The organism is Herbinix hemicellulosilytica, assembly GCF_002904165.1.
GTDB classification, from domain to species: domain Bacteria; phylum Bacillota; class Clostridia; order Lachnospirales; family Lachnospiraceae; genus Mobilitalea; species Mobilitalea hemicellulosilytica.
The window spans coordinates 1-230,686 of sequence record NZ_CVTD020000015.1 but is presented as its reverse complement, the minus strand read 5'-3'; the positions used below and the strand labels follow the sequence as shown (position 1 = coordinate 230,686).

The following is a 230,686-nucleotide window of genomic DNA, read 5'->3' as shown; positions in this document are numbered from 1 at the left end:
GTCACTCGATAGGTGTGCCACTGGCTGTTTCGGCAGACTATAGCTTTATCGTACCGACCGCATCAATGATTATTCATCCTGTACGCATGAACGGTACCGTAATAGGCGTAACTCAGACTTTTGAGTATTTTGAAAAGATACAGGACCGTATCATAAGGTTTGTGGTAGACCATTCCGGTATCAGCTACCAGGAGTTTAAAAATCTTATGCTTGCCACCAACCAGTTGGCTAAGGACGTAGGTTCTATCCTGGTAGGAGCCGAAACTGTGAAATTAAAAATAATCGATGAGGTTGGAGGTATAAAAGAAGCTCTGGCTAAAATGAACGAGATGATTGAAGCCAGAAAAAAGCAAAAGAACGGAAAATAAGAGCCAGTGTATAACTAATTCGGAAGGAAGGTATAGTATGTTATATACTGTAGTACCGCTTGAGAGAATTTATGTCAATCATAGGGCTGTTAATCAAACCCCAAAGGAAGCAGAGCCCGAGTATAAAGAAATAATGTTAAAACACGGCAGGGTGGTGGCCCGCCGTGAAGGTGAAAATTATGTTGTTCACAGAATAATCTCAACAGATATGAAGGATTATCTGAATATGGATTATTATCCGGGACAGGTAATTAAGTTTAAGTTTGATTATAATTCGGTTTACTGATGCATTATTATTAAAAGCTTTTATACTGATGCCATTTTATAAATGATATCATTAAAAATTAAATAAAACTAAATAAAATAAAATGAATGTTAAAGATGATGGTTTCCCGCGGTCCGGATGCGGGAAATCATTGTTTTTTTTATAAAATTTAATTATACTCTAGTTAAGACCAAAGTTTCATAGATTTGCCATGACTAAACATAAAGGAAACAGGCCGTCACATAAAATTAAATGACATAATTAACACATAGGATATAACAAGGGTGAAGTGCTTTGAAAAAGATAATAATTGCAGTTTTACTCTTTGTGGTTGCATTTATTACATATGTTATATTTAGTGTGGTAATTGTATATAAAAGGCAGCCTAAAATCAGTGCAGAATATATAAGTTCATTTGATCCGGATGACTTCTTTTCGGATCAGGTTTCCTGTGACAGGGCATGTGTTATAGAAGACAATATGCAGGCCCTGATTGAACGACTTAGGATGATAGAAAGGGCCAGTGAAAGGATAATATTATCTACATTTGATTTCAGGGCTGATAATAGCGGTAAAAAGGTTTTGGCGGCTCTTTACAATGCGGCAAACAAAGGAGTAGAGGTAAAAATTTTAATTGACGGCTACTGTGAAATGATACATATGAAAAACAACCCTTATTTTATGGCTTTGTCGACTTTGGATAATGTAGAAATAAAAATTTACAATCCAATAAATATATTAAAACCCTGGAAAAGCATGGGCAGACTGCATGATAAATATCTTATAATCGATAACGAACTGTACCTTTTGGGCGGAAGAAACACAAATGATAATTTCCTGGGAGAAAACGGCCATAAAAACTATGACAGGGATGTCTTGGTTTATAATACAAGACCTGATACGCGGGACAGCTCAATTTATGAATTATATAATTATTTCGATAAAATCTGGAATATGAAAGAGTGCAGATACTTTCATGACAAAGCTTCTAAAGGCAAAAAGAAAAAAGTATTTAAAGCCGTAGAGGAACTTAAAAACATATATCTGGAAACTATGCAAAAATACCCGTTTTTGACTGAGGAATTTGATTATACGGCTGTTACGTATAAGGTTAACAAGATTTCATTCCTTACCAATCCGGTACATATTAAAGCAAAAGAGCCGACATTGTTTTACTCTCTTATAAGCCTTATGAAAAAGGCAAAAGAAGAAGTTAAAATTCATACTCCTTATATCATTTGCAATGAAATGATGTATGAAGCTTTGAAGGAGGTCTGCAAAGGCAAGGCCAATGTTACTCTTATGACCAACTCACCGGCCAACAATGATAACCCTTTCGGAGCTTCGGATTATATGCTCCATAAGGGGAAAATACTGGATACCGGAATTAATATATATGAGTATGAGGGTGGCATATCTTATCACGGAAAAAGTATTACCATTGACCATAATATATCTATAATAGGCTCATTTAATATGGATTTAAGAAGCGTTTATTTAAGTACGGAGATTATGCTGGTTGCAGACAGTACAGATTTAAACAAGCAGCTTAAAAATTACATGAATTATTATGAAGAGGCATCAGTCCGCGTAATTGACTTAGAGAGGGTGGAAATGCCCGAAGGTCTAAAAAGGCAGGAGTTTACCGATAAAAAAGAAATTCTTGTAAAAATTATTAAACTCTTTAACAGGTTCCGTTACCTTATGTAACGGGCCGTATTTATTTGGCTTGCATAACATTAACCCAAAAGGTATAATAAAATGTGGAAAATCAATAACTTATAAGGGGGATAACGCATGGCTTCCAAGAAAGTGACCCGAAACCATACAGCAAGGAAGAATGCAAGTAACCATAAAAAAGCTAAAGAAACCGTAAAACATAATGAGCAGGTACAGGAAGAAATTATTCTTATTGTTACCCTGGTTATATCTATTCTTATATTTTTAAGCTATTTTAATTTAAGCGGTATAGTAGGAAAGTATGTAAGCGGATTTTTATTTGGCATAATCGGTTTGGAGGCTTACATATTGCCTTTTATATTGTTTTTTGGAACCGCATTTCGTATATCCAATCTTGGAAACCGTGCGGCAGGAAGAAAGCTGCTTAGTGCGGCGGTGTTTTTAATAGCACTGGCTGCTTTGATACAGCTTATTTGCGAACCCTATAATGAAAGCACCAAGATATTTGAATATTTTATAAATTCCAGCAAGGAGAGGTCCGGAGGCGGTATTATCGGAGGCATTTTAGTTATGATGCTTTGCGGGGCCTTTGATGTTACAGCCACTTATATTATCTTAATTGCCGTTATGACGATTTCATTAATCGTAATAACAGGTAAAGCCCTGTTTTTATATATTGCAAAGAAAAGCAGGGGCACACTTAAAGAAAGAAAGCAAGTCAGAATGCAACGAAAAGCTGAAGAAATCGAAGAAAGCGATGTGGAAACAGAAGTACCGCGCCGCAAATTTAAGACTTTCGAACTGCAAACCGAAAGTAATGCCGCTAATCAGGACGAGCCTGCCAAGGTAGTCAGCTTATCGGCAAGAAAGAGTAAAAAATTGTCTAAGCAAGAAATTGACGAGCTTCCGATAGTAAATCTGGATCATCTGTTTATTGAGGAAGAAAATAAGACCGGTATGAGTATGGCTGATGAATTTAATTCAGCCAGTGAAGCCGGACAAGTTATTACATACGAAGATGAGTTAAAGAATAAATTTGAAAAGGCTAATAATACAGCAGAAGAAAGCTTTATAGATGAAGTTTATAATGACACCTATAATGATAAGGAAATTTTTTCTGCTGATAATTATAATAATGATGAATATTCTACAAAAGTAGAACAGCCGACTCAAAGTTTGACAAGCTCAAAAGCTGATGAAAAAACATCTTCTACACAAGTAGAAAAGTTGGATATAAGTCAGGAAGCCGATGAAAAGGAGTATGTATTTCCGCCGGTAGATTTGTTGACACCTCCGAAACCCAGGGCAGGAAAAGGACTTATAACGGAAAAGACCCTGAAAGAAACAGCGGCAAAACTTCAAAGTACCCTGGAAAGTTTCGGGGTCCATGTAACTGTTACCAATGTAAGCTGCGGCCCTACCGTTACCAGGTATGAACTTCAGCCTGAACAGGGAGTCAAGGTAAAAAGTATTACCAGTCTGGCTGACGATATCAAACTTAACCTGGCAGCTGCGGAAGTAAGAATTGAAGCTCCCATACCCGGTAAGTCGGCGGTAGGTATAGAAGTTCCCAATAAAGAAAATTCTGTGGTTACATTCAGGGAACTGATAGAAAGCAAAGAATTTACAAGCCATCCGTCGGACCTTGCCTTTGCCGTAGGAAGAGATATAGGCGGGCAGATTGTAGTAACAGATATAGCAAAGATGCCCCATCTTCTTATAGCGGGTGCAACCGGTTCCGGTAAGTCGGTATGTATAAATACCTTAATTATGAGTATTTTATATAAATCTAAGCCTTCCGATGTAAGAATGATCATGGTGGACCCCAAGGTGGTTGAGTTAAACGTATACAACGGTATTCCTCATCTATTGATACCGGTTGTAACCGACCCGAAGAAGGCGGCTGCGGCACTTAACTGGGCCGTAATCGAAATGACGGACCGTTATAAAAAATTTGCCGAAATGGGTGTCCGTGACTTAAAAGGATATAATGAAAAAATTAAGGAACTTGCTGATGAAGAAAATTATAAGAAGCTGCCGCAGATAATAATAATTATTGACGAGCTTGCAGATTTGATGATGGTGGCGCCAAGTGAAGTGGAAGATTCGATCTGCCGTTTGGCTCAGATGGCAAGAGCGGCGGGAATCCACTTGATTATTGCCACCCAAAGGCCGTCGGTTAACGTTATAACCGGCCTTATTAAGGCAAATATCCCTTCCAGAATAGCATTTGCGGTTTCGTCTGCGGTAGACTCAAGGACTATTATAGACGGCTCGGGAGCAGAAAAGCTTCTTGGTAAAGGGGATATGCTTTTCTTCCCCTCCGGCTATCCAAAACCTGTAAGAATCCAGGGCTCATATGTTTCCGAAAAAGAGGTAAGTGCCGTTGTAGATTATATAATTAAAAATAACAGCGGGGCAAATTACAGCGAGGAAGTCGACGAAAAAATTGCTACCGTTCAGGCAGGCGATTCCGGTGCAGCCATGGCCAATGACAGAGACGAGTTCTTTGTGGATGCGGGCAGGTTCATTATAGAAAAGGATAAGGCCTCCATTGGAATGCTCCAAAGAGAATTCAGGATTGGCTTTAACAGAGCCGCAAGAATTATGGACCAATTGGCAAGTGTGGGTGTAGTCGGACCTGAAGAAGGAACAAAACCCAGAAAGATCCTGATGACTATGGAAGAGTATGAACAGTTCCTTGCGGATAACGGGCTGATCTGAGCTATTTTCAAAGATATGATGAGTATTATAACTAAAAGTATCAAATCTCAATTATAAAATTAATAAAGCCTATTCCTAGTAAGATATAATCGACTGAAATTAATTGATAAAAATAATGCTACCAATTATCAATAAACGATAGTTGGTAGCATTATTTTTATCAATATACGATTGTTGGTTTTGACTGCACAAATACTAAAATGATGTATAACAAATACCATAAATATTGAATAACGGCTAAAAATGTTTTAAAATGGCTACAGGGATAACGTAGTATTGGAACGTAAAGAGTTTATGCATGAGTATGTTTTTTGTTGCAAGTATTGCGGATAACTGGCTTCTTATATAGAAAGGATGCCGGAAATAAAATCTTATGCAATGGAAATATAGACGGAAGTTGGGTTGATTATAGTGCCATTTACTCAAGATGCGATTTTTTAGGTCCGAAAAGACGTTATCTTATTGAACAATATTATAAGTATAGTAATACTTAGGTAATAAAATAATAAATAAGTATTATTAATTGAATTTTGAATTTATTACACTACACTTACATTAAATTTAAGAAGGTATGTATAAATGACAGGCTTACTTGTAGTAAATGAGTTTCTAAATTCAAATAAATTTAATGAAATCCATCAGTGGCTTATAGATGCTGCAATAAGACAGGGAATAAAACTAATAAAAAAGACCAATGCTCAGTTGCTGATTGAGCTTCCTGTTAAAAATTTAAGGAAAAGTTTTCAGCCTGAAGCCGATTTTGTCCTGTTTCTGGACAAGGACGTAAGACTTGCCGAATATCTGGAGCTTATGGGATATAGAGTATTTAATTCGTCAAAGGCGATTTATGCCTGCGACGATAAGTCCATGACCCATTTGCTTCTTTCCGGTGCTGACATACCTATGCCAAAGACTATTGTAGCCCCTATGACTTTTACCAATATAGGCTATACCGATTTATATTTTCTTGAAGATGTTGCAGAAAGACTGGGATACCCCATGGTTGTTAAAGAATGTTTCGGTTCTTTCGGCCAGCAGGTTTATCTTGTAAAGGATATGGATGAGCTTGCCGCCACAGTAAAGCAAATCGGAGCAAAGCCCATGCTTTTTCAGGAATATATTAAATCAAGCCACGGCAGGGATATAAGGCTGCAGGTAGTGGGAAAGCAAGTAATAGCAGCCATGTATCGGTACTCCGATAGCGGGGATTTTCGGGCAAACCTTACTATAGGCGGAAAGATGAAAGCTTATCAGCCGACAAAAGAGCAGGTTGATTTGGCATTAAAGAGCTGTGAAGTGCTTGGTTTGGATTTTGCCGGAGTTGACATATTGTTTGGTAAAAATGATGAACCTTTAGTATGCGAAGTTAACTCCAATGCCCATTTTAAGAATATATATGACTGTACCGGTGTCAATGCGGCAGACGCAATAATTACCCACATAAAATCAAAAATACAATGAAACTTATAGTAAAAAAATATTATAAGGCAATGTTACCCAATATTTAAATGGATAATTTATTGAGCTGCCATTTAATCGATTTATAGTACGCTGCAGATATTTCTGCAGCATTTTTAATAGGAAAGTAATCTTATCAGAGTAACATATCAGTTTAGATTTTGAATTTTTTTGATTAATTTATAAAGTAATTAATCCTGTCGGAACAGAAACAAAAAAAAGCCGGTATGTCGCCGGCAATGTAAATAGAATATTTAAAAATCTTCTGACCGGCTGAGTTTAAAAAGTTATGTAAATTTGTCTTTAAAATGTGAGTTTTTAAATCAAATATCGTCATATCGTCCATAGACATGACAAAAATTATAAGGTAATATGTAACAGGATTTTATGCAGACAGGTAGGTTTGACATGTGGATTCTGTTAGTATTACTTTATGGTTTAATAAAAGGTGCAAGGGAAGTTATTAAGAAAAAAGCTCTGATAAGCAGTACTGTAATGGAAGTCCTAATTGTATATACAGCCCTGGCTTTTGTAATTATCCTTCCGGACAGCAAGAATGCGATGGGGATTAATCCATCTTTTTTATTTTGGATAGCAATAAAATCATTTGTCATATTTTTGGCCTGGTTATTCGGATTTAAGGCAATTGACAAGATGCCGATCAGTATATACGGGGTACTGGATTTATCAAGGGTCTTGTTTTCAACATTACTGGGTCTTGCGGTATTAAAGGAAGTGCTTTCGGTATATCAGATAGCCGGCCTCTTGTTGGTATGCCTGGGGCTTTTTATGCTCAACAGAACAAGAAAGATGTCATCAAACAAGGCAGAAGGCGTTGAAACTGTATATGTAGTGTTGGCTATACTGTCATGCCTTCTTAATGCTTTATCGGGCCTTATGGACAAAATACTTATGAAAAGCGTAACCAGTTCTCAGCTGCAGTATTGGTATATGTTATTTTTACTTTTGTTTTATATGCTTTATATCTTTATAGCAAAGGCAAAAATAAGGTGGAAAAGTGCTTTTAAAAACGGCTGGATATGGCTTATGAGTTTTTTGTTTATCATTGCAGACAGGGCTCTATTTATAGCCAACGGGATGGAAGGAAGTAAAGTTACGGTAATGACATTAATAAAGCAATCGGGGTGTCTCGTTGCAATTCTTGCAGGAAAGTTTTTATTTAAGGAAAAGAATATTGCCTATAAATTGCTTTGCGCCGCAGTTATTTTAACCGGAATTATGATAGGAGTTATATAACGGGCTAAATAATATGCTAAATAATATAATGTTAAATAAGGCAGCTATTTAATAGTTAATAGCTGCTTTTATATTTTTAGAATTTATCCTATTTGACGGTTTACTTTAAAAGGTTTATTTGATTTTTATTAAAAACTAAAAATAGGGGGATTTGACACAAGCAATACATGATGTTACCATAAAACTGAAATGTATTAATATATTCGAAATGACGTAGGAAAAATACAAATGAATGAGGGCTTTTAAATACCTAAAACCATTATTATATTATAGTTATCGGGATATTTTGCAGATATAAGGAAATCAATTTTTATAAAATGTTTGGAGGCAGAAGATTGGAAGCGTGGCTGGTTTATTTTAAAGAAAGTGCCGATTACAATAAGCATTATATAGATTTTTATATAGAAGAAGGAAAGAAGCTGGGAGTTAATTTCAGGCTGCTTTTGATTGAAGATATAAAATTCGGGGTTAAAAACGGAAGAATTTTTTTAACTCACCGAACAATGGATTTAAAACTTCCCGATTTTGCTGTTGTCAGGGCAATATATCCGCTTTTGTCAAAACATATGGAACTTATGGGAATTCCGGTCTATAATAATTCTTTTGTATCCGAAATCTGCAACGATAAGGCTAAGACTTATCAATATCTGGCAAAAACAGGAATACCCATGGTGGATACTTGCTTTTACAGGAATTTTCAGGTAAAGAACGGTTTGGATATATCTTATAACACGGTAATTAAAGCGGTGGACGGACACGGGGGCAGGCAGGTATTTTTGGTTGAAAGTCTTAAGGATTTTAAAGACCGTTTTGACGAGATAATTAATGGTATAGGCTCTTCGGATGTGGTGGTTCAGCCCTTGACAGGGATGAAACATCAGGATCTTAGGGTTTATGTTATAGGTAAAGAAATTATCGCTGCGGTTTTGCGGACATCAAAAGAAGGGTTTAGGGCCAATTTTTCCTTAGGAGGGGATGTGAGGCTATATAATCTTAATGAAGAGGAAATAAGTTTGGTCCAAACAATTATCCGGGAGTTTGAATTCGGATTGGTAGGGATTGATTTTCTGATCGGTGATAAGGGAGAACTTATATTTAACGAGATTGAAGATGTGGTTGGCTCTCGTATGCTGTATAAATGCTCGGATATCAATATTGTTGAACTATATTTGAAGTATATTATTGAGGACCTAAAAAGAAAAGGGAAAATTAAATAGACCAATTTAAGGAAGTGTCGAAAATTATTTTTCTTAATGGAAGAACGGTTACCTCCATAAAGTCTTGTTTGGGATATGCATACCTTAATACACTAAAATATTTTATAAAAATGCCGGAATATGCGCTACAGCATAATCCGGCATTTATCTATAATCTATATATAGCATAAATGAGCAAAAATGATTAAGCTAACCCATTCTTTAACAATAGGAACAAGTTAAATAAAAACCTTAAAATTAAAAATAATTTATACTTAATAAAACTTATAAATTTAGGTATTATTTAAAAAATTTTAAATAATATATAGCCGGTTTGACCATTCATATGATAAAAAATCTAAAAATTACTTTATGATATCCAGTAATTCCTTAGGAGTATCGATTATGTAATCGGCTCCTTCTTTTAATAATATGTCACGGGTGCGAAAACCCCAGGTTACGCCGACACAAGGCAGACCGGCATTCTTGGCGGTTTGAACGTCTGTTTCTGAATCCCCTACAAAAATAGCATTTTTAATGTCTGAGCCCATTTCTTTTATTGCTGCATAAACACTGTCGGGAGCAGGTTTACTTTTAACGGTCGCAGATTCCCCAATGGCAACTGTAATATACTCGCCAAAATAGTCTTTTACCAATGCCTTAACCGCTGCATCGAATTTGTTTGATACTATAGCCATACGATAATTGCTGTTTTTAAGCTCAGCCAGTAATTCTTTTATTCCGTCATAAGGCCTGGTCTTGTTTTGCATATTGTCTTTGTAATGTTCTTTGAAGGTGGCAAGACACTTTTGCATATCTTCGGTGGATGTGTTTGCCGGCAGAGAACGTTCCACAAGTTTTTGTACACCGTTCCCGACAAATCTTCTGACTTCCTCAAGGGTTTTTTCTTCATAGCCATGTTTGGCCAGTGCAAAATTGAGGCTGTCTTTTAAATCATCCAATGTATTCAGTAATGTTCCGTCCAGGTCAAAAATAATAGTGTCGTATTTCATAGTAAATTCCTTTCTGCAGTAATATGATTAAAGTTACTTTTTTTATGTTTTAAGAATTGATATAAATCTTTAAAAATACTCATAGCCTGTATATTATATCAAATTTATTCATTTGTGCCAATATAATAAGAAATATTAACTTGATTAGGGTAAGCAAAAAAATAAGAGTTTCTAACAAAATAAAATGACACATTTTAGATAAGCTAATACGCTCCATTATTAATCGATAAAGAAGTATCCTTAAAGTAGAGTAATCATATTGGTGGAGAGAATTAAAATCTGTTGATAAAATATTATGTGTTACAAAATCTAATCATTGGAGAAAATTAACATATATAAGCATAAGTTATTGGTTATATTGCCATTTTTAACTTGACCTCATTATTTCATATGCTACAATAGTTTTAGTTATAATATACAGAAAGGCTGGGAAAAGATGAAGTCCGATATACAGATAGCTCAGAAAGCAAATTTAAAGCACATAAGTGAAGTGGCTAAAAAGTTATCAATTCCGGAGGAGGATTTGGAGTATTACGGGAAGTATAAAGCTAAACTTTCTGATGAATTATGGGAAAAGATAAAAGACAGACCCGACGGAAAACTCATACTGGTTACGGCCATAAATCCGACACCCGCAGGAGAAGGAAAGACAACGACTACCATAGGGCTTGGGCAGGCATTAGGAAAGATGAACATAAAATCCGTTGTAGCCTTACGTGAACCTTCTTTAGGACCCTGCTTCGGAATAAAGGGCGGCGCAGCCGGTGGCGGATATGCCCAGGTGGTGCCTATGGAAGATTTGAATTTGCATTTTACCGGAGATTTTCATGCGGTAACATCAGCCAACAATTTGCTTGCGGCAATGCTGGACAACCATATTCACCAGGGCAATGAGTTAAATATAGACCCTAACCAGATTGTATGGAAACGCTGTGTTGATATAAATGACCGGGTACTTAGAAATATTGTTGTAGGACTCGGAAGGAAAGCGGACGGAGTGGTCCGTGAAGACCATTTTGTAATTACTGTGGCATCGGAAATCATGGCCGTATTGTGCCTGGCCGAAAACATGGAGGACCTAAAAGAAAGACTGGGGAGAATTGTTGTTGCATATACTTATGACGGAAAACCTGTATTTGCCAAGGATTTGAAAGCGGTAGGAGCTATGGCGGCTCTGCTTAAAGATGCCATGAAACCTAATCTTATTCAAACTCTTGAAAATACTCCGGCTATTGTTCATGGGGGTCCATTTGCCAATATTGCCCACGGATGTAACAGTATAAGGGCAACAAAGATGGCTTTAAAGCTTGCCGATGTAGTTGTTACGGAAGCAGGTTTTGGGGCAGACCTTGGAGCCGAGAAATTTTTAAATATCAAGTGCAGGGCTGCGGGCATTAAACCAGATGCTGTTGTTCTCGTTGCAACAATACGCGCTCTTAAATATAACGGCGGTATTCCAAAAACCGAGTTTTCAGCCGAAAATTTGGATGCTTTAAAGAAAGGCATTGTAAATCTGGAAAAGCATATTGAGAATGTACAGAAATTCGGCATACCAGTGGTGGTAGCCCTAAACCGCTTTATGACAGATACACCTGCAGAAATTGATTTTGTAAGGCATTTTTGCGAAGAAAGAAATTGTGAATTTTCTCTTTGCGAAGTATGGGAAAAAGGCGGAAAGGGTGGCATTGACCTGGCTGAAAAGCTTCTTAAGACAATGGAAGAAAAGCAAAGCAACTACAAGCCGCTATATGATTTAAACCTGCCTATTAAAGAAAAGATTGAAATCATAGCAAAAGAAATATACGGTGCGGGCAAGGTAACATATGATCCTGCCGCCGACAGTGCGATAAAGAAGCTGGAAGAACTGGGATATGGAAATCTGCCCATATGTATGGCAAAAAATCAGTATTCCCTGTCCGATGATCCAAGCAAATTAGGCCGTCCAACCGGATTTACTGTCAATATAAGAGAAGTATATGTATCGGCGGGTGCCGGTTTTGTGGTTGCAATTACCGGAACCATGATGACCATGCCAGGACTTCCTAAAATTCCTGCTGCCGAAAAAATTGATGTGGATGAGAACGGCAGAATCGTAGGTTTGTTTTAAAATATAGGATAAGTTAAAAAGCTTCGTATATTTAAAATATAGGAATAAGTAAATAAGCCTAGTATATTTTAAAATATAGGAATAAGTTAAAAAAAGCCTCGTATATTTTAGTGATGAATACGGCTTGTCATAGACCGGTATTCATACATTAAAATAAAGGGGGCTTTTTATGATTGAAAAAATCAGATTTCAGTATACAGACGATATTACCGTAATAAATAAACAGCAGTTTGAAGCGCATATTAGGCTGTATGAAGGGTACGTGGATAAAATAAATGAGATTGACCGTATACTTACTAATAATCCCGAGAGGGATAAGGCAAATGCAACCTTCAGCTTCTATAGAGAATGCAAAAGAGGAGAAACTTATGCGTTAAACGGTGTGATTCTTCATGAATTATATTTTGAAAATATAGGCGGCAAAATGAAAATGCCGGACCAAATGACCATAGGGCAGCTTGAGATGTATTTTGGCAGTTTCAATAACTGGAAGAGTGATTTTATAGCCACCGCCAAAGCCAGCAGGGGATGGGCCGTTCTTTGCTATGACCAGAGAAGTTACAGGCTTAGAAATATCAGCCTTGATGCCCATGACCTTGGCAATATAGCCTATTCGGCACCGATACTGGTGCTTGATGTATATGAGCATGCTTATTTCCTTCAGTATGCGGACAATAAGACGGAGTACATAAATCGTTTCATGGATAACATCAACTGGGAAGTTGTTTGTGACAGGATGGGAATATACTAGTCATTAATATGGGTACCTCTTTTATTAACGTATTGGCTCTATAAATGTTAGACTAACAGCGAGGCAGCAGAAACTGTCTCAATAAAAAATATGTACCGACCTCCAAATGCCAGATTTTTGGTCTAACTTTTTGGGGTCGGTACATTGGATAAGGCATTTAAATTACGGCAAGAGTTTGATATTTTGTGGTGTATGTGCTTATAAATGTGATTAGGTAAGATTTTGAATTTACAGAAAGTTCATAATTTGTTTACAGTTTATTAACTGTACCTGACACCACTGAGGGGACACCGTCAAAAGCCTGTTCGCAGTAGATACACCGGTAAATTCCATTTTTCTTGTCTGTCAGTTTAAATGAGTGGGGGATTCCATGTTCTACGGATGTTATGCATCTTGGGTTTTTGCATTTTAAGATGTTTTCCACGTATTCGGGAAGCCTGGGATTCTTTTTTTCTATTATTTCTCCGTTTTCTATTATGTTGATTGTTATATTGGGATCTATTGCGCCCAGGATGTCCAAATCTATTTCGTCCAACATACCTTCTATTTTGATTATGTCTTTGCGGCCCATCTTATTGCTTCTGGCGTTTTTGATTATGGCCACACTGCAGTCCAAATGTTCCAGGTTCAGATAGTTGTAAATTTTCATTGCACCGCCGACTTTTATATGGTCAATAACAATTCCGCGTTTTATTACATCTATATTTAACATAAGGTCCTCCTTTCTTAATCCCTAAGTAGCATCATTATAAGTGCCATTCTTAAATATACTCCGAACTGGGCCTGCTTAAAGTAAACCGCCCTAGGGTCATTATCGACTTCTACCGCAATTTCATTCACCCGGGGAAGAGGATGCAGTACCAGCATGTCCTCCTTAGCCAGAGCCATTTTGTTGCTGTCAAGGATATAGGTGTCTTTTAATCTGATATAGTCTTCTTCATTAAAGAAGCGTTCCTTCTGTACCCTGGTCATATAGAGGATATCAAGATAAGGAATTGCTTTTTCGAGACTTCTTACTTCCTCATAAGGAATATTATTTGCATCCAGTATTTCGTCTTTTATATATGCAGGTACTTTTAATTCATCGGGAGATATTAGGATAAATCTGATGTTACTATATCTTGACAGGGCACTAATTAAGGAGTGAACGGTTCTGCCGAATTTCAGGTCGCCGCAAAAACCAACGGTCAGTCCTTCAAACCGCCCTTTTAACTGCTTTATGGTAAATAGATCTGTAAATGTTTGAGTGGGATGATTGTGACCGCCGTCACCGGCATTGATAACTGGAATGGATGAATGAAGTGATGCGACCAAGGGGGCGCCTTCTTTAGGATGACGAATTGCGCAGATGTCTGCGTAAGAGGAAACGACTCGAATTGTATCGGCGATGCTTTCGCCTTTTGCTGCGGAACTGCTATCAGCTGATGAAAAACCGATAACACTTCCGCCAAGGTTTAACATGGCGGCTTCAAAGCTTAGTCTTGTTCGGGTACTTGGCTCATAGAATAAAGTTGCCAGCCTTTTTCTATAACAAGCGTCGGAGTATTTCTTCGGATCTTTATAAATATCCTCAGAAAGCCTTAATAATTCATCCAACTCATCCAGAGTCAGATCGGTAGGACTTATGATATGCTTCATGAAAACCTCCATATTTTGTGGATTATTTTTTTATTCTAACGAAATATTCTAATATATAAACAATAAAATTTCAATTAATATCTGAAAAGCATTTATCAATTTATCTTATACATGGAATTATTAAATTTAATAAGTAAATCTGTGTAAAATTAAAAAAAGATGCTATATAAAATACACTTTTTGCTTTTAATGTGATATAATAACAGGATAATAGCATTTTTTGAGCCCTTGAGTAAGAATAAAATTGTAAATACATACCATATGGAAACAAAATGGATAATATATATGGTTGGATATAAAATTTATTTTGTGAGGGGTATTGAGTATGCTTCAAATTTCACGGACGGGGATTAGGAATCTGGCATCCAATGATTTGGTCTATGCCAGAGGATTGCAATATTACAAGGAAAATCGGGTTGTCAGTGCTTCTTATTCGAATTCATCAAAAACATATAGGCTGGAAGTACAGGGAAACTACAGATATTCTGTTACAATAGAAGAACAGGAAGATGGGTCTTTTGATTACACTTGTAATTGCCCTTCCAGACTAAAGGACCAGGGAGCCTGTAAACATGTGGTGGCTGCTTTACTGTTCATATTAACATATCAGGAAAGGACCCTGCTTTCTACGACTAAAAGTCCGGAAGAAAGGAAAATAATTCAGATACTTGATTATTTTGCTTCTCAGGAGGAAACTGCACTGGTTGGAGAAACTTTTTCTCTTGAGCCTACCGTTACTATTCCTCACATGATGAAAGGGGATGCGGCCAGGGCTTATGTATCATTTCATGGAGGCAGCAACCGGAAATACAAAATACAGACTATTAAGAAATTTCTGTCTGATATTTATAACAACGAAAACTTTACATTAGGGAAAGAATTTAAATATATAAGCGGGGAGAGTACTTTTGACAAATTCTCGCAAAATATTATCGATTATCTCCTGGAGATATACGAAATCCAGGAGGTGGTAAACAGTTCGCTTTTTTCAAAAGTATTTTCAAAATCCCATGTAATTATGACCAGGAATATGTTGCTTAAATTTCTTAATATTTTGGACGGCAACGATTTTACCCTGGAGCTTTACGGAAAAACATATCCGAATGTCCGCTATGTAAATGGCAATCCCAAGATTGCCTTCCAGCTTACGATGGACGATGAAGCAATCATTGTAGATTATAAGGGAAAAGAAGCTGTAATTCCCATAACCGATACCGGTGAACTTCTTTATTATGACGGTGTTATCTATAAACCGGACAAGAAGTTTATAAACAATTTTAAACCTTTTTATAATACCCTTGGCAGGGACAACGGGCCTTTGGTTTTCAAAGGTGAAAAGAAAAACCGCTTCCTTGAGCATGTACTTCCAAGGATAAGTGAGACTATGGAACTGGAAGTCCCGGAAGAGTTAAAAAATCGCTATATTTCCGAGGAGCTTGAAGCAAGTATTTATTTTGACAGACACAAATACGGCATAAAAGCCGAGCTTCGTTTCAGATATGGTGATTATGAGTTTAATTCCTTCGGCAATGCCAATTCGGGATCATATATTATTGTCCGCCAAAGGGAAAGTGAAGATGCAATAATTTCCGAGATTTTAAAGCTGGGTTTTGTACCTTATAAAAATTATTATCTGTTAAAAGATGAAGATTTGATATATGAATTTTTGGCCGGAAAAGTTAAGGATCTGGAGGGAATAGCCCATTTATATTATTCGGAGGACTTTAAAAAGCTGGGAATACGAACTCCGGGTAATTTCACTGCCAGTGTCCGGGTAGGAAGCGGTATAAATCTGTTGGAACTGGATTTCTCCTTTGATGACGTACCTAAGGATGAAATTAAAGATTTAATACACGCATATCGGGTAAAAAAGAAATATTACCGCTTAAAAAACGGAAGTTTTATTAACCTGGAAGAAGATAATATTGAGAAACTTTCAAAAATCCTGGCTTTTTTAAATGTAGGCAGCAAAGATATAGAAGATAATAAGGTATATCTGGCAAAATCCCATGCAGTATATCTGGAAAAGGTCTTTGACGAAAAAAGCCTGAAACTTAACAAAGACCGAAATTTTGCCCATCTTACCGAAAGGATATTAAACCCGTCAATAACCGATTATAAGGTTCCTGACGGGATTCAGGCACAACTTCGGCCTTATCAGATTACCGGATATAAGTGGCTAAGAACTCTGGCTGAACACGAACTTGGCGGAATTTTGGCCGACGATATGGGACTGGGCAAAACCCTGCAATCGATTGTATTTATGGCATCCGTAATATCGGAAAATGAAAATAAGGATTTAAAACCTCATTGCTTAATTGTTTGCCCGACTTCATTAACCTATAACTGGCTTGATGAATTTGAAAATTTTGCTCCTTTTATTAAAGCAGTTGTGGTTAACGGTAATCCCCAGGAAAGAAAAGAAATTATTGAAAATTATAAGAACTACGATGTGCTTATAACTTCGTATCCTTTGATCAGAAGGGATATAGCCTTGTATGAAAATATTGATTTCAACACTATTTTCATAGATGAAGCGCAGTTTATAAAAAATGATGCTTCCCTAAATGCAAAATCGGTAAAACGGTTAAAAGCAAGGCACAGATTTGCATTAACGGGCACTCCGATTGAAAACAGCTTGTCTGAGCTTTGGTCCATATTTGATTTTATTATGCCGGGCTATCTGCACAGCCATGCAAAGTTTGTTGAAACATATGAAAAACCGATACTAAGGGATGATAAAGAGGCACTGGAGGATTTGCATCAGCTAATAGCTCCCTTTATACTTCGCCGTATGAAAAAGGATGTGCTTACGGAACTGCCGGATAAGTACGAGTCAAAAGTTCTTACGGAACTTTCCGAGGAGCAGAAGAAGATATATGTATCATATCTTGAAAATATTCGCAGTGAGATTCGTAATGAGCTCAGTGAAGGGGGCCTGGAAAAAAGCCGGATGAAAATTCTTGCGGCTTTAACCAGACTAAGACAGATATGTTGCCATCCGGCTACATTTTTGGAAAATTACCAGGGCGGAAGCGGGAAACTCGATCTGCTTATGGAACTGATTACCGAGGCTATAGCCAACGACCACCGTATTCTGGTATTTTCCCAGTTTACTTCAATGCTGCGGATTATAGAAGAAGAATTGAAAGATATGAATATCCCGTATTTTTATCTGGAAGGCAGCACTCCTACCGAAGAAAGAAACGAAAGCGTCAAACGCTTTAATCAGGGTGAAGGCAGTGTGTTCTTAATTTCATTGAAGGCAGGAGGTACCGGACTTAACCTGGTCGGTGCGGATACGGTAATCCATTATGACCCCTGGTGGAATCCTGCGGTGGAAGAGCAGGCTACGGACCGGGTATACCGCATCGGACAGCAAAACAAGGTGCATGTACTTAAGCTTATTACCAAAGGGACAATAGAAGAGAAGATTTACAAGCTTCAAAGGAAGAAAAAAGAATTGTCGGATACAGTTATTACAAGCAAGGAAGTATTTATCAATACTTTGTCCAGAGAAGAACTGGAAGAGTTGTTCGGGCCTATGTAAATATAGCTGTAAAAGAGTTTGTGGCAGGCTTTTAAGAATGGTTTTATAAGACAGCCTCCGACAGTCCGATATTTAATCGGCTGCCCGGAGGCTGTTATATAATCATTTAAATCACAAAGGGCTGAAAATATTCTTAAATCTGTTATCTGCATTTATTATGAATTAAATTAAGGAAAAACTTAAGGCAGGAAAATACCTGATATAAATCAAACAGGTGGTCATAACGCAACTTTTACAGCTGCTTTTTTTAATACGGTGGCTATAACGGCTGCCATACCTATTTTTATCAAGTCAAAAGCCACAAAAGGAAGTACGCATACCGTAAGTGCATAAGATATTGCAGAGCCGGTTGAATATGAAAACCAAAGTGTGCCTATAAAATAGCATATGAATAAAGATATGACCATCCCCAGTACCGGAATGATTATGTATATTAGGGTTTTAATATTTTTTGACAATTTGAAAAATACAGATGTTACAAAAGCCATAATCGGATATGCCATAATAAAACCTCCAGTCATACCGGTAAGTATATGGGGGCCTCCGGCAAAGCCTGCAAAAACAGGAAGCCCGAAAGTACCAAGAAGCACATAAATTAATGCGGCCAGAAACGCATAGCGGGGTTCAAGCATGGCTCCGGTCAAATATATGGCTAAAAGGGACAGGCTGAAAGGGACAGGCTCTAAAGGAATAATAATTTGTGAAAGCACACATATTACGGCTGTAAACATTCCTGTTAATATAAGATTTTTGGTTGATATTCTTCTTAATTCTGTCATTTTGCCGCTCCTTTATTAATTGATTTATATTAACTATGCTTATTGTAATTTGACGATTAAATAAAAATACCTATAAACCAAAACACAACCAAAACATAAAACACAAAACCTACAAGATGTTAATTAATGTAAATTATTTATTATTATCCTGCATATCAATACGAATACTGACTTCTCCGGATGTTAAAGCTTCTTTTGTGGAATCGGGATACTCGACTATAAGCCTTGCCCTGTCATCAATATCTAATGCTATGGCTTTCAGGATTTTATCACCTTTAAGGACATTAATATTTTTTCCAAGAAGGAAGGACCGTTTTTTGTAGTCTTCCATATAAGATTTGTCGGTTAAGTTGTTAATAGTTTCTGCCAGATTGTTTAAAACATAGGCAGCTAGCATTGATGTGACAGGCTGATCCTTAGGTTTATCAGTAAATATAGAACCGGCCACTTCTTTTATGTCGTCGGGAAAATCTTTGGTACTTACATTTATACCGATTCCCACAACGGCATATTCCAGGCCGCCGTTTTCAACATTTAAGGATGCTTCCGTAAGAATTCCGCATACTTTTTTGCCGTCCATAAAAAGATCGTTAACCCATTTGATTTGAACTTCCCTGTGGGTAAGTTCTTCGATTGCTTTTGCCACTGCTACGGCGGCACCGGTTGTAATCAGAAGGGAATCTTCAAGGCTTAGTTTTGGCCTTAATATAAGTGACATATATATTCCCGTGGAGGCAGGAGAGTAGAAAGTACGGCCCATGCGGCCCCTTCCTTCCGTCTGGTGTGTGGCTATAATTACGGTACCTTCTTTGGCACCGTTTGCGGCCATTTCTTTTGCAATTGTGTTGGTGGAGGTTACTGTTTTTCTTACATCAAGGATAAATCCTGTTGCTTTTCCCTTAAGATAGGGGATTATGCTTTGGGCTGTCAGTATATCGTTGCAGGGTTTAAGACTATATCCGCGATTTGGGACGGCTTCAATTTCGTATCCTTCGTTTTGAAGTTCTTTTATCTGTTTCCAAATAGCGCTTCTGGTAACATAAAGCTTTCTTGCCATCCAGGCTCCGCTTATGCTTTTCCCTCTGTTTTCTTCCAATATTTTTAATATCTGCTCTTTTAATTCCATGGAACTTTCCTTCTTTTCCGTATTATATTTAGATAGCTTAAATATTTGGTTAGATAGTATAAATATTTAGATAGCATAAATATTTAGAATAATATAATTATTTAGATAGTTTAAATATTTGGTTAATTTAAATTGCTTGTTGTATAGTTTTATGTATTTAATTATTACCAAATAAGGCATAAGCTGAAAGATTAATCGGTTTAAAGGCTGTAGTTAACTGATATCAGTTGTTAAATTTAGGAATTAATAATTTATGAAATTATGAGATTAGTATATCAGAACTTTTCAATATGTCAACTGATTCAAAAATAAAAGTTGACAATTATTATTGGGGTAAATGTTTAATTATATCGGCTTAATTATGTTATAGCGAAAAATACAGGTGTCATATTAAAAGGTATCATTTAATACCGAGAAAAAATTGGCATTTGATTTAAATATATTATTTTGGTTAAGTTTGGTCGGCTAAGTCAAAGTTATGGATAAAATTAATTTGTCCTAGAATCCTTCTTATGTCATATTTTTAATATTAATTATATATCTTATGTTTGAACAGCGAGGTTTGGATATTTTGGGAAAGCAGAAGCAGAGACTGGCAAGAAAAAGCAGAAGAGAGAATAGCAAAGTAAACAGAAACATAATAATATTATGTAAATTAAATCTGCAAAATAGCAAAAAATAAACGTCAGACAAATAATTAATAAAGTCTGACGCTTATATGATACCTTTGTACTTATATGGTCTTATTCAAAATTTTTATTATAGAATTCCTCAATCAGGCGGTCCAAATAATCCGTATTTATATCTCCGAATTCCTTTATAAGCAAATCCTGAATGGTTTCGGCCTTTTTAATATAATCAAGTTCTTCAGAAGATTCGTCGCTTCCTATTGAATCTAAAAACTCTTTTGTAACCGTTTTTTGAAGCCATTCGTTGATTTTTTCGGTCAGTTGGTCTTCTTCCTTTGCCTCTTCTTTTAATCGTTTTGCTTTTATGCCTGAAGTGATACCTTCATAAATAAAGAATATGAAGAGAACGCCCATAATAAGGTTAGGGAAAAGACCGTTAAGAATATTAAGTACCTTTGCAAGATTCAAAATGACGAAAATAACTCCGGCAATACCTAACAAGAGGAATATATAAAAGGTTCCTATATAATCCTTGTATTTTTCAGACTTAAATACATATCTGCCAGATCCGGAAAGCAAACGCCTTAATGCAGCCTTATCCTCATCTTCAGCTTCGTTGTCTTCTTCAATTTCGGTTTCTTCGTCTTGACCGGCAGAGGCATCAGAAAGAGCGGTATTGTCTGAAGAAACGTTATTATTGGTTAGAGCAGAATCATCATCCATATCGGTGTTAATAGCCTGATTGCTAAGATCATTGCCGGTATAATTTGAATCTTCGGAATAATCGGTATCATCGGAAATACCTGTTTCATCCGGGTCTTCATTATCGTTTTCGGCAGCCGCAGCTATATTTTCGTCAACATCAGAAAGGTTTTTATAATCATTTATGTCGAAATCATTTTCATCCGCCAAAGGGGCTTTATCAAAGGAAGTTTTAGCAAGCATATTGGATTCGTCATAATTTTTTAAGAAATCCTTGTTCTTTTCTTCCTGTTCTACACGATCCCGTTCTTTAAAGTAAAATTCCTGGTAATATTTTTTGGCCTCATTTACTTTATCTTCCGGAACCGACAGGATATAAGCATCCAGTGTTTCGTCATAATGGATTTTTGATTCTAAACCGCACTGTTCAAAATAATCGGCCAGTTTTTCTGTTATAATTCTTCTTTCTCCTTGAAAAAACGGGATGAATTTTTGCATATTTTTCAACTCCATTTCTGATTTAAATATAACCCCTTGCTTACAACTGGTCCGGTCAAATAGAGTTGCTGTAGGATATCAGGTAAATTATTCTGCTATAAATCTGTGATAGGATTTCTTGCCTTTTCTTATCAGGATGGCTCCGTCTTCGAAATCTTTATCTGTAAGTACCAGATCAAAGTTTTCAACTTTTTTATTGTTTACGGTTACACCGCCTTGTTGAATAGTACGGCGGGCATCTGAACGGGAACTAGCCAGTTTTGCATCACACATCATGGTAATTATATCGATTCCTTCTGCAAATCTGGATGCAGGATAAGAGGTGGTAGGAATATCTTCGGCTTTTGCTCCAGCACCGAATAAGGCTTTGGATGCTTCCCTGGCTTTTATGGCTTCTTCCTCACCATGGACAATCTTAGTAATTTCATAAGCAAGAACTTCTTTTGCCTGGTTAATTTCAGCTCCCTGAAGGGATCCCAGTCTTCTTACTTCGTCCATAGGAAGGAAGGTTAAAAGAGCCAGACATTCTTCGACCTTTACATCTTCGATATTTCTCCAATACTGGTAGAATTCATAAGGAGTAGTTTTATTAGGATCCAACCATACGGCACCCTTCATGGTCTTACCCATCTTTACGCCGTCGCTGGTGGTAAGAAGCTTAAGGGTAAGGCCGTATGCGGGCTTTTGTTCTTTACGTCTGATTAATTCCACACCGCCTATGATATTGGACCACTGGTCATTTCCGCCCATCTGCAGCTTGCAATCATATAACTTATGCAGTTTCCAGAAGTCATAGGACTGCATTAACATATAGTTAAACTCAAAGAATGTTAAACCTCTTTCCATTCTTTGCTTGTAGCATTCTGCGGTAAGCATTTTATTAACTGAGAAGTGAATTCCGATTTCCCTTAAAAACTCTACATAATTAAGGTCTAAAAGCCAGTCGGCATTGTTGGCAAGAATTGCTTTACCGTCGGAAAAATCGATGAACTTTGAAAGCTGTTCTTTAAATCTGGAAGCATTATATTCTATGGTTTCCCTGTCCATTAAGCTCCGCATATCGGATTTTCCTGTAGGGTCCCCGATCATAGTGGTACCGCCGCCAAGTAAGGCAATTGGCCTGTGGCCTGCCCTTTGCATATGCATCATGGCCATTATGGTAAGGAAATGACCGGCGGTTAAGCTGTCTGCAGTTGCATCAAAACCTATATAAAAGGTAACGGATTCCTTACCTAATAATTCTCGGACTTCATCTTCATGGGTACATTGCTCTATAAACCCCCGTTCCTTTAATATGTCATAAACATTAGTTGACATTGGTATTCCTCCTTGTAATTGTCTTTAAGTTAACTAAGGAAATTATAAATGAAAATACTATATTTTTCAATGAGTTTTAAACAGTTGTTGTAATTCGAAGCAGTATAACACTGATATAAATAAGTTGAAGGTATCTTATTTTAAATATCATATAAGTAAAGAAGGGTATTTAAATTAAACGGCATAAATATTGAAAAAGTATACAGCTTTTCATGTTCTTATGATGAGAGTAAGTAAAAAAAAAATTCCTGATCTGATAAAACATGACATTTGTAATACCCAAATTATGCATATGTCACTTTATATTAAGGGCTATAAAGGTTATTATTAAATTAAATATTTTGATTGTAACTTTTTGTGATATCTGATTTTTCAGCTGATTGTGATGATTAAATTTTGGGGAGGTAAATTATGTCATATGTTGCAGTGGAAAATTTGGTAAAAAAATACGGAGACATTACGGCTGTGGATCATTTGAGCTTTACGGTATCAAAAGGTGAAATATTCGGCCTTCTTGGCCCAAACGGAGCCGGTAAATCCACAACTTTAAATATCATAACAACTTTAACTGATTTCGATAAAGGAAAGGTTACTGTTGACGGGTTGGATATCAGGGAGCATAAAGCGGAAATAAAACGCCTTATCGGAATGGTGCCGCAGGATATAGCAATTTATGATCATCTAAATGCCCTTGAAAATGTGAAATTCTTTGCTTCCCTTTACGGATACGGTAAAAGCGATCTTACAAGGAATGCCATGGAAGCTCTGGAATTTGTAGGTTTATCTGACAAAATAAAAGTAAAGCCAAAGCAAATGTCAGGGGGAATGAGAAGAAGGCTAAATATTGCCTGCGGAATAGCCCATAAACCGAAGCTGATAGTGCTTGATGAGCCTACCGTTGGAGTTGATGCCCAGTCCAGAGAACATATTTTAAATTCCATAAGGCTTTTGCGGGACCGGGGAGCCACCGTAATTTACACTTCCCATTATATGCAGGAGGTTGAGCAAATCTGTGACAGCATTGCCATTATTGATAAAGGACAGCTGATTGCCTGCGGAACGGAAACGGAACTGGTTTCCATGGTGACAGATGTTCAGACGGTTTTCATAAAAACCAAAATTCCTATAAATTTTGAAAAGGAAACCTTCGAAAAGAAAATAAAACTGATGCCGGGAGTAAAAGGGATTTCTGAAGAAGATTCGGTTATAAAACTTGACATATCAGTCGAACAGAATAATATAGGCCATATAATCCAGGAATTTATAAATTTTGGCCTTCCCATTATAAGCATAAAATCGGAACTTCCAAGCCTTGATACCCTGTTTTTGACCTTAACGGGACGGGAGCTTCGTTAGGAAAAACATAAAAATTATTATTGCTAAAGGATATAAGTTGTTCCATGTCGGGAGGAATGTTAATGATTCAGATTATTATAAAAGAAACTAAGGAGTTTCTCAGGGATAAAAGCAATATTTTCTTCTTTTTTATCTTTCCCGTTATGTTGGTTTTTCTTCTTGGCAATCTTCTTGCCAATTTGGATAAGGCGGAGGAAGTTATTGGAGAAGTTAGAATTCATTACGGGATTGAGGGAATATCCGATATAGATTTTGTGACAGTGAAGGAATTTATTAAAGGCCTAGAGGATAGAAAGAATTTCTTTTTTAATGAAACGGATGATATTGCTTCATCAATAGATTTGGCAACAGATGGCGGCATAGATGCGGTTGTTTTGTTTAAGAATGACCCTATGGAAATACAGATTTACGAAGGGACAAACAGAATAAAAAACAGGACTGTTAACAGTATAATGAACGGATTTACCCAGCTTAATAAAGCGGTTGATATTATTATAAAAAACAATAAGCAAGCTTTAATAGACCAGCCGAATTATGAGTCGGATTATATTATGCATAAGGATCTTGGCATAAAGAGGACCATGCTTGATTATTATGCAATTACCATGATGACAATGATGTGTTTTATGAGTATTATGATTGGAGCCATATGCTTTATGGGTGAGCGTCAGGAAAAGACCATTATTCGTTTAAGAATTGCCCCCATAAGCCGGGTTAAACTGTTTTTCGGAAAAATTTTAGGTTTGCTTCCTCAGACCTTGTTGCAGATATTAATTCTTATGGTGTTTAGCTCCTTATTGTTTGGTGCCCATTATGCTTTATATCTTTTTGATAACATACACCTGTTTTTTATGTTTACAGTAATTAGTTTCACAATGATATCACTTGGTGCCGTTTATGGTTTATATATTGATGTCAATCCCATGGCGGGTATTTTACCTGTATTATGGTTAATGATGTTTTTTTCCGGGACCTATTCCAAAGAAATTGTAATTGAGGGGCTTTCAAAATATCTTCCCATATATCAGGTTCAGGAGGCTGCTTTTGATCTTACGATATTCGGCAGGCATCAAAAAGCAAATACGGTAATTATAGTTTGCCTGATTATTTCGTTGGCTGCCCTGGTTTTCGGAGCGATGGGCTTTTTAAGGAAGGAGGAAAAATGAAAAACATCTGGCTGATTATTAAATCCGATATAAAAAGAAACCATATGGCAGTTATGCTATCGGTATTTGGAGGGTTGGTTCTTTGCCTTTTTATGTATTTTATAGGGAATTTTGCAGCAGGTTCGGCTTTATCCAAAATTAAAATCGGGCTTATTGATTATGACAAGAGTATTCTCTCTGAAAATTTCAAGTTTTATCTTACCCGGGAATTAAACTATGAACTTATAGAAAACGATAACTTTGAGCATCTATCCAAATTATTGATAGACAAGGATATTTCGGTTATAATTGAAATACCTAAGAGTTTTTATGAAAAGTTTGTCGGTGGAGAAGTTGAAAAATTAATAATTACATCCACCGATGATTTTGAAAATGCAGCCTTTACCGAGGCTTATATGAACAGTTATCTTTCATCTGTTCATATGTTGTCCAAAAGTTCGGAAGGCGATGAGGAAATATTTGTTCGGTATTTGTCAGAATATGATAAATTAAATATTCCTGTTTATAAAGAAGAAATATTGTCAGGAGATTCAAATAAGTACATGGAAAGGGAAGGATTTCGCTATAGCATTGGATTTTACCTGATGATAGCATTTTCCCTGGCTATGGTGGTATCTTTCATCATTGCGGATGACAGAAAAAAAGGAATATATAACAGGATTGCCATAACTCCGGTAAAAGCCGTACATTATATCACAGGAAACAGTATATTCGGTTTCTTTTTGCTGCTTATAGAATCTTTTATTTTCTGCGGATTTTTGGCTGTTTTGGATGCAGATATCGGAATCCCCCTTTACCAAATATTTTTGCTTATGACTTTGTTTTCTTTCTTTGTAACCTGTTTTGTCATAGACGCATCCATTATGATTAAATCAAAAAGCGGTCTTACTATGCTTATTATGGGATTTAACAATGTAGGTGCGATACTCGGAGGGGCGTATTTTACCCTGGAACTGGCCCCGAAGAATTTACAGAATATCGCAAGGATTTTGCCGCAGTTTTGGATTACCGATGCCATAAATAAACTGCTTGATAACCCGGCGGCTGATATTAGTTATAATGTTATAATTTTATTACTCTTTACTTTACTTACATTTTTAATCGGGGCGGTCTTATTTTCACAAAATTATAAAAGAGGTTAGGCTGTTTATGTTGGATTTACCGGTCCTGTATCTTATTGCTAAAACGGCAGCAGTGACTGCTTCATATCTGGCTGAAAGCCGTGCCAAGACGGATGTAGTGGCATCTATTATATCTGTCCTTAGCTTTTGTTGCATTTTTGTTTTTGAGCTTTTGTTAGAACGGCTGTTTAAAAGGCAAACCTTAATTTATATATCGGTAATTTTTTCTTTAATCGCATGTTTTTTAATCGGAATTGAGTTTTTGATGCCTCTTGCGACAGTTTTGCTTATGCATCTTATTGACCTGACCGTATCCGGGAAAATGTATTACCGGGTCCTTGCGGTTGTTATCTGCTTGTTATTGCTGATTTATCCGCCCGGAATGGATGGTATTATTTTGACAGCATTATTGATTTTGACGGTTATCCTGGTAAGGGCAGTTCTTAAGAAACTAAATGAGTACATACATAAAAATGAAATGCTTAAGGAAGAGATAATGAGGTTGGAAAATAAAATATCGGACCTGAAAAATATGATGAAAAATATAAAGACGGCTGTTTCTTTGGAAGAGAGAAACAGGATAGCGGCAAGGATTCATGATGAAATCGGTCACGGAATATCTGGGAGCATCATACTATTGGAAGCTGCCATGCTGCAAATGAAAAACGGTCAGGATAAGGCATTGGGCAGTATCGAAAAGGCCGTAAAAAATCTTCGGGAGAGTGTTGATGAAATTCGGACAGCCCTTAAAGAAGAAAGAACGGACCGGTATCTTATCGATATACATGATATCAGTGCAATTCTTGATGATTTCAAGGTAAAATATAATATTTCAACCCGGCTTATGACATCGGGAGATTTATCGAATATAGGACCTCAAATATGGGTATGCATTCATGATAATTTAAAGGAATGTCTGACAAATGTACTGAAGCACTCAAATGCCACCGAGTTTGTCCTAAACATTCAGGTTTTTAATAAGATCATAAAAGTTGAATACAAAGACAACGGCAAAACAGGAAAAAGTTTTGAAAAACATTTGGGGTTGGAAGCCATTGAAGAGCGGACGGCCAATGCAAAAGGAAGATGTTTTATAACAAAGGACGAAAACGGGTTTTGCGTTACGAACATTTTTTATTATTGATATAATCAAAATATGGTTGACCTTTAGGAATATTTTATTTATGACGCTTAATTTTAGCTGTTAGCAATATACTCGGTTAGTTTACATAAAATGTTTAAATATAAATTAAAAACGTTTAGTATGGCTGATTTAATTTTAGAACAAATAAATTTCGTTAATTAATTGAATGGGGAGATAGGTTTGATACGGGTGCTTCTTGCGGATGACGATGCTATTGTAAGAGAAGGATTAAAAATGATTCTTGAAACACAGGCTGATATGGAATGTGTAGGGGCGGCCAAAGACGGCCGGGAAGCGGTCGAACTTGCAAAGGAACTAAAACCGGATGTGGTACTTTTGGATATAAGAATGCCTGTAAAGGATGGAATTAAGGCAGGAAAAGAAATTATGGATATGGGACTGTCAAATCCTTTGCTTCTTACAACCTTTGACGAGCCGGAACTGATTTTAAAAGCCCTGCAGGCGGGAATTAACGGCTATATTTTAAAAAACAGTCCGGCTGACCGGATTCTTTCCGCCATAAGAGTAATAAACTCCGGCGGCACCGTATTCCAAAAAGATATACTTGAATTTATAAGAAGCAGGATTTCGGTAAGTAAGCCTGAAAAAAATATGTTTGAGATGCTTCTGTCGCCCAGAGAGCTGGAAATAGCCGGCCTGATAGCCGAAGGTTTATCCAATAAGGAGATAGGAGAGAAACTGTTTTTGTCAAACGGAACGGTTAGAAATCATATCAGCGCAATTTTGGAAAAAACGGGGCTGGAACACAGGACTCAGATTGCCGTTTATTATCTTAAAAATTTCTAAAGACTTATATTTTCCGAAGCTTAGTAAAGTGCTTTCGGAAAATTTTTGTTTTAAACGAATTATTGGCTAAGGTCCTAATTAGATTGAACTAAAAAATGATGCTTTTAAGATAATCCGATTATGTTTAAACCCATGATGTAATCTATCGTTAGGAGGAATATGTTAAACATTTATTAAATATAATGAATAAGAAGCTGGCATGACCTTAATTTAGGCTAAGGGGGTATGGTTATGGAAGTCGGTTATGAGGATAAAATGTATCGGCAGATTGAAAAAAGTTTATCAGATAATATTAATGAAAAACTGTTTGTGCCGATTGAAATGATAGATAAATCCGATTTTTCGGGACGCAGTAAAAATACGAATACATCAGGGTACAAAAGTGAAACATACAGAAACAGATTTAAATATGAAGATACGGCATATAAGAAAGAGTCATTCGACGAGAATCGCGAAAACAAGATGTATGGTGCAAATGAAGATTGGAGAGAAAATTATGAGAATACCAAAAAGCAGGAAGATTTCATACCGAGCCAGGATGATAATCCGGTAATGTCAAGAGCCGAATACATTCGTCTTGCAAGAGAAGCCTGCCTTAGGCAACTGTATGCTATGGAAACTCCCGTAAGCAGTGATAGTTATATTGATGAGGAGATTCATAATTCATTCTTTGGCAAAAAGAAAAAAGACAAGGTAGCAAAACTGTTTCAGGATGGAAATGAAGAAGTAAATATACAGGAAGAAATTGCTTCTTATAAGTCTTTGATTATACGTACGATATGTGCTGTGGTTATTTTCATGGCTATATTTATAATAGATAAAGTTAAACTTAATTGGGGAAATTTTTCGTATGAAACTATAAAGCATTATGTAACAGGGTATAACCAGTTGGCAGAAATTGAGGAAAAGATAGTATCTTGGTTTAAGTAACCGGATATGCTTCATTGTAATTTTAAAATCAATCAGGTATAATATTCACGATAAACAGATTTAATTATAAGTCTGTCTATCGTGATATTTATTTTAAAATATGATACAATTGATTTTTGCGGTTTATTGCTTTATTTGCTATAATTGCCCGGACAGATTTATACCAGGACTTTAGAAGAGGGTTTATAAACAGGAGCGAAATATTTAATATAGATATAAAGTATTTAGTTGTAAAAACTTGATAAGGAGCATTATCAGGTTTAGACATAAAACCGTGTGTTTATATTGATTTATTATTTCTTATTGATTTTTACCGTATTTTAAATTTCGCAATAAACCGGACAAGCATTAATATAATAATCAGCTTTAAAATAACATAGCAGTTAGAAAGGATATTATAATGAGAAAATTGGCACTTACGGATGATATTCTCCTTTCCGTAGACAAGCCTGCGCGCTATATCGGCGGGGAGATAAATATGAGGGTTAAAGACCCCAAGGATGTGGATATAAGATTTTGCCTGTGTTTTCCGGATGTATACGAAATAGGTATGTCCCACCTGGGACTTCAGATTCTTTATGATATATTAAACAGCAGGGAAGATACATACTGTGAAAGAGTATATTCTCCCTGGGTGGATCTTGATAAGATTATGAGGGAAAAGAATATCCCTCTGTTTGCTTTGGAAAGCCAGGATCCTGTCAAGAATTTTGATTTCCTGGGTATTACCATCCAGTATGAAATGTGTTATACCAATATACTTCAGGTACTGGAACTGTCACAAATACCTATATTTTCAAAGGACAGGTCTGAAGATGATCCCATAGTGATTGGCGGGGGACCATGTACTTACAACCCGGAACCGATAGCCGATTTCTTTGACTTTTTCTATATCGGGGAAGGAGAGACCGTTTATAACGATATTTTAGACTTGTATAAGGAATATAAACATCAAGGTAAATCGAGAAGAGAATTTCTTGAAGCGGTTTCTCAAATTGAGGGCATATATGTTCCTTTGCTTTATGACGTTGAGTATAATGATGATTTCACTATAAAAAGCTTTAAGAAAAACTATGAGGCTGCACCCGAACGTATTAAAAGACAGGTGGCAATGGATATAAATGATTCTTATCATCCTACAAGACCGCTTGTGCCGCTTATTAAAATTACCCAGGACCGGGTGGTGCTGGAGATTCAAAGGGGATGTATAAGAGGGTGCAGATTCTGTCAGGCAGGAATGATTTACCGTCCCAACAGGGAAAGAGACCTGGAATACTTAAAAAAATGTGCTTATGAAATGCTTGAGTCTACCGGGCATGAGGAGATATCATTAAGTTCCTTAAGCTCCAGTGATTATTCAAAGCTTAAGGACCTGGTTTATTTTTTGATAGACGAATTCGGCTCCAAAGGAGTAAACATCTCTTTACCTTCCCTCAGAATCGATGCATTTTCCCTGGATGTAATGGGCAAGGTACAGGATGTAAGAAAAAGCAGTATTACTTTTGCCCCTGAAGCCGGAACCCAAAGGCTTAGGGATGTAATAAATAAAGGACTTACAGAAGAAGATATATTGTCCGGTGCTTCGGAGGCATTCTTAAGCGGCTGGAACAGGGTCAAGCTGTACTTTATGATGGGGCTTCCCACAGAAACGGAAGAAGATATTGAGGGAATTGCTGTTCTTGCTGATAAAATTGCCAGGGAATATTATAAGATTCCAAAGGACCAAAGACAGGGTAAGGCAAATATTGTCGTAAGCACTTCTTTCTTTGTGCCAAAGCCTTTTACTCCTTTCCAGTGGGCAAGGATGGATACACCTCGGGAGTATATAAAGAAGCAGCAGCTTTTAAGAAGCAAGATAAACGAACAATTAAACAGAAAAAGTATCGTATACAACTGGCATGAAGCGGAACTTAGCGAATTGGAAGGAGTATTGGCAAGAGGAGACCGCAGGCTTTGCAAGGTTATTTACGATGCTTACAAAGCCGGATGTATCTATGATTCCTGGAGTGAATTTTTTGATTATGACAAATGGGTAAAAGCCTTTAACGATAACGGTGTTTCTATATCATTCTACACCAGCAGAGAACGTAATGAGGATGAGATTTTCCCTTGGGATTTTATAGATGCCGGTGTAAGCAAGGCATTTTTACTCAGAGAATATAAAAGAGCTAAACAAGGCACCGTAACTCCAAACTGCAGAATGTTATGCTATAATTGCGGAGCTAAGGCATTTGGCGGTGGAGTTTGCTTTGAAAATAATAATGAAAATAAAAATGCGGCAGCAGGAGGTAATTATGAAGGCCAGAATTAAATTTCAAAAATACGGTGCCATGAAATTTATAGGACACCTGGATGTAATGAGATATTTCCAGAAAGCATTTAGAAGGGCCGGTTATGACAACGAATACACCAAAGGCTTCAATCCTCACCAGATAATGTCATTTGCAGCACCGCTAGGCCTTGGCCTTACCAGTGACGGGGAATATGTGGACATAAGCCTATTATCAAGCCAGGCTCCGAAAGATATGGTTGAGAAAATAAATAATGTTTTAACTGAGGGATTTAAGGTAGTCGGGTTTCATTTGCTAAGAGAACCGGGGCAAAATGAAAAACATGTAAACGCCATGTCTTTGGTATCAAAGGCGGATTACCTTGTTTCGTTAAAGGACGGCTACCTGCTGAAAGACGGTTTGCAAGCTCAGGATAAATTTAAGGAAGCATTTGAAAAATTTTATGCCAAACAGGAAATATTTATAAATAAAAAGACAAAAACCAGCCAAAAACTTGTCGATATAAAACCTATGATTTCTATGGTTTCATTTTCTTATGAAGAGTTTGCAGAAAAACTGAAAAATTATTTGGGCCAGGTAAAAAGACCGGTAAATGATGAAAGAAGTTTTTCTCTTGAAACCGAAAGTGTGGCAGACGTTTATGAAAACGGCATTAAAGTATATATGCAGGTGGCTACGGGAAGTGCTTCCAATTTAAAGCCGGAACTGGTGATGGAAGCATTTTGCCAAGAATTTGATATTGATTATAATCCTTATGCCTGGCAGGTACACAGGCTGGAGCTGTATACCGAAGAAGAAGACAGCGGGAAATTGATTCCCCTGGATTGCCTGGACAGATAGAGGCTGAGTTATGTACTTTTAATTTATGCTTTAATTACCTATTTTATATGTTAATTACCTATAGGGGGATTCTTTATGAATCATAAACTGATAATTACCAGGTATAAGGATACAATTATCTCAGCATTATTTGATGGGATGGATTTGGTGCAGGTATCGTTAAGCCCGTCTAAAGATAACGAAATTTTGGGCAATATATATCTTGGTAAGGTAAAGAATATTGTTAAGAATATAAATGCTGCTTTTGTAGAGATAGCCGACGGCAGGATGTGTTATTATGCCATGGCTGAAAACCGTTATCCCATTATGGCTAACCAGCCAAAACCGGAGGAAGGGGAAAAGCTAAAGGAAATCCAGGTTAAGATTGGGGATGAACTGGTAGTCCAGGTGATAAAGGAGGATGTTAAGTCAAAGGCACCGGTGGTCAGTTCAAATATTAATCTGACGGGCAAATATGCGGCATTAACTTACGGTAATTCCTCTATAGGAATTTCAAAAAAGATAGAAGATGCCGAAGAACGTAAGCGCCTGAAAAATCTGGTAAGGCCATACGTCTGCAAAGAATACGGATTTATTGTCAGGACCAATGCGGCTTATGTTCAGGAAGAATTAATAATAAAGGAAATAAAAAACCTGATTGATATATATAACAATATCCGTACCTACGGGGTGCATAAGACTTGTTTCTCTTTATTATACAGGACCCCTCCCGGGTATATATGCGATATCAGGGACGGCTATTCTGATCAGGTAGATGAATTTGTAACCGACGATACCGAATTATATGAAAATATGAAAGAATATTTGGAAAAGCACCAGCCGGAAGATCTTGAAAAACTCAGATTTTATCAGGATGACACCATTAGTTTGGCTGATCTTTACGGCATAAATGAGAAAGTAAAAGAGGCCGTAAGGCCTACTGTTTGGCTTAAATCGGGCGGAACTTTGGTAATACAGCCTACGGAAGCCTTGACGGTAATCGATGTCAATACGGGAAAAGCCATAGCAGGAAAGAAAAAGGTACAGGAAACATTTTTAAAGATAAACCTGGAAGCTGCCAAAGAAATTGCAAAACAGATACGGCTTCGCAATTTAAGCGGAATAATAATAGTAGACTTTATAGATATGGAGCTAAAGGAGCATAAAGATCTTTTGATGCAGGAGTTAGAAAGTTATCTGAAAAAAGATCCGATAAAAACAACTCTGGTAGATATGACTACTTTGGGTTTGGTTGAGATTACGAGAAAGAAAGTAAGAAAGCCGTTACACGAACAAATTCAGGAGGTGTCAGGTACGGTTAACAAATTGTAAACGAAATAATGAGAATGTTAACAGTTGGTTCATAAAATATTTACAGTTTGTTTACGGTACCTGACACTCTTACTTGACAAAATATCAGCATTATGCTATTATAACACAGTGTGCCGCTCAATGGGGTATAAGTTCCGTTTATACGGACACCGAAGTTGGCGAGTAATGTTAATAGGAGGTGCAATATGTACGCAATTATTGCAACTGGCGGAAAACAGTACAAAGTAGCTGAAGGCGATATCATCAAAGTTGAGAAGTTAGGTTTAGAAGCAGGCGCAGAAGTTACTTTTGACCAGGTTCTTGCAGTAAACAACGGTAAATTGGTTGTTGGAAATCCTACTGTAGCAGGTGCTAAGGTTACTGCAACTGTTATTGAAGAGGGCAAGAACAAGAAGATTATTGTCTTCAGATATAAGCCTAAAAAGGGATATCACAAGAAAAAAGGTCACAGACAGCCGTATACAAAGGTTAAGATTGAAAAGATCCATGCATAGGTTATGGTAATATGATTAAAGTGACCATTTATAAAAAAACAGATGATTTGATTACAGGTTTTAAGATACTGGGGCATGCAGGTTTTAGCCATAATGGAAATGATATTGTATGTGCGGCAGTATCGGCCCTGGTAATCAATACAATAAATTCTATTGAACAGTTTACAACAGATGATATTGATATAACAGAGAATGAAGATAAAGGTTTGATAGAATTTCATGTAACAAGTCCTATAAGCAGCGAGACAAATTTGCTTTTAAAATCGCTGGCCTTAGGGTTAATGGGTATAGAAGCCGAATATAACGGTAAATATATTTCCGTTTCCCAAAAGGTAAAATAAACAGCAGGAACGTAAAGTGGCAGGCAAATTCATTACGGCAGACTGAATTTGCGTGATTTGGATATAGGAGGTGTATACGATGTTAAGAATGAACCTTCAATTTTTTGCTCATAAAAAGGGTGTAGGTTCCACAAAGAACGGCAGAGATTCCCATTCTAAGAGACTCGGTGCAAAAAGAGCCGACGGACAGTTTGTTCTTGCCGGAAATATTATTTACAGACAGCGCGGAACAAAAATTCATCCGGGAACTAATGTAGGACGTGGAAAAGACGATACATTATATGCATTAGTAGACGGTATACTTCGTTTCGAAAGAAAAGGCAGGGACAAAAAACAAGCAAGTGTTTACCCTGTTGAGACTGTTGAGACCATATAAACAGATACATGTGACGATAACCCCAAATTCTTTTATGAGCCTGAATTTGGGGTTATTTTATTCAATAAAAAAATTTGCCTGTATTATCCATTGAAATATAAGTAAGATTTATTATGACTACAAGTTTTCAATATATTATTTTCACCATTTATACGATAAAAGAAGTTTATCATTAATACATAATTCGTTAAAAGGTTGTTTTTACTGTTAAATGCCTTTATAATATACACGAATGAGCATCTATACTTTCGAGATAATATGTATGTAAAGCATATCGAGGTTTGGTTTCTATAAAGTTAGACTGGCAATTAAATGAACATATACCGGAGTATACTGTAAAAAATATGATGAATAATCCGGATTAATAGCAGAATTTTTTGACAGATTATTTTACTTGATGAATTTGGTGCGTATTATGTAAAACAAGTTTTATTTTAAAACCGAACATATTTTTTATTAAATCCGAAAGTTAAAGCCATAAATTCAAATATTATTAACAGATGAATAAAAGTATGCTTATTCATTATATTAAAAAGTACACAGGATAAATATACGGATTGATAATGCAAGAATTCGGTCCGTTTTTATAGAAATGGAGGAAGCTATGTTTGTCGACAGAGTCGAGATTTATATTAAATCAGGAAAAGGCGGGGACGGAGCTGTAAGTTTCCGCAGGGAAAAGTATATACCGGCAGGCGGACCTGACGGCGGAGACGGCGGAAAAGGTGGAGACATAATATTTGAGGTTGACGAAGGTTTAAATACTCTTAGTGATTATCGGTATAAAAGAAAATTCGTAGCCGAAGACGGTGAGAACGGCAAAAAGCAAAAATGCACCGGAAGAAACGGACAAGATCTGGTCCTTAAAGTTCCGCCCGGAACCGTTATTATAGAGAAAAACACGGGGAAAGTCGTGGCGGATATGTCTGGGGATAATCGCAGAGAAGTAATTTTAAAAGGCGGACGGGGAGGAAAAGGCAACTATCATTATGCCACTTCAACAATGCAAGTGCCCAGATACGCTCAACCGGGACAACCCGGCTTGGAAATGACGGTAATTTTGGAACTTAAGGTTATTGCCGATGTGGGTCTTGTGGGTTTTCCCAATGTGGGAAAATCGACACTTCTTTCCAGGGTAACCAATGCAAAACCTAAGATTGGCAATTATCACTTCACCACCATCAGCCCAAATCTGGGAGTAGTAGACCTGGAAGAAGGAGGAGGCTTTGTTATTGCCGATATTCCGGGACTTATCGAAGGGGCTTCCGAAGGATTAGGTTTAGGACATGAATTCTTACGGCATATAGAAAGAACAAAAGCCATAATCCATATCGTGGATGCGGCATCTACGGAAGGAAGGGACCCGATAGAGGATATCCGAAAAATTAACGATGAACTTAGAGCATACAATTCCAAGCTTGCCGATCTTCCTCAGGTTATTGCGGCAAACAAGATTGACGTATTGCAAAAAGAGGAAGAGGAAATGGTTATTAAAAGATTAAAAGAAACCTTTGAGCCGGAAGGTTACAAAGTGTTTCCCATATCTGCCGTAAGCGGCAAAGGTATCAAAGAACTGTTGTATTATGTAAAAGGTATGCTCGACAAGATGGACAGAACCCCGGTTATATTTGAAAAAGAATTCTCAACTGATGAATTGATAGTGGCGACTGAACCATTTGAGGTCCGTAAAGAAGAAGAGCATCTTTATGTTGTTGAAGGTCCAAGAATTGAGAGAATGCTCGGTTATACCAATTTGAATACGGAAAAAGGCTTTATATTCTTCCAGAATTTCTTAAGGGATAACGGTATTCTGGAAAAACTAGAGGAGTTAGGCATACAGGAAGGCGATACGGTAAGGATGTATGGCCTGGAGTTTGATTATTATAAATAGTCGATATAAGAAGGGAGAACATTAATGACAACAAAGCAGAGGGCTTATTTAAAAGGACTTGCTATGAACATTGATCCGATTTATCAAATCGGAAAATCTGCAATTACCCCGGAACTTACTCAGGGTATTGCTGAAGCATTGGAAGCCAGGGAACTGATAAAGATAAATGTTTTGAAAAACTGCACCGAAGATATAAATGAACTTGCAAAAATCATTGCTGAGAGGACCCGTTCGGAAGTGGTGCAGGTTATAGGCAGAAAGATAGTATTGTATAAAGAGTCAAAAGACAAAAAGAAAATATTCCTTCCCGGTGAAGAAAAAATTAAAGACAAGGCATAAAGGGGTTTTTATCGGAATTTCAGCATGACGCAATTATTTTATGTACAATATAAGGTCTAAACATTCGAAAGGAAGTAATTTTATGAAAAAGGTCGGTATTATGGGCGGGACCTTTAATCCAATCCATAACGGTCATTTGTTTCTGGCTGAACATGCATATGATCAGGCTAAGTTGGATTATATCCTGTTTATGCCTACCATGAATCCGCCCCATAAGGCAGATATAGATGTGTTAAGCGCTGAACACAGATTAAATATGGTAAAGCTGGCAATCAAAGATAACCCTAATTTTGTCTTGTCAGATATAGAGCTTAACCGGCCCGGAATTACCTATACGTCTGACACTTTGAAAATACTTAAAGAAAAAGAGCCTGATACTGAGTTTTATTTTATTGTCGGGGCAGATTCGTTAATGATGATGACGCAATGGAAAGACCCGCAAACGGTATTTAATTTAAGTATTCTTGTTGCAGGAGGCAGAGAAAACTATTCTCTTGAACAATTAAGAAAACAAGCTAATTACTTGGAGAAAACTTATAACGGAAAAATAATTTTGCTTGATATGCCATATATTGGGATTTCTTCGGAACTTATCCGTGAAAGGATAGCAAAAAATAAATCGGTTCGTTATTATGTACCGGATGAGGTTTTAGATTATATAAAACGGCATAATCTGTATACATAAAAAGATTATGTCGACTTAATCAGAATAAATTAACGACTTAATCAGAATTACTTATGAATAATACTTTTGTGTGCAACCTTAAATTTGAAAGCTCTGCATATTTTAGGAAATTTTCCATCGAATTATTGGTCAATTTTAAAATTGATAAAACTTATTCGTATTGTCGAATATTTTTGCTACCTATAAGCTATAAACGGTTAATGCTTTATTGATGAAAGCAAATAGGTTTTCTTTACATCGGATTATAAGTATGTTACAATACTAAGCGTTTAAAACCGGGTAAGGCAATAAGATTTAAAATATTGAATCATGATAATATTAGATTAGAAAAAGGTATTTATATGGAGCTGGAACATATAAGAAAAAGCCTTGAAAAAACATTATCAGAAAAAAGATACAGACACATTCTTGGCGTAGAGGAGGTCTGTTATGACCTTGCGGTGATATACGGTTGTGATACTCTAAAAGCAAGAACCGCAGGCCTTCTTCATGATTGTGCCAAGCATTTGTCGGATGAAGAACTGATAAGTGAATGCAGGAAATTTAATTTGCATATAACTGAAGCCGAAATTAAGGCACCATATCTTCTTCATGCCAAAGTAGGTGCTGCTTATGCAAAAGAATTTTATGGAATTACAGACGAAGAGATTCTTAACGCCATAATTAGTCACACCACAGGCAGGCCCGCCATGTCAGAACTGGAGAAGATTGTATATGTTGCCGATTTTATTGAGCCGTACAGAAATCCAATTTTGCATTTGGACAAGGCTAGGAAAATAGCTTATAATGATGATTTGGATGAGGCGGTTATGTTTATATCCGGCAGAATATTGGAATACCTAAAGTCAATAAACGCATTTATAGATCCTTTGACTATAGAAACATATAATTATTATGTAAACCTATGTCAAAGCAAATGATTTTTATAAAATCTAACAATAAACAATTAATGTGCTTATTTTGTAAGACCGTCATGTTCTAATATTTTATTTAAATTAATAAACATAAATGCATTGACTGTAATTTAAATTAAATTAAATGTAATATCATAAAGCAAAATACAAAAATAGCTAAAATCAATAATATAAAGCATTTTTACAAATCAAATAAGTGGCAGTACGTCAGATATTGCACATTGAATAAGTAATTAAATAGTTATATACAAAAGAAGTTATTTGTAACCTGTTGATATAGTCATAATTATTTTTTGGAGGTAGATATGGAAAAATCAAAGGAAAAGGTCAAACTGGCATATGAAGCCCTGGATGAAAAGAAAGGGGAAGAAATCACAATAATAGATATAAAGGATATATCCATAATAGCCGATTATTTTATAATCGCAAGCGGTTCCAATGCTCTTCAGGTCGATGCTTTAATGAATTCTGTCCTTGAAAAGCTGGGTAAGAACGGTTATGAGCCGTTGAGAATAGAAGGTATAAGAAGTGCCAGTTGGATACTGATGGATTATGGCGATGTAATTGTTCATGTTTTTTCAAAAGAAGACCGCCTGTTTTATAATCTTGAAAGAATTTGGAGAGACGGAAAAACAGTTAGTATAGATCAGTTATAATAATATGTGCCAGTTACCTTTAAGGGTAGCTGGCACTGTTTTTTATTGTATAAGAATAATTGAAGTAACTGAAGTAAACTGAATTAAAATATCTGTGTAGAATAATTAAGTCTAAGAATCGTCAGTAAATTATTTAATTATACGGAAAAGCCCTATTACAACACCAAGGATTTGCAGATCGGAAACTATAATAGGTTCCATAGCATCATTTTCAGGCTGAAGGCGGAAATAACCGTTCTCTTTATAAAAGGTCTTTACCGTAACTTCATCATCTATCAGAGCAACAACATAGTCACCGTTTTTGGCATGGGATTGTCTTTGCACTATAATTCTGTCACCGTCAAATATTCCCGCATTAATCATACTGTCGCCCTTGACTTTTAACATAAAGGTTTCGGTATTGGGCATAAATTCAGAAGGAATAGGAAAATAGCTTTCAATATTTTCAACAGCAAGGATAGGCTGTCCTGCAGTAATAGTACCTACAATCGGAACATTAACAAGTTCCCGTCTTGTAAGGTTAAATTCATCATCTATTATTTCAATAGCCCTGGGTTTTGAAGGGTCTCTGCGAATATATCCGTTTTTTTCAAGAGATTCCAAATGAGAATGAACCGATGAGGTTGATTTTAGGTTTACAGCCTCACAAATTTCGCGAACTGCCGGCGGGTATCCCTTATTTATAATCTGAGCTTTTATAAATTCCAGTATCTCTTTTTGCTTATTACTTATCCTACCATATCCCATTAGATTTCCTCCTAAAATATCCATTCTATTTTTCATAGGGTAGTATTTATCATTTAAAGTTAATAGGTTTTTATCATTTTTTATAGTATAACACAACTGGCAGGAAAATGCAAAACCTATGTTCTAAAAAACGAAAAAATGTTTGAAAAAATGAATATATGTTCGAATTTTATATTGACAAACAAATGTATGTTCGATATAATTCATATAAACATATGTTCGTGGTATATTTTTCCCTTAAAATTTACTTGGATTCAAAAATAATTCACTTAAACATGAACGTAAAAGTAAGAAATAAAAACATATCCTAAAGATGAGAAAGACATAATATCATTATGTAAAGTTAATGGGTGCTGATATTAGATTATTTAATTGTCCGTGTTTTATTTAATGCTGTGATTTAACATTTAATCTTTTTAATAGGCGGGAGGTAGATATTATGAACAATACATATCTGAATGACCTGGATTCAAAACCTGCAAGGAAAAGTTCATACAACAGATCGGGAAATAGGAATATTAAGTGGTTAGGTCTGGCTATAATAATAATTATAATAATCCTTACAGTTTTATTTACTACAAAAACAGCCACAGCAACCAACAGCAATAAAAGGGTTAAGCAAGTAACCAGTGTGCAGATTCAAAACGGGGATACCTTATGGAGCATTGCTTCCAGGTATATGTCCTGTGAATATAAAGATTTGAATGAATATGTTGAAGAAATCATGTTAAGCAATGGGCTTACATCGGAAAAGATACATGCGGGAAATTATATTATTGTTCCGTATTATACAGATTCGACTAATTACTAGTACCATTTTAGGTGAAAAATATTACTTGACTTTTTGATTAGAATATCATACCATACGGATAAAGAAATATTGAATCAATTGAATAAATAAAAAGGCTGTGAAGAGAAGAGTAGTCTTAACGGAACCTACAGAGAGTTCCGCTAAAGCTGAGAAGGAATGGGGAAGTTAGGATGAAGCAAGCCTCGGAGCCGCATACGGATCCGGATTAGTCTTTCCGGTGATGCTATGACGTGTGTCCACGTTACAGGACTAAGGTATATTTTTGTACCTAATGAGTTTGATATGGCGACATATCAAAGAAATAGGGTGGCACCACGATGAATTCGTCCCTACGATAATCACGGATTATTGTAGGGTTTTTTTATGCCACAGAAAAATGTAACTTTCCTGTGAATATAAGAACTACAAAAATAATTAATTTGTAATCCAATATTTAAATAATAATTTAACATTTCATATGTTTTACCGGTTTGACAGGTAATATCAGTAAGCTACTAAAGGGATTAAGGAGGAGACTTATGAACGAGGATAATTTTAAAAAAAGAAACGAAAAAGAATGGGAAAGGCCCAAGTTTCCGAAAAGAGCTATTGTAACGGCGGGCATGCCATACGGAAATAAGGGACTTCATTTCGGGCATATAGGTGGTGTATTTATCCATGCCGATGTTTTTGCAAGATTTTTAAGAGACAGAATCGGCAAGGAGAATGTAATATTTGTTTCAGGTACAGACTGCTACGGTTCACCGATTTTAGAGAGCTACCGCAAGCTTTGTGAAGAAGAGGGTTATAAAGGAACTATAGAAGAGTATGTAAACCAAAATCATTTAAGGCAAAAGAAAACCCTGGACGATTATGAAATCAGTCTTAATCTCTACGGTGCTTCCGCATTGGGAAGAAGCGGCGAAATTCATAATAAGGTTTCCGAGGAAATTTTTGAAAAGCTTTATGAAAAAGGTTATCTTGAGAAGCTGTCTACACCGCAGTTTTATGATCCAGAGTTTAAGGTGCTTTTAAACGGAAGACAGGTAGTGGGAGAATGCCCTATCGAAGGCTGCAAATCGGAAAGAGGTTATGCGGATGAATGCTCTTTAGGTCATCAGTATATGCCTAATGAACTTATAAATCCGAAAAGCACTTTATCCGGAAAAACACCTGAAATCATAAACGTTACAAACTGGTACTTTAAGCTGGAGGAGTTTCATAAGCTGCTTTCCGAAAGAGTCGAATATCTCAGAAACAATACCAATTCCAGAAAATATCTTCTTAATACCATGGAAGAGTTTTTGCGTCCTCCTATGATTTATATTAAGAAGAATCAGCTTGAAAAACTTAAAGAAATCATTGATAAGCTGCCTGAACATGAATATATAGAAGAAGAGAAAAAACCTTCGGTTACCCTCGTGTTTAAGACACTAAAGGACAGAGAAAAAGCAACCGAAATGATTGCAAATCACGGTATAAACTTCCGAACAGGAAAAACCCTGGTACCATTCAGGTTAACCGGAAATGTAGAATGGGGTGTAAAAGCTCCTGTTAAGGAAGGGCTTGAAGGTTTAACTTTCTGGGTATGGCCTGAATCTTTGTGGGCTCCGATATCATTTACTCAGACTTATCTGGAAAACGGCAATGCTTCATCCAAGGACTGGAAAGACTGGTGGTGCTCCAAAGATGCCAATGTTTATCAGTTTATAGGTGAGGACAATATTTATTTCTATGGTATTGCCGAGATGGCTATGTTTATGGCTCTTCAGGATGAGGATGAACCGAAGATTATACCTAAAGACGGTGATTTAATCCTTCCTCACCTTATAGCCAATAACCATGTGCTTTTCATGGATAAAAAGGCAAGCAGCAGCTCCGATATTAAACCGCCGATGGCCGATGAACTGCTGCAATATTATACAAATGAACAGCTGCGTATGCATTTTATAAGCCTGGGACTGGATACCAAGAGTGCAAGTTTCCAGCCTGCCGTATTCCAGAAGGATAAACAGGGGGGTATGGACCCTGTATTAAATCAGGGCAACCTGTTAACCAATGTATATAACAGGTTAATCCGTTCCTGCTTCTATACGGCTCAGAAATATTATGATTCCCATATACCTGAAGGTAAAGTCAGCCAAAATATACTGGATGAAGCAAAAGAAGTCATATTAAAATATGAAAGACACATGTATAACCATGAGTTTCATCGTATATTTGACTTGCTTGACACTTATGTCCGCAACAGCAACAAATATTATGTAAACAATATACGTATTGCCGAAAATAATGACGATGATGCTCTTAGAAGGCAGGTATTAATCGACTCATTCTATGCCGTTCGGGTTATTGCCACATTGGTTCATCCGCTTGCTCCTACAGGTGCAGAAATGGTAAGAGAATACCTGGGTGTGGATGAAAGAATATGGGATTGGGAAACTATATTTGAGCCTTTGGATTATTTCATTCCGGATATGAAAGAGCATAAACTCAAATTCCTTGAACCCAGAGTAGATTTCTTTAAGAAACATGAAAGCCAGCTGGAATAAATGGTATATTCGGTATTATTATGTAATTCACTTACCTTGAATTTAGAATAAAGGTTGCCGAGATTAAAATCTAAGGGGATATTGATATAATTCTTATACGCCAAAAAAGTTCCGATATTTTGTGTGTCACAGGAAAAATTCCGGTGTTTAAACCTAAGACTACAAAATAGGACAGGATTTACGGCGTATGAGGGGGTATCAATATCCCCGCTTATGTTATGCGGCAACCTTTTTAAATTAAAAAATAAACAGTTCAATCTAGCCGGTGCATAGGTAATGGATTTATATAGGACCGGGTTAGGATGATATATCATAAATTAAAGACAGCATTCTATTATTATTGGTAAATCAATGAATTAATAAAATTGCCGGGAAAAGCCATATGATTCCGTTATAGTTTTTAGGTGAGATATCCGTTAAAATAATTATTAACTACAAAACCGAACATATGTTCAAAAATTTCTTTACATTTAGCCATATCTGGTATATAATGGTATTATTAAATGAAATGTATGAAAAACTGAAAACCATATAAATAATAAATGATTTAGGAGGATAAAAATGGGCAGGTTTGAAGAAGGGTTAAAAATAATTGAAGAAAGATGCGGCAATGGAAAAGATAATGTAATATCCCTGGCTACAATTGCATTGGAGCCGAACGAAGACGGTAAACACCGGCCTTTTGTTCGTGAAGTGGACGCTATGTATGAAGATGGCGTGTTCTATATAACAACTTATGCAACTTCATTAAAAATGCAGCAGATAGAAAAAAATCCTGAAGTTGCCTTTGCGGTAGGCGGAGAATGGTTTTCGGGAAACGGAATTGGCGAAAATCTTGGATGGATTAAAGACCCTAAAAATGCCACGTTGCGGGAGAAACTTCGCAAAACTTTTGCTCCATGGTATGATATGGCAAATAACGAAGAGGATAAAAACTTAGTTATTTTGGCAGTCCGTATAACAAATGCAACCGTAATTAAAGATCATCATGCTGTCCGTTATGATATGGACTTTGTAAATAAAACTGAAGGTATGGATAGAAGATTTAGATAAGCCTAGAATTAAGTTAAAGGTTTAGTTTAAAAGCCAAATAGTTTTGATTTAGTATACGCCGCATCAACATCGGTCAAAAAGTCCAAAGATGATTATTTTAAATCATCAGAAATTTACAGGAGTTTTCGGTTTAAGAGTTTGGGAAAATACGGGTTTAGTAATATAACTATGAAACTTTACGAGAAAACACTGACTTACAGCGCAGACACGGATGAGTATTAAATATAAGCCTATAAATTTATAGCAAATATTTATAAGTCTATAGGCTTATATTAATGAAGCATAAAAGCAAATAATCTCAGACTTCTTCACAGACATCCCCCAATGAAAAAGCAATTACTTTTTTCAAGTCTTCCAGGCTTAGTTCTACCTGATATCCTATTTTGCCGGCACTAAAAATGATAGTGTCATATTGGGCTGCGCTTTGATCAATTATAGTAGGAAAGAATTTTTTCATACCGATTGGAGAGCAGCCACCGTGGACATAACCTGTGAGGGGAAGCAAATCTTTTGATTTTAGCATCTCAATCTTTTTTTCGCCGACTGCTTTGGCAGCCTTTTTTAGATTTAATTCTTTTTCTACCGGTATTACAAATACATAATTTTTATTACTGGCGGAAACAGTTACTAGGGTTTTAAATACCCTTTTAGGGTCCTGATTTAAAACTTTTGCTACTTCAATACCGCTTATTGCATCGGTGTCTACGTAAGAATGACTTTTATAATTTATCTTTTTTTGGTCGAGAATTCTCATCACATTTGTCTTTTCCATAAGTATATCTCCTTTTAATATATTGATATGAAACATAAAACAGAGATTATATTATGATAAGTTATAATTAAAAATGTCTTATTAAGAATTGATAATTAATTAATCCAACTAGTATAAATATAACACGCATTATGTATATAGTAAATTTTAATTTTAAATACAAAAAAATAGTGCTAAGTGTATTTATAGAAAACCTCTGACCGAAGGTAGAGGGCTTGTTACTCCCTAAGTAATGGCAATAAAGGACTTTTGTAAGAAGTTATGTTTTACATATAACTAATAAAAAAATACCTGAAAGCAATTATATGCATTCAGGTCATCTATGTAAAATCGGATTATTGTTTAATATGTAAAATGGTATTATTGTTTAAGCAGATTATCCAGCCAGTCTGTGATTATTGTTTCGAGGAAGGGTAAGTATTTGGTATTGGCTCCGATAAATTTTTCATATAAATCCCTTACATCACTGAGAAATTTTTCTTTCTCATTATCGTTAAATTCAATAAAGAATTTTCTTTTATTTTCGTTCAATCTCATAATAACGTAATTTAATGTTTTTGAATTATAATATTTAAGAATACTGATAAGGGCTTCGAAGTCCGGATGCGTTTGAATGTTTTCATCTTTATCTTTTGCAACAAGACTCAAGTAAGTGTTTTTATCCAGCTGTTTTTCCTCTATAATGTAGTCACTTTTTTCTGTATCGTTAATTAGTTTTGCTAATGACATTATTAATTCTGTTTTGTCCATGTCAGTTTCCTCTCTTGTAAAAATCTAAAAGCAAACATTTTTGTGCATTATAAACTGTTTATAGTGGAATTTAAAATATGAAATCTTCTAAATATTCTATTGCTTTTGGGTAAATTATTGCTTTATTTACCCTTTAGGCTATTGTCAAATTATAAAATATTTATTACCACTTCCTTTGCATAGGATATATTAAATTTATAAACAACTTATATGAAAATATTTAATTTATACCATAATTATAATTGTATTACAAGATAATTAAAATATTTTTTTATTATTTTATTAATAAAATTATATTAATCTTAGGTTATTTCAGATTTTTAGCAAAATTTTTTTATTACCACAATGTATAACAAAGATTACAGTGGTAATTTACAAAGTAATGAGATTTATGTAATATAGTTATTAATTAGTATTAAATATTCATACATGGTAATTAAAAAAACGGAGGAGAAACATATGATTCTTATGAGCGTAGAAGCTCCATGCAAGGTTTGAGGATACTGCATGGAGCGTTAGGCCATTAAGGGCTGTTATCCTCAGGCTTTGCACTTTTGATATAAAAAAGTAAAATCAAAGGAGCAAAGTCAAAATGAAAAACAGAATACATGAGCTAAAGAATTTCTATATCTTATGGAGTACACAAGAATTATCACAGCTTGGAAGCACAATGACGAACTTCGCTTTAACCTTATGGTTGTATCAGGCGACCGGGTCGGCACTGCAAACTGCATTGTTAACTATTTGTTCTTACATTCCGTATGTTTTAATGAGTATTTTTGCCGGAGCCCTATCCGACAGGTGGCGGCTTAATGTCATTTTCCGGATCACTGATTACAGTTTTGCACCCGATGATTGCTACGTCTCTTTATGCGATAGGTGGCATGAATCTTGTAATAGCGGTGGACTTATGCACATTTTTGGTTGCATTTGTTGCGTTACTGTTGTTTGTAGAGATTCCACCGGTGAAAGTATCTGAAGAAAGGCAAAGTGAAACACTGATTGAGTCTGCCAAGGCAGGACTTAAATGCCTGAACGAAAACAGAATGGTTCTGATGCTAATCCTCTTTTTGTCGGGTGTCAATTTGGTTGCATCAGCTTTTGATGCAGTGCTTCCGGCCTTTATTCTGCCCAGAGAAAATGGCGGTGAATCAATTCTTGGTATTGTCACTTCATTTGCGGGTATTGTTATGCTTGCAGGCAGTATGTTAGCATCTGTTTTGCCACCTCCAAAAGACCGGATACGTCTTATCGTGGCAACAATGCTGTTTTCACTAACAACAGATAATTTTCTTATGTCACTTACCAGAAGTCCGGTTGCATGGTGTATTGCACAGATACTGGGATATTTGCCAGTCCCGTTGATGAGTACCAGTCTGGATGTTATCGTAAGATCGACGATACCTACAGAAATGCAGGGAAGAGTATATTCATGTCGTAATACTTTGCAATTTTTTACCATACCCATAGGGTTTTTCTTTGGCGGCTGGATGGTCGATGTGATTTGTGAACCGTTCATGGAGCAAATACCCGGTGAAAGTATAATGGCTAGTATGTTTGGTATGGGTAAGGGCTCCGGGGCAGGTTTGATGATATTCATTCTCGGAATATTAGGTATGGTTATATGTCTTATTTTCGGAAGAATACTGAAAAAATACAAATACCATGAGTCGCTTTAAAGTTCGACATTGAATGATAGAATAAATGCAATAGTCAGGTAATCATACCAGCTTAAATTTCCGTCATCAACAAATCGTTTATTCCATTTAATCCATGAGTATGGTTGAGTAGAAGTTGATGAATTACCTTTCTTATCAAGGTACCAGAAAAAATGATCCGACATTTGACAATATCAGGATATTAAGCGTATATTAACTTAATATAGGTAAAATTACTAAACAAGATTTTTTTGAAAGAAGCAGGCTTTCTATGATGATGTCATAGAAAGCCTGAATTTTTTAATATTATTATGTACAAGCAATTACCATATATTTCATTTAAAATTTACTGTTGCTAGAGTTAGGGTTTAGAATATATCTAACCCAATAGCATTATAATAGGAATACAGTATTACTTATCCCTTTCTTAACTTAACCATATTAGCCGCACTGCGGCGACGGCTGTCCTCGATAGCAGCATAATGTTTCTTGGTTGTATTTACATCTTTATGGCCAAGAACGTCGGCTACCAGATAGATATCACCGGTTTCGCGGTAAAGATTGGTACCGTATGTACTTCTAAGCTTATGGGGCGTGATTTTCTTTAATTTGGTCACGGCAGAAGAATATTTTTTAACCAGGTTTTCTACGGACCGTACCGACATACGTTTCATCTGCAGGGATAAAAACAGGGCATTGGTATGGCCTTCTTCCGGTATCAATCTTTTTCTTTCTTCCAAGTAATTAAGCAAAGCTTCCCTGACCTCGTCTCCGAAATAAATAACAACCTCATTTCCGCCCTTACGTCTTATTTTTATCCCGTTATTGTTAAAATCCACATCGTCAATATCCAGGCCCACACATTCGGAAACACGGATTCCTGTACCCAACAAAAGAGTCAGCAAAGCCAGGTCTCGGGTTTTGGTTTTTGAATGAAATTTTTTCTGGGCTTTTGTTAAGTTTTCCGGATTTTCGACTTCATCAAGCAGCATAGCCACTTCGTCTGGATCGAGGCGGATAATTTCTTTTTCATGAATCTTAGGTATATCAACAAGCGAAGGAGGATTGGTTTTTATAATCTGCTTTTTATAAAAATAATTATAAAAGCTCCGTAAAGATGCTAATTTACGTTTTTTGCTGTTTTCACGGTTGACGTACTCTTTTCCGTCAGAATTATAATAATTAAGATACTCCAAATATTCCTCTATATCGAGAGGGGACAGTTGATCCAATACGTCAACCTTTATATCCGTAATGGGAGTGTTCTTAAAATGAGGATTATTGTTAGCCAGAAATTCAAAAAATACTCCCAAATCATAAGCATAGGCTATTCTTGTTCTGGATGAGGTGGTGTTCTCTATTCCCCGGAAGAAATCTTTGCAAAACCTGGGGAGCTTTTCAAGAAGATTACGCAGTTTAACTGCATTATCAATATCCACCTGGTCATGATAATTCAGTTCAGCCATAGGGATGCTCCTTTCGTAGGACGATTTTTGATACGGATACCCTTAATTTTTTCTTTATAAGCATAAGGCATGGACTTTGCTAGACTTTTGCGTAAAAAGGGACATTTTAATGATTACTATTATGAATAGAAAAATAAATTTCTTTATCACTTAATTTTGATCCAGAGACCATCCGTCAATATTTCCTTCTCTAATGGCATTAAAGAGTCTCTTTTTAAGGCCGGGACTCTGTTTATTCATGGTTTTAATCAGTTGCTTCATTTCTTCCCGTTTTGTATAGCCGTCAACGGGGCAAGGGTTTTCAACAACCGGGAGCTGATAGGTATTTTTAAAACCTATTATATCTTTTTCTTCCAGGTAAATAAGAGGCCGTATCAGAGTTATGTCTGACCTGTCAAGGTATGTAACGGGAGAGAAGCAGTGGAAACGGCCTTCATAAAATAATGATAACAGCATAGTTTCAATTACATCATCAAAGTGATGGGCATAAGCTTTTTTATTGCATCCCAGTTCTTTTGCCTTTTTATTAAAAGCCCCTTTTCTTAGTCTGGCACACAATGAACAGGGATTGCTTTCTTTGCGGTATTCAAAAAGAATATCGGCTATATCCGTATCTACGACCGAATAATTTACGCCTAATTCTTCGCATAATTTAGCCACGCCTGAAAAATCGGCATCTTTATAACCCATATTGATTGTTATGGCCTGTATATCATACTTTTTGGGATAAAATTTTTTAAGTTCGTTTAAAGCATAAAGTAAAGTCAGGCTGTCTTTGCCACCGGATACTCCTACAGCTATCGTATCTCCGTCCTGTATCATTCCGTAATCGTCGACAGCTCTTCTTACAAATCCAAGTAGTCTTTGCAGTTTCATATATCTCCTGTACCTTTCCATTTAGATTTAGTTTAAAAGAATAATTTAATAAAAATTTTTAAAATTATATATTATTTTGAATTCTGAAATAAAAATAAGCATATCACGTATATTCTAACATATTTGCTTCGAATTGAAAACATGGACAAAACGTGTATGCACATTCTAATGCTGTAGTATCTGGTTTTGACTGTTTATATTTAAAATATAAAATACATATTATTAGCAATAGCAATATTCTAAAATTGTAGAATAATGTAATTTGATTTGAATTATATATACTACAATAGTAGATTTTGGTAATTAGCAATCAATCGGTAATAAATCTATAAAATAATTTAAAATATTATGGTTTATATACTTTTTCGATTAATAATCCAAAAAAATCTTATTTGTGACACAGTTTTAACACTTTTTAACACTATTGTAATAATTGCCTTATAGATGAAAAGCATACCATTAAAGTTTGCCAATATGCAAATGATAAACTTAAAAGCTTTATTTTTCAAGTAAATTTTAAAATTAAAGATAATGATAAACTATCAAACTCAAATACAAAAGATCAAACCGAAAATACGAAAGTAATTTTAATTTTATTAACTAAGATGCAAAAGAAAATAAAATTAGAGATTACAAAGGAAAATGAGAAAAGCAAAAGACAGGGAAATCAAAAGAAGGCAGTAAGCCGGTCAGGCAACAGTCAAATGACGAATTATGAATAAAAACAAAAGATAAAAATTCAAATATAACGTATAAAGTGGTTTTATATACTGAATAACCGTTAAATTTACATAAGAATTAAAATCAAAATGGCTTATAGAAAATTTTGTACTAAAACAGATAAGTCAAGTAGACTAAAGAAACTGCAGACAAAGGATTTTACAAGGAGTTGATGACAGAAGATGATGTATGGAATGCAAAAGGAAAGAAAAAAGAAAGTTTACAGCTTAAAAACGGATAATAAGAAGTTTACGGTCATGCTGTTATTGTTCTTTATGATCGGCATACAACTTTGCTTCCTAAGTAAAGAACAGGTAATGGCCGCTTCAGGGCTAAGAATTTATAATTACACAACAAAAAAGGAATATACATATACAGATGCACAGATCAAGGTAACATATAACGGAAAGCAGATAAGTAAAGACAGCACACCGGGTATTCTTCAGAACGGTTATGCTTTGGTTTCATATAAAGACATTTTTGCAAATTCGCCTATTAATGCCGATTGTGTATATGATAAGGCTGCAGGCACAGTTTCTATTTCTAAATATGGGACCACAATTGTGCTTAAAATCGGAAGTACGGAAGCATATATAAACGGGAAAAAAGTTACCGCACCGGTAGCACCGGTAAAAATAAAATATGTAAAAGAAGACGTTACTAAAATTCTTGTTCCATCCAGATTTGTAAGTGAAAATCTCGGATTTAAATATACCTGGAAAAAAGAAATAAGCACTGTTGCAATTGAAAGAGATTCTTTCCCTATGCTTCTTTCTTACAATGACGGGGAACCTTTTTACTATACAGGAACGCAGGGGAAAGTAACCATAGACGGAAAAGCCGTGGACCTTGGCAATATGCCAAGCGTTATTACCAACAATACAGCCATGTTAAGAGCCAAGAGGGTTTTTGCCGATTCAGCCATCAAAGCGAAGTATAAATATAATTCAAAGGATAAAACAATAACTTTAACAAGAAACGGAAATGTTCTGGAAATGAAGATTGGAAGTTCGGTTGCTTACTTAAACGGTAACCCTTTTATACTTGACACGGCTCCTATGATTGTAACCAATCATGATGTTGAGACTTCTTATGTCATGGTTCCGGGCAGTGTTACAGCAACCTGCCTAGGCTTTGATTATCGTTGGGATAAAAATACGGGAACTTCTGTTATTACATCAAGAAAAGACAGTCAAACAGAAAAACCGCAGGAATCAATTCCAAACAATAATAACGATCAAAAGGAAGAAGCACCTGAATTAGGAGATTCTCCTGTGACCTGGGATGCTGGAAAGATTCATTATCAGTGGGAAACTCCGAAAGAATTAATCAGATCGGGAACAGGAGTTCAAACAATCGATAACGGCAGCCAGGCGGACGAAAGTGGAGTTATATATTCGGTATCAAGAATTTACGATAATAAAATGTATGTAAATTCCGAAACTTATGCAATTTATTCAACAGCTCCATTTACAAAGGTTACGTCAAATGCCAAAGGAAATCAAATTCAACTGGATATATCAAATATGTATACTTCTGATTATACATATTCAATGAGCGAAATCAGTGACGGAATATTAAATACTGTCCATACCTATATGGCTGACACCAAAAACAGCCGCCTGGATTTTAAGCTTAATACAGATAAGTTTACTTATGATTTGGCCTATTCTTCCGAGTATAATAATATTTTGTATCTTACGATATATTATGATTATTTAAACAAGGTGGTTATCGGCACCAACGATACAATGGATTATATTACTTTAACGTGTAATTTTCCTATAAATCCGGTTATCAATAATTTTTATACCACAATAACAGTAGACCTTCCCGGAATTAAAAAAGGTTTCGGCGACCAGTTTGTGAATATAACAGATGCGATAAACTTATATTATACCAGTGTATATTATACTTCTGACGGAACTCATTTGATACTGGGCTTAAAGAATTCTGCCGATTATTATATAGCGGAAGAAGGAAATTCATTCACCATTATGCTTCCTAAAGACAAAAATACAATACCGGTTGTTCCAAAAGAACCTGATCCGGGGAAAAATGATCCGGTTGTACCCGAAAATCCTGTATCCGGTGCGGATCAATATCAATTAATCATACCAAATCCTTCCGGCCTTAAGATAAGTCAAATTGAACATGAAGATCAGTATTATAATCTCAGATTCTCCATAAAACTGCCGGGAGATTATGTATCATATTTTAGTAAAAATCCGATAAAGGTTAATTCCGGTGTAATAAAAGATGTTTCAGTAATTTTAAACTCTAAGAATAAAACGGAGATATTGGTAACTACATCAAAGATACAGGGATATAAGTTGTATGCAGACAAAAATTATATATATGTAAAAGTGGCTAATCCCAAAGATATATATAAAAATATCGTTGTATTAGATCCGGGTCACGGGGGATCACAGCCGGGTGCCTATTATTTTAATACCTATGAAAAAACCTTAAACTTTAAAATCCTGTATGAGATAGGAAAGCAGTTTTTTGAATCTGACCCCGACAAACTTAAAGTTTATTATACAAGAATTTCTGACGTGGACGTTTCGCTTGGAGATAGGGCTGCTTTTGCGGAGAAAGTCGGAGCCGATTTATTCGTAAGCCTTCATATGAATGCAAGCACGAGTAAATCGGTATACGGTACTGAAGTTTATTATTCCGCCAGCAACAATAAGCCGAACAAAGCCGGGCTTACCAGTGAAATCCTTGCAAAGTTATTTGCCAATAACATTACATATGCCCTAAAAACACACAATCGAGGTATAAGAGCAGAAAAATATACAGTAGTACACAAAAATACTGTTCCGGCTGTACTTATTGAACTTGGTTTTATGTCAAACCAAAATGAATTTAAAAAGCTTTCTGATCCGGATTTTCAGTATTTAGCTGCTAAGACAATATACGAAACCCTGCTTCAGGTATTCGAACTATATCCGACCGGAAGATAATTCATTCGGACAAAAATCAGATGATTTTAGTCGGATAAAGTAAAAGGAGGAGAAAATGAAGAATAAAAAAATAAATATATTTTATAAGATAACAGCAATATGGCTTGTTATTATAAATATGATTATTATGCCTTTTGGATCAATGAAAGTTTATGCTGCAGAAAATAATGATGAACTTCATGCAGTATGGATCTCGTATCTGGAATTTAACGACCGTCTGAAAGATCCTTCAACAGGAAAACTTGGATATACAAAAGAAAGGTTTGAAGCGGTTGTAGATGAAATGTTTGACCAGGCAGTAAGCCTTAATATGAATGCGGTTATAGTCCATGTAAGACCGTTCGGCGATGCCTTTTATCCTTCCGAATACTTTCCCTGGTCTAAATACGTTTCCGGGACCCAGGGTAAGGACCCCGGATTCGACCCTTTGGAATATATGGTAGAAGCTGCCCATGAGAGGGGCTTGGAGTTTCATGCCTGGATTAATCCTTACCGTGTGACCAGCGGTACTACCGATATAAGTACTTTATCCAAGGATAACAAGGCAAGAAAATGGATGAATTCCAAATCAAAAGATCAACAAAGGCGGGTATTGTCTTTCGGCGGATCATTATATTACAATCCTGCCGATCAATGGGTACAGTTTTATATCAGAAAAGGGATAGAAGAGATAGTAGAAAATTATGATGTGGACGGAATTCATTTTGATGACTATTTTTATCCGACTTTAGGTTCAAATTATGCCAAGAGCTTTGATTATCTTGAATATGAAGCATATGTGAAAGAAGCAAAAAAAGAAGGCAAAAAACCCTTAAGTATTCAGGACTGGCGCCGTGAAAATGTAAATAAATTAATAAAAAGTGTATATAAAACAATAAAAGCAGTTAATAAAAATGTGGTATTCGGCATCAGCCCCGGTGGATTTTTGGATTATCTTTTGATGGATGACCGCTATTATTGCGATATTGAAACTTGGCTGTCAAAGTCCGGTTATGTGGATTATATTGCCCCGCAAATTTACTGGTCCTTTAGCCATTCCAAATATCCGTTTGATAAAACTTTGGATCGCTGGATTAAACTGCGAAAGAATAAAAATATAAAGATTTATGTGGGAATTGCGGTGTATAAAGCCGGATCAAGCGAAGATAACGAATGGAAGAATGATGCCAAGATACTTAAAAAACAGGTGGAATATGGAAGGAAAACCGGCCAGGTAGACGGATACCTATATTTCAGGCATGATTTCTTTTATAAGAAAGCTACCAGGAAAGGTGTTGAAAATCTCCTTAAAATCATACCCTAATGCCTCCTGTGAAATATTTATATAAATTCCGAACAGGTTTCTTAAAAAGAAACCCATGAAAATAGTACGCAATACAGACGAAATATGCTTGCGTACTATTTTTTTATTGTGTTTCCGAATATGCCTTATAATACTGCTTGGGGGAAAGTTTGAATTCTTTCTTGAAATTGCGGACAAAGGTGGAATAATCGTCAAAACCGCATAAGGCACAGGCTTCTCCGGCCTGCATACCGTTTTTAATGTAATCCGAAGCTTTTATAATTCTTTTTTTCTGTATATAGTTGTATAAGGTATAACCCGTTTCCTGTTTAAAAAGATGCATTAGATAATATCTGTTTAGATAGAATTTATTTGATATATGTTCAATGCTTAAATCGCTGTCCAGATTATCATTTATATAACTGATTATCTGTTCAATTCTGGGATCGTATCTTACATCTTCCAGTCTTTTTTTGATATCCATTCCGAAAAAAAGCCGGTTTATTTTTACCATCAATTGAATGAACAGGGCATTTTTAAGTATATCGCTTCCAAAGGAGTCATCATTTATTGCTCCTTCCAAATCATCCAGTGTCTGTTTTATGGAAGGAATATCTTTTTTATTTAAGCGAATCATGTTCATTTTTCGTTCCGTTGCCAGGGTAAAACAACTTTGAAGATCGCAGTCATTTTTTTTGTGGGCATCAAGAAAACGGGGGTTTAGCCAGAGTATAATCCGTTCATAAGGCACATGAGGGCTTACAATCGGCTGATGGATGTCATATTTTCCGACAAGGAGTATATCCCAGGGTTTTAATATATAGGATTTTCCTTCAATGATATAGGTAACATCCCCGGATAAAAATATTATTATTTTATTAAAATCATGGTAGTGAAATTCGTATTCATTTTTTTTCTGGTCCTTTAATTTAAAGAACAAAAAGTCTTCGTTAAGGTAACCTCTCTTTACTGTTTCTTCATGCTTGCTTTTATCCATATTTTCTCCCAAAAGTTAGTATTGGATAATAAAGTCTAATGCTGCTGCAATACTTCAAGCAGTAAGTCAATATAGGTTATGTATGCAACATTCAAATTATCCATATGGCTTTATTGTACATAATAAAAGCACTAATTGCAATATATCAAACATATATTGCAACAAATTTCGTAAATGTTGTTAGTATAATATACTTGAGAAATGAACATAGGGAGGAGAAAGTTACTCGTGAAAAACTTAATTAAGAATTATGCTTCATCATTAATTTTGCTCTTATCAATTTTAGTTGGCGGTATTATCGGAGTTATTATGGGGCCGAAAGCTAGTGTACTTGAACCTTTTGGCCAGATATTCCTTAACCTGATATTTACACTTATTGTACCTCTTGTTTTCTTTAGCGTGACTTCTTCCATAGCAAATATGGGTGGCATGGGAAGGCTTGGCAAGATCCTTTTTAACATAATTATTGTTTTTGTTGCTACAGCAGTAATATCCGCATTGGTATCCATGATTGGCGCTTATATTTTCAATCCGATAAAAGGTTTGGATGATCAGGCTATAGAAAGTATTTTGCAGGATACAGACGGAGATGTAAGTGAAGAAGCTAATAATGTTTCTATTGCACAGCAATTGGTAAAAACAATAACAGTCGGTGATTTTTCCGATCTGTTTTCAAGAAGCAATATGCTTCAGTTAATTGTCATATCTGTTTTATTTGGGTTGGCATTGGTAATGGCGGGAGAGAAGGCCAATGTGGTAAAGGATTTCCTGAATGCATGTTCCTCTGTAATCATGAATATGATTAAAATTATTATGTATTATGCACCGTTCGGACTTGCATGCTTTTTTGCATCCCTTACCGGACAGTTGGGGACACAGATTCTTGAAGGATATCTGAAAGTATTTTTACTGTACATCGGTTTATCGGTTGTTTATTATTTTGGTTTCTTTACCATCTATGCTTATGTTGCAGGGGGAAGTGCTGCCGTTAAGGCTTTTTGGAAAAATGCCATAGCACCTGCTGTTACGGCCCTGGCGACTTGTTCCAGTGCAGCTTCCATTCCGGTAAATCTAGATGCAGCTAAAAAGATTGGTATACCGGATGATATTGCAGAAACAGTTATTCCATTGGGTGTAAATACCCATAAGGACGGTTCCGTAATCGGCGGTGTATTAAAGATTGTCTTCCTGTTCGGATTGTTCGGAAAGGATTATAATAATATACCTATGTTTTTATCCATCCTTGTCGTAAGTTTACTGGTCGGTGCGGTTATGGGTGCCATACCCGGCGGAGGAATGATAGGAGAGTTGCTGATTATAAGTGTATATGGTTTTACTCCTGCTGCATTCCCTGTACTGGCGGTTATAGGTACTATTATTGATGCTCCGGCAACCCTTCTTAATGCGTCCGGAAATACCGTATGTGCCATGCTGGTAGCCAGATTTGTGGACGGAAAGAAATGGATGAGAAAAATTAAAGAGTAATAATATGTAAAGCAAATATATTATTTAGGGAAATTTAAATAAATAAAAAAACACCTGCCGTGTTTAATTATCAACGGATATTTAATGTCCGATTATGATAATTCAAACACCGGCAGGTGCTTTTTGTTTGCTTTTATACGTAAACCTTTTTTATAATAGAAAGAATTATGAACAGGCTGTTTATTAAACTTTGGACTATTATATTATTTTTTCTTGAAACAGTTTTAAATATTGTTAATAAATAAAGGTTTACAGCATAAAGCAAACTTTATACTTTACATTTTACGATAAGCTGTTATTTTACGGTGACAATACATCTTACAAGTTTATCGCCCACTTCGGCGATTATTTTTGCTGTACCGGGTGCTTTTGCCGTAACAAGACCGTTTTCATCTACGGTAGCTACAGAGTTTTTGTTTGAAAACCAATTTATATCGCTGTCAGTACCGAGAACGTTAAGGCTATAGGTTTCACCTTTTTTAAGCGTAAGCTCGTTTTTCGAAATTTTTAAAACATTAACTTCACAGGTAGCTTTAAGACCGTTTGCAGTAGCTGTGATTATGGCGGTTCCGGGACCTTTTGCGGTTACTTTACCATTGCTGTCAACATCGGCTACTTTTTTGTCGCTTGTAGTCCAGGTTACCTTGTCTTTGGTGCCGGATGCAGACAATTTAATTACATTTCCGAAACCGTCGCGGGTCAAGCTGAATTTGCCGTCATATTCGAGTACGGCGGATTCGTGGTTAAGGGTAAGTTCAATAACGTTTACATTACTGGTTATATTTTTACCGTTAAAGGTTGCGGTAATTGTTGCGCTACCTTTTCCCACAGCAGTAACTAAACCGTCATCCGAAACTGTGGCTACTTTTGTGTTACTTGATTTCCAGGTAACATTTTTGTCTGCTCCCCAGAGGGTAAGTTGGTAAGTACCTTTGGGTGCCAATGTAATATCTTTTTTATTCATTTGAACTATAGTAACTTTGCAGGTTAATGTCTTATCACCTACATATGCATATATTTTGGTGCTTCCCCAACCCATAGCGGTTACTTTACCGCCGCTTGTTACGGTAGCAGCCTTTGTATTTGCTGATTTCCAGGTTACTTTCTGGCTGGTTCCATTCACTTTAAGAGTTCGATAATGACCAAGCTCCAAAGTCAGATCGGTTTCATTAAGATATACTTTGCCAGCCGCTTGAGCACTTATTTTCTCTTTTGTAATCAGAATTGCCGCGAACAGGGCAAGGCCTGTCAGTGCGTAGGCTATGTACCTAAGTCTTTTCTTCACTGTTGATCCTCCTTACATAAATATGTTTTAGTTGCAACGGAAACAGACATATTTTTACGTAATATGACTGAAATTCCTTTTTTATTATAGACCGTATGAAAGGGTGCTTCATTATTAAATTACTGGAAACAAAACGTATGTTCTGTAATTTCATAAAAACCTATAATTTAATGATTTCTACTGTTGCTAATAAGAAGTGGAAAAGATTCGGTAAATTAATATAATAAAAAAGTTTAAATAAACGGTATTCTAAAATATGTATTGGATTATGCAGGTATTATTGCTATAATTAGGTTAATTATATCCAATTGTAACTAAAAATCGGGGAGGTTAACCAATGTTACAGGTCAGTAATCCTGCAGGAATTTGATTGATAAGGTCGAGTATTCGGAAAGATACATGTGATAGACAATTATTTATTACTTTAATCTAAAAACCGCGCAGAGTTATTCTGAGCGGTTTTTTATAAAGGAACATACCCAAAAATTTAATTAGGCATAGTTAAACAGGCTAATAAAAGTTAGTAATATATGTATTTTGAATAAAATATTTACAATAATTTGTACAAAATATACAAATTAATTATTTATAAAATGTAAATACATGGCAATATTATATAATGAATATATTATGTAAATTAATGGTAATAATTTAATTTTAAGAAAATGTACGTATAATCAAAATTATGCAGTTAATTTGCTGATAAAATAATGATAAATAATGATTTTAATAGACCTGATCATAATTATAATAGTTAATTCTGAAAGCCGGTATAATTAATTTAAATATTTGATTATCTATATATAATGATTATCTATATATAATAATGAAGATAATTGCTTAAGACAAAGGTTTTGTTTGCTAAAAAGTTATTTATAAAAATATCATAAAAATCAAAATTCGGTTATTAATAAAGATTTAGTCCATATTAAAAAATTATTAATAGGATTTAGTTATTAAAATAAAGATCAAATGAATTAAAGTGCAGGTAATTTAACAAAAACAATCAATTAAATAAATAGAAAAATCTTAGAAAAAATTTATCAGGAATTTTAATGAATAATAATTTTAAATGAATAATGCTAAATTCAAATTTAATTTCATAAATTAAAAAACTACGATAAATAACAGATCAAATTAATTTAAAAATAACAAAAAGATATGTATAAATACATAATGAGTAAAGAAATGAATTAAGTAAGCGTTAAGGCATAAAAAAGCCGGTTGACAGGCGAAGGCTTAAATGTACCTATTTTTGACTATCAACATTTCGTTAAACTATGGTTTTGCGAATAGTTGCGAATACAATAAAACAGAAGCAAATAGCCAAGATTCCCTACTTCTGCTAAATTTATCACATAATATATGGTAAATAATATTTTTAAAATAATATTATTATTGTAAAGCTTTTTTAGGAATATATAATATATCATCGATATTGTTGCCGGTATAACGCATTTTTGTGTTTTATTCATCAAAAGTTTTGACTCATTAGGCATATTATATTCGACTTAAAAAACATTAATTTCAATATAAATTTCTATTATTTATAATTTTTGTTATGTATTTTTTTAAATCCTTTATGGTATTTTTCATTCAGTTCAATAATATAATATGTTTCAGGCTGCTTAGAAAAATAATTTTTATGTAGCCTATATTCATATTCTTAGGCTAATACTCTTGCTCCTATTGATATCATAAAATCTATGGTCTGTTTATTTTCTTCCGGATAAGCTGCGTCAAACTGATAACCGCTATAATTATATTTTATGTATTTATAAAATTCCATAGCAACTGACCTGTAATCTTTATGGGCGAAAACCCTTCCGACAGCCTCCAGGTACTTTTCTTTCGGTTCCACACATAAAGCCAATACAGCGGTTAATGTATTTTCATTAATTACATTACCATTAACAGATACCAACAATCATCATTGGGATGATTTAACATATTTCAAAAATGCTTTACTATATTATCAAAATCGGCAGGAAATATTAAAAAACCTCTCTAAAGCCCTGTTTTCAAATTAAAACTTTTTTATAGAAATCAGTCCCTATTTAATATAAAAAATTTATATATAAAAAAGAGATTTTAATTTTCATTAAAATCTCTGCTCGTTTAATATTCGTTCAAGTTCCATTATTTCAGCTCTTGATAATTCCTGATTTTTTAAGTACTCGTTAAAAAATGTACATAAGGAACCGTTATATAATTTGTCTAACAAGGCCTTTGTTTCAATATTCTGCACCGCTTTTTTGGATATGGCCGCACGGCATAAGAAGCCGGGATCTTCTCTTTTAATGGCACCTTTATCTATCAGTCTTTTAATTACTGTATAAGTCGTATTCTTTTCCCAACCTATATATTCTTTAATTATTTTTGAAATATCTTTGGCGGCTAATACTTTATTGGACCACAAAAGTTCCATGATATTTAGTTCGCCTTCATGCAATCGGATTTCCGATTTCGCCACAGTATGATACACCCCTTTAAAATAAATATACACATACTACATATGTAGAAAAAACATAAGCTGTTAAAATACCTTCTAAGACTGATAAAATTTTTAGCTGCAAAAGAAATGTATTTTATTCAACTAGCCATATCATTATTTTGAATTATAATACTACTGTTGTAGAAAAATATAACAATAATAAACGACAAATGTAGTAGCAACGTTGTATCAATATTCTATAGTAATAGAAAAAGAAAGTCAAGCTAAAAAGGAATGCAATTTTTTATATTTTGTTACATTTCATTTAATAAATCGCATCCGTTTTATTTTACATCATAGGACTAAAGGTTTTTTTATCGGCAAAATGAAATTTTTTATTCGAATAATGGAAATAAATTATATGCAAAATACCGCATAATATGGAACATACTTTACATTTTTTGAGTAACCGAAATTTCTTGAAGATATTTTAATGGCATAAGGGAAGTCAGTCTTCTGTTTTAAAACGCTGAGATTCTTTGATCGGGTATTTTCGTCGGTGAACAACTCCACCGGTATTATATATCCGTCTTTAGGAATTAAAAAATCAATTTTAGCCGTAGAATCAGATTCCCAGAACATTATAGGATAACCGTTGGCCTGCAAGTTTTCGGCTACATAGTTTTCCATGATAGCCTTTGATGCAAGGTTGTTAAATGGAGGTTTAACCTGTTTTGATATAAGTGAATTAAGAATACCCACATCTGAAAGATAAAGTTTGAAACTGGTTAATTCGTTTACATTCAGCCTATTTTCTTCCAGTATGGCATTAATTTTTGAAAGTTCATCGCTTGTAATTTTATAGCTTGGAATAATGTAATTTCTGTCTGCCAGGTTTTGTATTGATTCCTTATACATGGCATGGGTAGTCCCTTTTCGGATCAGTTTGTATTGAAACTTTTTATTTTCTTTCAGCAACTGTAAAGGGATACTGCCAAGAACCTGATTCATTTTCAATGCTTCACTGTCCGAACTGATATTGCTTAGGTAACTTCTGTATGTACCCATCAAAAGCATGTGGTTTTCGGTTATGTTTAAAAGATTGTCAAAGTTAAGGTATTCATTGATTATACCAGGCATTCCGCCGATTATAAGATAGAGATTAAAAAGGCTAAGGAGTTCTTTATGGACTATTTCTGGTATTTTTTTATCCGTTTCAAAATGGGTTATAATCGTTTCTATGTACCAGTCCTTTGCTATTGCCACTAAAAATTCATTAAAGAGCAAAGGATAAACCGGAATATGATAATACAGATCAAGTACTTCTTTTTTTATAGGACTGCTGGATATGGCTATAATACGGTGAAATTCTCCCGTAAACTGGAGTTCTGCAAGCATATTTAGGGCATCCGGACAGTGGCTTACTTCGTCAAGTATCAAAAGCCTGTCCCCGCTTAAATTATCTAGCGATAAGCCGGTCTTATTCACACTATAATACTCCAGTAAAAGGGCTGAAACTTTAAAAGGATCTTTAGACTTAAACAGCTCGGATGCCATTGCATCATGTTCGAAGTTTACATAAAGGAACTGCTCATAAAATGATTTCGCAAAATCGCATGCCAGGTAGGTTTTACCGACACCTTTGGCGCCGGTAAGTATAACAGGCCTGACATCTTCATTTTGACTCCATTTCAATAAATGTTCGATAGCTGTTCTTTTCACCGATATTATCCCCTTACGGTCAATCTTAATTTCATTAGTAAATCATTAAAATAATCCGGCAAAGGAGCCTGAAATTCCACGTATTTGCGGGTGGTGGGATGAATAAATCCAAGTACGCCGGCATGCAATGCCTGGCCTTCCAGCTTAAAAGGGTCTTTTGCCGGGCCGTATACTGTATCGCCGACTACCGGATGATTGATACTTGCCATATGTACCCTGATTTGATGGGTACGGCCGGTTTCCAGCCGGCATTCTATATAGGCGTAATTGCCTAAGTTTTCAATAACCCGGTAATTTGTAGCCGCATATTTTCCGTTTCTTACGTTAACAGCCATTTTCTTGCGGTCTTTCGGATGCCTTCCGATACTTGCTTCCACTCTCCCGCTTTCTTCTTTGAAACTGTTATAAACTATTGCATGGTAAACTCTTGTGATAGAATGTACTTTTAATTGCTCTGCTATAAACCTGTGGGCATTATCGTTTTTACAGGCTACGATTACTCCTGTTGTATCTTTGTCTATGCGATGGACTATTCCGGGCCTTAAAACCCCGTTTATCCCGGATAATTGCCCCCTGCAATGATACAGTAAAGCGTTGACCAAAGTGCCTGTTTCGTGCCCCGGTGCGGGATGTACTACCAGGCCTTTAGGTTTGTTTATAACTATGATATCGGCATCTTCATAAATTATATTTATGGGAATGTTTTCGGGCACAATTTCTGTCTCTTTAGGTTCAGGTAGGTATATTTCTATAGTCTGGCCGCCTTTGACCTTAAAATTGGCTTTTACGGCTTTTCCTTCTACTAAAACTTTTTCTTCCGTAATAAGTTTCTGAAGATAGGATCTGGATAAATCATCCATAACCGTTGACAGGTATTTGTCAATCCGGACATTGTTATATTCGTCCTCTACTTCAATCCGGATTATTTGCTCCTGTTCTTCTATATCTTCCAAAAGGTCATCGTCCATCGGATAAATCATCCTTAATATTCTCCTTATCCATTGCATCATTTACTTTAGGTCTTTTTTTGAATATGTTATCCAAAAATTCCAGATCACTTTCTTTATAATAAAAAATACCCAGGATTAACAGTAATAAACAGGATACGGTAAGATAGCTGTCTGCTATATTGAAAATGGGAAAATCAATAAGTTCAAAATAAATAAAATCAACAACATATTTTAAAGTTATCCGGTCTATAAAATTACCGACAGCCCCTGCCAGGATAAATACCCATATAATTTGAATAGGACGGTATTTTTTATCTTTAGGTATCTGAAAATACAAAAATACAAGCAGAATCGAAAGAATTACGGTGATGACCGAAAGCATAGCGGTCTTTCCGGTCAAAATACCCCATACGGCTCCGGTATTTTCATGGTACTGAAGCTTAAGAACTCCGGGAAGTATACTTATGGGCCCGTTTTTCCGTAAATTTATTCTGGCCCAGTATTTTGAGGCCTGGTCTATTGCCAGCAATATTATAAAATATATTAAATGTTTTATCCGTTGTTTCATAAATACCTCTCCAAATTTTATAAAAATGCAAAAGCAGATAATTTTGATTTTATTCAAGGACAAATTGAACTGCTTCTATAATCTCATCTTTTGATACGGTCATATCTATAAATGCAGTTCCGATTCTTTCCAAACATATAAATTTAATCTTGTCGGATTTCATTTTTTTATCCAGTTTAGTAACGTTATAGACTTCTTCAGGTGATAAGCCACTTATGCTTGTCGGAAGATCAAAGGATTTAATTAAGCCGATTATATCATCCAGCTCGGATTTATTAATAAATCCACGTTTATATGAAATATATCCAGCCGCAATCATACCGACCGCAATACATTCGCCATGTAAAAATTTAAAATCCAGCAATTTTTCTATGGCATGTCCGATTGTATGGCCGAAATTAAGAAGAGCCCTTTCTCCTTTTTCTTTGGGGTCTGCTTCTACTACATTTTTCTTAATAATACAGCTTCTTATTATCATCTGCTTAAGGGTTTCATAGTCCAGCAAGCTGATTTTATCCCTGTTATCGCATAACCATTTATAATAAGCGGCATTCTTAATCAAGCCGTGTTTAATTACCTCGCTCATACCTGAATTAAATTCCCTTTTCGGAAGAGAATTTAAGGCAGAAAGGTTCATATATACCAGTTTAGGCTGATGGAAAGCACCAATCATGTTTTTATACGCCATAAAATCTACTCCGGTTTTTCCGCCTATACTGGAATCAACCATGGAAAGCAAGGTGGTCGGTACTTGAATAAAATCGATACCCCTTAAATAAGTGGCGGCCGCAAATCCGGCCAAATCGCCCACAACTCCCCCTCCAAGAGCTATAATTATATCATAACGGTCAAATTTTTCTTCTATAAGACGCTGATAGACTAAGTTTACGGTATTAAGGTTTTTACTTTCTTCACCGGCATCAAAAGTAAAACTGCTGATACTTGCGGCAACCGGTTCCAAATTTTTTATGCATTCATTTAAATAGAATTTTCCCACATTTGAATCAGTTATAATCATAAAACGCCGATTTTGCAGGCCAAGAGAAATTATGGCATCTTTAAGGCCTGAAAAATCTTTGTCAAAGATGATTTCATATGCCGGTTTACCTTCATAATTTACAATGATTTTTTCTTGTTGCATAAAAATTGCATAACCGCATCCTATAACCCAAAGACGAGGTTATGCTCTCCCCCTTTTATAAATAATTTTAAAATCTTCGTCTATGGTAATTTGCCGATCTTTTGCCTGCTTAGCCGTATCTTGTAACAGTTTTGCAATCGGAACAATATTATAATCAATATCGAAACTTAACATAATATAAGCTATTGATACAATAATACTTTTACCATATATCTTCCCTTTTTGGTCTGGTTTAGTGTCCCTGCATAAATAAATCTGCCGTAGCCTCGTACCGATACAATATCGTTTTCTTTCAGATTATAACTGTTATATAATATGTTTTTTCCGTTAACAAATACTTTTCCACCTTCTATAAGGCCGGAAAGGCTGCTTCGCGATCCGTTAAAGGCTACAGCCAAGATACTGTCTAAACGAACGGAAGAAACGGTACCCGTAACAGGTTTTAAGTTGGGTTTGTAAGTAAAATCCCGGATATCTATAAGGGAAGTGCTAACCATTGTATGTTTTACTTTAGTAAGCTGATTTATTATATAGTCATATATGGATGAGCAGCAAAAAAGATAAGCTTCATTATTTTCCATAATAATATCCCCTATCTTATTTCGCTCAATCCCCAAATTTAAGACCGCCCCCAAGATGTCCCTGTGAGTAAGGCTGTCAGAGAATTTAGGATTCTTAGGTTTTATATGAAGGCATGATATCGGATAATCAATTTCATCTTCATTATCTAAAGAATAATCGCCGCAAAAGCAAAACATTTTCCTTTCGGCATCACGGTATCCGCCAGAGGAAAAATATTTTAAATTAGGCAATTCATTTTTTATTTCGTAGAATAAATTCTGCTCATGTAAATTTAAAAAATCGGTAAACAAAACAATTCCCCGACTGTCTGCCATGTAAGCAAGGTCCCGGAAGCGCCTTTGTAGTATTTGATCTTCTTTTTGCATATATAATTATGTTCCTCGTTTAGAATTTTGTGTTAAATGTAGGCGGTTCAAAGCCGTCTTCCCTGATCATATCCAGGTAGTCTCCCGAAATATCAACAGTATCCGGAGAAACTATGAATATGCAGCTTGAAATGCGATGGAGCCTGCCGTTTATAGCATATACCGAACCTGATACAAAATCCATTGTCCGTTGTGCCAGTTTGTCATCAAAGCCTTCCAGGTTAATAATGGTGGCTCTGCCGGTTAAAAGCATGTCACAGATAACCTGTGAATCCTCAAAAGAAGTAGGTTTAATAATACAAACTTCAAATCCCTTAGATGTAGTCCTAATCGGAACAACTTTACCGTTAGAGGTTCTTTCCACGCTTTTAAACCTTTCTTTTTTCTCTGAAGTATTATGTACTTTCGATTGAACTGGCGGACGCTTAGGAAGTTCTTCAGATTCTTCGTCTGCTGTTTTCCTCTCAAAAAGTCCGGGCTTTTTAGGCTCAAGCTCCTCATCGTCCAAATAGCTATCAAAATCATCTTCATCTGTAAGTTTCATAGAATTTAAAAAGCTCTTGAAAATATTCGACATCCCTATAGACACTCCTATCTTTATGGACTTTATAATAACTATTTATATTCTCTTTCACCGAAAATGCCTGTCCCAATTCGAACCATAGTGGCCCCTTCTTCAATGGCTACTTCATAATCATTGGTCATACCCATTGAGAGAATATTGAAGTTATCAGGATCAAAATATATCTTGTTATCACCATTATCAATGTTTTTTGATTTTATGTCAATAAATAATTGTCGCAATTTACTAAAATACTTCCTATTTTTTTCAGGATCATCAACAATAGGCGGCACAGCCATCAAACCTCTTACCCTTATATGGGGCATGCGGATCAGTTCCGTAAACAAAGGAATAAGTTCATCAGGATTTATACCGTATTTCGTTTCTTCATCGGCAATATTGACTTCTATCAAAATATCGCAGACTATATTCTTTTTTGCCGCTTCTTCTTCAATTTTTTGGCCAAGGCGCAATGAATCAACCGAATGTATCAAAACAGCCTTATCTATAACCTGTTTTACCTTGTTTCTTTGCAGGTGACCGATTTGATGCCATTTAATAGAGTCACCATATTTTTTATTCAGTTCATTGTATTTATCAACCAGCTCCTGGACTTTATTTTCACCGAAATGCCTGATACCCAGTTCATAGGCCTCTTCTATCATAGAAACGGGTTTTGTTTTGCTGACTGCTATTAGGGTGACTTCCGAGACATCCCTTCCGGCCCTTTTGCAGGCAGCTTCTATTCGCTTCTTTATATCCGCCAAACGTTCTTCCATAGTTGTATCTTCAAAACGTTTTTCCACTATTGATCTCTCCTTTCGGTTACAAGGTTTAATGGATCATGGAGATTTCTGCCTGTTTAATATATCTATCGGAATAAATTCCAACTTTAATTATTACATATAATTTATACCATATATAAGCATGATACTTTTATATATAAGTATGATACCTTTATTTAACGGTTTATTATAATATTTAATATATAATCTTTTGTTCTACAACAGTAGACGAATCTAAGGCTATATGATCATAAAGGGCCAGTCCGTAAGAGGTATTTTTATCAACAATACAATAGGATTCGTTTTGATAAAGGATTTCTATCCGTTTAAATACGGCATAGCCCATATTTACGTTATATACCCCGGTCAGTTTATTTGTTACGGAAAGCTGGTATCTGTTTCCGTCAGTTGACCTTATCCATGTATTAGGGCTAAACAGATTGGTATCGACATAACCGTAAATATCATCCTGATAATATATATCGGCAGGAACAAAAACCAAATTTACTTCACCTGTATCTTTATCATACTCTTCTTTAATTAAGCCCTTTTGAGCACTGTCACCGCCTGATGTAAAGTAATTTAAAGGAACTAAATAAAAATCTTTTGTGGTAACTGCCGATAGAGGTATCTTTAAACCTTTTACGGCTTCCAAATGAAGATCTATTTCAAGAAAACGGTCTTCCAGGTAATTTGACATATGCTTGTCCATAACAAGCTCTGCATAATAAGAACCGTCTAAAGGACTTTGAAAAATTTTAACGGGAGCCCTAGTTGTAAAATTGTCTTTCAGTATGGTAAATTCTATTTTATCCTTACCTGACAACTTTTCATATTGTTCGGCGTTAAGAGGAAGAATAATGGACCAGTTTTCTGAAGTTACAATTTTATATACCGGTGTATTTGTTGAAATCAGGTTTGATGTACGAAGTGAAACCCGTTTATAATTTTGTGTATCAAATAAATCTTTGGTAATCGTATCTTTAGTTACTGTTTCGTAATTATCCATATAATACGATATGACACCGCTTGTTTCGCTTTTGAAAACTTCATATGTATAGGCAAATCCGGTATCTTCCTGTATCTGACGGCCTTTTTCAATCATAGTTTGGTTTAGCATATCATACATGGCACTTTCTATATCTGACTTAAAATCGTATATATATGAAAACTTTTGATCAGAATATATATTATGAAATTTTTTAATTAAATACTGTAATTGTACATTGCTTGAATCAGATAAGGTTATTATATCATCACTGCTTGTTATTATATCCATTATCTGAGTGCTTTCATCTATAGAATAAACCGACGCATTTTTTGCTACCCTGGCACCTTCTTTTTGAAAATAATAAACATAGCCTGCTTTATCGGTAGAAACTAAGTGTTCTTCCCTTAAAACCAGGCCTGTTATACGATTGTCTACCACATTGAAGCCTTCCTGCACTTCATATATGGATATATGTTCTTTTGTAAAATAAATATATGTATTAATAGCAATGTAGATGAAAAGAATCAAAAATATTACGATACCTATATTAAGTGTCCTTTTCTTTCTGAATTTAACTACCCTACTATTTTTGCTCAAACTTTCGCCCCCATTTTACTATTCTTCTATATTATACTTAAATAAAAGAACAGATACAAGCTATATATTTTAATCTCAATGCATAAAGGCGAAAGATATGGAAATTATAATAACAGAGATTTTTCTCAAAGCAGATTAAGATAAAATACCATTTTAATGTCTAAAAGGAGGTTTCTTATGAAAACATTGGATTATATTGCGTTAGTTCTTGTAGTTATAGGTGCATTAAACTGGGGCTTAATAGGATTTTTCGAATTTGATTTGGTAAGAGCTATTTTTGGGGATATGACCTGGGTATCCAGAATTATTTATGCCCTGGTAGGAATCGCAGGCTTATATTCCTTAAGCTTCTTCGGAAGAATAAGAAATGAAGATTAATAATTAATATAGTTTAATATAATAACTTTTCAAGTAACACTGCTTGATTAGAGACCTGATAATTATATACGTATAATTATCAGGTCTCTAATCAAGCAGTGCCTTGAATTTATGCATTTTAATTAAAAGAAATATAAAATTTAGCGGCTTGACAAATAGTTCAGTAAATTTAAATCTTTTGTATTTTAATGGGGAAATAAGTTTTTTAAACAGATATCTAAAAAGCAGGTACATTATATAACAGATAAATAATTTTAACTATATATAAACCTTATTTATGAAAGAAAATGCTTTTATAATTTTTATAAAATATATACCTAATTATCTAAAGATAGTAAAAAAGATTTTAGCTCATAAAGAGAAATCGTTTTTTACAATGCCACTATTACATTTTCTTTCATAAATTCAGGGATTTGATCATGGTTTAGAGAAATGCTTACACAAAAGTTTACTTTGAATTGCTTTGAAATGCGTTCTAGTTTTTTAAATACGTCATCTATATTATCCTTATCGACATGAGCAATGGTTAAGAAACTATCTAAATATATATATTCAATATCATGATCACAAGAAATGATACCGCAGAGGAAACCTAAGAACTGATTATGATTTTCTATCTGATAATCCGAAACATTTATCAATCTTATCTTATTGGAGAGTTCATACATATGCTTATTGTTTTTATCCAGATACACAACACTGCCTTTGGCGGTCTGGACTTCCTTGTTAACCTTATCAAGAAGGATTTTGGTCTTTCCTTTGCCCTTCTCGCCTGAGATAATCTGTATCATAGTAATCTCCTCCTTATAATAAAGTTTTGTTATATTTGTTAAAAAATATTATCTTACATAATCATTATATTATAAATTTAACGGAAAAACAATATCAAAATGGATTCTATCAGTGTAGAATTTACAATAATAACGATTATATAATCCAAAATATTATTAAAAATAAATAATATTTTTGAGAAAATTATCAGTATCTAAAGAGCAGATTACATAAAAACTATCTATTTAATCAATAAAAATAAATTAGACATATCAGAATATAATTTGTCACTGCCTGAAGCTTTAAGGACCAATGATATATATTGGTTGTTTTCGCCGTCCTTAGACAGTAATATAAGGCAATTTCCGGCTTTTGATGTGGATCCTGTTTTGCCGCCTATAATTTGAAGATTTTCAGGAGGAGTTTTTTCATCGGTTAGATACAGATTGGTAGTCCTAAAGGTTACAGTTTTTTTGTTCCCGTTTCTGTCCTGATATTCTGCTTTATAAGAATTTTGATTTATGATATTTAAAAAAGTATCGTATTTTATCAGTTCGTTAAATATCAAATACATATCATATGCTGTTGTATAATGATTGTCATCATGCAAACCGTGGGAATTTACAAAGTTAGTATGAACTGCTCCGATTTTTTGTGCTTCCTGGTTCATAAGTTTTACAAATGCTTCTTCACTTCCGCTCATATGCTCTGCTATGGCTATACCGGCATCGTTTCCGGAGTAAACCAAAAGGCAGTAAAGCAAAGATTCTAAAGTAAGGACATCTCCTTCTTCAAATCCGCAAACCTTTGCACCCGGAACAGGTATATGGGATGCGTTATAACTTACAGTAACGGTATCTGTCAATTCTCCCCTCTTTAGTACAACTAAAGCAGTCATTAGCTTGGTAAGGCTTGCAGGATATAATTTTTCATAAGGATTTTTGGCATAAAGGACCTCTTTGTTTGTTATATCAAAAAGCAAAGCGGCCTCTCCGCTTACATAATCATCGTTTATACCGTAATCTTCATCAGACAGTTTTACCAGATTTTCGGCAAAAAATTCGTTTTCCGATAATTCTATACCCCATTCAGTTTGAACAGATATAATATTGTCTTTATACGAAAAGAATTGATCGGAAGATTTACGGCAGCCTCCCAGTATGATAGTTGTAATTAAAATTGGTATAAGCAGACACCGTTTTTTCAATTTAAACCATCCTTTGTATATTTATTGCATTAATGATTAGTTTATGATTTATATAATTCTCTCCAATCAAGATCTCCCCGCTCCAGAGCTTTAATTAAAAGTTCTGCTGTAGCCAGATTTGTTGCCAGCGGGATATTATATTTGTCACAAAGTTGAGAAATATTGTTGAAATCCGGTTCATGGGATTTCGGAGATAAAGGATCACGCAAAAATATAACCAAATCTATCTGATTATGTTCAATCTGTGTTCCCAGTTGCTGAGTTCCGCCCAAATGCCCTGCAAGATATTTGTGAACTGTCAGGTTTGTGACTTCTTCTATTAACCGTCCGGTAGTACCGGTAGCATACAGGGTGTGTTTACTTAATATGCCGCGATATGCAATGCATAAATTCTGCATAAGCTTCTTTTTTGCATCATGGGCAATCATACCTATATTCAAGTTAAAAACCTCCTATCTCATTATTTTTTTCTGCTGCAGACGAACATTTATAATTAAACCGATGGCTATCATGCTGCTTGCTAGTGAGCTTAGTCCGGAACTTAAGAAAGGAAGAGGTATTCCCGTATTGGGAAGTAATGCCGTAACAACACCTATATTTACAAAGATTTGGAAGGCAAACATGGATGCTATGCCCACAGCTATAAGCATACCCATTTTATCCTGAGCTTTTCTGGCTGTGGAAAGGCAAGTATATATTATGAATGCAAACAGTGAAAGTATAAAACAGCATCCTATAAAACCAAGCTCTTCACCTGCTACGGAGAATATGAAATCACTTTCTGCGACAGGAACATGTCTGTAACCACGTAGTGCTGTAGAATTGTCTGAAAAAAGTTTTCCTGTCAATTGCCCCGAACCGATAGCCTGAACGGAATTCTCCTGCTGGTACATGGTGGCCGGATATGCTTCGGGATTTAAGATGGAAAGTATTCTTTGCTGCTGGTAATGAGTAAGCAGCTTTTGATAATCCTGCTGTACGTACCAGAAAAGTCCGAAAAATCCCGGAATTCCGATTATAAGAAGCGGCAGTATTATCTTCCAGCTAAGTCCCGCAGAAAAAACAATCATGGCAAAAACCGTCATAAGAACTATGCTGGTTGATAAGTCGGTCTGAGTAAGTATCAAATAAGTCGGAACGGCCATTAATATAATTATAATCAAAAGAAAAATGCCGTTATTTATCTTATGTTCAAACATGGTTAAGACTTTTGCAAAAAATATTATAAGGATAATCTTTGTAAGCTCCGAGGGCTGCAATTCAAAGAATTTCAAATCCAGCCATCTTTGCGCATTATTGTGTTCTACACCTATAAATTTTACCAGCAAAAGCAAAACCAGGTTAATCAAATATAATACAATGTAAAACTTAGCTATAAAGTGGTAATCTATCAAAGAAACAATAATGGCTAATAAAAGCCCGCCAATTAAACCAATAATCTGCTTCTTATAATCATCCGGCCTAACCTGTTTAATCAAAAATATGCCGATTGAAATCAGCATGGTGACTACCACAAGCAAGGATATATTATACTTCTTAAAGTCATAATTTTTAAATGCCAGCATTTTAAACATCCTTATTTCTTAGCAGACTTCATATCCTTTATGGGAATACTTGCAAACAGAGCCGGAACCGCTCCGTTATTGGTTTCCGATTCTGTCTGCGTAATCTTAATATCAAGCCCTTCTAAGTCTATTTCTATATATTTTGAAATGACATGTATAATATCATTTTTTATTTGTTCCATTATTTCAGGTGAACAACCTGCCCGGTCAGAAACCAGAACCAGTTTTAACCTATCTTTCGCAACGCTGCTGCTTCCTTTTTTTCTGAAAAAATCAGCCAGACCCATGTTATACCTCCCCTATTATCTCTTGTGTTTACCAAAAAGTTTGCTGAAGAAGGAACTCTTCTCGTTTAAATCAAGATAAGGAATATCTTCTCCCATTATTCTTCTTGCTATGTTCATATAAGCTCGTCCCGCCAAAGAATCTGAACCTACAAGCGGCTCACCCTGGTTTGTGGATATGACAATGTTCTCATCATCCGGGACGACTCCGATTAAATCAATAGCAAGTATTTCGCATACATCATCGCTGGACATCATATCTCCGCGTTTTACCATATCCATGCGAATTCTGTTTACTATTAAACGTATGTCTTTCATATCATTGGCTTCCAACAAACCAATAATACGGTCTGCATCTCTTACAGCCGAAACTTCAGGGGTGGTAACAACTATTGCTCTGTCGGCTCCGGCTATCGCATTGCGAAAGCCCTGTTCAATACCGGCCGGACAGTCCAATAATATGTAATCAAACTCCTCTCTTAATTCGTCTGTTAACTTTTTCATTTGTTCCGGTGTAACCGCATTTTTATCTCTGGTTTGTGCGGAAGGCAATAAATACAGGTTAGGATAACGCTTGTCCTTAATCAGGGCATTACGTATCCGGCAGGTTCCTTCGATTACATCCACCAGATTGTATACAATCCGGTTTTCCAGTCCCATGACAACATCCAGGTTTCTAAGACCAATGTCTGTGTCAATCAGTACAACCTTTTTTTCAAGCATTGCCAGGCCTGTACCGACATTGGCGGTGGTTGTAGTTTTTCCTACACCGCCTTTTCCAGATGTAATAACTATAACTTCTCCCATATATTATCCTCCAGTCCGAAATTGAGGCATTGCCTCCTGTATTTCAAAATTTATATATATATATTCTTAATTGACAAGCAGCAGGCTGCTTGTTAAATAGCGTAATTATTATATAAATAATTTTAAATTTATGCAGATACAATATTGAAAAATTATTATAAAACAACTGAATTAAATAATTAGATTGTTATAGACGTATATCATTTAGGATATTTTTTGAAAGCGGTTCAATATAAATATTGCCGTCTTCCAAAAAGGCTATTTTAGGTTCTTTTTCTGCGTCTTTCATCGGTTTATCCGGAGATCTGGCAATGGTATCTGCAATCCGGATTTGTGTAGGCCTCATATCAAGAGCTATAACAAAAGCATCGGTATTGCCGCAAGCTCCGGCAAATGCAGTTCCTTTTAGGGAACCGAGAACTACTATATTTCCTTTGGAAACTACCCTTGCTCCGTTATTTACATCACCGATAATAACAACACTGGTTTCAAACTCCAGGGAAGTTCCCGAACGCAAAATGCCCTTATAGAATTGACCGGTGTTGTTTTCAAGTTCCATAAGTTTTTGTTCAAGGGTTTTTTTAAATACTTTTTCTTTTTCAGGATCGTTTTCTATAACACAAACAATGTGCATATCAGTATTTTGCCCAATTATATCCAAAATATCCCTTTGTTCTTCATTAGTTAATTTTCGTCCTTCAAAACTTATCGCCAATTTTGCGTCTTTAAAAAACTTGCTTGATTCTTTGAATTTATTTGCTACTTTCTCTTTTAACTCATCGAAGCTTAGTTCCGGATCCAGAACAACAATGATACCGTAATTATTGCCTTTTATAATAACAGAATTGTCAACAGCTTTCATTGTTATCTCCTTAATTTTGAATTAATAATTAATCCGAAAAAGCCGCACTGTCATTTTCCGGCAATGATGCTTCCCTGGAAGTTAATTTTTCCTCATTTTCCAGGTTAAAGTACAGCTGATATATATCTCTGGCTGTTTCCGCAGCATTACCCGACGTATGACCGTTGGGAATGACTACGGTCACAGATATTTCAGGCTTTTCATAAGGGGCAAAAGATATAAACAATGCGTTGTTCGGTTTGCTTAAACTTATCTGAGAGGTTCCGGTTTTACCGGCTACGGTAACGCCAAAATTACCGTAAAGCCCATAAACGGATCCCCTTTGCTCATTGGTAACCATATACATTCCTTTTAAGATGCTGTCCCAGGTCGTGTTCTTAACAGAACTCAAATCTTTGTAAACCTGAGGCTCATTTTTGAAAACAATCTTTCCGTCTTTACTTATGATGCGGTTTATTAATGTCAGTTTATAGTTGGTACCGCGGTTGGCCAAGGTGGTAACATATCTTGATAACTGTACCGGAGTGTACAGATTAGTTCCTTGACCGATGGCACTGCGGACAGGATCCTTATCGGAAACATTCGGCATAGCCTCTCCTACTTCAACACCGGATTTGGTGTCAAGCCCTAAGAGGGAGGCATAGTTTTTTATTCTGCTTAAACCTAATTGCTCATTGAATTCCCCGTTACTGTCTATGCTGAGCCTAAAACCTGTTTCATAAAAATAATAGTTGCAGGATACTTTTAAAGCATTGGAAATGTCAACGGCACCGTGCGAACGGGGATAGATATGGCATTTGGCGGGAAGGGAAATCTTCTCGAAAATGCCCAAGTCATTTATTTTTTCGTGGGGGGTTATAACCCCTTCTTCAAGACCGGCAATTGATGTTACCATCTTAAAAGTCGATCCCGGAGCGGTAAGCTGCATGGTCGGCCTGTTCATCCACGGCAGGGATTTATCTGTATACAGCCATTCGTAATAATCGGGATCTACCTTGTTTGCCAGTTTATTATTGTCGTAGCTTGGATATGTTACCATGGCAAGAACATTGCCGGTATTTACATCGGTAACAACAATGGAGCCGCTGCACGGTTCCAAAGCCAGCATTGCCGGTGTTATTTCCAGAGACCGGATTTTTGCTTCCATGAATTTATACGCGGAAACAGCGCCGGACTTTAATTTTTGAATATCTTCTTCATTATATTCTAACACACCTTGGTCAAATAATAAAAGACAAATTTCAGTTCCCGACAATTTATACGAAAACACCAAATAGCGGTATATTTTTTTATTAAAAGTGCTATCAGCTTCCAAAAGTTCCAGAGTATAATTCAATAATTTCTGATATAATTCTTCCGAGCTGTAGTAAGTATCAACATCCAGTTTATTTAGGTCCACATAATTATTCGCAATAGCGTACTGTAAAAATTTGCTTAATGAAATCCTGTCGTTTTGATAAGAACGAAGGGTAACATCATCCTTATCAATTTTATCTATAAGAATAACATTATTGTCGACAAGGATATCATAGATATAATCAAGGTATTCCTCCATATCCCCGGCTTTGTTGTTTGTGGTTTCATTGTCCGGTGCAAGTAAAGTATTAAGCCTTGAAAAAATTTCATTTCTGGCATCTATAAATTTATTGTAAATCTGCTTTTCCAGTGATGTGGCGTTAGGAGCCGACAATCTTTCAATATCGATTATGTTATTGTCTATAAGGGCGAAATATACTTCATAAATGGGAGTTTTTATATTGCTGGCACTCTCCCCTTTTGTACCGTAATCGAGATCGGGTGTAAGGTGTTCAAGTAAAATACCTGCAATGCGTTTTTCAAGGATATGATATGCGGCTTTCTGCAGGTTGCCGTCGATAGTCAGGTACAAGTCGTTGCCCGCAAGCGGATCTTTTCTGTCCACAACCCCGATTACTTTCCCGTTTTCGTTAACGGTGACTATTTCGCTGCCTTTTGATCCTCTTAAATATTCTTCAAATTCTTTTTCAATTCCGGTTTTACCGACAATATCTGTTGAATTGTAATACTCTTCGCCTGCTTCGGAGTTTAATTTATCCAGTTCTTCCGCATTAATAAGGCCTGTGTAACCAAGCATGTGAGCAAAATATAAACTGTCATGATATACCCTTTTTGTTTCCTGCTTTATCTGAACACCGGGAAGATCTGCGATATTTTCCATAATCATGGCTACAGTGCCTTCGGAAACATTGGATGCCACCGTAATCTGATTGTATTTGGGGTAATTGTTAAACAAGGCATAGCGGACACTCATAATTTTTAAGGTATCCTCTATCGAATATTCGTCGGATATCCCGAACATAGGATATTTCTTGGATCCGTCCTTTAAAAAATAATAAACATCTTTTGCGGTGGCATTCTGCTGCTCTTCGGTTAGCTGATTATTTTCCAGAGCATAGGCATAAACATTCTTTTTAAAACGGGTAAGGGCTGATCCTGTTACGGTAAATTCAAATTCCCCATTTCCCGTATGAATAATATAAAAAGGGTTGTCCAAGGTATCCCCGTTTTTTTCTATAATTTGAATCAGTTTATAAATAACTGCATTTCTCTGCGCATTGGATGTGATTTCAGAAGTATCTTCCATAACAACGGAATAAGATAAGGTATTGGAAGCTAAAAGCATTCCGTTACGATCGTAGATATTTCCCCTGGTACTTTTAATTTCCCTGCTGACCGTATTCTTATATTCATATTCCTCGGCATGGGTAGGGCCTTCCACTATCTGCAGGACAAATAACCGGTGGACAATGACGCCAAAAAGCACCATATATATAAGTGCGATAAATAGCAGCCTTGATTTAATTAAGCGTTTTATGGCATCAAGAAAAACGTCAAACAAGTTTATTCCTCCTCATTTTCATTCCGGTCCAGACAATGGTTAATCATATGCAGCAGCTTGTATAGGATTACGGAAACTGCCACGGTATAAATAATTTCGGGAAGAATTTTTGCCCGCAGATAATACAGGAAATCCAATCTGCCCCGAATTAAAAACTCTAAAATATAATATAAAAACTGATATACAAAATCGGCTATAGCTATAAAAAAGAGGGGAAGCGTATAGTCGTCCCTGGAATATATTTTATTGGCAAAGCCGGCCACATATCCAATTAGCATCATAAGGAGTGCATAAAGCCCGATAAGGTTTCCGAATTGGATATCAACCAAAAGGCCGGAAAAAAAGCCGACTGTCATTCCTGTAGTTTTGCCCCTCATATAAGCGGTAGCCACAACAAGTATAATAAGCAGATTTGGCATGACATTTGCCAAGTTTATAAACTGATATAATGAACTTTGCAAAACAAAACATATGATGATTTCTAAGAAATATATTATAGCCCGTTTCAAAATGCATACCTCTTTACTATTCGTTTATTGCATTCTCGGGAGGTTCTTTTAGCAGAGGCTCTTTTAGCTCCGTTATAATAAGAACCTCACTTAGCCTTTGAAAATCAACAGCCGGTGTAAGATAAGCTGTTTTTGTCATGTTGTTGGAATCAAGTTTTATATCACTGACATAACCGATTAAGATGCCCTGAAGGTATTTCGGACTTGTATGGGCTGTAACCACTTCATATCCGTCTTCTATTTCGGCATCTTTACTGATAAAACTTACACGGATTTTACCGTCTTCCATTAATTTTAAGTCGCCCTGAACAAGGCAGGTATCGGAAGTCTTTAAAAACATTCCCCAAATCGCACTTTTATCGTCGATTATTGCCCTAACTTTGGCATGATTATAATAGCATTCGGTAATAATACCAACAAGGCCGTTGCCTGCCATAACATTCATGTCAACTGCCAGGCCGTCTTTGGTACCCTTGTCTATGGTAAAAACATTATACCAGTTGTTGGTATCCTTATCAATGATACGGGCAGCGACTTTGGGATAATCCAGGTATTTTTGATCAAGTTCATACAATTTCCTAAGCTCGTCAAGTTCGTATTTGTTTTGCAAAAGCAGTTTATTCTCATAGGAAAGAACGCTGACTTGCTCTTTCAGCCTTTTATTTTCTTCGGTAAGTTCACGAATGCTTTTTAAAGTTTCGAGTTTGTCGGCAATAAATATTCCGACGGTATTTATACCCTTCTGCATGGGCGTGATTACCGTGCCTACCGCATTTCTTACCGGATAAAACAGTTCGCCGAAGCGGAACGATAATATAATAAGGATAAGACACAGTATTACCCCTGCAATTAGTCCATGTTTAGGATTAAAACGAAAACCTTTCCTTCGCCTCATAGTGACTCCTAATTTTTATATTCTTATTAAATTTAATGCCATATTTCAGGCGCTAAAAACTAAAATCTGCTTAATTAAATCATTCATGTCGATTAATTTAATAACTAACGTAAGTGTAAAAAAATTAAGTTTACTTCCTGTTGTGTTTAATCTTCAAGGGTTCTAGGACGCAGGAAATTGGCCAAAGACGAAAGCTTCGGTTCATCCATGATTCTGCAAAGGCCCTTTGCTACCGTGTTTGCGGGGTCTTCACAGATATTAACCTTAAGACCGGTTTCTTTGGCAACCAAATCGGCAATGCCGTATATTTTTGCCGATCCTCCGCTTATATAAATACCGCTGTCTATAATATCCGAAGATATTTCAGGCGGTGTCCTTTCCAAAATGATACGGATAGCGTCTATGATATTATACAGGTATTCAATTATAGCCTCATAAACCGTTTCCGAATCTATTTCCATTTCAACAGGCAGACCGCTTACTACCGCACGGCCGTATACTTTTACGCTTGCCTTTACGTTAGGGATAGCGCTTGCCAGTGTTTTTTTAATATATTCGGCGGTTTTGTCGCCGATATAGAGATTATGCCTTTTCTTAACTACACCTTTAATGGCTTCATCGAGCTTGTTACCGCCGACAGGGATTAATTTGCTTAAAACTATACCACCCAATGAAAGTATGGATACTTCCGTAGTGTCCGCTCCTATATCGACGACCATAACTCCTTTTGCGGTTGTAATTTCAAGACCGGCTCCCAAAGCACAGGCAACCGGTTTTTCAACTATTTTAATCCTTTTGTATTTTAAACCTGAGTGAGCAATCAGTTCATAAAAAGATCTGCGCTCAACTTCCGTAATATCTGTAGGTGTTGCTACTATATAATCGGCTGCACCTGGCCTTTTAGAACCGCAAACTTTGTGCATAAAAAAGTTTAATAATGTTGTCATATTTTCAACGTCGGCAATAACTCCGTTTCTTACGGGATATGTTACCAAAATATTGGCAGGAGCCTTTTCGTATATATCAAATGCTTCATCGCCGGCAGCTATGATATTTTTTTTGTCGGCGACAGCTATAATATTACGTTCGTCCAGTACAACCCCCTGCCCTTTTCTGCTGATTTTTATAGTACTAGTCCCGAAATCTATGCCAAATGTTCTTTGTGCCATTGTATAAGTACCTCCATTTATGCCTTAGGCGGCTTTAAGTATTACAAAAATCCCTGCTCTTTTAAGCTGATATATTTATTATCGCCAATAATAATATGATCCATAAGCGATATGCCGATTAAATCGCCTGCTTCTTTCATTCTTTTTGTTACCCTGATATCTTCAGGACTGGGGGCGGGGTCACCGCTTGGATGATTATGAACCAAAATAATTTTCACAGCTTCTTCTTTCAATGCCTGGATAAGGATTTCTCTTATCGGGACTATGGATAAATTTACCGTACCTGAAGACATAACCATATCCTTTATCAATTTGCTTTTTGAATCAAGCATAAGAAGCAGAACCTGTTCTTTCTTTAGATGGCGCATATCCTGCATATAATACTCGGCTACGCTTTGTGGAGTTGTAAATTTTAAGGATTCTTTATGTACCTCCTTTGACATTCTTTTGGTCAGCTCTGTCAGGCAAAGAAGCTGAATGGCTTTAACTCTACCGATACCACGGATTTTTGTAAGTTCTTTCATAGTTAAATAATTTAAACCTTTAAGTCCGGGATATGTTTTGGAGTAATTAAGCACATTTACGGCTAAATCTATAGCTCTTAGCCCTTTGCTCCCGGTTTTTAAGATAACAGCCAAAAGTTCTGCATCAGATAAAAATTGGGGCCCATATGTTTCACACTTCTCATAGGGGCGTTCCGATACAGGTAATTCTTTTACTGTTAAATGATTGTAGTTCATGATATCCTCCTTACTTTCTCTCTCCAGGAAACCATTCGGATATCATTATGAATATTACAAGCAAGAATTTAAAGCAAAATAAGTGTAATAATTAGCCGTACTTAATGTCAATCAAAAAAAATAATTTAATCAAAATTTCTATGTTATGTATATAATATTCAATGTAATCTGACAAGAATGTAAAAACCCAGACTCTTCAATAATAAAAAGGAAAATTTAATGTTCCTTTAAATTTCCTGATTAATAAGCTTTTTGGCAGTATTTAAATCTTTTTATATATAAAAATTGATGCAACGGCACCTAATATGCTTCCTACGGTAATTCTTAACCTGAGGCCAAAATGGACTATCAGGGCACCTAAATTTAAGGTAACAATATTATTGCCTTCTGCATTACCGATTGAGAAATCGATGCCGTAATTAAGCCATGACAGAAAATCTACTTTTCTTACCAGGTGGCCAACAAAGCTTCCTGCAACGATACCGGCAAGAAGCAATAAAAATAAAGCCCACCTGTTTTTACCCAATGTTCTTGCCATTTAAATTACTCCCTTTACGTTCATACTAAAATGATTTTATCACAAGAACAGGTTTTTGTATACAGGAAGAATGGGTGTATAGGCCATATCAATTAATAACTTTAATTTAAACTAATAAGATTTTTTTCGTATAGTCTTTGCAATGACTTCAAGATACCGAATTTTGCATGATACCAGGTAAGACCGCCCTGGAAGAAAACCGTATACGGCGGCCTAATGGGAGCATCAGCCGAAAGTTCGATGGATGAACCTTGAACAAAAGCTCCTGCTGCCATAATTACATCGCAGTCATAGCCGGGCATGGGGCCGGGTACCGGGGCGGCAAAACTGTCTACCGGAGCCGCAGCCTGTATCCCCTCACAAAATGCTATTACCGCTTCGGGACTGTTTAGTGTAACAGCCTGGATAATATCAAAACGGTCTTCTTCGGCATTAGGGTGAACCTTAAATCCAAAATATTCATACAGATTTGCGGCAAAAATAGCGCCTTTTAAAGCTCCCGATACTACCTGCGGGGCAAGAAACAGGCCCTGGTACAGGCTTGAATTTAATCCCAGGGTTGCCCCTACTTCTTTACCTAACCCGGGGGCGGTAAGTCTGTAAGAAGCATTTTCTACATATTCGGCTTTTCCCACTATATAGCCACCTATGGGAGCAAGACCACCGCCGGGATTTTTAATCAAAGAACCTACACATAAGTCTGCACCTACATCCGTAGGTTCTACTGTTTGCACAAATTCTCCGTAACAGTTATCCACCATGCAAATTACATCGGGCTTGATATTTTTTATAAAGGAAATTAATTGCCCGATCTGTTCCACACTTAATGTAGGCCTGCTTGCGTAACCTTTGGATCTTTGAATGGTAACAAGCTTTGTTTTAGGACCTATAGCTTTTTTTATATTTTCATAGTCAATGCTGCCGTCGGGTTTTAAATCAACTTGTTTATAAGTAACGCCGTATTCGGCCAGGGAACCTTTGGTTTCCTTTATGCCTATTACTCCCTCCAGGGTATCATAAGGTTTACCTACCGGGGACAAAAGCTCATCTCCGGGTCTTAAGTTACCGAACAATGCGACCGTAAGGGCGTGGGTGCCGCTGATAAGCTGAGGGCGGACCAGGGCATCTTCGGCATGAAAAACATCGGCATATACCTTTTCCAAAGTATCCCTGCCGATATCGTTATAACCGTATCCTGTAGTGGCGGAAAAATGCACATCACTTACATTATTGTCCTGCATGGCTTTTAACACTTTTAGCTGATTGTATTCCGCTACCTTATCTATAATTTTAAACCGATCTTTTAATTTCTCTTCTATCTTATGGGATAAATCAAGAAGTTTAGAATCAATACCCATAAATTTATAAATTTCATTTAATTCATTAGTAAACACTGCTATTCCTCCGATAAAAGTATTTTAAAGATGTAAAGTAAATTAGAATATATCTTATCATATAAAATAAGTTTACATAATATTATTATGTTATCAATATGCTATAGATTTTAATTGCTAAGTATATATAAGCAAAAAAATAATAAAAGTTATAAGTAGCTATATGATAAAAAATTGTAAATTATAAATTATGAAATTATCTTTTAATTTAATGAATCATTTACTTATTATACCGCATCGGCGAAGGTTTTCCAGGATAAATTCCAATATGTCTTTTTCACTTTCAAAATCGTCCTTGTTTATCCATATAACGTCTTTTTCCCTCTTAAACCATGTAAGCTGCCTTTTGGCATAATGCCTGGTATCTCTTTTTATTGTGTATATGGCTTCTTCCAAGGTACAGTTCCCTTCAAGATAATCTATAATTTCCTTATATCCTAATCCCTGCATTGATACCATATCTTTTGTATAGCCCATATCCCTAAGACGCTTTACCTCATCCACAAGGCCTTTATCAATCATAATGTCCACTCTCTTATTAATGCTTTCATAGAGTTTTTCCCTGTCTTTGTTTAGAACAAAATATCTGTACAAATACGGGGATTCTTTTTTTCTTTGGGCTTCATTATGGGCTGATATGGGCTCTCCCGTATGCTTTATATATTCCAGGGCCCTGATTACCCTTTTTACATTATTGGGATGAATTGCTTTGGCACTGGCAGGATCAGCCTTTGCCAGCATATCATGCAGAAACTGTGGGCCATATTTTTCGGCAAGTTCTGCTAGTTCATCACGATATGAATTGTCGGGACTTGTTTCTTCAAATTCAATGTCATATAAAACCGCCTGAATATAAAAGCCGGTTCCTCCTACAAGTATGGGGATTTTATTTTTATCATGAATAGCTTTTATATATTTTTTGGCATATTCCTGAAATTTTACAACATTAAATTCCTCATCCGGCTCAAATTCACTGATAAGATAGTGAGGAATACCCTCGGTTTCTTCGGGAGTAATCTTAGCCGTTCCTATATCCATATACTTATAAACCTGCATTGAATCTGCAGAAATAATTTCCCCATCCACAGCCTTGGCAAGGCTAATTGACAGGGAAGTTTTACCCACCGCCGTGGGACCTGTTAATATTATCAGGGGTTTTTTGCTCATGTAACTTCACCGTCTATACTATTCTCTTAAATTTCTTTTCCAGTTCGTATTTGCTCATAGATATTATAACCGGCCTGCCGTGAGGGCAGTTGTAAGGGTTCTCAAGGGTTAAAAGCTCATTTATCAACGAGGATGCTTCTTCAAAAGAAAATTCATGGTTGGCCTTAACGGCCGCCTTGCAGGCCAGGGATGCGGTTTTTTCAAGAACGGATTCCGGCCTGGGCTGTCTTAAGCTTGAAATCTCCTGAGTCAGCTCGTCAACAAATTCAAGAAATAAATCCTTGTCTGACAAATTATATAAGTCTGCCGGTACCGCCCTTAAAGAAAATTCGTTGCCTCCGAAATGTTCTATTTCATATCCAAGCTTTTTTAAAACTTCCTCATGAGCCGAGATTGCCTCCTGCTCGGCAAGGGAAAGAGTAAGCACAATTGGAGGCATAAGCATTTGAGAGGTATGTCTGTTTTCCCTTGCTGCGGCAATTATTCTTTCATATAAAACCTTTTCATGGGCGGCATGCTGGTCGATGATGTAAAGATCGTTTTTATATTCCACAAGCCAGTAAGTGGAAAATACCTGGCCGATAATTTTATGGTTGGCAGCAGCTTTGACAGATAAAAAGGGAGCTTCTGTAATGTCGTCATTTTCTGCAAATAAATCAAGCTGCTTGGCATCAGATATCATATTCTGCTTATCTGATAAATTGCATATATCTCTTTGCGCATATGTTTGATAATTATTATTTTCCTTAGTCTTATCGGATCCGGTGTAATTATCGCCATCCTTAACAAGATTATCGGCACTGTTAGCCGGAAGAATGTCATGATTATTTGGATATAAGCCTGACAATTTATGATTTTTCCCGGATTCACCTGATATATCGTTATTTGTCATATCCGGTTGTATATATCCATAAACCGGCTTACTCATATCCGATAAGTTGTGGTTAATTGTGTTATCATGATTTGCCAGGGTTTCCAAGGCCTTAAGCTGGCTTAGCCTGTTCTTTTCAAACGGCTCGGGAAGCTTTTTTGCTGCCGGTACTTCCGGTGCTTTTTCTTCGGTTAAGCTGATATGCGGTATAAGTTCTTTTCCGGCAAGTGTTTCTTTAATTATTTTGCATGTTATTTCATAAACATCATCGGAATTTTTAAGTTTTAATTCCAGTTTCTGAGGATGGACGTTTACATCCAAAAGCGACGGGTCTATCTCATAATACAGGGATGTAAAAGGATATTTATGCTGCATCATATAGGGTTTATAAGCGTCCTCTATGGCTTTGGTAATAATATAATTTTTAATATATCTTCCGTTGATGAAATAATTCATAAAGTTCCTGTTGCCCCTGCTTATGGTGGGCTTGCCTATAAAGCCGCTTACTTTTACGTCACCGGCAAAATGCTTTACGTATAAAAGTTCTTTTGAAATATCCCGCCCGTAGATTTGATAAAGCACGTCCTTAATATTATTATTGCCAGATGATTGAAGAATTAACTTATTATTTACAATAAATCTGAAGGATATACCGGGATGGGACATTATAAGTTTTTCCATCAGGTCATTTATATAACCGGCTTCCGTTTTGGCTGATTTTAAAAACTTTCTTCTTGCCGGCGTATTGAAAAACAGATTGCGTACTATAATAGTTGTACCGTCGGGACAACCGATTTCTTCCAGGGATTTTTCTTCGCCCCCTTCGATTATGTAACGATAGCCGTTTAATGAGGATGGCTCTTTGGTAATAAGTTCGACCTGGGATACGGCAGCTATGCTTGAAAGGGCCTCTCCCCTAAAGCCCAGGCTTTTTATATCAAAAAGGTCTTCGGCTGTTCTTATTTTGCTTGTGGCATGGCGCATAAATGCCAGGGGAATATCGTCTTTTGCTATGCCTGTACCGTTATCGGTTATTCTAATAAAACTTAAGCCGCCTTCTTTTATTTCAACAGTTATGGCAGTAGCTTTGGCATCGATGGAGTTTTCGATAAGTTCTTTTACCACTGCCCTGGGGCGCTCAACTACTTCACCCGCGGCAATTTGATTTATTGTGTTTTCATCCAGAATACGGATTAATGACATGGCGGCCATCCTTTCTGTAAAAATTTTTGCTACTATATTCTTTTTCGTATTTTTTCCTGGTATTGGTATAACTTATTTAAAGCGTCAATCGGGGTTAGCTTATTTATATCAAGATCCCGTATCTCCGTTATAATATCTTCGTTTCCAGAAACCGAAAACAAAGACAATTGCTCTAACGGCAATGTTTCCTGGGTAAACTCGTCTTTAGGCTTTTGTGAACCGGCTGATATGGATTTTGCCTTTAAGGCCAGATCGTTTCCCAAAAGCTGTTCTACAATTTCATTGGCTCTTTTAAGAACCGCAGCGGGAACTCCTGCCAGTTTTGCCACCTGGATGCCGTAGCTTTTGTCTGCTCCCCCTTTTACTATCTTTCTAAGGAAAATAATATCGTCACCCTGCTCTTTGACGGCTATGCAGTAATTGTTGACCCCGTCAATTTTTCCTTCCAGTTCGGTCAGTTCATGGTAATGGGTTGCAAACAGAGTCTTGGCTCCAAGTACACCGGTATTGCTTATATATTCGACAACAGCCCAGGCAATGGACAGTCCGTCATAGGTGCTGGTACCCCTTCCGATTTCATCAAGTATAAGCAGGCTGTTTTTTGTGGCATTTCTTAAGATGTTTGCTACTTCAGTCATCTCCACCATAAAGGTACTTTGACCTCCTGCCAGGTCGTCGGATGCTCCTACTCTGGTAAATATTCTGTCCACAATGCCTATTTTTGCACTGTCGGCGGGTACAAAGCTTCCTATTTGGGCCATAAGGACAATAAGGGCGGTCTGCCTCATATAAGTGGATTTTCCCGCCATATTGGGGCCTGTTATAATGGAGATGCGGTTTTTATTGTTATCAAGCAAAGTGTCGTTTGCCACAAACATACCGTGGGATATGGTTTTTTCCACCACGGGATGCCGGCCGTTTTTTATATGTATATATCCGTCTGTGTTTATTTCCGGACATACGTAATTATTCTGCTCAGCAACCAATGCTAAAGAGGCAAAGACGTCAAGCTTGGCTATGGCTTTGGCTGTCTTTTGGATTCTCTTTACTTCCAGGGCAATCTTATCCCTGATTTCACAGAATAAGTCATACTCCAGTGAAAAGAGCTTGTCTTCCGCCCCGAGAATTATGTCTTCCAGTTCTTTTAATTTGTCGGTGGTGTACCGTTCCGCATTGGCCAGGGTCTGTTTTCTTACCCAGTCTTTCGGAACCAGGTCCTGATAAGAATTGGTCACTTCCAGGTAGTAACCAAAAACCCTATTATATTTAATTCTCAGATTTTTAATTCCTGTAGCTTCCCGTTCTTTTGCCTCCAGTTCCATAAGCCAGTCTTTTCCTTCAGTTTTGGCTTTTCTTAAACGGTCAACCTCCGCATTATATCCGTCTTTTATGATGCCCCCTTCTTTTATGTTAATGGGAGGATCATCTTTAATGGAATCATCAATCAGCTTATAAATGTCCGAAAGATCATCCAGTTCATCATAAATTTCTTTAATAAGTTTGCTGTCAAAATTCTTTATTAAGAATTTGATATGGGGAAGGGTTTCAAGGGATGTTTTAAAAGCAATTAAATCTCTGGGATTGGCGCTTTTGTAGCTGATTCTTCCCATCAGCCGTTCAAGGTCATAAATGGTGTTTAAATATTCCCTTATCTCTTCCCTTGTAATTACATTATCCTTTAATTCCTTTACGGCAGAAAGCCTTTCTTTAATTAAATCATAATCGATTAAAGGCTGTTCCAAATAGCTTCTTAGAAGCCTTGCACCCATGGCTGTTTTGGTCTTATCTAAAACCCAAAGCAGGGACCCTTTTTTCTGCTTATCCCTGATGGTTTCGGTAAGCTCCAGATTCCGTACGGTTGAGCTGTCAAGGAGCATATATTTGTCGTAAGTGTATGGGGTGAGCTTCGTGATATGAGTAAGGGTGTTTTTTTGAGTTTCTTTTAAATACTGCATTATGCTGCCTGCGGCAATAACTCCGATGGTATAGTCCTTAAGGCCGATTCCGTCAAGAGTTGCCACACCAAAATGCTCCATCAAAGCCCTTACGCATAAATCGTCGTCAAAATACCAGGGGTCAAGGGGAGAAAGGGAAAGGTTGTTTATGGATCTGACAGCCTGTATGTCAATACCGGAAACCATAAATGAATCGTTACATATGATTTCCGACGGTGCCCACTTGTATATCTCGTCCAATAGTTTTCTGTTGTTGTCTATCTCGGTAACAAAATAATCTCCGGTTGTAACATCGACAACGGAGATACCGTACAAATTGGTGGTATGTACAACGGACATAAGATAATTGTTCTTTGTCTCATCAAGGGCTTGGGTATTTATGTTGGTTCCGGGTGTTACAATTCTTACTACTTCTCTTTTTACAATACCCTTGGCTGTCCTTGGGTCTTCTATCTGTTCACAGATAGCCACACGGTATCCACGGGCTATTAACTTACTTAAGTAATTTTCGGCGGCATGATAAGGAACCCCGCACATGGGAGCCCTTTCATCTTTTCCGATAGGTTTTCCTGTCAGTGCTATCTCTAATTCCCGGGAGCAAATTTTGGCATCCTCAAAAAACATTTCATAAAAATCGCCCAGACGGTAAAATAAAATACAGTCTTTATATTGCTCCTTTATCTGCATGTATTGCTGCATTAACGGAGTGAGATTTTCCATTAAGGTACTGTCCTTTCTTATGTAAAATATTAATGAACTTGCTTATAAAAGTATATCATATGAGATTATATTTTCAAAAGGATTTTTAGCTAAATTAAATTAAGAAAAGGCGCTATAAATTTAGCACCTTTTTATCAGTTGAAATTATCTGTAATATCCTGTTTATTTTATTTGATTCGCAAGTGTAAGTACTGAACTATAAATTTTTCCGTATAGTCTGCCGTTATATAGGCTATGACTATTATACGAATCAATTATAAATATGTCTTAAAATGATTTATAATTTACTCCATAATAACATCTTCCAACAAATCAGTCCCGTCGGCAGCAGATGTGGCAAGAAAATCACATCTTTCGTTTTGGGGATGGCCGTCATGGCCTTTAATCCAAACGAATTGCACCTTATGAGGTTCCATAGCCTTAAGAAGCCGTTTCCATAAGTCTACGTTCTTTACCGGTTCATTTTTTCCCCTTTTCCATCCCTTTTTAATCCAGCCTTCAATCCAGTTTTCGTTAAAGGCCTTAACCAGGTATTGAGAATCCGAATATAAAGTTACCTGACAGGGTTTAGTGAGAGCTTCAAGGCCTACGATAGCGGCCATCAGTTCCATCCTGTTGTTGGTGGTTTTTTTGTAGCCTGCACTGTATTCCCTTATATGCTCCTGGCCTTTGGAATCTACATATACAATAATTGTGCCATAACCGCCGGGGCCTTCGGGATTGCCCCTTGCCGCCCCGTCGGTATATATATCTACTTTATGCAACATATTTCACCTCTCAGATTGTGCTCCATTCTCCGGTTTTCAAATATTCATCTGCGGCATTTTCAGCCGCGGTAATTATATCCTCGGAATAACCTAAAAGCTTTAAAAGCTTTATGGCATTTCTGGATACGGCTCTGCCTTTGTATAATTTGTAATCAAATAATACCCGGTTTCCTTCCACCCTTTCTCTGAAATGATAATTGGAGTACAGATTTTCCAGTATATAAGTCAGCTCAATATCATGGGTTGCTGCAAAACAAAGGGTGTTTTTTTCCGTAATTGATGCCAGTATCCGTGAGGAAGCCGCTATCCTTTCCAAAGTATTGGTACCCCTAAGCACTTCGTCAATAAAGCAAAGAATGGGATAGTCTTTGCCGGCATTGTCCAAGATTCTTTTAAGGGACTTGATTTCTACGATAAAATAGCTTTCGTTGCCTAAAATATTGTCTTTTAAGGCCATGGATGAGTAAATAAGGAAAAAGTTTGCCTTGTACTCTCTGCTTAGGGAAGTATATATGGTCTGCGATAAAATGGCGTTAATTCCTAAGGATTTAATAAAGGTGGATTTGCCGGAAGCGTTTGAGCCTGTTATTAATGCACACCGATCCTCAGTTATGGAATTAGGTACAGGATCACTAATAAGCGGATGGTAGACATCAACTACGGAAAGCTTGGGATTTCCGTAATCGTCTGAAAGTTCAGGTATGCAAAAGTACTCTACCATATCTCTGAAAGAAGCTGCGGCTATCATAGCATCCAGGAAACCTACCGTCTTAAATATACGGATCATGGTATCCATATGTTTCTTAAAATAGCTGACCATTGAATTATATTTTATAATATCGTGGTGGGTAATCATCCTGTAATAATCAACCACAGCTTCAAGGATACTTCCGGTGACATTTCTGGCAACCACTATGAAAGAACCTCTTTTATACTGTTTAAAGGTCTTTAAATCGGAGGCCAATTGCTTAAAATAAGCATCCAGCTCCGGTACGGATATTTTTAATATAGCTTCCGTGCTGTCCAGCAGGCGAAGCTGAAATGCTATTATAGAGATATAATTATCTATTTTTGCCTTATATTTAAAATATGAAAAGATATTAAGTGAAATTGTTGTAATGGTAAGACTAACACCTAAAAACGGTTTTATAAGAATAAGCCCAATCGATACAAGCAAGGCAATATTTAGAATGTAATGGGGAAGGTTGCTTTGGGGCTTTTGACCGCTTAACTTGCCGGTATAATCAAAAGCGGATAAATTTCTTAATTTTCCTACATTTTTTAGTTTAGCCTGTATTGCTATCCGCTCGTTTTTATGAGACCGGAAATACTCAATCAGACGGTTCCTTTCTTCCAACTCCTCCTTTGAAAAAGAAGGCTTTCTTAAAAGGGCATAAAGGCACTCTTCTCCCAAGGAACATTGGGTATTGTTAATAAGCTTATATATTTCGTCCATGTCAAGATCATTCCAGGTAATGTCGTCCACATCCAGGTGGTTGTCTTTTTCGGACAAATACAGAGCTTTTATTGCTTCCATTTTTATCGGGGAATATTCATTTTCAGGATAAAAACCCCATTCTTCTTCTAATTGCTTTATAATCAATTTTTTATGCTTATATTCGTTGACTATTGACCAAATTACCAGTGCTATAAAAATAATAGCGATATATAAAATAAAATCCATGGCAATACACTCCGGTTTACAGTTTAGTTATAACATTCGTTTACTATGATACTTAAGAGGTATTCAATAAATTATCTTCCAGTAATCAATGATATTTCTCTAAGTATTATATCAACATTATTCTTCCAGATAAAGTTGCCGGCTACTTTCTTATAGCCGTTTTCGGCTATTTTCTTTGCCTTTTCTTCATCTTCAAGCAAATTTTTTACTTTCTTAGGCAACTTATCAAGCTCACTAAGGAAATAAAAAGCTATATCTTCTTCGTCTGTAAAGTTTTCAAGCAGCCAGCTGCTGGTATCGGTAAGGCATACGGATTTTAATAACAATGAGTTAAAGACCCTGTAATGGGTACCGGCTTTAAAGCCCGGCATAACATTTAAGTTAATTTTTGCATTTTCCATATAGGAGAAAGTTTCTTTAAACGGAATCCGGTCGCTAAGTATATTTAACCGATGCTTGTCTTTTACGGGAAAGTTGTTCCATCCCCTGCCTATAACATACAACTCAAAACCTGCATCCAGTAATTCTTTTATTACAAGCTCACGGTAATGCATCCTAACCATCCAGTCAAGGGGTTCGGCGGCCCTCATCAGGGACTTGAAATAATTTGTTTCAAGTCCCATGTTGTGCCCGGCAAGGGCATCCTTAAGCGCTTCTTCAACGGTTTTTTGACTGTTTGCAAATAAGTCCGAAGCTGCGTCCATAAAAATTTCAAACAGTTTTGAGTTTCCTACCAGCTTATGTATCTGGTCAACATATCCTTTCGGATTGTAATATGTTCCCGAAAACAGAATATCGTATTTTCTTTCTGTATAAGGTATAGGGGCTTTATCAGGTAATGTACCTGCATGAGGCAAAAACATGACCCTTTCTACTTTCGGAAAATATTTCTTAGTGTATTCTACATGCTGCATATCAGGGCAAAATTGAATGTATTTTTTGGGAGGGTCCTCCATAAGCGGATGAAAGCGAAACGGAGGGTCCATAAGTATATTGACCACACAGCAGCCAAGCATATTCCAAAATTCCTTATATACCTGCTCATTTACGCCTAACCTGTCAAAACAGATTGCCGCATCTACACCTTTTTCGCAAAATTTAAGCATTCCGTCAAAGGAATGGGGGCCATCCTGGGATTTTTCGTTTAAATCCCATATGTATGTTTCACAGCCTCTTACTTTAAGTTCATTGTTAAGCTCATCGGTAAAATAATTAAAAGATTCTATACCGCTATAAAATAAGACTATACGCATAAATTCACATCCTTAGTAATTATTATCTTATGTTAAGCAATTATTAAGTTTTTTAATTCTTAACTTTTGTTTACAGTATAGCATAACCTTTAGCAGATAATAAATTAATTTTTTTATATTTCACTCTTTAATTTTAAGAATTTTATGCGGCTGGTAAGTCTTCCAAAGTAACACAATAAACTGATAAGTAATATAAATATATTTCACATCAAAAAGGGCGGAAACTAAAGTTCCGCCCTTGTCTGAAGTCTTATAATTTAATCTTTTTTATGAATTAAGGTTAATCATTTATATATCTTACACATTTAATAGGTTTTCTGTAATTTAAGTTCGAAATCTTGATACCGTCTCTTCTGTTGCTTGCATGGATTACCTTATTGTTGCCGATGTATATTGCAACATGGTTAATATATCCTGTTGAATTATTACCGTAGAATACCAAATCTCCGGGTTTTAAGTTGGAGGCGGATATAGTTTTTCCGCTTCTTGCCTGTTCTCTTGACGTACGAGGCAGATTGGTATATCCGAATTGCCTGTAGACATATAATACGAATCCGGAGCAATCCACACCGCCGTCTCTGGAGAAGCTGGTACCGCCCCATACATAACGGTAACCGAGATATTTCTTTGCATAATTAACCAGATTTGCTCTTAAAGATGATACACCGGGACCAAGTTCCAATTCCTCCAGGGTATAAGCATGAGGAAGTTCATAGGATAAATCCACATATTCCTTGGCAACATATCCTACAATACCTACCTGGTCGTCGTCACCTTCCAAACTTACCTTAACCCATTTATTGTGCTCTTTGCCGTATACTACTACCAGTGGATCCAAGACCAGTAATTGCTCTCCCTTGGCCACATAGTCAAGTATAGGCACGGATTCGTCCGCAGAAGGTTCTTTTCTTACACGAAGACCGTCAACATTGGCGGTAGCAACATATTTGGCAATTTCTAAAGCTTTCTTTGAAGCTTCGGAACCGGTAATAAGATATTCACTTTTTACATAACCGGTAACCTTACCGGATTTTATTTTTGTCCAACCGTTGCTATCCGGTTCTATAATTTCACAGCCTGCATCTTTCGGCATCTTGCCGATTATCTTTCCGTTCTCACTTGGCTTTTCCCTGACTAACAGGTTTGTTTGTACATTGGCTATTCCTATATTGATAAATCCCGGAACAGGTGTCTCAGTTTCCCCTATAGATGAGGATGTTATTTCATTTATGTCTTTATCCAGCTGTATAGCATAACCTGCTTTGTCATACGGGTAACCTGCCACTGCATATTCAACTGCCAATGCCGGAGTATTGTATGCTGTTGACAGTATTACTCCCGTAACACATGCCAGGGATAATTTCAATAGCTTATTATCCATTGAGAAGATCCTCCAAATTAATGTTATCTAATGATGCAGATTACAGTAGTCTTCAATATAAAATATTAAGGGAATAATAAAATTATTACATAAATGTTAAATATGTTACGTAAGTATAATATCAAAGTGGCATAATTTTGTCAACATTATGTCAAAAGTTTTTTAACTTTCGGCAATATTAACAAAATAAGCCAATCAGATAGGACTATATGCCCATTTGATGGCTTCAGGGATAAAATTTCAGAATAAAATAAAAGAAAATAACAGAGCCGCCCTAATACCTGTATAGGTATCGGGCAGCTCTTATATTTCATTAAAAAATTCTAAAGGTAAGCTGGTAAGGATAGATAATTTTATATTATTATGCAGATTAAACCACCGTTACTGTCATTAATGATTTTTTGCATGGTTTCCTGCAGCTTAATCTGGCTTTCATCGGTAAGTTTATTTACTTTACTGTTAATTCCTTCTTCAACAAGCTGACGTATGGATTTTCCGAAAATGTTTGTTTCCCATATGCCTTCAGGATTATCTTTGCTGTTCTCATTTATATAGTTGATCAAATCTTTGGCCTGCTCTTCCGTTCCTACTATAGGGGCAATCTCAGTCATAATTTCCGCACGAATCATATGAATCGAAGGAGCGTTGGCTTTTATCTTTACTCCGTACTTGCTGCCGTGTTTCATAATTTCAGGTTCTTCAATACGGATTTCTTCTTTTGAAGGAGATACAACGCCGTAACCTTTGGCCTTTACCTGGTTTACAGCCTGAGAAACTTTTTCAAATTCGGCTTTCTTTGCAGCCAGTTCTTTTAAGGTAGAAATAAGCTGATATTCGCCGGTAATAGGCACACCTATTAAGTCGCTCAAAATCTTATAGTAATATGTATCGTCCAGTTCTAAGTTTACCGCTACAGTTCCGTCCTGCATATTTACTTTGTCAAGCTTAACCCGTTTAATATAATCACTGTCAGTGACAAAATTGGACGGATTGGCATCCTTTATGCGGGTAATGTTACGGAACAGATTTTTTACCGAGGCAATAAGATCAGCCTTTAACCAGTGGTCAGTAGGAAGCATTTCAGCCCATTTGGGCATGTAGAAATTAATCTCGGTTACAGGGAATACCGAAAGAATATTTTCCATGATTTTATGTATATCTTCTTTTTTCATTTGTTCGCAGTTTAACGGTAATACCGTAACGTCATATCTTTTTTCTATTTCTTCGGCAATTCTTAAAGTATCGTTGGAATAGGGCTTGCTGGTATTTAAAATAACTATAAAGGGTTTTCCCAGCTTTTTAAGTTCTTCTATGGTTTTTTCTTCAGGTACCATGTAGTTCGTTCTCGGAATTTCACCGAAACTGCCGTCTGTTGTGACTACGATGCCTATGGTGGAATGGTCGTTGATTACTTTTTTGGTTCCAAGTTCGGCAGCTTGGGTAAAAGGTATTTCATGGTCAAACCAGGGGGTCTTTACCATCCGCTCATGATCATTTTCGATATGGCCCGATGCCCCTTCCACCATGTAGCCAACGCAGTCAATAAGACGGATTTTAAATTTTGTTTCGTCATTCAGAGCTATAACGGCCGCTTCCTTAGGTATGAATTTCGGCTCGGTAGTCATTATGGTTTTACCGGCAGCAGCCTGGGGCAATTCGTCAATAGCCCTCTCCCTTGCATGGACATCCTCGATGCCCGGTATAACCAACAGGTCCATAAATCTCTTAATAAAGGTCGATTTTCCTGTTCTTACCGGCCCAACCACACCTATGTATATTTCACCGCCTGTCCTAGCCTGAATATCATTATAAACATCATACTGCCCTAACATATGTCAACCTCCTATTGGTTATACTTAAAGATATGCAGGGCAGTACAAATCTATGATATTTGAATATTTACTTGTAATATTTTATTATAAAAAAATCTTAATTTAATTTTCCTATTTTATTAAAAGGGAAAAATCTGAAAACAACTTTTCCTTCCACATGGCTTATATCAATAAGTCCGAAATCTCTGCTGTCCAGGCTGTATTCTCTGTTATCCCCCAGGACAAAAAGCTGATTTTCTCCTACTGTCAGAGGAAGGTCTATACTTCCTTCATAAGTAACACCTTTTGCATAAGGCTCATCAAGAGGATTTCCGTTTATGTAAACTAACCCGTCTTTTATATCAACCACATCGCCCGGAACGCCTATAACTCTTTTTACAAGCCTGTCTTTGCTGTTTTTTGTACTGTTTAAAGGCAGCATCTGTTTTAGTGAAAATAAAAATCCTTCGGCAAAGTTTCCAATTTTTCTGTTTCGGTAAAATACAATGATATCACCTGTTTTGGGAAAACTCTTTTTATAGGAACGGCGGCTTATAAACAGTTTATGATTTTCATACAATGTATCCTGCATGGAAACTTCTTTGACGGTTGCTATTGAAAATAACTGGCTGTTAATAAATGCCGATATAACAAAAGCAAGGATAATAACTGCAAACCAGCTTAAGGCTTCTTTTGTTATTTTTACCCATTTGTTATTCATAAAAATTGTCCTTTCGTCGGTTAATATAATGCATCAAGTATAACCATTCCCGCATCCTTGAAACAAGCCCGGGATATGGCAAGTTTCTGGCTTTCTCATTATCAGCTTTATTAATGTGGATTTCCCTGCCCCGTTATACCTACAAGGGCGGCCTTATCTTTCGGATGAATGGTCAGATTAATTTTTTTAAGTGTGCGTTATCTATTGTCAGGGTATACTTGGTGTAAAAAATACTGTCTTCGTAACAGCCAAGTTCTGCATTTCCGGCTTTTTATAGAGATCGGTATAAAGTTTATGATATATTTTACATCATTTATAGGAAAAAAGCTGCCTTCAAGATAAGATTAATAAAACGAGGCAGCCATAAAAAAGGTACCGGATAAGAGTGTGAATGAAAGTATTCTTATAAAGCTTTCCGATCTTTTTATTGCACCGGCCAGATACCGGATAAAAAAGACGCTGTAAAATACCGATTCTGTATATCCGAGGATCATGTATTTTGAGCTAAATAAAAGTTTAATCCCACTGTAAGGTTTTATATTCCGGACGCTTGTCCCTGACCAAAAGGTCGGTTGCGGCATCCAACGGAGATTTTCCTTCGAATAAAACCAGATTAATTTGTTCTACTATAGGCATTTCCACATCATATTTCTTTGCCAGAGCAAGCGCCGCCTTGGCGGTATTTACTCCCTCAACTACCTGATTGACTTCCTTTATTACTTCATCCAATGTTAAGCCTTTTCCGATCAGGTATCCGGCTTGTCTGTTGCGGCTGTGGCGGCTTGTGCAGGTAACGAACAAATCACCTATCCCAGATAGGCCTGCGAATGTTTCCATACAACCGCCCATCTTGATGCCCAGACGGCTGATTTCGGCAATTCCGCGGGTCATTAAAGCTGCTTTTGTATTGTCTCCCATGCCTAGACCGTCAATAATTCCTGCAGCCAGAGCTATGACGTTTTTAAGTGCCGCACCAAGTTCGATTCCGATCATATCGGGACTGGTATATACACGGAATACTTCATTCATAAATATATCCTGAATAAATTGGGCAGTCTTTTTGGAAGATGAACCAACTACAATTGTAGTAGGTATCCTACGGCTTACTTCTTCCGCATGGCTGGGGCCTGACATTACGGCAATATCTGCCTGAGGAATTTCCTCTCTTATAACATCGGCTAAAGTAAGCAAGGTTTTTTCTTCTATTCCTTTGGATACGTTAACTATAATCTGACCCTCTTTTATATAAGGGCTTGCTTCTTTGGCGGTTGCCCGCACATAGGGGGATGCTACCGCCATAACTATAAGATCTTTATCGGTACAGACCTCTTTAAGGTCCAGTGTAATCTTTACATCTTCAGGAAGTTTTGCACCGGGAAGATTTTTTAGATTGTCTCTTGACTCTTCCAATGCTTTGGCTTCTTTTTCGAGTTTGGTCCACAGGGTGACATCATGTCCGTTGTCAGAAAGAAGTATTGAAAGTGCGGTTCCCCAGGTTCCTGCACCAAGTACCCCTATTTTATTCATGAAATACCTCCTTAATTATTTATTATTGTCAATTTTAACTCTTTGTCCCAGTTTATTTTCAGTACCGTTCAATAAACGTTTTATATTTGAACGGTGCTTTATAAAAGCAAGTATGGTATATATCAATGCTACCAACAGCATATGTATTTCGCCGGGATAACGGACTGCAATCCATATGGGGAATAATAACGATATAAGCAGGGAGCCGACGGACACATATCTGGTTATTGCCACTGAAATTACAAATATAGGTAGCCCGATGGGGATAAGCCATGGGTCAAAAGATGCCATAGCCCCTGCCGTGGCCGCAATCCCTTTTCCGCCTTTGAATTTCATCCATGCGGGGTAATTATGGCCCAGTACCACACCAAGACCCGTATAAAGTATCAGCAATTTTACGTATTCCGAATCCGGGAAGATAATATGCCGCACAAGTAATATGGGAATTATGGCTTTTAGCATATCACCAAGCAAAGTTAAAAGTCCGGCTTTGGCACCCAGGGTCCTTAAAGCATTGGTAGTTCCGGAACTTTTGCTTCCGTATTGCCTGATATCTACATTGTATAGTTTTCCGATTACAAATCCGGTGTTAAAACAGCCGAAAATATAGCCAAAGAGCAAGCATATGATTATATAAGCAATCATTTATGAATTCTCCTTTCGCTCCCTTATAAGAAACTTTAAGGAAGTCCCGGCAAATCCGAAAGCTTCCCGGATTTTATTTTCAATGTATCTTTGATACGAAAAATGCATCAAATTTTTATCATTAACAAAAATGACAAAGGTAGGAGGTTTTACCGCAACCTGGGTAATATAATATAGCCTTAACTGCTTTCCTTTGTCCGAAGGCGGCTGCTGAAGGGCTGTAGCTTCCGCCAGGATCTGATTTAATACGCCGGTTGCAATACGAAGATTCTGATTTTGGATAACCTTTTCTATAATATCAAACAATTTATTTAATCTTTGACCGGTTTTTGCGGAAATAAAAACGGTTTCCGCATATGGGATAAAGGACAAAACTTCCTGAATATCCGCGGTGTATCTTTTTACCGTATTGTTATCCTTTTCTATCATATCCCATTTGTTGACTGCAATTATAATGCCTTTTCCCCGTTCGTGAGCAATTCCGGCTATCTTTGCATCCTGTTCGGTAACGCCGACACTCGCGTCAATAACAAGGACCGCCACATCGGATCTTTCGACGGCCGCAACCGTACGGACAATGCTGTAGCGCTCGATATCTTCCTTAATCTTACTTTTTCGTCTTAAGCCCGCCGTATCGGTAAAGATATATTCCTTACCGTTTCTACGGACGGTTGTATCTATGGCATCTCTGGTGGTTCCGGCTATATCGGATACTATAACCCTGTTTTCACCAAGCAGTTTATTTATAATAGACGATTTACCTACGTTGGGGCGTCCTATTATGGCAATTCTGGGACGGTCGTCTTCTTCGTCGGCATCAACCGTGGTTTTAAAATGCTTAACAACCTCATCCAGCATTTCTCCGAATCCCAATTTGGAAGCAGCTGATATGGGTATTGGGTCACCTATTCCAAGATTATAAAATTCATAAACATCCGGCATCTGCTTGTGAAAATTATCGACTTTGTTGACTACAAGTACAATAGGCTTTTGGCTTCGCCTTAACATATCGGCGACTTTTGAATCGGCGTCAACGAGGCCCTGGCGGACATCTACCAAAAAGATGATAACATCCGCTGTTTCTATGGCGATTTCTGCCTGTTCACGCATATGGGCAAACATTTCGTTTTTTGTGTCCGGCTCAATTCCTCCGGTATCTATCAGCGTAAATTGTGTATTTAACCATCTAACATCGGCATAAATCCTGTCCCTGGTAACGCCGGGATAATCCTTGACAATGGATATCCGTTCTCCTGCCAGGGCGTTGAATAAAGTTGATTTTCCAACGTTAGGTCTTCCGATTATAGCTACTATTGGTTTCCTCATAATCGTACTCCTGTTATGCTTTATAATTTAAGTAAGTTTTATTTGATATTATCGAAGCAGATTACATTTGTATATAATAACGTTATTCGATATATCAATTTAAAGTATATATGATATTAAAATGTTAAAAATAAGGTTTTTTCAGGCATTTAATATGGCATCTATGAAAGACTTTCCATCTGATTGTACAATAGAGATTTTTGTTTGTAAAGCTCTTTCAATATCGTCGGTGGTTATATCGTCAAGCAGTATGTTCTCACCGTGCCGCAGAATCACATCCGGCAACAGTAGAACCCGGCCGAGATTTTTTCCTTTAAGTTGCCTGATAATGTCACCGCCGGTTAAAAGGCCCGCTACTGTTATATCTTTGCCAAAAAAATCATTCTCTATTGTATGAATATGAATTTTAATGTTCGGGAATTTTTCCGTAAGGTCTATTGCCATACGGCTTAGATAAGGAGATGCCAAAACTCCTGTGGCAACGGAAAGGTCCTTTGACCGATCGTCGCCTTTCAGTTCCTTAAGGTAATTATAAAATTCATCAGTAAAGGACCTTAGCATGCCTACTCCGTTTTCTATCTGGGGATAACCCTCATAATCTTCTTCTTTCGGAATAGGAAGCCCGGCACTGATATACCACTCGTCCGCGGCATAAACAAACCTTGTATTATAATGTTTGAGAAAAATTTGCTGCCATCGGTGAATGGTTTCAATAACTTCTATAGCATCTTCTTTTGTAAATTTTTCAAGGGGGGTTAAGTTTTCCCTGAATTTTGTTATTCCCACCGGAACTACTGAAACACTTTGCATCTGTGGTATATAAGCCGAAAGATCATGAATGGTTTTTTCGAGTTCTTCTTTATCGTTCCATCCTTTGCAAAGTACTATCTGTCCGTTCATGGTTATGCCGGCATCCTTTAACCGTTTCATTTTGGACAGGGAACTGCCGGCAAAACGGTTGTTCAGCATTTTGCATCTTAATTCTTCGTTGGTGGTATGAACGGAAATATTAATGGGTGAAAGTTTGTAGAATATAATCCTGTCGACTTCTTCGTCACTTAAGTTGGTTAAAGTGATGTAATTGCCCTGAAGGAAGGACAACCTGGCATCGTCATCCTTAAAATATAAGGTTTCCCTCATCCCGGGAGGCATCTGGTCAATGAAGCAAAAAATGCATTTGTTCCGGCAGGATCTGTAAGAATCCATAAGGCCTTCTTCAAAGACAATGCCTAAGTCGTCATCATAATCTTTTTCTATCTCCAGTTCCCATTCTTCCCCGTCGGGTTTTCTTATGATTATATTTAAAAATTCGTCTTTTATCAGATACTGATAATCAAATATATCTATGATTTCGGTATCGTTTATGGATAAAAGCTCATCGCCGGGAGCAAGGCCCATTTCCTCGGCTATGCTGCCTTTTTCCACTTCTTTAATAATGTGCGCTTTATTTTTCATATGATACACCAATTTTCCTATAATTTTGTTTTCTTGAGTAATATTATTTGATTTCCTTATCGGTTATTGCCAGAAATGCCGCAAGGCTACCCCTTTTTCCGCCTGTTTTTCTGTGGGAAAAGAACAGATCGCTGTTGCAGGCTGTACAAACTTCCGAAACATGAATATTTTTTTGCTGCAGACCCGCATCCAGTAATACGCGGCGGTTTGCCTCCCAAAGATTTAACTGATAGCGGTTATTTTTATTTTTGCATAGTATTTCCGTATTTTCATTTTTTAAAGAGAACACTTTGCGAAATTCTTCCGCCACCTCTTCTCCTACTTCGTAACAATCGGCACAGATAGAAGGGCCTATAACTGCAATGATATCTTCGGGATTGCTGCCGAAAGCATCTTTCATCTTTTCAACGGTTTTATAGCCGATGCGGCCAATCGTACCCTTCCAGCCGGAATGAGAAAGACCGATCGCTTTTTTTATCGGATCCACAAAAAACAAGGGAACACAATCGGCATATTTTGTTACCAGGGTAATATTGGGCTTATTTGTAATTAGCCCGTCTATTTCTTCATAATCCCTGGGGCGTATAAAACCTTTTCCCCGGTCGTTTTCGTCCACGATCCGGATATTGGTTTTATGAACCTGGTCGGATAAAACCAAAGATTCGGGTTTTACACCGATACTTTCGGTAATTATAAGAAAATTTTGACGGATATTTTCCGGGTCGTCCTGATACGGCAAGGGGCCGGAGCCCAGATTCATTGAAGAAAACATTCCGGTACTAACACCGCCTAGTCTGGTGGAAAATCCGTGAGTTATAAAAGGAATTTCAGAAAATACGGGAAATTCTATAAAAGGGGCTTTGCCTGACCTGTTAAGCCTGGCTTTATTGGTATCTGTAAAAGTCATTAATTTACCTCCGTCTACCAGATGCCTTCGAAAGCGTTCTTAATAAGCGAATACTCATTGTCTAAAATCTCAACAATATCAAAACGGCAGGGGGTGTCCTCGGGATAATTGTTAAAATGCATATAAGTTAAGGCAGTTCGGACAATTCGTTTTTGTTTTCGGTTGTCAACAGCTTCTGACGGAAAACCATGCTCGCTGTCCGAACGGTATTTTACCTCAATAAAACAAAGATAACCGTCCGACTTTCCTATTATATCTATTTCTCCGAATCTGCACCGATAATTTTTCGCAAGGATTTGATAACCCTGTTTTTCCAAATATTCGGCAGCCTTTCGTTCGTATTCTGATCCGACTGCTCTTTTGTTCATAACATATTCCCCCACATGACTAAATCATCTTGCTTTTTAGCTGATCCATGCGGTCAACAAATAAAAGAACCTGAGCCACAACTTCATAAAGTTCCGGAGGGATGTAAGAGCCGAGTTCCAGGCGGGAAAGGGTATCGGCCAGGGTTTCGTCCTTATGGATCGGTACATCGGATTCTTTAGCCCTGTTTATAATCTTTTCTGCCAGATAACCTTTGCCTGTGGCAACGATTTTAGGTGCTATTTCTTCCGGATTGTAAGATAAAGCCACGGCGGTTTTATTCATGTCGGGTTTATCGTTTTTATCATGGATTATATTGGTATTTTTGTTGAAATGATCCATATAAATTCCTCCTGATTTGGGTTGTGGCATTTTAAACCGTTAATTAAAATATATCCCTCTTATTTTAGCTATATGTATCTATATATTTTACGGTCGTAATACTTATATATGCAATAATAATTGTTTATTTAAGAGATATACGGTGACTTTATTTCATATAGTTTTCTATGGTATTTTAAATATAGTCATGTATAAAACTGTGCCGGTGTATCGGGGAAGGACCTAGGCGTTTAAGCGCTTCGATATGATCCTTTGTACCGTAACCTTTGTTATGGGCAAAACCATAACCGGGAAATACTTTGTCATAGGCAACCATAAGCCTGTCTCTTGTAACCTTGGCAAGAATACTGGCAGCAGCTATTGATATGCTTTTGCAGTCACCCTTAACTATAGGCACCTGGGGTATATGTACTTCCGGTATGGTAAGGGAATCTACAAGTATTATATCAGGTTTTATTTTCATATTGCTTATTGCCTGGCGCATGGCCGCGTAAGTTGCATTAAGGATATTAATTTCGTCTATTTTTTCGGGAGGAACGCTGCCTATACCGTATGAAACGGCATTTTTTATTATTTCGTCAAACAGCTCTTCCCGTTTTTTTTCAGAAATTTGTTTTGAATCGTTTATATACAAGATATCAAAATCTTTAGGCAATATAACAGCTGCGGCAATAACCGGCCCTGCAAAAGGCCCCCGGCCTGCTTCGTCTATTCCGCAAATATAGGTATAATCCGAATATTTGCGTTCGTAGATTTTCATTGAATCGATACGTCTAAGTTCTTTTTGATATTCTTCATATTTTGAGCTGTACTGGCGGCAAATATTTTTAACACCGCTTCTTTCATCCGATTTGTACTTTTCCAATAAAGCCGGGATACTGTCCATCTTTGCCTGCATGAATTGAAGTTTTATCTGGGCTACGGTAAGATTGGAAAAGTCATTATTTATATTTTCCAAATGTCTGCACATCCTTTGTTATTTAATTTTTTTGTGTACTAAGATATTCAATGCCTAATTTATATAACCTAAGTCTATTTATCGTCCGATGCAGGCGTTTATTCCGGAAATTCCAGAGTAACCTTTCCCAGGCGCCCGTTTCTGAATTCGTCAATCAGTATCAGTGCCGCCCTGTCAATATCGGGCTCCCCGCCTTTCATAATACATGACCGTTTAGTGGCTATTTGCTCAAGGACACCTACACCGTCTTTAATTGATTCCAAATTATCGGGTATAAGTATGTCATAACGGTCTTTTAAGGCGTTGGGATAATATTTGCTTAGAAAAAGTATAAGCTCCAATGACAGTTCAGTCATCTGAATTATATCGTCATTTATAGAGCCGATAAATGCAAGACGCATACCGGCAGCAGGATCTTCAAACTTGGGCCATAAAATTCCGGGAGTGTCAAGAAGCTCTATTTTTGAGCTTAATCTGATCCACTGTTTGCCTTTTGTTACGCCGGGCTTGTTTCCTGTCTTTGCGGTTGCTTTGCCCACGAAACTGTTTATAAAAGTGGATTTGCCCACGTTGGGAATTCCCACAACCATAGCCCGGACAGGCCTGTTTAAAATACCCCGTCTTCTGTCCCTTTCTATTTTTGCTTCACAGGCTTTATATACGATATCTTTTATCTGATTAATCCCCTGACCGTTTTTTGAATTGATTAAAGCCGTATGAAAGCCTTTATCTTCAAAATATTTTTTCCACATTTCATTATATTTTGGATCTGCCATATCATATTTATTGAGAAGCAGAACTCTGGATTTATTGCCGGCTAAAGCATCTATATCCGGATTTTTACTTGACAATGGAATTCTGGCATCTACAAGTTCTATTATGACATCTATTAATTTGATATTTTCCTGCATCATACGTTTGGCTTTGGCCATATGACCGGGATACCATTGTACATTCATTATAATACCTCATTTTCTATTTTTATGATTCTTTTAAGTTAAGTTTGCTTATGAAGTTAAAAGGAGATAATCTTAAAGAAGCTTTTCCGATGATTTCATCTCTTGTTATATTTCCGATACTGGCAAATCTGCTGTCTTCACTGTTGTTTCTGTTATCGCCAAGTACAAAATATTCATTTTCCTCCAGCACTATTTCTTCTGCCGCCAGTCCGTAATTGACCATTTCATCGACTTCGATTATTTCTTCCAGCACTTCACCGTTTATATATATATAACCGTCTTTTATCTGGACGGTCTCGCCGGGAAGGCCTATAATACGCTTAATATTGTAAAAACTGTGTTCTTTTCCGCTTTGTTTAAATACAATAACATCAAAGCGCTTCGGATCAGATACATGATAAATAAATTTATTAATTATGATCTGGTCATTGGCAGAAAGGGTTTTTTCCATCGAACTTCCTATTACAGTAGTTTTCTCAACACAATAATAAATTATAAAATATGCAAGGAAAATAACCGCCGCAATTTGTGCCGCCCAAATAAATATTTCAATCAGTATTTTCATAACAGCAGGTTTTTTGCTTTCCCGTTCAAAATCAAAGTCCAATGTAATTCTCCCCTTCCGCCGTAAGTTTTTTTATCAATGTCAATCTAAAATTAAATCAGGAAAAATTAAAAGTTTTTATAAAATATAAATTTAATTTATTAAATGTGCTATATAATGTGTTTTATATTAAATTTAAGATTAAAGTTTCCAATTATAAAATAAAATCATTAAATTATAAGATAAATATTAATGTAACTTAATTATCTACAAATCAAATAAATAAAAATTTATTGAGACTAATTTTTGTTTCAAAGAAACTGTTTATCTTATTATATATTGAAATAAGGCAGGTTACAACCTAATATTGCGGTTATATAAAGCCGGTAATATGTTTCGTATAAAATCATATAGGTTAAGGCATATTTGTTCAATAAAAAAGAGACAATACACAAGGTATGTCCCTTTTTTTCGATTACTTTAATTACTTTAATATCTCTTTAACTTTAGCTTTCTTACCGACTCTGTCACGCAGATAGAACAGTTTTGCTCTTCTTACTTTACCGCGTCTTACAACTTCAATCTTGTCAATGTTAGGACTGTGAAGGGGCCAGGTTTTTTCTACACCTACGCCGCTTGAAGTTTTTCTTACGGTAAAAGTTTCTCTTGCACCACCGTGCTGTCTTTTAAGTACGGTACCTTCAAAAACCTGAATTCTCTCGCGGTTACCTTCCTTAACTTTTGCATAAACACGAACCGTATCGCCTACATTAAAATCAGCAATATCGTTTCTCAACTGTTCTGCTTCGATTGCTTTGATAATATCGTTCATTTTGTGACCTCCTATCATTTAGATGTTCTTATTACACAGAGGTAACAGAGGACCATCCATTCTCACAATTCTTAACTTTATCATATAATTTTACATAAAGCAAGTATTTTTTACTCATATATATCATAATTTTTTTCAAATATCAATCGGGTTAAAAACTCCCGTTCTTCTTCAGTTAAATTTGCATTTTCCAGTAAATCGGGACGTCTTTCATAAGTACGGATAATTGATTGCTTTCTTCTGTATTCTTCAATTTTGGCATGATGACCGGAAAGTAAAACTTCAGGAACTCTACGGCCCATAAATACTTCAGGCCGGGTATATTGAGGGTATTCGAGCAGATTATCCTTAAAGGTTTCAAATTCAGCACTTGTTTCATTGTTAAGTACACCGGGAACCAACCGGGAAATTGCATCAATGAGAACAAGAGCCGGCAGTTCGCCGCCGGTTAGTACATAATCCCCTATGGAAATGTTGTCCGTTACTATCATTTCCAGGACCCTTTCGTCTATACCCTCATAATGACCGCATAGCAGGATAAGGTCTTCCTCCCGTGAAAGGTCCCTGGCCATATTTTGATTGAATATTCGGCCCTGAGGAGTCAGATAGATAACCCTGGGTTTTTTAAAATTGGTCTGATCTTGTTTTGATAATTTTATGTGATTTACCAAATATCCGTATGCTTTATACACAGGTTCGGCCTGGATAACCATACCTGCTCCGCCGCCATAAGGGTAATCGTCAACCCTGTTATGCTTATTGTTGGCAAAATCCCTTATATTTACCGTATTTACGGATATGATTCCTTTTTCAATAGCCCTTCCAGTAATACTGGTATTTATGGCAGTTTCTATCATTTCAGGGAATAAGGTCATAACATGAAAATTCACATTTCCCACCGTACCTTTCGTAGGGTTATCTTGGTATTCGTTTATATTAAACCGTTCATTAAATGAACTTTTATCTTTTTATTTTCAATATCTATATCGAGAATACACTCTTTAATGGAAGGAAGCAAAATTTCTTTATTGTTTTCGTTTTTTACCACATAAACATCATTAGCCGCTGTGGTAATTACTTCAGTCAGAATACCAAGCCTGTCCCCTTCATCCGTAAATACTTCCGAACCTATAATATCACAGATAAAATATTCGTCTTTTTCCAGTTTTATTGCTTCTTCCCTGGGGACTAAAAGATCCTTACCCCTGTATTTTTCTATATCGTTGATATTATCGAAACCTTTAAATTTTAGTATAACAGACTGTTTAAAGTATTTTACCCCTTCTACTTCCAGAGACAAATAACCTTTTCCGGTATCCAGATATACATTTTTCAGGTATTCAAAACGGTTAATATCGTCTGTGGTGGGATAGACTTTAACCTCACCTTTAATACCGTGGGTTGTTGTAATAACGCCTACTCTCAAATAGTTTTCCATTGCTTTCTTCCTCTATTTTTATTAATTTTTATTGAAGTATAATCTTTACAGAATTTTTTCTTTATTAAAATATCACTTTGAAATTTCCTTTATAATATTACATCGACTAAATAAAAGACAAATATGTGATTTGATTTTCGATTAAATATTAAAGACAGGTATTAAACAGCCCAATACCCGAACATAAAATAAAACGATAATTTTGTAAAGGCAACTAAATTACTATTTATTATCTATAATCTTCAAACTTTTATAAAGATAATTGCAATTGAATATAATTGCATTTTATATGAAAATAAAGGCTGTTGCTAAGAGAACAACAGCCTGCATCCGAAATGATTAATATCCGGAAGCTAATCCCTTTGAATATTAATCATTTTGAATTATTGTATAATTTCAACCACTACTTTTTTATCACTCTTAGCTGCGGCTGCTTTTACTACGGTACGTATGGATTTTGCAATACGGCCTTGCTTGCCAATCACTTTCCCCATATCTTCGGAAGCGACTTTCAATTCAATTATAATTGATTTGTCGGTTTCCTTTTCCGTAACAACAACCTCATCGGGATGATCTACGAGTGATTTAGCAATTACTTCAACCAATTTTTTCATATTCAACCTCCATGCTGCCATATGGCAGCTAAATCCTTACCAAAAAGTTCATAAATGAACTTTATATGTTCATTTATGAACTTCCAATAGTTCAAAAATGAACTTTGTTCATGTTGAACTTTGCTCTTTATGAACTTTGTTCATTTTGAACTTTATTACGGTTGAAATTTATAGGATCCCATTATTAAAGAAGACCGGCATGCTTAAATATCTTAGCTACCGTATCAGTCGGTTTTGCACCGTTAGCAAGCCACTTCTTAGCAGCCTCCTCATTTACATTGAAGGCGCTGGGATTTTTTGTAGGATCATAAGTGCCGATTTCCTCGATAAATCTTCCGTCTCTGGGAGATCTGGAATCAGCAACAACTATTCTATAGAAAGGAGCTTTCTTTTGGCCCATTCTTTTTAATCTGATTTTTACTGCCATGTTCTTCACCTCCTTGATTAGGATTTATATGAAATGTTATCAGGTGTTTAATACATCAAATATATAATATCTGATGTATTACATCAAATAACACAACAAGCTGTTTTATAAACCGAAAGGCAATTTAAATCTGGCCCGCTTGCCGCCTTTGCCGAGCATGCCGGACATCTGTTTCATCATCTTTTTCATCTGGTCAAATTGCTTTACCAGGGCGTTGACTTCCGATATGTCCACTCCTGCTCCGGCTGCTATTCTTTTTTTGCGGGAAAGGTTTAATATATCAGGGTTGGCTCTTTCTTCCTTGGTCATGGAATATATGATGGCTTCGGTTCTTGCCAGAGCCTTTTCGTCTATTTCTACATCTTTTAATTGTTTTCCCATACCGGGAAGCATACTAAGGATGTCAGCTATACCGCCCATTTTCTTAATTTGCTGCATTTGTTCAAGAAAATCGTTGAAATCAAACTCGGCTTTCTTGATTTTCCTTTCCATCTCGCGGGCTTTCTCTTCATCAAATTGTGCCTGGGCCTTATCTATAAGGGTAAGTATATCACCCATGCCGAGGATTCTGGATGCCATTCTGTCAGGGTAGAATGGTTCAAGATCTGACAGTTTTTCGCCCATACCGGCATAAAGGATAGGTTTTCCGGTTACGGCCCGTATGGATAAAGCGGCGCCGCCTCTGGTATCGCCGTCCAGTTTGGTAAGAATTACCCCGTCAATACCGAGCTTATCGTTAAAGGTCTGGGCTACGTTAACCGCATCCTGACCTGTCATGGCGTCTACAACGAGTATAGTTTGATGAACGGGCATATTGGACTTAATCTCCTGCAGCTCTTCCATCATGCCTTCATCAATATGAAGCCTTCCTGCGGTATCCAGTATAACCACATTAAAACCGTTTTTTGATGCATGCTCCACTGCCGCTTTTGCGATATTTAAGGGTTTATGCTTATCACCCATGGAAAATACGCTGACACCCTGTTTTTCTCCGTTGATTATTAACTGATCTATAGCGGCGGGCCTGTATATATCGCAGGCTGCAAGCAAAGGCTTTCTTCCCATGGATTTTAGCTTTCCAGCCAGTTTTGCCACGGTTGTGGTCTTACCGGCACCCTGCAGACCGCACATCATAATTACGGTTATTTCACCGGCAGGCTGAAGCTGCAGCTGGGCAGCACTGCCTCCCAGCATATTTATCATTTCCTCGTTTACGATTTTAATAACCATTTGGCCCGGAGTCAGGCTGTTTAGGACATCCTGTCCTATTGCCCTTTCCTGAACGGAAGCAATAAAGTTTTTTACAACTTTAAAATTGACGTCTGCTTCAAGTAGAGCCATTTTTACTTCTTTAAGAGCCGTTTTTACGTCAGCTTCCGTAAGGCGTCCTTTTCCTCTTAAATTTTTAAAAATATTCTGAAGCTTTTCAGATAAATTATCAAATGCCATATTACAGCTCCTTTAATATATCATCTGCCAAGGCTGCAATTTCCTGCAACTTGTCTGTTTCTCCGGTTTCCGATATCTTATAGCATAAATTTTTGATACTTTCAAGCATATCTTTAATTTTGGCAAATTTCTTAAGTAAAGATAACTTTTCTTCGTAATCCTTTAATTCCTGGGTACAACGCTTTACAATATCATGGACTCCCTGGCGGCTTATGTTCATATGCTCCGCAATTTCGCTCAAGGATAAATCATTCAGAACGTAATCTTCAAAAACCTGTTTTTTATTGTCAGGCAAAAGTTCTCCATAAAAATCATATAACATCGATAAATATATCAGTTCATCCAGTTTGGAGTCCCCTGATATTGTGTCCTGCATTAAAAACACCACCTGTAAAGGTTTTTTCTTTACAGTTGGTAGTATACATAATTACTAAGACGTTGTCAAGTAAAAAATTTTACAGTGCCTAACGAGGTTGTAATTCGGCCAGATAAACTATTGCGCCCCGTAAATTGTCAAATCCGACCTTAATGGTATCGGCAATTAAAGCGCCGGATATAATAATGGCAATGGCTATTATTGTACAACATATAAGCTTTTCAAATTTTTTTAATAGTTTCCATATAGCTTTTTTTGTGATCTATTTGGCTTTGCTTCAATAAAACCAGAGTTTTCCTAAATACAAAAAGGTATCAAATACTTTTGCTGTATATGATACCTTTTTATAACTTTTTATATTATTCAATTATAAACTATACAAAAACTAATTTTTCAATTACTTTATTATACAGGATAAGCCTTGTTTTCCTTATCCCCTTCGGTTATGTCAATACCTGTCTTTTGAGCCTTGCGGTATTTGAAGAATTCCATAGCTACCTGAGGGAATAAAGCGTAGGACAATACGTCCTCATCCTGCTCTTTCCATTCCGCAATCTCTGCTTCAATCTTTTTAAGTTCGGGTTCAAGCAGATCTGCCGGCCTGCAGGTAATGGGCTTTTTATCCCCGATAACCTTCTTTTGCACTTCAGGATTGAAAGGTTTAACTGTTCTTCCGTATTCACCGGAAAGAAGGGCCTTGGTTTCCTTAGTTACCATCTTATAGCGTTCTCCGGCAAGTACGTTTAATACAGCCTGAGTACCTACAATCTGGCTGGAAGGAGTAACAAGTGGCGGCTCACCGAAGTCTTTACGGACTCTAGGTACTTCTGCAAGAACTTCATAGTATTTATCTTCAGCCTTCTGCTCTTTAAGCTGGGAAACCAGATTGGAGAGCATACCTCCCGGTACCTGATAAAGTAAAGTTTTAATATCAACGCCCATAACCTTGGGATTAAGAAGTCCTTTTTCTAAGGCCTTGTCTCTTAAGGGGCGGAAATAGTCTGCAATTTCGGCAAGAAGATTCTGATCAAGGCCTGTGTCATAAGGTGTACCTTTAAAGGTTTCAACCATGACTTCGGTAGCCGGCTGGCTGGTTCCCAGAGCAAACGGGGACATAGCGGTATCAATGATATCGCAGCCTGCCTCAACCGCTTTCATGTAAGTCATGGAAGCAACACCGCTGGTGTAGTGAGTATGAAGGTCAATAGGAATATTGACAGCTTTCTTAAGGGCAGTTACCAGTTCGGTTGCCTGATAAGGAACAAGTAAGCCTGCCATATCCTTGATACAGATGGAATCAGCACCCATGGATTCAATATCTTTTGCCAGATTAACATAATAATCTATGGTGTAAGCGTCTCCCAAAGTATAGCAGATAGCAACCTGGGCATGGCCGTTTTCCTTTTTGGTTGCTTTTACGGCACATTCAAGATTGCGAAGATCGTTTAAAGCATCAAATATACGGATGATATCGATACCGTTGGCAATGGATTTCTGAACAAAATATTCTACAACGTCATCTGCATAATGACGGTATCCCAATATATTCTGGCCGCGGAAAAGCATCTGCAGCTTTGTATTTTTAAATCCAGCCCTTAATTTTCTTAATCTTTCCCAAGGATCTTCCTTAAGGAAGCGAAGGGAAGCGTCAAAAGTAGCGCCACCCCAGCATTCTACTGCATGGTAGCCTACTTTATCCATTTTTTCTATTATAGGAAGCATCTCTTCGGTGGACATTCTTGTAGCTATTAAAGACTGATGGGCGTCCCGAAGGATGGTTTCTGTTATTTTTACGGGTCTCTTTGCTTGTTCAGCCATAATTTACCTCCTGTTCAATATGAGTCATATATTAGACTCATTATACTCTTTAACCGAATACAGACAGAAATACTCCAGCCGCAACGGCAGTACCGATAACACCCGCTACGTTAGGTCCCATAGCATGCATAAGCAGGTAGTTGGTAGGATCTGCTTCTGCCCCGACTTTTTGTGAAACTCTGGCAGCCATAGGAACTGCAGATACACCTGCGGAGCCGATCAAAGGATTAATTTTTCCTTTGGTTACCTTGCACATAATTTTACCGAAAATGATACCGCCGGCTGTGCCGAATACAAAGGCAATAAGTCCGAGGATTACAATTTTTATGGTGTTTATGTTAAGGAAAGTTTCGGCACTGGTAGTAGCTCCTACCGAGGTACCAAGCATTATTACTATAATATACATCAAGGCGTTGGATGATACTTCTGTCAGCTGGCGTACAACTCCGCTTTCGCGGAAGAGATTACCCAACATCAGCATGCCTACAAGAGGTGCCACATCAGGTAACAACAATACAACTACTATAGTAACTACTATAGGGAATATGATTTTCTCCATTTTGGAAACCGGTCTTAATTGCTCCATCCTGATTTTGCGTTCCTCTTCGGTTGTAAGAAGCTTCATAACCGGAGGCTGTATAATAGGAACCAGAGCCATATAGGAATATGCGGCAACCGCAATCGGTCCAAGCATTTCCGGAGCCAGTTTGGTAGCCAGGAATATGGATGTAGGACCGTCGGCTCCTCCGATTATGGAGATGGCAGCCGCTGCTCCTTCAGAAAAGCCAAGTAAAGTGGCCATGAAGAAAGCGACATATATTCCGAACTGAGCCGCAGCACCCAGAAGAAAACTGGACGGATTGGCAATCAAGGGACCGAAGTCGGTTAAGGCACCTACTCCTAAGAATATCAAAGCAGGAAAGATGCCGTATTCGTCACCTATATAGAAATAATGCAACAGTCCGCCGGGAACCAGATTTCCGCTTTCATTGTAATAGGGTTTTGCCATAATTCCCGGAAACAGGTTTACCAGCAACATACCAAAAGCAATTGGAATTAATAAAAGCGGTTCATAATCTTTTTTAATTGCCAGATATAATAAAATACAGGCAACAACAATCATAATAATATTTTTATATGTTATTGATGCAAAGCCCGAAGCTTGATATAAATCGTACAAAGTATTTAACAAATAGTCCATATTTCAGTCCTTCCTTTTCAAAAGGATTGTATAAAATCCGACTTTTTTTATTTTAACATTAGTTAATTATTTTAAAGTAGCAAGTAAATCTCCTGCTTCAACAGACTGGCCTGCACTTACGTTAATGCTGGCAACAGTTCCATCCTGAGGAGCTACTATTTCATTTTCCATTTTCATAGCTTCAAGAATAAGTATAACGTCTCCCTTTTTTACAGCCTGTCCTACATTAGCCTTTATGGACAAGATTTTACCGGGCATCGGCGAACTTACTTTAATGTTTCCTTCTGAACCGGATGCTGCTTTAGGTGCAGGAGCGGGAGCAGGTGCGGCGCTCTGAACCGGTACTTTAGGAGCAGGAGCAGGTGCAGGTGCTGCCGCAGGGGCTGCAGTTGATACTCCGGTTTTTTCTTCTACTGAAACTTCGTAAGTATTACCGTTAACAGTGATTGTATAATATTTCATGACATAAATCCTCCTTGTGATCTGATTGATCTGATAAAGTTACCGTCTGATTAAGCTTAATACATCCTTCTGTTGTTTATTTTACGTATGGAACGGACTACAAAGCCGCCTGAAAGATCATCCTGATTATCTTCGGAACAATAAGCACTGATTGCCGCTGCAATTACAGCTACCAATTCATGATCGTCAGTTAAATCGGCTTCTTCATAATAAGCATTTTCTTTTACCGTATCGATAACGGAATCGGTTTCATTGTCCTGAACTGTTTTTTCTTTACTTGAGCCCGAAAATAGTCCGGGTAAATATTTTAAAAGGCTTATTATAAATATCATGACAATCAGGACAGCAAATACGATTCCCATTCCCAGGACGGTATTTAATCCGGCCATTTTTAAACGTTCCGATAACGGTGCCTGAGACAGAAGGATTGTGGAATTTGCAATACCGTTGCTAATTATGGTCATAGTATTAATCTACCTTTCTTTGTATGACTTTGGGAATAAGTAAGGATTAAAATGAACCGTGCTTCTTAAAGGGCCTTTCTTCGTATTTTGAATACAGCATTTCAAAAGCATAGATAACATGTTTTCTTACTGTTTCCGGTTCAATTATATTGTCCACATATCCCCGTTTTGCCGCTGAAAGGGCAGCATTTTGAAGTGTAGCATACTCTTCCGCTTTTTCATTTATAACTTCCGCAGAAGATCCGTCATACATAATCTGGGCAGCAAGTTTTGCATCCATCATACCTATTTCTGCAGTAGGAAGTGCAAATACATAATCTGCTCCGATATGTTTGGAGTTCATGTTAACATATGCACTGCCATAAGCCTTGCCTATTACAACATTAACCTTCGGTACGGTGGCATCGGCAAAGGCGTAAGCAAGCTCAGCCGAAGCTTTGGCAATAGTTTTTTCTTCGTTTACATCAGCTTTATATCCGCTGACATTGGTAAGTGTAAGTACTGGAATATTAAATGCATCACAGAAACGAACAAAACTTGCGGCTTTTTTACAGCCGTCTGTAGTAAGGACATTATCAAACTGATCTGTTGCTTTTCCGTTTTCATCAAGAATCTTGGTACGGTTAGCAACAGCACCGACGGTTACACCGTTTAAACGGATAAATCCGGTAACCATCTCTTTGGCATAATCTGCCTTAATTTCATAGAAGTAATAATTATCAGAAATATCGATGAGCGCACTTTTCGTATCTTCAAGTTCCGAAGAGAAATTCGGAACAAGACGATTTAAGTTGTCGCTGCTTTCTGATACACGTCCGCCTTCTTCGTTGTTGGACGGAAGAATGGAAATCAACTCACGGATTTTATTTAAAACCTCAAGCTCGTTAGCTCCGACATAGTCTACATTACCTGATTTCGCATTGAAATCTGCACCGGAAGTGTCTAACTTCTGCTTGTGGTTTCCAAGTAATGAGTTGGGTGTTTGTAAAAAGAGTCTGGAAGATTTTTCTTCCATAAATGAAAAATCACTTAAGGATGCCATAACAGCCAGACCACCACCGCAGTTACCGAATACGGCGGTAATTTGAGGGATCACACCGGAAGCCATTACCTGCTTCGCATAAATTTCTCCCAGGCCGTTTAAGGCATCAGAAGATTCCTGTAATCTTAAGCCGGATGAATCAATCAGGCCGATAACAGGAGCCTTCGCCTTAAGTGCAAGATCATATAATCTGGTAATTTTTTTGGCATGCATTTCACCGACAGAACCACCAAGAGCCGATGAATCCTGACTGAACACATAGACAGGATTACCGTCTATAAGGCCATAGCCGGTAATGACGCCGTCATTTGGAATCTCCTTCTGCTCCAAGTTAAAGTCTGTGCTTCTTTTTGTTACTAATGCACCGACTTCAACAAAACTGTTTTCATCGAGCAGAGAGGCAATTCTTTCTCTTGCCGATAATTGTGCATTATTAGACATTTTCAGCCCTCCATTTTTCAGAATCTAGTAGAAAACCAATTTTCTGCCAAGTCTAATTGTATTATAAATTATTTCAAAAGGCAAGTAACAAAAAAATATTTATAAAAAAATTAATAATTTACATACATTTGTGTATTTTTTCTGAATTAAACCCTTTTCTTTCTAGCATATTGATTAAACGTATTTTCTTTTCAAAGGATAAATTTGTAATATCATCACAATATTTGCCTATAATCTTTTTTATAGCCAAAATTTCAGGGTCATTATCTTCGTCGTCCGATATTTCGTATTCCCTTGCAATTATCTTATCTAAAACTTTTTTATTTATACCCTTACTTAGAAGTTTGTTTTTAATTGCAAGTATACTTTCCGTTTCTTTTCTTGACCGGATGTAGTTTAAGGCATACCTTTCATCATTAAGATAATTATAGTCTTTTAAGTACTCAATAGTCCTTTCTATAATATCATCATTATAATACTCATTTTTAAGCCTTATATAAATCTCTTTTTCGGTTTTGTCCGAATATTTAAGCATATTTAGGGCCTTATGCTTTGCTCTTTTTAAAATAATATCTTCAAGTATTGCTTCATATGTATCTTGCGAAATGTCTGTTCCCTTTGACAGTTGGAGATGCTTTATTTCATTTTCGTATAATAAAAAAGCATATGTATAATCAATATATATTTTAAAAGCCTTTTTCTTTGTATTTTGCCCGGCCTTAACTTCAAGAATATCCGTAATTTCCATATAAATCTCCTTCAAAAATAATATATTGTATAATAAATATAATAAGCTATTAATATATTTACAGATATAAAGTTTTAAACCACTTTTTTATAAACAGTAAAAATAATCATAATCAGTATGGTTATCCTAAATATACCGAAACCACAGGGATAATCCAACCGGACTATACCTGTGGCCGCTAGTAAAACTTATTTTATTCCTCTAAACTTTCATAATATTTCTTGGCAGGTTTTAAGCCAAAATGCTCTCTGATTTTCTCATATAATTCATCACATATTTCGGGGTTTTCCGCTAAAAATTGCTTGGCATTTTCCCTGCCCTGGCCTATCTTGGTGTCATTATATGAATACCAGGCCCCGCTTTTATTAATAAGTCCAATCTCGGAAGCTATATCAAGGATATCTCCTTCTTTGGAAATTCCTTTTCCGAACATTATATCAAATTCCGCTTCTTTAAAAGGAGGAGCTATCTTGTTCTTTACAACTTTAACCCTTGTACGGCTTCCTATAACGTCTCCTCCCTGCTTTAGGGATTCTACCCGGCGTACATCCAGACGGACAGATGCATAGAATTTTAAAGCCCGGCCACCGGTAGTGGTTTCGGGATTGCCGAACATTACACCGACTTTTTCACGAAGCTGGTTAATAAAGACAACTATGCAGTTGGTTTTGCTGGTAACTGCGGTCAGCTTTCTTAAGGCCTGGGACATAAGCCTTGCCTGAAGGCCTACATGGGCATCTCCCATTTCTCCGTCGATTTCCGCTTTCGGAACCAAAGCGGCAACAGAGTCTATAATAATTATATCGACAGCTCCGGAACGTACCATGGTTTCTGCAATTTCCAAGGCCTGTTCTCCGTTGTCAGGCTGTGAAATATATAAATTATCAATATCTACCCCGATATTCTTAGCATAGACCGGGTCCAAAGCATGTTCCGCATCAATAAATCCCGCAATGCCTCCGATTTTCTGAACCTCGGCTATCATATGCAAAGCAACAGTGGTTTTACCGGAAGATTCGGGGCCGTATATTTCAATAATTCTTCCCTTCGGTACCCCGCCAAGGCCGAGGGCAATATCAAGACTTATTGATCCGGTAGGAACTGTTTCAATATTCATATTGGAACTGGTTTCGCCAAGTTTCATAACGGAACCTTTGCCGTATTGCTTTTCAATCTGGGCCAATGCAGATTCCAATGCCCTGATTCTGTCATCTTTTCCCATACTAACCTCCCTGATGCTTATAAGCATCTATAATACTGACAAATATACGCGAACAGATGTTCTGAAAATATAATAACGCATTAGCCGGCCGATGTCAACTCTTTTTGGGATATCAAGAGAAATCGGATTACTATGGACGAAAGCCGTGATTTACAGACGCTTGAAAGAATACAGAATATAAAGATATAAATATTATATCAGTTTCAAGCATGAATGTAAATGTCTTCCACCCATAAACATTATCCAAAAATAACACCGACGATTATATAATAATGCCATATAAAAAATAATTTTAAATTGTTAATAAGGCAATTTTATAGTGTTAAATAATAACTCGTTTAATACACCATGATAATAATGCCATAAATAAAAATCCTGTATATATGGCAAGTATTACTGCTATGTATTAGAATGTATTGCTGCTATATATTAATTGCTATATATATTACTTTACTGCTTATGTTAATGCTATATATTGATGCTATGAATTAATTCTATACATTAATGCCGTCTAATAATTCTTTCTTATTAACGGATTTATAGCTTTTACTAACGGATTTATAGCGGTTAGCCGTATATTTTATTTGGCAGGCAAATTTTCGGGTTGTATCCTGCCTGAACCAATGCATCCACTATCCTTTGCTTATGTTCATGGCCAAAGGTTTCCATGGTGATTGTAAGTTCAACGGCACTGTTGCGGTTAATGCTGACAAACTGGTTATGATCAAGTCTTATGACGTTGCCCTGTTCTTTGGCTATAATTTTGGCTACATTAACCAGTTCTCCGGGCCGGTCGGGAAGGAGTACCGAAACTGTAAATACCCGCCCTCTTTGAATAAGACCGTGCTGAACAACCGATGATACGGTAATGATGTCCATATTTCCGCCGCTAAGAATGGAAACAATCTTTTTATTTTTGCATTTTAAATGCTTTAAAGCTGCTACACTAAGCAGACCGGAATTTTCAACAACCATTTTGTGGTTTTCAATCATATCCAGGAAATTTACAATCAGTTCACAGTCGTCAACGGTTATAATGTCGTCTACATATTTCTGTATGTAAGGGAATATTACATCTCCCGGAGTCTTTACTGCGGTACCGTCTGCTATGGTATCGACTTTATCAAGCGTAACCACATGGCCTGCTTTTAGGGATTCTTTCATGCAGGCTGCATTGGCCGGCTCAACACCGATAACTTTAATGTTGGGATTTAACTGTTTGGCTAAAGTGGCTACACCTGCAAGAAGCCCTCCGCCTCCGACGGGAGCAAGGATGATGTCAACCGTAGGAAGGTCTTTGAATATCTCCATTGCGATAGTTCCCTGTCCTGTGGCAACATCCAGGTCGTTAAACGGATGAATAAAGCAATACCCTTTTTCTTCCGAAAGCTTGCGGGCATAGTTATAAGCTTCGTCATAAACATCTCCGTAAAGTACAACTTCAGCACCGTAGCTTTTGGTCCTGTTTACCTTAATAAGAGGCGTTGTATTGGGCATAACGATTATAGCTTTGGCATTATAGAGTTTTGCCGCATAGGCTACCCCTTGGGCATGGTTGCCCGCAGAAGCAGTTATCAAACCTTTGTCTCTTTCTTTTTTTGAAAGAGTACTGATTTTGTAATAAGCTCCCCTTACCTTATAAGCCCCGGTAAATTGCATATTTTCCGGTTTTAAATAAACTTTGTTGCCTGAGATTTCGCTGAAATAATCGCTATAGATGAGTTTAGTACGAAGTATTACTTTTTTCACCGCTTCTGTGGCTTCTTCGAACTTCTCTAAGTTCATTTCAATCGTCTCCTATTCGTTTTTCTGGAATAAAGCATTGACAAAATCCGATGCGTTAAATTTCTGCAGATCCTCTATATGTTCGCCAATACCTATATATTTTACCGGTATGTTAAGTTCGGACTGAATGGCAATGGCGATACCTCCTTTGGCCGTACCGTCCAGTTTAGTGATAACAATACCGGTTAAGTTTGCTACTTCATTAAATTCCTTGGCTTGGGCCAGTGCGTTCTGGCCTGTAGTTCCGTCAAGAACAACAAGAGTTTCACGGTATACATCAGGACATTCACGATCGATTATTCTGTTTATCTTTCTTAATTCTTCCATAAGATTCTTTTTATTGTGAAGCCTTCCGGCCGTATCGCAAATGAGTACATCGGCATTTCGTGCCTTGAAAGCCGTTACGGCGTCAAAAATAACAGCCGCAGGGTCAGACCCTTCTTTATGGGCAATAATTTCAACGTTTGCCCTGTTGGCCCATTCGGTAAGCTGTTCTATGGCTGCGGCTCTGAAAGTATCCGCAGCAGCCACTATTACTTTTTTACCCTGGGCTTTTAATTGCCCTGCCAGTTTTCCGACGGTGGTGGTTTTTCCTACACCGTTAACTCCCATAATAAGAACAATGGATTTTCTGTTCTCAAATTCATAAGCGGTTTCGCCTACAGCCATCTGTTCTATCATGCTGTTAATAAGCAGTTCCCTGCACTGAGCAGGTTCTTTTATTTTTTGTTCTTTTACTTTGGCTCTCAGATTTTCAAGAATAGCATCTGTAGTTTTAATTCCCAGGTCTGCCATAATCAAAGTTTCTTCCAGTTCTTCATAAAAATCCTCATCTATATTGGAAAAACCGCTGAAAATGGCATCTATACCGTTAGCTATACTGTTTCTGGTTTTTGCCAGTCCTTTAACCAGTTTACTGAAAAAACCGGATTTTTGATGTTCCATAAAAATATAAACCTCCGTAGATGTAATCTTATTTTTCAAGTTCATTTTCTATAAGGCTTACGGATACCAGAGTGGAAACACCCTTTTCCTGCATGGTGATTCCATATAAGATATCTGCCACAGCCATGGTATTTCTTCTGTGAGTGATAACAATAAACTGAGTATCCTTTGACAGTTTGCAAAGGTATTTTGCAAAGCGTTTTACGTTTGAATCATCCAAAGCCGCTTCAATCTCGTCAAGTAGGCAAAACGGCGACGGCTTAAGGTTTTGGATAGCAAAGAGCAAACTTATAGCCGTTAAAGCCTTTTCTCCACCGGACAATTGCATAATATTTTGAAGTTTCTTTCCTGGAGGCTGGGCATTAATCCTTATTCCTGCTTCCAAAACATCATCATCTGTAAGTTCCAGATCGGCCTTGCCTCCGCCGAACAGTTCCTTGAATACCGCATCAAACTGCCGGTTTATGGCGGCAAATTGCTTTTCAAACTGCACTTTCATTTCCGTTTCCAAATCACTGATTATTTGCAGCAGGGCTTGTTCGGCTTTAATCAGGTCTTCCCTCTGGGTTATAAGGAACTTATGCCTTTCTGAAAGATTCTTGAAATCCTCGATAGCATTAACGTTTACATCCCCAAGGGCTTTTATTTTATCCTTGATTTCCTGGATGGATTTTTTTGCGCTTGCAAGGCTTATTTCCCTTCCCGCATTATATTCTAATGCTGTAGAATAGGTAAGACCGTATTCATTCCAAATATAATTAATCTGCTGGTCAAGCTGCTCGGCAAGCTTTTCCTTCTGGTTACCAAGCCTGATAAGTTCCTTCTCAAGGTTATGAATTCTTAAAGAAAGTTCATCTCTCTTTTCAAAGAACGATTTATGAATTTTTGAAATATTTTCTTTCTCTGCTATCCTTGATTTGATTTTTTCATCCAGACTCAGAAGAACGGTATCTGTTTCCTTTATTAATTCTTCGGTCTTTTTTATAATTTCCCTTTTCTCTTGAATTATATGGAAAGATTTTTGCATGTCAAGCTTTATTGCTTCTTCTTCCTCATATAATTTTTCAATTTCCCTTTTAACGCGCTTTATATTCTCCAAGATAAAATGGTTTTTCTGCTCCAGGGCAGATAGTTCCATCCTGTATTTTGAAGCCTTTTCGTTAACTTCACTTTCAGTCTCTCTTTCCTTTGAAAGAAGACTATTTAATTCTTCAATCCTTTGTTCCTTATCGGCATTATTCTTTAGGTTTTCCGAAAGAGAATTATTTAATACGTCAAGATTGCTTTTTAGGTCTGTATCCTGCTGATCTATTTCATTTAATTCTTTTATAAAATCCAGGTATACGGCTTCTGCCTCGGACTTTTTGGAAATAACCTGTTCAAGATTTAATTTTATGGTATTTTGCATTAAAAATTTGTCCTGAAGTTGCTTTTTGATTTCTTCAAGACGAACCGTAAATTCAGTCTTTCTTGCGGTTTCGTTTTCTTTTTCAGTAGCAAGGTTTTCAACCTGCTTATCCAGTTTCTTAATTAATTCTTCCAGATCTTCAATTTCCCGCCGTCTTCCGAGCAGATTGCTGGTATTTTTGTAGGCACCGCCTGAAATTGAACCGCCTGGAGATAGCAGTTCCCCTTCTAATGTTACAATCCTAAGGGTGTAATCGTATTTTCTGGCTATCAAAGCGGCATTGTCAATATTATCAATAACTATGATTCTTCCAAGGAGATATTCAATTAATTCATGGAATTTTTTATCCGCTTCAACAAGGCTTGAAGCAATGCCGATAACGCCTTTTTCGTTTAGTACGCTGTGATTATGTAGGCTTTTTGAGGATTTAATATTGGTAAGAGGCAAAAATGTCGCTCTTCCGTACTTGTTAGCTTTAAGGAAAGCGATTAATTCTTTTGCCGTGCCTTCATCCTCGGTAATAATATTTTGAATGCTTTGGCCCAAAGCAGTTTCTATAGCGGTCTCAAATTCTTTGTTTGTTTTAATGATATCGGCAACAACACCTATAATACCTGGTATGCTTTTCTTCTGTTCCATGATTTTTCTTATGCTGTTGCCATAGCCTTCATATCTTTCGGTTAGATTAATTAAAGATTCCAGCCTGGATTTTTCTATGTGATATTGCCTCTGAAGCTCGTTTTGCTTAAGCGTTATATTATCAATTATATTTTGGGAATTCTTAATTTCATTTTCTAAACTTTGACTTTCGGCAGTAAGTTTTTCGATTTCTTCCGTTATGTTGTTTAAATCTGCTTTTAATCTGCCTATTTCTTCATCATATAAACCTTCTTCGCTTTTGCTTTTAATAATCTTTTGATTAAGCTGAGCCCTGCGGATGGCATTCTGCTCAAGCATAGTTTCATAACGCTGTATGTTGCTTTTGATAACGGAATTTTGATTAAGATATTCAAAGGCGGCATTGCTGCAATCTTCAATTTCCTTGGTATAATTTTTAATATTATCTCTTACTTGCTCAAGTTCTACCAATGTAGAACTTAGTAAATCGTCTATCTGACCGATGTTAATATCCAGTTTTTCTTTTTCTTCAAGATATTCCTGTTCTTCGGTCTTTTTTGCGGAAATTTCCTGTTCTGTTGAATGGATTCTTTCCTGATAATATTCGTCGTTTTGCAAAAGGGAATTAATCTGCTCGTTTAATACTTTAATTTCTCCCTCTGCTTTTTCCTTCTTTATGAGATTTTCGTTATAAGAAGACTTATCGGCATCTATCCCGGCATCCAGTTCTTCAAGCTGAGATTCTAAACGTATATATTCATCCTTTATTTTTTCATATTCGCTTCTGGTTTGATCCAAATCATCCGAAATGATTGTCAGCTTATTTTCCAGATCTTCTTTTGATGAGCGCAATTTATCGTATTCTTTTAAAAACAGGGAAACCTCAAGGTTTTTTAGTTCCTCTTTATATTTCAGATAAACTTTTGCGGTTTCGGACTGTTTTTCCAAGGGGATAAGCTGTCTTTCTATTTCGGAAATAATATCGGATACTCTTGCAAGATTGGCTCTTTCCTCTTCCAGGTTTTTTTCGGCCTCGTATTTTCTGCGTTTGAATTTTACTATACCGGCAGCCTCGTCAAACAATTCTCTTCTGTCTTCGGGCTTGCCGCTTAATATTTTATCTATCTGGCCTTGTCCGATCATGGAATAGCCTTCTTTACCGATACCGGTATCCATGAATAATTCCTGGACATCTTTAAGACGGCAGGATGTGCCGTTAATGAGATATTCGCTTTCACCGGAACGGTAAACTCTTCTTGCAACAGTAACTTCTTCATAATCTATAGGAAGTTTATGGTCAGAATTGTCTATGGTTAGGGCAACATAGGCATAACCCAAGGGTTTTCTCATTTCGGTTCCGGAAAAAATAACATCTTCCATCTTGGAACCTCTAAGCTGCTTAGCACTTTGCTCGCCAAGTACCCAGCGGACTGCATCTGCGATATTGCTTTTTCCGCTGCCGTTTGGACCTACAATTGCCGTAATACCGCTGTCAAATTCCAATTGCAATTTATTGGCAAAGGATTTAAAACCGTGTACTTCTATTCTTTTTAAATACATTCAAGTAACTCCCATCCGTATATTTTGTCACTTATTTTCCTGTAATTTTTTTATGGCCTGCAAAGCAGCCTCCTGTTCGGCCGCTTTCTTTGTTCTTCCTACCCCGCAGCCATATTGCTTGTTGCCTACATATAAAGCTATGGTAAAGGATTTATTGTGGTCGGGGCCTTCCTCGGATATGAGTTTATATCGGATTTTCTGTTTATGGTTTTCGTTTTGAACCATTTCCTGTAAGATAGTCTTACTATCGAAAAAGAGTTCCTTGTCTTCAATCTGGTTAAGGATATTTTTTTGTACAAACTCTTTTGCACTAGTAAAACCACCGTCCAGGTATATTGCGCCTATGATTGCTTCCAAGGCATCGGAAAGGATGGAATCCCGCATACGCCCCCCGGAGATATCTTCACCTTTACCTAGAAGCAGATATTCTCCAATATTTAATTCTTTGGCACATGAAGACAGGGCCTGTTCACAGACCATACCGGCCCTTAGTTTGGTTAGATCTCCTTCTGAAAGATCATTATATCTTTCAAATACGTATTCGCTGGTCACCAGTTCAAGGACGGCATCTCCGAGAAATTCAAGCCGTTCATTGTTGCTTTCTTTGCGCATTTTCATCTCATTGGCGTAAGAACTGTGAGTTATGGCCTGAAGCAGTAAAGACGGGTTTTTAAATTTATATCCGATTCTGTCTTCCAGCAAAGAAACGGAGGCTTCTTGTCTGTTTCGTCTGCTCATATTTTCGTTCCTCCTTCAACTTACAGATAAAAGCCCACTAAATAAGGCGAACCTTATTTCAGGGCTTTTATAAAGCTCTAATTCTGTTTTAGCTTAATGCTTTTTTTATTTGCTCTACGGCATCACCGACCGTTACAATATTTTCAGCATCTTCATTTGAAATTTCGATATCAAATTCTTCTTCGATACCCATTATTATTTGGAATATATCAAGGGAATCTGCACCTAAATCGTCTACGAAAGTTGTGTCCTCTGTTATCTCGTCGGGATCGACATTCATTACTTCACTAATTATTTTTTGCAGTTTTTCAAATTCCATATGCATTCACCCTTCTTTTTTAGATATTTATTCTTGTTTTTTTAAATTGACTTCAATTTTTTCCTTAATTTTTTGCTCAGTAAAAGTTACACACTGTAAAATAGAATTTCTGATTTCATTGCTTTTTGAGTTTCCGTGGGTCTTGACTACCAGACCTTTAAGACCCAGCATGGGAGCACCGCCATATCTGGACTGATCAAAAGCCTTTAAAGTTTTCTTTAGGGCCGGCTTACTCAATAAAGCGCCTATTTTACTCCTGGTAGTGCTCATAAGCCCTTCTTTTATTTTTTCTATAAGAGCACTGCCAAGCCCTTCATAAAGTTTAAGTATAACATTGCCCACAAAGGCTTCGCAGACAATAACGTCAGCATGGCCGTACGGGATATCTCTTGCCTCTATGCTACCTATAAAGTTGATATCAGGAATTTCTTTAAGCAAAGGAAATGTTTCTTTTACCAATTGATTGCCTTTTTCTTCTTCTGCACCAATGTTTACAATTGCTACCCTAGGGTTTTTTATCCCTATCACATTCTCCATGTAAATAGAGCCCATCTTGGCAAATTGAACCAGATGGCTTGGTCTGGCATCAACATTGGCGCCGCAGTCAATCAGTAAAGAAACGCCTGAAATGGTAGGAATAAGAGGGGCAAGAGGCGGACGTTCAACTCCTTCTATCCTTCCCACAATGAGTTGGCCGCCGGCTAAAACAGCACCTGTACTTCCGGCGGAAACAAAGGCATCTGCTTCCCCGTTCTTTACCAGGTTTAAAGCCACTACTATTGAGGAATTCTTCTTGCGGCGGATTGCCATAACAGGAGCCTCATTGTTCGAGATAACTTCTTCGGCATTTACAATCCTAATTCTTTCTTTATCATAATCATATCCGCCAAGTTCGCTTTGAATTACCTCTTCTTTTCCGACCAGGATAACGTTAATGTCCTCTTTGTCTTGTATGGCAAGGACGGCTCCCTTAACTATTTCTTTAGGAGCGTAATCGCCTCCCATTGCGTCAACCGCAACCGTTATCGATTTGCTCATATTCACTCCTATCCGCACCAAAATAATGCAGGTTATTTAATAGCTATACATTACAAATAATGTACTTTAATATTTATCCCTTGCATTATATTCGATATGCATAACATAGCAAATTAATGATATCGAAATATATCTGTAATATTGCATTATTTATGGTGCTTATTATTAATATCGGCCGACGAAAATTTATAAAATATGTATGTCGGCTAATATATAAATCAATATATACGATATCATATGAAAAATCAACCCTTTAAATGGTGGCTGATACCAAAAAATTCATCAGTAAAAACGGATAATAAAATATACCTGCCGTGATTTTGGCGTAATAAATCACAGCAGGTTTTTTAAAGAGATACATTCACTATAAATCTTAAATCAAATAATAAGAATAATAAGAATGCAACTAAATTATTCAGTTATTTTTTTATATAAAAGAAAGATTTAAATGTATAAAATCCGTATTTATTGGCCTGCAGCATTTGCTCAGTACTTCCGACAAAGAGTATACCGTCATTTTTTAAAGCGTTGTTAAAATTTTGATAGATGCGTGTTTTGGCTTCATCTGTAAAATAAATAAGCACATTACGGCATACTATCAGATCACAGTTGTTGGGATACGGGTCCTGCAGCAAATCATGTTGTCTGAATTCAACACAAGCTTTAATATCATCGGATATTTTATAAGTGTGTTCGCTTACCTGCTTAAAGTATTTAATAATATATTCTTTTGGAAGTTCCCTTAAGCTTTTATAGTGATATAAGCCTATTTTGGCTTTTTCAATTACCAAACGGTCAATATCAGTAGCCAATATTTTTATCTTGTCTAAAGGAAGAAACTTTGCAAGTAGCATTACCAATGAGTAGGGCTCATCTCCCGTTGAACATGCGGCACTCCAAATTTTAAGCTGTTTACCGAAACTTTTAAAGAGATGAGGTAGCACTTCATGCTCCAAAACAGCCCATTGATCCGGGTTACGGTAGAATTCGGAAACATTGATTGTTATATAGTTTATGAATTCATCATAATAGGCTTTTTCGGTTTTTAATACTTCAACATAATTTTTATAGGAGGTGATCCCGTGTTTTAGGATTAAAGCGTCAATACGACGCTTCATTTGCCTTTCCTTATATGAATTTAAATCAATCTTTGTCAATTGATAAATAGCTTCCTTAAATGCTTCATAGCTACCAAGCACACCGGTATCTCCTTATCATTTGTCATTTATAATTCAATATTGAATTTTAATTCTTTTAAGGAATTACTGATTGGCAATTTCTTCGGAATTATTCTCGGCTGCATTTTCGGACTGAATATCTTTTGCTTCTTCGGCAGATTTATTCTCGGACTCCAAAGCTTTGATACTTATGCTTATTTTTTTGTCTTCTTTATTGAAATCAACAACTTTGGCTTTTATTTCCTGACCGATCTTAAGAACGTCCGAAGGCTTTTCAACATGCTCTTTTGATATCTGAGATACATGCAGCAAAGCGTCAATGCCTGGCTCTAATTCTACAAATGCACCAAAGTCGGTCATACGTGCTACTTTTCCGGTTACAACATTACCGGCTGCATATTTTTCTTCAGCTTTCAACCAAGGATTTTGATCTTCGAATTTTAAGCTTAAGGCTATCTTGTCACCTTGAATGTCCTTAATGAAGGCCTTGACCTTATCTCCTACTTTAAATAACTTCTTAGGATCGTCAACACGGCTCCAGGACATCTCGGAAATGTGAAGAAGGCCGTCTGCACCGCCAAGATCGATGAATGCACCGAAATCGGTAATATTCTTTACAACACCTTCTACGGTCATTCCGACTTTGATTTTTTCATATAATTCCTTCTTCATTTCTTCTTTTTTAGCAACTATAAGCTGTCTGCGGTCACCGATTATCCTGCGTTTTTTCGGATTGAATTCGGTAATTACAAATTCAATCTCCTGTCCGGCATATTTGGACAAATCTTTCTCATAAGTATCGGAAATTAAGCTGGCCGGTATAAACACCCTGGCTTCATCTATAATAACACTTACGCCGCCGTTAAGTACTTCGGCAACTTTGGCTTTAAGAACAGTCTTGTTTTTGTATGCTTCTTCAAGCTTCTTGTATCCTTTTTCAGCAGCAAGGCGCTTATAAGTTAAAATAACCTGGCCTTCGCCGTCATTTACTTTAATAACCTTTGCCTCCATCTTGTCGCCTGGTTTAACAACGGCTTTTAAGTCTATATTAGGCGAATTTGTAAATTCTTCTTTAGTTATAATGCCTTCAGTTTTGTAGCCTATATTTAAGATAATCTCGTTATCTTTAACGTCCAAGACTATCCCTTCTACAATTTCACCGGCGTTAATTTCCACCAAATTTTCTTCTTCTAATAATTGTTCAAAACTTTTTTCTGACATAACGGTAAGAACCTCCTTGATAATATAATGTGGGGTTGAAGCCCCTGCTGTAATACCTACATTCCGATAAGATTTAAACTGGCTTAAATCCAAATCGGCCGGTTTTTGTATATAGTAAGTATTTTTACATTCACTTTTACAAATTTCATACAGTTTCCTGGTATTGGAACTGTCTTTTCCGCCTATCACAATCATGGCATCCGAAACTTTGGCAAGTTCATACGCTTCCTGTTGCCTTTGCTGTGTGGCACTGCAAATTGTATTAAAAACAAATATATCATAACCTTTTTTTGATATAATTTCAACTAATTCTTGAAATCTGATGTAATTATATGTCGTCTGTGCGACTATACAAAGCTGCAAATCGGTTGGAAGGTTAAGATTTTTTGCTTCTTCAATATCCTGAATTACGGTATAGTTTTCGTCATTGCACCATCCCATAATACCCTTTATCTCAGGGTGATCCGGATTTCCGACTATAATTATATGACGCTTTTTTTCTTTTTCGACAATTTTGTGTATTTTTTTAACAAAGGGACAAGTGGCATCTATAATGTTATGACCGTAGGAAGAAAGTTCATCATATAGTTTTTTTGGAATACCATGAGCGCGTATAATTATTGTTCCCTTTGGCAAATCTTTTAATTCTTCAGGATTTTCTACAACTTTTACGCCTTTTTTTGCAAGATCTTCCACGACTTGCTCGTTATGAGTAATCGGACCTAAAGTATATATAGGTTCTTTGCTGCCGATATTATTGTAAACCAAGTCGACTGCCCTTTGAACTCCAAAGCAGAAACCGGCGGTTTTAGCTACTTTAATATTCAACATTACAGCTCCTATCTCAATTATTAATTATTTTTTTAAAATATTGTATTATGGTGTCTTTAACTTCATCAATGGTCATATCGGATGAATCGACTACTATGGCATCCTCAGCCTGTTTTAGGGGGGCAAAATCCCTGTTCATGTCACGATAGTCACGATCAATTATATCCTTTTCTATAACATCGATATCTGCCATGATGCCTTTTTCCTGCAATTCAAGGAATCTCCTTCTTGCCCTTTCTTTTGTGCTGGCAGTAAGGTATATTTTTAAATCGGCGTTCGGAAGCACGTAAGTTCCTATGTCCCTGCCGTCCATTACAACGTTCGCTTTGCTTGCTAGACTTCGTTGGAGTTCAACCAGTTTTAATCGTACGTCAGGGTAAACGGACACGGCACTGGCCATTTTGCCAACTTCTTCGGTTCTTATAAGACGGCTTACATTTTCGCCGTTTAAAAATATTTGCTGCTCTCCGTCTATATATTCTATTGATATATCAACCAAATTAATGTTATTCTTTATCTTTTCTTTGTCAGAAGCATCTATATTATTTCTTATAAAATACAAAGCCATTGCTCTGTACATTGCGCCTGTGTCAACATAGATAAAATTAAGTTCTTTGGCTATTTTTTTGGCTATTGTACTTTTTCCTGCCCCTGCAGGTCCGTCGATTGCTATACTGAAATGCTTCATAATACCTCCAAACATAAATATACAGATTTTGACATTTATATAATTATTATACTATAATTTTGATAAATAAAAATACTTTTTTTTACTTTTTTACTTAAAACTGCAAATATTATATGCTTATGCCTGCCAGATAACCGGTTGACCAGGCTATCTGAAGATTGAAGCCTCCTGTTAAAGCATCCAAATCAAGTACTTCTCCTGCAAAGTATAAATTTTTAATAAGTTTAGATTCCATTGTAGAGGGATTTACTTCTTTAATATTAATTCCGCCTTTTGTAATTACAGCCTGACTGAATGATCCCAATCTTTCAATGTTCAGGGTTAAATTCTTAAGAAGTTCCGCCAGATAAAGGCGTTCTTTTCTTGTAACCGAATTAACCTGTTTGTTAGGATCTATATGACTTAGACGAATAATAACATCTATCAGTTTATTTGGCAATAGGCGGTTAAGCGAATTCTTAAACTGCCTGTTTTTAAATTCTTCGAAATCCCTCAGCAAGCGCTGGTCTAATTGCTCTAAAGTAAGTGCCGGTTTAAGGTCTATCTTTAATATTATTTTTTCACCGGAATTTATATATGGGATTAAAAAACGGCTGGCACTTAAAATAACCGGACCGCTGACACCGAAATGGGTAAATAAAAGTTCACCGAAATCTTTGTAGACCTCCTTTTGGCCGGCCAAAACCGTTATGGCTATATTTTTCAGAGATAATCCCATAAGGTCTTTAACAAAAGAGTCCGATACGTATAAGGGAACCAGCGACGGATATAAATCGGTAACAGTGTGTCCGGCTTTTTTGGCAAACCGGTAACCGTCTCCGGTAGAGCCTGTAAGGGGATATGATAAACCTCCCGTAGCTACGATAACCGCATCGGCAGGATGGATTTCATCGGAATTTTTTAATTTTAATCCGTAAAAGCATCCGTTTTCGATTATTATATCGCTTACTTCACTATTATAACGAATATCAACACCAAGGCGTTCCATTTCTTTTTTTAATACGGCTATAACATCCGAGGATTTGTCAGACACCGGAAATACCCTGTTTCCTCTTTCGATTTTAGTTTTTAACCCCAGGCTTTCGAAAAAATCTATGACATCATAATTATCAAAATGATGAAATGCTTTATATAAAAATTTAGGGTTTGAAGTAACATTCTCAAAAAAAGCATCTTTATCGCAGGCATTGGTAAGATTGCATCTTCCTTTGCCTGTTATATACAGCTTTTTTCCAAGCTTTTCATTTTTCTCAAATATAACAATCTTATGTCCCTTTCTTGCGGCGGCTATGGCCGCTATCATTCCTGAGGCTCCGCCTCCTATTACAAATACTTTTCCCATAGATTTCACCTGTTTTTAATTATTATAGAATAGCATAAATTAAGGTAATTGTCGAATACTTTTACAGTATCGCAATTACCTGATTTTATTCATATGAATTATTTAACTTCTACATATACTTCATCTATTCCGAATTCAAGATGGCCGCTTATATAAGGGCCGCCTTCCACACGGTAAATAACCTTATTATAATCTTTAAGATTTTCTACAAGGCTTTGAGCTATTGCATCAAGAATAGCGGTCTCAAAGCTTGCTCCTACATCTTTCAGAGGCGGCTGATCGGAATAAAAACTTACTATAACCGTATCATTTTGAGTTGTTACGTTTTCTACCCCTATTAAAATCGATCGATCTGCCATGGAATCTACTACCGTATCAACAATTAATTGAGGTGTAATATCTTTATCGGCAGGAACTAAGGCAGGAACCGTTTCCAACTGAGCGGAACTGTCTACTATATAAATAAGCAGTTCAACATTTTGAGTCGGCTGAACGATTGCTGGGCTTGGATTATCAATATCTGTGGAAGCATTGTTATCTGAGCCACTGTTTTCGCTTAAAACATCGGTTTTTTGTGCCGGACTGTTTTCCATATTATCGGTATCGTCAGTTTTATCATCGTTTATATCATCATTATCTGCATTATTCTCTATGTTATTCCCGGATTCGCCGTTATCTTTGAAAGTTTTGAAATTAATGCTATTACATCCGGAAAATAAGAAAATGACGGATATAATAAGTACCAATGCCAAGATTTTATTGCGGTATTTCATGATAACCTCCTTTCCGGAAACAAAATAAATTATTTATTGATACCAGAATAACGTAGAACTGTGTCAATAATATGGTATTCTTTCAACGAAATTATGATATTTCATAAGTTTCCAGTACACACCGGCGGACCAAATCCAATGCCGCAACAACACTTTGCTCCCTGATTTTTTCCCGGTTTCCTCTGAAATTACGTTTGCTTACAACGGTTTTGCCTTTTATATGACAGGCGATGTATACAAGGCCTACAGGTTTTTCGATGCTTCCTCCTGTAGGACCGGCTATTCCAGTTACCGCTACACTTACGTCACAGCCGGAAACTTTGGCACACCCTTTTGCCATCTGTCTTGCTGTTTCTTCACTTACGGCACCGTACTTGTCTAATATATCGGCATCTACATTCAGATACTTTATCTTGGCATTATTGGAATAAGTAATAAACCCTTCCATAAATACATCCGATGCACCGGAAACATTCACTATCCTTCCGGACAGCAAACCTCCCGTACACGATTCGGCTGTAGAAAGGGTAAGTTTATGGCGGCGAAGCAGTTCAATTACTGCCTGTTCCAGGGTGACATCCTCACTGGTTGTATAGATATTTATACCGAATCGAGACTTTAACTCATTAATAACCGGTTCAATCAAAGCCTCTGCGTCTTTATAATTATCGGCACCGGCGGTTACTCTGAAATGAACTTCACCGGTCTTTGCATAAGGAGCGATCGTAGGATTATTCTGGGCATTAATGAGATCCATAATCATGGTTTCGGCTTTGCTTTCGCCGATACCGCATATTTTAACCATCTTGCTTACAAATACTTTATCCTGGTATTTTCTAAGATAAGGAATCATACCGTTTTCAAACATCGGTATCATTTCAGAAGGAGGCCCCGGAAGCAGTATAAAGATTTTGCTTTTATCTTCCACTATATAACCGGGTGCGGTTCCGTTTTCATTGTCTATAACTATGGAATCTTTTATTTTCAAAGCCTGCTTCCAGTTATTTTCCGTTATTTTTGCCAAACCTTCGGGCAAATTCCTGTTTACATCGGGGTATATTCTTTCAAAGTATGAGAGAATCCTTTTTTTTGAATGTTCGTCCATAATCAGTTCTCTGCCCAATACTTTAGCCAGAGTTTCTTTTGTTATATCGTCTGAAGTCGGGCCAAGGCCGCCGGTAAGAATGATTATGTCGGCCCTGTTCATGGCTGTCTTTATGGCCTCGGCAAGCCTGCCTTCATTATCCCCTACGGTAATTTGATGATACATGGAAAAACCCAGCTTGGCACATTGAACGGACAAATAATTGGCATTGGTATTAACAATGTTTCCAAGTAAAAGTTCCGTCCCTACACTTATTAATTCTACAGTCATATAACTGCCTTCTTTCGTCATTATTTATTGGTGTTGGTAAATAAAAGGCTGCGGTTTTTTATTAAATAATCCATCATGGATATAATGGTCAAAGCCAAAGCCAGATATACAAAAATTACTTCAAGTATATTTATAAATTCAAAATCCAAATCAACGGTTAACATAACACTCATAATTATCTGAACTATGGTTTTAATCTTACCCCACCATCCGGCAGCAAGTACAATACCGTTATCGGAAGCTATAAGCCGAAAGCCGCTTACAATAAATTCTCTGGCTATAATAATGATCGCAATCCAACCGGGCATTAAGCCAAGGTCGACAAAGCATATTAGTGCGGAACAGACCAAAATTTTATCGGCCAAAGGATCCATGAATTTTCCGAAATTGGTTATCAGATTATTCTTTCTTGCAATATACCCGTCCAGGGCATCCGTAACTGCCGCCACGGTAAAGATGATTCCGGCAACTATTCTTCCGTAGGGAATCTGTGGAATAAGCATAAATATAAGATATAAAGGAATCATCATTACCCGGATAATCGTTAATTTATTCGGCAAATTCATTACCAGCACTTCCTTTCACAATTTCTCCAATCAAATCATAATTATTTGCCCCGGTAACCTTGGCTTTAACGATTTCACCGGAAAACAGCTCTCTGTCGGCGTTTACAAAGATGTAACCATCCACCTGCGGGGCGTCCATATAGGTCCTTCCAACATATACATTGTCTTTGTCAACTATTCTTCCTTCGATTATTACATCAAAAGTTTTACCTATATGTTTTGAACTTGCCTCAAATACAACAGATTGCTGAAGTTTCATCAATTCCTTCTGTCTTTTTTTCTTAACGGAAGCTTTAATTTGGGGTTTTAATAAAGCGGCCGGTGTATCTTCTTCCCTGGAATAAGTAAATACCCCCAGACGGTCGAATTTAAGATTATTGATAAAATCCATCAATTCTTCGTGTTCTTCGTCTGTTTCGGTAGGAAATCCTGTAATAAGTGTGGTACGAAGAACTATACCCGGGATTTCTTCCCTTAAGCGGTTTACTATATTTATGATATCAGCTTTGGATGTTCTTCTTCCCATGAGTTTTAAAATTCTGTCTGAACAGTGCTGGATAGGAATGTCCAGATATTTGCAGATTTTAGGCTCACTTTTTATGGTATCGATCAGCTCTTTTGTAATTTCTTCGGGATAACAATATAATAGTCTTATCCATTCAATACCCTCAATTTTGCAAAGGTTTTTTAAAAGCTCAGGTAAAGATTTTTTGCCGTATAGATCAACACCATACAGGGTGGTTTCCTGAGCAACAAGTATCAGTTCTTTAACTCCCATTGATGCCAGATAGGAAGCTTCTTCAATAAGCTCTTCCATGGGTCTGCTTCTGTAATTTCCCCTTACCTTTGGTATAATGCAATAAGTACAATGCTTATTGCAGCCTTCGGCTATTTTTAAATACGAATAGTAACTGCCGGCAGATAAGATTCTTTTTGATTCACTTTTGGGCAATTCTTTTAAGTCGGAAAAGTATGTAGTTTTTTTGCCTTTCATAACCTCATCCACAACGGTTAGGATTTCGGTAAATGCGGTAGTTCCCAGAAGTGCATCGACCTCCGGGATTTCTTTAAGAATCTCGTCTTTATATCTTTGAGCCAGACATCCTGTAACTATTAATGCTTTTAACTTACCGTATTTTTTATACTGTGCCATTTCCAGTATGGTCTGAATACTTTCTTCCTTGGCATCGTTAATAAAGCAGCAGGTATTTACGATTATAATATCTGCCTGTTCTTCACTGTCAGTAATAGTATATCCGTGGCTTTTAAGGATACCTATCATATTTTCGCTGTCAACCAGATTTTTGTCACAACCTAAAGATACAAAAAATATGTCCATAATATCTCCATCTTCTATTCTTATTTTTTTAAATTAGTATTAAGTAAATCAATCATTAATATTTTAGCATATAATAAAAGTATTACAAGGTATTATTAATTCATAGCAGTCTCTACGCAATTATGCATTAACATTGCAATAGTCATAGGACCTACACCACCCGGAACGGGAGTAATGGCGCTGACTTTGTCTACCACATCATCAAAGTCTACGTCACCGCAAATCTTGTTATTTTCATTTCGGTGTATGCCTACGTCTATAACAACTGCCCCTTCTTTTACATATTCGCCGGTAATGAATTTGGGCTTGCCCATAGCTACGATTAAAATATCGGCTCTTTTTGTTACTTCAGCCAGATTTTTAGTTTTTGAATGACATATTGTTACTGTTGCATTTTCTTTAAGCATAAGCATTGACATCGGTTTTCCGACTATATTGCTTCTTCCTACTATAACACATTCTTTACCTTCAATGGGTATGTTGTAACGCTTTAAAAGCTGAATGACTCCCGCTGGGGTACAGGAGACCAATCCTTTTTGGCCTAAGCTTAACTTACCCACATTCAAAGGATGGAACCCGTCCACATCTTTTTCGGGAGATATGGTTTTTATGATTGTATCTTCATCTATATGTTTCGGCAGGGGAAGCTGAACCAAAATACCGTTGATATCCGGCCTTTGGTTAAGTTCTTGTATAAGGTTTATAAGTTCCTCCTGAGATGTTTCTTCAGGAAGCTCATAGGATATGGACCTAATTCCTATTTCTTCACAGGCTTTTTTCTTGTTTCTTACGTAAATTGAAGAAGCAGAATCATTCCCTACCTGTATTACACATAAGGTTATTGTAATATTTTTTTCATTTAACTTTGCGACCTTATCTTTTAACTCATTTTTTATATCGCCTGAAATTTTCTTTCCGTCAATAATTGTTGCCATAATCTCACTCCTATCTTCATAAATTATGGAAAGCTCATACTAATTCTAATATACAGAATTAAATATAACAAGAAATATTTAAATTACGTAAGGCAGAATTAATATTAAACATATTACAAAAATATTACAAAAAAATGAAATACCGCTTGTAATTTGTCCCATTATTAGATAAAATTGACGTGTAACAAAAATAATAAATTAAGGAGTTACTATGAAGCCGAATATGAAAAGATCTTTAATTATGACATTGTTATATTGTATGGGAATCGGCGGCCTGTCTTTATTCATTGGGACTTTGCATCCCATATCATATGCCGGCGATTTGTCCGAAAATAAACAAGAGATAAGCACGACAAACAATTTTAATGAAATAGATAATCAGAATAATGATATTACTGTGCAGGCTTTTAATGCAGGGCCAGGTATGCTGTCTGCCACGACACCTTCACCTACGCCGACTCCTTCTCCCACACCGACTCCGCCGCCGGTGTATAAACTGGAGAAGGGAGGATATCCGAAAATAGAGAAATTCTTCCAGGATTATTATGTGGCGGTAAACTTATGCGACTATCAGTTATTAAAAACTCTTGTGACCGATCCCGACAACATACAGCCGTTACCCGACCTGCAGAAAGATACAAGATTTTTGGATGATATTCGTGATATTACCTGTTATATCATGAAAAGCTATGAGGAAGGCGCATATATCGTATATGTATATCATGAACTAAAATATATCAATATAAAAACCGCTTACCCTAAGTTGGACAAGTTCTATCTTATTACCGATGAAAAAGGTGATTATAAGATCTTCACATCCGAAATGGATGAAATCCTGAAAGCTTATTATGATGAAAGAGATCTGGATGAAAAGGTGCAGGAGCTGATAGTAAATACTGACGAAAAGGCCAAAGAGGCTTTGGAAAAGGACAAGGATTTACGAGTATATCTGGAAGCACTAAATAAATAGTGAAAATTTCGGGTGCGATACAACGGTCAGGTATTATAATATAGCCATCTTACACACATGTAGACGCATGCTTCGATTTCAATATATAAGAGTTTCTAATTTACCTGAGTATTTAATGTTAAACAGGCCATCAAACCGATAACTCGCTTTGCTCAAACAAATCGGTTTGATGGCCTAACATTAATTCTCAGGTAAAAAGAAACTCTTATATATTTCCATAGGCGCATGCGTTCCACATATGTGTAAGATGGCTTTTTTCTGATTATAAAACGTTGTATCACACCCGAAATTGAGTCTTGTTTTATTTCCGGTTTTTATAATAGTTTATCAGGCAGCCGTTTATAATAATCTCTCTTTCGTCATCGGTAAGATCCCCGAGGCGCAAAGTAAATTCTTTCATGTCTTTATTTGCCACATATGCTTTAATTTCGGAATTTTTATTAAGTACCGCATCTTTAATTCCTTTGATAAAGATATAATCCCCGTTTTCAAAAGGCAGTTCACCGTCGTATAAGAAAGGCAACATACCCCAGTTTATCAGATTGGAACGGTATCTTTTTGTGGCGTATTCCTTAGCGATATTGGCAAGTCCTCCGAGAACTTTTTGACAGCTTGCAGCCTGTTCTCTTGCTGAACCGTCTCCGGGTTTTACCGCGTAAATTGTACTTCCTATTTGAGTCTTGGTTTTGTCTATATCGAACTTAGCTTCGATGGCTTTATATATGTCCTTAAGTTCCGGCAGTGCATCTGTCATTTCCTCACCGTTAATTCTTGCTTTTTCGGCTTTCTGCACCTCTTTTGCCCGGCCTACATAAGCAGGGTCTTTTCTTGACAAAGTAAACTCAGCAAGACCCAAAGGATTGGATCGGTATGAAGAGGTTTCACCGGACGGAATCAATTCATCGGTTGTGGTAACCGGATCATGAATAACAGATACAACCTTAAGGATAATGTCGTCGGTAAGTTCAGACATCTTGGGCCAGTCGACTATGTTAGGTCCCATTTTTATTTCAACTTCGGGCTCGGGTTTTCCTGTTCCGTCATATACCCTGTTTTCATATATTCTGCTGTCAAAGAAATAACTGGGTTTGCCGAAATTCACGTCTATATCTTCGGCTGAGGTCAAATAACCTTGGTTGGCAGCCGTTGCGGCGATTGAACGGGCATCCATCAAAGCAACCGATGCGATCTGTCCCTGCGTTATCTTGGAACCCTCTCTGTTCGGGAAGTTTCTGGTGGTATGCCTTATACTGAAGCCGTTATTGGCAGGAGTATCTCCTGCTCCGAAACAAGGGCCGCAGAAAGCGGTTCTGATTGTGGCACCGGAAGCTATAAGTTTGCCTATAGCACCGTTTTTAACCAGTTCCATAAAGATGGGCTGACTGGCAGGATAAATACTTAATGAGAATTCGCCGGAACCAATGTATTTGTTCTCCAGTATATCTGCTGCATCACAAATATTTTCAAAACTTCCTCCCGCACAGCCTGCAATGGTTCCCTGATCCACGAAAAACTTACCGTTTCTTACCTTATCTTTAAGGGTATATTTTATCTTATTATTATCAAGGCTTATCAGGGCATTTTTTTCAACTTCATCCAGAATGTCATAGAGGTTGGCATTGAACTCTTCTATTGTATAAGCGTTGCTTGGATGGAACGGCATGGAAATCATAGGTTTTATCTCTGAGAGATCCACATAAACCATTCCGTCATAATAAGCAACCTGACCTGGTTGAAGTTTTTTATATGCCGAAGGCCTGTTATGAATCTCATAATACTCTTTTACAGCCTCATCGGTTTCCCAGATGGAAGAAAGACAGGTGGTTTCGGTTGTCATTACGTCTATACCTATTCTGTAATCCATACTGAGATTTTTTATACCGTCGCCTACAAATTCCATAACTTTGTTGTTTACATATCCGTTCTTAAATACGGCTTTTATAATAGCCAGAGCTATATCCTGAGGACCTACTCCTTTTCTTACGGAACCGGTTAAATAAACTGCAATTACTTTTGGCATTGGAATGTCATATGTTCTTTCAAGCAGCTGCTTTACCAGTTCAGGTCCGCCTTCACCGACGGCCATAGTTCCTAAAGCGCCGTAACGGGTGTGGCTGTCGGAACCTAAAATCATACTGCCGCATTCAGCCATCATTTCACGGGCATACTGATGTATAACCGCCTGATGGGCAGGAACATAAACTCCGCCGTATTTTTTTGCACAGGAAAGTCCGAACATATGGTCATCTTCATTGATGGTTCCGCCTACGGCACACAGGCTGTTATGACAGTTGGTAAGTACATAAGGAATCGGAAATTTTTCAAGACCGCTGGCTCTTGCCGTAAGAAGGATTCCAACGTATGTAATGTCGTGGGAAATCAGTTTGTCAAACTTTAATTTCAGGTTTTCCATATTTCCTGATGTATTATGGTTTTTAAGGATTTCATACGCCATGGTGGCTTTTTTGGCGGTATCTTTGTCAACATCTTTTAAACCGGTTTTTTGATAAATGGCTGCAGCCGCATCATTTGTATCTTCGATTATATCTCTGCCGTTAACCAGATATACACCTTTGTCATAAAGTTTAACCATCCTATTAACTCCTTTACTTTATGCTAATGACTGATTAATTGTCCACATAACCTTCTTCAAGATTTACTAAATATTCTTCATTGCAGTCTATATTACGATTTGGCAAAATTCCGTTTGACGCTTTTACATGCAATAAAACATTTTCGCCTTCATCGGTAAAGCTGATTGTAATTTTACCCTTAAATATATCGTTAAAATAACCTGCATCAACAAACAGCTCATCATAGCCTTCAAATTTGAATCGTATCTCAAGATTTGCTTCACGATATGAGAAATCCTGCCTTTCTAAACCGAAGGAATTAGAACTATCTTGTTCAATCATATCAAACTGAATTGGATCGGTAAAAGGACCTTCTTCATCTACAAAATAAGCCTTAACATATTCCAGTTTTTTATCGGTTTTATTTTCTACAGTAATACGGTTAGGAGCATTTTCTATTGCAATCAGAACAATAGTGCATAAAATTAATATGCCGGCTAATGCATATATAAGGATTTTGGTATTTTTATTCATGGGAGCTTTCATTTGTTTTTTGTTTGATTTTTTACTCATGTCACAGACCTCCGTAATTTAAAATTTAAAACATAAATAATAATACTTGTAATATTAAAAATAATCAAGTTCTATTTACAGAAATACCATAATAACATATTTTAACATTTAATCCTGTTAATAATAGGACAAGCAAAATTTATTGCATAAAAAAGCCAAATATCTGAATAATTATGGATATTTGGCTTAAGTCTGATTTAATTTAATTATAAGAATCTTTCTTAGATAATTCAGAAATACATAAGTAAAACATCTATAATTTATATTTACTATATTTTATTCTGAAATTATCTTTGTACTCTTCCGGAAGCATCTCCGCCGACTAAAGCTTCAACTTCAGCTCTGGTTACCATATTAAAGTCACCGGGAATTGTATGTTTCAATGCGGATGCGGCAACCGCAAACTCTAAAGATTCTTTCATGGATTTGCCTTCTACCAGTCCGCAGATCAATCCTGCGGCAAAAGCATCTCCGCCGCCGACACGGTCTACTATTCTGATATTATATTTCCTGGAATGATAGAATTCTTTTCCGTCGTAGATGCATGCCGACCAGCCGTTATCGGATGCAGAGTAGCTTTCTCTTAAAGAGCTTGCTACAAATTTAAAGTTGAATTTGTCGACCATCTGCTTAAAGATGTCCTGATAACCGGCCAGTTCCAGCTCACCGCTTACTACATTGGTGTTGCCGGGTTTAAAGCCTAAGACTTTTTCAGCATCTTCTTCGTTGCCGATGCATACATCAACATACTGCATAAGATTAGTCATAATGCGCTGAGCTTTTTCAGTTGACCATAATTTTTTCCTGTAATTTAAATCAACCGATACGGTAAGATTATGCCTTTTGGCTGCTTTTAAGGCTTCTTCGGTTAAGACGGCTGCCTTATCGCTGATAGCCGGAGTTATACCCGTAAAGTGGAACCAATCGGCATCTTCAAAAATTTTATCAAAATCAAAATCGGAAGGATCAGCTTCGGCAATAGCCGAATGGGCTCTATCATAAACCACATTGGAAGCTCTCATGGAAGCACCGGTTTCAAGGAAATAAATACCTAACCTTTCTCCCCCTCGGGCAATATAATCACAATTTACGTTAAATTTTCTAAGGGATGCTATAGCACTTTCTCCGATAGGGTTTTTAGGTACTTTGGTTACAAAATATGCCTCATGGCCGTAATTAGCCAGTGATACGGCTACATTGGCTTCTCCTCCGCCGTAACATACATCAAAGCTATCGGCCTGAATAAATCTCTGATATCCGGGAGTGGAAAGACGCAGCATTATTTCTCCCATAGTTATAATTTTAGCCATATAATCTCTCCTTCGTTTGAGTTATATTTTAGTAGTTAAATAAAGTATAGAACTAAAATTTTCGTAAGTCAACCTTAACAGAATTTCAAAACGATTTTTAAATTAATAAATTTTTTTCCGTAAAATCATTAAGATTAACATGGTTTGAAAATGTCAAAAAATATGATAAATATTTGTTTACTGTCCCAATACTTGATTTTATGGTTGATGAAATATATAATCAAATGGAACTAAAATAATTTGGAGGGTATTTATGAAACCTTTTATGGATCAGGACTTCTTATTGTCAACCGAAACTGCAAAGACTTTATATCATGAATTTGCAAAAAATATGCCTATAGTGGATTATCATTGCCATATCAGTCCGAAGGAAATTGCCGAAGATGTCAGGTTTGAAAATATAACCAGACTTTGGCTTGGAGGGGACCATTACAAATGGAGGTTAATGCGCGCCAACGGCATAAGCGAATATTATATAACCGGTGATGCTCCTGACAAGGAAAAGTTTGAGAAATGGGCTCAGACCCTGGAATTGGCCATAGGTAATCCTATCTACCACTGGAGCCATCTTGAATTAAAGAGATATTTCGGTTATGATGGTATTTTAAATTCGGAAACTGCGGATGAAGTATGGGAACTTTGCAATGAAAAGCTTAAAAATCCGGATTTAAGCGCCAGGGGTATTATTAAAAAATCCAATGTTACTGTGCTTTGTACTACTGATGATCCGGTGGATTCTTTGGAATATCATATCAGCCTTTCCAAGGATCAAACCTTTGAAACCAAAGTGCTTCCTGCCTTCCGCCCTGATGAAGCCGTAAATATAGAAAAACCGGGATATAAGGCTTATCTTGAAAAACTGTCGGCCGTAAGCAATGTAAAAATAGATTCCTTTGCTGCCCTTTGTGAAGCACTTAAGAAACGTATGGAATTCTTTAATAATGTGGGATGCAAAACTGCCGACCATGGACTTGATTTTGTAATGTATTATCCTGCCGGTGAAGAAGAGATTGATAAGATAATGGAACGCCGCCTTGAAGGAGAGGTCCTTACCGAAGAGGAAATTCTGAAATTTAAAACCGCTTTATTGTTGTTCTTAGGCAGAGAATACAACCGCTTAAACTGGGTTATGCAGCTTCATTACGGGGTAAAGAGAGATAACAACACCCGTATGTATAAAATTATTGGGCCCAATACCGGCTATGACTGTATAAATAACAGTAGAAATTCATCGGCACAACTGGCAGACTTCCTCAATGCCCTTGATATGACCGATGAGCTTCCAAAAACAATCGTATACTCTCTCAACCCTGTTGACAATGCGGCCATTGACACAGTAATAGGATGCTTCCAGAATGACAGTGCTATCGGAAAGCTTCAGCATGGTTCGGCCTGGTGGTTTAATGACAATGAAATCGGCATGAGGGATCACCTTACCACTGTTTGCAGTTTAGGTATGATAAGCAACTTTGTCGGAATGCTTACGGATTCAAGAAGTTTTTTATCATATACAAGGCATGAATACTTCCGTAGGATCCTTTGTGACGTATTTGGAACAATGGTTGAAAGCGGAAGATTTCCTAAAGATATGAGGGTACTTAAAAAACTTGTGGAGGATATTTCCTACAACAACTGCATGAAATATTTCGGTTTCGATAAATTGTAAAATAAGATATTAAAAAATAAAAAAATCAAGTAAGAGGCATCTTAAGTAACAAGCAGCCTCCTACTTGATTTTTATTTATTTTATTTGCTCAACAAAACTCTTTCCGATTTCAGTCAAAGTGTTTATTTCATCGGTATCAGGTACCCACAATGATCGGATACCTTCGTTTACTACTGTAAAACCACAGTCTTTTAGCTTTTCTGTCAGCTGCTTTACAACTTCTCCGCTCCAGCCGTAACTTCCGAAAGCTGCAGCTTTTTTATTCTTAAATTTTAACCCCTTAACCATTTCCATAAGACCGCCTATGGAATGAAGCAACCCGTTATTTACCGTCGGACAACCGACAAGAATGGCTTTGGATTTAAAGATTTCGGTTATAAGGTTATTCTTATCTTCCTTTGAGGCATTATATAGTTTTACAGTTACTTCCGGATCGGCCTGGGTTATGCCTTTGGCGATCGCTTCAGCCATAATCCTGGTTGAGTTCCACATGGTGTCATAAATCAGGGTTATTTGGTTTTCCTGATAATCACCTGCCCATTCCAGATATTTTTCAATAATCTGGGCAGGATTATGCTTCCATATAACACCGTGGCTGGTGCATATCATATTAACCGGAAGATTAAAGCTTAAGACCTCTTCTATCTTCTTGGTTACAAATCTGCTGAAAGGGGTCAGTATGTTGGCATAATATTTAATTGCCTCATTATAAAGTTCACAATTATCCACCATATCGTTATATAAAGATTCTGTGGCATAGTGCTGACCGAATGCATCGTTGCTGAACAGAATATTTTCACCGGACATATATGTCATCATTGAATCCGGCCAGTGAAGCATGGGAGCTTCAATAAAAGTCAGGGTTGAACTGCCGATATTTAGGGTGTCTCCTGTTTTTACGGTTACAAAGTTCCAGTCCTTATGAAAATGACCCTTAATTATTTTAGCACCGTTTGCAGTACAGTATATAGGAGTATCAGGTATTTCCTTCATAAGTTCAAAAAGTGCACCGCTATGGTCTATTTCACTGTGATTGATTATAATATAGTCTATTTCTTTCAGGTCAATTTCTTTCTTTAAATTTGCCACAAATTCATTGTCATAAGGCAGCCATACGGTATCTATCAAAACCGTCTTTTCGTCTCTTACTAAATAAGAATTATAGGATGAGCCTTTGTTTGTTGAATATTCATGGCCATGAAAGGTTTTTAACTCCCAGTCGACTTTGCCGACCCATGTTACTTTGTCAGAAATTTTCTTTCCCATATAACACCTCTTCATAAGTTTATAGTGACAGGTATTAAGCTTATCTGTAAATCAACTTAATTTCCTTTGATTTAAATTATAGTTTATTATTTATATTTTTCTTTGATTCCTGTCACAATATTCATTCCTGTCACAATATTCAATTTTTGTCATATTGCAGGCTCCAAAGTTTAAGAATTTTTATTAAGCAGAAATTAAAGTCTATTTTCTTGCTTTCTTCGGTTGTATAAATGGGTATTTCGGTATAAAGGCTGCCGTCTATATAATATTTTGCAGAGCCTACCTGCTGGCCTTTAAATATCGGAGCTGTTAAATATTCGGGCAGGTTATATTCTATATGTACTTTTTCATCTTTTCCCAAAAGCAGGTTTAAGTCACCTTCGATTTTTAAACCTACATAGCCTCTTTGCCCATCTTCAACATAAAGAGGATTAAACTTTTTTTCTTCAAATATTTGTTTTTTTTCAAAATTCTCTATTCCGTAAGTCATAAGCCGTTTTGTTTCTGTCCATTTCAGATTTTTATTCGGGGGCCAGCCACAACCCAAAACTACGGATACTAATGTTCTGTCCGGCCGTTTTATGGCCCCCACAAAGCAATAACCTGCTTTTCCGGTAAAGCCTGTTTTTACCCCTATGGCTCCGTCCATCATGTAGAGGAATTTGTTTTTGTTTGTGACCGAAAAGGTCCTGCCATACTTAAGTTCTTTGAACTGATAGGATGCTGTATTGGTTATGGCAATAAAGTCTTTATTTTTTATGGCATAGGAGGCGATAACAGCCAGGTCCCTTGCCGTCGTGTAATGACCTTCCGCATCAAGGCCGCTGGGAGTGACAAAGTTAGTGTTGTTGCAATTTAACGATCTGGCCTTATCGTTCATCATAGTGGCAAATCCTTCAACAGATCCGCCTATATGTTCGGCTATGGCTACCGCAACATCGTTATGGCTTTCCAGCATAAGGGCATATAAAAGGTCTTTTAAGTAATACTGCTCTCCTTCCCTGATATTCAGCTGCACATCGGGCATACTGGCCGCATACGAAGATACATTGACCACATCATCCATTTTGCCTTTTTCCAATGCGATTATGCAGGTCATAATTTTTGTTGTACTGGCCATAGGCAATTTCTTATAACCGTTAACTTCGAATAGTACCCTGTCGTTTTCGGCATCCAAAAGAAGGGCGGCCTGGGCATTAAGTTTAAGCTTCTCGGAAGTATTCGTATTATCCTGTGGGTTTTGGGAATTTTCTTTAGCATTTAAATTTTCTGTCTTTAGCCTTTCTTCAAAATTATTTCTAAAGGGAATGTATTTAGGAAGTGTCATATTATAATAATTTTTAAGTGAATTATAATTGATCAGGAAAAAAATAAGGGCTATCATGCCGACAATAAGAGTTTTCATATTAACCCTAAATTTTATATTTATCAAATTAATCATCCTATCGAGTGTGCTTAGTTTAAATTTATTTGTAACTTTACTGACTTATTCCTAAGTTGTATAATTATGGTAATCATTATATTGACTTTCCTTTATTGTTAATAATATTTCCAAGGAGTAAGTTATTATGGATAAGGCAAAGGATATACTTCTTTCCTGCAGAAATCTTTCTAAATCTTATGAAAACGGTACAGTAATCACAAGGGTATTAAGAAATATCAATTTAGATTTTTATGAAGGTACCATAAGTTTAATTTATGGCAAAAGCGGCAGTGGAAAGACTACACTTTTAAATCTTCTGGCGGCACTGGACAAGCCCTCAAATGGTGAGATTTACTTTCGAGATAAGGCGTACGGGTCTATGACAGATTCACAGCTTTCAAAACTTCGTGGCAATAATTACGGGTTTGTCTTTCAGGCATTTCACCTTATAGGCCGTATATCTGTGGAAGATAATATCAAATGTCCGGGATATATAAACGGCAGGCAGATAGATACGAATTATTTTAATTATCTTGTCGACAGCCTGGACATAAGGTCATTACTTAATAAAATGCCAAATCAGATATCTGGTGGCGAACAGCAACGGGTCGCCATTGCCAGAGCTATGATTTTAAAACCTTGTATCGTATTTGCCGATGAACCCACCGGTAATTTAGATTCAATTAATACCGGTATTATTATTGATGTTTTTAAAAATCTCAATAAAAGGTACGGAACCACACTTATAATAGTCACTCATGAAGAAAATTTAATTGATAACTGCGACCAAGTCATACGGCTTAAGGACGGTGAAATATTAATTGAAAAAGGCCAAAACTAGCTATATAAAACTTGTACGGTTATTAATAAAAAATAATAAATTACTTTATTCTCTCTCATTATTTACGTTAATTTTCGGATTTTCATTTTCTTGCGTTTTTTTCTCCATAAGTGGTGCCATAATTGATACCAAGCAAAAATCCACCGTAAAAACTTACGGAAAATTTTTGGTGGTCATATCTGATATCAGTAATGAACATGCATCAGAAATTAAAACAAGTATTCCTGATTATGATTACAAGCAATTTCAAATATTAGGCAATTTAACATACCAGGATACTAAAATTACCTACGGGTATACGGAACAGAAAATGGGTGACTATTTAGGTTTTAAGCTAATCTGCGGAACCTGGCCGTCTGCAGCAGAACAGATAGTGATTGAAGAATATCTGGCGACAAAACTGGGTCTTGATAAGCTTCCCTGCTTTGTAGATATGTTTATCGAGGATACCAAAAAAACTTACGAGATTACCGGAATTATATCCAATTATTCTTGTAATTTATCTGTAGATGTTAATAGGTCTTTAAATACCAATGTCTATCCTTCAGCCATTTACGGTGGTGAATTTGACGATAAAGCCGGTATAAGTCTGGTAGTCAGTCAGAAAAATTTAAATTTTAAAACAGCCGACAATGATATATGGGATTTTTTAAGTAAATACAGAAAGCTTCCTTCTGGAAGCAATAACCTAAGCTTAAATGAAAAATTGACCTGGCACGGTTTTGATGATCTTAAAGACATAATAAATTCCAGGGTTGTGCACTCTTTATTGCTTTATATTTTTATGCTAATTACGGAAATTATTATTATACGGTCATTTATGTTAAAAAATAAAAATACTTTTTATATTTTTAAAGCTCTGGGCTTGTCTGCCAGGGAAAATAAGATACTGATGATCCGGTTAATATCTTTTTTTCTTGTATCGGCTCTGGCATTAAGTTACCTTATGGTATATTCTGTTGGTTTAGCTTATATAAACCAGACCTTTTCAGAATATAAAGAAGCCTTCAGCCGTGAGATTTTAAAATATTTCACAATACAGTTAATAACGGTTTTTCTGCTTTTATTCGGCTTTATAATCATAATAATAATGTCAGAAGATCTGCAAATTATGGAAGGTATTAAATTTGTCAAAAAAAGAAACTCCAATTTGAAATTCAAGAAAATTAATATTAATACGGTTTTTATGTATACAGTATTACTGTTTTGCATTATTGCTTCCATGAATTTTATGACCATGTTTAAAACCGACCTAAAAATCGAATACAGTTTATATTCCAAAAAAACATTTTCAAGCGAAAATATAGGCACTTATAATGTGGCATTATATCAGGACCGATATTTTCCTTTTTCGGTTCTTGATACTTTAAAAAAATACAGCAAATACATCAGTATATCAACTGAAGGGGAAGCTTTGCAGTTTTCAATACTGTTTGAAAAAGGAAAAACAGACCCATATTTCAAAAATTTGATAGACAGCGATACCAGATATTCCTCGAAAAACGAAGATAAAATTTTCATTTCCGGGGAAGCAGCAAAATACACTGCCGTACCCGTTAATCAAATTTCTATTCAAGTCTTGCCGGATAAAGAGCTTAACGAGTTTATGAAAAAGCATGATATAAACCTAAGTTATTCAGAGCCTGATTCTTTGACAGATAAAAATTTATCATGCATATTGATTGTTCCCAATTACGATGGCGGTCATGAAAATGCCGTTATTAAGGAAAAAGGGTATATAAATATAGGCGGAATCAATAAAATAAATGATGAATTTAGCTTCCATATCGAAAAATTCAAGGTAGAAAAATTAATCACACCTGTTACATCACAATCAATGCCGATACAAATGGTAATTTCCGAAGAAACAGCCAAAAAAAGCAGCAGTATCTTGGGATATAATATTATTTCTGTTACGGTTAAGGATGATACTCCAGAAGACTTATTATATGAAATAGATAACATTATATATTCGATCGCAGCTTCCGTACAGGGAGGTATGTTAGGGTCAACCTTAAAGGAAGCGACTGATAATAAGCTTCTTAAGAATTATACCGGTCTTTTAAGTAATACAATAATTATTTTTTGTATTATGTCGGTTATTATATATATAAATTTAAGTACATTTGTTAATTGGGAAAATAATAAACATGAATATGGAGTTTTGCGAAGTTTCGGCATGAGTTATCATATTTTGCAGCATAAACTTTTTATGCAGTTTACCATCAGTATATTATGTTCAACCGTAATAGCAAGTTTACTTGGATACCTGGCTTTTCCCGGAAAATACGGCATGACACCCGGTCAGGTGGCGGTATCATTGTTTACATCATTGATCGTGACATATTTTTGCAGAATAATTTTATATTTTATCTATAAAAAGCAAACTATCAGCAGCATGGTTAATGATGCTTAATTTATTAGTCATATTTTAATAATACAAATGTATATGGGATGAAAACGAAAGCACGCTTATAAAGCGTGCTTAAATCTTTATTTTTATGTTTTATATATCCAAGGTTATCTGCTCGGCTTCTTCTTCGGCCTGCAGCTTAAAGTCTTCTAATTTTTCCGGATTAACAGCCGGAAGATTATCAAGGGAATTAAGGCCGAAAGTTCTTAAAAACTCTTCAGTTGTTCCAAATAATATGGGTTTTCCGGGTGCATCAAGCCTTCCGACTTCACAGATTAAATTATATTCTATCAATTTGTTAATGGCATGGTCCGATTTTACACCGCGGATAGTTTCTATCTGAAGCTTTGTTATGGGCTGTTTATAGGCAATGATTGATAAAGTTTCCAGTAAAACATCGGTTAGAACGTGTTTTTTAGGTATTCGGGTAATTTTTATTATGGTATCATACATGGAAGCTTTGGTACACATCTGATAAGCCCCGTCCAGTTCGATTATTTGAATACCCCTGCTTTCGTCAGCATATTTGTCCATCATATTATGTATAATCTTTTTTGTTGTTTCTTCATCATGATCTATGGCCTGAGCCAGACGGCTAAGTTCAACAGCTTCTCCCATTGTAAATAGTATTGCCTCTATTTGTGCTTCTGCCTGCTTAAGTTCCACTAGAATCCTGCCTCCTCGATTTGAATAATGTCCGATGCAAGATATGTAATTTTTATGTCATCAAACATTTTTTCCTGCTCAATCTTCATTCTTCCGAGCCTGATAAGTTCCAAAATTCCTAAAAAAGTAACTATAATCTCCATTTTGGAGCTTTGATTTTCAAGTAAATTTCTGAAATAAAAAACCTTATGCTTTATACCGTATTCCTGAATTTTTGCAAATACTTCAGTCAGATTTATATCTTCTCTTTCTATCTTTCCGAATTTGCTGCGAATAGGGTCTATTTTGTCGTTTTGCCTTTTCATTATGGACCGGTATATTTCATGAAGTTTTTGCAAAGTAATATCGCCGATTATTTCACTGGGATCTATTTCTTCTTTATAGTTTGCGATTTCTTTCGGAATGGTAGGCTGCTTAAATAAATATCTTGCGGCATCTTCCTGTTTTTCTTTTAATATTTCCGAAACATACTTAAACATTTTATATTCCAGCAGCCTTTCAACAAGTTCCTGCCTGGGGTCTGTCTGTTCTTCTTCGGTTTTTTCCTGAACAGGAAGCAGCATTCGGGATTTAATATTGATAAGAGTGGCAGCCATAACCAGAAATTCACTCATGATTTCCAGGTTTTTATTTTCCATCTGACTTATGTAATCCAGATATTGCTCTGTAATTTCTACAATAGGTATATCGTATATATTTATTTTATTCTTGTCTATTAAATGAAGCAGAAGGTCCAGCGGACCTTCGAATGCCTCCAGTTTTACAGGAATGCTCATAATGCTCCTTTCATCCGGGAAAATCTATTTAATATTTTAATCGGCTTTTAAATTTATTACAACCAGTTCGGGAGGATTAAATATTCGCGGCATAAAAGAATGGGTACCCAAACCTCTGGATACGACCATATATCTCCCGTTATCCTCAAACAATCCGGCATCATACTTAGGAAAAAGCTTTACCTGGGGCGAAACTATCCCACCGATAAAAGGAAGCCTTATAAGGCCTCCGTGTATATGGCCGGAAAGGACTAGATCCGCACCCCAGAGGATGTAATCTTTAAAATAAACCGGATTATGGGCTATCAGTATCTGGCAGCCTTCCCTGGATCTTTTTCCGATTTTATCGGTTATATAATCCTTAGTTAAACTTTCGGATTTGCTCTTATAATATTCATAGTCAATAGAAAGGCCTGTTATATTCAGAGTATTATTCTTTATCTTAAGTGTAATGGTATTGTTATCAAGTATAAAAACTCCCATTTCCTTAAGTTTTGACTTAAAAACAGTCCAGGATCTTACAAGCTCATTATCCGGTATACCGTTTTCATCCCGGTTATGTTCCATATCTTCAAACCTTTGCTCGTGGTTGCCGTAAGCAAAGTAAACCGGATAACTATCGGACAGATCTTTGATAAGATTATAGGCCTTGCCCGGATAACAGGGTTTTCTTTTTGTAATAAGATCTCCTGCTATTATAACAAAATCCGGATTTACTTTAAATATTTTTTGAAGCAAAGCTTTATTTCCCTTTCCGAATCCGGTATTGTGAATATCGGAAAGAAGAACAAAAGAAACACCTTCGGAATCTATACCATTATCTTTAAGGTTAATGGTATACTCCTTTTTTACAATTATTTTTTGCTCTATAAAAGACCAGATAAAAACAAGCAGTATTAAAGCGGCAAATATATATACATAAATCATGGTTTCTCCAATTTTACATTATATTTTCAACTAAAATTTTTTTATCCATTATACTATACCTGTAAGGATAAGAACTGTCAACACAAATGAAAACAGGATGTTTTAGCAGGCATTAAATATCAGTAAATCTTGGGTATAAGTTAGGGCATTACTTCTGTATGAAAAATCTTTTTAATGCTTTTGCCAGACAATCAAGAAACCCGGCTTTTTCTACATTCGATTTTGCCAGAATATCAACACTTCCGATTTGCGCATTCTCATAATAGTAGACAACTTCTCCTATTTTATCACCGGCCTTTACAGGAGCTTTTATCTTATCATATAAAACCACTTCTTTCCGTATATTTTCCGCTTTCTTCCCTTTGTCGCAAAGATAGGAAAATTCCTTTTTTACTTCCCCTTCGACAAAGTCGGAAACACCTTTTGTTACTTTGACCGGGTCAATAACCAAGTCCTTGTTATCGTCAACATAAATAGAGTAATTGGCAAACCCGTAATTTAACAGTTTGGCGGCTTCCATAAAACGGGTTTTGGTATCGGGAGCGGCCATAATCACAGCAATCAGATCCATATTATTGCGTCTGGCAGTTGCAGAAAGGCAATATTTTGCCACACTGGTTGAACCGGTTTTAAGGCCGGTAATGCCCTTATAAGATTTAATAAGTTTATTGGTATTGGTAAGGCCGAATTCTGTTCTGCCTTTTTTTGTTTCATGGACAAAAGTATCCATCCATATGGTGGCATAATTACTGATTTGGGGATATTTTGTTATTAGTTCTCTGGACATAAGGGCCACATCATAAGCTGTTGTATAATGATTGTCTGTATCCAAGCCTGTGCAGTTGACAAAATTGGTATTGTTCATGCCTAATTCTTTGGCTTTTGCATTCATTCTGGCAACAAACTCTTCTTCGGAACCTGCAATATGTTCAGCCATGGCTACACTGGCATCATTGGCACTGGCTATACTTATACATTTTATCATGGTATCAACTTTCTGCACTTCATAAGGCTCCAAAAAGACCTGAGAACCTCCCATGGAAGCCGCATGTTCACTTACGGAAACATCATCTGTAAGTTTGATCTGGCCTGATTCTAAGGCTTCGAAAATCAAAAGCAAAGTCATAATTTTTGTTATACTGGCCGGTTTAAGCCTTTCGTCTTTATTTTTTTCATATAAAACTTTGCCTGTGGACCCTTCCATTAATACAGCCGCCTGGGAAGCCAGCTCCAGTTTCGGATCTGCCATAGCCGCAACCGGAATTGCATCTTCCATGTCAGGTTTGGACATATTTATTTTTGCATGGACTAAAGCACTGGACCAGGTAAGGTTAATTAACACTGATAAAATAATTAGGGCAGTAATTTTTTTCATATTAAACTCCGCATGATTCTTGTTTACTAATATTTTAATCCATGCCCTTTGATTTTAGACCTACCTTAAGTAAATTTGTCTACAAAATAAGGCTTACCTGACGGTTACTATACATACAAGCTTTTTTCCTTTTACATTTGCGATTATCTTTGTTCTTCCCGGTTTTTTTGCTTTTATTTTGCCGAAAATGCTTACTGTGGCAACTTCAGGATTACTGCTTTTATAACTTGCAAAAAGTACAGGCCCCTTTATCCGTAACCGGTATTTATCTCCCGGTTTTAGTTTTAAATTTTTCTTATTCAAATCAATTACTTTTACCCGGCATTTTAATTTTTTATTGTCAACCTTGGCAATTATAAATGCTTTTCCTGTCTGATAGGCGGTGACTTTTCCGTTTATGTTAACCCCGGCCACACGAAAGTTGGTGGAATAAAAGCTGACCCTTTTGTTTATACCGTACACAAACAGTTTAACCTCTTCCCCTTTTGTCATGATAAGTTCCTGCCTGTTAAGATGAAGGCTGAAGGGAAGGGTTATTGTCTTACGGTAATATAAGCCGGAATTTCTGTATAACATAAAAATTATCAGAAAAATAATAAATGATATTAAAATAGATTTTATAATCCGTTTTATTCGATCGTTTTTTTTGCAGGTTATTTTCCTCATCCTCCGATTATATAATCAGATATGATAAAATATTAATTTTTGGTTTTATATATGGCTTTATTATATAATATGAGATTTTTTACAGATCTGACTTGAGAAATGGTATTTTAAGAAAATATGCTGTATTGTGATTATAATTTTATATAATAAATGCCGTTATTTGTGCTGTAAAAACGGTTTACGAATCAGATTATGACACAAATAACGGCATTTTATATATATCTTTATGAAGTAGGGCAATTGTTAATATTTATCTTAAATCCAAAACGCCGTCTTTAGTTACCACACTATAAATATAAGGAGGGCGTTCAGGCTTTTCTTTGCCGAAAACATATGCATTAAGAATTCTCTTTTTAGCTTCTTTTCTCTTTTCATCATCATTGGCATACAAAGTTACTATGGGTTCGTTCTTTGAAACCTTATCACCCAGCTTTTTATGAATAACAATACCGACACTTAAATCTATCGTGCTGTCTTTTGTTACTCTTCCGCCTCCCAATACCACGGACGCCATTCCGATTTCGTCGGTACGGATATCCGTCACATATCCGTCTTCGGGAGCTTTTACTTCATAAATAATAGATGCTTTTTTAAACAGTTCAGGATTGTAGATAAATGAGCTGTCTCCGCCCTGGGCACTGACAAACTCGGCAAATTTATCAAGCGCCTTGCCGCTACGTATAGTTTCAAGCAGTAATTCTCTGCCTTCTTCGGGACTTTTTACCCTTCCGGCACCTAAAAGCATATAAGAAGCCAGAGTAACACTGACCTCAAGTAAATCCTCAGGGCCTTTACCGGACAAGGTTTCTATAGCCTCTATAACTTCAATGGAATTTCCTACTGCTCTTCCCAAAGGCTGATTCATATCGGTTATAACTGCATAAGTAGGTTTTCCTGCCAGGGTACCGATCTGAACCATTTCCTTTGCCAAAGCAAGAGAATCTTCATATTTTTTCATAAAGGCACCGCTTCCGGTTTTTACGTCAAGAACAATTACGTCGGCTCCGGAAGCCAGTTTTTTGCTCATTATACTGGAAGCAATTAATGAAATATTGTCTACTGTTGCCGTAACGTCTCTTAGGGCATATATTTTTTTGTCTGCCGGAGCCAGATTGGCGGTTTGACCGACAATTGCCATCTTTATTCTGTTTACATTGTCAATAAACTGCTCGGGAGATAAAGAAGTCGAAAAACCTGGAATACTTTCAAGTTTATCTATAGTGCCGCCGGTATGGCCCAGTCCTCTTCCGGACATCTTTGCTACGGGAACTCCGAGACAGGCAACCATAGGACTTAATACCAGAGAGGTTTTATCTCCTACTCCGCCTGTACTGTGCTTATCGACCTTTACCCCATGAATTGCTGTTAAATCCAGCATATCACCGCTATTTGCCATAGCAACGGTTAAATGGGCCGTTTCTTCATGGGTCATTTTATTAAGGCAAACGGCCATTAAAAAGGCGGACATTTGGTAATCGGGAATTTCCCCCTTGGTATAACCGTTTACTATAAATTCAATTTCTTCTTTATTCAGTTCTCCGTGATTTTTCTTTTTATTTATCAAATCATACATTTGCATAAGGACCTCTCCTGTTCAAAATATATTTAATAATTAAAGTAATGCATTAATAAGTATACCATTTTTATAAAAAAATCCTACTATTTATTTCAAAAATTTTATTTTTATACAAAATTTGGATTGACTATTTAATTAAAAAATTATAAAATGATACAACATCTAGAAGGGAGGATAGAAATGAGCTTTGAATTTATAAGAGAGGTAATTTCGCCTGAAGAGCTTAGAAAAGCTTTTCCTTTGCCTGAAAAAGACGCGCTAATAAAAAAAGAAAGGGATAAAAAAATAAAAGAAGTCATAACCGGTGAGTCCGATAAATTCCTTGTTATAATCGGTCCCTGTTCTGCTGATAATGAGGACGCCGTATGTGATTATATATCAAGACTTGCCAGAGTGCAGGAAAAAGTTGAGGATAAAATAATAATTATACCGAGATTATATACAAATAAACCCAGAACCACAGGAGAAGGCTATAAAGGGGTTGTTCATCAGCCTGATCCCGAAAAAGATCCCGACCTACAGGAAGGCCTTATAACAATGAGAAGGATGCACCTTAGGGCTATAGCCGAAACGGGGCTTACGGTAGCTGATGAAATGCTTTATCCGGAAAATTGGCCTTATGTAATGGATGTGCTTTCTTATGTGGCTGTCGGTGCCAGATCCGTTGAAAATCAGCAGCACAGGCTTACAATAAGCGGTATGGATATACCTGCCGGCATGAAAAATCCTACCAGCGGTGACTTTTCTGTAATGCTTAATTCGGTTGTGGCAGCTCAGGCAAGCCATACGTTTTTATATCGTAAATGGGAGGTAAAAACATCCGGAAACCCTCTTGCCCATACAATTCTTAGGGGTGCAGTAAACAAACATGGCCAGGCCATACCCAATTACCATTATGAAGACCTTATACGCTTGCTTAATATGTATCAGGAGAGGAATTTAAAGAATCCTGCCACTATAGTTGATGCTAACCATGCCAATTCAAATAAGAAATATGACGAGCAACCAAGAATAGTAAAGGAAGTTCTTCACAGCAGAAGAATTAATCCTGATATAGCCAAGCTGGTTAAGGGAGTTATGATTGAAAGTTATATAGAAAGCGGCAATCAGCCTGTAAAAGGTCATATATACGGCAAATCCATAACAGACCCGTGTCTCGGCTGGGAAGAATCCGAGAAATTGATTTATACTATTGCGGATTTACTGTAATATTGATTTATTCTAATGTAAAACCTGCCGTTATTTTTGCATCATACGCCTATAAATGCAAACTTTTATGAAGCAAAAATAACAGCAGGCTTTTTTGTCTAATGCTATTTATATGTTGAGTCTAATTATATACGTTTATAACCTGTTTTAACTTGAATTATGCCCTGGGATGAGTATTCATATATACTTCACGAATGTTTTGATTGCTGTAAGTCATGTAAAAATCGGTATATCCCAAAAATCTTTGAACAACGCCGATATCGGCCCCGTTGTCCAGCATATGGGCGGCAAAAGAATGACGAATAGTATTGGGATTAATCTCTTCTATTCCGGCTCTTTTTGCATATTCTTTAAGGATTTTCCAAAAACCTTGCCGGCTTAACTGTTCTCCGTGACTGTTCAGGAAAAGATAGTCCTTGTTTTTCTTATTAAAGGCTATGTCACGTATATCCAAATATGCTTTTAAGGCTCTTTTGGCAGCCGAACCGAACGGTATGATTCTTTCCTGCTTGTCTCCGCATGTTATGTATTTTCCGTATAGGTTAATATCGATCATTTTAATATTTATTATTTCAGACACCTTTATTCCGGTGGCGTATAAAAGTTCAAGCATAGCCCTGTCCCGGATTCCTTTTGATGTGGTAATATCCGGTTGCTTAAGCAGTTCCAGTATCTTTTTTTCGTCCAATATATGAGGCGGTTTTTTTACCACTTTCGGAGCTTTTATCCGTTCCGAAGGGTCTATATTTATTATGCCGTTTCTCAAAAGAAACAACAAAAAGGCTTTCATAGACGCAATATGCCTTGACACCGATGCCGGCGACATACCGTCCTTTTCCAAATAAAGAATGTAAGAATTTAGACTGGTTTCTGTTATTTTTGAAACTTTTTCAATCCCCTGGTGGCTAAGATAAGATTCCAACTTTTCCAAATCATTTTGATAAGCCCTGACTGTGTTCAGTGAAGCATGTTTTACTTCCTTTAGATAGGTTATAAAATCTTCGATCTGTTGCTTCATCCCCGACCTCCTCATTTGCTTTAGTTTAACATTTATAAACTATGTATAGTATAAAGCACCAGAATTTTTTTCAGAAAAAAAGATCCCACATATGCTTCCAGAAAACTGCCCAGTAAAATCAAAGCTGTAAGAAAGATCAGCAAAAATATATATGATTTTAAGTGTCTAATAATAAAACCCAAACTACCTGGGTTATCATAGTTTATTGTTCTGGAAAGGCGATAGCCGTTGTACAGACTTAATATCATAATCGGAATATATATAAGTCCATGAGGAAATATATAAGCTAAAATCAGCAACAAACCTTTTATCCCATACTGCATTGCAACGGACGATATAAAAAAACCTGTGGTAAATCCGAATACTACAAGCTTAAAGAGCATATAAGGAATTCCTAACACCGTAATGCAAAGCAGCCAAAAAACAATAAATTCTCTGAAGTTTTTGCCAAGTATATAAAAGAACAATCCCGAATAATCTATATCTTCTCTTACAATTTCGGGGAATATATGGTTATGGTAATTTATCATCATATCATAGTAAAACGGTTGAAATACGTTGGCAAATAATATGCCTACAAGTAATCCGACTACAATGAGGAGGATTGACAGCTGAACAAAAGTCAGTTTCTGCAATTTTATTTTTAATAATTTCATTATCCATCCCGCCTTGTTTTGTTTTGTCAAATCAAACTGTATATATATTGATTTGTCAATAGATTAATATGACGGGATTTCAAAAATAGAACAAGCTTATTTATAAAACAATTTATGTTTTAAGGCTAAAAGGCCCGCAACAGTTTTGGCATCGGTTATTTTGCCTGAATATATCATGGAAATTAATTCGTCCAATGAATGACGTTCTACGTTTATAAATTCTCCGTCATCCAAGTTTTGCTTTGACGGAACAATATCATCCGAATAGTAAATCTTAATCATCTCATTACAAAAAGCTACTGTTGTATGTACATCTATTAAATGTTCCGCTTTTAAAGGTTTGTATCCGGTTTCTTCTTCACATTCCCTCATTGCACAGGTCATATTATCTTCTCCTTGGTTAAGGCTGCCTGCGGGAATCTCAAGAGTATAATCGTCAATGGCATTTCTGTACTGACGGACCATAATAATATTACCGTCCTTATCAATCGGTATTATAGCGGAAGCACCATGATGTTCTATAAAATCATAAGTGGTTTCTCTGTCATTATCAATCAATATGGTATCTTTATATATATTTATTAATGTCCCTTTGTAGGCTAGTTCTCTTTTTATTCTTTTAAGATGTTCCAATTTTATGCACCTCAGTATTCTTTACGGTTATTTTTTTAGGGTCAGTTTTTCGGCTCTGTTAAAACATGCTTCGGTAGCTTTCATTATGGCATTGCGAAAACCATGCTCTTCCAAAGCCTTTACGGCGGCTATGGTGGTTCCGCCCGGTGAACATACCTTATCCTTTAAGGCACCAGGATGCTCTCCTGTTTCTAAAACCATGGCAGCGGCACCCAAAACGGTCTGAGCTGCCAAAATATATGCCTTGTCCCGGGGGATACCAAGATCAACTACACTGTCAGCCAATGCTTCAATAAACATATAGACATAAGCCGGTGAACTGCCGCTGGCGCAAGTTACCGCATTCATTAACTTTTCGTCAAAAACCTCGTATCTTCCGAAAGAGCTAAAGAAACGGCCGATAATTTCTTTTTCTTCATCAGAAAAAGAGCCGGAAGAATAGCTGATACCGGTAATACCTTTGAAAATTAAGGCCGGAGTATTGGGCATGGCTCTTACTATTTTTGCGGGAAAACCGAGTTTTTCTCTGATTGAATCTATACTTATTCCTGCCGCTATTGATATTATAATCTGATTGGTTATAACATCTTTAATTTCATCCAAAACTTCAGGCATAAATTGAGGTTTTACGGCAAGGACCAGATATTTGCACTTTTTTGCCACAGATATATTACTGTCTTCGGCCGGTATACCAAGTTGGCTTTCTGTTTCCTGACATTTTTGGGCAGATGCATCAAAATATACAAGTTCATTTTTACCGAAGGTACTATAACAAGCTTTTAAGAGGGCAAATCCCATATTTCCTGCCCCTATAAATCCAAACAATGCCATAAATTTACCTCTTTCATATGTTAATAATTTTTATTTATAAGATAAAGGATTATATCCGGAAGATTTTATTTTAATTAGATTTAAAAGAATATAATTGCATTAAACTCTTTTAAAATAATAACACAAAAATTAGAAAATAGGTAGTATTTCTTTTAAATAGTTTATCAAAAATAAAGATTTATTTTAATAAATAACAGTATTTTCAATATAAATCAGAATATGTTATGAATATACAATAAAGAAAACTTTTTATTGTAATGTTTAAATAAAGGCCTGAAGTTTAAATTTTTAATTTAATGCTATTTTTTATATAACATATAATAAATATAACATATAAAGAGGCCGGCGCCTATATAGCGCAGCCTCTTTAGTTTATCAAAAGTATTTCCTGATAAAAGGCATCTTTTATTTTTGGTTAGTTCCATAAATATTTTAATTGGTTTTGCCGTAATTCAAAATTATGATAAGTCCTCAAGAAAGTTTTCAATCCTGTCCATACCTTTTTTGATCTGTTCAATGGATATTGCGTATGAAAGACGGATATGGTCGTCAAAGCCAAAGTCATTGCAAGGAATTACAGCCACTTTATAATCCTCAAGAAGTATGGAAGCCATAGTATCTACGCTGCCGATTTTTTGGCCTTTATATGATTTATTTAAAACTTCGCTTATGTCAATAAACATATAAAAAGCCCCCTGAGGTTTTACGGCCGATATATGTTTCATACCCGAAATACGCTCGTACATATAGTCCCTGCGTTTTTCGAATTCATTCTTCATATCATAAACAAAATCCTGTGGGCCGATAAGAGCTTCATATGCGGCTTTTTGGGCGATTGAATTAGGGTTGGAAGCCAGATGGCTCTGTACGCTGCTCATAAGTTTTGCTATCTCTTTTGTCGAGCCGGTATATCCGATTCTCCATCCTGTCATGGAATAGCTTTTGGAGAGGCCGCTGCAGGTTATAGTTCTTTTATAAATTTCATCATTTAATGAAGCTATACTTATATGTTTTTCGTCTCCGTATATTAAGTATTCATAAATTTCATCGGCTACGACATAGATATCTTTCTTTATTGCCACTTCGGCTATAGCTTCCAACTCTTCCTTGGTATATACCATACCTGAAGGATTATTGGGGGAATTTAAAATGAAAGCTTTTGTTTTTTCCGTACAGGCTTCTTCTATTTGCTTGGCAGTAACCTTATAATTTTGGGTTTTATCGGCTCTTATATATACAGGAACACCGTCTGAAAGCCTTACCATTTCGGGATAACTTAACCAATAAGGAGCAGGAATTATTACTTCATCACCGGGATTTAATATGGCTGAAAATACATTGGCCAAAGAATGCTTTCCGCCGTTACTTACAACTATTTGATCGGGCTCGTATTTTATATTGTTAAACTTTAAGAATTTATCGCATATTGCTTTGCGAAGCTCCAACATTCCTGCTACCGGAGTGTATTTTGTGAAGCCTTCATCCAAAGCCTTAACAGCAGCGTCACAAATATTTTTTGGCGTATTAAAGTCCGGCTCTCCCGCGCCGAAGCCAACAACATCAATTCCGTTTGCCTTCATTTCCTTGGCTTTTGCAGTTATAGCCAATGTAGAAGATGGTTTTACCGCCATAGCTTTTCTCGATAATGTTAATGACATACTGCACCTTCCTTATTCCTTTTTTTCTTTGCTGTAAAATTATATAACATTGTAATATATGATTTTTTAAATTGCAACAAAAATATTAAAAAATTTCAAAAAAGTATTTTGGAGTGTAGGCATATGTCCGTATACGGCGGAATTATTGTGCAATTTGTCTAAAAGCGGAGTACATTGAATAAGAGGGGTATTAATCGAATTCATTATATTGATTATATAAATAAGTTAATAAAAAAGGGTGTCATTTAAAGACACCCTCTAATTTTCTTACTTTGCATATTCTATTACTCTGGATTCTCTGATAACATTAACCTTGATCTGTCCCGGATATTCTAATTCACTTTCAATTTTCTTTGATAAGTCACGAGCAAGTAATACCATGTCAGCATCACTGATCTGTTCAGGAACTACCATTACTCGGATCTCCCTACCCGCCTGGATAGCGTATGACTTATCTACTCCTTTAAAGCTATTGGTAATATCCTCTAATTGTTTAAGCCTGTTGGTGTATGTTTCCAAGGTTTCTCGTCTTGCTCCAGGTCTTGCTGCCGATATTGTATCTGCAGCCTGAACTATACATGCAATCAAAGACTGGAACTCTTCATCACCATGATGAGCTGCGACAGCATTGATAACAATAGGCGATTCTTTATATTTCTTACACAAATCTACACCAATCTGTACATGCGTTCCTTCGACTTCATGATCCACAGATTTACCGATATCATGCAGTAATCCTGCACGTTTTGCAAGTCTTACATCAACTCCTATTTCACTGGCTAACAAGCCTGCTATAATGGCAACTTCAACAGAATGTTTCAAAGCATTCTGACCATAACTTGTCCTAAATTTCATTTTGCCCAGATGCTTAATCAGTTCAGGATGAAGCCCATGGACACCGGCTTCAAGAGCAGCTGCTTCACCGGCTTCACGGATCATCACATCAACTTCTTTTTGGGCTTTTTCAACCATTTCTTCGATTCTTGCAGGATGTATTCTTCCGTCTACTATAAGTTTTTCCAGTGCAATCCTTGCTACTTCTCGTCTGATCGGATCGAAGGCTGATAATATTACAGCTTCAGGTGTATCATCAATAATTAAATCTACGCCTGTTAAGGTTTCAAGGGTTCTTATGTTGCGACCCTCTCTACCGATAATTCTTCCTTTCATTTCGTCGTTAGGAAGTTGCACAACCGAGATTGTGGTCTCGGCCACATGGTCTGCCGCGCAGCGTTGAATTGCATTTACGATTAATTCCTTGGCTTTTTTGTCAGCTTCTTCTTTTGCCCTGCTCTCCATTTCCTTAATGAGAACAGCGGTTTCAAGCTTAACTTCTTCCTCAACAGTCTTTAAAAGATATTCCTTAGCTTGTTCGGAGGTTAATCCGGAGATCTTCTCCAGCTCCTGTAGTTGTTTAGCATGGAATTCTTCGACATCTTGCTTTAATTTATCAAGTTCGGCTTCTTTTAAAGCAAGTTTAGCTTCCTTTTTTTCCAGTGCTTCGGTTTTCCGGTCCAAAATCTCTTCCTTAGTCAGAACCCGTTTTTCATAGCGTTGTAGCTCTGCTCTTCTTTCCTTAGTTTCCCTCTCAAACTCATTCTTAGCTCTGAGAGCTTCCTCCTTAGCTTCGAGTAAAGCTTCTCTTTTCTTGGTTTCGGCAGTTTTCAAAGCTTCATCTATGATTTCCCTTGCTTTTTCTTCTGCGCTGCCTATCTTAGCCTCATATACTTTTATACGATAAGCAATCGCAAGTTTCCAAGCCAGAGGAGCAACTATCAGGAAGGTAGCAATAACCGCAATTATTACTTCGAGCACAGGAGCACCTCCTTATTCAGTTTTCATTGTACAATTACAAAATCAATTCTAGTAAATTCACAACCTTATTTGCAAGTAGAATCTTCAAATATTCTTCTTGCTCCTAAAGTTATTTAGAAATTCAATTTTATAAATAATACAATAAATTAATTTTATACCGTATTTATGAATCTGTCAAGTATAGCTAAAATTAATTTAGTACAAGACAAAATAATGTATGCATAAATTTAAACTAAAATGTAAATATATACACAAGGTAAAACCAAGGGTTTGTTTTATAAGTTATAAATAATCATGGCTAAGGATAATAGGATAAATTTCCTATTTTATGATATAATTAATAAGATAGGAAAATCCTGCGAAATTCCTATCTTATTAAATGTCAAGCAAATGTTATATTTATTTATAACTGTGAGCCTATAAAATAAAATCCTCTGCTTTCTTTTAAATATACAGGTATAATTTTACCGATCAGGCTTTTATCTCCGGGGAAATGTACGAGCATATTGCTGCTTAACCTTCCTGTAAGCAGGGAACTGTCATGCTCATTGACTTCCTCAACCAATACTTCCTGAACCGTGTTTTCATAACGCTTGGAGTTATTTTGCACAGATTTATGAATTTCTTCAACCAATCTGTCAAAACGCTCTTTTGCTACTTCAGCCGGCACCTGGTTATCCATATTGGCGGCGGGAGTACCCGTTCGTTTTGAATATAAAAATGTATAGGCATTGCTGTATTGGACCTTTTTTACAACATCCAGGGTTTCAAGGAAATCTTCTTCGGTTTCTCCCGGAAAGCCTACAATGATATCGGTTGTAAGAGCAATATCGGGTACAGCTTTGCGGATTCTTTCCACCAAATCAAGATAATCTTCTTTTGTATATTTTCTGTTCATAATCTTTAATAATCTGCTGCTTCCCGATTGCAGAGGAAGATGCAGGTGTTTGCAGATCTTTTTTGATGAGCCCAAAACATCTATAAGTTCCTGGGACAAATCCTTAGGATGGGAAGTCATAAAGCGTATTCTTTGTATTCCGTCTATTTTTTCGACTTCCTGTAAAAGCTTTGCAAAACTTGTAGGAGGGTTAAGAGTTTTGCCGTATGAGTTTACATTTTGTCCCAGAAGCATAACTTCTATAACACCGTCTTGTGCCAGGGCCTTTATTTCATCAATAATATCTTGGGGATTTCTGCTTCTTTCTCTGCCTCGAACGTAAGGAACTATACAATAGCTGCAGAAATTATTGCATCCGTATATAATGTTAACTCCTGCTTTAAACGGATATTTTCTGTCATTGGGCAGGTTTTCTACTATCATGTCCGTATCATTCCATAAATCAATAACCATATGATCGGAATGGTCGCCGCCGGTTTTTTCATTATCCAGCCTGGTCTTTATAAGTTCTGCAAGCTTGAAAATATTATGGGTACCGAAAATTATATCTACAAAATTATAGGATTTCTTGATTTTTTCTACCGTTGTATTTTCCTGCATCATACAACCGCACAAAGCAATAAGCATGTCGGGGCGTTGCTTTTTTAAGGTATATAAGTGGCCCAGCCTGCCGTAAACACGGTTATTGGCATTTTCTCTTACAGTACAGGTATTATATAGGACAAAATCGGCATCTTCAGTATCGGTCGGAACATAACCGATTTGCTTTAAGATACCAGATATTTTTTCAGAATCCCTGCTGTTCATCTGGCATCCGAATGTTACTATATGAAAGGTTTTTCTGATGCCGGTTTTTTGGTATTCCTTTTCAAATCTTTCTTTCAGTTCATTAATTATATTTAGTTGCCTTTGGGCTTCCAGTTCGTTTTTTATTATGTTTTCCACAGTTACCTCCAAATCATTTGTATTATGTATTTAATTTATAGTGACAGGCTTCCCAGTATAAACAATACCAGTTTTATTTCCTCAAAAGTTGAAAACCGGTATTTATAATCTAAAGGAAAACCTGCATCTTCGTCAACTGTTTCTATTGTAATTGCCGGTTTGTTAAACCGCTCTGAAAAATAATGGACCGTATTGCCGCCGGAATCGCCGTATTCAATTTCATTTTCCGGACTAACCAGTTCATATCCGGTTATTTCCTTTAATTTTTTTGCGATTTTATATTGATTTTCGTTATATGAAGAGGTCATGCTGTTTCTGTAATAATATATGGACTTGCCCCTTGAATGGAAATCCAAAAAACATCTTATACGGTACTGGTGAAATATCTGAATAAGAGTTTGGGTTTCATTTTCACTGGCGGCATAATCCCTCGGACCCTTAGGCTTCCAGGACCTGCAGGGAAAATTTCGGTTAATATCTACTCCCCGGCCGTTATATTTCCATTCGGTATGGTTGATACCCATTTTTTTTACCCGTTTTCTTAGGTCAAGATCCTGAATAGCATTGTATCCATATAATGATATCATATATCCGTCCGGATTTAAAAGAGGAATAATCAGGATTGTATATGTACGTAATAATTCATACACACATTTCCCGAAAATCATCCGGTTGTACTGCTTTTGAACATCCCCATCGGGTTTTTTTATAAGATTTTCAAATTTTTCTGTTGCATTATTAAATTCTTCATATATTTTCGCATAATATTCCGCTATCTTCAACAGTACAATAGGATTTATGGTTTCTCTGCCGTGAACGCCGGCGCAAAAAAGAATATATTTTTTGCCTGTCCCCAGTTTTAGCATAACAATGTCACGATTGTCATGGGATTTGCCAATCGTGACATTTTGCAAGATATTGCCATAGGTTTGGGCCAGGGCATTGGCATCGGAAATTAAATCAATATAAGAATATTGAGGCTTATTAAAATCTATAATCATATGCAGACTCCCTATTCAGAACTGTTACATTTATGCCGGTATTAAAACTTAAAATTATGATTACCCATAAAAATTTAAACAAATATTATTTCAAAGGATGTTTCAAATAACGAAAAACCATATCAAATCGTAAAATATTAAGAATCCAAGAAATACAATGAAAACATTCCTCTGAGTGGTTATAATAGAATCGCTTTTTGGCCGGCTGCGTATCCAAATTATGTCCTAAGGAAACGGTTATATTCACTACAATATATGGGTATTTGGCTAAAGATATGCTTAATAGTTAGTATGGAAATCTGCATAAATTTCAAAAGGAAATTCATAAGAATTTCCTTTTGAATAGATTAATTACATCCTATATTATTAGATTAATTAAATCCGATATTATTCAATTAATCCAGATTGTAAAAAATCTGTGCTATCGGTGAATCTTTAGATAAGATAACGGTCTTATCCGAACCGGCAAAAGATGTTCTTGCCGCGTCTAAAGCTCTTATAAAGGTATAAAAATCACTTTTTGAGCTATCGGAATATGCTTCGGACAATATTCTCATATATTCCGCTTCACCTTCGGCAATTATTTTTGCCGCTTCTTTTTGGGCATCTGATATGCTTATTTCTATCTCTCTGTCGGTGCTGTTACGGATCATCTGAGCCTCAGATTCGCCTTCTGCTGTATATGTTGCAGCCATCTGGGCTCTTTCTGAAATCATTCTTTCGAATACCGCATTCTTGTTATCACTGGGTAAATCCAGATGCTTATTTTCTACGGTGATAAGTTCAATGCCGTATTGCTTCATGCTGTCGCCGATATCATTCATAAAAGCAGCATTTAACTCACCGTCTCTTCCGCTTATAACCTCATTTTGGGTATTGCGGCTGATAACATTTTTCATGGCATTGTATACTATGGTATTAATTCTGCTCTCAGCCAGAACCAAGGAGGAATTTAAGGTCTGGGCAAATAAAACCGGATCGGTTATTTTCCATAAGACATAAGAATCTGCAACCATAGCTTTTTTATCGACTGTTATTACGTCTGACTGAGGCATATCATAAAATTGAATGCTTTTAGGAAGTTTATCGACCGTTTCAACAAAAGGGGTCTTAAATGATAAGCCTGCACTGTCTATGACTCTTTCTATTTTCCCAAACCTTTTAATAAGGGTATATTCATCTTCGTTTGTAATAACAAGGGCGTTGGACCCGATTATAATTACTCCGATTATTATAATCAAAAACAATATCCCGACAATACCTTTAACTTTCCTTGCCATTATTCATTTCCTCCTTCCGTAAGAGAATCAAGAGGAAGCAGTTTATTTATATCCCCTTCACCGTTGTCTATAATAACTTTGAGGGAAGGAAGAATCTCTTCCATTGCTTCATAATACATTCTTTCTTTTGTAATATAAGGATTCTTAATGTATTCTTCATACATTTCATTGAATCTGGCTACAGCAGCCTCTGCTTCGTTAATCCTCTTGGCTTTTTCCGATTGGGCCTGCTGAAGGATTCTGTCCACTTCCGCCTTTGCCTGAGGCAGTTTTTCATTTCTGTATTTATTGGCATTGTTGATGGCGGTTTCTTTACCTTGCTTGGCTGTTTCAACCGATTTAAAGGCTTCCATAACCTGCTCTGTAGGAGGCTCTGAATCCTGAATGGTAATATTAACAAGCATAAGGCCTATATCATGTTCCAGAAGATTTGCCACGATAGAATCCTTGATTTTGGATTGGATTTCGTATTTGCCGTCGGTTAAGACACTGTCAACATTATAACTTCCGACTATAGTGCGGATATTGCTTTGGGCCATATTTTTCAGTATGGTTTCGGGGTCCGATGAAGCATAAAGATACTTTATCGGATCGGAAACCTTATATTCCAGATAAAAATCGACATTGACAAAATTAAAATCTCTGGTAATCATTAGTGACTCTGCTTCAATGGTCTTGTCGGTTGCCTCATCGTAACCGATGGGAAAGCCTTTTATTGTGGCATCGACCTTTTTTATTTTTTGGATAAAAGGAATTTTAAAATGAAGGCCCGCTTCCGAGACAGCCGTTGCTTTTCCGAAAGTTGTTACAACCGCCTGTTCCTGTTCTTTAATTGTATAAAATGAATTTAATGACAATATAAACAACGCTAAAAGCAGAATTACTGCAAGCATTATATTTTTAAATTTCTTTAGAAAACTTCTAAAATCAGTTGAGGGAAATTCATATATCCTTTTTTCAACCATTAGTAAAACACCTTCTTTCTTACTGAAATTGAATAGTAAAATTGTTGGGTAAAACTATGTAAAATAATTAGCGTAAGTAATACTTTTATGTTAAGTTAAAATTTTTAAAGTATTACTTTTTATACGCCAAATTAATATTTTATTTAAAGGCCGGCATTACTTTCTGATCTGGCCGTTACCGAAAATAATAAATTTCGTAGTGGTTAAGGCTTTGAGACCCATAGGGCCTCTTGCATGAAGTTTTTGAGTGCTGATTCCGATTTCGGCACCGAAACCGAATTCGTTGCCGTCCGTAAACCTGGTGGAAGCATTGACATAAACGGCTGCAGCATCGATTTCGTTTAGGAAGCGCATGGCGTTATTGTAATTATCGGTAATTATGGCATCTGAATGTTTGGTATTATATTTGTTGATATGGGCAATGGCTTCATCCAGATTTGCGACCACTTTTAAGGAGATGATTTTATCCAGATATTCCGCATAAAAGTCCTCTTCTGTGGCAGGTACGCAGCCCGGGCATATAGCGCAGCCTTTTTCGTCGGCCCTGATTTCTACTCCCTTTGCACTAAGCCTTTCATAAACCAAAGGTATAAAGGACTCACTTATTTTTTCGTGAATAACCAGGGATTCACAGGCATTGCATACCCCTAACCTCTGTGTCTTTGCGTTATCAATTATATCCAAAGCCATTTCAAAATTGGCAAATTCGTCCACATAAACATGACAGTTGCCTGTACCGGTTTCAATGACGGGAATGCTGCTGTTTTCCTTTACTGACTGTATAAGGCTGTATCCGCCTCTGGGAATTAATACATCTATATATTCATTCATTCTCATCATTTTATTAACCAGTTCTCTGGATGTATCTTCTATAAGCAAAACCGCATCCTCTGTTATACCGGATTCTTTTAAGCCCTGATGCAAAGCTTTAACTATAGCTTTGTTGGATTCTATGGCATCGCTTCCGCCACGAAGAATTACCGCATTGCCGGTTTTAAAGCATAATCCGAAAGCATCGGCTGTAACATTGGGACGGGATTCATAGATCATGCCTATTACACCCAAAGGGACTCTCTTTTCTCCTATAACAAGGCCGTTAGGCCTTACTTTCATGGATAATACTTCACCTATAGGATCGTGAAGGGCGCATACCTCAAGCAGGCCGTCAGCCATAGCCTTTATTCTGGCAGGTGAAAGCATAAGCCTGTCAATCAGAGATTCCTTAACGCCGTTTTCCCTGGAACGATTTACATCCTTTTCATTCGCTGCCAAAATATCATCCTGATTGTTAAGAAGGGCTGCTGCACAGGCTTTAAGTGCATTGTTTTTTTCATCCTGAAGCATTAAGGCTAACTTTACGGAAGCATTTTTGGCTCTAATTCCGATATCCTTTAAGTAATCCATTCAAATCCTCCTCTCGATTTTATTCTAAAATTATTTACATATGACCAGTTCCTGATCGGTTACTATATAATCTACCTTTATATCATTACTGAAAGCCGGAAGCTTATCCGTAACCTGAAAGCTGAAAGCAAGCCCGATTTTTAGCCATCCATTAGTCGGATACCTTCCAAGATAACTGTCATAATATCCTGCCCCGTATCCTATTCTGTTTCCGTTTCTGTCAAAGGCAAGGCCGGGAAGCAGCATAAGCTTTTTACCGTCATCCGGTGCAAAAAGATAAGGACTTTTACTTCCGGCAGGCTCCAAAATCCCGAATTTGCTTCGGATTAGACCGTTTAGGCTGTCAATTTCATAGAAGTTCATTTCCTTTCCTTCCACTCTGGGTACAAAAACTTTTTTACCCATTTTCAAAGCAGTGTCAATAACGGCTAAAGTATCGGCTTCCGAACCGAAAGAAACGTAGGTAAATAACATTTCGTATGATTTAAAATAATCCAGGGTGTATAATCTGTCTTGGATTTTTTTATTAAGTTCATTCCTTTGGTAATCCGAAAGCTTATTTCTTTTTTCTTTCATGAGTGTACGGATTTCATTTTTTGTCATAAATACCATCCTGTTTGGTTACAGAAATATGTATGCTTTTGTGAAAGACTTAACTTTTTGATTATTTATCCTGTAAATTCTTCTGTATCATCTTCTTTATGAATTATATTGCTTTGTCCTTAAGTAATCCATTATGTTAAAATTGTCTGCTTTATGGGCTAAAAACAGGGTTCCTACTTCTTTGCCGTCTATTACACGGTTGATATTTTGAACATCATCTCCGTTTACTATAACCATATCTGCGCCGGAAGCATTGGCAATTTTGGCGGCAGATATCTTGCTTGCCATGCCGCCTGTCCCGAGATTGCATCCTGTCGAAGATTTGGCCATTTTCATCAGTTCGTCGTCAATTTCTTTAACACAGGATATCAGGGTGGCGTCTTTATTCACATGAGGGTCATCCGTGTAAAATCCGTCTATGTCAGACAGTAAAATCAGCAAGTCTCCTCCGACTAAAGCGGTTACGACAGCTGACAAGGTGTCGTTGTCTCCGAAATCCATTTCATCGGTAGAAACCGTATCGTTTTCGTTTACTATCGGTATAACACCCATTTTTAACAGTTCGTTAAAGGTATTTTGGGCGTTTGTCCTGCTTATATCATTAAGCATAGTATGTTTTGTTATAAGAATCTGTGCCGCTATCTGGTTATACTCGGCAAAAAGTTTTTGATAAACCATCATAAGTCTTGCCTGGCCTACGGCCGCACAAGCCTGTTTAATAGTACGTTCTTTAGGTCTTTCCGTAAGGCCCAATGCATTTCTTCCTACGGCGATGGCACCGGAGGTAACCAATATTACATCTTTTCCTTGGTTTCTTAGATTGGTAAGGATTCTGACCAGCCTTTCCATCTTATCCAGATTCAAATTTCCGGTTTCCATATGGGTAAGGGATGAAGAACCTATTTTAACTACTATCCTTTTTTTATTTATTAAATCCTTTCTCTCCTGCACGTTAATTTCCTCCGTATATATATGATTACATTCGATTAAAAAAGATTGATTGAATTTTTAATTATAAACCAGATCAGCATTAATTTAAATAACCATAGAAAAATTATTTTGCTGCATTACTTCCGGCTATGTATCCGCTGCTCCAGGCCCATTGCAGGTTATACCCTCCGCAGGTACCGTCAACATCTACTATTTCTCCCGCAAAATATAAATTTTTCTTTTTCTTTGATTCCAAGGTATCGGGATTAATTTCTGATGTTGATACTCCTCCCGCGGTTACCTGGGCAAAATCAAATGAATTGGTATCGGATATTCTGATTTTAAAATTTTTAATTTGCCCGGCTAATTTATTTATATCTGCTTTGCTTAATCTTTTACATTTGAGCCCCGGATCAAGTTTTGCCTCTTTTATCAGAATATAATTTAATTTGTTGTTAAATAAGCCAATCAGCATCTCTTCCAGAGTTTTATTAGGATTTTGACTGCAGCGGACTGTAAGCAGCTTTTTAAGCTCATCATTCGTATATTCTTTAAAAAAATCCAGAATCAGGAATACTTCTTCTTTTTTGTCCAGAGCTTTGGAAACAAAGCGGCTAAGCTGCATGACAGGTATTCCTGAAATACCGTAATCGGTAAAAATAATTTCTCCTTCTTCCTGTGAAAGAGGCTTTGACGATGCATAAGCCGTTACCTTTGCCTGAGTACGTACTCCCGATACGGTCTTACAGAATTTATCAGGAGACTTTAAGGAAACCAGGGCCGGAAGAGGTTTTACAATTGAATGGCCGAAAGATTTTGCCAGTTGATAGCCGCTTCCGTCGGAGCCCAGGTTTGGTGAGGCACATCCCCCAGTTGCTATTATCAATTTTTTACCGTAATAAATCGCTTCCGTATTATCAGGTCTTACTGTTACAACGGTAAAATCGGGCCGAATAACCGATTTAACTTTTTCATTATATGAAATTTCTACTTTCAGTCTTTCGCATTCCATCAAAAGAACTGAAACCACACTGGAAGCCTGTTCGGAAAAAGGGTATACATAACCGTTTCGTTCTTTTGGGAATATACCAAGATTTTCAAAAAAGTTTAATGTTTTATTGAGATCAAAATTAGACAGAACTTTCATGGCAAATTTACTGTCTTCAGATCTATAGCATTCCGGAGTCTGATGCAGGTTAGTAAAATTACATTTGCCGTTTCCTGTTGCAAGAATTTTCTTGCCTGCTTTAGTGTTTTTTTCGATTATCAGAACCGATTTGCCTTTCCTTGCAGCGGCAATTGCGGCAACTAGGCCTGCTGCACCTGCCCCGGCTATAATTACGTCGTATTCCAACGGTAAACCCCCCGGTATTTGACATTTGTATCATTATATTTTACCGTGAAAATTAATTCAAGTCATTCTTACTTATTTTAATATAATGTTTTGTAAATTTTAATTAAAAACTAATTTTAAATCATTTTTGATTATCAAAAGCCTTGAAATCATAATTTACCCCATAAGTTTAATTAAAACAAAAAGTCTTGAAATCAGTGTTTAAACATAAGATTATTTATAATATAAAATGAGCTGTTTCATAATTCTAATTGTATACAGCTATTAAAAATGCAGAAACCTAAGAGTTTTTTATCTGTATACAATTATTATGAAACAGCTCCATATGTTTATAGAAGGCCAACATTACAGCAACAAAATTATCTTTTAAATTAATCTATCATTAACAGAATAATATTAGCTTGTAAAACTCTCAAGAAGTGCATATAAGTCATCTATGTTGTCTACATATATACCCTGACTTAAGGCTGTTCTGTCTTCTTCAGGAAGATTTTTTGCTTCTATATGGGTATATTCATATACCGACTTTAAATCGCTGTTGTATACTACTACATAACCGTTTTTTACAACCACATAAAATCTGTAAGGTACCATATCTGCATCATAGCTTTTTCTTAATTTAACGGCTTTATCCGAAAAAGAAATCAATTCATAAGATAATAAACCTTTGTTATATTCGGAAAGGGTCAAATCTTTCATATAATCATCCAAATATTTTTCAACCTCTTCCCGGGTAAGGCCTACAAAATCACCGGGAGGGTTTTGCTCAATCTGCTCCAAGGTACCTTTTTTTCGGTCATAGATTTCAAGTATAAATTTTGTGGTCGGTAGGATTATAGGTTCAGGCTGTACGTCTACCGCTACGGTTTCATCTGAATCTATATTATCATTATTATTTTCTGTATCCTCTACGGCTGGAGAATTTTCTGCCGGAGCGGGGGTAATATTATCATGAAGAGCGGCAAATTCTTCCGACCGTTCTACAGCTCTTTTATTAAACTGCCTTAAGGCATGCTGATAACTCAAATAATAACAAACACTGAACAACAGGGACAGGGATAAAAAACTTAAAACAAAAATATATGCCTTCCTGAGCTTCATATAACCACTCCTTCGGCATATATTTTCTCCATTATTTGAAAATTTATACAATACGTGTTTGCGGTTAGTATATCGTATCCCTGTTTTTACTTACAAATATTTATATATGTATTGGTTTTTTATACTTATATTTCATCTTAAAATATGAGCCCATCGTAATATACGGATTATCAAATTACCTCTTGGCAGGTTTTCCAGCTCTTCTTCTTCTACCCCTTTCATAAATATCAGAAGTGCAAAGTAAATGACTATTCCGATGAATACGGAAACAATTGTGGCAAAGGTATTGCTGGATGTCCATTTATAAAGTCCCAGATGTATAAAGTATATAGCTACACCCATTATACCGGCGCTTACTGTAGGGATTACAAAGGTTTTTATTATTTCTTGCTTGTAACTTAAATATTTCTCCAAAGAAAGCCAGTTAAGAACACATACAACCAGGGCAAAAGTTACGTTGCATATAACCAAAGCATATCCGCTCAGTGAAGTGTATTTTAACAGCAAAAACAGCAAGGCAACGTGAAAAGCTAAGGAAATTGCTGAATTAATAACAGGGGTTTTTAAGCGGTTTATGCCCTGCAGTATGGACGTGGTTACCGTTGACAGAGAATAAAATACTATGGCAACAGCTCCAAGTCTTAGGTAATTGGCGTCAAGCTGATGGGATCCGGGAAAAAGCATCTGCAGTATAGGATAAGCCAATACCCCCATGCCTACGGCAGCAGGAATAGCTATAATCATATTAAATTTTACCGCTACATGGGTTTTGTAACGGATAACACCATCCAGGCCTTTTGCCATGGCTGCCGTTATACTGGTTATGGTAGCCGTTCCTATGGCGGTGGCTATGGCTACGGGAATATTTGACAGGTTCCTGTATTTGTTACTGTAGATTCCGAGAAGTATTCTTATATTTTCAGCCGAATACAAACTGCCGGGAACCGCATTGGAAAATACCGTACTGTCAAAATAGGTTACTTCTTTTGTAGCCATAATATTCGTAAACATGGCATTGTCAACTACACCGCTTATATGATAAACGGTCTGACTTAAAATAATAGGTGATATTGTTACTGCCAGCATTTTTAATATATCTTTATAGGAATCCATATAAGGATTTCTGTCCGATCTGAGTTGCTTTCTTAAAACCGGCCTATAAATTATATAGACAAACCAAAGGAATAAAAGGCCGGAAATTGCTCCGATTAAAGTACCTAAAGTGCCGCCTGCGGCCCCGTATGCAGCCAGATGTTCCGAAGCACTGAAGTTATTCATCAGCAGATATGCCGCAAGAACACTTATAACGGCATTTACAATTTGTTCAATAACCTGGGATATGGCCGTTGGTATCATGGTATTCTTGCCCTGATAAAAACCGCGGAATACTCCCATAATGGAAAATACAAACAAGGTAGGAGCCAAAACTTTTATAGGAAGTGCGGCATTAGGATCATTATTTACTACTGAGGCAAAGAAATCAGCCCCGAAAAACAGTATCAGTGAAGCAATTAAACCGACGACAAAAGCAAAGCCCATGGCTGTTATAAAAATACGGTATGAATTTCTGTATTCACGATTAGAATTTTTTGCGGCTACCAATTTTGATACGGCAAGAGGAAGGCTGTATGTCGATAAGATTAATGTAATGCTGTATAATTCAAAAGCTATGGTGTATAAGCCCATGCCCTCGTCGCCAATAATACGTGTCATGGGAATTCTGTAAATCAAGCCTATTATACGCACAAGTAAGGATGCCGCAGCCAGAATACTTCCCTGTATCAAAAATTGGTTTTCTCTTTTATCTGCGCCCATGTTCCTCTCCTTATTCAATTACTACATCTTTTGTTTTATTATTTGGATAAATGGCAATGTAAGTTTTACCGGGATTTATGGTTAATTCCTGACCGGAAGAATCATAATAACGCATCCATTTTTTGCTTTCGTTCTTCTTCCATGTTATAGGTACCATCTTGCCGTTGGTAATATAATAACCGGTTCCTTCGGCATTTTCCAGTTCCATGGTCTGATATCCGTTTCTGTCTATATCCCACTCTTTTACAAACTGAACAATAATATTTTTAAACTTAAGCTGTTCTCCGGTATTGGAATCCTTATGGACTTCCCCAAACTGGTATCTGTAATAAAGCTTGTCCGAGGAGTTGTATTCCAAATAAGGTTTATTGTACGGATATTTTATAGTTATTTTATTGCAAGCCGATCCGTCAATATCGGTATCTTGCTCATAAAATTTAAAATGAGGTTCATAATCGGATTTAAGCTCCGTTCTGTATCCTTTTTTCTCAATACCTGCAAGAATTTTATCCAAAGATGTAAATGCATTATGGGGGGCTTTCATACTCTTATCCCGATAAAATACCGTAGTTCCGATACCTGTTTCCCCGTCAAGATTGTCTATACCCAGCTCTTTTATTTTTGATGTTGCATATTTGGTTTTGCCGTAATGGATATATATGGCATCATATTCGTCTGCAAAACTGGCAAAATAATGCCTTGAACTTCTTATGGATCCGATTCTGTCTCCGCTGTAGTTTTCACCAATGGCAAGAAGCCGGGTTATACCGCCTTCAACAAGTGCCTCATAAACAATATCTGCTTGTCCGATACCCCATTGATTTCTTACGGTTTTAAAATTACTGAACTGTATGGCATAGGGACGTTTGGTTCCTGTTTCGATCGGGACCCAAAGACCGGTCAAATAGCTTTTCATTTCTCCTTCATGGTTATCTTCTGCTGTTTCGGGGGGTGAAGTCGGCTCAGGTGTTATACGAACAGTAGGACTGGGTATGATGGTTATGTTCTGGTTATTATCTGAATTTTTCTTATCTTTATTTTTTTTACAGCTTCCCAGAGTAAGAACTGTCAAAAAAATAAACATAATATATATCCATTTTTTCATATCTGTTACCTTCCGTACTATCTGTAGATTTTTAATTCATTCAAAACTTTATTTTGCTTATCTTCCATTATCAGCCTTTCATCATCGGTCATATGATCATATCCCATCAGATGAAACATACTGTGGGCTGTCAAAAATGCAATTTCCCTGACTAATGAATGGCCGTATTCTTCGGCCTGGCTTATAGCCCGGTCAACCGATATTACTATATCCCCCAATATACATTCTCCGGTATCCGGATTAAAATACTCATCCCCCGCTTCATCAAGAAATGAGAAATCTCCGGATTTTTTATATTCTAAAGCAGGAAAAGAAAGCACATCGGTCGGTGCGTCCTTTCCACGGAAATTTTTATTAAGTTCCTGTATTTCCTTATCATCGGTAAGTAAAATGCTGACTTCCGCCTCATAAGGAAAATCTTCCTCATCAAGACACTGTGTTACCACTTTTTCGATTAAATCCTTATAATCAAAATCCAATTGCTTTGAAGCTTCATATTCCAAATTTATTGTCAATTAATTTTCCTCCTTATAATTATTGCCGGTGGATTTAAACTCATTCCGGAAAAATTCCTTAAGGAGTTTAAATTCTTTTACCGTTAATCCGGATTCATCAAAAGTTCCTTTTTCCATCCTCATGCGGAAAATATCATCAATTATTTTGTCAGGAGCAATCTTAGCTTCTCCTGTTTTTTCTATGTATTCTATGGTTGTGGCCACATTGTCCGAGATCATAACTATGGCAGATTCTTTAAAAGTGGGTTTATCATATTTGATATTATGCTGCCTGATAATATTTTTTAATTTCTCGGGAAAAGAATATTCATCGGCCAATTTTAAACCTTCTTCTATGTAATTGAAACCGTTAATCTTGCCGATTTCGTGGTAATATCCGCCTGCCTTTGCCAAATCTTCATCGGCACCGATTAATTTTGCGGCTCTTGCGGATAAATCACCGATTAAACGGCTGTGTTTATAAAGCTTTTCGGAGAAATTTTTAACCTTCTGCATAAGTTCGTTATCGTCGGACAAAAGCACATCATAACTTGTCCTTGTTATATTTTGAATAATATTCGTATCCCGGATATTTGCGTCAGTTATGTCCACGTTGTCACTGTCCTTGATATTATCGTTATTCTCTGAGGTAAACTGCTTATATAAATCATCCGTTTCTTCTGCTGTTGCTGACGAAACCTGCTCATCGTTAGCCCGGGTATCTTCTTCGTATGCATATAACTTATCAGTATCTTTAATATTTTCGTTTAATTCAGACGAAATTTGCTTATCCGTATCAGGGATATTTTCGGCTATCTCCGGAGTAATTTGCCCTATATTAACCTCGGTATTTTCGCTTGCTTCGGTTATATTTGGTATGTCATAATCATTTTCTGCCATTTCAATAGCAGTAATCTTACTTATTTTTTTATACAACTGTGACATCAAAAAGGCGGTAACAAGTACCGCAAAAATACTGAAAAATGAAAGCAGATAATCGGTATTGCTTGCATCAAATATAAAATTGTTTATGACAAAAGTTAAAGTAATATTGGTTGAAAGCAATATAATTGATGCATAAATTACCGTAGATTTACTCTTAAGGGCATCCGATAAGAGGACAAATAAAATACCCATTATAAGAAAATGAATAATGACTTCCGGTCCGACAATATAATTCATACTTAGCAAAAAAACCATGTTAAAATATATCAATAATCCCAGCGTTTTGTCAATCAACATGGCATTTATAATACCGCCTAGTATCCAGAAAATAAAATTTTGCGGATTTTTCGTAAGCATTACAAGCAGTATTGACATCATATATGAAATAAAAATAATAATACTGGAGTATTTAACATTATTAAAACAAGAATGAAAACGGATATAGAATACTACAGCTGTAGTAGTTAAAAGAGTCGTAATACTTACCTTTAGTATTTCAATAATTTCGGCCTTATATAGTATTTTTGAAAAAAAGACGGTCAGCATTGCCGTAAGGGGCAATATTGTAATAAATATTTTAGAATCTATCTTTTTTCCTTTATCAGATATCATACGACTACTCCCGATTTTTTCTGTTTATATTCCTCTTTTTATAATAGCAGATTTTTTCTTTTTTTGAGAAAGAAGCTTTTGCTTCTCTTCGTAAGCGTCATAGGCTTTAACAATTTTTTGTACCAGAGGATGCCTTACTACGTCTTGATTAGTCAGATAAGAAAAACCGATATCTTCAATTTTGCTTAGAACTTTTATGGCAACCTCAAGGCCGGATTTTGTTCCTTTAGGAAGGTCTTTTTGAGTTAAATCGCCGGTTATAACCACTTTGGAACCGAAACCTATTCTTGTAAGGAACATCTTCATCTGTGCAGGTGTCGTATTTTGGGCTTCATCCAAAATAATAAAGGCATTGTCCAAAGTCCTTCCCCGCATATATGCCAGAGGAGCAACTTCAATAAGACCTTTTTCTGAGTTCTTTAAATATGCATCAGGTCCCATAATCTGATGAAGGGCATCATACAAAGGCCTAAGATAAGGATCAACCTTGCTTTGCAGGTCGCCCGGAAGGAAACCCAGCTTTTCTCCTGCTTCTATAGCCGGACGGGTAAGGATTATTTTACTTACTTCATCCCGTTTAAATGCTGTAACTGCCATAGCCATGGCAAGATAAGTCTTGCCTGTTCCGGCAGGACCAAGGCCGAAAACAATCATTTTATTACGGATTTGATTTACGTAGTTTTTTTGTCCGATGGTTTTAGGCTTAATAGGTTTGCCACTGATGGTATGGCATATAATTTCCTTGTCTATTTCTACTATTTCCTTTTCTTTGTCTTCAAAAGCAAGGGACAGGGCATAATTTACCTGCTGTTCGGTAATGGTATTGCCCCGTTTTGATAATTCCAACAGCTGCATAAACACGCTTTTGGCTCTGGCTACATTATCCGTCTCACCGATTACTTTTATTTCGCCGTTTCTTTCAATAACGGTTACGTTAAGCGTTCTTTCTATTATTTTTACAAAAGCATCATAATCACCGAATAGATTTCTTTCATGTTCTACCGGTATGTCAATTATTGATTCCGTTAAGCTCATCTGTCTGTTCGATCCTCCACTCACTTTCATCTATTACTTTGTATTCCCAGGCAGGCTCTTCAACAAAAATCCTTCCTTCGGCAATACAATTATTATTTTTAAATGTTATATTAACATTATGTTTTAATATTTGCACACCTTTTTCATTTAATTTTTCGAAATACCTTTTTAATTTATTCTTGGCTATTTCAATTGCTTCCTCTTTTGTATATTTATTTTTCTGTTCTATATATTCCCTGATTGTCACCGTACCGTACCTTAAAGGAAGATAGAAGGAATCGGTAATATGCAGGGTATTTTCGTCAACAATTATATCATACATGCTATAGGAATATCTAGGATTATATAAAAATATTTTTTTGTCCCACAAGGTAATATAATACCCCTTTTTTTTATTATTAGTATATGTCCTGACTATATGTGTTAAAGGAAAAGCGTCATAATAATCGTAATAGGATTTGCAAACTATATCGGCACTGGCTATAACCGGTTTCTTGTTTAAAACTCCCCCAAAATCATCCATGATTTCAACTATACCTGATACCAATATATCTCCTTTTCTTACCACATCTCCCGGTTTTACCTTTGGTGTCCCCGATCTTGTTATAATTTCCTTAACTACTGCGTCTTTTGCGGCCACTATATGGCTTGGAGCTGTCGCTTCAATAATAGGTGCAGGCATATTTGTTTCGTTTATTTTTATTATTAGTCTGGTTCCCCTTACTTCTGCCGATACCCAGCCTATATCATCATAAGCCAGTCGGATTTCCTCTTCTATTTTGCTTCCGTTTATATATTTCTTTTTAATACCGGGCTTAATATTATGTTCGCTTAAAAATTTTAAAAGTGCCTGTGGGGTATACTTGTATCCTCCGAGGATTTCTATGTCCCATATATAAAGTGACATAATATAAACCAAAACCGAGCATATGACTATGCCCAAAAAAAATCCCTTTCTTTTTTTGTTTTTATTAATAAGAAAGGGTAGTCCATGTTTTTGCTCGATTTTTGGTATTAAGCCTGTTTTTTTTACGATAGGTCTAATCTTTTTATAATTTTTTACAGACAGATTAAATCTATATTTTTCATTGTCTCTGGCTATATTCCAAATATAAATATTCCTGTTGCCGCATAGGTTTATGAAGCGTTCAGGCGATATACCGCTTATATGTACAGTCAGATAGCCCATAAGCCAGTTTTTAAGTTTCTTAAGCATCATTTACCCCCATATTTTATATGCGACTTCCGACAAGCTGCTATTTTATTTATAATAAAAATATTGTTCTTTTATAAGATTATGAAGTTTAAAATTGCTTTATAATTTTTTTCTTAATGTATTGCCTATTGATAATAAATTGCCTTTATGAAACCGGTTATTTTCATTTCATCCTCTGTAAAGTAAGGAATGTTAAGTTCCTGGCCTTCAATGCAAATTTTACAGGTTTTAGACTGAACCTTAACCATGCTCTCATTATATTCGATAATACTTTTATAATTTTCAAGGCATATTTCACTTCTTCCGGTTGCTGTAACTATAGGTGCTCCTGCCAGGATATCCGTAGGCAAATTAAGGTGGTTAGACAATTCTTCAAGATATGATAACTTGGGCTTAACTTTCTTGTTTTTTGTATCAAAACCTTTATATAAAGTGTCCTTGGCTTCCTTTTTGAATTTTTTATGATTTGATTTAAGTTTTTTACTCATCTTATCCTCCAAAAACAGTAAGGATACTGTTATTAATATATGATTTTTCTGATTTATGTAGACTATGCAATCAATTTTCATTAACAGCAATTTTTCATTGTAATTTCCTTCAAAAAAAAAATAACTTCTCTTGCATCTTCCCTATCCAAAAATCTCATATAAGTTTAATTATAATAAATTTTTTCTCTTTCCAAATATACGTTGCTGCCATATCTTAATCCTTTGATATTATGCCAATGATGCTTATCCTTTTCAATTTTCATTCTCTTAGCTGATGAATAAGAAACCTTATCACTTTAATTATTAAAGTTCATAAAAACACCGGAGGATAGATATAGTTACTTCTGGTTTTGTTCCGTACCTTGGCCTTTATGGGTAAATTAAACTGGGAATTTTTGAATAATAAAGAAACGGAATAATAGATATAGAAAAGTAATCAAGTATTCTTAAAAATTAGAAATTATAGCAGAAAATAAACATTGACACTAAAAAGGATATTTTATATATAGTTTATATTATTAATATAAAAAACTTCCAATGAATTTCATTGGAAGTCCTTTTTTCAATATTATGATTATGAATATTTACGTTTTCTTGCAGCTTCAGACTTTTTCTTGCGTCTTACACTGGGCTTTACATAATGCTCCCTCTTACGGATTTCCTGTTGAATACCGGCTTTTGCACAGTTTCTCTTGAATCTGCGGAGAGCACTATCTAATGATTCGTTCTCTTTAACGATAACAGTTGACATGTCTCACACCTTACCTCCCTCCAGTTGTAAATTGTGCCTACAACTGTTTGGGTATTATTTGTATAGCACTATTAAAGATTATAACATAATTTTATCATTCGTCAATGATTTTTCGTAATTATACTTATCTTCTTTTAGTTTAATTAACGTATAAAGTTAATCTTTAATCAAAATAAGAAAAATTATTTCGTATTTTGGCTTTTTAAAGCGTTTATTACCCCATATGTCAGATTTATAACTGTTTCAGCCATAAAACGGGAGGATTTTTTCATATTATCGTCAAGCCATTTTTGTACTATACCCACACAACCGGTAATGGTAAAGGAATAAACGTATTCGGCATCTTCTTTGGAAAGCTTGTTGTTGTCGGTAAGCTCGCTTATTATCTTGTCGTAAACAATGGTCATTATTTTTTTCTGAAAGCTTAAATCCCCTCGTTCACTTAAAAGGAGTTTGCAAAGCTTGGCGTTATCTTTAATATAGTCAAATATTTTTTCTGCCAGAATAAAATCGTTAACATTCTTACCCTTTTTGTCCAGTTGGCTGAGATACACTTCTACATTATCAAGAAATTCATCCTCTATTTTTTTTTGCAGATCATATACATCAGTATAATGAGTATAAAATGTGGCCCTGTTAATATCGGCATCCTCGCATATTTCCTTAACCGTTATCCGGGATATATCTTTTTTCTCCAAGAGATTTAAAAAACTTTCCTTTAAAACCATCTTGGTATACTTTACTCTTCTGTCCTCTTTCCCGTGCTTCATAATACCTCCAAATTTTGAAAAAGTGTAATTTTTTCAACTGGACAAGGCACTTATGTTTAACAACTGACATTTAATAAAAATCTGTATGTTGATATACCTACACAATGTAATTAAACTATATATATAACTATTTGTCAACACTGTGTCGAAAAACTTAAATTAAAGGAGGGATTTGATGGATTGGTTTTCTAAAATAATCTTAAGGCACAAAAAAACAGTTTTAACAATATTTTTTGCTGTCGCTTTATTTTGTGCGTTACTCGCTTTCAGGGTACCTGTAAACTATAATCTTTCCGATTATCTGCCAAAGAAAGCCCAATCTACAATCTCTGTACGGATAATTGAAGATGAATTTAATACAGATATGCCCGGAGCCAGAATCATGGTTAATAATATATCTATACCTGAAGCCCTTGAATATAAAGAGAGCTTAAGCAACATAGACGGTGTATTATCCGTCTTATGGCTTGATGACATTATAGGAAAGGAAAAATTGACATCAGTACCTTTTGAATTTTTAGACAGGGAAATAACAGATAAGTATTACAAGGATGATACTGCCCTGTTTTCAGTTTCCATTGAAAAAGGCCGGGAACAGGAAACGGTAAAAGCTATATATGAACTTATCGGAGATGAAAATGCCGCTTCCGGTGAATCAGTTGTGTTGGCTGAAACTCAGTCCATGTCCGTTTATGAAGTCATAAACGCCATGCTAATACTTCTTCCTATTGTAATACTTATACTTATCATATCAACCACCTCATGGGCTGAGCCAGTGCTTTTCATTTCGGCCATAGGCATTGCCATTATTATAAATATGGGGACAAATATTATATTCGGTGAAATTTCTTTTATATCCAGAACGGTAAGCCCTATACTGCAGTTGGCCGTATCTTTAGATTATGCTATTTTCCTGCTTCACAGCTTTAAAAAGCACAGATTAAATCATAAACCTGAAAAAGCAATGCATCTGGCGATGAAAGAATCCCTGCCTACGGTGGCTGCCAGTGCGGCTACTACCGTTATTGGATTTGCTGCTCTTGTTATTATGCGCTTTAAAATAGGGGCGGATTTGGGCTTAAACCTCCTTAAAGGGGTAAGCTTAAGCTTTATTTCGGTCATGGTATTTTTGCCGGTTTTTACATTACTTTTATATAAAATTATAGACAAAACAAAACACCGCAAACTGATGCCGGATTTTAAATCTTCAGGGAAAATTATAATGAAAGTAAGAATACCTTTTTTGGTAATTGCACTTATGTTGGTTGTTCCGGCATTTCTTGCCCAGAATAATACCGAATTTTTATACGGCATGAGCAATGCTACCGCCGCAACCAGGGTCGGAAAAGACAGTAAAAATATTGATGAAAAGTTCGGCAGGGAAAATATCCTTGTATTGCTGGTGCCGAAAGAAGATGCCGATAATAAAGTCAGTCTTTGCAGTGAACTGGCTTCATTGAATCATATTACAGATATTGTGTCTTATGAGACATCCGTTGGTTTTCAAATTCCTTCTGAATTTGTACCACAGGAAGTATACGATCAATTTTATTCTGAAAATTATTCACAGATAATTCTTTATACGGATACCGGTGATGAAGATGAGGCGGCTTTTGATACGGTCCAGGCGGTAAATGATATTGCAGGGAAATACTACGATACCTTTTATCTGGCAGGAACCAGTGCCACTTTGTACGATATGAAAAATATAGTTTCTAAAGATAATCTAATGATTAACATAATTGCCATAGCGGGGATTTTTACTGTAATACTGATAACTTTCCGTTCGGTAAGTTTACCTTTCTTACTGGTATTTTGCATTGAAACCGCCATCTGGATTAATCTCTCAATCCCCTATTTTACGGATAAACCGATAAACTTCATCGGATACCTGATTGTAAGTACTGTTCAGTTGGGGGCGACGGTGGACTATGCAATATTGTTTACCAACTCCTATATTAAAAACAGAAAAACTTTATCACGCAAGGATGCCATGAAAGAAACCATAAGTAATAATCTGGTTGCTGTAATTACTTCTGCTGTAATTTTGTCATTTGCCGGTTTTGCTTTAGCCCTGACTTCAAATAACCCCATAATAAGTGAGCTGGGGATACTTCTCGGAAGAGGAACTGCCCTGTCTCTAATAATGGTAACATTTGTATTACCGGCTTTGCTTGTTCTGTTCGATAAAGTCATTAAAAGAACCACCCTTAATTTTAAGGATTAATCTATAAATTAATTTTTGGATCAGGTTATTTTTGCTTTATTAATAAAATTAATAATTGTTGATCTATTATCAATAAAAAAGCTTTATTGATTAAATTTGGTTTTACATATTTTTAAGGTCACTGGATTGAAGTATATTTTTGATATAAGATATAAAAAGGAGTGATATTATGAAGAAAGTGCTTTCACTTATGATGATTTGCATATTGGTGCTTACATCATATATAAAAGCATATGCGGCTACTCCTACTGCCAAGGAAGAAGTGGTTTACGGCTTACTTGCCCATGATGGCAGTGTCAGGAATTTGTATGTTGTCAACATTTTTGAGGGCGGCTTAATCACCGATTTTGGAAATTATGAAAAAGTAAAAAACTTGACCGATACTGAACCGATATTTGTTTCTGGCGATATGATTACCGTAAATACGGATTCTGATAAATTCTACTATCAGGGTTATCTTGTATCTAAGGAACTTCCGTGGGATATAAATATCAGATATTATTTAGACGACACGGAAATAGCTGGTGGTGACCTTGCCGGAAAAAACGGTAGGTTAAAAATCAGTATATCGGTTAATCAAAATCCGAATTCGGACAGCATATTTTTTGAAAATTACGGCCTGCAGATATCTTTAGTTTTAGACAGCAGTTTATGTACCGACATTATAGCGGACAATGCCACTCTTGCCGAAGCCGGTGGAAAAAAGCAAATAAGCTTTACCGTACTTCCGGGAAAGTCTTTTGAAGGGTCTGTAACAGCCGATGTGAAGAATTTTGAGATGGAATCAATTTCGATTAATGCGGTAAGGCTTAATTTTGATATGGATATTGACACCGACGATTATGTAGACCGGTTTTCAGACCTTATAAACGGGCTTGAAGAACTTGATAATGGAGCCGGAAAACTTCTTTGCGGTATTAAAGAACTGGCGGACGGCATGGATGAATATAGAAACGGTGTTAAAGCATTCAGTGAAGGAATAAGTAATATTCCAACCGGTGCAGGAAATATTTTAGTAGGCGCGGAAGCCTTAAGTATGGGTTTATCTGAACTGGCTAAAGAAAATGAAAATATTATGAACGGGGCTTATACTTTACAGAAGGCAGCCTTTGATGCGGTTAATGCTCAACTTTCAGGCATGGGACTTAATCTGCCTCTTCTTACTCCAGAAAATTACGATTCCGTTTTGTCCGGTATACCCGATCTTTACATGATTAAAATGCAACTGGACGGTGTGACCCAGTTTATAAACGGATTAAAGGATTATACCGGGGCGGTTACACAGCTTAGTAAAGGGGCCGGTGATCTTTCTGAAGGTATTAAATTATTCAAAGAATCAGCCTCTGAAATCGCATCGGCTGCCGAAGCACTATATGACGGTGCTGAAAAAATCAACGCGGGAATAAAAGAACTTTACGAAGGAATGAATAACTTCAAAAAAGGGACAGGGGAATTTAAAAGCAAGACTTCCGGTATGGAGGATAAATTAAAACAGGAAATTGATAAGCTGATAAAAGATTTGTTCGGCAGCGAAAAGCAAGTAAAATCCTTTGTGTCGGAAAAGAATACGAAGATCATTTCTTTACAGTTTGTATTAAGGACCGACTCGATAAAGATAACAAATGTTTCAGCCGCAGAAATTGCGGAGTCAGTAAAACTTACTTTCTGGCAAAAGCTTCTTAAATTATTTGGATTTTATAAGAACTGATATTAAAAAATGTTTATAAATAAAAATGATACTTTTATAAAACAAATTCTTAGATATATTTTTGGATAATTAAAAAGGGGTTGATTAGACAACCCCTTTTTTCTGTATATTATTCTAAATTGTAATTGTATTACCGTTATAAAGTACAATTTTTAAAACTGATGTAACCGTTCTTACCCTAATTGCTTGCTCAATATTTCGCCGGCTTTGGCGATTACTTCCTTGATACCTGCGGCATTCTTTCCTCCGGCCTGAGCCATGTTAGGTCTTCCGCCGCCGCCACCGCCGACTAAAACGGCAAGTTCCTTAATGAGATTACCGGCGTGGGCACCTTTTTCTATGGCTCCGTCGCTTACCATAACTACAAGGCTTACCTTGTCAGGAGCGGTGGATGAAGCAAGGACAATTACACCGTCACCCAGTTTGTCTCTGAGTTTGTCCCCGAGATTTCTAAGGCCGTTCATATCAAGCTCGGGAACATCGGCAGCAAGCAGTTTTACTCCCTTTACATCCTGAACTTGATTCATAATATCTCCAATAGAGCTGCTTGCAAGCTTAGATTTCAGCTTTTCATTCTCAGATTTTAAAACTTTGATTTCTTCAAGTAAAGCTTCTATTCTGCCTGTAAGCTGGGCAGGTTCGGTTTTTGCGGTCTTTGCTGCCTCATATAGTTTGTTTTCCAAATCTTTATAATATCTAATTACACCGTTTCCGGTCAAGGCTTCTATACGTCTTACACCGGCAGCAATACCGGTTTCGGATATTATCTTAAATATAGTTATAGCTCCAGTATTTGATACATGGGTTCCGCCGCATAATTCCTTGCTGAAATCACCCATGAATACAACCCTGACTTTTTCTGAATATTTTTCTCCAAACAGGGCCATTGCCCCTTCTTTTTTGGCATCGTCAAGGCTCATCACTTGTGTTGATACGGTAAGATTCTTTGCAATTTGCTCATTTACTATATTTTCAACCTTGCTTATTTCTTCTTCTGTCAAGGCTGAAAAATGAGTAAAGTCAAATCTTAACCTGTCGCTTGAAACAAGAGAACCTGCCTGTTGAACATGGGTACCCAGTACCATGCGAAGGGCCTTATGAAGCAAGTGGGTAGCCGAGTGATTTTTGGCGGTGTCGGCCCTAAGGTCTGAATTTACTTTAAGGGTAACCGTATCATTCAGTTTGAAAATACCTTTAGTTACGGTACCAACATGTCCGATTTTGCCGCCTTGAAGCTTAATGGTATCTTCTACGATAAACTCTGATGTTTCAGTTGTAATTATACCGGTATCGGCAACCTGTCCGCCGCTGGTTGCATAAAAAGGCGTTTCTTTAACAAAAATTGTACCCTTCTGCCCTGCTACAAGATCATTTACAATTTCGTTTTCGGTGGTAAGTGCAGTAATTTTGGATGTATGAACCAAAGTATCATATCCGACAAATTCGGAAGTGATGCTGTTATCAAGATGTTGGTATATGGTTTCGTCTGTTCCCATGTAGTTGGTGGCTTCTCTTGCGCTTCTTGCGGTTTCTCTCTGAACCTCCATGGCTTTTATGAAACCTTCTTCGTCAACCTTATAACCCTTTTCTGCCAGGATCTCTTTTGTAAGGTCCAAAGGAAATCCGTAAGTGTCATAAAGTTTAAATACATCCTCACCGGCAAGGGTATCCAGCTTCTTTTCTTCCAGGGCTTTCATCATATCCTGAAGAATATTAAGACCCTGATCTATGGTTTTGTTGAACTTATCTTCTTCAAGGGTAAGAAGCTTAAGTATATAATCTTTTTTTTCTTCCAGCTCAGGATAGCCGTCTTTTGATACTTCTATAACTGTTTTTGAAAGCTCAGCCAAAAACAGGTCATTGATTCCGAGCAGACGGCCGTGTCTTGCAGCACGGCGAAGAAGCCTTCTAAAGACATAGCCTCTTCCTTCGTTTGAAGGGATTACGCCGTCACAAGCCAAAAATGTAACCGCCCTGATATGGTCGGTAATCAGTCGGATTGATACGTCTTTTTCAGGATCACTCTTATATGTTACATTGGCTACTTCGCATATCCTGTCTCTGATTGCCTTTAATGTATCAATATCAAATATGGAATCTACATCCTGTACAACAACAGCCAGCCTTTCCAGGCCCATACCGGTATCTATATTTTTCTGAGCCAGTTCGGTATAATTGCCGTTGCCGTCACCGTAGAACTGAGTAAATACGTTATTCCAAACCTCTATAAAACGGTCACAATCACAACCTACATGACAATCGGGCTTTCCGCATCCGTATTTTTCACCGCGGTCATAGTAAATTTCGGAACAGGGGCCGCAAGGGCCGGAACCTATTTCCCAGAAGTTGTCCTCTTTACCCATACGGTATATGCGGTCTGCGGGAACTCCCACTACTTTATTCCATATTTCAAAGGCTTCATCATCATCCTCATATATAGAAGGATAAAGCCTGTTTTTATCAAGGCCTATTACTTCGGTTAAGAATTCCCATGACCATGAAATAGCTTCTTTCTTGAAATAATCTCCGAAGGAGAAATTGCCGAGCATCTCAAAAAAGGTAGCATGACGGGCTGTTTTTCCTACATTATCAATATCTCCTGTCCGGATGCATTTCTGACAGGTTGCCACCCTTCTTTTAGGAGGTTCCTCTTGCCCCGTAAAATACGGTTTTAAAGGAGCCATACCGGCATTAATTAAAAGTAAGCTTTTATCATTTTGTGGTATTAAGGAAAAGCTTTTTAAAACCAAGTGATCTTTGCTTTTGAAAAAATCTAAAAACATTTTCCTTAGTTCGTTTACACCGTAAGTCCGCACTTTTATTGCCTCCTGTAAATTAAAATTCAAGTTAATAATTTTAATATATTTAAATGTTTGAAGTTAAAAAATTATATATTACTTGCTTAAAATTATATTTTTACGATTGACTTTAATAAAGTTTCTGCTGAAATGTATTTTACAAAAAAACAGGAGCATATGTCTATATTTTTAATTAATAAAATAAATTTTAAGCCATATTGCAAGACGATACTTATTTTCTGTCAGCCAGTTCTGCTGCTATATCATCCCAATCCAGGCCAACTTCAGCCATAAGCACCATAAGATGATACAAAAAATCGGCTATCTCATAACGAAGCTCGTCAACATTTTGATTTTTTGCCGCTATAATTATTTCAGCCGCTTCTTCTCCGCATTTTTTCAGTATTTTATCAATGCCTTTCTCAAATAAATAGTTGGTATAAGAGCCTTCTTTAGGGTTCTTTTTGCGATCCATTATTACGCCATAAACACTTTGCAATATGCGGTAGGGATCGGACTCTTTATATTCATTGTTTAACAGGCCTGTATAAAAACAGCTTTTATTTCCCGTATGGCAAGCCGGACCAATCTGACGTACCTTGGCAAGAAGCGTATCTTTATCGCAATCCGTATATAAGGCTTTTACATACTGATAATGACCTGAGCTTTCTCCTTTAAGCCAAAGACATTTTCTGCTTCTTGAGTAGTAAGTCATCCGTCCTTCCGTAACAGTCCTATTATAAGCCTCTTCATTCATATAAGCAAGCATTAAAACTTCGCCGGTCTTGTAATCCTGAGTTATAACAGGTATCAAGCCGGCTTCACTTACTTTAAATTCCGAAAACGGTATTTTGCTTTCAAATACATTTACCGATATATTTTCTTCCTTTAGGGCAAGTTTTGCCTTTAAGATGTCTTTGTCTTTGTAAAACTCGGTAGTAATACCTGTAACATTGGGAATGTTCAAAAGATTTCTTATATCGTTTTTATTAAGGTCATCACGGATAATTACAGAAACCGGCGACTTGGATAGTTTACTTATAAATGCTTCGGAAGTATCAATGTGGTTTATAACTAATGTTCCTATTCCAAGTTGTTCGCAAGTTTCAAAGATTTCGTCTGATTGTAAAATGTCTTCCTGCCTGGCTTCTAGATATATTTTATTTTTTCCGAAACGTTCGGAAGCATATTTTATCAGATCCGGTTTATTAAGAAGGGAATAAGAAAGCAGTATACCGGAAGCTCCGGTATATAAAACCCTTTTAATATCATCAAAACTTTCGGCATATAAGCCGATAATGTATGGTATATCAAGAGCCCTTTTCAGATTTTTTGATAATTTTAATAACTCTTCTTTCGAATTTTCGTCTTTGGAGAAGTTATATAATATAAGTTCATCGGCACCGCTGTCGCAGTATTTATCAGCAAGACGGATTACATTGGCACTTATCTCACCCTCGGTATTTATAAGGGGGATGATTTTTTTATATGGCATAAAGAAATAACCTCCCAAATACTATTCAAACATGGAAATTGCTTTCCTTAAGTTTATTTTGTTTTCATAAAGCGCTTTGCCTATAATTGCACCATAAACGTTTATTTCTTTTAAGACTTCCAGGTCTTTTAATGAAGATATTCCTCCGGATGCTATAACATTAAGTCCGGTTTTTTCTACTATTTCCGCTGTATAATGGAGATTTGGTCCTTGCAGCATACCGTCTTTTGCGATATCGGTGTAAATGACGGTTTTAACGCCGGCTTTCTTCATTTCCATAGCCAAAGATACGGCATTATAATGGCTGAGCTTTTCCCAGCCTTCTACGGCTACTATCCCGTCTTTTGCATCAATTCCCGCAATGACGCGGTCGGGTCCGAAAATGTCGATGGCTTCTTTCATAAAACCGGCATCGGTAGCTGCTTTGGTACCTATAATAACTCTTGCAATACCTAAGTTTAGCTTTTGCTCAATATCCTTTATGGAACGGATTCCGCCTCCCAATTGCACCGGTATTTTTACATTTTTAACAATTTCTTTTATGACTTTTTCATTAACCGAATGGCCGACTAATGCTCCGTCCAAATCAACAATATGAATATACGATGCCCCGCAGGCTTCCCATTCTTTAGCAACTTTTAAGGGTACATCGGAATATACGTAAACATCATTGAAATTTCCTTGCCTTAATCTGACACACTGACCGTTTTTTATATCTATTGCCGGAAATATCTTCATCTTATCATTACCTTTCATCTGAAGTTATTTTTGGGGATTTTAAATAGTACCTTTAGTAGATAAGACATCCTGTATTCTTTCATCAAAACTTACTGCCTCATCCAAAGCCTTACCGAAAGCTTTAAATGCTGCCTCAGCTATATGATGGTTATTCTCGCCGCTTAACATTCTTAGGTGCAGATTTAATCCTGCGTTATAGGTAACAGCATAGAAAAATTCTTTAATAAGTTCGGTATCAAGATACCCGATCTTTTCAGCAGTAAATTTAAGATCATAGGAAAGATAAGGACGACCTGACAAATCTATGGCACAGCAAACCAAGGCTTCGTCCATGGGAAGCATAAATGAACCGTAACGGCGTATCCCTTTTTTGTCTCCCAAAGCCTTTTTTATGGCCTGGCCTAAGACTATACCGGTATCCTCCACCGTATGATGGGAATCCACGTAAAGATCGCCTTTGACCGTAAGTTTCATATCAAATAAGCCGTGTCTTACAAAACTGTCCAGCATGTGATTGAAAAAGCCGATTCCTGTTTCAATCTGAGAATTGCCGCTTCCGTCCAGATTAAATTCCATAAAAATATCGGTTTCTTTTGTTTTCCGGTTTATGGTTGAAATTCTACCGCCCATAAAGTTCATCCCCCTGTAAAATAAGAAACTGGCAATTATCGGTATAATATTATAAGCCTAAACGACATTTATATTAAAATAGTTTACCAATGGTTGGTTTTGATGTCAAACTTTATCTTAAATTAGGTTAATTATTAAATCTTACGGATACCGAATTGGCATGGGCGCTGAGCCCTTCGGATAAGGCAAAGGTTTCAATATCCTTATAGATTTTTTCAAGAGCATCTTTATTGTAAGAAATAATGCTGGATTTTTTAACAAAGTCATCAACACTCAAAGGAGAAAAAAATCTGGCGGTACCGTTGGTAGGCAGAGTATGATTAGGACCTGCCATATAATCTCCCAGAGGTTCACAGGAATACTCCCCTATAAAAATGGCTCCGGCATTTTTTATCTTTGTCATATCTGAATAGGGGTCTTTTGTCATAATCTCCAGATGTTCCGAAGCAATTTCGTTGGTTGCTTCAATAGCTTCGTTCATATTTTTGGCAATTAATATATAACCGTAATTTGCTAAGGACTTTTTAATTATATCGCTTCTGGACAGGGTTTTAAGGAAGTTTTCAATCTCTTCCAATACTTTATCTGCCAGATTCCTACTGGTAGTAATAAGAATTGATGAAGCCAGTTCATCATGTTCAGCCTGTGATAAAAGGTCAGCCGCCACATATCTGGGATTGGCGGTTTCGTCTGCCAAAACCAGAATTTCGCTGGGGCCTGCTATAGAATCAATGCTTACATAGCCGTAAACAGCTTTTTTGGCCAGGGCAACATATATATTACCAGGGCCTACAATTTTGTCTACCTTAGGTATACTTTCGGTACCGAATGCCAAAGCAGCAATAGCCTGGGCCCCTCCTACTTTATAGATTTCCGTTACTCCGGCTTCTTTTGCAGCCACCAATGTACCCGGATTTACCCGTCCGTCCTTATCGGGAGGGGTCACCATTACAATCCTTTTTACTCCCGCAACTTTTGCAGGTATAATGTCCATAAGTACCGTTGAAGGATAGGCGGCTTTACCGCCGGGGACATATACTCCCACTTTTTCAATAGGTGTAATTTTTTGACCGAGTATAATGCCTTCCTTTGAAGCATCTATCCAACTGTTTTGCTTCTGTTTTATATGAAATTCTTCTATATTGGCCTTGGCTTTTCTTATAATATCTATCAGTTTGGGGTCTACCTGCTTATAGGCATATTCTGTTTCTTCGTCAGTAACTTTTATATTATCTGCGTTTATATCTACTTTATCAAATTTTTTTGTATATAAAAATAAAGCCTCATCCCCATTACTTCTTACATCATTAATTATTTGGGCTACAGTTTCGTTATAGGTTTCGTACTGATGAGGGCTTCTTTTTAATAAATTTTCAAGTATTTTTTTTCTGCTTGATTCGTTAAGTTCAATAATCCGCATATTTATCCCCCTTTACGATCCGTTCTTTTTATTATTCAGATATTCTTTTAAATCTTTTATTATAGCAGAGATTCTCTCATGCTCCATTTTCATGCTGACTTCGTTAACTACCATTCTTGCGGATATATCACATATATCTTCAAGAACGACCAGGCCGTTTTCTTTTAGAGTTTTTCCTGTTTCCACTATATCCACTATTACTTCGGAAAGGCCAAGGATCGGGGCCAGTTCTATAGAGCCGTTCAGTTTGATTATTTCTACAGTCTGATGTTTTTTATTATAAAAGTAATCTTTGGCTATATTGGGATACTTGGTTGCAACTCTTATAAGTTCTCCGTGTTGAAGAAGCTTTTCGGCAGATTCCGGGCCTGCGACACACATTTTACATTTGCCAAGTCCCAGATCCAAAACTTCGTACATTTTCCTGCCTTCCTCAAGAATAGTATCTTTGCCTACAAATCCTATGTCTGCCGCACCGTATTCTACATATGTAGGTATATCGCTTGCCTTGGCTAGAAAAAATTTCAGCTTAAGTTCCTTATTTTCAAAAATAAGTTTACGGGATGATTTGTCTCTTATTTCGTCACATGATATGCCTATTTGCTCCAACAGGTCCAACGTGTCGGCAGCGAGCCTTCCTTTTGCCAGTGCAATAGTAATATATCTCATCCTTATCTTCCTTTCAGAATATACGTAAAAGGCTTAAACAAATTGAAGTCAGCCTTGCATAAGTTCTTTTACAGCTACTTTTTTTATACTCCCCTCGGAAGCATCCATAACTGAAATTTCGGTATCATTATCTATATACAATAAGCCGCCGATATTCATCCTTTTCATATATGCCAGGTAATCATTTAAATCCATGTTGTTTTTCGACAATTGTAGAATAACATTGATGCCGTCTTTCCTGAAATAATTTGCCAGGGAAATGGCTTGTTTTTTATATTCGGATTTATATATTACCAAAGTATCGGACGAATCAATCTGCGGCAGTAAATTCTGTCTTGACAAGGCCAGTATCAAACTGTCAATTACAATGGCAAGGCCGATAGCGGGACAATCCTTGCCGAATTGGCCGACAAGATTATCATATCGGCCTCCGGTTACAATAGGTTCCCCGGTTTTATATGTATAAGCTTTAAAAATAATGCCGGTGTAATAATCAAATTTGCCGGTCATACCCAAATCAAAAGATATATATTTTTCAAAACCGTAAAGGGTCATTATTTCATAAAGTTTTTCCAGTCTTTCAACAGCTTTTAAAGCCCTGGGATTTTTGGTTAATTTTTTTGCATAGTCCAAAACTTCGGAAGAACCGAATAACTCCGGAAGTTTTAAAAAGATTTCCTTAAGATCTTCGTTTATAATCTTACTTTGGACTGTTTCTTCGATACCGAACATATTCTTGTTTTCAATTAAGGTACGAAGGTTTATAACATCCTCTTTGTTCTTAAGGCCTGTTTCTTCAATAAGGGAACGGAAAAAATCGGCGTTGCCGATTTCCAGCTGAAATTCTTTTAAACCTGCCTCAAGGAGGCATTCAACGGTAAGAGCCAGCATTTCCGCATCTGCATCGATACTGTCATCGTTAAAAAGTTCTGCCCCCAGTTGGGTTACTTCTTTCAGCTTGCCCTGGTATGCGGTATTATTGATATACGTATTGCCTATATAACATAAACGGATAGGAAGTTCTTCGTCTTTATAATATTTGGCTACACATCTTGCAACGGAAGGGGTAATATCAGGCCGAAGCACCAGGGTATTTCCTTCCTTGTCAAATAATTTATACATATCTTTTGAAGAAACGGTTCCACGTTCATGGTTGAAGATATCAAAAAATTCAAAGCTTGGCGTCTGAATATCCCTGAATCCGTAAAGTTTAAGAACCTGATGTAATTTTTCCTGTATCAGAAGCTTTACTGCGCATTCCGTACTATATATGTCCCTAACACCTTCAGGGGTATGTAGCAATTTATCCTTCATAAGCAACTCCAACCTTTACAATATACTTTCATACGGTGACGTGATAATTCGCTGCCATGCTGATATGTTTTTACATTATAATTTATTTGCCTAAATAAGTCAATAAAAGATTTTAATAATTGGCCTTATGCTTTTTATTATCTCTATCAAGCAAATCTCTTTGCAGTTGCTCCAGATAGTGAATACATACGCCATTTACAACTTTTATTTGATATGACATATCCAGTTCTTCAAACCTGAAACTTTTTTTGCCTCCGTCAAGAGATCTTTGCCAAAACTTTAATAACATTTCATAGGGCATATAATAATAAATATCATATTTTTTAAAATAAATAAGCAAAAATGCTACCCCTTTTTGAGCTTCAAATTCCTTCATAAACTGAACCTGGTGTTCATGGACATTTCTTAAGCTGAAAGTATCTCCGGCACATTCTTTTGCGTCAAAGCATACCGGAACACCCTGTACAACACCGATATAATCGACCGTACTTTTTTGCTCAAAAAAAGCCAGGTCAATATGCCCCTTTTCTTTATCGATACTTATTGGGGTTATTGGGGTTGGAACTTTCTGAATTAAGGCCAGGCATTTTTCCCGGTATTTGCTGTTGGTAATATTAATCATCTCTTCCAGCATGGACCCCCGAAGGCCTCTGGATTTCCAAGATGCCATTTTGCCCCCTCCTTGCTGTTTAGTCTTCGGTAATAGATTTTATATACCAAATAAATCTTTTCGGATTTTTACAAAAATCTCAGGTTCAGGAGCTTTAAATTCGTTGCCTGACAAATTTGACAAGGGGCCGATAAGCTCCGGAAATACCAGACGGTGTGAATGTAAAAGCTGATGGGTAAGGCCATATTTCTGTCTAAACCGTTCGTTTAATGTAGGATCCCCGTACTTTGAATCTCCCAGAATTGGATGGCCTATGCTTGCCAAATGGGCACGAATCTGATGGGATTTTCCCGTAATAAGTTTAACCTGTAATAAGGTGAATTCGTCTGACAGAGCCAAAGGCTTATATTCAGTACATATATAATCTGATTCAGATGAAGCTTCTTTAGTGACGGTTACAATATTTTTATCTTTGTCCTTTTTTAGATATCCGGTAATCTGAGTAGTTTTATCTATCTTACCTTTTACTATGCACAGATAATATTTATCAATTTTTCTTTCTTTCAATAAACGTGACATTTCCTGCAAGCCTACCAAGGTTTTTCCGGCAATTAAAAGGCCGCTGGTATTCCGGTCAAGGCGGTTGCATACACTGGGCTTAAAGGTCATCAGTTGCTCTTTTGTTATCTGATTTTTAGAAAGCATATAGGATATTACATATTCTACCATAGAAAAATCATTTACAACCGCTTTTTGTGAAAGAATACCTACCGGCTTATTTATTAAAAGTATATTTTTATCTTCATAAATAATATCAAGTTCATAATCAAGAATAGCCGATTCAAGTTTTTTCGTAAACTTGTCAATGGTTTCGTCGGAAAGATAAAGTTTTATTTCATCATTTACCTTTAAAAGTTCCGATCCAGCGGCTTTTTTGCCGTTAAGGACAATATTCTTTTTTCTTAGCATCTTGTAGATAAAGCTTTTGGGAGCATTATTCAGTATTTTGAATAAAAGTTTGTCCAGCCGCTGACCGGCTTGATTTTCGTTGACTGTAATCTGTTTCATACCACACCTGCTTTACAAGTTAATAAATAATAATCTTTTTAAGATTAATTATAATATATATTTTATGTTAATTGGCATTTTTTATGGAAGAAGTTCCTTCATGGATCTGATATAGTAATCGGCAAGTTTTTTCTTTTCTTCGTCGTCGCTTTTTGAATAATCATCATACACGGCGCATACCTTCATATTTGCGCTTTTTCCTGCGATTACTCCCTGAATGACATCTTCAAATACCAGACATTTTTCCGGCTTAACACCCAAATCTTTTGCCACCAGCAGATATATATCAGGATATGGTTTTCCTCTATCTACTTCACAGGATGTCCTTATTGAAGAAAAATATCCTGAGATATTGTGCTTATTAAGCACCAGCTCTACAAGTTCCCTGGAGTTGCTTGTGGCAATACCCAGAGGAAGTTTCAATTCTTTCAAATAATCAAGAAACTCTTTTACCCCTTCTTTTAACGGCACTTCATACAGATATTTATCCCAGGCCATTTGATTCCAGTCACTTTTAATCTTTTCAAGGCTGTCAGGAAGATTAAATCTTTGTTTAAAATAAACGGCTGTTTCGGAAAAACTCATCCCTTCTATACATCTTTGAAGGTCCTCTGGAAATTCTATTCCAAATCTGGCTAAATACTCTATATCGATATTCTTCCACAACCACATGGAATCGATTAATGTACCGTCCAAATCAAAAATCACCGCATCAATATCTTTTAACATATACATTTTCTCCTTCATATGTAACGTAATACGGCATATGTTTTCACATGTAAATATTAAATATTATAATATTTATCTTTCGTTTATCAGATTTTAAATTTGCTTTTTTAAATTAGCTTCATGCTTTTATATACCGGTATTTCCAGTTTTAAATGGCTTATATTTCTCATTCTAAATTGCTATAAATATTAAATTGCTTATAAAGACTGTTTTTAATTAGGTTGTAGCCTACAAAGCAAATCTGTTTTGACAGCTGTCAAAAAAATTGCTGATTAACGCATGGTTATAGTCTTTAGATATTTTACTTCATCCTTTGTCAGGCTTCTGTATTCACCGGGTTTTAGGGTAGGATCAAGCTTAAGACCACCCATAGATAATCTTTTAAGATAAATAACTTTCTTACCGACAGCTTCAAACATCCTTTTAACCTGATGAAATTTACCTTCCTGTATAGTGAGATTTACTTCCGAAATATCGCCTGAAACCAGAACTTCAAGTCTTGCAGGCAGGCACAATTCATCTTCACCTATGGATATTCCCGATAAAAAAGCTTCCACATCTTTAGCGGTAACTTTTCCCTCAACCTTTGCATAATAAACCTTGTCCACTTCTTTTTTGGGGGATAAAAGATTATGGGCCAGGGCCCCGTCATTGGTAAGAATAAGCAGGCCTTCCGTATCTTTATCAAGCCTTCCCACAGGAAATATATCTTTACGACTGCTTTCTTTTACCAAATCGATAACCGTTTTTTCTTTATTGTCCTTTGTGGCAGATACGACTCCGGCCGGTTTGTTAAGCATAAGATATATATACTTTTCATAACTGACAATATGACCGTCAAGACTTACAGTATCGGAATCCGTATCAACTTTTTCATCGGGTTTTTTACAGGGAATACCGTTAATGCTTACTCTTCCCTTACGGATTAAATCCTTTATTTCGCTTCTTGTTCCTTTATTCATATCTGAAAGAAATTTATCTATCCTTATCCGGTCTCCCATTTTTCTAACTCCGTTTTTATTATTTGACGTAAAAGAAATATTTTAATTCTACTTATAGAATAAAACAAATAAATAAATTTACTAATAATTATGTGTAAGAAGTTTTACCTGTAATTAAACAATATATTTTAAACTGATGTCGTAACTTTGGCCAAATTACATCCATCTCCAGCCAGGAAGATACATATTTTTTAAAACATTCTTATTTAATTTGCCCCATCCCAAGGGATAACCGTCGACGCATACAAGATTAAGTCCGTCACGTCCTTCGGTTGTAAGGGTTTCGCACTTCAGATATTTGATAACATCCTGGTTGTCTGATTTTAGGTCAATAATTTGGTCATAATCGGATGACTTTAGCGCCATGGCTAAAGCCTGGGACGGCTCAAAGCGGTTTTTCTTCATTTCTCCAAGAAAAAGACCCTGCCTTAATGTCCTAAGGCCTTTCTTTTCTTCAAATCCTTCCGGTATAAGATAAACCCTGTCCTGTTGAATGTAAAATCTGTTTTGCTTAAGTAAAATATCTACATCCGATAAAGGCTTTATGCGCTTTAAAAATTCAACAGTTTCATCCGAAAGGGAAATTTTACTTTTAGGTGGGATTTTCCGGTCCTCTTTGGATGTATCATCAAAGTTTAAATCATTTGTCTTATCGTCTTTTTTTAGCAAGGCAATAAAATGGCCCTCTCCGTTTATTTTGTGAGGCCATAGTCTTAAGCAGTGTTTTAATTCTTCGGGACCGTTAACCCATTCGGGTTTTCCGAAATCAAATCCGTCATATGATACACCGAGCCTTTGTCTTTCTTCAGCATCAGGTAAAGCTTCAACCACATGAAACTCCGGGCATTCTTTTAGCAGGAAAGCTATGGTACCCTCATTTTCTTCCGGTGAAAAAGTACAGGTTGAATAAAGCATCATTCCGCCCGGTTTTAGCATCCTGGCGGCATGAATAATTATCTCTTTTTGAAGTTTATTATAGTAATCAACCCCGTACTGCTCCCAGTTTTGCATAATGGAAGGGCTTTTTCGAAACATACCTTCGCCTGAACAGGGAGCGTCTACGAGTATTTTATCAAAAAATTCGGGAAAATACTCAGCCAGTTTATTAGGGGATTCTGAAATTACAAAAGCATTCGATATTCCGAATAATTCAATGTTTTTTAATAAGGCTTTGGCTCTGGAACTGCTTATGTCATTGGATACAAGCAGGCCTTTGCCCTTTAGTTTTGCTCCCAATTCGGTACTTTTTCCGCCGGGAGCGGCACATAAATCCAGTACCTTCTCACCCGGTTTTACCGGAAGAAGGCTGGCAGGAGTCATGGCACTGGGTTCCTGAATATAATATAATCCTGCATAATAGTAAGGATGTCTTGCGGGTTGATCGTTAATGTCATAATAATACCCGTTAGAAACCCAGGGAATTTTCTTTATAGAAAAAGGACAAAGATTTTCGAATTCTTCCGGAGATATTTTAAGGGTATTTACTCTAATTCCGCCAAAATGCGGTTTGTCGTAGCATTTTAAATACTCCTCATATTCATCCCCTAAAAGATTTCTCATCCTGTCCTCAAATAATTTTGGTAATTTCATATATTCACCATCCGTTATTGCAAGCTTTGTGCCCTGTATCTTTGTGCCAGCAAATCCAGATTTTTGCTGAATTTTTCAAGTTCTTCGGTATCATTCATCTGATAAATCCTGAAAAACTCGTCCTGAATCTTTAAAACTTCCTGTTTGTTGGCAACCTTATACAGGTTCTGTATATTGTTAAGAATATCTGCAACCATATTTGCTTTAATGGTAAAGGAACTCTGGGCATCCATAATTTCATCCCTGATTACGCTCATTTCCCTGTCAAGAATAAGAATTGCTTCTGCTGCCGAAGTAAGCCTTTCTCTTATGTGTTCAGGCATATTCTGTTTGTACTTATATTGCAGCGAATGTTCAATAGTAGCCCAAAAGTTCATGGCCAGGGTCCTAATTTGTATTTCAACCTGAAGCCGCTTTGTCCCTTTAAGGGTTTCCACATCATAAAATACCGTAATATGATAAGAACGGTATCCGCTCTTTTTCATATTCTCGATATAGTCAATCTCGTTTTTAATAATCATATCAGATCTGTTTCTTATGATATCTGCCACTTTATAAATATCTTCAACAAACTGGCATATTATTCGGATTCCTGCTATATCATCTATCTTATCCTCGATTTGCTCAAGGGGAATATTCTTTTTTTGGGCTTTTTCCAGTATACTGGATATGGTTTTAACTCTTCCGGTTACCTGTTCGATAGGGGAATAACCGTATAAATGACGATATTCTCTTATTATATGATTAAATTTTACAATCAGTTCATCCACTGCCAGGGCATACGGGTCCAGAATTTCTCTCCACAACTGTATCTCCATAATGTTTTACCTCCCATAAATACCTTCAACACATATATTCTACATTTGTAGAATATACAATACAAATTACATTTCCAATGTCAGCATCATCATTGACAACAATGCCAGCCCTGCCGTTTCCGTTCGTAATATTCTTTTTCCCAGGGATATGGGTATAATGTTATATTCTTTAGCAAGCTCAACTTCCGAGCTTTCATATCCGCCTTCAGGACCTATGAATATTCCGGCTGTCCGGCAGTCCTTTAACCCAGATAAAGCATCCTTAGTGGCACTCATTCCTTTTTCGTTTTCATAAGGAATGACTTTCAAATCCATCCCTGATGCATAAAGTACAGCTTCCTTAAAAGACATAACAGGCAGTACTTTCGGTATAATGCCTCTTTGGGACTGTTTTGCGGCATTTTCAGAAATTGCCTGCCACCGGGATATCTTTTTGTCTTCTTTTTTGGCGTCGGAATATTTGACCACACATCTCGCAGTCATAACAGGAACTATTTCGTAAACCCCAAGTTCCACGGCTTTTTGTATAATCAGTTCCATTTTGTCGGACTTGGGAATTCCCTGAAACAAGGTTATCTTAACAGGTAATTCGGTTTCAGTTTCCTGTATAGATTTTATATGAGTTTCTATTTCCCGGTCGGACACCTTATTAATTATACAATAACAATCTTTTCCTTGTCCATTACAAATTATAAGCTCGTCACCGGGTTTCATGCGAAGTACGTTTTTAATGTGATTAACATCAGGGCCGGTTATAATTATTTTATCATCCAGGATTTTTTCATTATCTACGTAAAAGCGATGCATATGGTCTCCTTTACTAAAATTACTTTACAACAATGAATATTATACCATATTGTTTAAAATAAGACAAACATCTGTTCTGAAATATTAATACAATGTTAACATATTTGACTTATATAAAACAAAATACCTATATATCATAAACATAACGCTTGTAGACAGACTGCAAAAATATGATTTGAAAGGAAGACATATGATGAAATTTGCTAAGATACTTTTTATAACTCTTATTGCTGCAGTCATTTTTTATGGCTGTAAAAAAGATGAAGGAAAAACCGTAATACCTGATAAAGTAAATAAAGATATAATATCTGAAGAAGCAGCTAATAATGAATTAGGTAATAATACCGGGCTTAATGATAATATAACTGAAAATGCAGATAATCCCGAAGATGATAATACTTTAAACAATGAGGACAAAAAACCGAATATATCGGAGACGGCAGATGAAATATCTTCTGCCGATAAAAACGGTAACAAGACCAAAAAAGAGGATTACGGCAAAAACGAATCTTTTGAATTGGAGCCAGCAAAATTAACCGTTGAAATTGAAGGAACCACTGAGGAAATTGATGCCGTATCTTATACCAGCCCCTTAGGATACCGGATTATATTTGATTCTGAGCGGTTTAATTTAAGCAGAGAAAAAGACGGTTCCGACAAGTTTACGGCCAATAATCAGGACTCTGACGGATATCCCGATGTATATATAAATATTAATATATTGCCTGAAATGCCAAACAGCGACACCATTACCACCGATGGGAAAGATGCCGCTGAGTATGTTGGCGAAGTTTCAATAGGATCATATACAGCCGGTCATTATAAGTATAAATCCGGCAATAACTGGAATTCGATTATTAAAGATTATTATATAATTAATCAAGACGATAAAAATTTCATAATCGAATGCGGGTATTTTCTTGAGGCTCAGGAAGGTTACGGGGCAAGAATTGAAGCCATGCTAAAAACAATAAAGGTGTCAGGCACTGTAAACTAGGCCGACAAAGCCATTATTGTTAAATTTATTTGCTTACAGTACCTGCCACCATTACCCAATCTCCCATCCTATTAACTTCAATTATTTTATAATTATTTTTTTCCAAAGCGGCTTTTACTTCATCTTCTTTTGTATTAATTATGCCCGAACATATAAATAAACCGCCGTCTTTTATGTTATCTTTTATTATTCCGGAAAGTGGAATAATGACATCGGCCAGAATATTGGCTACTACCAGATCGAATTTATCTTTACCGATACGGGTTCTGATTTCTTGATCTTCGATTAAATTTGCCGTAGCAAAAGCTACCGGGGTATTGGGCATATCATTTTCATGCACGTTCCATTCCGATGCATTAATATTATTCACCTGGGCATTTTCCAAAGCGGATTTTGTGGCTATAGGATCTATATCAACACCCAGCACATAACCTGCGCCAAGCTTACTTGCTATAATGGATAATATTCCGCTTCCGCTGCCAGCATCCAAAACTGTGTCATTTTGCTTCAGATACTTTTTAAGAGCCAGGATACATAGTTTTGTTGTTTCATGAGAACCTGTACCGAAAGAAATACCGGGGTCTATTTCAATAACCAAATCATCCGGTTTCTTTTCGGTCAGTGTCTCCCAGGTAGGTTTAATGACAATAGAGTCGTCTATACGGAAAGGTTTGAAAAATTCCTTCCAGTTATTTATCCAGTCTTTGTCTTCGGTATCGGATATTGAAATATTACCGCTGCCTACGGAAACAAATTCGGAAATTTCTTTTAAACCTTCTTTTACTCTCATAAGCAATGAAACCAAATCATCGGCAGGATCGACATAAAAGCTGACTTTGGCGGTATTGTCGCCTTCATTGACAATAGGAAGTATATCTACAAACATCTGTTTTTTTTCTTCCTCGGTAAGCGGTACATTATCTTCTATTTCAATTCCTTCAATGCCTAAATCATACAGCATTCCGCTGATAAAATCCACCGCTTCGCTGGTGGTTTCCAAAGTAATCTTAGTCCATTTCATATTTGCTTCCCTTTTTCCTTACTTCCAAAATTTTCGTTTGCTTTTTCCGTTTTCTTCCTTGTCGGTATTAACGCTCTTACCGTTTAAGGAATCTTCAAATTTTCTTAGAAGTTCTTTCTGTTCTGCGGTAAGATTGGTAGGTACCTGAACTACCAGGGTTACGTAGTGGTCTCCCCGAATATTTTTATTCCTTAATGAAGGAACGCCTTTTTCTCTGAGTCTTATTTTTGTATCGGTCTGAGTTCCGGGTTTTACTGTATATATGACGTCTCCGTCAACGGTACTTATACGGATATCTCCTCCTAAAGCTGCAGTAACAAAGGATATAGGAGCCGTAGAATAAATGTCATAATCTTTTCTTTGGAAAATGGGATGTCTTGCCACTTCCACATCCACCAGCAAATCTCCTCTGGGTCCTCCGTTAAGGCCTGGTTCACCTTTCCCTCGTATTCTGATACTTTGACCGTTATCAATACCTGCAGGTATAATTACTTTTATTTTTTTTCTTCCCGAAACATATCCGGTACCGTAGCAGTCGGGGCATTTTTCTCTGATTATTTTACCCGTTCCTCTGCAGTCCGGACAGGTCTGCTCGCTTCTTATCATACCAAACAGGGATTGCTGAGTATATATAACCCGACCTCTGCCGCCACATTTAGGACAGGTTTCGGGACTGGTTCCGCGTTTGGCACCGGTTCCGTGACAGGATTCACATTCGTCTTTGAGATTTAATTCCAATTCTTTTTCCGTACCGAATACGGCTTCTTCAAAAGTTATTCTTACAGAAGTTCTTATATTTGCACCCGGTACCGGCCCGGTATTGGCTCTCCTTGAGCGGCTTCCGAAAAGATCTCCGAATAAATCTCCGAAAATATCTCCCATATCAAAACCGGAGAAGTCAAATCCACCGGCTCCTCCGCCTACGTTTTCAAAGGCGGCATGGCCGAACTGATCGTATTGCCTTCTTTTTTCCGGATCACTTAGTACGGCATAGGCTTCGGATGCTTCTTTAAATTTGGCTTCGGCAGTTTTATCTCCGGGGTTGGCATCGGGATGATACTGTTTTGCCAGTTTCCTGTATGCCTTTTTTATTTCTTCTTCCGTCGCATTTCTGCTGACACCCAAAACCTCATAATAATCTCTTTTTTCAGCCATCTTATCCTTCACCTTTCATAGTTGCGCAATTTTAATTATGCCTTTATTGAATGTCCCAAAAAGCCTTTTTTGTAAGGCCTTTTGGGACAATTAAGGCAATTATTAAACCTCTTTATAATCGCCGTCTACAACGTCGTCTTCATAGGTCTGAGAAGCGTTTGAACTGTTTGAGTTGCTACCTGAGGAAGCCTGATTGTGCTCATAAAGTTTAGCAAACAGATTTTGAGCACTGTTTAGAAGCTTATCTTTTGCAGATCTGATATTCTGGATATCGGAATCGGTCATAGATTCCGGACTGGTCTTTTCAAGAAGATCTTTTAATTCTTTCAGGTCTGCCTCAACAACACTTCTGTCGGCAGCATCCAATTTATCTCCAACATCTTTTAGGGCTTTTTCTGTCTGGAATACCACTGAATCAGCGTCGTTTCTTAAATCAACGGCTTCTTTGCGCTTTCTGTCCTGTGCCTCAAACTCCTGAGCTTCTTTTATTGCTCTTTGAATTTCATCTTCGGACATATTGGATGATGCTGTAATGGTAATGTGCTGCTCTCTTCCGGTTCCCAGATCCTTAGCGGATACATTTACGATACCGTTGGCATCAATATCAAATGTAACTTCGATCTGAGGAACTCCTCTGGGAGCAGGCGGAATTCCGTCCAGGCGGAATCGGCCTAAGGTCTTATTGTCTTTGGCAAATTGTCTTTCACCTTGGACAACGTGTATATCAACTGCGGTCTGATTATCGGCTGCAGTTGAGAATATCTGACTCTTTCTGGTAGGAATTGTTGTGTTTCTCTCAATGATTTTTGTAGCTATTCCGCCGAGAGTTTCTATAGCCAGTGACAGCGGAGTTACGTCAAGAAGCAGAATATCACTTACACCGGCATCTCCGGCCAGTTTTGCAGCCTGAATTGAAGCACCGATAGCAACACATTCATCAGGATTTAAGTTCTTGGAAGGTTCTTTACCGGTAAGCTGCTTAACTTTTTCCTGAACTGCAGGAATTCTTGTTGAACCGCCGACTAACAGTACCTTAGAAAGATCGGCAGGAGTAAGTCCTGCATCTTTAAGCGCATTCTGAACGGGTATTACGGTTCTTTCTACCAAATCAGCGGTAAGTTCGTTAAACTTAGCACGGGTTAAAGTTAAATCAAAATGCTTAGGACCGTCAGCGGTTGCTGTAATAAACGGCAGATTAATATTGGTGGTAGTTGAAGAAGAAAGCTCTATTTTTGCTTTTTCTGCGGCTTCTTTTAATCTCTGCATAGCCATTTTATCGGTGGAAAGATCCACTCCTTCGGCTTTCTTAAACTCTTCTACCATATAATTTATAATTCTTTCATCAAAATCGTCACCGCCGAGCCTGTTGTCACCGGAGGTAGCAAGTACTTCTATAACACCGTCACCTATTTCAATAATTGATACGTCGAATGTACCGCCGCCCAGGTCGTAAACCATGATTTTCTGTTCTTTTTCGTTGTCAAGACCGTAAGCAAGGGCTGCGGCAGTAGGCTCGTTAATGATTCTTTTTACTTCTAAACCTGCGATTTTGCCGGCATCTTTTGTAGCCTGTCTTTGAGCGTCATTGAAATATGCCGGTACGGTAATAACCGCTTCTGTTACTTTCTCACCCAGGTAAGCCTCGGCATCAGCTTTAAGCTTTTGCAGTATCATAGCTGATATTTCCTGAGGAGAATATTTTTTATCATCTATCGTAACACGATAATCTGATCCCATATGTCTCTTTATTGACATGATGGTTCTATCGGCATTGGTAACTGCCTGACGCTTGGCAGGATGACCTACTAAACGTTCTCCGTTTTTGGTAAAAGCTACAACCGACGGTGTGGTTCTTGCACCTTCGGAGTTAGCAATGACAACAGGTTTTCCACCTTCCATTACGGCAACGCATGAGTTTGTGGTACCTAAGTCAATACCAATAATTTTTCCCATATTGATTCCTCCTATATGATTAAGAATAAATAGCTGCTAAGTCAAAGTTTATTAATTAACTACCCTAACCATACTGTGTCTTACGACCATGTCGTTATACATATATCCTTTTTGGAACTCTTCGGCTACAATATTTTCGCCGTAATTTTCATCTTCACTATGCATAACGGCATTATGGAAATTAGGGTCAAAGGGCTTTCCAACAGCTTCAATAGGCTTAACACCTATATCATCAAGCATTGTCATCAGTTGCTTGTAAATCATATTAAAGCCCTGAACTATGGCATTGTCTTTATTTGCTTCATCAACCGCACCGAGTCCCCGTTCAAAATTATCTACTACGGGAAGCAGTTTTTCTATTACGCTTTTTACTCCCATATCAAACATTTGGGCTTTTTCTTTTTCGGTACGCTTTCTGTAATTATCAAATTCAGCCATAATTCTTAAGATTTTATCTGTAAGTTCCTGTATTTTTTGATCTTTAGCTTCCAATTCTTTATTTTTAGCTCCTTTAAATAATGATTTTTTGGTTTTGGCTTCCTTTTCTCCTTCGGAATCAGAATCATCTTCCTCGGAGATTTCCTGCTCATCTTCTGCCGCCTTATTTTTAAAGCTTCCTTCTGCGGCAGTTTCATTTGCAGTTTCTTCTTGGGAAGGAGCTTCATTAGTTTGGTCTGTATTGTCTGCCTGATTTTTTAAATCATCATTTTTAGCTTCATTATCCATTGCTTCTTTATTCTGAAGGATTTCTTCATTGTCGTAAGTGTTATTTTCCGTCACGTTATCTATTTTTTCATCCATAATATCACTGGCCTGTTTGCCTTTTTGCTCTTTTTCCATGGCGGCTTTTACCACTTCAACTGTTTTGTCCATATCCTCCAAGCCTGCTTACCACCTTTCTAATATTATTTTTTCTTTTTAAATATCTCATCAAGCTGCGCCATCAAATTCTTTAGCGTAGCAACCACTTTTTCATAGTCCATTCGCTTAGGACCGATAATTCCCACCTTGCCATATACCCCTTCTTCAATTTCGTAGGTGGCAGTAACAACTGCACAGTCTTTAAGAGATTCAACAGGTGTTTCTTCTCCGATAAAGACCTGGATTCCTCTGCTGTCCTCACTGTCCATACGATGCTGAATTAGTCCTGACAGGAGCTTCTTTTCTTCCAGTGTATATAACAGCTCAGATGCTTTTTCAACATCGCTTAATTCAGGATATTTTAATATATTGGTAGTTCCTGAGGTATATATTTCAAAATCTTCTTCTTCATTTACAGCCTGCATGATTGCATCCAATATATCATTGACTATATCCCTGTAATCTCCTGCCTGTTCCTTCATCTTTGATATGACAGGAAGGTTTATATCGGTCAAATCCAGGCCTTGTAAAAAGGTATTAAGTACTATATTCAGTTTTAAAATTGTTTCTTTACTTAAGGAAACTGAAATATTTATAATTTTATTTTTAACTATATTTCCTTCAAAGACTAAGACAGCAAGCAACTGTCTTTCGTCTATATCGGTCAATTGTATAAACTTAACTTTCTTTTTGTATTTGGGTGTCGTTACCATCGTAGTATAATTCGTGTTCTCAGCCAACAGCTTAGCCACTTTTTGCAGCATACTTTCCAGGCGGTCAGCTTTTTCGATTAGAATCTCCTTCATATTTTCAATTTCTTTATTTTTTTCTTTAAGAAGCATATCTACATAAAGGCGATATCCCTTATCTGTCGGAATCCTGCCGGCTGAGGTATGGGGCTGAAAAATATATCCCATATCTTCAAGATCAGACATTTCATTGCGGATTGTTGCCGAGCTTAAATTCAGATTAGTTCCCTTTGAAATTGTTCTGGAACCGACAGGTTCACCCGTTTCTAAATAATTTTGGATAATTGCCTGTAAAATTGTTAATTTCCTATCATCAAGCTCGTGCATTCAATCACCTTTCTTAAATTTAAAATTGATTATCTTTATTTTTACATTGATGCATCAGCTGGTATTGTTACTAAATTCATAAAGATAAATGTTTTTTGAATATCAAGTCAGTTATGTATCGCTTCTTGTAAATCGTTTTGTTACTTATCGTATAATAAGTAATCGTCTTATATTATCTTAAATGTAACATCGTAAAATATAGCGTATTTTTAAGGCCTTTATTATGTATTTTCTTTATTGATTAGCACTCACTTGATTTGAGTGCTAACACCTAGTAATAAAATATCACTATCATATCTATTTGTCAAGGATAAATTTACATTATTTAATTAAATAAAAATTCGGCCAAAACCCTGTTACTTACATCAACCCCAAAGTCTGTAAGCCATATTCTTTCATTGTCTGATTCGATTAAACCCTGGTTTTTTAAATTATTAACGGTACTTCCGTATATTTCATCAATAGTAACCCCGAATTTTTCGTAAAAACCTTGAATGCTTACTCCTTTAGTCTTTCTTAAACCGAGAAACATGAATTCTTCCATCTGTTGTGCTTTTGAAAGAACTTCGGTATCTTCTCTAATTCCAAAGTAATCCAGTAAAAGCAGATTTTTATTTTGGTTGTCGGCGTTTAAGGACAAAACACTTGAATTAGCATTCCTGCCAATTTTATAAATATATTCATGCAGGCTAAAAGTGTTATGAAACCTGGTATTTTCTATCAAAGATGCCGAACCAAGACCTAATCCCAGATAGTCTGCCGGTTCCCAATATGCAAGGTTATGTCTGCACTCAAAACCCGGCTGTGCATAATTGGATATTTCGTATCTTTCATAACCGTATGAAAAAAGAAGCTCTTTGGTACGCTTATACATTTCACGGTCCAGATCTTCCGAAGGAAGCCTGTGACTATCCGGTCCGTCAGGCCCGTAAATTTCATAAAAAGGTGTTCCTTCTTCGATAATAAGGCTGTAGGCTGATATATGTTCCGGTTTCAGCAAAGCTGTTTTAATAATGCTTTCTTCCCAGGTCTTAAGGGTTTGCCCCGGCATGCCTGACATAAGGTCGATATTTATATTTTTAAATCCTGTTTCCCTGGCAAGATAGTAATTTTCTTCGAATTGGAAATAAGTATGGATTCTGCCCAATAGTTTAAGCTCATGATCATGGGTTGACTGAAGGCCGAAACTTAAACGGTTTATTCCGGCATTTTTATAATCTGAAAGTTTTTTTCTGTTTATTCCGGTTGCACTTATAGTTCCCGGATTTATTTCTATGCTTATTTCAGCTTCCTTGTTAATTTCATTACAACTTCTTTGGCATATAACATTATTGTTATTTTCTTTGAACCTAAATACTTTTTTTAGTTCTTCCATGACTCGGACTATTTTTTCCGAATTAACACAAGAGGGAGTTCCCCCTCCTATATAAACTGAGGAAATCACATAATTATCCGTCCTGCCCTTGTAGCTTTCAATTTCCTTATACAAGGCTTCAAAATAAGCATTAATCTGCTCTTCTTTTGACGGAGCGGATAAAAAATCGCAGTAATTGCATTTTTTAACACAAAAAGGAACATGGACATAAAGTCTCAAATCCTTCTTCCATGTTCCCAAATTTATTTTGTTATCGTAATCCATTATTTCAGCTCCTTAGGAAGCGGAATTAGTTATCATCCAGCTTCAATACACTCATGAAAGCTTTTTGAGGTATTTCTACGTTGCCGATCTGGCGCATTCTCTTTTTGCCTTCTTTTTGCTTTTCAAGCAGTTTTTTCTTTCTGGTTATGTCACCACCGTAACATTTGGCAAGTACGTCTTTACGGACGGCCTTAACGGTTTCTCTGGCAATTATTTTGCTTCCTATGGCTGCCTGAATAGGAATTTCAAACAGGTGGCGGGGAATCTCTTCTTTTAGTTTCTCGCACATCCTTCTTCCTTTTTCGTAGGCACTGTCGGCGTGTACGATAAATGACAGAGCATCTACTTCTTCCTTATTAACCAGAATATCCAGTTTCACCAGATTGGATTGGACATAACCCTTAAACTCATAATCCAGTGAAGCATATCCTCTGGATCTTGATTTTAAGGCATCAAAGAAATCATAGATAATCTCGTTTAATGGAAGATCGTATCTTAATACTACCCTTTTTTCTTCCATGTATTCCATGCCAAGATATATGCCCCGTCTTTCCTGACACAGGGTCATTATAGGCCCTACGTAATCCGTAGTAACCATGATGCTTGCCGAAACAAAAGGTTCTTCCATATAGTCTATCTGGGAAGGATCGGGCATGTTTGTAGGATTGGTTATATCGATAACCTGACCGTTTTTTAAATAGGCCTTATATATAACACTGGGTGCCGTGGTTATAAGGTCAAGATTATATTCCCTCTCCAGCCTTTCCTGGACAATCTCAAGATGCAAAAGCCCCAAAAAGCCGCATCTGAATCCAAAGCCCAAAGCGACGGATGTTTCAGGTTCAAACTGCAAAGCCGCATCGTTTAGCTGAAGTTTTTCCAGTGCATCCCTCAAATCAGGATACTTGGCTCCGTCTGTCGGGTAAACGCCGCAGTAAACCATAGGCAGCACCTTTTTATATCCGGGAAGGGGTTCGTCACAAGGGTTTTTTGCGTCGGTTATAGTATCTCCCACTCGGGTTTCTCTTACGTTCTTAAGTCCGGTAACAATATATCCGACCATACCGGCAGAAAGTTCTTCGCTGGGGATAAACTGGCCCGGTCCGAAAGTTCCTAGTTCCACAATTTCTGAAGTGGCACCGGTCGCCATCATTTTTATCTGGTCTCCTTTTTTTACCGTGCCGTCCATAATCCTGCAAAATACTATAACACCTTTGTAAGAATCATAAATAGAATCAAATATCAGGGCTTTTAAAGGCTTTTGAGGATCGCCTTTCGGAGGGGGGATTTTGGTTATGATTTGCTCCAAAACTTCATCGATGTTAATACCCTGTTTTGCGGAAATTAAGGGTGCGTCATGGGCTTCAAGCCCAATAACATCTTCTATTTCTTTTATAACCCTCTCCGGCTCGGCACTGGGTAAATCAATCTTATTTATAACCGGCATTATCTCCAGATTATGATCAATAGCCAGATAAACGTTGGCAAGGGTCTGGGCTTCAATTCCCTGGGCTGCATCCACAACAAGAATTGCCCCTTCACAGGCGGCAAGGCTTCTTGATACCTCATAATTGAAATCCACATGTCCGGGTGTATCTATCAGGTTAAATATATATTCTTCGCCGGATTTTGAACGATATACGGTTCGTACCGTCTGAGCCTTAATCGTAATTCCTCTTTCTCTTTCCAGATCCATGTTGTCCAAAACCTGATCCTGCATTTCCCGGTCGGTAAGCAAACCGGTCATTTCAATAATTCTGTCCGCTAAAGTGGATTTTCCGTGGTCTATATGTGCTATGATGCAAAAATTTCTGATTTTACTCTGGTCAATTCCCATGCATATCCTCCTGTGTATATTTAATCTCACCAAAGTGAAGGGAAAATCATTAACGAAAATCTACGCGATAAATGAAAATTTGAATAAAGTGAATGTACGCGATAAACGAAGCTCAGTGCCTTCGGCATTTTACTCGCGTTACTCGCTTTATATTAAGTAAAAGTACGCGATAAACGAAGCTCGATGCCTTCGGCATCTCGCTCGCGTTACTCGTTTCATTTTAAGTAAAAGTACGCGATAAACGAAGCTCAGTGCCTTCGGCACTTCGCTCGCGTTACTCGCTCCGATGTTCAGAAGTCCACAAATGAAACTTAAAATATAAGTTTCATTTGTGAACCTCTAAACATCTGAGCTTCGTTTATCGCGTACATTATATCATATGAAAATTTTAGTTACAAGGATTTATTCGCCTTTTAGGACGGCGTTTAGGATTTCGGCGAAGGGTTCCATGGCATTTTTGGCTGATTTTAAGGTGTTTTTATGGGTGCCTAGTTCCACCAGTATGCTCTTTGGCCTTAGATCAAGGTTATAACGATAGTCCTGCAGATAGTTTTTATAGAATAATCCGGGATACAGCTCCAGTGATTTAAGGTGCAGTTGAAGGCTGAAAGCCAGATTATCCTGCAAATTGGGATTGTCAAGTCTCGCTATAGGCCCGTACTGATTTCTGCTAAGGCCGTTAAGAAGCATTATCTGGGCTGTTTCCTGCCCGTTTATGTATGTAGACCTTTTTTCGGCCCCGTCCCTGTGCAAGTCTATAAGTACTTCGATACTCGGGTTTTCCTCCAAAATTTTTAATATGGATTGCCGCGCCAGATTGTACGCCTTATTCCGGTCAAGTTTTCCGTCAACTAGGTCGTATACGCTCTTGTCATGTATTACATTATATCCATACTTTTCTTTTAATATTTTAGCCAACAGCGCCCCGACACCGACAACCGTATCATCTTTTTCTCCTTCTCTACTGTCTATAAATGCTTCCTGTGAGTGGGTATGATATATAAGTATCTGAGGTTTGTCATTGGGAGTTTTTATAGTCATATCTTTTCCAAGAAGGACCTCGGCATTGAACATGTCTTCCGTTACCCTTGTAGCAGAATCGATAATATAAAAATGCCGAAGCAGGAAATTTACGTCATTAAGCATATCAAGGGTAAATGGAGTCCCGTTAAAAGTCCTCATAGTTTCAACGGTTTTTCCGTCCCCTTTGGAATTATTAGTTAATTCGTTAATATCAATTGCTCCGTCCATTATTTTTACGGGCAGCTCCTGAGTTCTGATATTCAATTTACCGGCATTAATATACTCAATGTAATCATCTGTATTGAATATTGCTCCGTTTGTTAATATATATTCTTTTGACAGTATTCCTTTTAGCCTATCATTAAAATTTATTTTACCTGTTTTATTATCATTTTTAATTGTTTCAATAGCATTATTTTCAGTATCTTCCAATAGGTACGGCTGTGGTCCGGATGTTACGTATTTGTGAATATCATAATAATCCGAAGCAATATTTAATGGGAAAGGATAGCTTTCTTTAGCTTTTATGGACTGATAGCCTACAAGGGCCGAACCGGAATCCATTATTTTTGAATATATCATGGTTATTACCGAAGTTTTTACTTTATTTTTTGCCTGGTTAAATTCATCGGATATGACCAGGAAAAAAATACGCAATATAAAAAATACGGATAATGTAAGTAATATTATCCGTATTGTTTTAATGTATTTTCTCCTGTTCCTGATTATAAATTGTTTCATTGTTGCCTCCAAACCGTAAAATAAAAATATGAAAAAATAACAAGCCTATTTCATTATATTCATACGGTTGGAATTTATAACTTAAGATACTGCCGGTTGAGAAAAACAGGAATTTAAAGCTTCGGATATGGTATAGCTTATCCGTTTTACGGCTTCATCAATATTTTTTGGGGTAACAAACATATTATACATCTGTGTGCCGTTTACTTCGGAAATAAACTTAAAAATATCTTCTTCTCCAAAACCCGTCGATTCCATGTATTTTGTCAAAGTATCGGCAACGATAGTGGATGCGTCTACCACTGTCGGTACACCTATTGCAATCACTTTTACTCCGAGGCTTTCCTCGTTAAGTGCCTTGCGGTCATTGCCTACACCGGAGCCCGGACAGATACCTGTATCGGCTATCTGAACGGTCGTATTTAATCTGCTTATGCTTCTTGCAGCCAAAGCATCTATAGCAATAATCAGCTTGGGATTGGTTTCTTTAATAACACCTTTTATGATTTCGACTGTTTCCATACCGGTCTGAGCCATTACTCCCGGTGAAATGGCACTGACACTGCCCAAACGGTTTTTCTTTTTAAATTCTTCGCCGTATTCACGGATTAAGTGCCTTGTTACAAACAGATTATCTATAACCTGAGGCCCTAAAGCATCCGGTGTAACTTCGCGGTTTCCAAGGCCTACCACCAGAATTTCCTCATTTTTCAAATCTCCGGCAAGTTTTTTTAAATATTTGGCTATCAAATCTGATACGGGTTTGCAGTAATCTTCGGAATCTTTATCAAGGTCCGGAGCTTCGATAGTAATATAAGTTCCGACAGGCTTTTGCATAAGTTTTGCCCCATGTTCGTCCTTTATCGCAACGGTTGTAATACGAATCTTTTTTTCTTGAGCAAACTCTTCTGTAAGAACGACACCCTTTATTTCTACATCGTCTTCAGGAAAGCTTTCTCTTACTTCCAGCGCAAGGTCTGTCCTAATCTTGTGTTCCATATTTATACCTCCGATAATTTGGTATATCATGGTTTATTTTTTCCAATTGACTAAATTTTATGTATTGATATAATTAAAGTATTGACATTATTAAAGTGATATACTACTATATAATAGTATGTTTTCATTAGAACGTCCGTGTCCGATTTAATGAAACAAAAGTTATCTACCTGTCCAAGTTTCGCATTTCACTCTCTCAATGTTGTCCTTGGAACTATGATTGTAGAAATAAAATTATTTTGGAGGTGTAATCTTGGCTAACATTAAATCTGCAAAAAAGAGGATTTTGGTTAATGCTAAAAAAGCAGCTAGAAATAAGGCTATCAGGTCCAAGGTTAAGACAATGATTAAGAAGGTCGAAGCTGCTGTTGCCGCAGGCGATAAAGAAAAAGCTCAGGCTCAACTTCCTTTGGCTGTTAAAGAGATTTATATGGCTTGCTCAAAGGGCGTTATTCATAAGAACACAGCGGCAAGAAAAGTTTCCCGTATTTCTAAGCTTGTAAATAATTTAGGCTAAATGAAGTCACTAAATATATCAAAAGCTGTCTGACGATATGGCAATAGAATCATATCAAAGCGGACAGCTTTTTTATTGTATTTATGTAGCGAATAATACTGTTTATACTGCTATTTAATAATTATGCCTTTTGCAAAGAAGGCTTTTAATGAATAAACATTGAGTTTTAGAAAAAATGTTTTTTATAGCAATAAAAAAGACGGATCGGAAACCAATCCATCTTTTTTTATTTAAGGTTACCTTTAAATTTAATAGTCTATACTGTTAGCCGAATTGATAAAGTTAAATATCAGGCTGACAATTTCTCTTCTGCTTATGTTTTCTTTGGGTTTGAATAAATTGTCGGTGTTTTTTGGAAAGATTTCCAACCCCTTTGCCAGTGCAACAGCACCAAGATATTCTCTATTGATTAAACTTTCATCATAATATCCTGTAGTATATATGTCGGATAACTTTGCAACTTTCTCAAGTCCAAGTCTTTTGATAAAGATATAAGCCAATTCTTCCCGGGTTATTAATTTTGTAGATTTAGCCGTATTGTCCTTGTAATTATAATAACCCAGTTTCTCCATCAACATATTAACTTCTTCTACCGTTACTTCTTTTTCGGGATTAAAATATTCTCCTTCAAAGCCTATATTCATATCGGAAAGAAGAAGAATCTTGCGGTTCTCTTTGGTATCGTCAATATCGGCATAAGCATACGGCTTTGTTTCTTTGTAGACTTCTCCGTTATAATTTAGCTGCTCTCCCGTAAAAGGCGAAATATATACCGGGTATATATCGGGCCGGTATACAAGGCGTACTTCATAATCTACCAAGTAGCTTTCAGAATTTTCAATGTAGCCTTTAGATTTATTATTGGGATTATACCGGTTGATGACATTTATTTCATATATAAGATTAAATCCGTCTTTGTTTATAAAATGTTCAAACGCTTCCTTAGGAGACATGGCATTTTTGGGTGATTCAAATATTATATCATCATCCCAGGTACTGTAATAGGAATATATCTTGCCCGTCACTCCGTCTACGGCCCCGTATATACCGTTGTATGGGAATTCCACATCTTCGTTAAATCTGTTATAAGTATAATAATAACCTCCGTATACAGGCTCATTGTTATCTTTATAATAAGCGATATAATCGTATCTTTGATCTACCAGTTTTGTTTTGCTGAAACGGTCTTTAATCTGGCTTGTTAGGAATTTCTCAAAAATATTCTTTCCGTACTCCCTGTCATATTTTACGTTAACTTTACGCCATGTACCTGTTTTAGGATCATAATTGTCTTTTACACTGGCATTAAAACTTAATATTTTTCCGGTCTTGGCATCTACGGTTGCATAAGCATAGGCCCTGTAATAATCCTGATCTTTATTGTAATCTATAGGCCTTTCATCTTTAAGTTCTATGTTCCATACATAGGAAGCTTTCTTGCCATTATTGGCATAAGATTTACTTAAGGTTGCCGTATATGTAAGAAGGTTTTTATCAATATAAAGATAAGGGTTTTTCGTTACAGTTTCAATTGCCTTTTCCTTTGAAATAAGACTTTCCAGTTCACGGATTTTAGCGATTTCATCTTCTGTCAAGGTAACATTTTCTTCGGCAGCGCCCTGGTCCAGTTTTTCTTTTGCGTCAGTTGCTTTTCCTGCATATTCGGAGTCTAGGACTACCCATTCATTTCTTGTTAAATATACTTCTTTTGTAACCGCATCAACAGAAATATAGGATAAATCAGGCTCATAAACCAGGAATGCTTTTTTTACTGTTTCGTCTTTTCCGTTTTCAAATATACGGTAATAATTTGTTTTGTAGCTGAGTTTCATATTTAGATTTTCGCCGATAATCTTAGCAGCTTCTTCTTTTGTTAGTTTTGTAACGGATGACGGTATCTTAGCCTGATATAACCAGTTTATTGATGCGGACTTTATTTCGCCTGTGGCAGCATCTACGCTTACTGTTACGCTATTGTCGGGGAAAAAGATACCGTTTTCTTTTCTTTGAAACCTGTAAGTATATGTGTTGCTGTATATTCCGCTATAATCTGAACTTACAAATTCGATTTTTGATGAAATTTCAGGGGCAATCAACCGGATAAAGTCCTTGGCCTTATAATCAAGCTCATTTTTTAAATAAGCCGGAATATTCTTGCCGGATCTTGAACTGTCATATTTGTAATAATAAATAATATTATTATCATGATCCAAATTTATCTCTATGTAACTGTAATTCTTAGGATTTGTCCAGTTTAAATTCCAGTATATGTTTGTTCCTGTATTGGAACCGTAGTAATAGAAGTTAAACTCAGAATATTCGCTTGGTATTTTAATTTTTGCTTTTGCTGCTTTAATAGCGGCTTCAAGTAAACTGTTGGACGGCTCGCTTTTTTTGCTCTCTGTGGCAGTTAATTGAAAAACCGTATCTTTTGTCAATACCGGCATAACTGCCTTAGTAGTTAGAGTTTCTGCCGCAAAAATTGTGGACGGCAAAAAACCCGTAAATAATACCCCGCATAAGATTAAGGATATAAATTTTTTTCCCATACGCTTCTCCTTTCTTAACTGAAAGTTGCTCTCATTGTTCACATGATTTAGACGATACAAATACTTCCTTGGTTTCATATTATTAACATAATTATAACATATAATTGATAAAGGCTATCAATGATTGAAGTAAAATCATTGATAGCCTTATCCTGTTTGTTAATATAGTGAAATAGTATTAAGCCTTTTTAATAATATATTATAATTACAGAGAGCTGATTGTCTTAAGCACAATATAAAATAATTTTTATCTATGCATCAGCACCAAAATTTTCAACTTCAAAATATTCACCCTGCCAATTCCTGAAAGAAGCCTTATCCTTGCCAAGGCATAATAAATAATTCGGCATTATAGGCGTTTTACCTAATCCTTTAGGCCCGTTTATGATATATGTAGGAATAGCAAGACCGGAAGTCCTGCCCCGAAGACTTTCCATTATTTCTAATCCTTCTTCTATCTTTACCCAAAAATGACTTGTACCTTTTACAGTTTTAGGATGAAAAATATAATACGGTTTTACCCGTATGGTAAGAAGCTTTAGATTTAACTTTCTTACAACATATTTATCATTGTTTACTCCGTTTAAGAGTACCATCTGGTTTCCAAGAGGTATTCCCGCATCAGCAAGCATTTCGCATGCGATTTTGGATTCGGGTGTTATTTCTCTTGGATGATTAAAGTGGGTATTTACAAATATGGGATGATATTTTTTTAATATATCTACAAGATTTTTGGTTATTCTCTGAGGCAAAGTTACGGGAGTTCTTGTACCAAAGCGGATTATTTCAACATGAGGTATAGCCCTCAGTTCTTTTAACATCCACTCTATCATCTCATCGGATACCAAAAAGGCGTCTCCTCCTGTTATAAGAACATCACGAATTTCACGATTTTCCCGCACATATTCAATCGCTGTCTGTATCTTAGCCCTCGGAACAACTTTATCGGTTTCTCCGATATGTCTTCTCCTTTGACAGAACCTGCAAAACATTCCGCATACATTGGTTATTTTTATAATCAAACGGTCAGGATACCTTCTTGTAATTATATCATGAATTGCCGTTCCCTTCTCATCCATTGGGTCCAATTCACCCAAATCATTGAGTTCTTCTACAGCCGGAATTGCCTGTTTTTTTATGGCACAATCGGAATTTTGGGGATCTATCAGAGATAAATAATAAGGGGATACGGCAAATCGGTACTTGGATGCAACTTCGTTTATATATTTTAAGTCGGTTTCGGACAGATCTATAATTTTAGATATGCCTTCTGCAGATGTAAAACGGTTTTTTATCTGCCAATGATAATTGTTGTAGTCTTCTTCGGTAGCATTCAGATACTTAAGAATTTTCTTTTTTTGATATAGTATTTTCTCATAATCCTCAATACCCGTAAAAATCCTGTCCTTAATATTCTCATAATCCGAAATTTCATTTCTCAGTTTATCAAACCTTTCTTCGGGTATATTTGACAATGTCATTCTATACATCACCTTCCTTTAAAGCAAGTAACAAACAATCTTATTTTCGGTGTTTAAAACAGCTTAATTACATGAGAATAAGCCAACCAGGAAAATATATTAAATGTTATTGCCTAAAAAAGACAATAATTAACCAAATCCAGTTAATGCTGGATTTTTTAAATCATCTTAAGTACCTTCCTGCAGATAGAAAGAAGCTTTATTTAAGCTAAGACGAAATTGCACTGCAATTTCAATACAGACATAACCGGGTGTAAGAGTTATTCTTGACTGTAATAAACAGTAAGAAGTGCAGGTATTATTCGGTTCTGTTTAGTAAACTTGGAGTACATATAAAATCATTACAAAATGATTATAGCAAAAATTAAGCTATACTTCAAATAACGGCATAAGATAACTATAGCCACATTATTGTATAATTTGCATATGTATTTTAAACTATATACAGCAATATATATAAATTCGTAATTATAGAAAATCAATTAATAATGGGGAGCTTTGACTAAAGAAAATATATAAAAATTGAAGATGATTTTTTTTGCTAAACCGATAAAAATTTAAGATTATACGAAACGAACAAGTACCGTTTTATCAATATAATCTGATACTTATTCGACTTTTATATTAGATACCGACGATACATTTCATTGTATATTTTATATAAAATAAATAAGTCAAATTTAGTAGTGATTAACAAAATAATTAACGGTTTCTATTTTCTGATGAGCCATAGAATTTGTATCTGTTTTTAAAGAATTTGACCTTCTCTTAAATCAGGAGCAAGTTTTTGTTATCTGCAACATAATATACGCACCATAAATCCTTATTTTTTCCTGGCATTTGATATCAACAAGTTGAGGATTATAATTGTACTTTTTTTCTAAGTATGATAATATATCTTTTTCATTTTTGATATTAATAGATGTTCTTAAATTTAAATAATTAATGTCAATTATAAAAAAAAGTGAAAATAATAGAAATATATATTATTCTTTTTTTATTAATATCAAACATGTATATCATCTATTATAGTATTATATGGCAAAAAAGCATTGATTACCGTTTACCCGATAATATCAATGCTTTTATTTAACGGAGACGGTGGGATTCGAACCCACGTGCCGGTTTTGCCGACAACTCGATTTCGAGTCGAGCTCGTTATGACCACTTCGATACGTCTCCAAATTATTATTTAATTGCTGCTGAATTGAATAATCAGTAATTCTGTTCCGATTTGCTCCTGCAACCGGCCGGTTTTTATTTGCTCTTCGGTATCGGCTGCCAGTTTTAAAGCACCGATAAGCTGCTCTTTTGTAAAGTTTCTTGCCTGGCTGATATACTTGCTTACCGTAAAAGCCGGTACCGCTACTTTGTCGGTAATGGCTGCCGGTGCATAACCGTTTTCAATTAAATCCTTTATCTGAAGCAGTATATTAAAATGTCTTGTAATCAGATACAGGATATGGGACGGCCTTTCCCTTACTGATAATAAATCGTAATACAGAGTCAAAGCTTTATTTTGCTGTTTAAGCCCGATAGCATCCATCATCTGAAAAATTTTTCCCGTAATCTGCCCTGTGACAATCTCATCCACATCCTTATTCGTTATCGTATCTTTGTCCCAGGTATAGGAAATCAGTTTTTCAACTTCATTGCTGATACTTTCCATTTCAGTACCGATCTTTTCAAGAAGATAACTTGCGGTACTTTCGGTTATTTTCTTTCCTGACGATTTTAATAAAGATGCAATAAAAAGTTTCAGATTTTTTTCATCAAGGGTATTCATTTCGGAAACGATACCCTTATCTTTTATAAATTTATAAGATTTATTTCTTTTATCTACTTCTTTTTCAACAAAAATAAATATGGAGCTTTCGGGAGCTTCCGACAGAATTTCAGCCAAATCACTTTGTGATTTAAACAGTTCACTGTTTTCGATAAGTATAAGCCTTCTGTCACTAAAAAAGGGCAAAGTCTGGGCTATAGCATTTACTTCTTTCAGATCTATATCCTTTCCTTCAAAACGGGAAAAATTCATCCGATCGGCATTACCCAAAATGGCATCCCTTAATTTGTCCCGGTAAAGCTTTATCAAATAAGGCTCATTTCCGTAAATCAGGTAGAATTGCTTAAAGTCTCCTGACTTTATATGCTCTCTTAAAACAATCATCGGTTAACCGGCCATCCTTTCGGAACATTCTCTATTCTACCTAATTAATGCATAAAATGCAAGCGTAAAAATTTATAATTTGCTGTTTATTTTATGTAAACAAGAAATTTTATCAATAAAGTATATAAACGTAAACAGAAAATGAAAGAACATAAATTATATCGTCTATTGCCGATTAATCAATCGGACCGAATTTATTTAAAGGGCTTACCCTGAAAAAAGCTTTACCGCCGATATTTTCCTTTTTGACATTTCCTACATTGGGATATCTGCTATCCTTGCTGATATTACGGTTATCTCCCAATACGAAATACTCATCATCTGCCAAAGTAATCGGCTGTACAGCCCGGCCGGGGTCCAAAATAGGCTCTTTGCCATAGTTTTCTTCAAGAACCTCTCCGTTTATATATATTTTACCGTCTATAATTTGAACGGTCTCTCCGGGAAGGCCTATAATTCGTTTTACATAATAATCTTCATGATCCCGTCCGTATGGATAGAAAACGATAATATCGAAACGTTTAAGTAATCCAAGCCTGTATGAAATTTTTTCGACGTATAGGTGATCTCCGTCCGACAGGGTATTTTCCATGGACTTTCCTTCAACAATAGTACGTTGCAGAACAAAGTTAGGGATAATATAAACACAGGAAAATATTATAACGGCATAAAAAATTAAATCTAACAGAAAACGTTTTAAACGGTTGGGCTTTTTTACACCATTATTTATTTCAAATGATTCATATGTTTTTTCAGACTCATTAAATTCGGAATGATTATCTATTTCACTTATATCTGAGGTATAATTTATATCATCATCAAATTCAATCTCTTTATAATCTTCACTTTTTAAGTCCATATTTATTCCTTTCTAGTCCGGAGTCATATCAAAATTTAATCAAGAAAGAGTTTCGCATACGAAACTCTTTCTTGTACAAGAAGACTATTTATTTTTTCTCATTATCTGCAATAATTTTTACTTTGCCCTGGTTCATTTCCTCTATAGCAATAGACAGGGGTTTGCGGCTGTCTGTTTCGATTAAAGGTTTGGATCCGTTAATAAGTTGTTTTGCACGCTTTGCTGTTGCAATAACGATAGAATATCTGCTGGTTACAATGGGGTCTTCTCCCGGTTCCACCTCACTGTTAACAGCCTTAATTAAATCTGAATATGACGGACGCAACATTTTATGATTCCTCCTTTGATGTAATAAGATTATATCGAATAAAATAATTTAATTGCTGTCCTGATAATGATCCTCGTAAAATTGATTAACCCTGCCTGCTATAGTTTCCGGAAGCAGGGAAGATAAAATTATATGGCCGCTGTCTGTTACAATTACAGCCTTAGTCCGCCTTCCGCAGGTTGCATCAATAGCCATACCTGTGTCTTTTGCTGTCTGCACCATTCTTTTTACAGGTGCCGCATCCGGACTGATTATACTTACAATTTTACCGGAATTAACTACATTTCCAAATCCGATATTAATTAACCTGTTCAAAGTTATTCCTCTTTTCGGTATATTTATTCTATATTTTGAATTTGCTCTCTTACTTTTTCAATATCGGTTTTCAGGTCAATTGCTTTGTTGGTAACTTCTATATCACTTACCTTTGACAATATGGTATTGGCCTCTCTATTCATTTCCTGCGCGATGAAGTCCAGTTTTCGGCCTACATTGTCACTTTCGTTCATTAATATATTTAACATATTGTTAATGTGACTTTTCAGGCGTACGGTTTCTTCGTCCACACAAATTTTATCCGCATATACGGTTACTTCGGTAAGAAGTATGCTTTCATCTACCTTTGTATCCTGCAATATTTCTCTTACCTTATTAAGCAGCTTGTTTCTGTATTCAGTAATTATCTGCGGATATCTTTCTTCTATAAAATCAACTATTTCCCTCATACCGTTAAGCTTTTGTATTAAATCGGCTTTAAGGTTTTCGCCTTCAATTATTCTTGTCTCTACAAACTTTTCTGCGGCAATTCTAACCGCTTCTTCTACCATCTCCCAAAGTTTTTCTTCGTCTACTGACTGTTCTTCCAAGGTAAAAACTTCGGGATATCTGGATAAAACCGATGTACGGACATCATTTTCGATGCCAAAATCTTCGCTCATTTTAACCAGATACTCATAATATTCTTTTGCCAGATTTGCATTATATTTCAGGCATACATTGCTTTCCGTATAATCTTCGTAGGTAATAAAGACATCAACTTTACCTCTACCGATATAACTTTTAAGTAAATTCCTGATGCCTGCTTCAAAAAAACTGAGTTTTTTCGGGAGTTTAATAGTAATATCACAGTATCTGTGATTTACGGATTTCATTTCTACCGTGATTTTTCTATCCTGGCTGCTTACTTCGCTTCTCCCAAAGCCTGTCATACTTTTTATCATAAAACACACACTTTCTTATAAATAATTATAAAACGTGGTTATTTTGTAAAATTTTTTAAGTAAATATTTAATTGATTATATATCTAATTAATTATAATTTAAATTAAAATGTAAGTCAAGCACCGTACGACCATTTATTAAATATGATAAGTTAATAATAACAGACTTTTATTCATGGGAAAAGCTCATGTTACAGTTCTACGATAAGGGTGTCATAACCTTCTAAATTCAAGCGGAATTCCAGTTGTGCAACAGCATCCAAATCATTACAAGCCCCAACAATCACCCTATAATAAGGTTCCTTGTAATCAACATAAGCTTCATATCCTTTCATAAGCAATTCCTCATATAAAGCTACGGCATTCCTATATTCCGAAAAAAGGCCTATCTGTACCCCATAAAAAACGGTATAATTGCTTGTGTTACCGTTATAATCGGTACTTGTAAATATGTTATCCTGAGTACTGAAATTATTAGAATTTCCGACCGGTATTGTGTTATATATACCTAAAGCTATAGCTGCCGCTATATCATTAAGTCTGGTATCAAAAAACAGGTTATCGGCTTCAGAATTCATATTGCCTATTCCCATCATAAGAGTCGGCATGTTTGTTCTGGTTAGTATAGGAAGTTCGCTTCTGACTTCAATACTGTAATTGCAAAATCCCAACGGAAATAATGCATCTGCTATATTTACCGCAGCTTCTTCCGCTATACCTCCACGTTCATTTACGTAAAACCCAAGCCCGCCTTCGGATAAGGGCAGTTCTCCTACTACCCTATGTATAGTAAGAAGAAAATCTCCACCTATATTATTAGCTATATCTACTCTGTCAAATTGCGAAAGATACATATCCGTAATTCTTGTATATTCGACCTGGTAGCCGTATTTTTCCAGTTCCGCACCTACCGCTAGGGTCAGCTTTAAATTATCATTCTTTTCAAATCTGTGGCCGTAAGCGTCACCGAGGTCATTGCCACCGTGGCCGGCATCCAATATTATTGTTGCCATAAAATGCTTATCACCTAATATAATTTATCCCTATATTATATGTTTAATCGGATTATCATTAGTACATACGAACTAAACTCTTCTCCTTAAACTAAAACGTAATTAAGAAAAATATTCTTTAATGCTGATTAAAAATAATGCTCAGTATTATTACTCATAAAAATAGAGTTAAAGGTATGGATGAATACCTTTAACTCTTTACATAAAGATTATATAATTACTCGGAGAACAAAGGAGTGGACAGATATCTTTCACCGGTATCAGGCAGAATAACTACTATGTTCTTTCCTTTGCTTTCGTCTCTTAATGCGACCTGTGTTGCTGCCCATAAAGCTGCTCCGGAAGATATACCGACCAGGACACCGTCGGATTTTGCCAGTTTTCTTGATGTTTCAAATGCGTCTTCGTTCTTTACGGTAATAATTTCGTCATAAATGCTTGTATTTAAAATTTTAGGTACAAAACCTGCACCGATACCCTGAATCTTATGGGAACCAGCCCTGCCTTCGGACAATACCGGAGAATCCGCAGGCTCAACAGCCACTATCTTAATATTGGGATTCTTGGATTTTAAGTAAGCTCCGGCTCCGGTTATGGTACCTCCGGTTCCGATACCGGCAACAAAGATGTCTACCTGGCCGTCCGTATCATTCCAAATTTCAACACCGGTTGTCTCTTCATGTACTTTAGGATTATTGGGATTTTCAAATTGGGAAGGTATAAAGCTGTTAGGGGTGTTTTCGTGAAGTTCTTTGGCTTTTTCAATGGCTCCTTTCATTCCCTTTGCACCTTCGGTAAGTACAAGTTCAGCACCGTATGCTTTCATAAGGTTTCGTCTTTCAATACTCATGGTATCGGGCATTGTAATAATAAGTCTGAGACCTAAACTTGCGCAAATGCTGGCTAACCCTATACCGGTATTACCGCTGGTAGGCTCGATAATAACGGTATCTTTATTTATCTGACCGGATTTTAAAGCTTCCTCCAGCATCTTCTTCGCAATACGGTCCTTTACGCTTCCTGCCGGATTATAGTACTCCAGTTTTCCTATTATTCTGCCTTTTACTCCGTGATTTTTGTTATAATTGGTTAATTCTAAAAGCGGTGTGTTTCCGACCAACTGGGTGATTTGAGTTTTAATGTTTGCCATACGCACTGTTCCTTTCTTTTTTATTTTAGATTAAATTATATTCTCTTTCTATTATTTACAATAGATATTTAATAAAATACATATAATATTATATGCTATAACTATCACATAGTAAACATATTAAATTACTATGTTTTAGTATAATAATAAACCCACTTGATAATTTTGTCAAGTGGATTTTTTACATTTATTAAACTTATTAGTATTTGCATATACGATATAATTTATTTATTTTTTTTTAAAAAATCCCATTTTGATTCTGACGTAATGACCGAAATGAAAATAAGTAAAAATCCGATCATTAATTTAAATGTTACTTCTTCCTCATAAAATATTACAGAAAACAGGACTCCAAATACCGCTTCCAGACTTAATATTATGGATGCCGGAGCAGGTTTTGTATATTTTTGACCTATGGTCTGAAGCAATAAAGCCACTGCAGTGGCAAACACAGACAAATATAAAACTTCAAAAATGACGTTTTGTTTCCATGATCTTGGGATATCCTCAAACAGCAAGGCTATAATCCAGGAAAAAATCGCCGTATAACCGAACTGAACTATAGTTAACAGTACAGGGTCTTTATCTTTGGTCAATTTACTCAATGCTACCATATGAGCCGCATAAAAAAAACCGCTTATTAAGGTGAATGTATCACCGAACCGGATTTTGAAATCATTGTTTAAGGATACAAAACCTATTCCGGTAAGACAAAGTATCCCTGCAAAAATATTATAAATGTCAGGCTTATTTTTCTCAATAATCCAATAAAGGTACGGAACAATAACGCAATAAATAGCCGTCAAAAATGCGTTTTTACCCGGAGTTGTATCGGTAATTCCTATGGTCTGCAGACTATATGCTATAAATAAAAATACACCGATTATACCGCCCTTTAAAAAGTATTCTTTATTGAGATTTTTAAGCCGATTCATAAATATTATGCAAAGAAGTATACTGCCTATGGTAAAACGTAAAGCAAGCAAGGTATGGGGCTGCATACTGTCCATTGATTTTTTGACCACAAGGAAAGAGCTTCCCCAAATTACGGAAGCTCCGAACAATGCCAGTTTGGATGCTATATTTTTTCCGGATTGCTTTTCCATAGTTGTCTCCGTTTCCTCGTATGTAATTAGTAATAATCAATACCGAAAACTCAAGAAATATTATATCCGTATTAAAGGAAACTGTCAACTGTTACTATTTTAGAAATCTATTGTCTTACAATGCAATTAATTAGTATCTTCCAATATCTGTCCGTCTGTAGAGATAATTACAATTCTCCAAGGTATTAATTTTCCACTGTTTAATATTGCTGTTTTTACCGCATGAACAATTCCGCCGCAGCAAGGCACTTCCATACGGATTACCGTAATACTTTTTATATTGTTGTATTTTATTATTTGAGTTAGTTTTTCAGAATAATCCACATCATCCAGTTTAGGGCATCCTATTAGGGTTATCTTATTCTTCATAAATGAATGGAAATTTCTGTAAGCATATGCTGTACAGTCTGCGGCAACCAAAACTTCCGCTTCATCAAAATATGGCGCATTATATGGAACCAGTTGAATCTGAACCGGCCATTGCGAAAGCATGCTTTTAGGATAAATATTGTCCGTATTTTTGCCATCACTTACGTTGTTTTCATGAGCATCATCAGTATTTTCTTTATGAAGCTGCATCATTCTTGAGCCCGGACAACCGGCATGTTCATGACGGATATGTGCCATTTTTTGCCTTTCCATATTCATTTTAACGGCTTCTTCATTAAACTCAGCCGCTTCTCTCATCTCAAAACTTATGGCACCCGTCGGACATACCGGAAGGCAGTTGCCTAGCCCGTCACAATAATCGTCCCTTAGAAGTTTAGCTTTCCCGTTAATTATGCCTATAGCCCCTTCGTGGCAGGTACTTACACATAATCCACATCCGTTACATAAATCTTCATCAATTTTTATTATTTGCCTTATCATACATTATCCTCCCAGATATCTTAAGTTAAATTTTCGTAGATAATAATTTTCTTACTGTATGTATTATATAATGATTTTAATTATATAAATGTTGCTTTAGCTACATTTATGAGATATTAATATCACAAGTAAAAATACTTATAAATTGTAAATAACTATATTTTAACGACCGACAATAATAAAATAAATTACATGTATAATATAATACAACCGTTAACTAAACGTTTACTATAAATAATTTTCCTAAAAATTCTATAGGAAAAAGTTAAAAAAAGTAAATTTCGGTTAAGTAAAAACATAATTTAATTTTGTTAATATATTTGAAGTATTACAGTATAAGTAAAATATAAATGTAAAAAATAACCGAATGGTTTTT

At 36.6% G+C, this 230,686-nt stretch carries 199 protein-coding genes, 1 tRNA gene, 1 pseudogene and 1 other annotated feature (1 of these 202 cut by a window edge); of the genes and pseudogenes, 45 read left to right on the top strand and 156 right to left on the bottom strand.

What is annotated here, in order from left to right; genetic code table 11:
* The 7 genes from HHT355_RS06100 to HHT355_RS06070 form a co-directional block, all read left to right on the top strand.
* Positions 1 to 368, top strand: partial view of a ClpP family protease gene (locus HHT355_RS06100; RefSeq protein WP_456298588.1) — the 3' portion only. It extends 439 nt beyond the left edge of the window; 368 of the gene's 807 nt are visible here — the last part of the coding sequence; its start codon lies beyond the left edge, outside the window; it ends in the stop codon at positions 366 to 368.
* A gap of 37 nt (positions 369 to 405) precedes the next feature.
* Positions 406 to 654, top strand: coding sequence for a YlzJ-like family protein (locus HHT355_RS06095; RefSeq protein WP_103202542.1), 249 nt, complete (start codon positions 406 to 408; stop codon positions 652 to 654).
* Positions 655 to 927: 273 nt separating this feature from the next.
* Positions 928 to 2,343, top strand: coding sequence for a phospholipase D-like domain-containing protein (locus tag HHT355_RS06090; RefSeq protein WP_242967562.1), 1,416 nt, complete (start codon positions 928 to 930; stop codon positions 2,341 to 2,343).
* Positions 2,344 to 2,430: 87 nt separating this feature from the next.
* Positions 2,431 to 5,037, top strand: a complete 2,607-nt coding sequence (locus HHT355_RS06085; protein ID WP_103202541.1) for an FtsK/SpoIIIE family DNA translocase — start codon at positions 2,431 to 2,433, stop codon at positions 5,035 to 5,037.
* A gap of 579 nt (positions 5,038 to 5,616) precedes the next feature.
* The gene (locus HHT355_RS06080) at positions 5,617 to 6,498 is read left to right on the top strand and encodes an ATP-grasp domain-containing protein (protein WP_103202540.1); all 882 of its coding nucleotides are present in this window, start codon (positions 5,617 to 5,619) and stop codon (positions 6,496 to 6,498) included.
* A gap of 405 nt (positions 6,499 to 6,903) precedes the next feature.
* On the top strand, positions 6,904 to 7,752 hold the full coding sequence (locus tag HHT355_RS06075; RefSeq protein WP_158245904.1) for an EamA family transporter: 849 nt from the start codon (positions 6,904 to 6,906) through the stop codon (positions 7,750 to 7,752).
* Between the two features lie 335 nt (positions 7,753 to 8,087).
* Positions 8,088 to 8,969 (top strand): ATP-grasp domain-containing protein, encoded by an 882-nt coding sequence (locus HHT355_RS06070; RefSeq protein WP_158245903.1) that lies wholly within the window; start codon positions 8,088 to 8,090, stop codon positions 8,967 to 8,969.
* A 344-nt stretch (positions 8,970 to 9,313) separates the two neighbouring features.
* Here the strand turns inward: HHT355_RS06070 and HHT355_RS06065 are convergent, their stop codons facing one another.
* The gene (locus HHT355_RS06065) at positions 9,314 to 9,961 is read right to left on the bottom strand and encodes an HAD family hydrolase (RefSeq protein WP_103202537.1); all 648 of its coding nucleotides are present in this window, start codon (positions 9,959 to 9,961) and stop codon (positions 9,314 to 9,316) included.
* A gap of 436 nt (positions 9,962 to 10,397) precedes the next feature.
* Between HHT355_RS06065 and HHT355_RS06060 the strand changes: the two genes are divergently transcribed.
* Both HHT355_RS06060 and HHT355_RS06055 read left to right on the top strand, forming a co-directional pair.
* Positions 10,398 to 12,068 carry a formate--tetrahydrofolate ligase gene (locus HHT355_RS06060; RefSeq protein ID WP_103202536.1) on the top strand — a complete coding sequence of 557 codons (1,671 nt, stop codon included), beginning with the start codon at positions 10,398 to 10,400 and terminating at the stop codon, positions 12,066 to 12,068.
* 169 nt (positions 12,069 to 12,237) lie between these two features.
* A complete protein-coding gene (locus HHT355_RS06055; RefSeq protein WP_103202535.1) occupies positions 12,238 to 12,819 on the top strand; it encodes a superoxide dismutase in 582 nt (193 codons plus the stop codon).
* 250 nt (positions 12,820 to 13,069) lie between these two features.
* Here HHT355_RS06055 and HHT355_RS06050 read toward each other — a convergent pair whose 3' ends face one another.
* Positions 13,070 to 13,531 carry an aspartate carbamoyltransferase regulatory subunit gene (locus tag HHT355_RS06050; protein ID WP_103202534.1) on the bottom strand — a complete coding sequence of 154 codons (462 nt, stop codon included), beginning with the start codon at positions 13,529 to 13,531 and terminating at the stop codon, positions 13,070 to 13,072.
* Between the two features lie 14 nt (positions 13,532 to 13,545).
* Positions 13,546 to 14,457, bottom strand: a complete 912-nt coding sequence (gene pyrB, locus HHT355_RS06045) for an aspartate carbamoyltransferase (RefSeq protein WP_103202533.1) — start codon at positions 14,455 to 14,457, stop codon at positions 13,546 to 13,548.
* A gap of 325 nt (positions 14,458 to 14,782) precedes the next feature.
* Here pyrB and HHT355_RS06040 point away from each other — a divergent pair, with 325 nt between their 5' ends.
* Complete coding sequence (locus tag HHT355_RS06040; RefSeq protein ID WP_103202532.1) at positions 14,783 to 18,007, top strand: DEAD/DEAH box helicase; 3,225 nt, start codon at positions 14,783 to 14,785, stop codon at positions 18,005 to 18,007.
* 218 nt (positions 18,008 to 18,225) lie between these two features.
* On the opposite strand, the gene HHT355_RS06035 is transcribed toward HHT355_RS06040, so the two are convergent.
* The 4 genes from HHT355_RS06035 to tyrS form a co-directional block, all read right to left on the bottom strand.
* Positions 18,226 to 18,786 carry a biotin transporter BioY gene (locus HHT355_RS06035; RefSeq protein ID WP_103202531.1) on the bottom strand — a complete coding sequence of 187 codons (561 nt, stop codon included), beginning with the start codon at positions 18,784 to 18,786 and terminating at the stop codon, positions 18,226 to 18,228.
* 133 nt (positions 18,787 to 18,919) lie between these two features.
* Positions 18,920 to 19,912 (bottom strand): biotin--[acetyl-CoA-carboxylase] ligase, encoded by a 993-nt coding sequence (locus HHT355_RS06030; protein ID WP_103202530.1) that lies wholly within the window; start codon positions 19,910 to 19,912, stop codon positions 18,920 to 18,922.
* Between the two features lie 743 nt (positions 19,913 to 20,655).
* Entirely contained in the window at positions 20,656 to 21,741 is a 1,086-nt protein-coding gene (locus HHT355_RS06025) for a hypothetical protein (RefSeq protein ID WP_103202529.1), read from the bottom strand.
* Positions 21,742 to 21,828: 87 nt separating this feature from the next.
* The gene (gene tyrS / locus HHT355_RS06020) at positions 21,829 to 23,058 is read right to left on the bottom strand and encodes a tyrosine--tRNA ligase (RefSeq protein WP_103202528.1); all 1,230 of its coding nucleotides are present in this window, start codon (positions 23,056 to 23,058) and stop codon (positions 21,829 to 21,831) included.
* 411 nt (positions 23,059 to 23,469) lie between these two features.
* On the opposite strand from tyrS, the gene HHT355_RS06015 reads away from it, so the two are divergent.
* The 17 genes from HHT355_RS06015 (at position 23,470) to rsfS (ending at position 39,720) form a co-directional block, all read left to right on the top strand.
* Positions 23,470 to 24,414, top strand: coding sequence for an ABC transporter ATP-binding protein (locus HHT355_RS06015; RefSeq protein ID WP_103202527.1), 945 nt, complete (start codon positions 23,470 to 23,472; stop codon positions 24,412 to 24,414).
* Between the two features lie 62 nt (positions 24,415 to 24,476).
* The gene (locus HHT355_RS06010) at positions 24,477 to 25,580 is read left to right on the top strand and encodes an ABC transporter permease (protein WP_158245902.1); all 1,104 of its coding nucleotides are present in this window, start codon (positions 24,477 to 24,479) and stop codon (positions 25,578 to 25,580) included.
* Positions 25,577 to 26,722: an ABC transporter permease gene (locus HHT355_RS06005; protein ID WP_103202525.1), complete on the top strand. Its 1,146-nt coding sequence runs from the start codon at positions 25,577 to 25,579 to the stop codon at positions 26,720 to 26,722. Before HHT355_RS06010 ends, HHT355_RS06005 begins: the two co-directional genes overlap by 4 nt.
* Before the next feature lie 7 nt (positions 26,723 to 26,729).
* A complete protein-coding gene (locus HHT355_RS06000; protein WP_103202524.1) occupies positions 26,730 to 27,845 on the top strand; it encodes a sensor histidine kinase in 1,116 nt (371 codons plus the stop codon).
* A gap of 189 nt (positions 27,846 to 28,034) precedes the next feature.
* Positions 28,035 to 28,652 (top strand): response regulator transcription factor, encoded by a 618-nt coding sequence (locus HHT355_RS05995; protein WP_242967602.1) that lies wholly within the window; start codon positions 28,035 to 28,037, stop codon positions 28,650 to 28,652.
* Positions 28,653 to 28,883: 231 nt separating this feature from the next.
* A complete protein-coding gene (locus tag HHT355_RS05990; RefSeq protein ID WP_103202522.1) occupies positions 28,884 to 29,582 on the top strand; it encodes a hypothetical protein in 699 nt (232 codons plus the stop codon).
* A gap of 400 nt (positions 29,583 to 29,982) precedes the next feature.
* The gene (locus HHT355_RS05985) at positions 29,983 to 31,893 is read left to right on the top strand and encodes a TIGR03960 family B12-binding radical SAM protein (protein WP_103202521.1); all 1,911 of its coding nucleotides are present in this window, start codon (positions 29,983 to 29,985) and stop codon (positions 31,891 to 31,893) included.
* Complete coding sequence (locus HHT355_RS05980; protein ID WP_158245901.1) at positions 31,877 to 32,713, top strand: TIGR03936 family radical SAM-associated protein; 837 nt, start codon at positions 31,877 to 31,879, stop codon at positions 32,711 to 32,713. Before HHT355_RS05985 ends, HHT355_RS05980 begins: the two co-directional genes overlap by 17 nt.
* A gap of 75 nt (positions 32,714 to 32,788) precedes the next feature.
* Positions 32,789 to 34,024 (top strand): ribonuclease E/G, encoded by a 1,236-nt coding sequence (locus HHT355_RS05975; protein ID WP_103202519.1) that lies wholly within the window; start codon positions 32,789 to 32,791, stop codon positions 34,022 to 34,024.
* Positions 34,025 to 34,209: 185 nt separating this feature from the next.
* Positions 34,210 to 34,518 carry a 50S ribosomal protein L21 gene (gene rplU, locus HHT355_RS05970; RefSeq protein ID WP_103202518.1) on the top strand — a complete coding sequence of 103 codons (309 nt, stop codon included), beginning with the start codon at positions 34,210 to 34,212 and terminating at the stop codon, positions 34,516 to 34,518.
* An 11-nt stretch (positions 34,519 to 34,529) separates the two neighbouring features.
* On the top strand, positions 34,530 to 34,859 hold the full coding sequence (locus HHT355_RS05965; RefSeq protein WP_103202517.1) for a ribosomal-processing cysteine protease Prp: 330 nt from the start codon (positions 34,530 to 34,532) through the stop codon (positions 34,857 to 34,859).
* A gap of 79 nt (positions 34,860 to 34,938) precedes the next feature.
* Positions 34,939 to 35,235, top strand: a complete 297-nt coding sequence (gene rpmA / locus HHT355_RS05960; protein ID WP_103202516.1) for a 50S ribosomal protein L27 — start codon at positions 34,939 to 34,941, stop codon at positions 35,233 to 35,235.
* 604 nt (positions 35,236 to 35,839) lie between these two features.
* A complete protein-coding gene (gene obgE, locus HHT355_RS05955) occupies positions 35,840 to 37,126 on the top strand; it encodes a GTPase ObgE (protein ID WP_103202515.1) in 1,287 nt (428 codons plus the stop codon).
* A 24-nt stretch (positions 37,127 to 37,150) separates the two neighbouring features.
* Positions 37,151 to 37,465 carry a ribosome assembly RNA-binding protein YhbY gene (gene yhbY / locus HHT355_RS05950; protein ID WP_103202514.1) on the top strand — a complete coding sequence of 105 codons (315 nt, stop codon included), beginning with the start codon at positions 37,151 to 37,153 and terminating at the stop codon, positions 37,463 to 37,465.
* An 82-nt stretch (positions 37,466 to 37,547) separates the two neighbouring features.
* A complete protein-coding gene (gene nadD, locus HHT355_RS05945; RefSeq protein ID WP_103202513.1) occupies positions 37,548 to 38,150 on the top strand; it encodes a nicotinate-nucleotide adenylyltransferase in 603 nt (200 codons plus the stop codon).
* A 341-nt stretch (positions 38,151 to 38,491) separates the two neighbouring features.
* Positions 38,492 to 39,070 (top strand): bis(5'-nucleosyl)-tetraphosphatase (symmetrical) YqeK, encoded by a 579-nt coding sequence (yqeK, locus tag HHT355_RS05940; protein ID WP_103202512.1) that lies wholly within the window; start codon positions 38,492 to 38,494, stop codon positions 39,068 to 39,070.
* Positions 39,071 to 39,369: 299 nt separating this feature from the next.
* Complete coding sequence (gene rsfS, locus HHT355_RS05935; RefSeq protein WP_103202511.1) at positions 39,370 to 39,720, top strand: ribosome silencing factor; 351 nt, start codon at positions 39,370 to 39,372, stop codon at positions 39,718 to 39,720.
* Positions 39,721 to 39,849: 129 nt separating this feature from the next.
* Here the strand turns inward: rsfS and lexA are convergent, their stop codons facing one another.
* Complete coding sequence (lexA, locus tag HHT355_RS05930; RefSeq protein ID WP_103202510.1) at positions 39,850 to 40,467, bottom strand: transcriptional repressor LexA; 618 nt, start codon at positions 40,465 to 40,467, stop codon at positions 39,850 to 39,852.
* Between the two features lie 439 nt (positions 40,468 to 40,906).
* On the opposite strand from lexA, the gene yneA reads away from it, so the two are divergent.
* The 3 genes from yneA (at position 40,907) to HHT355_RS05915 (ending at position 44,862) form a co-directional block, all read left to right on the top strand.
* Positions 40,907 to 41,278, top strand: coding sequence for a cell division suppressor protein YneA (yneA, locus tag HHT355_RS05925; RefSeq protein WP_103202509.1), 372 nt, complete (start codon positions 40,907 to 40,909; stop codon positions 41,276 to 41,278).
* Positions 41,279 to 41,366: 88 nt separating this feature from the next.
* Positions 41,367 to 41,612 (top strand) — a binding site (T-box leader).
* A gap of 184 nt (positions 41,613 to 41,796) precedes the next feature.
* Positions 41,797 to 43,809: a methionine--tRNA ligase gene (locus HHT355_RS05920; RefSeq protein ID WP_103202508.1), complete on the top strand. Its 2,013-nt coding sequence runs from the start codon at positions 41,797 to 41,799 to the stop codon at positions 43,807 to 43,809.
* A 561-nt stretch (positions 43,810 to 44,370) separates the two neighbouring features.
* Positions 44,371 to 44,862 (top strand): pyridoxamine 5-phosphate oxidase, encoded by a 492-nt coding sequence (locus HHT355_RS05915; RefSeq protein WP_103202507.1) that lies wholly within the window; start codon positions 44,371 to 44,373, stop codon positions 44,860 to 44,862.
* Positions 44,863 to 45,160: 298 nt separating this feature from the next.
* Here the strand turns inward: HHT355_RS05915 and ybaK are convergent, their stop codons facing one another.
* Complete coding sequence (gene ybaK / locus HHT355_RS05910; RefSeq protein WP_103202506.1) at positions 45,161 to 45,634, bottom strand: Cys-tRNA(Pro) deacylase; 474 nt, start codon at positions 45,632 to 45,634, stop codon at positions 45,161 to 45,163.
* A 360-nt stretch (positions 45,635 to 45,994) separates the two neighbouring features.
* Positions 45,995 to 46,384 (bottom strand): hypothetical protein, encoded by a 390-nt coding sequence (locus tag HHT355_RS05905; protein ID WP_103202505.1) that lies wholly within the window; start codon positions 46,382 to 46,384, stop codon positions 45,995 to 45,997.
* A gap of 592 nt (positions 46,385 to 46,976) precedes the next feature.
* On the opposite strand from HHT355_RS05905, the pseudogene HHT355_RS13930 reads away from it, so the two are divergent.
* Together HHT355_RS13930 and HHT355_RS05900 are read left to right on the top strand one after the other, a co-directional pair.
* Positions 46,977 to 47,129, top strand: a pseudogene (locus tag HHT355_RS13930) (MFS transporter); the annotation flags it as partial.
* 67 nt (positions 47,130 to 47,196) lie between these two features.
* A complete protein-coding gene (locus HHT355_RS05900; protein ID WP_334293588.1) occupies positions 47,197 to 48,063 on the top strand; it encodes an MFS transporter in 867 nt (288 codons plus the stop codon).
* Between the two features lie 395 nt (positions 48,064 to 48,458).
* On the opposite strand, the gene HHT355_RS05895 is transcribed toward HHT355_RS05900, so the two are convergent.
* Both HHT355_RS05895 and HHT355_RS05890 read right to left on the bottom strand, forming a co-directional pair.
* Positions 48,459 to 49,508 (bottom strand): tyrosine-type recombinase/integrase, encoded by a 1,050-nt coding sequence (locus HHT355_RS05895; protein WP_103202504.1) that lies wholly within the window; start codon positions 49,506 to 49,508, stop codon positions 48,459 to 48,461.
* A 150-nt stretch (positions 49,509 to 49,658) separates the two neighbouring features.
* Positions 49,659 to 50,384: a tRNA 2-thiocytidine biosynthesis TtcA family protein gene (locus HHT355_RS05890; protein WP_103202503.1), complete on the bottom strand. Its 726-nt coding sequence runs from the start codon at positions 50,382 to 50,384 to the stop codon at positions 49,659 to 49,661.
* A 902-nt stretch (positions 50,385 to 51,286) separates the two neighbouring features.
* Here HHT355_RS05890 and HHT355_RS05885 point away from each other — a divergent pair.
* Together HHT355_RS05885 and HHT355_RS05880 are read left to right on the top strand one after the other, a co-directional pair.
* Positions 51,287 to 54,073 carry an N-acetylmuramoyl-L-alanine amidase gene (locus tag HHT355_RS05885; protein WP_103202502.1) on the top strand — a complete coding sequence of 929 codons (2,787 nt, stop codon included), beginning with the start codon at positions 51,287 to 51,289 and terminating at the stop codon, positions 54,071 to 54,073.
* 55 nt (positions 54,074 to 54,128) lie between these two features.
* On the top strand, positions 54,129 to 55,376 hold the full coding sequence (locus tag HHT355_RS05880; RefSeq protein ID WP_103202501.1) for a glycoside hydrolase family 10 protein: 1,248 nt from the start codon (positions 54,129 to 54,131) through the stop codon (positions 55,374 to 55,376).
* 103 nt (positions 55,377 to 55,479) lie between these two features.
* Here HHT355_RS05880 and HHT355_RS05875 read toward each other — a convergent pair whose 3' ends face one another.
* On the bottom strand, positions 55,480 to 56,352 hold the full coding sequence (locus tag HHT355_RS05875) for an AraC family transcriptional regulator (RefSeq protein WP_103202500.1): 873 nt from the start codon (positions 56,350 to 56,352) through the stop codon (positions 55,480 to 55,482).
* Between the two features lie 228 nt (positions 56,353 to 56,580).
* On the opposite strand from HHT355_RS05875, the gene HHT355_RS05870 reads away from it, so the two are divergent.
* Entirely contained in the window at positions 56,581 to 57,837 is a 1,257-nt protein-coding gene (locus HHT355_RS05870; RefSeq protein WP_103202499.1) for a dicarboxylate/amino acid:cation symporter, read from the top strand.
* 295 nt (positions 57,838 to 58,132) lie between these two features.
* On the opposite strand, the gene HHT355_RS05865 is transcribed toward HHT355_RS05870, so the two are convergent.
* The 11 genes from HHT355_RS05865 to HHT355_RS05815 all read right to left on the bottom strand — a co-directional run bounded on the left by HHT355_RS05865 (position 58,133) and on the right by HHT355_RS05815 (position 69,819).
* The gene (locus tag HHT355_RS05865) at positions 58,133 to 59,122 is read right to left on the bottom strand and encodes an Ig-like domain-containing protein (RefSeq protein WP_103202498.1); all 990 of its coding nucleotides are present in this window, start codon (positions 59,120 to 59,122) and stop codon (positions 58,133 to 58,135) included.
* Positions 59,123 to 60,788: 1,666 nt separating this feature from the next.
* Positions 60,789 to 61,046 carry a hypothetical protein gene (locus tag HHT355_RS05860; protein ID WP_103202497.1) on the bottom strand — a complete coding sequence of 86 codons (258 nt, stop codon included), beginning with the start codon at positions 61,044 to 61,046 and terminating at the stop codon, positions 60,789 to 60,791.
* A 177-nt stretch (positions 61,047 to 61,223) separates the two neighbouring features.
* Positions 61,224 to 61,595 (bottom strand): BlaI/MecI/CopY family transcriptional regulator, encoded by a 372-nt coding sequence (locus HHT355_RS05855; protein WP_242967560.1) that lies wholly within the window; start codon positions 61,593 to 61,595, stop codon positions 61,224 to 61,226.
* A 378-nt stretch (positions 61,596 to 61,973) separates the two neighbouring features.
* Positions 61,974 to 63,278, bottom strand: a complete 1,305-nt coding sequence (locus HHT355_RS05850; RefSeq protein ID WP_103202496.1) for an ATP-binding protein — start codon at positions 63,276 to 63,278, stop codon at positions 61,974 to 61,976.
* Positions 63,279 to 63,283: 5 nt separating this feature from the next.
* A complete protein-coding gene (locus HHT355_RS05845; RefSeq protein ID WP_170124927.1) occupies positions 63,284 to 64,258 on the bottom strand; it encodes an RluA family pseudouridine synthase in 975 nt (324 codons plus the stop codon).
* Positions 64,236 to 64,796 carry a signal peptidase II gene (lspA, locus tag HHT355_RS05840; RefSeq protein WP_103202495.1) on the bottom strand — a complete coding sequence of 187 codons (561 nt, stop codon included), beginning with the start codon at positions 64,794 to 64,796 and terminating at the stop codon, positions 64,236 to 64,238. Before lspA ends, HHT355_RS05845 begins: the two co-directional genes overlap by 23 nt.
* A 49-nt stretch (positions 64,797 to 64,845) precedes the next feature.
* Positions 64,846 to 65,937 carry a 3-dehydroquinate synthase gene (gene aroB, locus HHT355_RS05835; RefSeq protein ID WP_103202494.1) on the bottom strand — a complete coding sequence of 364 codons (1,092 nt, stop codon included), beginning with the start codon at positions 65,935 to 65,937 and terminating at the stop codon, positions 64,846 to 64,848.
* A 182-nt stretch (positions 65,938 to 66,119) separates the two neighbouring features.
* Positions 66,120 to 66,833 (bottom strand): YlmH family RNA-binding protein, encoded by a 714-nt coding sequence (locus HHT355_RS05830; protein ID WP_242967557.1) that lies wholly within the window; start codon positions 66,831 to 66,833, stop codon positions 66,120 to 66,122.
* Between the two features lie 70 nt (positions 66,834 to 66,903).
* The gene (locus HHT355_RS05825) at positions 66,904 to 67,461 is read right to left on the bottom strand and encodes a cell division protein SepF (protein WP_103202492.1); all 558 of its coding nucleotides are present in this window, start codon (positions 67,459 to 67,461) and stop codon (positions 66,904 to 66,906) included.
* A gap of 38 nt (positions 67,462 to 67,499) precedes the next feature.
* A complete protein-coding gene (locus HHT355_RS05820) occupies positions 67,500 to 68,225 on the bottom strand; it encodes a YggS family pyridoxal phosphate-dependent enzyme (protein WP_103202739.1) in 726 nt (241 codons plus the stop codon).
* A 202-nt stretch (positions 68,226 to 68,427) separates the two neighbouring features.
* The gene (locus HHT355_RS05815) at positions 68,428 to 69,819 is read right to left on the bottom strand and encodes an HlyD family efflux transporter periplasmic adaptor subunit (RefSeq protein WP_103202491.1); all 1,392 of its coding nucleotides are present in this window, start codon (positions 69,817 to 69,819) and stop codon (positions 68,428 to 68,430) included.
* Positions 69,820 to 69,996: 177 nt separating this feature from the next.
* Here HHT355_RS05815 and HHT355_RS05810 point away from each other — a divergent pair, with 177 nt between their 5' ends.
* A complete protein-coding gene (locus HHT355_RS05810; RefSeq protein WP_103202490.1) occupies positions 69,997 to 70,197 on the top strand; it encodes a DUF378 domain-containing protein in 201 nt (66 codons plus the stop codon).
* A 371-nt stretch (positions 70,198 to 70,568) separates the two neighbouring features.
* Here the strand turns inward: HHT355_RS05810 and HHT355_RS05805 are convergent, their stop codons facing one another.
* From HHT355_RS05805 to folD, 62 genes are all read right to left on the bottom strand, one after another.
* Complete coding sequence (locus HHT355_RS05805; protein WP_103202489.1) at positions 70,569 to 70,988, bottom strand: cupin domain-containing protein; 420 nt, start codon at positions 70,986 to 70,988, stop codon at positions 70,569 to 70,571.
* 221 nt (positions 70,989 to 71,209) lie between these two features.
* A complete protein-coding gene (locus HHT355_RS05800; RefSeq protein WP_158245900.1) occupies positions 71,210 to 72,175 on the bottom strand; it encodes a D-alanyl-D-alanine carboxypeptidase family protein in 966 nt (321 codons plus the stop codon).
* A 41-nt stretch (positions 72,176 to 72,216) separates the two neighbouring features.
* The gene (gene mgsA / locus HHT355_RS05795) at positions 72,217 to 72,615 is read right to left on the bottom strand and encodes a methylglyoxal synthase (protein WP_103202487.1); all 399 of its coding nucleotides are present in this window, start codon (positions 72,613 to 72,615) and stop codon (positions 72,217 to 72,219) included.
* A gap of 12 nt (positions 72,616 to 72,627) precedes the next feature.
* Positions 72,628 to 73,740, bottom strand: coding sequence for an FtsW/RodA/SpoVE family cell cycle protein (locus HHT355_RS05790; RefSeq protein WP_158245899.1), 1,113 nt, complete (start codon positions 73,738 to 73,740; stop codon positions 72,628 to 72,630).
* An 11-nt stretch (positions 73,741 to 73,751) separates the two neighbouring features.
* Positions 73,752 to 74,027: a cell division topological specificity factor MinE gene (gene minE, locus HHT355_RS05785; protein WP_103202485.1), complete on the bottom strand. Its 276-nt coding sequence runs from the start codon at positions 74,025 to 74,027 to the stop codon at positions 73,752 to 73,754.
* A 15-nt stretch (positions 74,028 to 74,042) separates the two neighbouring features.
* On the bottom strand, positions 74,043 to 74,831 hold the full coding sequence (minD, locus tag HHT355_RS05780; protein WP_103202484.1) for a septum site-determining protein MinD: 789 nt from the start codon (positions 74,829 to 74,831) through the stop codon (positions 74,043 to 74,045).
* A gap of 187 nt (positions 74,832 to 75,018) precedes the next feature.
* The gene (gene minC, locus HHT355_RS05775) at positions 75,019 to 75,693 is read right to left on the bottom strand and encodes a septum site-determining protein MinC (protein ID WP_103202483.1); all 675 of its coding nucleotides are present in this window, start codon (positions 75,691 to 75,693) and stop codon (positions 75,019 to 75,021) included.
* Positions 75,694 to 75,721: 28 nt separating this feature from the next.
* On the bottom strand, positions 75,722 to 78,571 hold the full coding sequence (locus HHT355_RS05770; protein WP_103202482.1) for a peptidoglycan D,D-transpeptidase FtsI family protein: 2,850 nt from the start codon (positions 78,569 to 78,571) through the stop codon (positions 75,722 to 75,724).
* 2 nt (positions 78,572 to 78,573) lie between these two features.
* Positions 78,574 to 79,080, bottom strand: a complete 507-nt coding sequence (mreD, locus tag HHT355_RS05765; protein ID WP_103202481.1) for a rod shape-determining protein MreD — start codon at positions 79,078 to 79,080, stop codon at positions 78,574 to 78,576.
* A 16-nt stretch (positions 79,081 to 79,096) separates the two neighbouring features.
* Positions 79,097 to 79,975, bottom strand: coding sequence for a rod shape-determining protein MreC (gene mreC / locus HHT355_RS05760; protein ID WP_103202480.1), 879 nt, complete (start codon positions 79,973 to 79,975; stop codon positions 79,097 to 79,099).
* Between the two features lie 146 nt (positions 79,976 to 80,121).
* Entirely contained in the window at positions 80,122 to 81,144 is a 1,023-nt protein-coding gene (mreB, locus tag HHT355_RS05755; protein ID WP_103202479.1) for a rod shape-determining protein, read from the bottom strand.
* Between the two features lie 41 nt (positions 81,145 to 81,185).
* Complete coding sequence (radC, locus tag HHT355_RS05750) at positions 81,186 to 81,884, bottom strand: RadC family protein (protein ID WP_103202478.1); 699 nt, start codon at positions 81,882 to 81,884, stop codon at positions 81,186 to 81,188.
* Positions 81,885 to 82,146: 262 nt separating this feature from the next.
* Entirely contained in the window at positions 82,147 to 82,422 is a 276-nt protein-coding gene (locus HHT355_RS05745) for a DUF4321 domain-containing protein (RefSeq protein WP_103202477.1), read from the bottom strand.
* A 101-nt stretch (positions 82,423 to 82,523) separates the two neighbouring features.
* Positions 82,524 to 83,816, bottom strand: coding sequence for a methionine gamma-lyase family protein (locus tag HHT355_RS05740; protein WP_330403373.1), 1,293 nt, complete (start codon positions 83,814 to 83,816; stop codon positions 82,524 to 82,526).
* Between the two features lie 216 nt (positions 83,817 to 84,032).
* Entirely contained in the window at positions 84,033 to 84,983 is a 951-nt protein-coding gene (gene miaA / locus HHT355_RS05735; protein ID WP_103202476.1) for a tRNA (adenosine(37)-N6)-dimethylallyltransferase MiaA, read from the bottom strand.
* 13 nt (positions 84,984 to 84,996) lie between these two features.
* A complete protein-coding gene (mutL, locus tag HHT355_RS05730) occupies positions 84,997 to 87,057 on the bottom strand; it encodes a DNA mismatch repair endonuclease MutL (protein WP_103202475.1) in 2,061 nt (686 codons plus the stop codon).
* A 32-nt stretch (positions 87,058 to 87,089) separates the two neighbouring features.
* Entirely contained in the window at positions 87,090 to 89,732 is a 2,643-nt protein-coding gene (gene mutS, locus HHT355_RS05725; RefSeq protein ID WP_103202474.1) for a DNA mismatch repair protein MutS, read from the bottom strand.
* Positions 89,733 to 90,016: 284 nt separating this feature from the next.
* Positions 90,017 to 90,499, bottom strand: a complete 483-nt coding sequence (rnhA, locus tag HHT355_RS05720) for a ribonuclease HI (RefSeq protein WP_103202473.1) — start codon at positions 90,497 to 90,499, stop codon at positions 90,017 to 90,019.
* A gap of 10 nt (positions 90,500 to 90,509) precedes the next feature.
* The gene (locus HHT355_RS05715) at positions 90,510 to 92,183 is read right to left on the bottom strand and encodes a MutS-related protein (RefSeq protein WP_103202472.1); all 1,674 of its coding nucleotides are present in this window, start codon (positions 92,181 to 92,183) and stop codon (positions 90,510 to 90,512) included.
* Positions 92,184 to 92,254: 71 nt separating this feature from the next.
* Positions 92,255 to 93,436, bottom strand: a complete 1,182-nt coding sequence (locus HHT355_RS05710; RefSeq protein ID WP_103202471.1) for a glycosyltransferase family protein — start codon at positions 93,434 to 93,436, stop codon at positions 92,255 to 92,257.
* Between the two features lie 280 nt (positions 93,437 to 93,716).
* Positions 93,717 to 94,817, bottom strand: coding sequence for a C40 family peptidase (locus HHT355_RS05705; RefSeq protein ID WP_103202470.1), 1,101 nt, complete (start codon positions 94,815 to 94,817; stop codon positions 93,717 to 93,719).
* Between the two features lie 353 nt (positions 94,818 to 95,170).
* Complete coding sequence (spoIVA, locus tag HHT355_RS05700; protein WP_103202469.1) at positions 95,171 to 96,649, bottom strand: stage IV sporulation protein A; 1,479 nt, start codon at positions 96,647 to 96,649, stop codon at positions 95,171 to 95,173.
* 97 nt (positions 96,650 to 96,746) lie between these two features.
* Positions 96,747 to 97,349 carry a signal peptidase I gene (gene lepB / locus HHT355_RS05695; protein ID WP_103202468.1) on the bottom strand — a complete coding sequence of 201 codons (603 nt, stop codon included), beginning with the start codon at positions 97,347 to 97,349 and terminating at the stop codon, positions 96,747 to 96,749.
* Positions 97,350 to 97,865: 516 nt separating this feature from the next.
* Complete coding sequence (locus HHT355_RS05690; RefSeq protein ID WP_103202467.1) at positions 97,866 to 98,876, bottom strand: NAD(P)H-dependent glycerol-3-phosphate dehydrogenase; 1,011 nt, start codon at positions 98,874 to 98,876, stop codon at positions 97,866 to 97,868.
* Positions 98,877 to 98,891: 15 nt separating this feature from the next.
* The gene (plsY, locus tag HHT355_RS05685) at positions 98,892 to 99,521 is read right to left on the bottom strand and encodes a glycerol-3-phosphate 1-O-acyltransferase PlsY (protein WP_103202466.1); all 630 of its coding nucleotides are present in this window, start codon (positions 99,519 to 99,521) and stop codon (positions 98,892 to 98,894) included.
* Positions 99,522 to 100,847 carry a ribosome biogenesis GTPase Der gene (der, locus tag HHT355_RS05680; protein WP_103202465.1) on the bottom strand — a complete coding sequence of 442 codons (1,326 nt, stop codon included), beginning with the start codon at positions 100,845 to 100,847 and terminating at the stop codon, positions 99,522 to 99,524.
* A gap of 141 nt (positions 100,848 to 100,988) precedes the next feature.
* On the bottom strand, positions 100,989 to 102,302 hold the full coding sequence (locus HHT355_RS05675; protein WP_103202464.1) for a DUF512 domain-containing protein: 1,314 nt from the start codon (positions 102,300 to 102,302) through the stop codon (positions 100,989 to 100,991).
* Positions 102,303 to 102,345: 43 nt separating this feature from the next.
* Positions 102,346 to 103,209: a peptidoglycan editing factor PgeF gene (pgeF, locus tag HHT355_RS05670; protein WP_103202463.1), complete on the bottom strand. Its 864-nt coding sequence runs from the start codon at positions 103,207 to 103,209 to the stop codon at positions 102,346 to 102,348.
* Between the two features lie 14 nt (positions 103,210 to 103,223).
* Entirely contained in the window at positions 103,224 to 103,577 is a 354-nt protein-coding gene (locus HHT355_RS05665; protein WP_103202462.1) for a YraN family protein, read from the bottom strand.
* Between the two features lie 19 nt (positions 103,578 to 103,596).
* Positions 103,597 to 103,917, bottom strand: coding sequence for an EscU/YscU/HrcU family type III secretion system export apparatus switch protein (locus tag HHT355_RS05660; protein ID WP_103202461.1), 321 nt, complete (start codon positions 103,915 to 103,917; stop codon positions 103,597 to 103,599).
* A 175-nt stretch (positions 103,918 to 104,092) separates the two neighbouring features.
* Positions 104,093 to 104,875, bottom strand: coding sequence for a ribonuclease HII (locus HHT355_RS05655; RefSeq protein WP_278320043.1), 783 nt, complete (start codon positions 104,873 to 104,875; stop codon positions 104,093 to 104,095).
* Between the two features lie 98 nt (positions 104,876 to 104,973).
* On the bottom strand, positions 104,974 to 105,834 hold the full coding sequence (ylqF, locus tag HHT355_RS05650; protein WP_103202459.1) for a ribosome biogenesis GTPase YlqF: 861 nt from the start codon (positions 105,832 to 105,834) through the stop codon (positions 104,974 to 104,976).
* Positions 105,835 to 105,856: 22 nt separating this feature from the next.
* On the bottom strand, positions 105,857 to 106,441 hold the full coding sequence (gene lepB / locus HHT355_RS05645; RefSeq protein WP_242967556.1) for a signal peptidase I: 585 nt from the start codon (positions 106,439 to 106,441) through the stop codon (positions 105,857 to 105,859).
* A 421-nt stretch (positions 106,442 to 106,862) separates the two neighbouring features.
* A complete protein-coding gene (gene rplS, locus HHT355_RS05640) occupies positions 106,863 to 107,210 on the bottom strand; it encodes a 50S ribosomal protein L19 (protein WP_103202458.1) in 348 nt (115 codons plus the stop codon).
* A 110-nt stretch (positions 107,211 to 107,320) separates the two neighbouring features.
* Positions 107,321 to 108,100: a tRNA (guanosine(37)-N1)-methyltransferase TrmD gene (trmD, locus tag HHT355_RS05635; RefSeq protein ID WP_103202457.1), complete on the bottom strand. Its 780-nt coding sequence runs from the start codon at positions 108,098 to 108,100 to the stop codon at positions 107,321 to 107,323.
* A 41-nt stretch (positions 108,101 to 108,141) separates the two neighbouring features.
* Entirely contained in the window at positions 108,142 to 108,648 is a 507-nt protein-coding gene (gene rimM / locus HHT355_RS05630; RefSeq protein WP_103202456.1) for a ribosome maturation factor RimM, read from the bottom strand.
* Between the two features lie 383 nt (positions 108,649 to 109,031).
* Positions 109,032 to 109,262, bottom strand: a complete 231-nt coding sequence (locus HHT355_RS05625) for a KH domain-containing protein (protein WP_103202455.1) — start codon at positions 109,260 to 109,262, stop codon at positions 109,032 to 109,034.
* A gap of 184 nt (positions 109,263 to 109,446) precedes the next feature.
* Positions 109,447 to 109,689 carry a 30S ribosomal protein S16 gene (gene rpsP / locus HHT355_RS05620; RefSeq protein ID WP_103202454.1) on the bottom strand — a complete coding sequence of 81 codons (243 nt, stop codon included), beginning with the start codon at positions 109,687 to 109,689 and terminating at the stop codon, positions 109,447 to 109,449.
* Positions 109,690 to 109,794: 105 nt separating this feature from the next.
* Positions 109,795 to 111,138 (bottom strand): signal recognition particle protein, encoded by a 1,344-nt coding sequence (gene ffh, locus HHT355_RS05615; protein WP_103202453.1) that lies wholly within the window; start codon positions 111,136 to 111,138, stop codon positions 109,795 to 109,797.
* A gap of 1 nt (position 111,139) precedes the next feature.
* Positions 111,140 to 111,514, bottom strand: a complete 375-nt coding sequence (ylxM, locus tag HHT355_RS05610; RefSeq protein WP_103202452.1) for a YlxM family DNA-binding protein — start codon at positions 111,512 to 111,514, stop codon at positions 111,140 to 111,142.
* Positions 111,515 to 111,919: 405 nt separating this feature from the next.
* On the bottom strand, positions 111,920 to 113,332 hold the full coding sequence (locus HHT355_RS05605; protein ID WP_103202451.1) for an oxaloacetate decarboxylase subunit alpha: 1,413 nt from the start codon (positions 113,330 to 113,332) through the stop codon (positions 111,920 to 111,922).
* Between the two features lie 49 nt (positions 113,333 to 113,381).
* Positions 113,382 to 114,533, bottom strand: coding sequence for a sodium ion-translocating decarboxylase subunit beta (locus tag HHT355_RS05600; protein WP_103202450.1), 1,152 nt, complete (start codon positions 114,531 to 114,533; stop codon positions 113,382 to 113,384).
* A gap of 66 nt (positions 114,534 to 114,599) precedes the next feature.
* Positions 114,600 to 114,995 carry a biotin/lipoyl-containing protein gene (locus tag HHT355_RS05595; protein WP_103202449.1) on the bottom strand — a complete coding sequence of 132 codons (396 nt, stop codon included), beginning with the start codon at positions 114,993 to 114,995 and terminating at the stop codon, positions 114,600 to 114,602.
* 56 nt (positions 114,996 to 115,051) lie between these two features.
* Positions 115,052 to 115,459 (bottom strand): OadG family protein, encoded by a 408-nt coding sequence (locus HHT355_RS05590; protein WP_103202448.1) that lies wholly within the window; start codon positions 115,457 to 115,459, stop codon positions 115,052 to 115,054.
* A gap of 46 nt (positions 115,460 to 115,505) precedes the next feature.
* Positions 115,506 to 116,942 carry an acyl-CoA carboxylase subunit beta gene (locus HHT355_RS05585; protein ID WP_103202447.1) on the bottom strand — a complete coding sequence of 479 codons (1,437 nt, stop codon included), beginning with the start codon at positions 116,940 to 116,942 and terminating at the stop codon, positions 115,506 to 115,508.
* 118 nt (positions 116,943 to 117,060) lie between these two features.
* Positions 117,061 to 117,690 carry a regulatory protein RecX gene (locus HHT355_RS05580; RefSeq protein WP_103202446.1) on the bottom strand — a complete coding sequence of 210 codons (630 nt, stop codon included), beginning with the start codon at positions 117,688 to 117,690 and terminating at the stop codon, positions 117,061 to 117,063.
* A gap of 193 nt (positions 117,691 to 117,883) precedes the next feature.
* Positions 117,884 to 118,912 carry a recombinase RecA gene (gene recA, locus HHT355_RS05575; RefSeq protein ID WP_103202445.1) on the bottom strand — a complete coding sequence of 343 codons (1,029 nt, stop codon included), beginning with the start codon at positions 118,910 to 118,912 and terminating at the stop codon, positions 117,884 to 117,886.
* 567 nt (positions 118,913 to 119,479) lie between these two features.
* Positions 119,480 to 120,697, bottom strand: a complete 1,218-nt coding sequence (ilvA, locus tag HHT355_RS05570) for a threonine ammonia-lyase (protein ID WP_103202444.1) — start codon at positions 120,695 to 120,697, stop codon at positions 119,480 to 119,482.
* Between the two features lie 12 nt (positions 120,698 to 120,709).
* Positions 120,710 to 121,642 carry a signal recognition particle-docking protein FtsY gene (ftsY, locus tag HHT355_RS05565; protein WP_207654534.1) on the bottom strand — a complete coding sequence of 311 codons (933 nt, stop codon included), beginning with the start codon at positions 121,640 to 121,642 and terminating at the stop codon, positions 120,710 to 120,712.
* Positions 121,643 to 121,670: 28 nt separating this feature from the next.
* Positions 121,671 to 125,228 carry a chromosome segregation protein SMC gene (gene smc, locus HHT355_RS05560; RefSeq protein ID WP_103202442.1) on the bottom strand — a complete coding sequence of 1,186 codons (3,558 nt, stop codon included), beginning with the start codon at positions 125,226 to 125,228 and terminating at the stop codon, positions 121,671 to 121,673.
* Between the two features lie 27 nt (positions 125,229 to 125,255).
* A complete protein-coding gene (gene rnc, locus HHT355_RS05555; RefSeq protein WP_103202441.1) occupies positions 125,256 to 125,966 on the bottom strand; it encodes a ribonuclease III in 711 nt (236 codons plus the stop codon).
* 88 nt (positions 125,967 to 126,054) lie between these two features.
* The gene (gene acpP / locus HHT355_RS05550; protein WP_103202736.1) at positions 126,055 to 126,285 is read right to left on the bottom strand and encodes an acyl carrier protein; all 231 of its coding nucleotides are present in this window, start codon (positions 126,283 to 126,285) and stop codon (positions 126,055 to 126,057) included.
* A 27-nt stretch (positions 126,286 to 126,312) separates the two neighbouring features.
* Positions 126,313 to 127,323 carry a phosphate acyltransferase PlsX gene (gene plsX / locus HHT355_RS05545; RefSeq protein ID WP_199179165.1) on the bottom strand — a complete coding sequence of 337 codons (1,011 nt, stop codon included), beginning with the start codon at positions 127,321 to 127,323 and terminating at the stop codon, positions 126,313 to 126,315.
* A 419-nt stretch (positions 127,324 to 127,742) separates the two neighbouring features.
* On the bottom strand, positions 127,743 to 128,522 hold the full coding sequence (locus HHT355_RS05540) for a CheR family methyltransferase (protein WP_103202439.1): 780 nt from the start codon (positions 128,520 to 128,522) through the stop codon (positions 127,743 to 127,745).
* A gap of 63 nt (positions 128,523 to 128,585) precedes the next feature.
* Entirely contained in the window at positions 128,586 to 130,553 is a 1,968-nt protein-coding gene (locus tag HHT355_RS05535) for a bifunctional 4-hydroxy-3-methylbut-2-enyl diphosphate reductase/30S ribosomal protein S1 (protein ID WP_199179164.1), read from the bottom strand.
* Positions 130,554 to 130,566: 13 nt separating this feature from the next.
* Entirely contained in the window at positions 130,567 to 131,241 is a 675-nt protein-coding gene (gene cmk / locus HHT355_RS05530) for a (d)CMP kinase (protein WP_103202438.1), read from the bottom strand.
* A gap of 109 nt (positions 131,242 to 131,350) precedes the next feature.
* Positions 131,351 to 132,583 (bottom strand): BaiN/RdsA family NAD(P)/FAD-dependent oxidoreductase, encoded by a 1,233-nt coding sequence (locus tag HHT355_RS05525; protein ID WP_103202437.1) that lies wholly within the window; start codon positions 132,581 to 132,583, stop codon positions 131,351 to 131,353.
* A 98-nt stretch (positions 132,584 to 132,681) separates the two neighbouring features.
* The gene (locus HHT355_RS05520) at positions 132,682 to 133,356 is read right to left on the bottom strand and encodes a hypothetical protein (protein ID WP_103202436.1); all 675 of its coding nucleotides are present in this window, start codon (positions 133,354 to 133,356) and stop codon (positions 132,682 to 132,684) included.
* Positions 133,357 to 133,447: 91 nt separating this feature from the next.
* Complete coding sequence (locus HHT355_RS05515; protein WP_103202435.1) at positions 133,448 to 134,731, bottom strand: competence/damage-inducible protein A; 1,284 nt, start codon at positions 134,729 to 134,731, stop codon at positions 133,448 to 133,450.
* Between the two features lie 20 nt (positions 134,732 to 134,751).
* Complete coding sequence (gene pgsA / locus HHT355_RS05510) at positions 134,752 to 135,297, bottom strand: CDP-diacylglycerol--glycerol-3-phosphate 3-phosphatidyltransferase (RefSeq protein WP_103202434.1); 546 nt, start codon at positions 135,295 to 135,297, stop codon at positions 134,752 to 134,754.
* On the bottom strand, positions 135,281 to 136,636 hold the full coding sequence (gene rimO / locus HHT355_RS05505) for a 30S ribosomal protein S12 methylthiotransferase RimO (protein WP_103202433.1): 1,356 nt from the start codon (positions 136,634 to 136,636) through the stop codon (positions 135,281 to 135,283). The genes pgsA and rimO overlap by 17 nt, the downstream gene beginning before the upstream one ends.
* A 95-nt stretch (positions 136,637 to 136,731) precedes the next feature.
* Positions 136,732 to 137,571 carry a bifunctional methylenetetrahydrofolate dehydrogenase/methenyltetrahydrofolate cyclohydrolase FolD gene (gene folD, locus HHT355_RS05500; RefSeq protein WP_103202432.1) on the bottom strand — a complete coding sequence of 280 codons (840 nt, stop codon included), beginning with the start codon at positions 137,569 to 137,571 and terminating at the stop codon, positions 136,732 to 136,734.
* A 211-nt stretch (positions 137,572 to 137,782) separates the two neighbouring features.
* Here folD and HHT355_RS05495 point away from each other — a divergent pair, with 211 nt between their 5' ends.
* Positions 137,783 to 138,541 carry a hypothetical protein gene (locus HHT355_RS05495; RefSeq protein WP_103202431.1) on the top strand — a complete coding sequence of 253 codons (759 nt, stop codon included), beginning with the start codon at positions 137,783 to 137,785 and terminating at the stop codon, positions 138,539 to 138,541.
* A 301-nt stretch (positions 138,542 to 138,842) separates the two neighbouring features.
* Here HHT355_RS05495 and HHT355_RS05490 read toward each other — a convergent pair whose 3' ends face one another.
* From HHT355_RS05490 to HHT355_RS05480, 3 genes are all read right to left on the bottom strand, one after another.
* A complete protein-coding gene (locus HHT355_RS05490; protein WP_103202430.1) occupies positions 138,843 to 141,134 on the bottom strand; it encodes a hydratase in 2,292 nt (763 codons plus the stop codon).
* Positions 141,135 to 141,168: 34 nt separating this feature from the next.
* Entirely contained in the window at positions 141,169 to 141,687 is a 519-nt protein-coding gene (locus HHT355_RS05485; protein ID WP_103202429.1) for a hypothetical protein, read from the bottom strand.
* A gap of 287 nt (positions 141,688 to 141,974) precedes the next feature.
* Positions 141,975 to 142,997 (bottom strand): sugar kinase, encoded by a 1,023-nt coding sequence (locus HHT355_RS05480; protein WP_103202428.1) that lies wholly within the window; start codon positions 142,995 to 142,997, stop codon positions 141,975 to 141,977.
* Between the two features lie 253 nt (positions 142,998 to 143,250).
* Between HHT355_RS05480 and uxaC the strand changes: the two genes are divergently transcribed.
* Positions 143,251 to 144,663, top strand: a complete 1,413-nt coding sequence (uxaC, locus tag HHT355_RS05475; protein ID WP_103202427.1) for a glucuronate isomerase — start codon at positions 143,251 to 143,253, stop codon at positions 144,661 to 144,663.
* 75 nt (positions 144,664 to 144,738) lie between these two features.
* Here uxaC and HHT355_RS05470 read toward each other — a convergent pair whose 3' ends face one another.
* The gene (locus HHT355_RS05470) at positions 144,739 to 145,929 is read right to left on the bottom strand and encodes an anaerobic nitric oxide reductase flavorubredoxin (RefSeq protein ID WP_103202426.1); all 1,191 of its coding nucleotides are present in this window, start codon (positions 145,927 to 145,929) and stop codon (positions 144,739 to 144,741) included.
* 139 nt (positions 145,930 to 146,068) lie between these two features.
* The gene (locus HHT355_RS05465) at positions 146,069 to 147,361 is read right to left on the bottom strand and encodes a D-alanyl-D-alanine carboxypeptidase family protein (RefSeq protein ID WP_158245898.1); all 1,293 of its coding nucleotides are present in this window, start codon (positions 147,359 to 147,361) and stop codon (positions 146,069 to 146,071) included.
* Positions 147,362 to 147,497: 136 nt separating this feature from the next.
* Here HHT355_RS05465 and HHT355_RS05460 point away from each other — a divergent pair, with 136 nt between their 5' ends.
* Together HHT355_RS05460 and HHT355_RS05455 are read left to right on the top strand one after the other, a co-directional pair.
* Positions 147,498 to 148,193, top strand: coding sequence for an ABC transporter ATP-binding protein (locus HHT355_RS05460; protein WP_103202424.1), 696 nt, complete (start codon positions 147,498 to 147,500; stop codon positions 148,191 to 148,193).
* The gene (locus HHT355_RS05455) at positions 148,174 to 150,609 is read left to right on the top strand and encodes an FtsX-like permease family protein (RefSeq protein ID WP_103202423.1); all 2,436 of its coding nucleotides are present in this window, start codon (positions 148,174 to 148,176) and stop codon (positions 150,607 to 150,609) included. Before HHT355_RS05460 ends, HHT355_RS05455 begins: the two co-directional genes overlap by 20 nt.
* Before the next feature lie 90 nt (positions 150,610 to 150,699).
* Here the strand turns inward: HHT355_RS05455 and scpB are convergent, their stop codons facing one another.
* The 6 genes from scpB to HHT355_RS05425 all read right to left on the bottom strand — a co-directional run bounded on the left by scpB (position 150,700) and on the right by HHT355_RS05425 (position 156,595).
* Positions 150,700 to 151,272 (bottom strand): SMC-Scp complex subunit ScpB, encoded by a 573-nt coding sequence (gene scpB, locus HHT355_RS05450; RefSeq protein WP_103202422.1) that lies wholly within the window; start codon positions 151,270 to 151,272, stop codon positions 150,700 to 150,702.
* The gene (locus tag HHT355_RS05445) at positions 151,272 to 152,048 is read right to left on the bottom strand and encodes a segregation and condensation protein A (RefSeq protein WP_103202421.1); all 777 of its coding nucleotides are present in this window, start codon (positions 152,046 to 152,048) and stop codon (positions 151,272 to 151,274) included. The genes scpB and HHT355_RS05445 overlap by 1 nt, the downstream gene beginning before the upstream one ends.
* A gap of 36 nt (positions 152,049 to 152,084) precedes the next feature.
* Positions 152,085 to 152,975 (bottom strand): metallophosphoesterase, encoded by an 891-nt coding sequence (locus tag HHT355_RS05440; RefSeq protein WP_103202420.1) that lies wholly within the window; start codon positions 152,973 to 152,975, stop codon positions 152,085 to 152,087.
* Between the two features lie 148 nt (positions 152,976 to 153,123).
* Positions 153,124 to 154,350, bottom strand: a complete 1,227-nt coding sequence (locus tag HHT355_RS05435) for a D-alanyl-D-alanine carboxypeptidase family protein (protein ID WP_103202419.1) — start codon at positions 154,348 to 154,350, stop codon at positions 153,124 to 153,126.
* A 93-nt stretch (positions 154,351 to 154,443) separates the two neighbouring features.
* Positions 154,444 to 155,016 carry an Ig-like domain-containing protein gene (locus tag HHT355_RS05430; RefSeq protein WP_103202418.1) on the bottom strand — a complete coding sequence of 191 codons (573 nt, stop codon included), beginning with the start codon at positions 155,014 to 155,016 and terminating at the stop codon, positions 154,444 to 154,446.
* 250 nt (positions 155,017 to 155,266) lie between these two features.
* Positions 155,267 to 156,595 (bottom strand): pyrimidine-nucleoside phosphorylase, encoded by a 1,329-nt coding sequence (locus HHT355_RS05425; RefSeq protein ID WP_103202417.1) that lies wholly within the window; start codon positions 156,593 to 156,595, stop codon positions 155,267 to 155,269.
* A 177-nt stretch (positions 156,596 to 156,772) separates the two neighbouring features.
* Between HHT355_RS05425 and HHT355_RS05420 the strand changes: the two genes are divergently transcribed.
* Entirely contained in the window at positions 156,773 to 157,801 is a 1,029-nt protein-coding gene (locus HHT355_RS05420; protein ID WP_103202416.1) for a 3-deoxy-7-phosphoheptulonate synthase, read from the top strand.
* A 157-nt stretch (positions 157,802 to 157,958) separates the two neighbouring features.
* Here the strand turns inward: HHT355_RS05420 and HHT355_RS05415 are convergent, their stop codons facing one another.
* The 24 genes from HHT355_RS05415 to HHT355_RS05300 all read right to left on the bottom strand — a co-directional run bounded on the left by HHT355_RS05415 (position 157,959) and on the right by HHT355_RS05300 (position 184,124).
* Positions 157,959 to 158,819, bottom strand: coding sequence for a tyrosine-type recombinase/integrase (locus HHT355_RS05415; protein WP_103202415.1), 861 nt, complete (start codon positions 158,817 to 158,819; stop codon positions 157,959 to 157,961).
* Between the two features lie 32 nt (positions 158,820 to 158,851).
* Positions 158,852 to 159,475: a stage II sporulation protein M gene (locus HHT355_RS05410; RefSeq protein WP_103202414.1), complete on the bottom strand. Its 624-nt coding sequence runs from the start codon at positions 159,473 to 159,475 to the stop codon at positions 158,852 to 158,854.
* A 96-nt stretch (positions 159,476 to 159,571) separates the two neighbouring features.
* A complete protein-coding gene (locus tag HHT355_RS05405; protein WP_103202413.1) occupies positions 159,572 to 160,108 on the bottom strand; it encodes an NUDIX domain-containing protein in 537 nt (178 codons plus the stop codon).
* Between the two features lie 27 nt (positions 160,109 to 160,135).
* Positions 160,136 to 160,939, bottom strand: coding sequence for a pyrroline-5-carboxylate reductase (gene proC / locus HHT355_RS05400; RefSeq protein WP_103202412.1), 804 nt, complete (start codon positions 160,937 to 160,939; stop codon positions 160,136 to 160,138).
* A gap of 458 nt (positions 160,940 to 161,397) precedes the next feature.
* A complete protein-coding gene (locus tag HHT355_RS05395) occupies positions 161,398 to 162,597 on the bottom strand; it encodes a pyridoxal phosphate-dependent aminotransferase (protein WP_103202411.1) in 1,200 nt (399 codons plus the stop codon).
* A 267-nt stretch (positions 162,598 to 162,864) separates the two neighbouring features.
* Positions 162,865 to 164,412, bottom strand: coding sequence for a ribonuclease Y (rny, locus tag HHT355_RS05390; protein ID WP_103202410.1), 1,548 nt, complete (start codon positions 164,410 to 164,412; stop codon positions 162,865 to 162,867).
* Between the two features lie 403 nt (positions 164,413 to 164,815).
* Complete coding sequence (gene miaB, locus HHT355_RS05385; protein WP_330403372.1) at positions 164,816 to 166,255, bottom strand: tRNA (N6-isopentenyl adenosine(37)-C2)-methylthiotransferase MiaB; 1,440 nt, start codon at positions 166,253 to 166,255, stop codon at positions 164,816 to 164,818.
* Between the two features lie 35 nt (positions 166,256 to 166,290).
* Positions 166,291 to 167,256, bottom strand: coding sequence for a M14 family metallopeptidase (locus HHT355_RS05380; RefSeq protein WP_103202408.1), 966 nt, complete (start codon positions 167,254 to 167,256; stop codon positions 166,291 to 166,293).
* 395 nt (positions 167,257 to 167,651) lie between these two features.
* Positions 167,652 to 168,536 carry a protease modulator HflC gene (gene hflC / locus HHT355_RS05375; RefSeq protein ID WP_103202407.1) on the bottom strand — a complete coding sequence of 295 codons (885 nt, stop codon included), beginning with the start codon at positions 168,534 to 168,536 and terminating at the stop codon, positions 167,652 to 167,654.
* Positions 168,536 to 169,501: an FtsH protease activity modulator HflK gene (gene hflK / locus HHT355_RS05370; protein WP_103202406.1), complete on the bottom strand. Its 966-nt coding sequence runs from the start codon at positions 169,499 to 169,501 to the stop codon at positions 168,536 to 168,538. The genes hflC and hflK overlap by 1 nt, the downstream gene beginning before the upstream one ends.
* Before the next feature lie 156 nt (positions 169,502 to 169,657).
* Positions 169,658 to 170,905 carry a glutamate-5-semialdehyde dehydrogenase gene (locus tag HHT355_RS05365; protein WP_103202405.1) on the bottom strand — a complete coding sequence of 416 codons (1,248 nt, stop codon included), beginning with the start codon at positions 170,903 to 170,905 and terminating at the stop codon, positions 169,658 to 169,660.
* A gap of 30 nt (positions 170,906 to 170,935) precedes the next feature.
* Entirely contained in the window at positions 170,936 to 171,508 is a 573-nt protein-coding gene (locus HHT355_RS05360) for a 5-formyltetrahydrofolate cyclo-ligase (protein WP_158245897.1), read from the bottom strand.
* 96 nt (positions 171,509 to 171,604) lie between these two features.
* Complete coding sequence (proB, locus tag HHT355_RS05355) at positions 171,605 to 172,459, bottom strand: glutamate 5-kinase (protein ID WP_103202403.1); 855 nt, start codon at positions 172,457 to 172,459, stop codon at positions 171,605 to 171,607.
* Positions 172,460 to 172,562: 103 nt separating this feature from the next.
* On the bottom strand, positions 172,563 to 173,792 hold the full coding sequence (locus tag HHT355_RS05350; protein WP_158245896.1) for a BaiN/RdsA family NAD(P)/FAD-dependent oxidoreductase: 1,230 nt from the start codon (positions 173,790 to 173,792) through the stop codon (positions 172,563 to 172,565).
* A gap of 396 nt (positions 173,793 to 174,188) precedes the next feature.
* Positions 174,189 to 174,893 carry a BofC C-terminal domain-containing protein gene (locus HHT355_RS05345; protein WP_103202401.1) on the bottom strand — a complete coding sequence of 235 codons (705 nt, stop codon included), beginning with the start codon at positions 174,891 to 174,893 and terminating at the stop codon, positions 174,189 to 174,191.
* Between the two features lie 132 nt (positions 174,894 to 175,025).
* On the bottom strand, positions 175,026 to 176,708 hold the full coding sequence (locus HHT355_RS05340; protein ID WP_103202400.1) for a putative polysaccharide biosynthesis protein: 1,683 nt from the start codon (positions 176,706 to 176,708) through the stop codon (positions 175,026 to 175,028).
* Positions 176,709 to 176,718: 10 nt separating this feature from the next.
* Entirely contained in the window at positions 176,719 to 177,813 is a 1,095-nt protein-coding gene (locus tag HHT355_RS05335; RefSeq protein ID WP_103202399.1) for a DUF3048 domain-containing protein, read from the bottom strand.
* 17 nt (positions 177,814 to 177,830) lie between these two features.
* A complete protein-coding gene (ybeY, locus tag HHT355_RS05330) occupies positions 177,831 to 178,328 on the bottom strand; it encodes an rRNA maturation RNase YbeY (RefSeq protein ID WP_103202398.1) in 498 nt (165 codons plus the stop codon).
* On the bottom strand, positions 178,329 to 179,864 hold the full coding sequence (locus HHT355_RS05325; protein ID WP_103202397.1) for an HDIG domain-containing metalloprotein: 1,536 nt from the start codon (positions 179,862 to 179,864) through the stop codon (positions 178,329 to 178,331).
* A gap of 24 nt (positions 179,865 to 179,888) precedes the next feature.
* Positions 179,889 to 180,899: a PhoH family protein gene (locus HHT355_RS05320; RefSeq protein WP_103202396.1), complete on the bottom strand. Its 1,011-nt coding sequence runs from the start codon at positions 180,897 to 180,899 to the stop codon at positions 179,889 to 179,891.
* Positions 180,874 to 182,115, bottom strand: coding sequence for a sporulation protein YqfD (gene yqfD, locus HHT355_RS05315; RefSeq protein ID WP_158245895.1), 1,242 nt, complete (start codon positions 182,113 to 182,115; stop codon positions 180,874 to 180,876). Before yqfD ends, HHT355_RS05320 begins: the two co-directional genes overlap by 26 nt.
* A 125-nt stretch (positions 182,116 to 182,240) precedes the next feature.
* Positions 182,241 to 182,603, bottom strand: a complete 363-nt coding sequence (locus HHT355_RS05310; RefSeq protein ID WP_103202394.1) for a YabP/YqfC family sporulation protein — start codon at positions 182,601 to 182,603, stop codon at positions 182,241 to 182,243.
* 574 nt (positions 182,604 to 183,177) lie between these two features.
* Complete coding sequence (rpsU, locus tag HHT355_RS05305) at positions 183,178 to 183,354, bottom strand: 30S ribosomal protein S21 (protein ID WP_103202393.1); 177 nt, start codon at positions 183,352 to 183,354, stop codon at positions 183,178 to 183,180.
* Positions 183,355 to 183,536: 182 nt separating this feature from the next.
* Positions 183,537 to 184,124: a TetR/AcrR family transcriptional regulator gene (locus HHT355_RS05300; protein WP_103202392.1), complete on the bottom strand. Its 588-nt coding sequence runs from the start codon at positions 184,122 to 184,124 to the stop codon at positions 183,537 to 183,539.
* A gap of 175 nt (positions 184,125 to 184,299) precedes the next feature.
* On the opposite strand from HHT355_RS05300, the gene HHT355_RS05295 reads away from it, so the two are divergent.
* Together HHT355_RS05295 and HHT355_RS05290 are read left to right on the top strand one after the other, a co-directional pair.
* Positions 184,300 to 186,351 (top strand): efflux RND transporter permease subunit, encoded by a 2,052-nt coding sequence (locus HHT355_RS05295; protein ID WP_103202391.1) that lies wholly within the window; start codon positions 184,300 to 184,302, stop codon positions 186,349 to 186,351.
* Between the two features lie 169 nt (positions 186,352 to 186,520).
* The gene (locus tag HHT355_RS05290; RefSeq protein WP_103202390.1) at positions 186,521 to 188,059 is read left to right on the top strand and encodes a hypothetical protein; all 1,539 of its coding nucleotides are present in this window, start codon (positions 186,521 to 186,523) and stop codon (positions 188,057 to 188,059) included.
* A gap of 173 nt (positions 188,060 to 188,232) precedes the next feature.
* On the opposite strand, the gene alaS is transcribed toward HHT355_RS05290, so the two are convergent.
* The 14 genes from alaS to HHT355_RS05220 form a co-directional block, all read right to left on the bottom strand.
* A complete protein-coding gene (gene alaS, locus HHT355_RS05285; RefSeq protein WP_103202389.1) occupies positions 188,233 to 190,875 on the bottom strand; it encodes an alanine--tRNA ligase in 2,643 nt (880 codons plus the stop codon).
* Positions 190,876 to 191,089: 214 nt separating this feature from the next.
* The gene (gene hisIE / locus HHT355_RS05280; RefSeq protein ID WP_103202388.1) at positions 191,090 to 192,352 is read right to left on the bottom strand and encodes a bifunctional phosphoribosyl-AMP cyclohydrolase/phosphoribosyl-ATP diphosphatase HisIE; all 1,263 of its coding nucleotides are present in this window, start codon (positions 192,350 to 192,352) and stop codon (positions 191,090 to 191,092) included.
* A 21-nt stretch (positions 192,353 to 192,373) separates the two neighbouring features.
* Positions 192,374 to 193,090: a 1-(5-phosphoribosyl)-5-[(5-phosphoribosylamino)methylideneamino]imidazole-4-carboxamide isomerase gene (gene hisA, locus HHT355_RS05275; RefSeq protein ID WP_103202387.1), complete on the bottom strand. Its 717-nt coding sequence runs from the start codon at positions 193,088 to 193,090 to the stop codon at positions 192,374 to 192,376.
* 39 nt (positions 193,091 to 193,129) lie between these two features.
* Positions 193,130 to 193,720, bottom strand: a complete 591-nt coding sequence (gene hisB / locus HHT355_RS05270; RefSeq protein WP_103202386.1) for an imidazoleglycerol-phosphate dehydratase HisB — start codon at positions 193,718 to 193,720, stop codon at positions 193,130 to 193,132.
* A gap of 127 nt (positions 193,721 to 193,847) precedes the next feature.
* A complete protein-coding gene (gene hisD / locus HHT355_RS05265) occupies positions 193,848 to 195,140 on the bottom strand; it encodes a histidinol dehydrogenase (RefSeq protein ID WP_103202385.1) in 1,293 nt (430 codons plus the stop codon).
* Positions 195,141 to 195,152: 12 nt separating this feature from the next.
* Positions 195,153 to 195,809: an ATP phosphoribosyltransferase gene (gene hisG / locus HHT355_RS05260; RefSeq protein WP_103202384.1), complete on the bottom strand. Its 657-nt coding sequence runs from the start codon at positions 195,807 to 195,809 to the stop codon at positions 195,153 to 195,155.
* Between the two features lie 48 nt (positions 195,810 to 195,857).
* A complete protein-coding gene (gene hisZ / locus HHT355_RS05255; RefSeq protein WP_103202383.1) occupies positions 195,858 to 197,123 on the bottom strand; it encodes an ATP phosphoribosyltransferase regulatory subunit in 1,266 nt (421 codons plus the stop codon).
* A 112-nt stretch (positions 197,124 to 197,235) separates the two neighbouring features.
* A complete protein-coding gene (locus HHT355_RS05250) occupies positions 197,236 to 197,793 on the bottom strand; it encodes a Holliday junction resolvase RecU (RefSeq protein ID WP_103202382.1) in 558 nt (185 codons plus the stop codon).
* A gap of 39 nt (positions 197,794 to 197,832) precedes the next feature.
* Positions 197,833 to 198,801, bottom strand: coding sequence for an RluA family pseudouridine synthase (locus HHT355_RS05245; RefSeq protein ID WP_103202381.1), 969 nt, complete (start codon positions 198,799 to 198,801; stop codon positions 197,833 to 197,835).
* Between the two features lie 81 nt (positions 198,802 to 198,882).
* A complete protein-coding gene (locus HHT355_RS05240) occupies positions 198,883 to 199,530 on the bottom strand; it encodes an HAD family hydrolase (protein ID WP_103202380.1) in 648 nt (215 codons plus the stop codon).
* Between the two features lie 272 nt (positions 199,531 to 199,802).
* Positions 199,803 to 200,531, bottom strand: coding sequence for a pseudouridine synthase (locus HHT355_RS05235; protein ID WP_103202379.1), 729 nt, complete (start codon positions 200,529 to 200,531; stop codon positions 199,803 to 199,805).
* A gap of 156 nt (positions 200,532 to 200,687) precedes the next feature.
* Positions 200,688 to 202,121, bottom strand: a complete 1,434-nt coding sequence (locus HHT355_RS05230; protein ID WP_103202378.1) for an RsmF rRNA methyltransferase first C-terminal domain-containing protein — start codon at positions 202,119 to 202,121, stop codon at positions 200,688 to 200,690.
* A gap of 14 nt (positions 202,122 to 202,135) precedes the next feature.
* Positions 202,136 to 202,939, bottom strand: coding sequence for a GTP pyrophosphokinase (locus HHT355_RS05225; RefSeq protein ID WP_103202377.1), 804 nt, complete (start codon positions 202,937 to 202,939; stop codon positions 202,136 to 202,138).
* 66 nt (positions 202,940 to 203,005) lie between these two features.
* On the bottom strand, positions 203,006 to 203,746 hold the full coding sequence (locus tag HHT355_RS05220; protein WP_103202376.1) for a 16S rRNA (uracil(1498)-N(3))-methyltransferase: 741 nt from the start codon (positions 203,744 to 203,746) through the stop codon (positions 203,006 to 203,008).
* A gap of 190 nt (positions 203,747 to 203,936) precedes the next feature.
* Here HHT355_RS05220 and HHT355_RS05215 point away from each other — a divergent pair, with 190 nt between their 5' ends.
* Positions 203,937 to 204,743 carry a hypothetical protein gene (locus HHT355_RS05215; RefSeq protein ID WP_146039171.1) on the top strand — a complete coding sequence of 269 codons (807 nt, stop codon included), beginning with the start codon at positions 203,937 to 203,939 and terminating at the stop codon, positions 204,741 to 204,743.
* Between the two features lie 25 nt (positions 204,744 to 204,768).
* Here the strand turns inward: HHT355_RS05215 and prmA are convergent, their stop codons facing one another.
* From prmA to gpr, 9 genes are all read right to left on the bottom strand, one after another.
* Positions 204,769 to 205,764, bottom strand: coding sequence for a 50S ribosomal protein L11 methyltransferase (gene prmA / locus HHT355_RS05210; protein WP_103202374.1), 996 nt, complete (start codon positions 205,762 to 205,764; stop codon positions 204,769 to 204,771).
* An 18-nt stretch (positions 205,765 to 205,782) separates the two neighbouring features.
* The gene (gene dnaJ, locus HHT355_RS05205) at positions 205,783 to 206,919 is read right to left on the bottom strand and encodes a molecular chaperone DnaJ (RefSeq protein ID WP_103202373.1); all 1,137 of its coding nucleotides are present in this window, start codon (positions 206,917 to 206,919) and stop codon (positions 205,783 to 205,785) included.
* Positions 206,920 to 207,021: 102 nt separating this feature from the next.
* On the bottom strand, positions 207,022 to 208,872 hold the full coding sequence (dnaK, locus tag HHT355_RS05200) for a molecular chaperone DnaK (protein ID WP_103202372.1): 1,851 nt from the start codon (positions 208,870 to 208,872) through the stop codon (positions 207,022 to 207,024).
* A 51-nt stretch (positions 208,873 to 208,923) separates the two neighbouring features.
* Positions 208,924 to 209,598, bottom strand: a complete 675-nt coding sequence (grpE, locus tag HHT355_RS05195) for a nucleotide exchange factor GrpE (RefSeq protein WP_242967596.1) — start codon at positions 209,596 to 209,598, stop codon at positions 208,924 to 208,926.
* A 179-nt stretch (positions 209,599 to 209,777) separates the two neighbouring features.
* A complete protein-coding gene (gene hrcA, locus HHT355_RS05190; protein WP_103202371.1) occupies positions 209,778 to 210,809 on the bottom strand; it encodes a heat-inducible transcriptional repressor HrcA in 1,032 nt (343 codons plus the stop codon).
* Between the two features lie 325 nt (positions 210,810 to 211,134).
* Positions 211,135 to 212,448: a radical SAM family heme chaperone HemW gene (gene hemW, locus HHT355_RS05185; protein ID WP_103202370.1), complete on the bottom strand. Its 1,314-nt coding sequence runs from the start codon at positions 212,446 to 212,448 to the stop codon at positions 211,135 to 211,137.
* 25 nt (positions 212,449 to 212,473) lie between these two features.
* Entirely contained in the window at positions 212,474 to 214,285 is a 1,812-nt protein-coding gene (gene lepA, locus HHT355_RS05180; protein ID WP_103202369.1) for a translation elongation factor 4, read from the bottom strand.
* Between the two features lie 402 nt (positions 214,286 to 214,687).
* Positions 214,688 to 216,049, bottom strand: coding sequence for a stage II sporulation protein P (gene spoIIP, locus HHT355_RS05175; RefSeq protein WP_103202368.1), 1,362 nt, complete (start codon positions 216,047 to 216,049; stop codon positions 214,688 to 214,690).
* An 81-nt stretch (positions 216,050 to 216,130) separates the two neighbouring features.
* A complete protein-coding gene (gene gpr, locus HHT355_RS05170) occupies positions 216,131 to 217,048 on the bottom strand; it encodes a GPR endopeptidase (RefSeq protein WP_330403370.1) in 918 nt (305 codons plus the stop codon).
* Between the two features lie 253 nt (positions 217,049 to 217,301).
* Between gpr and rpsT the strand changes: the two genes are divergently transcribed.
* The gene (gene rpsT / locus HHT355_RS05165; RefSeq protein ID WP_103202367.1) at positions 217,302 to 217,565 is read left to right on the top strand and encodes a 30S ribosomal protein S20; all 264 of its coding nucleotides are present in this window, start codon (positions 217,302 to 217,304) and stop codon (positions 217,563 to 217,565) included.
* Between the two features lie 248 nt (positions 217,566 to 217,813).
* Here rpsT and HHT355_RS05160 read toward each other — a convergent pair whose 3' ends face one another.
* From HHT355_RS05160 to HHT355_RS05105, 12 genes are all read right to left on the bottom strand, one after another.
* Positions 217,814 to 220,114, bottom strand: coding sequence for a YcdB/YcdC domain-containing protein (locus HHT355_RS05160; protein ID WP_103202366.1), 2,301 nt, complete (start codon positions 220,112 to 220,114; stop codon positions 217,814 to 217,816).
* A 251-nt stretch (positions 220,115 to 220,365) separates the two neighbouring features.
* The gene (locus HHT355_RS05155) at positions 220,366 to 221,595 is read right to left on the bottom strand and encodes a KamA family radical SAM protein (RefSeq protein WP_199179163.1); all 1,230 of its coding nucleotides are present in this window, start codon (positions 221,593 to 221,595) and stop codon (positions 220,366 to 220,368) included.
* Between the two features lie 1,093 nt (positions 221,596 to 222,688).
* Positions 222,689 to 222,777, bottom strand: a tRNA-Ser gene (locus tag HHT355_RS05150).
* A gap of 10 nt (positions 222,778 to 222,787) precedes the next feature.
* On the bottom strand, positions 222,788 to 223,765 hold the full coding sequence (holA, locus tag HHT355_RS05145) for a DNA polymerase III subunit delta (RefSeq protein ID WP_103202364.1): 978 nt from the start codon (positions 223,763 to 223,765) through the stop codon (positions 222,788 to 222,790).
* A gap of 175 nt (positions 223,766 to 223,940) precedes the next feature.
* On the bottom strand, positions 223,941 to 224,624 hold the full coding sequence (gene lepB / locus HHT355_RS05140; RefSeq protein WP_103202363.1) for a signal peptidase I: 684 nt from the start codon (positions 224,622 to 224,624) through the stop codon (positions 223,941 to 223,943).
* Positions 224,625 to 224,712: 88 nt separating this feature from the next.
* The gene (gene rpoZ, locus HHT355_RS05135) at positions 224,713 to 224,952 is read right to left on the bottom strand and encodes a DNA-directed RNA polymerase subunit omega (RefSeq protein ID WP_103202362.1); all 240 of its coding nucleotides are present in this window, start codon (positions 224,950 to 224,952) and stop codon (positions 224,713 to 224,715) included.
* A 48-nt stretch (positions 224,953 to 225,000) separates the two neighbouring features.
* Positions 225,001 to 225,267, bottom strand: a complete 267-nt coding sequence (locus HHT355_RS05130; RefSeq protein ID WP_103202361.1) for a DUF370 domain-containing protein — start codon at positions 225,265 to 225,267, stop codon at positions 225,001 to 225,003.
* A gap of 23 nt (positions 225,268 to 225,290) precedes the next feature.
* Positions 225,291 to 226,172 (bottom strand): YicC/YloC family endoribonuclease, encoded by an 882-nt coding sequence (locus HHT355_RS05125; RefSeq protein ID WP_103202360.1) that lies wholly within the window; start codon positions 226,170 to 226,172, stop codon positions 225,291 to 225,293.
* A 190-nt stretch (positions 226,173 to 226,362) separates the two neighbouring features.
* A complete protein-coding gene (locus HHT355_RS05120; protein WP_103202359.1) occupies positions 226,363 to 227,184 on the bottom strand; it encodes an N-acetylmuramoyl-L-alanine amidase in 822 nt (273 codons plus the stop codon).
* A gap of 217 nt (positions 227,185 to 227,401) precedes the next feature.
* Positions 227,402 to 228,334 (bottom strand): cysteine synthase A, encoded by a 933-nt coding sequence (gene cysK, locus HHT355_RS05115; protein WP_103202358.1) that lies wholly within the window; start codon positions 228,332 to 228,334, stop codon positions 227,402 to 227,404.
* A gap of 224 nt (positions 228,335 to 228,558) precedes the next feature.
* The gene (locus HHT355_RS05110; RefSeq protein ID WP_103202357.1) at positions 228,559 to 229,440 is read right to left on the bottom strand and encodes a DMT family transporter; all 882 of its coding nucleotides are present in this window, start codon (positions 229,438 to 229,440) and stop codon (positions 228,559 to 228,561) included.
* Positions 229,441 to 229,566: 126 nt separating this feature from the next.
* Positions 229,567 to 230,310: an ATP-binding protein gene (locus HHT355_RS05105; RefSeq protein ID WP_103202356.1), complete on the bottom strand. Its 744-nt coding sequence runs from the start codon at positions 230,308 to 230,310 to the stop codon at positions 229,567 to 229,569.
* Positions 230,311 to 230,686: the final 376 nt, after the last annotated feature.

What these genes read in the sequence shown, in the direction of transcription:
- HHT355_RS06095 (WP_103202542.1), top strand. Translation starts at nt 406, where the DNA reads ATGTTATATACTGTAGTACCGCTTGAGAGAATTTATGTCAATCATAGG.
- HHT355_RS06085 (WP_103202541.1), top strand. Translation starts at nt 2,431, where the DNA reads ATGGCTTCCAAGAAAGTGACCCGAAACCATACAGCAAGGAAGAATGCA.
- HHT355_RS06080 (WP_103202540.1), top strand. Translation starts at nt 5,617, where the DNA reads ATGACAGGCTTACTTGTAGTAAATGAGTTTCTAAATTCAAATAAATTT.
- HHT355_RS06075 (WP_158245904.1), top strand. Translation starts at nt 6,904, where the DNA reads ATGTGGATTCTGTTAGTATTACTTTATGGTTTAATAAAAGGTGCAAGG.
- HHT355_RS06065 (WP_103202537.1), bottom strand. Translation starts at nt 9,961, where the DNA reads ATGAAATACGACACTATTATTTTTGACCTGGACGGAACATTACTGAAT.
- HHT355_RS06060 (WP_103202536.1), top strand. Translation starts at nt 10,398, where the DNA reads ATGAAGTCCGATATACAGATAGCTCAGAAAGCAAATTTAAAGCACATA.
- HHT355_RS06055 (WP_103202535.1), top strand. Translation starts at nt 12,238, where the DNA reads ATGATTGAAAAAATCAGATTTCAGTATACAGACGATATTACCGTAATA.
- HHT355_RS06050 (WP_103202534.1), bottom strand. Translation starts at nt 13,531, where the DNA reads ATGTTAAATATAGATGTAATAAAACGCGGAATTGTTATTGACCATATA.
- pyrB (WP_103202533.1), bottom strand. Translation starts at nt 14,457, where the DNA reads ATGAAGCATATCATAAGTCCTACCGATCTGACTCTGGATGAGTTGGAT.
- HHT355_RS06040 (WP_103202532.1), top strand. Translation starts at nt 14,783, where the DNA reads ATGCTTCAAATTTCACGGACGGGGATTAGGAATCTGGCATCCAATGAT.
- HHT355_RS06035 (WP_103202531.1), bottom strand. Translation starts at nt 18,786, where the DNA reads ATGACAGAATTAAGAAGAATATCAACCAAAAATCTTATATTAACAGGA.
- HHT355_RS06030 (WP_103202530.1), bottom strand. Translation starts at nt 19,912, where the DNA reads ATGGAATTAAAAGAGCAGATATTAAAAATATTGGAAGAAAACAGAGGG.
- HHT355_RS06025 (WP_103202529.1), bottom strand. Translation starts at nt 21,741, where the DNA reads ATGCAAAAATTCATCCCGTTTTTTCAAGGAGAAAGAAGAATTATAACA.
- tyrS (WP_103202528.1), bottom strand. Translation starts at nt 23,058, where the DNA reads ATGTCAACTAATGTTTATGACATATTAAAGGAACGGGGGTTTATAGAG.
- HHT355_RS06015 (WP_103202527.1), top strand. Translation starts at nt 23,470, where the DNA reads ATGTCATATGTTGCAGTGGAAAATTTGGTAAAAAAATACGGAGACATT.
- HHT355_RS06010 (WP_158245902.1), top strand. Translation starts at nt 24,477, where the DNA reads ATGATTCAGATTATTATAAAAGAAACTAAGGAGTTTCTCAGGGATAAA.
- HHT355_RS06005 (WP_103202525.1), top strand. Translation starts at nt 25,577, where the DNA reads ATGAAAAACATCTGGCTGATTATTAAATCCGATATAAAAAGAAACCAT.
- HHT355_RS06000 (WP_103202524.1), top strand. Translation starts at nt 26,730, where the DNA reads ATGTTGGATTTACCGGTCCTGTATCTTATTGCTAAAACGGCAGCAGTG.
- HHT355_RS05990 (WP_103202522.1), top strand. Translation starts at nt 28,884, where the DNA reads ATGGAAGTCGGTTATGAGGATAAAATGTATCGGCAGATTGAAAAAAGT.
- HHT355_RS05985 (WP_103202521.1), top strand. Translation starts at nt 29,983, where the DNA reads ATGAGAAAATTGGCACTTACGGATGATATTCTCCTTTCCGTAGACAAG.
- HHT355_RS05980 (WP_158245901.1), top strand. Translation starts at nt 31,877, where the DNA reads ATGAAGGCCAGAATTAAATTTCAAAAATACGGTGCCATGAAATTTATA.
- HHT355_RS05975 (WP_103202519.1), top strand. Translation starts at nt 32,789, where the DNA reads ATGAATCATAAACTGATAATTACCAGGTATAAGGATACAATTATCTCA.
- rplU (WP_103202518.1), top strand. Translation starts at nt 34,210, where the DNA reads ATGTACGCAATTATTGCAACTGGCGGAAAACAGTACAAAGTAGCTGAA.
- HHT355_RS05965 (WP_103202517.1), top strand. Translation starts at nt 34,530, where the DNA reads ATGATTAAAGTGACCATTTATAAAAAAACAGATGATTTGATTACAGGT.
- rpmA (WP_103202516.1), top strand. Translation starts at nt 34,939, where the DNA reads ATGTTAAGAATGAACCTTCAATTTTTTGCTCATAAAAAGGGTGTAGGT.
- obgE (WP_103202515.1), top strand. Translation starts at nt 35,840, where the DNA reads ATGTTTGTCGACAGAGTCGAGATTTATATTAAATCAGGAAAAGGCGGG.
- yhbY (WP_103202514.1), top strand. Translation starts at nt 37,151, where the DNA reads ATGACAACAAAGCAGAGGGCTTATTTAAAAGGACTTGCTATGAACATT.
- nadD (WP_103202513.1), top strand. Translation starts at nt 37,548, where the DNA reads ATGAAAAAGGTCGGTATTATGGGCGGGACCTTTAATCCAATCCATAAC.
- yqeK (WP_103202512.1), top strand. Translation starts at nt 38,492, where the DNA reads ATGGAGCTGGAACATATAAGAAAAAGCCTTGAAAAAACATTATCAGAA.
- rsfS (WP_103202511.1), top strand. Translation starts at nt 39,370, where the DNA reads ATGGAAAAATCAAAGGAAAAGGTCAAACTGGCATATGAAGCCCTGGAT.
- lexA (WP_103202510.1), bottom strand. Translation starts at nt 40,467, where the DNA reads ATGGGATATGGTAGGATAAGTAATAAGCAAAAAGAGATACTGGAATTT.
- yneA (WP_103202509.1), top strand. Translation starts at nt 40,907, where the DNA reads ATGAACAATACATATCTGAATGACCTGGATTCAAAACCTGCAAGGAAA.
- HHT355_RS05920 (WP_103202508.1), top strand. Translation starts at nt 41,797, where the DNA reads ATGAACGAGGATAATTTTAAAAAAAGAAACGAAAAAGAATGGGAAAGG.
- HHT355_RS05915 (WP_103202507.1), top strand. Translation starts at nt 44,371, where the DNA reads ATGGGCAGGTTTGAAGAAGGGTTAAAAATAATTGAAGAAAGATGCGGC.
- ybaK (WP_103202506.1), bottom strand. Translation starts at nt 45,634, where the DNA reads ATGGAAAAGACAAATGTGATGAGAATTCTCGACCAAAAAAAGATAAAT.
- HHT355_RS05905 (WP_103202505.1), bottom strand. Translation starts at nt 46,384, where the DNA reads ATGGACAAAACAGAATTAATAATGTCATTAGCAAAACTAATTAACGAT.
- HHT355_RS05900 (WP_334293588.1), top strand. Translation starts at nt 47,197, where the DNA reads ATGTCATTTTCCGGATCACTGATTACAGTTTTGCACCCGATGATTGCT.
- HHT355_RS05895 (WP_103202504.1), bottom strand. Translation starts at nt 49,508, where the DNA reads ATGGCTGAACTGAATTATCATGACCAGGTGGATATTGATAATGCAGTT.
- HHT355_RS05890 (WP_103202503.1), bottom strand. Translation starts at nt 50,384, where the DNA reads ATGAAACTGCAAAGACTACTTGGATTTGTAAGAAGAGCTGTCGACGAT.
- HHT355_RS05885 (WP_103202502.1), top strand. Translation starts at nt 51,287, where the DNA reads ATGATGTATGGAATGCAAAAGGAAAGAAAAAAGAAAGTTTACAGCTTA.
- HHT355_RS05880 (WP_103202501.1), top strand. Translation starts at nt 54,129, where the DNA reads ATGAAGAATAAAAAAATAAATATATTTTATAAGATAACAGCAATATGG.
- HHT355_RS05875 (WP_103202500.1), bottom strand. Translation starts at nt 56,352, where the DNA reads ATGGATAAAAGCAAGCATGAAGAAACAGTAAAGAGAGGTTACCTTAAC.
- HHT355_RS05845 (WP_170124927.1), bottom strand. Translation starts at nt 64,258, where the DNA reads ATGATTTATCCGATGGACGATGACCTTTTGGAAGATATAGAAGAACAG.
- lspA (WP_103202495.1), bottom strand. Translation starts at nt 64,796, where the DNA reads ATGAAACAACGGATAAAACATTTAATATATTTTATAATATTGCTGGCA.
- aroB (WP_103202494.1), bottom strand. Translation starts at nt 65,937, where the DNA reads ATGCAACAAGAAAAAATCATTGTAAATTATGAAGGTAAACCGGCATAT.
- HHT355_RS05830 (WP_242967557.1), bottom strand. Translation starts at nt 66,833, where the DNA reads ATGGCAGACAGTCGGGGAATTGTTTTGTTTACCGATTTTTTAAATTTA.
- HHT355_RS05825 (WP_103202492.1), bottom strand. Translation starts at nt 67,461, where the DNA reads ATGTCGAATATTTTCAAGAGCTTTTTAAATTCTATGAAACTTACAGAT.
- HHT355_RS05820 (WP_103202739.1), bottom strand. Translation starts at nt 68,225, where the DNA reads ATGGAAGAACGTTTGGCGGATATAAAGAAGCGAATAGAAGCTGCCTGC.
- HHT355_RS05810 (WP_103202490.1), top strand. Translation starts at nt 69,997, where the DNA reads ATGAAAACATTGGATTATATTGCGTTAGTTCTTGTAGTTATAGGTGCA.
- HHT355_RS05805 (WP_103202489.1), bottom strand. Translation starts at nt 70,988, where the DNA reads ATGATACAGATTATCTCAGGCGAGAAGGGCAAAGGAAAGACCAAAATC.
- HHT355_RS05790 (WP_158245899.1), bottom strand. Translation starts at nt 73,740, where the DNA reads ATGCTGGCATTTAAAAATTATGACTTTAAGAAGTATAATATATCCTTG.
- minE (WP_103202485.1), bottom strand. Translation starts at nt 74,027, where the DNA reads ATGGGTCTGGCTGATTTTTTCAGAAAAAAAGGAAGCAGCAGCGTTGCG.
- minD (WP_103202484.1), bottom strand. Translation starts at nt 74,831, where the DNA reads ATGGGAGAAGTTATAGTTATTACATCTGGAAAAGGCGGTGTAGGAAAA.
- minC (WP_103202483.1), bottom strand. Translation starts at nt 75,693, where the DNA reads ATGAAAGCTGTTGACAATTCTGTTATTATAAAAGGCAATAATTACGGT.
- mreC (WP_103202480.1), bottom strand. Translation starts at nt 79,975, where the DNA reads ATGAGGCGAAGGAAAGGTTTTCGTTTTAATCCTAAACATGGACTAATT.
- mreB (WP_103202479.1), bottom strand. Translation starts at nt 81,144, where the DNA reads ATGGCACAAAGAACATTTGGCATAGATTTCGGGACTAGTACTATAAAA.
- radC (WP_103202478.1), bottom strand. Translation starts at nt 81,884, where the DNA reads ATGAACTACAATCATTTAACAGTAAAAGAATTACCTGTATCGGAACGC.
- HHT355_RS05745 (WP_103202477.1), bottom strand. Translation starts at nt 82,422, where the DNA reads ATGGCAAGAACATTGGGTAAAAACAGGTGGGCTTTATTTTTATTGCTT.
- miaA (WP_103202476.1), bottom strand. Translation starts at nt 84,983, where the DNA reads ATGAGCAAAAAACCCCTGATAATATTAACAGGTCCCACGGCGGTGGGT.
- mutL (WP_103202475.1), bottom strand. Translation starts at nt 87,057, where the DNA reads ATGTCATTAATCCGTATTCTGGATGAAAACACAATAAATCAAATTGCC.
- mutS (WP_103202474.1), bottom strand. Translation starts at nt 89,732, where the DNA reads ATGGAAAATCTCACTCCGTTAATGCAGCAATACATGCAGATAAAGGAG.
- rnhA (WP_103202473.1), bottom strand. Translation starts at nt 90,499, where the DNA reads ATGTTGCATAAAGTAGATATATATACCGACGGGGCGGCAAGGGGCAAT.
- HHT355_RS05715 (WP_103202472.1), bottom strand. Translation starts at nt 92,183, where the DNA reads ATGGATTTTATTTTATATATCGCTATTATTTTTATAGCACTGGTAATT.
- HHT355_RS05710 (WP_103202471.1), bottom strand. Translation starts at nt 93,436, where the DNA reads ATGCGTATAGTCTTATTTTATAGCGGTATAGAATCTTTTAATTATTTT.
- HHT355_RS05705 (WP_103202470.1), bottom strand. Translation starts at nt 94,817, where the DNA reads ATGGATAATAAGCTATTGAAATTATCCCTGGCATGTGTTACGGGAGTA.
- spoIVA (WP_103202469.1), bottom strand. Translation starts at nt 96,649, where the DNA reads ATGTTAGGGCAGTATGATGTTTATAATGATATTCAGGCTAGGACAGGC.
- lepB (WP_103202468.1), bottom strand. Translation starts at nt 97,349, where the DNA reads ATGAATAACAAATGGGTAAAAATAACAAAAGAAGCCTTAAGCTGGTTT.
- HHT355_RS05690 (WP_103202467.1), bottom strand. Translation starts at nt 98,876, where the DNA reads ATGAATAAAATAGGGGTACTTGGTGCAGGAACCTGGGGAACCGCACTT.
- plsY (WP_103202466.1), bottom strand. Translation starts at nt 99,521, where the DNA reads ATGATTGCTTATATAATCATATGCTTGCTCTTTGGCTATATTTTCGGC.
- der (WP_103202465.1), bottom strand. Translation starts at nt 100,847, where the DNA reads ATGAGGAAACCAATAGTAGCTATAATCGGAAGACCTAACGTTGGAAAA.
- HHT355_RS05675 (WP_103202464.1), bottom strand. Translation starts at nt 102,302, where the DNA reads ATGAAAAATAAAGCGCACATTATTAAAGAAGTGGAAAAAGGCAGCATA.
- pgeF (WP_103202463.1), bottom strand. Translation starts at nt 103,209, where the DNA reads ATGACTTTTACAGATACCAATAAAGCCAGGCTTAACAGGTCAGGCAAA.
- HHT355_RS05665 (WP_103202462.1), bottom strand. Translation starts at nt 103,577, where the DNA reads ATGAACAAAAGAGCAGTCGGATCAGAATACGAACGAAAGGCTGCCGAA.
- HHT355_RS05660 (WP_103202461.1), bottom strand. Translation starts at nt 103,917, where the DNA reads ATGGATCATTTCAACAAAAATACCAATATAATCCATGATAAAAACGAT.
- ylqF (WP_103202459.1), bottom strand. Translation starts at nt 105,834, where the DNA reads ATGAATGTACAATGGTATCCCGGTCATATGGCCAAAGCCAAACGTATG.
- rplS (WP_103202458.1), bottom strand. Translation starts at nt 107,210, where the DNA reads ATGAACGATATTATCAAAGCAATCGAAGCAGAACAGTTGAGAAACGAT.
- rimM (WP_103202456.1), bottom strand. Translation starts at nt 108,648, where the DNA reads ATGGAAAACTATTTGAGAGTAGGCGTTATTACAACAACCCACGGTATT.
- HHT355_RS05625 (WP_103202455.1), bottom strand. Translation starts at nt 109,262, where the DNA reads ATGAAAAAATTGGTTGAAGTAATTGCTAAATCACTCGTAGATCATCCC.
- rpsP (WP_103202454.1), bottom strand. Translation starts at nt 109,689, where the DNA reads ATGGCAGTAAAAATCAGATTAAAAAGAATGGGCCAAAAGAAAGCTCCT.
- ffh (WP_103202453.1), bottom strand. Translation starts at nt 111,138, where the DNA reads ATGGCATTTGATAATTTATCTGAAAAGCTTCAGAATATTTTTAAAAAT.
- ylxM (WP_103202452.1), bottom strand. Translation starts at nt 111,514, where the DNA reads ATGCAGGACACAATATCAGGGGACTCCAAACTGGATGAACTGATATAT.
- HHT355_RS05605 (WP_103202451.1), bottom strand. Translation starts at nt 113,332, where the DNA reads ATGGCTGAACAAGCAAAGAGACCCGTAAAAATAACAGAAACCATCCTT.
- HHT355_RS05600 (WP_103202450.1), bottom strand. Translation starts at nt 114,533, where the DNA reads ATGGACTATTTGTTAAATACTTTGTACGATTTATATCAAGCTTCGGGC.
- HHT355_RS05595 (WP_103202449.1), bottom strand. Translation starts at nt 114,995, where the DNA reads ATGAAATATTATACAATCACTGTTAACGGTAATACTTACGAAGTTTCA.
- HHT355_RS05590 (WP_103202448.1), bottom strand. Translation starts at nt 115,459, where the DNA reads ATGACCATAATTAGCAACGGTATTGCAAATTCCACAATCCTTCTGTCT.
- HHT355_RS05585 (WP_103202447.1), bottom strand. Translation starts at nt 116,942, where the DNA reads ATGTCTAATAATGCACAATTATCGGCAAGAGAAAGAATTGCCTCTCTG.
- HHT355_RS05580 (WP_103202446.1), bottom strand. Translation starts at nt 117,690, where the DNA reads ATGGAAATTACGGATATTCTTGAAGTTAAGGCCGGGCAAAATACAAAG.
- recA (WP_103202445.1), bottom strand. Translation starts at nt 118,912, where the DNA reads ATGGGAAAAGATGACAGAATCAGGGCATTGGAATCTGCATTGGCCCAG.
- ilvA (WP_103202444.1), bottom strand. Translation starts at nt 120,697, where the DNA reads ATGAACTTAGAGAAGTTCGAAGAAGCCACAGAAGCGGTGAAAAAAGTA.
- ftsY (WP_207654534.1), bottom strand. Translation starts at nt 121,642, where the DNA reads ATGGAACATCAAAAATCCGGTTTTTTCAGTAAACTGGTTAAAGGACTG.
- smc (WP_103202442.1), bottom strand. Translation starts at nt 125,228, where the DNA reads ATGTATTTAAAAAGAATAGAAGTACACGGTTTTAAATCCTTTGCCAAT.
- rnc (WP_103202441.1), bottom strand. Translation starts at nt 125,966, where the DNA reads ATGAGCAGACGAAACAGACAAGAAGCCTCCGTTTCTTTGCTGGAAGAC.
- acpP (WP_103202736.1), bottom strand. Translation starts at nt 126,285, where the DNA reads ATGGAATTTGAAAAACTGCAAAAAATAATTAGTGAAGTAATGAATGTC.
- plsX (WP_199179165.1), bottom strand. Translation starts at nt 127,323, where the DNA reads ATGAGCAAATCGATAACGGTTGCGGTTGACGCAATGGGAGGCGATTAC.
- HHT355_RS05535 (WP_199179164.1), bottom strand. Translation starts at nt 130,553, where the DNA reads ATGTTGAATATTAAAGTAGCTAAAACCGCCGGTTTCTGCTTTGGAGTT.
- cmk (WP_103202438.1), bottom strand. Translation starts at nt 131,241, where the DNA reads ATGAAGCATTTCAGTATAGCAATCGACGGACCTGCAGGGGCAGGAAAA.
- HHT355_RS05525 (WP_103202437.1), bottom strand. Translation starts at nt 132,583, where the DNA reads ATGGGAAAAGTATTTGTAATAGGAGGCGGAGCCTCAGGAATGATAGCG.
- HHT355_RS05520 (WP_103202436.1), bottom strand. Translation starts at nt 133,356, where the DNA reads ATGAAATACCGCAATAAAATCTTGGCATTGGTACTTATTATATCCGTC.
- HHT355_RS05515 (WP_103202435.1), bottom strand. Translation starts at nt 134,731, where the DNA reads ATGACTGTAGAATTAATAAGTGTAGGGACGGAACTTTTACTTGGAAAC.
- pgsA (WP_103202434.1), bottom strand. Translation starts at nt 135,297, where the DNA reads ATGAATTTGCCGAATAAATTAACGATTATCCGGGTAATGATGATTCCT.
- rimO (WP_103202433.1), bottom strand. Translation starts at nt 136,636, where the DNA reads ATGGACATATTTTTTGTATCTTTAGGTTGTGACAAAAATCTGGTTGAC.
- folD (WP_103202432.1), bottom strand. Translation starts at nt 137,571, where the DNA reads ATGGCAACAATTATTGACGGAAAGAAAATTTCAGGCGATATAAAAAAT.
- HHT355_RS05495 (WP_103202431.1), top strand. Translation starts at nt 137,783, where the DNA reads ATGAAGCCGAATATGAAAAGATCTTTAATTATGACATTGTTATATTGT.
- HHT355_RS05490 (WP_103202430.1), bottom strand. Translation starts at nt 141,134, where the DNA reads ATGGTTAAACTTTATGACAAAGGTGTATATCTGGTTAACGGCAGAGAT.
- HHT355_RS05485 (WP_103202429.1), bottom strand. Translation starts at nt 141,687, where the DNA reads ATGAGTAAAAAATCAAACAAAAAACAAATGAAAGCTCCCATGAATAAA.
- HHT355_RS05480 (WP_103202428.1), bottom strand. Translation starts at nt 142,997, where the DNA reads ATGGCTAAAATTATAACTATGGGAGAAATAATGCTGCGTCTTTCCACT.
- uxaC (WP_103202427.1), top strand. Translation starts at nt 143,251, where the DNA reads ATGAAACCTTTTATGGATCAGGACTTCTTATTGTCAACCGAAACTGCA.
- HHT355_RS05470 (WP_103202426.1), bottom strand. Translation starts at nt 145,929, where the DNA reads ATGGGAAAGAAAATTTCTGACAAAGTAACATGGGTCGGCAAAGTCGAC.
- HHT355_RS05460 (WP_103202424.1), top strand. Translation starts at nt 147,498, where the DNA reads ATGGATAAGGCAAAGGATATACTTCTTTCCTGCAGAAATCTTTCTAAA.
- HHT355_RS05445 (WP_103202421.1), bottom strand. Translation starts at nt 152,048, where the DNA reads ATGAGCATTCCTGTAAAACTGGAGGCATTCGAAGGTCCGCTGGACCTT.
- HHT355_RS05440 (WP_103202420.1), bottom strand. Translation starts at nt 152,975, where the DNA reads ATGATTTATGTATATATATTTGCCGCTTTAATACTGCTTGTTTTTATC.
- HHT355_RS05435 (WP_103202419.1), bottom strand. Translation starts at nt 154,350, where the DNA reads ATGAAAAAAATTACTGCCCTAATTATTTTATCAGTGTTAATTAACCTT.
- HHT355_RS05430 (WP_103202418.1), bottom strand. Translation starts at nt 155,016, where the DNA reads ATGAGGAAAATAACCTGCAAAAAAAACGATCGAATAAAACGGATTATA.
- HHT355_RS05425 (WP_103202417.1), bottom strand. Translation starts at nt 156,595, where the DNA reads ATGCAAATGTATGATTTGATAAATAAAAAGAAAAATCACGGAGAACTG.
- HHT355_RS05420 (WP_103202416.1), top strand. Translation starts at nt 156,773, where the DNA reads ATGAGCTTTGAATTTATAAGAGAGGTAATTTCGCCTGAAGAGCTTAGA.
- HHT355_RS05415 (WP_103202415.1), bottom strand. Translation starts at nt 158,819, where the DNA reads ATGAAGCAACAGATCGAAGATTTTATAACCTATCTAAAGGAAGTAAAA.
- HHT355_RS05410 (WP_103202414.1), bottom strand. Translation starts at nt 159,475, where the DNA reads ATGAAATTATTAAAAATAAAATTGCAGAAACTGACTTTTGTTCAGCTG.
- proC (WP_103202412.1), bottom strand. Translation starts at nt 160,939, where the DNA reads ATGGCATTGTTTGGATTTATAGGGGCAGGAAATATGGGATTTGCCCTC.
- HHT355_RS05395 (WP_103202411.1), bottom strand. Translation starts at nt 162,597, where the DNA reads ATGTCATTAACATTATCGAGAAAAGCTATGGCGGTAAAACCATCTTCT.
- HHT355_RS05380 (WP_103202408.1), bottom strand. Translation starts at nt 167,256, where the DNA reads ATGATTATAGATTTTAATAAGCCTCAATATTCTTATATTGATTTAATT.
- hflC (WP_103202407.1), bottom strand. Translation starts at nt 168,536, where the DNA reads ATGGCAAGGAAAGTTAAAGGTATTGTCGGGATATTGTTTTTGATTATA.
- hflK (WP_103202406.1), bottom strand. Translation starts at nt 169,501, where the DNA reads ATGGTTGAAAAAAGGATATATGAATTTCCCTCAACTGATTTTAGAAGT.
- HHT355_RS05365 (WP_103202405.1), bottom strand. Translation starts at nt 170,905, where the DNA reads ATGGATTACTTAAAGGATATCGGAATTAGAGCCAAAAATGCTTCCGTA.
- HHT355_RS05360 (WP_158245897.1), bottom strand. Translation starts at nt 171,508, where the DNA reads ATGACAAAAAATGAAATCCGTACACTCATGAAAGAAAAAAGAAATAAG.
- HHT355_RS05345 (WP_103202401.1), bottom strand. Translation starts at nt 174,893, where the DNA reads ATGAAGCTCAGGAAGGCATATATTTTTGTTTTAAGTTTTTTATCCCTG.
- HHT355_RS05340 (WP_103202400.1), bottom strand. Translation starts at nt 176,708, where the DNA reads ATGGGCGCAGATAAAAGAGAAAACCAATTTTTGATACAGGGAAGTATT.
- HHT355_RS05335 (WP_103202399.1), bottom strand. Translation starts at nt 177,813, where the DNA reads ATGAAAAAATGGATATATATTATGTTTATTTTTTTGACAGTTCTTACT.
- HHT355_RS05325 (WP_103202397.1), bottom strand. Translation starts at nt 179,864, where the DNA reads ATGATATCTGATAAAGGAAAAAAGATAGATTCTAAAATATTTATTACA.
- HHT355_RS05320 (WP_103202396.1), bottom strand. Translation starts at nt 180,899, where the DNA reads ATGAGCTTAACGGAATCAATAATTGACATACCGGTAGAACATGAAAGA.
- yqfD (WP_158245895.1), bottom strand. Translation starts at nt 182,115, where the DNA reads ATGCTTAAGAAACTTAAAAACTGGCTTATGGGCTATCTGACTGTACAT.
- HHT355_RS05310 (WP_103202394.1), bottom strand. Translation starts at nt 182,603, where the DNA reads ATGAGTAAAAAACTTAAATCAAATCATAAAAAATTCAAAAAGGAAGCC.
- rpsU (WP_103202393.1), bottom strand. Translation starts at nt 183,354, where the DNA reads ATGTCAACTGTTATCGTTAAAGAGAACGAATCATTAGATAGTGCTCTC.
- HHT355_RS05300 (WP_103202392.1), bottom strand. Translation starts at nt 184,124, where the DNA reads ATGAAGCACGGGAAAGAGGACAGAAGAGTAAAGTATACCAAGATGGTT.
- HHT355_RS05295 (WP_103202391.1), top strand. Translation starts at nt 184,300, where the DNA reads ATGGATTGGTTTTCTAAAATAATCTTAAGGCACAAAAAAACAGTTTTA.
- HHT355_RS05290 (WP_103202390.1), top strand. Translation starts at nt 186,521, where the DNA reads ATGAAGAAAGTGCTTTCACTTATGATGATTTGCATATTGGTGCTTACA.
- hisIE (WP_103202388.1), bottom strand. Translation starts at nt 192,352, where the DNA reads ATGCCATATAAAAAAATCATCCCCCTTATAAATACCGAGGGTGAGATA.
- hisA (WP_103202387.1), bottom strand. Translation starts at nt 193,090, where the DNA reads ATGAAGATATTTCCGGCAATAGATATAAAAAACGGTCAGTGTGTCAGA.
- hisB (WP_103202386.1), bottom strand. Translation starts at nt 193,720, where the DNA reads ATGGGCGGTAGAATTTCAACCATAAACCGGAAAACAAAAGAAACCGAT.
- hisD (WP_103202385.1), bottom strand. Translation starts at nt 195,140, where the DNA reads ATGCGGATTATTGAACTTAACGAATCAAGCAGAAAAAAAATACTTGAA.
- hisG (WP_103202384.1), bottom strand. Translation starts at nt 195,809, where the DNA reads ATGAGATATATTACTATTGCACTGGCAAAAGGAAGGCTCGCTGCCGAC.
- hisZ (WP_103202383.1), bottom strand. Translation starts at nt 197,123, where the DNA reads ATGAAGGATAAATTGCTACATACCCCTGAAGGTGTTAGGGACATATAT.
- HHT355_RS05250 (WP_103202382.1), bottom strand. Translation starts at nt 197,793, where the DNA reads ATGGCATCTTGGAAATCCAGAGGCCTTCGGGGGTCCATGCTGGAAGAG.
- HHT355_RS05245 (WP_103202381.1), bottom strand. Translation starts at nt 198,801, where the DNA reads ATGAAACAGATTACAGTCAACGAAAATCAAGCCGGTCAGCGGCTGGAC.
- HHT355_RS05240 (WP_103202380.1), bottom strand. Translation starts at nt 199,530, where the DNA reads ATGTTAAAAGATATTGATGCGGTGATTTTTGATTTGGACGGTACATTA.
- HHT355_RS05235 (WP_103202379.1), bottom strand. Translation starts at nt 200,531, where the DNA reads ATGGGAGACCGGATAAGGATAGATAAATTTCTTTCAGATATGAATAAA.
- HHT355_RS05230 (WP_103202378.1), bottom strand. Translation starts at nt 202,121, where the DNA reads ATGAAATTACCAAAATTATTTGAGGACAGGATGAGAAATCTTTTAGGG.
- HHT355_RS05225 (WP_103202377.1), bottom strand. Translation starts at nt 202,939, where the DNA reads ATGGAGATACAGTTGTGGAGAGAAATTCTGGACCCGTATGCCCTGGCA.
- HHT355_RS05220 (WP_103202376.1), bottom strand. Translation starts at nt 203,746, where the DNA reads ATGCATCGCTTTTACGTAGATAATGAAAAAATCCTGGATGATAAAATA.
- HHT355_RS05215 (WP_146039171.1), top strand. Translation starts at nt 203,937, where the DNA reads ATGATGAAATTTGCTAAGATACTTTTTATAACTCTTATTGCTGCAGTC.
- prmA (WP_103202374.1), bottom strand. Translation starts at nt 205,764, where the DNA reads ATGAAATGGACTAAGATTACTTTGGAAACCACCAGCGAAGCGGTGGAT.
- dnaJ (WP_103202373.1), bottom strand. Translation starts at nt 206,919, where the DNA reads ATGGCTGAAAAAAGAGATTATTATGAGGTTTTGGGTGTCAGCAGAAAT.
- dnaK (WP_103202372.1), bottom strand. Translation starts at nt 208,872, where the DNA reads ATGGGAAAAATTATTGGTATTGACTTAGGTACCACAAACTCATGCGTT.
- grpE (WP_242967596.1), bottom strand. Translation starts at nt 209,598, where the DNA reads ATGGATAATGAAGCTAAAAATGATGATTTAAAAAATCAGGCAGACAAT.
- hrcA (WP_103202371.1), bottom strand. Translation starts at nt 210,809, where the DNA reads ATGCACGAGCTTGATGATAGGAAATTAACAATTTTACAGGCAATTATC.
- hemW (WP_103202370.1), bottom strand. Translation starts at nt 212,448, where the DNA reads ATGGATTACGATAACAAAATAAATTTGGGAACATGGAAGAAGGATTTG.
- lepA (WP_103202369.1), bottom strand. Translation starts at nt 214,285, where the DNA reads ATGGGAATTGACCAGAGTAAAATCAGAAATTTTTGCATCATAGCACAT.
- spoIIP (WP_103202368.1), bottom strand. Translation starts at nt 216,049, where the DNA reads ATGAAACAATTTATAATCAGGAACAGGAGAAAATACATTAAAACAATA.
- gpr (WP_330403370.1), bottom strand. Translation starts at nt 217,048, where the DNA reads ATGGAACACAAGATTAGGACAGACCTTGCGCTGGAAGTAAGAGAAAGC.
- HHT355_RS05160 (WP_103202366.1), bottom strand. Translation starts at nt 220,114, where the DNA reads ATGGGAAAAAAATTTATATCCTTAATCTTATGCGGGGTATTATTTACG.
- HHT355_RS05155 (WP_199179163.1), bottom strand. Translation starts at nt 221,595, where the DNA reads ATGACATTGTCAAATATACCCGAAGAAAGGTTTGATAAACTGAGAAAT.
- holA (WP_103202364.1), bottom strand. Translation starts at nt 223,765, where the DNA reads ATGATTGTTTTAAGAGAGCATATAAAGTCAGGAGACTTTAAGCAATTC.
- lepB (WP_103202363.1), bottom strand. Translation starts at nt 224,624, where the DNA reads ATGGACTTAAAAAGTGAAGATTATAAAGAGATTGAATTTGATGATGAT.
- rpoZ (WP_103202362.1), bottom strand. Translation starts at nt 224,952, where the DNA reads ATGTTGCGTCCGTCATATTCAGATTTAATTAAGGCTGTTAACAGTGAG.
- HHT355_RS05125 (WP_103202360.1), bottom strand. Translation starts at nt 226,172, where the DNA reads ATGATAAAAAGTATGACAGGCTTTGGGAGAAGCGAAGTAAGCAGCCAG.
- HHT355_RS05120 (WP_103202359.1), bottom strand. Translation starts at nt 227,184, where the DNA reads ATGGCAACAATAATATTGGATGCCGGCCACGGTGGCAATGACCTCGGT.
- cysK (WP_103202358.1), bottom strand. Translation starts at nt 228,334, where the DNA reads ATGGCAAACATTAAAACTCAAATCACCCAGTTGGTCGGAAACACACCG.
- HHT355_RS05110 (WP_103202357.1), bottom strand. Translation starts at nt 229,440, where the DNA reads ATGGAAAAGCAATCCGGAAAAAATATAGCATCCAAACTGGCATTGTTC.
- HHT355_RS05105 (WP_103202356.1), bottom strand. Translation starts at nt 230,310, where the DNA reads ATGATAAGGCAAATAATAAAAATTGATGAAGATTTATGTAACGGATGT.